We start from the raw sequence: 230686 nt of genomic DNA on the forward strand, positions 1-230686 counted from the left end.
CATAATTCTCTCATGTTTTTTTACCATCAGAAGAAGCTCCTTTTTGCTTTAAATATAACATATAAAAATATATTTAAAAATAAAAAAAATTTGGATTTTTATAAAATCCAAATTTTTTTCTTAAGTTGATGACATTGTATGGCACGGTCCCTATTCCTATTACATCGTTTATGGATTTTATCAAGGTATTTTAATCGTTCTAACTGATTATTATCAAAGAAAAAGTAAATTTTATAAGGCTCATAAAAAAGAAAAATGGTTTATGGCTTTATCAATACTTGTAACATTCCACTTAGTTTGCTTTGGATTGTTGCTATTCTCAGGATATTTGAACGTTTATATACACAACTTTAGACATTAAACTTTTTTATTAAAAATAATTGGAGGGATTTTAAATGGAAGAAACTGTATTAGAAATTCTTGAAGAAATATGTGGAACTGATGAGGTAAGAAATGACCTTGACTTAGATTTATTTGAAAACGGACTTTTAGATTCATTAGGGTTTATAGAGCTTTTATTATCTATTCAGAATAAATTAAAGATATCTATACAACCAACAGAAGTAACTCGTGAACAAGTTTCAACACCAAAAAAAATAATAGAATACTTAAACTCTAAAAAAGGTGAATAATATGCGTAAATTAAAATCATTTTTTATTGCTATCCTAATCATGATTATTGCTATATCTTTTATAAATATCTTATGCGAAAAACTTATAAAAGATAATTTTACAGTTGGTTTTATAAGGTTATATAATGATTTAAAAAATGAAAGTACTTTCATTCAAAAAAATGAAACAAAGCAAAAAAACGTATTTATGCTTTATGGTTCATCTGAATTAGGAACCACAAATATACCAACAAATCCAATAAATTATTTTCCAAAAAAAGGATCAAACTTCATTGTTTCTCCTGTTGGTAAGGGATATATGCAAGATTTATCTCATGTTATAAAGTTTTTAGCCAATCCAGATTTAAGAGGTAAAAAATTGGCATTTATAGTATCCCTGCAATGGTTCCTATATCCAGATGGTACACCAACTGACGACTTTCAAATGAATTTTTCTGAACTTCAATTTTATGAAGCTATGAAGAATACTTCAATTTCTAGCGATTTAAAAAAGCAAATATGCAAAAGAGTATATTCTCTTATATCAAATAACTCATTTTATTCTGATGTATCCATATATACAAAACTTTACAGTAGTAATAATCCTGTATCAAAAGTTGAATTTGCATTACTTAAACCTTATTTTAGCTTAAAATGCGCTTTGCTTAAATTTTCTAACAATATAAAAGCATATAAACTCGCAAAAAACTATAACAATATTTACAAAGCAAAATTACCTAAATTAACTGCAATGGATGATAAGAAAGACTTTGCTGCTGCAGAAAAGCTTGGTAATAAATTGGCTAATAATAATTCTTTTTATATGTTAAATTCTTATTATAATAAATTTATAAAAAATAATCTTAACAAAATTAAAGGTCAAGACAAAAACTCAAAGCTTGTTAATTCAAAGGAATATGGAGACTTAGATCTTCTGTTAAAAGTTTGTAAGGCTAATAATATAAAGCCACTTTTTATATTAATGCCAGTAAATGCTAAATATTATGATTATAGTGGAATAGATAAATCTACAAGAGATGCTTATTTCCAAAAAACAAAAAAAATTATAGCAAGCCATGGTTTTGATGTTGTGGATTTTCAAAGTCATGAATACGAGAAATATCTTATGGAAGATGGTATGCATCTTGGATGGAAAGGATGGTTGTATGTCAATAAAGAAATTGCAAAATATTATAATAAATAATTATGTAGTTTTCTTTTTAGTTGTTATGATTGCTTTGCTTGTTATGTTTGTTTTTACACCTTCATCTAACATCCCTTATGTATATAGTAATTTTTAAAAAACAAAGTATAGGTAGAACTTAATTGGATTTTACCTATACTTTATTTTTGATCTAAAGATTCTCCCCATAATCTCTCATCAAAAATATGACTAAAAAAACATTTAAGGAAATTTTAAGAATTACGTTAAAAGAAAATAAGAATTAAGTTTTATAATATTTATATACTTAATATTACAAAATACTAAATAATATTATTGACATGTATGCATGATTAGTGTACTATTTTTATAGGACACTAATATAATTATCAATTATGCATAAATTTAATATAATTGAACATTATAAATTTACAGTATATATTAATATACTTTTACACTGATTTATAAATAAGATAAACATTTGAAAGGGGTTTTATACAATGCCAACCATTAATATGCTTTCTTCGGCAGACAAGGTGAAAGGTCAGGGCGTATTATCAGCATATATCGAGCAGGTCAATTTAGTAAAAAAGGGCTTAAAAAATAATTATAGTATTAAAGTTAACAATCTTAAATTTTGCGATATAATGCATTATCACACTATAGATTTTAAATTTTTTCTAAGCATACCATTTGCAAAAATGCTTGGAACAACTGTTGCCTATGTTCATTTTGTACCTGAAACTGTAGATGACAGCATAAATCTTCCACCTTTTATAAAATCGATATTTTATAAATATATAATTTGGTTCTATAAAAGTGTAGATCACCTTGTAGTCGTAAATCCTTACTTCATTGATATATTAAAGGATTATGGCATATCACAAGATAAAGTTACGTATATCCCTAATTTTGTATCTGATGATAATTTTTATAGATATGATGATGAAAAAATAATTTCCTTAAAAAACAAATTTAATATACCTCAAGATAAATTTGTTGTATTAGGTGTTGGTCAGGTTCAAACGAGAAAAGGAATTAATGATTTCATAGAAACTGCAAAAAAACTTCCTGACGTGCAATTTTTATGGGCTGGTGGTTTCTCCTTTGGTGCTATAACAGATGGTTATAAGGAATTAAAAAAAGTAGTTGAAAATCCTCCAGCTAATGTAAAATTTCTTGGAATTGTAGATAGAAGTGAAATGAATGATTTATACAATTTAGCAAACATGATGTTTTTACCGTCATATAGCGAACTCTTTCCTATGTCTGTATTAGAAGCTTTATCCTTAAAGATTCCTGTACTTTTAAGAGATTTAGATATATATAAAAATATACTTTTTGATTATTACCTTAAAGGGAATTCGGCAAATGATTTTTCTAGTATTATAGAAAAAAGCAAAAATGACAGTGATTTTTACGACAAATGGTGTGATAAATCTGCTGCATGTCATCAGTTTTATTCTAAGGGTTATATATTAAAGCAGTGGAAAAACTTTTATGATGATATTTGCTTTGAGAAAAATAAGCTTAAATCCAGGAGTAAGTTAGATGCGAAACAAAATATTTAATTCAATAGTTGTAATATTATCGGCATGCATACTTTTATCTTTTTTCGTTTTTAGCAATAATGCTCACTCTTTAGTCCTAACTTTAAAAACTGTAAATAAGTTTTGGATTTTTGTAGCTTTAGTATGCATGCTTGCCTTCTGGCTTCTAGAAGCAATAATTTTACATATAATTACAACAATCTTATATAAAGCTCATAATTTATTTTATAAGTCAATTAAATTTGCAATGATCGGACAATTTTTCGGTTCCCTTACACCATTTGCCTCTGGAAGTCAACCTGCTCAACTGTATGCTATGACTGAATATGGCATACCAGCCGGTATTTCAGGTTCTATATTAATGATCAAATTTATAATACATCAAACAGTTTTTACCATATACTCTATGTTAGTTATAGGACTTAAATTTTCCTACTTTCACTCTAAAATAAAGTATTTTATATACTTCGCATTACTAGGCTTTACATTCAATACTCTCATAATAATCGTGGCATTTCTTTTTTCATCAAAAGAAAAGTTAACAAAAAAACTTTTAATAGTTATTTTAAATATTCTTTCAAAAATAAAACTTGTAAAAAACCCACAAAAAAAATATGAAGATATTGAAAAAGAACTAGTAAGCTTTCATAGGAATTCGGCAATTATAGGAACAAATAAATTAATATGTATAAATGCTAGTATTCTCACTTTTATACAATGGACAATTTTTTATTCTATACCATACTGTGTGTATAGAGCCTTTGGATTTAATTCTGCTAGTATTTTCACTATGATTTCTGCTCAAATATTTTTAACTATAATTATGTCATGTGTACCTCTTCCTGGCGGTGAGGGTGCAGCAGAAGGTGGCTTTTTTATCATATTTAAGTTATTTTTTCCTCAAAACCTTTTGCTACCTGCTATCTTTTTATGGAGAATACTTTCTTATTATTCCTGCATAGCCGCTGGCAGTTTATTTGCATTTGTGAAATCTAATTCTAAGATAAAAGCTAATAATGCTTAAAAATAAGTTCCAGACATTTTATCTGCCTGGAGCTTTATTTTTAATTATGCTATATTTTAATATAATTTATTTATGAAGATTCCTTTTAACTTGTTTAAAGTTTTTTTCATCAACATCCGTAACACTAAACTTGTTGATAAGCTTATTAATTAAATTATAGTAGTTCTTTTCTCTTTCTTCTTCCTTAACATCCCTTTTTTCTTGTGATTTTAACATATAGAAAATAAGAATAACCGATAACAGTGCCCATACGCCTTGAGATGCAGCTAATTTTAAAATTTCATTTTCCATACTACCACCTCCCCGTACTAATATTCTTATATCCTATATACCTTCTTATATTGTCTAATCCTCTATTTTTAGTTTTATTTACTGACTGCCTTGATATATTTAAAGCCTTGGATATTTCTTTATCGCTATAATCCTTGATAAATTTTAATATCAAAACCTCCCTTTGAGTTTTTGATAACTTGTCCAGTAGTTCCCAAACAAATATTTTATCATCTAAATTCAAGTTTTCACTGTTTCTCACATCATTTAAATTTAGAGTAGTTTGTTCATTTAGGTATACCTTATGATATTTTTTCGATAAGTATATATATCTATTTTTTATAGCAGCTGCAATATATCCAACAATAAATTTATCGCATTTTAAATTTTCATTTGTATATATTGGCATCTTTTTTATTATTTCTATAAGTGAAATAGTTAAATCTGAACTAGCATCATCATACTTTAATAAATAACTGTACTTTCCTATTAAAGGTTTAAATTTATTTATTATTAGCATTATAGCTTGTTTATCATTATTTCGTGCTTTGTTAACCACTCCGTAAAAACCGTCTGACATAAAAAGCCGCCTCCGATTTTACTTTATTTAGAACTTGATTAAAAACTTGCTAGGCATAAGATATATTTTAAAAGAAATAATCTTGATATGAACTTAAAGAACGACTACAACGACTATTAGAAAAGAATATTAAATTAATTATTTAGTTTATTTTAAATTTTCATTTTAACACCCTCTTAAATTAAATATTTTTCTTTACATTAAATAATAACATTATAATATATTTTTTGTAAACCTTTATTTGTCTCTATTTTTCTACATTTTTACCCTTTTATTTTGTAAACAAAAAATACTGAAGTTTTAACTCCAGCATTAACCATATCCTATTCATATAAGCTTAATTTCATTGCAAATTCTCTTGCTTTTGATATGTCTTCATCATTTGGTCTTCCCTTTGCTATTCCTCCTATAAGCTTAAGCGGTCCGTATGTGTCAAATCCTTTGCAAGCAAAATTACCGATTATCTCAAAATCCTTTTCTGTAAGTTCTTTTTTTATGGAATCATTATACTGTTCTTTCCCCTGACCACTTGTTGAAAAAACAAAGGCCTTCTGCTTATTTACTGGCTTTATTTTTTTTAATAATTCTAAAATATTTTTATGGAACTTCCCATAATATATTCCAGACCCAAAGCCTATTAAATCATAGTTGTTCAAGTTATCCATATTCACATCCTTGGATTTAATTAAGTCTGCCTTCAAAACTTCTGCCATAGCGTTAGAAACCTTTTCTGTATTTCCATGATGCACAGATTCATAAATTATAATTCTCTTCACATGCTTCACCTCTTTAATTTATTATATAATGCCTATATACATTATATAATAAATTTAGAAAGGGATTATAACTTTTTTTATTTTGAAGCTCATATTTTAAAACGTATTAATTAATTTTAAAAAGTGCTCTTCAAGAGAACTGCTTTTTCTGTTTATTGCTTCTACTTCAACATCCCTTGATACTAAATTTTTAAGTATCTCACTCTGCGAGATGCTTATTTCATATATTCTAATAATATTATCATCCATTATCTTAAAATTGCGTATTTTTAAGATATTTTCAAGAACATATGCTGCCTTTTCTACATTATTAGTTTTAAGTTCTATATACTCTAGATTACTTTCTCTAATGCTATTCATAGATACTTCTTCAATTAACTTTCCATTATCTATTACGCCTATAGTATCTGCCATCTGTTCTATTTCTGCTAATATGTGAGTTGAAATTAATATAGTCATGCCATACTCTTTGCTAAGCATCTTAAATAAGCTTCTAAACTCTTTTATGCCTATTGGATCAAGTCCATTTATTGGCTCATCTAGTAAAATAAATTCTGGCTTGGTTATAATGGACCTAGCAATGCCAAGTCTCTGTTTCATTCCAACTGAAAAATCTTTTACAGCCTTTCCTTCAATATTCTTCAAATTAACCATATCAATCACCTTGCCAATAGCACTTTTATCATGATATCCCATATACTCTAAATGAAGGTCTAAATTTTCTTCTGCTGTAAGCTTGTCATAAAATACTGGATATTCTATTATAGTACCCATTCTCTTTAAAATTTCAAAAGAAGAATTAGTAAGCTTTTCACCAAATATTTCAATTTCACCACTTGTTGGTTTAATCAAATTAGTTATGAGCTTCATCACTGTTGTCTTTCCAGCTCCATTTGGTCCTAAAAATCCATAGATTTCTCCTTTTTTAATATTCATATTTACATCCGATACTACCCTTTTTCCATTAAAAACCTTGATTAAATTATTTGTCCTTAATATATATTCCATCACTTTGATTTCCTCACCTTAACCCTTAATTTAATAAATCCTCATTCTCTGTTTCATTAATGAATAAGCAAGCACTAATTACACCAATAATTGCAAGAGTAGCATGCCTTAATACCTCAAGGTTAAATGACCAGTTACTGCTAGTAACAAGAGGTAGATTTAATTTTATTCCAAAGTTTTTTAAATCTAAAATAGGCAATTCGAACGCTTTAAAATCTATAATACCACTTAAAACAATTGCCAAAACTATAGCTCTTGAAACTGATTTTTCCTTTGTTGTAAAAAGCAGTACAATGAAAACTATAGAAGGATATAAAATTCCGAGCATAAAATTATAACCAAAAGTATTAATAATAAGATTCGCACTAACTTTGGTTGTAAATACATCGCTAAAGTTATTTAATATTAGTAAAAAAGCACCAACACAAAAATAAGTTACTAGGTTGGTTATAAATCCAAATATCCATACTATAATAAGCTTTGTAGCTAAAATTTTCTTCCTGCTTATTGGATACATAAACATATTCATAATGGTTTTATTTCTATATTCACCTATTACAATTTTAGTCAAAATAACTGCTGAAAAAATAAGAAAAATATTTTCACTTATTTTTCTAAGACCTTCAGAAATATCAACAAAAGAATTTTCAGCTTTGGCTTGTGTAAATACAGACATAAGCATTATTGCAGCTATTACTATTTCGCAAATAATTACCCTTTTTATATACCTCTTCATTTTAAACTTTCGTACTTCAAGCTCTATCAATTTAAACATGCTATAAAACATCTCCTTTGGCATAAATCTTATCTATACTTTTATTATAAATAAAGCCATTATCTTTTTTATTACTCAAATCTTACAAATTTATTAAGCTTATAAAACAGTAAAAATAAAAGAAGTCAAAATGACTTCTCTTAAAAATTTATACGCTTAAGTTTAAACGTAAATGTTGTCTTTTCATATGGCACACTTGAAAGATAAACTTCTCCCTTTAATTTTTCCACAAGCCTTTTTGTTATGGTAAGTCCAAGTCCGCTTCCTTGATTGAGCTTATTTCTTGAATCATCAAGGGTATACATTCTCTCAAAAACCCTATCCTTATCCCTTTCGTTAATTCCTTTACCTTTGTCCCATACAGATACATATGAAAATTCATCATCATATTTCAAGCTTAAACCTATAACCTTGCCGTCACTTCCATACTTTATGGCATTTGAAATAAGGTTGTTTAATATCCTATGAATAGCCTCACTATTTCCTAAAGCATAAATATTCTCTTCTGGAATCTCTATGTCAACTTCAATTCCCTTACCCGTTATTACATCATAAAATTTTAGTATATCTTCCCTTAAAATTTCATTCATATTTATTTTGGTAAGTGGCACTTCCTTGTCTCCAGCCTCTAACTTTGCAAGATCAAAAAACTTATTAATAAGTTCCATAACTTCATTAGTTTTATTTTTAATTTCTAGAATATATTCTTTATCCTTTTCATCCTTAAAAGAATTGTGCAGCTCCATAGTTTCTATATAACCAATAACAACCGTAAGAGGAGTTTTTAAATCATGTGATATATTGGAAAGCATTTTTCTCATTGATATTTCAAGCTTAGAATACTTTGCTAAAATCTTCTGGTTATATTCAAGTAAATTATTTATTTGAATCAAAAAAGAAATAAGCTCTCCATCAGCTGTGAACACAAGAACTTTCTCATTAGTTTTATTTTTCATAATCGCATCAAGCTTTTTATATATGTATCTTAATTCTTTATTTCTTTGTAATTTACCCTTATATTGATAAAAGATCACTAATAAAAGTATAACTATGACTATGCTAAAAAAAACAATCATACTATTTATCCCCCTGAAGCTTGTACCCTATCCCCCATAGAGTCTTTATATATTCTGGCTTTGAAGGATCATCTTCTATTTTCTCTCTAAGCCTTCTCATATGCACGTTTATTACATTCTCATCGCCATAATATTCATCCTGCCATATTAAATTATACAATTGTGATTTAGTAAAAACTCTATTTAAATTTGTTGCAAACAGCTTAAGTATTTCAAATTCCTTTGAAGTTAAATTTAAATTTTCTCCATTTTTATGAACTGAGTAATTGTCCAAATCAATAGTAAGCTCCTTAATTGTAATTACATTTCCAGCTGTTTTGCTCTCATCTACTTTAGAGTACCTAGTTGCTCTTCTTATGCCTGCTTTAATTCTCGCCGAAAGTTCTATCATGGAAAAAGGTTTTGCAATATAATCATCTGCCCCAAGCCCTAATCCAACTGCTTTATCTACATCACTATCTTTAGCAGACATAATTAAAATAGGAATCATGCTCTTTTCTCTTATGCGTTTCATTGTTTCAATTCCATCTAATTTAGGCATCATTATATCTAAAATTATTAAATCATATGAATTATTGCTTAAAAATTTAGTTATTCCCTCTATCCCATCAAAAGCTGTTTCAACCTCAAAATTGTCTTCTTCTAAATAATTTTTCACCATTTTGCTTATAGACCTATCATCCTCTATAAGAAGCAATTTATTCCCCACTGCAAAAACCTCCATAAATTACATTTTTTATATTTTTATTATAGCAAACTTTAAAAACATAATGATATAATCTTTATATAGATAGGAGTGAATATTATGATAAAATCAATTAGAAGGCTCATGCTAATTACTTTATCCTTACTAATATTGACTACATTTATAGGCTGTGACAATAAAGAAAGTTCCAAGTCCACTTTTGGTATTAACCAATTCACAAAGCAAATGAAAGCTAAAAATTATAACTTCAAATTAAAGGATGTACAAAAAGATTTCCTTCAAGCTACACGAAAAATGATGGTAATTGACAAAGAAACAATATTTATATACTTATATGATAATGATAAAGAAGCTGAGGCTGATTCAAAAAGAGTCGATCCTATTGGATGTAGTTATACCAATGGTCGTCACTCTGTGCAGGTTAGCTGGAGTTTAGCGCCTCACTTTTACAGAAAAGGAGCTATAATTGTTCAGTATGCTGGCTCAAGTAAGAAAATTATTTCTGACTTAAAGGACATAATGGGTGAACAGTTTGCGGGATTCAAATAACTCTATTTATAGATGAAAAAGCTGGAATTGAATCAGTTCACAATTCACAATGCACATTTCACAGTGAAGGATGATTTTTCTCCGCTATCACTGCGAAAAATCTTAAACTTAATACGCGCAAAGCGCTTGATATATGGTGTTCAGCGCAGCTGACACTATTAAGTTCTAAGATTTACCTGAGCGTAGAAAAAGGTAAATCCACCTTCACTGTACTTTGTACTCTGAATTATTATCCCATAACTTCCTTTATATATTTTCCCCTAGTTATATTATAAAATATAGTCTGAAAGATGAAATATACTGCAATAGGTATTAAAGCATTAAGCATTATGTTTTTATAATACGAAGATATTGATAAAATAATGCCAATATACAAATATCCTGCTGCACTTCCTATAAATACGGGTGCAAAGAATATTAATTTTAGTTCTTTTGAAATATATTTTTTCATTTCGTCATCCATAATTCCAATTCTGTACAGCTTATTATATCTTTCTTTTCCATCTTCAATATCAGTATAAATTTTAAAATATAAAATCACACCACTAGATATGAAAAATATCATACCAATACAGCACATTACAAATAGCATAAAAGAACTTTGAGTTTTAAGTGTACTATAGTCCTCAATTTTTGATGCAGGATAAAGCTCCCAATACTCTCCAAGTTCCATATTACTCTTTTTACTGCTTATACCATCAACTTGTTTAAGCTTATTCGTTAAGTTCTCACTAACACTTTTTGTTTTTCTCCAATTTTCAAAATTAAACATATGATATTTCTTTAAATTCTTAGTATCTACTTTGCTTATCAAATTTTTATAATCCTCATTGTTTAATATAATCATAAAACAATAAGTTGCGTTATTATTATTTACAAAGCACTTATTAATCTCCTGCTGCAATTTAAATTCAGTATATTTACTATCCTCATCTTTACTAAGCTGCAGCCTTTTTACACCTTCACACCACTTTTTAGTTTCAGCTGAACCATTACCTGCTATTGCATATCCTTTTTTTACATGTACCTTTACATCTGATATTTTATTAAGTTCTTTGTCTGAAACTACGGAAACATTCCCCCAAATAGAATTGTCCTTTTTTAAAGAAAGGTCAGAAAAGTTTAAAGTTTTTCTATCTTTAACTTTGGTGTCACTTTTATTTAAAATCCCCTCAACTTGATCCTTTGAAAGTTTATTTTGATTATAAGTTTCTATATACATAACATCATATGGATTTTGTTCCATAACCGTTTTTAAATTACTTGCATAGGTTCCATAGGTTGAGCCTATAAAAAACACTGTTAATGCACTAAGTATGCAAATAAGATAGAGTATTTTTTTATATTCATAAAATTTATAATTAACCTCTGTAATATTAATTATATTTTTATAATAAGCAGCTTTATTTTTCTTCACAAAGTCAATTATCAAAGAGCCAAACTGTGAAATCAAAATGTAAATTCCAACAAATGATAAGATCAATACAAAAATGACTCCGCTGCTCTCATTATACTTAAATATCTTTCCTCTAATATAGTAATACATTAATATATATGAAAGAGCTAAAACTATAAATCCAGCTAAACCAATGACGGGATTTTTAATCCTACTTTCTTGAGATTTTCTTGCATCTATAAAAAGCTGTGAAATTGAAAGTCTGCTTGTTCTGATTAGCGTTACAAGAGCACTTATTAAAAATATGCACACAAATGTCAAAGCTGATAAAGCCAAACTTTTATAACTTAAATCAAATTTTATTTCCTTAGAATCAAGTACTTTCACAGAAAGCATAAAAAACACTCTTGAAAATAACGCACCTGATATTGTCCCTATTATTATAGAGGATGCAGCAATAAATAAGTTTTCAATGCCAATGATTTTGTTAATATCTCTTTTAACCATTCCAAGGGTTAAAAACAAACCAAATTCTTTTTTTCGTGATTTAAAAAATGAAGCCTGTGCATAGTTTATAAAAAAACCACTATAAAAAATTATTACCAAAAGAACCGCTGTCATAATATCATGTATAAAAGTTCCCTTAAATTTTTCAACTACACCCTTATTAAAAAACAAAGTTAAATACATAAAAAATATCATAACAGAAAAACTACAACTTAATATATATGCTTTGTATTTTCTAATATTAAACTTAAAATTTTTTATTGCCACATCTCTAAAGGTCATTTCTCTCACCACCTATTACAGCCTGACAATCAAGTATTCTATCAAAGAATTCCTTTCTTCCTTCCTTTTTTACAATTTCCATATGAATCTTTCCGTCCTTTATGAAAACTATTCGCCTGCAAAAACTTGCTGCAAAAGGATCGTGAGTAACCATTAATATAGTGCTTTCCTTTTCCTTATTCATTTTTTCAAGACATAACATAACGTTATTTGAAGACTTTGAATCAAGATTGCCTGTAGGTTCATCTGCAAGCACTATTGCTGGCTCACTTACAAGTGCTCTACTTGCCGCTGTCCTCTGCTGTTGTCCTCCTGAAATCTCATATGGATATTTATTTCTTATATCATAGATATCAAAAAACTTCATTATGTCATCCGCTTTTCTCTCCATTATTTCTGCCTTCTCATTATCCAAAATAAGTGGGAGCATGACATTTTCCTTCAAATTTAAGCTATCCATAAGGTTGAAATCCTGAAACACAAATCCAATATTTTTTCTTCTAAAAAGTGCAAGTTCATTTTTTTTCATGTTTTCAATATTATTACCATTAAGTTTTACATGTCCAGAACTAGGCTTATCCATTCCACCTAAAATCTTAAGCAATGTACTTTTTCCACTTCCTGATGGTCCCATAACCCCTATAAATTCACCTTTTTCAACTGTAAAATTGATTCCTCTTAAAGCTGCTACAGAGCTGCTGCTCTTTTTACCACCATATATTTTTACAAGTTCCTTTGCTTCTAATATACTCATAATTATCCTCCATATTATATAAACAACTTGGAACTTTAAAATTATCATTACCAAGTTCATCCCGAAAAAAGCAGAGTAGAGAGTAAAGAGTAGAGTGAATGTGGATTTACCTTTCGTTTCTCTCAGGTAAATCTTAGAACTTAATAGTTTCAGCTACGCTAAATACTATATTTTAAGCGCTTTGCGCTCAATACGTTTTAGATTTTTCGAAGCATAGCGGAGAAAAATCATCCTTCACTCTACTCTCTACTCCCTACTCTCTACTCTGCTTTTCAAATTCCAGTTTAGCAGGATACATTAGGTATTAGTAATTTAAATCTTCCCGTTGTTCATCTATATTTAACTTACTTATATTATAGCTAGCTGCAGCTTTTAAAGAAATCGGCAAAGGTTACCTCTATGTTACAATTTTGAAAGGTATCTTATTTTTACAATAGTTCCTTTGTTAACATTTGATTCAAGGCTTATTTCATGTCCTAATTTTTCACATACAACCTTGCAAATGTAGAGTCCTATTCCAGTTGAATTTTTAATTTTCCGTCCATTTTCACCCGTAAAAAATGGTTCAAAAACTCTTCTTATATCGTAATCTGGTATTCCAATTCCCTCATCTCTTATGCTTAGTTCGGTATATTCTCCACTTTTTTCAACCTCAAAGTATACAGTTTTACTTTCATTTTCACCCTTGCTGTATTTAATTGCATTATTTGTAATTTGCCCAAGCATAAATTCATTCCATTTTTTATCCGAAATAATTAAAATTTCTTCATCCTTATAATTTTTCTCTGGATAAACTTTGCTATAAATAAACTCCTTTTTCTTTTCCTTAATAATGTTTTTAATTGATTCATTCAAATCCACAACTTCTGGAACATAATCCTTTGAAAAATCCTCTAACCTAATCATACTCAAAACTTGATTTAAATTGTTTAAAAGCTTATTATTTTCTTCCTCTATTTCATTAAGCATTTTATAATCAAATTTTTCATTTTCTCTAACCTTTTGAATAATTATATCTATAACAGCTACAGGAGTTTTCATATTGTGAATCCACTGCGAAAATATTTTATTGTTGTTTTGAACCTCTTCACGCATTTCAGTTATTTCCTTCAGATATTTACTATGAATAGAATTCATTACCTCTTCCACTGTTTTGTACTCATTTTTATTAGTATCAATACTATAATCAAAATTTTCTACAAAGTTATAAATAGCATAATTAAATTTATAATAATCATAAAATTCAAATACCATAAAAAATATGTAAACAAATATGGCAATTATGGATGGATAAACTACTGGCACTTCTCCATCTGTATATAAGTAATAAAACAATATTGTAGTAATCATACTTACAAAAAAGCCAACCGTAATTCTCAATTTGTCTTTTAAAAAATTTTTTATCACATCAATTTTATTTTCCGAAAGCAAATACATAGCCAACGCCTCTCTTGGTTTTAATTACATCTTCTATTCCAAGTTCTTTTAATTTGTTTTTTACCCTTGTAATGTTCACAGTTAAAGTATTATCATTTACAAACTCACTGTCATCCCATATTAGTTCAAGAAGCGTTTCCCTTTTAAGTATTACATCTTTGTTTTCTACAAGTTTTTTTAAAAGAGCAAATTCATTTTTACTAAGCTCAATTTCTCTATCCTTGTAGTTTATTCTAAAGTTACTTTCCTTCAATTCTAGTCCATTAATTTTTAAACTTTTTTTATCATTAGATAACTCATTAGTTCTTCTAAGAGCTGCACTAATTTTAGTTAGAAGCATTTTCAAACTAAAAGGCTTAGTAATATAATCATCTGCTCCTAATTCTATTCCCATAATTTGCTCTATTTCTGCTGTCCTTGCTGATGTGATAATTATAGGTACATTAGATTTCTTTCTAAAAACTCTACATAGATAAAAACCATCTGAATACGGCAAATTGATGTCTAGTAGAACCAAATCTGGATTTATAAACTCAAATTCTTTTTCTGTATTCTTAAAATCTTCAACCACATAAACCTCATAATCATACATTTGAAGATATTCTTTTATATGTTCATTTAATTTTTCATCATCTTCAACAAGAAAAATTTTGTACATATTCCCCTCCTACAACTCAGTCATATTAAAAAATCATATACAAGCCATTATATCATAACATCATATCAAAAATTATAATTTGTATTTTCCATAATCTATTTTTTCAATTCATATGATATAATGTTTAAGTATGTTTTTTTAGGAGGATACTGATTATGGAATTAAAGAAAGAAACCATTTTAGATGTTTTAAAAATAGCCCTGCCTGCTGTTTTTGAAATGACTCTATATACAATGATTGGAGTTTTTGATACCATGATGGTTGGTCAATATGGTGGAGATTTAGCAGTAAGCAGTGTTGGCTTAAGCACTGAAACTATATATACATTTTCAAACATACTCGTAGCTAATGGTATTTCTGTTGGTATTTCTTCCTTAGTTGCAAGAAAGGTAGGAGCTAAAAAAGACAAGCATGCAGAGGAATATGCTACACTAGGTTTTTTATTTACTTTGATTATTTCTTTGTTTACCTTTTTTATATTATTTTTCTTTTCCACACATTTGTTCAAATTAATTGGAACTCAAGAAAACATAATAACTACAGCGACACCTTTTATAAAAATAGCTTCAATTGGAATATTTTTCAGTATGCTTATGAACAGCTTAAATGCATCACTAAGAGGTTGTGGAAATACAAAGACGCCATTAATTGCTTCACTTATAGTTACATTAATAAATTTAATGCTTGATTACATACTTATTTTTGGTAAATTTGGAGCACCTTCTTTTGGGGTAACTGGTTCTGGAATTGCTACTTGCACTGCTCAAATAATAGGCTTTATATTTATCCTATTTTATATGATTAAATATGCAAAAATAAAAGTTAGATTTAAATATATACGTAAAATCAATTTTGACATGGTAAACGGCTTTTTAAGACTTTCGATTCCATCATCAATGCAGGAAGGTGCTTTTAGCATAAGCAGACTTATAAGCAATTTCTTTATTGTTGTACTTGGAAGCTTAGCTTTTGCAGCCAACCAAATAACAACCTCTATAGAATCCATATCCTTTATGCCAGGCTGGGGGTTTGCCATAGCTGCCACAACCCTTGTTGGACAAAAGATTGGAGAAAAAAATTATAAAAAGGCTAAGGAATATGCTTATGCTTCACTACTTTTAGGTACTCTTATTATGCTTATATGTTCAGCTATGTTTTTGTTAATTCCTCGCCAACTGGTTTCTTTATTTATAAATTCTAATGCACATAAAGTAATTAAGGAAGGTACCTTGTGCGTTATGATAGCATCGATAGAACAACCCTTTATTGCACTATCGATGATTGCAGGCGGAATTTTAAAAGGAACTGGAGATACAAAGACACCTTTCAAGGTTTCCATGGTGTCAAGCTGGCTTATAAGGATGCCACTTATGTTTATATTTATCCACATAATGAAATTTTCTGTAATATATGTGTGGATAATAACGTCAATTCAGTGGATATTTGATGGAACTTTAATCTTTATTTTATTTAGAAAAAAATTCAAAAATATAGCGAAGTAACAATGCTTCGTCGCGTTAAAAGAATTCTATAAATCTAAGTGGTATTTTAAGCGAGTGCTTGCCTAAGGTATAGAAGGATAATGGTCAAAGCCCAAACCCCGTGTATGTTTACTCGCTATCGCTCAGACAGATTGAAATATCTAAGGATTTTACAATTTTTGAACCAAGATTTATTAGAATTTTTTTAAATCGTTCCTTCAGCATTGTTACTTCGCTCACACGGTGGTGCAAGGAAAAAATTCCTCCGTACCTACGGAATTTAGGCATGAATCTTTGTAAATCATATAAATATACACCCCGAAACTTTAAAATTACCACAACAAACTGGAATTTGAAGAAGGGTAGAGAGTAGAGTGGATGTGGATTTGCCTTTCGCTTCTCTCAGGTAAATCTTAGAACTTAATAGTGTCAGCTGCGCCAAGCACTATATTTTAAGCGCCTTGGGCGCAATAAGTTTTAGATTTTTCGAAGCATAGCAGAGAAAAATCATCCTTCACTCTACTCTCTGCTCTCTACTCTCTACTCTTTCTTTCAACTTCCAGTTTGTATGGATAACCTTGGTATTAGTAATTTAAACCTTTCAGCTTGTTCATCTATATAACAGCTTTAGTTTCCTACTTTATTGATAAAAAAATATTTTTTAAATTCTCCTACATCTGCATTTCTAAGTACAATAACACAAACAAGCACTGTAAGGGGAATCGTAAAAACAAGACCTATGCTTCCTGCAAGAGCTTTTACTATTTCAGATACAATAACATCAAGATTTAGTATTTCTTTTAATGATGTATTTGCAGCCATAAAAACTAACAAAAGCTGTATGGTTTCCCCTGCATACGCCAATATGAGAGTATTTGACATTGTCCCCATAATATCCTTGCCTATATTCATTCCAGCTTTTATATATTCTTTTACCGATATTTCAGGCTTTATTTCTATAATTTCTGTCATTGAAGAAACAATAGAAATACTTACATCCATAACAGCTCCAAGAGCACCAATTATTATTCCTGAAAACAATATTTCTTTAAAATTTAAATGTATACTTTGAGGTAGGTAAGCTAGCATTTGGGCATCTTCATTAGCAAGTCCAGTGAGATTTGCGTGATTACCAGCTATGATTGCTATTATTCCAGCTGACATTACACCTAATACAGTTCCTATAATTGAAGCAGAGGTTTTTTTATTTATTCCATTAAGACCTATCATTGAAATACATACAATTATTATCGAAGCTATAATAGTCATCAAAATTGGATTATAACCTTGTAAAATAGCCGGAAGAAATACTTTGCAAATTACAACACCAGTTAAAACTAAGGTTGCTACAGATTTTAAGCCTTTTTTTCCTCCAATAATAATTATTGCCACGAAAAAAATAACTAGAAGCTTATATATTGTATCCTCTCTATACAAATCAAACAGCTGCATCCCTGTAATTTTGCCACCGTTGTCTTCATTTATATTCACCAGTATGTACTGCCCCTCTTTGACCTTTATATTATACACATCAACAGCTTCAATGGTATTTTTTAAAGTATATTGTTCTCCTTTATGTTTTCCTTCCTCTATAATCAGCTCAAATTCTTGCCTCTTAGCAATATTACTTCTATCCTTCTTTAATGGAGTATTAGTATCATCGTATTTTATCTTTAATACTTTTGCTTTAACTGTTGTATACTTCACAAGCTTAGGGCTTTGGTCAGAAATAACTGCAAAAATTTTACCTGTTGGAATTATTAAAATTAAAATGCTCATAAAAATACATAGGAATAAAGCTCTATAATTTTTCATTTTCCCCTCCAAAATTCATTGATAAATTCTTTAAACTCGCCATTATAAAAATTGTTATAGGCATTGTCCACACTAATCCTATACTTCCCGCGAAGGCATTTATTATATCCGCAGTTATAACCTCCATATTTATAATTTCTGTATAAGTAACTCTTTCCGCAATAAATAAAAGAAATAAGTTAAAAGCTCCACCGGCATAAGCAAGTATTAAGGTATTAGCCATTGTTGCCATTATATCTTTTCCTATATTCATTCCTGATTTAATAAGCTCTTTTTTATCGATATTGGGCTTTACTTCTATAAGCTCATTCATGGCAGAGCAAATAGACATACTTACATCCATAATTGCACCAAGAGAACCTATTATTATTGCAGAAAAAAGTATGTATTTATAATTTAAATTCATACTCTTTCCAACATAAGCCATAGTTTCAGCTTCATTTCCTGTAATTCCTGTGACCTTACAGGCGTTTCCAATTATCACTGCTATAACTGCTGAAACTATTATTCCTCCTAAAGTACCCAAGGCTGCCGCTACACTCTTTTTGTTTAAGCCATTTATAAAAAATATGACTGCTGCTGCTGTGATAACTGACACAATTATAGTTGCTGCAAGAGCATTTGCTCCGGACATTATTATAGGCATTAATATCTTTATTATCATAAAACCTGTAAATATAAGTGAAGCAACTGATTTCATTCCTTTTTTTCCGCATATAGCTATTATTGAAACAACAAATATAGCTATTAAAATATATATATACTTATCCCTTACAATTTCATAAACATGGATTGAATTCATTTTTCCATCCTTGCCTAGAGTGTAGTTTACAAGTATCTCGTCTCCCTCACTTACTATTATTCTTCTAACATCAAGCGCTTCTATACTATTTCTTATTTTGTATTTCTCACCTGCGTGTTTTCCATCTAGTATAGTTATTTGAAACTCCTGCTTTGCCATAGCAGAAGAACTTTTTGCATTTTTAAGTGTATAAACATTATCAAAAGTTATTTTATCCACACTAGCTTTTGCAAAAGCATAATTTCCCGAAAAGCTATGGTTATTATTGTTTAATGTAAAAGTATATATAATAAGTCCTAAAACTAAAATTCCTATTACACCTAAGGTTATGTATTGTGGTTTTAAAAATTTCTTCAATAAAATCCCCCCTGACTCAAGCTTTATTATAATAACTTAAAAAGAAGGCAAACCAATTCACAATGTGTGAATTACTTTTTACTTCGCCTTCTTTATTAATAGAGCAATACTTTTTTATTTATGCTGCCTTTTGCTTCTTCTTTTTATTTTTTGCTGCAATAAACATAGCTACTCCAAGCATTATAATTACAGCTCCAATTTCAAGCATAAGATTTGTATCTAGTAAAAAGCCTGTTTGAGGAAGTTTTTTTATTGAGGTACTGCTGGCAGCAGTTTGTTGTGAGCCATTACTGCCACCTTGTGCTGCTGATGTACCCTGACTTCCCGTATTTGACGAGCTGATACCAGAATTTCCTCCTGCACTATTTTGATTACTTCCACCTGTGCCTCCTTGGTTACTTCCAGTTCCTCCTGAAGAGTTCCCCCCAGTTGAACTGCTTCCTCCCTGAGAGTTTGAAGGTGCCGCACCTGCTACAAGAGGAGTTTTGTCATCTACTACAAGATGTTTTCCATTTAATGCCTCAAGTGCATTAGCTAAGGAATCTCTAACAGGAACCCCAGTATCATAAACATTAGTTGCTCCTGAAAAATCGTATTGATCTCCACCTGTAGCCATAAAATCATTAGTTACAATAGAATACGTCTTATTCATATCAATTTGAGTTCCATCATCTAAGAACATAGCAGTAATTCTATTTCCTGCCTTTGCATCTTTATCATAGTACACTTTTACTCCTGCAAGCTGAACCCAACCAACATTATTATTTTCTATACCATTTTCAATTACTCTTTTAAGATCTGAACCTTTAAGATTCATTTTAACAAGCGTATTGTCAAAAGGCATTACTGTATAAAGATCTCCCATAGTTATGTTTCCCTTTGCTATAGGCTCCCTTAACCCACCTCCATTTTGTATTCCAATTTGAGTACCAGCAGTCTTCCTCATAACATCTGCTACCCATTGTCCAAGAATTGAGCTTCCTTGTGCAAATCTATCGTGTGTAAGATCTATATCTGTAACCCCTTCTACTTTATCCAATATAGGTTGAAGCTGCGTATTGAAAGAATCATAGCTTCCTTGTGCATCGCTGTTAGCTACTAGCTGAGATTTTCTCTGATATATGCTATCAACATTTGGTATTATAGTTTTAACCTTTCCTGTATTTTTGTCAACAACAATAGATAAATCTCCTAAGGCTCTACCAGCATAATTAGCTTGAATTACAGGCTTATTGTTAACAGTTCCACAAACAGTTAAATGTGTATGTGCTGATATTACAGCATCTATACTATCAACCTTACATAAACCTGAGTCAACTACCTCTCCAGTTATATTTCCCTTATCATCTTGAGCAGTTCCCATATGCGTAAGTGCTATAACAACATCGGCTTTTCCTTCTGGAAGTGCTCCTGATTTAAGCTTATCTGCCCATACCTTTGCACATGCAGCTGGATCTCTAAATTCAAGAGTAGCTACATTTTCAGGTTTAGTTTTATACGCAGTTTCTGGAGTTGTAAGTCCAACAAAACCTATTTTAAGACCATCTACAGTCACCATTTTATAAGGCTTTGCCCATGTTACAGGCTCTCCTGTCTTTTTATCATATATATTTGAAGCTAAGTAATCAAAATTTCCGTCCTGCGCCCACTTTGAAATCCAATCCATTCCCCAATCAAATTCATGGTTTCCAACTGCTGAAGCTGTAACCTTAAGTTGTTTCATCATATCAGAAACTGGTGCTCCGTGAGTTAAATTAGACATAGCACTTCCTTGATAATTATCTCCTCCAGAAACTACAACAGTATCTGGATTTGCTTCTTTGTATTCATCTATAGCTGTTACTAGCTTTGCCATACCAGGATTTTTTCCTGTAGAACCAGGATCTTCTGCTAAATTACCATGAAAGTCATTAAAAGATACTATGTCAACAATTTTATCTCCATTTGGATTTTGAACCTTTTTAACATCATTCCAGGTAACTGGCTTCGAATTATAATCTGGAAGAGTTATACTGCCGTTATTTATATATTTAACTGCTAAAGCTCTTTCATAAGTGTTCCAATTATTTCCTAAAATGCTCCAATTATTATCACATACTGGAGTTATAGTTCCACCTTTAACATTTTGTATATAGGAAATTATAAGATCCCTTACTCTTCCATCTCCAAAACCATTTGTTTTATCAGACTGTCCTACAAGCGTTGGAAGTGTATCATTATCTTTAAATACAGTTCCTGGCTTAAGCAATTGCGTGCTAGCTCTATAGTTATTTACTGTCATATACAATTCATCTGTATCTTGTATAGAAGTTCCATCCATTTTAGTAAGGTTTCCAATTCTATTTCCCGGATCCTTCGATACATCTATAGTGTATTTTACACCAGAAAACATATCATAATTGTATCCTGGAATAGAATTGTTAAAAGATATTGTTAAATCTCCAGGCTTATAGGTATTATAATAGGAGGCTGACCATTCCATATATTTCTTGAGCTGACTCCCTGTTATCTTCAATACATATAAGGTATTATCATAAGTATATATATTGGCAGAATCACATTTTCTTATTTTGCCTTGAAGCATATTTTGAGTATCTTTAAACATTGCTGCTGATGAAACATCTATGGTGTGTCCTGCAATCTTTTCTCCGTAGTACATTTGAACTTTATTTATGAGATCTACCATAGCAGTAGGCCTAAGCTTTGCTTCTGCTATTCCATTAACCTCATTCTTAGGAGCTAAATCTCCACCTGTTAAAGTTCCTACAGGAGTGTTTGCATCATCTATTGCAGTTTTATTGTAGGATTGAAGTGAACTTGTCAAACCATCATCTGGCTGATAATTAACCCCACTTTTTGAAGACATATCATAAGCTGCCGTAGTTATATCCGATGCCTTATTGCTTATAACATATTTTCCTGTTGAATCCTTTGTTAAATTAATATTTATCTGCGAAAGAGTTTTTCCCCATTTATATGGCTCTACTATTACAGTCCCCTTAGCTTTAGCTGTATTGTAATCATCCATGCTTGCCGAATGAGTAGTTCCATCCATATTTGTAGCTGTTACTGCTCCATTATTAAGAGTGTAAATAGTTTTATTATAAAAATAATCCCCAACTATTCTATTATGAAAATGAGCAGCTACAAAAGCATCTATTTCAGGACACTCTGCAAGTATTTCATTTACTCCTGACCCTGGTTCGTTATATTCCCCTGTTTCACCCATATGTTCTGTTGCAATTATAACATTTACGTTTTGCTTCTTTAGCTCTGATATGGCAGCTTTTGTTTCATCTACTGGATTTGTGACTTTATACCCTTGAAGATTAGCCGAATCCCACCTTGTTATGTTTGGAGTTACCATTCCTATTATTCCAACCTTAACTCCACTTCTTTCAACTATTGCATAAGGTGCTGCAAGTCTGGAGCCATCTTTGTTATACACATTTCCGCAAAGTACTTTTCCCTTAAAGTTTTTCATGACATTTTGAAGTGCAGGAACTCCATAATTAAATTCATGATTTCCATAGGTTAAAGTGTCATAGCCCATTTGGTTCATTGCATCAATCATAGGATTTGAAGCTGTGTTAATAAAAAGTGATTCCGAATTATCCTGAATTATATCTCCCGCATCCACTAAAATTGTATTATCAGGATTTTTACTCTTTAAAGCCTTTACCGCCGTTTGAATTTGTGCAAGACTTCCCGTTGTATCAGGTGCATTCACCGCATAATCATAAGGCAAAAATCTACCATGTGCATCTGCCGTTGCTAAAATCTGCAATGATATTTGCCCATTACTATCAGCTCTTACAGTCTTTTGTGATTTTCCTGTCAAATCAATTACTTGAGAATTCTTATCATTTGTTTCTGCTTTAACTTGCATATTACCACATAACCCAAAAACCATTGCACCCGAAAGCATTAAGGATATTAATCTTTTGGATTTTCTTATTGAATTAATTAGCATTTTATTCCCCCCTTGAGTGCTTTAATTTTGTATAGCACAAAATATATATTATACTAATTTGGAAATTTCCATTACCAATAAAATGTTAATTATGTGTTATTTATTCTTAACATTTTTTAGGGTGATATATTCAAGTTTTTATATAACATATTAAAATTTAAGAGCCTAAATCTTAACTCTCTAAGATTTAGGCTCTTAAATTTAATTTTTATTTAACATCACTTAGCAGCATTACTTCCTCGATCCTTTTTGCTATTGCTTTATATCCGTTTCCGTTAGGATGAAAATTATCTATTGTTAAATACATTTCAGAATTATATTTGAAAAGATCATATGTTGGTATAAATACACTGTTTGAATCATCTGCTATAATGTCTTGAGTTTCCTTATTCCAATCATTTATTAATTTTACCTTGTCTGGGCTAATGTTATCTCCAAAGGGATTATACAATCCTATAAAAATTATTTTACAACCCTGATTCTTTTCTCTTATAGCTTTAAATATGCTTTTTAAATTACTTAAGTAAACATCTTCAACAGTCTTAATTTGAGCCGCCTGTGAAACAACATCATATCTTCTAAGCTTAGATATTTCATTTCCTCCTATTGATATAAATATAGTATTTGAAGCTTTAATTAAACTGTCTGCATTTTTACTTTTAACTATTTCTAGTAATCCAGTTGATACATCTCCATTAACCGCTAAATTATCAATATTGACAGGTTTTGATAGTTTCCTTTTAAGATCATCTGCATAATATGCTGCAAACCCTTTATTGTTTTCATCTCCTGTACCTTTTGCAAGAGAGTCTCCCAAAACTAGTATATTATAATAATTTACTTTAGACTTAGACGAATTTTTAACCACTGCAACTTCACTGCTGCTTTTTTTAACTTCTTTATCTTGAACCTTTCCTGTTGTAATTAAAATAGATTTTCCAATTCCCCATATAGACACAATAATCACTAATACTGATATTACCGCTACAAAATACAAAACTATTTTTTTCATAACCCTTCACCCCTAAACAAGTACATCCCTTTTAGTAAATGCAAAAAAACTAACTACAAGCGAAATTGCAGCCCATATGCCAAGTATACAGATAGAAAAAACAAGGTTCATACCTGGTACTCCCTTAAAATTTCCTGTAAGATACTGAGAAGTTTGCAGATTAACAGCAAAAAAATATTTTGCAAGAGGCCAATCAGTTAAAAATACTCTTAAGAGACTTCCACCTATGAGACCTGCCATCATTATTCCTATTGATGCTGCCGTACTTCTAACCAAAATTGATACCATAAACGATATTGTAGCTATTACTATTGCTTCAAAAAAATTTAGCGAACAAACCAAAATTAAATACTGCCATTGATAAATTTGTATAACATTAGAAGCATTTACATTTCCGCCTACAACCTTGTACCCACTTATAACTGGTTCCATAAAACCAAAATCTTTAAAGGTAAACTCAGAAATTCCTATAGAAATAACAGCGGATAAAAAAACCACAAAGGCTGACATCAGTATAAGTGCAGCATATTTACTCAAAAGTATTCTCCATCTAGGTACTGCACGTGTAAGTAAAACTTTAATTGTTTTTGAAGAAAATTCTCCAGATACAATATCTCCTGCAAGTATTATTATAAGAAGTGGCAAAAGCATTAAGGCTGACTGCTGCATAAGCTCCGATGTAAACTTAGAGGCAGACATAGCCGCTGGACTTATATTCTTTTTTAAATAGTATTTATACTGCTCAAGCTGTATTTTCATAATTTTTTCATCAGACTTTTTTATGTTTTTATAAGAAAGTTTATTTTTTATATCATTAATTTGCTGATTTATAAGAGGTCTCCAATTATAATTTTCACTGTGGTTCTTTGTATATCCATTTATGGTTCTTTTATATCTTATATTTTGACCATAAGCAAAAGCACTTGTTTCAAGTAGTAATATTGCTATAATAAGAATAAGCTTTTTCTTAAATAACATTTTTATGATTTCGTTTTTAATGAGTCTTATCAAACTTTTTCCCCCTTTCTAGTTTTCTCCTGTAATACTTAAAAATAAATCTTCCAAATTCTTGTGCTTATTATCTACAAACTTAAGTTTTAAACCTTCCTTTATAAAAGAAGCATTGATTTCACTAACTTTATCTTCATCTACTACCGCCTCAATTTTACTTCCTCTTATTTTACCTTTTATTCCCCAATTTTTCTCTAAAATCTCAATGCCTTTTTTATTGTCATCAAGTTCAAAAAAAGTTTCCTTTGTTCTCAAAAGTTCCTGTACAGATGCATTTCTTAATACAGCTCCATCCTTTATAATTGACACCTTGTCACATATTAATTCTATTTCAGCTATTAAATGACTTGAAATAAGTACAGATATTTTTTCTTCCTTTGAAAGCTTTCTAATAAGATTTCTAAGCTCATTTATGCCTGCAGGATCAAGTCCATTAGTAGGCTCATCTAAAATGAGCAGTTTGGGATGATTCATTAGTGCCTGTGCCAGACCCATTCTTTGCTTCATGCCAAGTGAATATGTACTTACTTTGTCATGAATATGCTTTTCCATCTCCACTAACCTAACTGCATCCATTATATCCTCTCTAGTAATATTCTTTTCCATTGCAGCCAGCATTTCTAAATTATCCATACCACTCATATATCCATATAAATCTGGTCCTTCTATTATGCATCCAACACTTGACATTGCCTTCACATAGTCTTTTACTATAGAATAACCGCAGACTTCTATTTTACCAGAAGTTGGCTTTGAAAGTCCTACAATCATTCTCAGTGTAGTAGACTTTCCTGCTCCATTAGGACCTAAGAAACCTAAAACTTCTCCTTCTTTTATGGAAAAACTTATACCTTTTATAATTTCCCTGCCAGCTATAATTTTATGTACATTTTCAAGTGTTAAAACTTCTCTTTGCACCTTATCACCCCATTTTTAATCAATATACAATTCATATTAATTATTATGATTAATTTTTGTAGTAATATCAATGGAAATACTACAGAAAAAAATTTTTTAACTAGATACTGTGTGAAAAAAATCCAATTGATGTATTAACTGATAAACTTCTTTAAACATTGCATAGAAATAAATATGTAGTTGGATTAATCAAGTAACCTCTTGCAGGTGTAGAAAATGATGTTAATAAATAGCGTCTCAAAATCTTAAATAAAATTGATACAGTAAATTTAATTATTGGGGAAATAATTATTGTTTCTGCATGATACCAAAATTCCGTAGGCACGGAGGAATTTTTACATTAAACCACGTGTAATGCGAAATAAGTATATTGCAGGATAATTTAAATAAAATTTTATAAATCTTAGGTAAAAAACTTTAAAAGCCTTAGATGTTTCAATTGTCTGAGCATCCTTTCAGCGAGTTATTGAAACTTCTTAGACTTTTAAAGTTTTTTGCCTTAAATTTATTAATTTTATTTAATATCCTGTGATATACTTACTTCGCAATGTTTAACTAAATTTTATTTCCACAAAACCTCTGCTTTTTTTCTTGGTACAGTTCTAAAATATTTAACGTCAGGATATCCAAGTACCATACAAGTTACAATTTCTTTTCCATCCTTTATTCCAAGAAAATCTTTTATTTCTTTATCTCCATTTGTAGCAAAAACAAAGAAGCCACTAAAAAATGTTCCAAGTCCAAGGGCATCTGCCATAAGCTCCATATTTGAAGAAGCTAAGGCACCATCAACCTGTGAATTTGCTGTTACTACTATTACAGTTGGTGCATTAAAAAACAAACCATCATTTTTGGCATCTGCCTTAAATGCATTGTACATATTTAGCCAACCCTGTGCATACCTTTTATACTTTTCGTTTTCTTGCGTTAAGTTTCCTAAAATATTTTCAGCGGATTTCTTTAAACTCTCAAAAGCCATATTTCTTAGCTTATCTATTCCTTCTGTTACTACTGTATAAGCTACACTTTGAGAATTGCTGCCTGTTTGTGTAAATCTACCTGCTTCTATTATCTTTTCTAATTTTTCTTTTTCTATGTTTTGATTTTTAAATCTTCTTACGCTTCTTCTAAATTTAATAAAATTCATTAATCTATCTGCATCAATTTCAAATTCATCTGCATTATAGGCTTTTACTTCTTCCATATTATATTCATCTGTAGTCACTGCATTTTTAGGACATATCGCAATACAATGTCCACACTTAAGGCAAGTTTCATTTTTAACTCTAGCCTTTCCTTCAACTAATTCTATATCCCTTGCAGGACAATCCTTAATACACTGGCTGCAACCTACACATTTATCCGTATTTACTTTCATCATTTTACATTTCTCTCCTTTTACATTTATAAATAAAATTTATAATAAATTTATTCACAAACTTATATATTAAGCACTATATTTTAGATTTTACCACGAAATATTTAATTGTGTCCAATTAATAATATTCACTTTTGTATAACTTTTAGTTATAATATATATTATTCAAAAAATTAATTTTCAAATAAGGAGCAGCTCAATGAATTTACAACAATTATATTATTTTAAAAGACTTTCAGAAACAAAAAACTTCACTATTGCAGCTGAATTAGAAGCAGTAACTCAACCAGCCCTAAGTAAAGCTATTTCAAAATTAGAAGCAGAATTAGATGTAAATCTCTTTGAAAGATATGGACGAAATGTAGAATTAACTAGCCAAGGTAATACCTTTTTAAAACATGTTATTATAGCTCTTAAAGAAATTGAAACTGGCACTAATGAACTAAAAAATCTTGCTATCTTAAACAAAAATGTTATTTCCATAGCATCTACACATTGTATTAGTACTTATTTTACACCTTTTATGATAAGTGGTTTTTTAACGCTTTATCCTAACACAAAATTTCAATTTATAAATGAATCAACTGAGGAAATATTAAAGGATTTAGAAAACAAAAAAATCGATATAGGTTTTTATGACGATATTGATATCAGCAATAATTATTCTAATATTAAGGCTTTTCCCGTAAAAAAAGAAGAATATGTTTTAATAGTTCCTAAAAAACATATCTTCTCAAACAAAACTGAAATTTCATTAAAAAATCTTAAAAATGAACATTTTATTATAGCTTGTGAAAATAATACCAACAAAAAAATATCTTGTACTGATTTTATTAATAAAGCTAATATTACTTCTATCAAAGCAAGCGAAATAAATATGCTAATTGGTCTTGTAGCTACTGGTGCCGGCATAACAATAGTTCCAAACACTCCCCTTATAAACACAAACACATTATCAAAGATAAAAATAAAAGATAACATTGGATATAAAACAATATATATAGGTTATAATAAGAATTCAAATATCTCAGAAAAAACAATGGAATTCATAGAGTACGTTAAAAATAGTAGTATTTTCAACAAATAAAAGGGATGGTCTACTATTATAGTATATCCCTTTCCCTTTTTTAATTATTATTTTCTTTTCCTATTGCTGGCAATACCTTAACGCCAATAATTGATGCTATAATGCATTTAATCATATCTCCAGGAATAAATATAAAAAATCCAATTTGAAAAGTCTTAAGCAAGGTTATATTAACCTTTGACACATATTTTAGTATCACATACATATAAGGTAATCCTATTATGTAAATTACCAATGTTCCTAAAACGCATGCAATCAGTAACCTTGCAACCCCTTGCCTATGTCCACTTTTTGTGACTTTTCCAATTACTATTGGTGCTACAATAAATCCAATTAAATATCCAAAGGATGGTGTAAAAATAGCTGAAATTCCTCCAGTTCCTCCGGCAAATACTGGCATTCCTACAAGTCCAAGTATCACATATACTAATTGGGATAATGCTCCTAAAAACGGTCCAAGAAGAACACCCGAAAGCAATGTAAAAAAACTTTGAAGCGTAATTGGTACACTTCCTATAGGTATACTTATAAATCCGCCAACAGCCGTTAAAGCTGCAAATAATGCAACTAAAATCATGTCTTTTGTTTTTATTCTCATAAAATATTCCTCCATATAATTTCATTGTAAACTCAAATTTATTCAAAAGTTTACAATAAAATTATAAACATAAAAATAAGCCATGTCAATTAATACATTAATATAAAAAAAGCAGTTGAAATATCCACCATATAATTTAGAATATAATTATATAGTAAAAATTAGCGTTTAGTATAACCTTTTTACGAAAGGAATTTTTTATATGAATAAACTTCTTACAATTTGGAATTTTATAAAGACTAAAACAAGATACTTACTTTTAATATATACTGGTATCATACTTTATACCAATTATAAATCCACTTCACCTTACTGGCTTTTTCTAATTTTATTAGATATATTTCTTATTATCTATACATTTATAGAATTAAACAAAAATCACTCAAAAGAATGTAATATATATTTTTATTTAATTTCTATATCAATTTATTCTGTAATATGGCTCTTAGGAAATTGTGATAACATATACTATTTTGTTTTACTTGACGATTTATTTGAAATTAAGGACTATAGAAGGCGAAATTATTTTTTAACCTTTCATGCAGCAATGTTTGTTCTTGTAATCTTTTCAAGACAGTTATTGCGTAAAAGTTTTTTTAGCAGTATATCCTCTTTGCTTTACATATTTTTAATCTATGGGCTGATTTTTATAACATTTTTATTAATCCATAAACTAAGATGGGATAGAGACAAACTTAAATTATTGAATTCAGACTTAATAGAATACTCCTTTAAAGAAAGAGAATATTTAATTTCAAGTGAAAGAACTAGAATTTCTCAAGAACTCCACGATTCCATAGGTCATTCGCTTATGGCACTTTCAATGAACGTAAGATATATAAAAGCCATAAAAGACAAAAAAGAAATAGATGAAGAACTTGATAATATAGATATACTAGTAAAGGAAAGCATAGATACCCTTAGGACTACAGTGTATAATTTAAGAAAACTAGATGAAGCTTCAAATTTTCAAGAACAAGTAAGAAATATAATAAAGAAATTCAATGAACTTAATATGGTAAGAATTAATTTTGACTGTGATTCGGAAATAGAGAATGAATCACAGTATATGAAAAATATTTTACTTACAACTATAAAAGAAGGAATAACCAATGGTTTAAAACATGGAGACCCTTCTGAAATAAATATTTCTGTAGAATTAATAATTTCTGATAATAATAGCACATTAATTAAATTACTTATTACCAATAATGGACAAGGCTGCAAAAATATAATTAAATCACATGGTCTTAATGGAATTACAGAAAGAATAGAAAGTGTTCATGGTACTGTAAACTTTAAAAGTCCTAAAAGCAAGGGTTTTATTATAGAAGCCTTAATACCAAAGGAGGCAAGCTTAAAATGATCAGAGTAATGATAGCAGACGACCAAATAATAGTACGTGAAGGTTTAAAAAAAATACTAAGTCTAGATAGCGAAATAGAAGTAGTATCAGAAGCCTCAAATGGCTATGAAGTTCTAGAAAATTTAAGTAAGCATATTGTAGATATAATACTTATGGATGTGAGAATGCCAAAAATGGACGGGATAAAATGCTCAAATCTCGTAAAAAAAGATTATCCTAACATCAAAATAATAATACTTACAACCTTTAACGAGGATGAATATATTTTTGAAGGAATTGATAGCGGCATCAGCGGATATTTGCTTAAAGACAGTGAAATTGATTATATTATAAAAAGCATAAAAGAAGCCTTTAATAATAAAATGATGTTTGACCCAAGTGTTACTCCAAAACTTGTAAATGCTTTATCTAATAAGAGTGCAAAACCAAACAAAGCTGAAATTTTAGATTTATTAACAGATAGAGAAAAGGATATTGTTAAGCTTGTTGTTGATGGAAAGAGCAATAGTGAAATATCAGGCATTCTTTTTATTTCCGAAGGCACAGTTAAAAATTATATATCAAAAATTTTAAAAAAGCTAAAGCTTCAAAGAAGAACCCAATTATCTGCACTTTTTCTAAAAAACGATTTTATTTAAAGCGCAGCTGACAAAAGTATTATTCCTTAAATAGGTACGTATGTTACTAAAGTAATATATGTGCTTATTTTTTTATATAGAATGTTACTTATTGCACATTTAATTTAACTCCATTTTGCCATAAATTATAACTATAGTAAAAACAATAACTTATTAGAAATGGTAATACACTTTAAAAATTATAAACAAAGGGTGATGTTATGAATATATTATCAAAATATCTTTTAAACTCTATACTTGAAAAAAAGAGCAGAATGCTTCTTATAATTTTTTCTATAACAATAGGTACAGCACTTCTAGTTGCTTCACTTGGAATATCAGATTCTATAACAAATAACTATGTAAACACGTTAAAAGGTGCCTATGAAAATTTTAATGTTGAAATAACTGCAAACGCCAAAGCTAAGGATCCACTTTTTAATGTTTCAGATTTTAAAGCACAAAACATCAAAGAGACTTTTAAAACAGCCGCTGTTAATGGTTATGTAAAAAATGACGATTCAAAAACCTTTAACATGCTTGGAACTAGCTTAGAGGATTTTAAAAAATTCAAATCAATTAAAATTTTAAAAAGTTTAAATTTAGGTACTTTTAATGGAAATAAGCTTATTATATCAGACAAAACAGCAGCTTCACTAAAGTTAAAACTCGGAGATAAAGTAAACTTATATATTCTTGGTAAAACAAAAGAATATATAGTTTCAGCTATAGCTTCAAACAGTGGTTTATTTTTATCTGATACCTCTTCTAACTTTACATTAATAACACCTATAAAAAATGTATGTGATATTTACGGCGAAGCTAATAAATACTCTTCAATGTTTATAGCTGTTAATCAAAGTTCAATTAACAGTTGGATAAAAAATTTTAACAATGAAAATTCAAATTTTACTGCAAAGCTTTTAGTAGATGAAAGTGAAGTTTCTTCTCAGTCTTCAACCATAAAAATATCAATGCTATTTATGCTGGGTATAGTTTTAATAATGAGCATTTTTATAATCTACAGCTCCTTTAAAATGATAATAACCGAAAGATTATCTGTATTTGGAACCTTTTTAAGCACTGGCGCCACAAAGCTAAATATTGTTTTTCTTCTTTTAAAAGAAAGCTTTGTCTACGGATTTATTGGAGGTATTTTAGGAAATCTTTTAGGTGCCATAATAATTTATTTAAGTTCAAGCTTAACTAATCCTCTCAAGGAAGAAGGTATAAAAGCAGTAGTAAATTTTAATTATATGTACTTCCTATACGGCTTTATACTTGCACTTATGGTATCAATAATCTCAGCTTTAGCTCCAATACTATCCATAAAAAAACTTCCAGTAAAAGAAGTTATATTAAACAATTTTGAAGTATCGAACAAAACAACTATTAAAGGTTTTATTATAGGAATACTTCTTATAGCACTAGCAATAGTCCTTCACTTTTTAGGTGGAAATATAAAAGGGCAGAGACCTTATATAACTGCCCTTCCAGCATTTTTTATAGGCTTTGCTGCTATAGTTATTATAATTCCAAAGCTAGTAGATATTCTTTTATACCCCTTTGTAAGATTTTTTAGAAAAACAAACTCTACGCTTATGCTTTCTACTAATAATGTGAGAACCTCTAAAATACTACAAAATAATATAAGACTTATTTCAGTTTCTGTAATAGCAATTGTCATAATAATGTCCTTTAGTTTATCTTTAAATGGCATGCTTACAGGTGTTTATAAAAAACTTAATTTCAATATAAGTGTAAGTATAAATTCAAATAATGCAAATATTTTAAAGGCTTCAAATGATATTATAGAAAACTCCGCTAAAAATTCTAACCTTATTAAACATCAATATATAACTACAAATTTAAATGGTGATTTTTCAAAGGAAATAAATGTTCTTTGCATAGATCCTAAAAACTTCAAAAGCTATGATGATTATTTGGATTATGCAGATAAAGCTTCACAGCTGGAAGAGCTCTCTCATAATGAGGATGGAATTATTATTTCAAAAAAAATATCCACAAGATACAAAATTAAAAAAAGCGACAAAATTAAATTGTATTTAGATAATAAAGAAGAAAATTTCAAGGTTCTCTCTATAGTTGATGCTAAATTTATGAATATGGGAAATGTAAATTTGATTTCTTTTTCTGCTGCTGAAAAGCACTTTAATATAAAATATTGCGACGACTTCTTCATAAGTACAACTTCTTCTGAGGCTAAGCTTAAAGCTGATTTAACAAAGAAATTAAAGGGACTTCCAGTTTCTATTGGCACAAAGGCAGACTCCATTGAACATGATGAGCAAAGCTGCAAACAAATAGTAGGTCTTTTAAGTATTTTCTCTTATATAACCATGATAATAGGTAGTATTGGAGTTTTAAGCAATATATCTCTAAGCTTCATTAAAAGAAAAAGGGAACTGGCAGTTTTAAGTTCTGTAGGATTAACTAAAGGTAGTAGAAATACTATGCTGCTTTGTGAAAGCTTTATTGGAGCTATTATAGGGCTTTTAGTATCTTTTACTTCAGCTTCTTTAATAATACTACTGCTTCGTGACATCTTTAAATATCTCGTATTAGACATGGATTTTAGTTATCCCTTTAATAGCATTCCTTTTATAAGTATTTTCATGCTTGTCCTAGGTTTTATAGCTACTCTGCCTACCTTGGTAAAGAGTGAAAAATTAGAAATAGTAAGTCAGTTAAAATATGAATAAATTGAGGTGTATATATTATGAATAACGCTATTGAAACTAAAAATATGTATAAAGCTTTTAAACTAGCCAAAGAAAAAACAAATATCCTAAAAAATATAAATTTAAACATTGAAACGGGTAAATTTGTATCCATAATGGGTCCTTCTGGTTGTGGAAAATCAACACTTTTATATCTTCTAGGAGGCCTTGATAAGCCTACAGAAGGCACTGTATCTATTTTAGGTAAAGATTATTCTTCTATGAAGGAAAAACAAAAAAGTATAATGAGAAGAAGAGAATTAGGCTTTGTATTTCAATTTTATAATCTTGTGCCAAATCTAAATGTAGAAGATAATATACTGCTTCCTCTACTTTTAGATGGTAAAAATCCAAAGCATTATGAGAAAAAGCTAGATGAAATTCTAGATATAATAAATATGACAACTAAACGTAAGTTCACTCCAAGAGAACTTTCTGGCGGTCAACAGCAAAGAGTTGCCATTGCAAGAGCACTTATATTTGATCCAAAAATAATACTTGCAGATGAACCTATTGGAAATCTTGATTCAAAATCCGGAACTCAAATAATGGAGCTCTTCAAAACAATAAATGTTAATTTAGGAAAAACAATAGTACAAGTTACTCACTCTAGAGAATCTGCTGATTATGGAACAGATATCATCAATTTAAAAGATGGAGAAATTATAAAATAGTGATAGATTGTTTAAATAATGCACTATAAGGATTTACGCTAAAATTCCGTAGGTACGGAGGAATTTTTTCCTTGCACTACTGTGGGAGTGAAGTAACAATGCTGAAGGAACGATTTAAAAAAATTCTAATAAATCTTGGTTTAAAAATTGTAAAATACTTAGATATTTCAATCTGTCTGAGCGATAGCGAGTTATTGAAATATCTTAGTATTTTACGATTTTTGAACCTTAGATTTATAGGATTTTTTTAACGCGACGAAGCATTGTTACTTCACAAATTTCACTTTAATATTAACAATTTCCCCCTTTGTTCCAATCCTTATAGGCGGTCCCCAGGTTCCATATCCCGAAGTTACTATTAAATTAAATTTTCCTTCTTTTAAATACCCATAGTCATCTTTAAAAGCTAATTTTGTAACAAGGTTAAACGGAAAAATTTGCCCTTCATGAGTATGCCCTGAAAGTTGCAAATCAACACCATTTTTCTCCGCTTCATCTAGTGCTACTGGTCTGTGATTCAATTCTATTACTGGAAGCGATTTATCTACATTTTTTAAAATTTCATTTAAAGGCTTTACCTTTTTTCCACTAGCTGCATCATTTCGCCCTACTACATAAAAACTATCATTAACCTTCACCACTTCATCTTGCAGAACTTTAACCCCTGCTCTTTTCATATAATTGATAGTTTCGCCTACATTGCCAGCATACTCATGATTGCCAGTAATATCATAAACTCCATACTTACTCTTTATGTTTTTAAACTTCTCTCCAAAATAAACCTCCAAGCCCTTAGGAGTACTTTCATCTACCATATCGCCGCAGAAAAATACTATATCTGGTTTTAGTTTATTTATGGAATTTACCATCTTGTTAAGTCCATTTTCTCTAACCATTATTCCCATATGTACATCTGAAACCATTACAACATTAAGCGTTTTTATATTTCCTGCCTTTTTATTTATACTTAATTTATAGTTAGTTACAGATTGATTATTTGCATGCCAAAAACCAAAGCAAAATATAATTAGTACAACTATAAAAATTGATATTCCCCTTCCGTAAAACATGCTTAAATAATTTCTTAAAGTTCCTCTATAACCAAACTTATTAAAAATAAATTTCATTAAATCTGTGAGTGGAAATAAAATTATGAGATAAAAAAATAAAGCCATTGAAACTGCACCTACTGTAGTTAAACCTCCAATAAGTTTATTGTTTACTGATATCGTGCTCCTTAATATGGCAGCTAAAATAAAAGAAAAGGCTACAAACCAAAATATAGTCCAATAGATTTTCGAGCTTGATTTTTCATAAAATAATATTTTACTTCCTTTTTTGCCAATGTAATGCCATAGGCTTGTATATAAAAGCAGTATTAAAATTATTAAAATAATGTTTCCTATTGATATTAATGTTGTTTTCAATCTTCATCACTTCCATTATTTATTCTATCATAAAGCTATTCATTTGATACTTTAGAAAACAAGCCAGATATAAATAATACTATACTCCAAATTCCAACTGTGCAAGTTATTTTATTAAATCCATATGGCATAACCGAAGCAATATCAAATCCATAGAAAAAAACATACCAGCTAGCTGCAAAAAGCATCAGCATTATTAATCTTATAATTAATTTAACATAGGATTTTTTCTTATTTTTTGAAAAGAACACTCTTTTTCCATTTTTTAATTTTACAGCAAAAAACAATATATAAATACCTAGTAAAACCGCTAATCCTACAGTTGCATACAAAAAATATTCTCTTATTTTTTCATTAGTATAATATTGCTTAGGCATAGTCCCTGTTTCATACTGTTCCCAATAATCAAAAATATCATCTGTTAAATTCTGACCATTATCACTATTGGTAAATATAATTAGTCCATCCTTCTTTTCTGGTATCATTCCATATTGGGCACGCCATCCTCCCATATTTGCACCATTATGCCATATTAAAGTATTGCCATCTGATAACTTATTATAAATAAATCCAAATCCATAATTTGATCTTACTGGTGTAAACATTAGGTCTATGCTTTCATTTTTAAGTATATTACGCCCTCTCGTTTCACCATTATTCCCATCCATCATTGCTAAAATAAATTTTGAGAAATCTGGTATTGTACTTTTTAAGCCAGCCGCTGCTTCCTCTGTAAAATTACAATTGGGTGACGTTTGTCCTAATACAGCATATGCTTTTGACATATTGGGATTGATAATATTATTGCTGTATGTGCTGTGCTTCATTCCAAAGGGCTTTAATATTTCTTCATACATATATTTATCAAAAGGCTTTTTCGTAACCTCTTCAATTATAAGCTGAAGCAGCGTATAACCTCCGCCAGAGTACAAATATTCGCTACCAGGCTTAACTATAATTTTTACTCCTTTTGATAAAGATTCCTCTAATGTATCAAGCTTTTTTCCTGGCCTTGTTCCACCATATCCATGTACTGATAATCCAGCAGTATGACTTAGTAGTCTTCTTATTGTTACATCGTTTTTGTTGAATTTTGAAGCTGGCAGGTGCCAACGTGTTAAATACTTTTCAGCAGGATCATCAAGTTTTATTTTACCTTCCTCAACTAGATGCATAACTCCACATGCAGCCAAAGTTTTTGACACAGAACCTACTTGAAATATTGTATTATTATTAACCTCTTTGCCTTTACTTTTATCTGCCATACCATAATTCGAAATATAAACAACTCTTCCATTTTCTATTATTCCAACTGCCGCTCCTGGGACATTATAACGTTTTAATAATTCTGGTGCCAAGCTATCTAATTTATTCTTAAAGCTTTTTATATTACCTTCTGCCATAGCGGTATTTGCACATAACAAATTAAATATTATAACTGAACAAACTACACTAATAATAAAATGTTTTATTTTTTTATTCATATCTCTATCACCCTTTTTGACGTCTTTTTACACATATCTATCACTATAATAACCATAATTATTATTACTATGATATGTGAAATAGTGCTAGCTTTATTGATTTGGTTCCCAGAAACATTTAATAGCACTCCACAAGTATTATCAATTCCATGAATGAAAATTGGAAATAACAAGCTTCCATTTGTTTTATTATAAATCCACGTAATTTCTATGGATAATATTGTAGTCACTAGCATATAAACTAAAAAGTTATTATATCCAGTGCCAGAAATAAAAAACATAGGCAGATGCCAAAGTGACCATACTACTCCTACAATTACAGCTGAATAAATTGGATGAAATTTTTTCTGAAGCCTTGGAAGTAAAAATCCCCTCCAACCAAATTCTTCTTGAAGAGGCCCTCCAAATAATACTATTACTATGAATAGAGCAAAGATGCCTAAAACACTATCTGTTTTAAAACCTTGAAAACTACTATTAACAAAAACTTTTATATTAAATCCAATAATACTGCATATAAAATAACTTAAAAATAACTGTGCATTTAAAGTTACTAACGAGAGTAAATAAAAGATAACATTAAATTTCCAATTAATAATCTTCTTTAATAACTGCTTTATTTTTTTCACTCCACCAAAATAACCTGTAAAAGCTATACCTATAATGCTTGGCATACTTGCCCCTAATACATGAAGAAATGTATTATAAGCACTGTTTCTATATATTGCTTTACTCAAGATTCCTTTAAAAGATAGTAATAAAATTCCCCAACACAAATAGGTCGCTGAAAAAGTCATAATTAAAAATAATAATACTTGTTTACTTATTAATTTTTCTTTTAAGTTATGCGTTTATTCCACTTCCTTTACCAAGTTTTTTCTTTTAATATATATAGATATAAAAATTATAATTACGATAATCTTTATAATAATCTGCGCCCATCCATTAACCTTATCAATATAATTAATTCTAAATTTATCATTTAAATTTACTATGAATAGCGATGGATCTTTTTCAGTGCTCCAAAGATCCAAATAAAAATCCCATGCAAAATGAAGTCCAATAGGCATATACAATGATTTTGTTACTATAAATGTAATTCCAAGTATAATCCCCATGAGAAAAACATTAGTAAGAGAATTAATATCTTGATAACGGGTAATATGAAATGCTGTAAATACAATAGAACTTACTATTAAAGCAAAAATTTTGCCTTTCCACATAGCTAAATAATTAAGCAAAATTCCTCTACAAAATATTTCCTCACAAATTCCTGCAAAAATCGCAACTAAAAAAACTAAAAATACAGACCAAAGCACCTTATTTACTGCTGCAAATTGAAAACCAAAACCCTTAATACTTATAATTCTAGTAACCATTAAAGTCACTACCAAAGTTGTAATCATAAGTAGTGAAATTCCCATACCTTTAAAAAAATTGCTTAAACTATTTCCTTCAAATTTCATAGAAATAAGTTCCAAATTAAATTTTCCACCACTGTTTATTTTAACTACTAAACAAGGTACAATCGTAACTATTATCTCTATAATTAAAGTATTTACTGTCCCATTGTTAAACAATTCGAGTTTTGTTTTACTCATAAGTAAAGTAAAACCTCCAAATATACCTGCAGCAATTATGGTTAAAATAAGCGCCATAATTGCAATTTTTAAATTTTTATCTAGTTTCCTTAAGCTCATAGTCATTTCCCCTCCTTATCTTTCTTACCCCAAAAATCAACATAAAAATAAAAAACATTATAATAGATTGTGCACAAATAAAATTTTTTTCAAAGTTATAAGAGTTTAATTTATCACTTAAATTTATTATGAAAAAATTTGGTTCATTAAGACTTACTAAATTAGTAAAAAAGTCCACTGCAAAGTGAATTCCAATTCCCAAGCACAAAGAATTAGTATATATAAAACTGCACCCTAGAACAACTGCCATTATAAAAACACCAGTTAATACTAAAAAATCGTGATATCTACCTGTATGAAATATAGTAAAAATAACAGAACTCACTATAAGTGCTAATAAATTACCTTTAGCTTTAGAAAAATAATTTAATAAAACTCCTCTAAAAAAAATCTCCTCGCAAATTCCTGCAAAAATTGCTATAAGAAAAACATTAAATACACTCTTTATAACTTCACTTCCTGCGTAAAATCCAAAGCCTAAGCCTTTAAATCTTATAAATTTCATTTTCCAAAGGATTAAATATAAAACTATAACGTCTGCAAAGCCAATTATCATTCCCAAAAATATATTCTTAACTTGTCCATGAAACGTTATTCCTATAAGGCTTAAATGGAACTTTTGATTACTAAATTTCTTTACAACCAAGCAAGGAATAACCATAATTACAATTTCTAAAATAGCATTTGAAAGTGTAGGATTATTTAATATACTTAAATCTTGACTGCAAAAAAAATTAATTATAATCTGCTCTAAAATTATTCATATAATAACTGCAATTAAAGAAATTGAAGCTACTTTAATATTTTTATTCATTCTATACGTCACCTCGCTGTATTTAAGTACTATTTATGTAGTACACTTGTTTTTTAATTTTCCTTCTTTAATAATAATATCTAAAACATAAGTAATAAAAAAGTTACCACAGTCACAATTTATATGACTTGTAGTAACTTTATTAGTGGCTTATTTATTCTTATAGCTTAATATAACGTTGTCCTTACTTATTTTCACCAATCACCACAATGTCACCATTATCAACTGTAACCCTTCCATATTTGCTATTCTTAAACATATCTCTTACAACAAAAATCATAATTACTACTTGTACAATAGAAAACTTATAAATATTTGTAATGGCAAATGCCTCTGCTCCAACTAAAAGACCAAGCCAAGTCATATTAATGCACGTATGAAACAATATAGGAAAAATCAAACTTCCATTTGTTCTATTAAATATCCATGTAATTATTATTGTATTGATGATTCCTACCATTATAAATACAAAAAACGGGATTCCATATTGACATGTACCAGCAATAAAAAATAAAGGCAAATGCCAGCATGACCATATGATGCCAAGTACTATACTTGAATAAAACGGATTTAACCTTTTTTGAAGCCTTGGAAGCAGAAAACCTCTCCATCCAATTTCCTCGCCCAAAGGACCTCCCAAAAGTAAAGTATATATAAACCCACCTAGAATGTAATATGGTTTGGTATTAATAAAAGTAACTTTACCCTTGCTGCCAAAAAATTTGCATATTAAATAGAAAATATAAATTGATGCTATCCAATAAAAAACTGCAATTATATAATATATTAAATTATATCTCCACTTAGTTAGCCTAGTAAGTAATGCCTTTAATCCTTTCTTTTTGTATAAAAAACCTGTAAGAATTATTGACATAATGCCTGGCCCAAACGCACCCAAAGTATTTATTATCTCTAGCATAGCCCAATTTTTAGATGAAATATATAGCATTACCCATATAGTCCAGCTAAATAAAAAGGTTAAAAATATAAATGATAATATCTCATGATTTTTAATATATCTTTTAATCATACTTTTCTTTTACTCCCCTCCAAAATATCCATAGAGTTACCGGCTCAACTATTAAATTATACATACCTCATAATGCCCAAAACATGGCATTTTCAAACATGCATAACTTAAGTTTCGATACGGTAACTCTTTAATAACTTTAATAGAATTTTGAGTAATAAAAAAGTTACCACAGTCACAATTTATATGACTTGTAGTAACTTAATTATTAGCTCATTTATTCTTATAGGTTAATATAACATTATCCTTACTATTTTCTAAAAATATGTCCAAGTATAAAACTCTTGAATAGCAAAATTCTTCAATTTGTTTTTCACTTATTTCTCTCTTATAATAGTCATGAGTATATCTATTTCTAAGCCTTACGCAATCATAAAGATAATTTTTTAAAGTTTCATCAAAAAAATTCATTTCATGCGCCTTTTGTATTAACTCAATAGATGAATTACTTGCACTTACTTTTCCATCATTAATTACAATATAACTTTCACACATATCGATAATATATTCGCAAAAATCTTGAAAGAAAGCAAATATAGCTCTCTTTATTATTCTATCATTATTTTCTCTATACTTTAACAAGGCACTTTTTAAATCTTCTAGAGTCTCACTTGCACTTTTATATTTATCATAAAATTTTTCCTTTTTATATTTATAATATGGACTCATCTATAATACCTCCAAAATAAGTGTACTGCTCATCTATTTTTAAAGTTCTTTCAAATTCTCTATTATTCCTTGCAAATTTCAATACATAATGTTGAAAATCAAACCATCTATTTTCGTCAATTACTATAATGTTATCACTATCAACTGCAAGTCTTGCATATTTGCTAGCAAACTCTTTAAATAATATAAATGTTAAATGTATATTATCATATTTGTATTCTTCACAAAATATTGGCAGTATAGCATCCTCTAAATTTAAAGTGCCCATATAAGATACATTTGGTTCAACTACAACAGCCAAATCTATATCACTTTTTCCATCAATAAAATATTCTGTGCCAAAACTTCCGAACTGTGATATTGCAACAATTCCTTTTATCTTTTTTAATTTAAGAGCAGCTTGTGTCACATTCATATAAGCACTCTCCTCACATATATTAAATTGTCTATTTATATATTATATCAAATTTGCTCTGTTTAAACATATCTCTTACAACAAAAATCATAATTATTATTTGTACAATAGAAAACTTATAAATATTTGCAATCGCAAAGTTATATGATCCAGCTAAAAGGCCAGCAGCTATATTATTGCAGGTATGAAACAATATAGGAAAAATCAAGCTTCCATTTGTTCTATTAAATATCCAGGTAATTATTATTGTATTAATAATTGTTGTCATTATAAATAAAAGAAATGGAACTCCATATTGATCTGTACCAGCAATAAAAAATAAAGGCAGATGCCAGCATGACCATATGATGCCAAGTACTATACTTGAATAAAATGGATTTAACTTTTTTTGAAGTCTTGGCAGCAGAAAACCTCTCCATCCAATTTCCTCTCCCAAAGGACCTCCCAAAAGTAAAGTAATCATAAAACCTTCTAGAATATAGTATGTTTTTACATTAGTAAAAGTAATTTCACCCTTGCTGCCAAAAAATTTGCATATTAAATAAGAAATATAAAGTGATGCTATCCAATAAAAAACTGCAATTAAATAATATATTAAATTATATCTCCACTTAGTTAGCCTAGTAAGTAATGCCTTTAATCCTTTCTTTTTGTATAAAAAACCAGTAAGAATTATTGACATACTACTTGGTGCAAACGCACCTAAACAAATAAAAATACTCATGTGGCTTTTATAAATAACATTATTAACAATATCTATAGATGAACAATATAATATTCCCCATATAATCCAGCTAAATAAAAAGGTTAAAAATATAAATGATATGATTTCATGATTTTTAATATAGCCTTTAATCATATTTTTCTTCTACTCCTCTCCCAAATGTCTATTAATAACTTTAATAGAATTTTGAGTAATAAAAAAGTTACCACAGTCACAATTTATATGACTTACGGTAACTACATTTTATGGGATATGAGAAGAATACCCATATTTCTTACTATAGATGGACAACTTAGAAGATTTAAATTCATATTGTTAAATTATGGTTTAACTTAGAGCACAACTGACAGAGTACAGAGCACAGTGAATGTGGATTTGCCTTTCGCTACTCTCAGGTAAATCTTAGAACTTATTAGTATCAGATCGCTGAATATCATATTGTAAGCCATGCGCGAGCATTAAGTTTTAGATTTTTCGAAGCATAGCGGAGAAAAATCATCCTTCACTGTACTCTGTCAATTGTACTCTGTGCTCTACAGTAAAATATTAGTTTTGTAGTATAAATTCGGTGTTAGCCATTTCAAACTTTCAACTTGTCTGTCTATAATTATAGTTTCATTTTTTTATATAACTTATTCCCAATGACAAATAATAGCAAAACCTCTACTATAAAAATACATATTAGAATTATGGAAGTATTAAAAACGTATGTGAGCTTGAAAGGTACAGAATATTCTCCTTTAGGTCCCCATAAGGTTATATTTAAAATATTAGCTATAAAAAATGCGATCAAATTTCCAGCTCCAAAGGAAAGTATGTTAAGTGTAGCATTTTCTTTTAATATTTTTTTATACAACTTGTTTTTCGTATATCCAATTAAATTTAAAATAACAAACTCTTTTTTCCTACTTAAAAGTATAACGTAATTTATATGCATAATTGAAATACATAAAACAAAAATTATCAATCCATCTAGAGCAGCTTCAACAATATTTATATTTTTATAAGCTTCATCCGTCTGACTTTTTAAAAGTCTATAGTCAAAATACTTTATATTTTTGTCCTTAATATTACTAAATATTTTTTCAACCTCATTTTGTTTATCACTTTTCAAGGCTGCTATAATGTTATGCTTTAAAGCTTCATTTCTACTGATTTTTATGTGGTTAGATATAAGCATAAAACTGCTGGATCCATCCATTATTCCAACAACCTTATAATCATTATCAAGGCTAATATTTAGTTTTTCGTCATTGCCTATATACGCTCCAATATCTATTTTATTTTGTTTTGCAAAATTTTTAGGAATAACTATTTCATTACTATTTTCTCTAGGAAGCCTTCCACTTATAAGCCTCATATTAAATAGATTAATAATATCTTTAAGGTCTTCTTGAAACACATTAAAAACATTTCCATCGCTGGTTGTGAGCATAGAGTTATATTGAAATCCCTCCTCCGCACTTACTAAAGGTATTATTTTCCTAACATCTTTATTGCTTTTTAAAGAATTAAGCGCCTCAAGTGGAATTTCCTTCTTATGATTAGTTTTTACAATAAATGCATTCTTAACTATATTTATTCCATAAGAATTTGTGCTATATATACTGCTGTAAAATACAACCGAAATTAAATATATAAAACAAGTGCTTAATACAACACAAATAAACTGTACTAAAACTTTTTTTGCATTATTTTTTAAATAATTTATAGTTCCAAGAGGCTTCATTACATATTTTCCTCCTCTCCACTTTGAGTGGAAATTATGGAACCATCAAACATATTTATTATACTGTCTGCATCTTCAAGTATGGACTTGTCGTGACTTACTATTATAATCATTTTTTCTTTCCTATAACTCTTTAAAAAATTCATAACATTTATTGTAGCTTCATAATCTAAGGCTGCTGTTGGCTCATCTGCAAATATAATCTTTGGTTCTCCGATAAAAGCTCGTGCAATTGCTACCTTTTGTTTTTGTCCAACCGAAAGCTGATGTGGCTTTTTTCCGGAAAGATTAAGTATATTAAGCTTATCGAGAATGGTTACTGCTTTCATCTTTGCTTCTTTGCTATCATCATTTATAGGGGTTAACACATTTTGAAGTACCGTCATATAGTCAATCAAAAAATGCTTTTGAAAAATAAATCCAAAATCCTTCCTTCTAAGTTCTGCATTTTTATCAGGAGAAAGGTCACTGTAATTTATTTCATTATAATAAACCTTTCCTGAGGTTGGGCACTTTAAACCTGCTAAGGTATATAAAAGTGAACTTTTTCCACTGCCAGATGGACCCATAACTCCAACTATTCTATTTCCTTCAAGTGAAATATTTATATTTTTAAGAGCATAAGTTTGCAGTTCTTTTCCTATATCATAAACTAGATTAACACTATCCATTTCTAAACCCACTTTTATCACCTCTAATTTTCTTCAATCATATTAATAGGATCCAGCCTACTTATAATTATGTTTATAGGTATTATAGTAAAAAGTGCTGTAAATAATGGTATGTACAAAGCTACTATAAATGCTTTTAAATCAAAAACAACACCTACTGAGCCAGAAACCTCAAGTATGCATTTCTTAATTAAAAAGCTAATGCAAACACCAATTGAGACTCCAATAATATAGGATAATATATTTACTTCCAGTACTTCAATTACAGCTCTTTTTAAAATTTTTTTCTTACTATATCCTATGGCATTTAATATGCCTAACTCTTCTTTTCTACTAAAAAACTGTATGTATCTTGAACCTCCTACCGTAACCACCATTAAAAATATTGAAGCTATAACTAAAGCATTTAATGTGCCTAGTCCATCAGTAATTTGATTAAACTCATTATTTAAGCTACCCAAGGTTTCTGTTATAATTTGCTTTTTAGAAATTGCTTCAAGAAATTTATTCATCTCTTCTAAACAGCCGTTCCTTGGGAAAACAATAATTCCGTTTAACTTTACTTGCGCTGCATTTTTGTAATTTGGCATTGAATCCTCATTAGCCGATAATATGGAAATCAAATTTTTCCCTCCTATTATTCCAACTACCTTATACTCTCCATCAACACCATAGAGCTTGCATTTTTCACCTCCAACTATGTCTCCAAGTTTAATTTTTTGGTTTTTCGCCTCATAGTAATTAACTGCAATTTCATTTTCACCATCTCTTGGAAGTCTACCTTGAAGTATATTATCCTGACTTTTTATAAGCAAGCAATTCATATCTTCATTTTTAACAGCCAAAAGCTTTGTTACTGCACTTTCGTAGGGTATATCATATTGTATCCCATATTTTTTTACTGGAATCACTTTCTCTACAGCTTTACTGCCTTCTATTTTTAATATTAAGCTTAACGAAATCCCTTTTTCACTTGAATACGGAAGACACATAGAATAATTTTTAAAGTTTAGAATAGTTCTATATATTGAGTTTTCCGTACTTTTTACAAAAGTAATTAAAATATATAAAAAACCAACTGCAACAGCTACTGAAGCAATTGAACTAAAAAATCTTATTTTATTATTTCTGTTATAGTTAAATACAGACAAAGGCTTCAATTCATATCCTCCTCTTCTTGGTGCTCTTCATTGATTATATTAAAAATAAAAGTAATAAAAAAGTTACCACAGTCACATCTATTATGACTGCAATAACCTGTATACTTTAAGTGTTTTGAAACATAATATTTAAAAGCTTAACTGCCTCAAATCTATCTGAGGTACCAAGCTTACTATAAATATTACTTATATAATTTTTAACTGTTCCTTCTGATATAAAAAGTGAAGAAGCTATTTGTTTGTTATTAAACCCCATTGTCATCATCTTTGCAATTTCTTCTTCTCTTTGTGAAAAGTCCTTAAGCACCTTTTCTTCCTTATGAGCATTAACAACTACTGTACTCTGAGAAAGTTTTTCAGCAAGTTTTTTAGCTACACTTGCTGGCATCATAAGCGAACCCTTATAAGCATCATTTATTGCTTTTATAAGCGCATCCCCTTCTATATCCTTTAATATGTATCCAGCTGCTCCATAATTTAAGGCTTCAATAATATATTCTGTATCATTAAAAGTAGTTAAGACTAAAACTTTAATTTCAGGATACAGCGTTTTTAAAATTTTAGTGCATTTTACTCCATCCATCTTTGGCATTCTTATGTCCATTAGAATTAAATCTGGTTTATTTGCCTTGCAAAGCTCCAGAACCTCTTCGCCATTTTTTGCAGTGCCCATCACATTAAAATTTTCTTCAAGCTCTAATATAGTTTTTAATCCATCACACATAAGTGTCTGATCATCTGCTATAAGTATATTTATCTTTTCCATATTCCACCTCACTTCATTGGAAAGTTTATGTAAATTCCAAAACCTTCATTACTTTTTGATGATATATTAAGCTTACCCTTAAGCTCCTTAACTCTCTCCATCATAGCTCTAATGCCAAAGCCAGGAACAAAAATATCTGTTCCCCGTCCGTTATCTTCAAGAGAGAACCTAATTTCATATCCACCTATGTAAAGCTTAAATAAAAATGCAGTGCTCTTTCCATGTTTTATACCATTGGTAAGTCCCTCTAGCAGTGCGGATAGTATCACTTTTTCTTGAGCTTTTGTAAGATTTATATTATCATCTATCTGAGCTTTTATTATAACCTCAGAATGTTTTTCGGTTTCATTTATAATCGATTTAATATCAGAATAAAAATCCATAATATCTTCACCACTTTCAAGTACCCTTACAGAGGCTCTTATACTATTTAAGCCCTTTCTAACTTGTCCCTCAGCTAAATTAAGCTTTTCTCTTGCAAGTTCTGGCTTTTTATCTATAAGCCTTTTGCACGCTTCCATTTCAACCAGAACAGTTGTAAGGGTATGTCCAACAGTATCATGTATCTCTCTTGCTATTCTATTTCTTTCTTTAAGTGCTGTCATTTCCTCTACTCTGTCATATGCTGATTTAAGTTCATTATACATAGTATCCTTTTCAAGCTTTTTAATTGTTATATCCTTAAGATTTTCTTCTATAATTTTATTTTGCTTTAAAAGTCTCTTTATAAGAAAAAAGATAACATAAACAACTGCATAAACTGGCAAATATAAAATCATAACAATAACAGCCCTACCAATATTATAATATAACTTATAAAAAATAGAAGTTGATGATACTGCATAAAAAATAAATGTAGAAAAAACACCATAAATTATACTCTCATTTAATATAGTATCAGCTAATATAAATAGATACAACACAGTAGATAATGATGTATCATCAAATCTATTAATTAAAAATATAGTTATTATTTGAACACAATATGCAAAACTTCTAATTAAATTAAAATTCTTATATCTTGCATTATATATAAAAAATGTGCTTACAGTATAAAAAGTTATTAAAATTAAATACAAGCTTATTATATAAATCCACTTATTACTATTATAGAGACAGTTGATTATCATAACTAATATAAGTATTGAATAATTAATGCCTATAACTGCAGCTTTAGTTTTATCATTCATTATCTATACTCCACTTCTATATTGTCTAACATAATCTTTAAAATTCCAATCCTCTACAAACTTTAATGTAGTTTCATATCCATTATTACACAAATAATCTATAAATTCATTAGCTTTTAGAAAATCTGTTGATGCAATTTTATTGCCAAAGTCTAAGGTTATTGTTCTAACGCTGTCCTTTTCTCTAACATAACTATCTGCATCATAATTTAACGCTGCTCCTACAATATCCATAAAGTACTGTAGAATATCAACTTCTCCTCTAGATGAATAACTCTGATTCCCTTGAATTTTAATACCAAAAGTAGGCCATCTTGGAACGCCTTCAACATCAAAAATCCATATTGGGAAATCACTTAACAGTCCTCCATCAACTATAAAGTTTGTTTTTCCATTATCTTCAAATAATACCGGTGTAAAAAAAAGTGGTATAGAACAGCTCATTCTAACAGCTTTTGCAACGCTAAATTCCAACGGGTCTACCCCATAAGTTCTCAAATCATCTGGGAGAATCATTATTTTTCTTCCTGTTATATCAGAAGCAATTATTTTTAACTTACTTTTTTCCCCATTCTCCATTAAATCTTTAAATTTTGTTATTCCTTTTTTTTCAAGCAGTCCACTTATCCAGGTTTCTATAACTTCACCATCATACATTCCTTTGTTCGTTATAACAGATAATAGCTTTCCTATGGTATAAAATTTGCTTAATTTTGTTTTCTTCATAAATATATTGAAGTTTACTTCCTTAAGTATATCTTCTAATTCCTTGTAACTATACCCTGCCATAATTAATGCAGCAACTACAGATCCTGCAGAAGTTCCCGCACATCTTTCAATTTCATACCCCTTTTCGCAAAGCGCCTTGTAAACACCAATATATCCAATTCCTAAAACTCCTCTTCCTTGAAGTACAACATCAACCTTCATTATATTCACCTCCACATATTATATATATTTAATACTAGTGAATTCTGCTATAAAATTTTATTTATAACTAAAAACGTGCATATTTTATACAAATAATGTGCACGTTTTTTTGACTTTTATATTCAATATTTTATTCTTATAAAAAGCACTATTAGCACTTAAACTTTGAAATTTCTTCCTTGAGATTTATGGAAATATTGTGAAGTTCCTCAGATGCAGTTTTAAGCTTTAAAAATACTTTTCCTTGATTATTTATTGTTTCTTCAACGGAAGCTGTATTAGCTGCTGCTTCTTCACTTACTGCTGATGTATTTGAAATAGCTTGATAAATATTTTCATTTTGATTTAAAAGTATTTTTGCTATTTCAGAAACATTAGAACTAACATCCTTCACCTTCTCAACCTGCTGTTCTATTTCATAAAATATCATAGAAATTGAGTCCATAGAACTTGTCCCTTGTTGCATAAAATCTATACTTTGTTTCATGGTTTTAACCGCTTCGGTTATATGTCCTTGAACCTGCAATATTTCGCTGGAAATTTCCGAACTTGAATTTGAAGACTGCTCTGCTAATTTTCTAACCTCTTCTGCAACCACTGAAAAACCTTTTCCGTTCTCACCTGCTCTGACATCCTCAATACTTGCATTTAATGCCAATAAATTAGTTTGTTCAGATATATCTGATATAGAGGTTGTTATATTTGCAATATTCTTAGATCTTTCTGAAAGCTTAGTTATAGCATCGCTAGAAATCAATATGCTTTTCTTCATATTATTAAGTACATCAATTGTTTTCTTCAAGTTTTCTGAGCCAATTTTAGTACTATCTTTAGTTTCCTTTATCATATCATCTATATTTATGCTTATATCAACTAATTCTTTTGACTGCTTCTCCATATCACTTACATAAGTAGTAATATTTGATATTTCTTCAGAAGTTACTTTAGCTCCTAAAGATAAATTCTTAATACCCTCTTGAATACTTTCTCCACCTTCAACTACTGTTAAACTTACATCCTCATAATTTTGAGAAGATTTATTTATTATTTCAGCTGCTCCCTTTAATTTTAAAATAATCTGTTTTAATTCCTTTGTCATTCTATTAAAGGTAGCATTAAACTTACCAAGTTCATCCTCTGATTCTGGTAAATAATTAGTTAAATCACCCTTTGCAACCTTTTCTGCTGCTAGTGATACCTTTAGTAATCTATTGAAAAAATATTTAAGTATTATTATGAGTATTAAGATTAATACTATTATTGCGAAAATTGTGATAATAGTTGTAATATATAAAAGTGAATTTACGCTACTTACATATTCTTTAGTAGGCACCTCTAAAAACATATACCAATCAGTTCCATTAATATGTGACGAAAAAAGCTTTTTTGTTCCAGCGTTATCTTTAAATTCTCCATAAAAATTTTCTTTATTTGTTCCTTTTTTAAGCAAACTCACATAATCCTTATTTGCGTTTTTAAAAAAATTGCTATTATTTATTAAGTTTTTATTTTTATGAAAAAGCACTGTACCATCCTTTTTTAATATATAAACATTATCTGTTTTACCTAAATGAAAACTTGTATTCTCTTTAAACACTGTTGAAACAAGACATGCCCCACTTACAAGCCCTTTCACTTTATTTGTATTAATATCTTTTATAGGACATTCCATTGAAATAATCCATTGTGATGGATCTTCCTTTGCTTGAAATGGATTTGATATAATCTCTTTTCCACCAATAACCTCTGGAAATGTATTCTCAGAACTTATATCTATTACGGTATTATTTTGAATTGTTAATTTCCCCTGAGTATCACTTATTCCTAAACTATTAAAAACTCCATTATAATTATCCTTTTCACGTTTAAAATAGGACAATATTTTATTTTTATCCATACTGTTTACTACTTCTGTATTGGCAATCACTTCTACCTGTGATAATCTAGATTTTACCCATGAAGATAAATTTTGTGAATGTACAGTAATTGTTTGCCTCCCTGAGTCTTCAAGCGAAGATAAAATTAACTTTTTAGAATTGGTATAGCTGATTGCTGTTACAAAGCTCATCAATATTATAAAAATAATTGATATAGATAAAATGGCTTTAATCTGTAAAGAATTATTTTTCCTCATGAACATTCCCCCTATTGCTAAATAAATTAAAAATTTATGCAATATCATTTTACCATTTTTATGCTAAGTTTTCATCCAATAATATTAAATTTGATATCATTTACCAAACTAGTGCAGAATAATGTAATTTATAGTTTTAATATGACAATATAATGATAATATATATATTAAATCAAAATTTTATCTAAGAAAGCATTGACAATATAAAGCTTTATGTGAGAAAATTTTCAAATCAAAACACAAGCAATATAGTAAACTACACAATCATCAATATTTCAATAATATAACTTATTAGGAGTGATTTTTTTGAATGACAAAAGATTTGCAAAAAGAAACAATTTTATAACCTCTTCAGAAATAAGAGAAATTCTCAAAGTAACTCAGCAACCCGAAATAATATCCTTTGCTGGTGGACTTCCTGCACCAGAGCTTTTTCCTATAGAAGAAATAAAAAAAGCCTGTATAGAAGTTCTAAATACTAATGGTGAAGCAGCTCTTCAATACAGTACTACTGAAGGCTATATCCCTCTAAGAATAGCCATATGTAAAAGAATGGCTAATTTACAAATCACCACATCTTTAGATAACATTCTTATGATTTCTGGTTCACAACAAGCTCTAGATCTAATGGGAAAAGTTTTTATAGATGAAGGAGATACTATAATTTGTGAAAATCCAACTTATCTTGCTGCTATAAATGCTTTTAAGACATACATGCCAAGCTTCAAAGGCGTTTCTATGGATGAAGAAGGAATGATTATGGAAGAACTTGAAAAAGTACTTCAAAACACTCCAAATGCAAAATTTATTTACACAATACCAGATTTTCAAAATCCAACTGGTAGAACCATGGCTCTTGAAAGAAGAAAAAAAATAGTTGAACTTGCAAATAAATATGACGTATTTATACTTGAAGACAATCCTTATGGTGAGATAAGATTTTCAGGAGAAAAGCTGCCTCCGGTAAAACATTTTGATACTGAAGGGCGTGTTATTTATTTAAGTACTTTTTCTAAGATTTTTGCACCTGGTTTAAGACTTGGCTGGATGTGTGCAGATAAACCTATAATGGAAAAGCTAGTGCCATTAAAGCAAAGCGCTGACTTACATACTGACGTATTTTCACAAATGATTACTTCAAAATATTTAGAAATGTTTGATATTGAAGAACACATAGAAAAAATAAGAGAGATTTACAGACACAGAAGACAATTGATGGTTGATTCTATGGATAAATATTTCCCCAAAAATATTAAGCATACTCTTCCAGATGGAGGCTTATTTTTATGGGTTATGCTTCCTGAAGGAATTGATTGTGAACGCATATTTGACAAGGCGATAAAAAACAACGTAGCTTTTGTTCCTGGAACTCCATTTTTTCCAAACAGAGATCATAACAATCAGTTTAGGCTTAATTATTCAAATATGCCTGATAACAGGATTGTTGAAGGAATTAAAAGACTTGGTGAAGTTTTAAAATCAGAACTAGAAAAATGATTACTAAACCTAATAATTTCAGATTGAACTTATTAGGTTTAGTTTCTACTATTAATTTCAAATAAAAAAGGTGAGGAGAACTTATTCTCCTCACCTTTTTTATTACAGAAATCACTAAAAATTAAAGAACTGTGATATTTTCTGCTTGTGGTCCTTTTGCTCCTTGAACTACATCATAAGCAACTTTTTGACCTTCTTCAAGACTTTTGAATCCATCTGCTTTTATTTGAGAGAAATGTGCGAATACATCATTTCCATCTTCTCCTGTAATAAATCCAAATCCTTTTGTTGAATTAAACCATTTTACTGTACCATTCATGTAATGCGTACCTCCGAAATTTTATTTTTCTTAAACTCTGTGTAATAATCCACCAATAAAATTTCGCTATAACATACTAAGAAGTATTAACTGAAATATATTTGTGTTTACATTATTAACGTTTCATTTAAGTTACGAGTTTATTTTACCATACTTAATTTAAAAAATCAAATACTTTTTAAATTTTGTTACATTTAAATTATGGAATTTATTCCAATAAGCTTTCATATATGATATATCCATACATTAAAGTGTATTTTTTAATTTTTTTTATACTATACAGCCTATTATATTATAAAATCATTTACATATTATAATTATTTACTGATTCCAAAACTACAATTGAACGAAAATATATCACATTTTCTATGAAATATCTAATATATTATGTTAAAATAAAATATGTTAACCTATTGCTAATTAACAAAGTATAGGAACTAATCCGTTAGGAGTGAAACTATAGTGAACTTAGCTCTTAGAATAGATAATAATATAATTGCTGCTATCATATCAATTATATTTTTAAAAAATATATTGGGTCGCCTTGATAAAAGTGAAAGAAAAAATAGAATTTTTGTCTCCATCTTTATACTAAATACTATTGAATTAATAGTTGAAACTTTAACTTGTATAATAAATAAACAGCCATACGCATGGCTAATACCTATAACAACTTTTCTCCACGTTACTTTATTTGCGTTAGCACCTTTAGTAACATATCGCTGGTATACATTTGCAAAACTGTGGATAACTAAAACTGCGGATTATAAAGCCAAAGATAACATTTTAATTTTATTACCTATAATTATAAATACTTTTCTAGTACTACTTACTCCATTTTTCAAATTTGATTTCTATATAAACAAATATAATGTATATCAAAGAGAGAGTTTGTTCTTCACTCCTTTTGTCATATCTTACTTTTATTTGCTTTGCGGTTTTATATCAATTTATAAAAATAAAAAATATTTAAACAGAATAGAATTTTGGCCGTTAATCTTATTTGGAGTATTTCCGACCTTAGCAAGCTTAATCCAATTTTTAATTTATGGTCCTTTGCTAATGTGGAGTTCAATTTCTTTTTCCCTAATTATTCTTTATTTATATTTACAGCAGCAAATGATGCATATTGATTACTTAACAGGTGCTTGGACACGTGAAAAATTTTATAGTTATTTAAGTAATAGAATTAATCAAAAAAAATCGAAAAGCTTCTCAATAGTTCTTATAGATATAGATGATTTTAAAATAATAAATGATACTTTTGGCCATAATGAAGGAGATAAGGCTTTAATATCTTTAGTAACTACAATCAACAGTATAATAGGAAATGAAAATTCAATCACTCGTTATGGAGGTGACGAATTTATTTTATTGCTTAATGTATGCAGTAAACAAGAAGTAGAAACAATAATAAAAAAAATTTCTGATGCTTTAGCTGAACATATTAAACATTCAAATCGCCCATACAAATTAAATTTTAGTTATGGATATGAACTTTACGATTTTGATAAACATTCTGATATAAGTGAATACATTAATCATGTGGACAAATTAATGTATAAACACAAAAATAGTAAAAAAAAGAAGTGCCTATAGCTTTACATGAATAAGCTGTAGACATTTCTTTTTTAATTTTTCCTATGACTAATTAATTTTTTTATGCTTCTATCATGAATTCTATGAAAAGCAGTTACTGCTAGTATAGAACCTATTAACGCAGATAACATATCCCACTGAGTATCTAATTTATCCCCTTGATACTCTAAAAAATCCTCTGGAGATCTTTTATATATCAAGCATGATGCGCCTTCAATTATCTCATAAAAACCACTTATTGCTAGGCAAACACAAACTACAAGTACAGATAATAAAAATTGTTTTTTCACTTTAAACTTTCTTATTAGTATTTCCCTCACAATAAAAGCTGGTACAAAGCCCTGCATAAAATGGCCATACCTATCATAATTATTTCTTTTTAAATGATAAACATCCCTTATATAATTAAAAAGAGGCATATTGCTATATTTATAGTGTGCTCCAATTAAGATTGTTATTGTTAAAATCAAAATAAGTACATAAACAAAATCTGTAAACTCAAATTTTCTGTAGGTAAATATTAATAACATAACTCCTATAAAAGCAGGTGTATATTCATAAAACCATGCAGAATATTCTATAGGCTTAATAGCTGATATAACAGAAGCTAAAATAAATATTATTAGTAGAATTACGTGCAATCCTTTAACCTTATTGTGATGCTCAACTTTAGCCACAATAACACACTCCAATTACTATTCATTTTTATATTTATTTTTTCTTCCACTCAAAGCTATTATACATTATATTTTTTCTTTAATATTTAAGTTATAACAATCATTGCTCTATGGATATCGTTTTCATGTAACCTATGAAAAATGTTATCCACTCATTTAAAATTAGAACTACCTTCCTAAAGCTCACGCATTACAATTAAAAAGCTTTTTCAACCTTATAATTAATATAAGCTCTGAGTACAGTGTATCTAATGCACCATTTCCTATTATAATTACCTACATAATAGAAATGGAAATTTTTTATTATATAAAAACACCATCACCAATTTTGTTATATACTAAACCTTAAAATTTTTAAGAAAATTATCAACTTCATTAGATGATATCGGCTTCTGAAATATAAATCCCTGAACCTTACCACATCTCATATTTGAAAGGTATTTAAGCTGTTCTTGCTTCTCTACTCCTTCAGCAATAACTTCGAGGTTCAATTCATGGGCAAGAGAAATTATATTCTTAGTAATTGCCAAATCCTTTTGTGAATATTCTAACCTATCTATAAAACATTTATCAATTTTTATGCCATCTACTGGCAAAGCATTTAAATAATCAAGATTAGAATATTTTGTTCCAAAATCATCTATAAATATCCTTATGCCGATATCCTTAAGCTTCTTGATTAGATTTAACTTTTCTTCATTTAAACCTAAAACTATCCTTTCTGTTATCTCAAAAATTAAAAACTTAGTCTCAACTCCGTTCTTTTCTAAAACATATTTAACAAAATTTAAAAATTCTTGTCCATTAATCTGACTTTCGGAAATGTTAATAGACATTGAAATGTTAGGATATCCCGAGGTATGCCACTCCTGAAGCTGCCTGCATGCCTCATATATTACAAACTTTCCAACATCATTTATCATACCATTCTGCTCAATTATATCTATAAAGTACATAGGTGACAATATTCCACGCACAGGATGGTTCCACCTTATTAAGGCTTCAAACCCATACACCTCCATATTTTTCAAATTAACTTGAGGCTGATAAAACAAAATTAACTCCTTATTACTTAGTGCACTACCTATTTCACTTATAACTCTTTGTTTTCTTAAAATCTCATCATACATAGATTTATTGAAAACTTCATATTCTATCTTATTATTTTCCTTAGCATAACTAAGTGCTATATCCGAATATCTAAGAACCTTAAATAAATCTTCACTGTCGTCTGGATATAATGATACCCCTATTTTCACGTGCACAACGATTTTCTGATTTTTTACATAAAATTTTCTCCTGAATACATCAAATATTTCTTTTTCAATTAAATATACGTCATTACGACTTAACTGCTCAGCTACTACCACAAATCTGCAATCCATAAATTGAAATATATAAAATTTGTCTTGGAATTTTTTCCTGACTTTTTCTAAAATAGTTTGAAATAACGTATAGCTTTCCTCATAGCCGAATATATAATTATAAAATTTCAAATCACAAATCTCAATCATATAAACTGCAAACTTACCACTTTTATGCTTTAAACAGTATTTTTCATACTTTTTCAAAGTGCTTTTCATACTTTTTTTCTCATAAGAATTCTCAATTTCCATACTTTTTCTCCCGTAAAATCACTATTTTACTTGTATTTCATACCCATTTCTATTATAGTTTTTTTTTTAATCTTATAAAAATTTTATTTAAATTATTATACCATAATATTTATTTGAATACAATTTTTTTAAAAAATGCTACATTAAGCATGCATTAATTCATATAAAAGTAAACTTAACCAACTTATCCAAAATAAATATTTTAAAGTTACAATTTGTTAAGTAATTTGATTTACATGCTAAAAATCTTTTAACCATCGATATCTATTATCTTTTCGCATGTAACTATGACATGAAACGAAGATATGAGTATTTTGAATGTTATATTTATTCTCTCTACAAGTTATGCATAAATACAAAAAATGTTACTCATTACAACTCTGTTTTATTATCACTCCTTTTTTGTAATACCTTCGTAATGTAATTGTAAGTGCTATGTAACTACAGTACTTTCTAAGTAGCGTATAATTTACTTATAATTAACAGCAGTATAATTTATATATAAATAACTAATACTATAATATATTATATAAAATTTTTATTGGGAGAGATAATTTATGCGAAAACTATTTATGTCATGTTTTATTGCTCTATCTTTTATACTTTCTCTTGTAGGGTGCAGCCAAAACCAAATTCAAGATAAAAATACTTCATCTAATTCAAAATTATCAGGAAATGCTTTTATAAAGAAAGGCAATACTAATTCTAAATTTAATGTAAGCAAACTAAAAAATAACCAGCCCCAAATTTCAAAAAACAGTATAAATTCAAGACTTGATAATGGAGAAGAATTTATAAAAACCTTTAATGTTTTAAAAACTGCAACGACTAGGAATGATAAAAAAACAATTTCTGACTACATAAATTATCCGCTCATTGTTTATATAAATGGTACTGAAACGAAAATTTCAAATGAAGCTGAATTTATTAAGTACTATGATAGTATTTTCAACGCCAAGATAAAAAATTCTATAGAAAATCAACAACTTAGTAACCTAAGAATAACTCCTGAAGGTATAATAATTGGTAATGGAGAAGTTTATCTTAACCTTATAAATAACGGCAAACACGAATACGGAATATACTCTATAAATAATAAATAAGAAAAGTAATAATATTTCAAAACGTTAAATAAAATGCATAAACCTTTTAAGATTTATGCATTTTATTTAACGTTTCTTTTCAAGATTACTAATTTCCCTTAATAAAAATTCGAGGAAAATTTTCCACGGTGAAATATAAAAAACTATATTTCATTGCAAACTGCATTTTGCCTAAACATAAGACTTTACCTCATATTCCTCTGGTAAATGTGTAGTATCGTTCAATGTTACTATTGTGGGCTGCATTTTGTCATTAAAGCTTAGCTGACATATAGAAGTATTTCCTAGCATAAGTTTGTGATACATAGTCATATTCCATCCCAAAATACCTATAAGTCCAGCTTTTATTATTCCTCCATGTGCTACCATTACTATTCTCTTTCCTTCATGCATCCTCACAGTATTTAATATAACATTTTTTGCTCTTATAGACGCATTTCTTATACTTAAATCCCCACCACATATGGGTCCTTCCGTAGCATCATTTTTCCAAATTTCAAATTGCTTTGGAAAGTTATCCTTTATTTCTTTTACAGTTAGTCCTTCCCATTCACCAAAATCTATCTCCCTTAAATCATTCAGTATCCTTGCTTCCATATTACTCTGCAGTGCAATTATACTTGCGGTCTTATATGCTCTCTTTAAAGGACTAGAATATATATAATCAAATTTATTTTTTAATCTGTCAGACACATATTTAGCTTGGCTAATACCATCCGGTGATAGAACTATATCCTTACTTCCTTGAAATTTCCCAAGTGCATTCCATTCTGTTTCCCCATGTCTTACTAAATATAATGTTGTTTTCATAATACTATCGCCTCTTAAATATATTTTTTATGTTCTTATAATCTCCTCTAAAACTTCAATAAACTTATTCATTTCATCATCGGTTCCAATACTAACTCTAAGATAATTATCTATACGCTCGTCCTTAAAATACCTTACTAATATTCCTCTAGATTTAAGTTCTTTAAATAATTCACCAGCATAAATCTTAGGATGGCTTATAAAAATAAAATTTGCTTTTGAATCAGTAACTTTAAAGCCAAGCTTCCTTAAACTTTCTATGGTTCTTTCCCTAGTTTTAACAATTTTTTTCCTTGTGGTTTCAAAATAATCATTATCAACAAAAGCAGCGTTTGCTCCAGCTAAAGCTATTCTATCAATTGTATATGAATTAATTGAGTTCTTAACCATATTAAGTGCCTTTATAAGTTCTTTGTTTCCCATAGCAAAGCCTACTCTAAGACCAGCAAGCGATCTAGACTTTGATAAGGTTTGAACTACTAAAAGATTAGGATAATCGCTTATAAGTTTTACTAACGATTCTCCTCCAAAATCTATATAAGCCTCATCAATTATAACTACATTATTTACATTAGCTTCTAATAACTTTTTTAGTTTTTCTACTTCAAGGTATTTTGCTGTAGGTGCATTTGGATTTGGAATTACAATTCCTCCATTTTCCTTTAAAAATTCGTTTAATGGAATATTAAAATCCTCATCAAGTGAAACAAGCTTATATTCTATATCAAATAGATTAGCATAAACCTTATAAAAACTATAAGATATATCTGGAAACAATATAGGTTTTCCTGGATTAAAAAACGCCATAAAAGAAAATCCTAAAACTTCATCAGAACCATTTCCAATAAAAACTTCATCCTTCTCTATCCCATAATAGTTAGCAATTGTATTTCTAAGAATCTCTACTTCAGGATCTGGATATAACTTCAAGTCCCCATTAGCTGCCGCTTTAATAGCCTGTATAACCTTAGGAGATGGAGGATAAGGATTTTCATTTGTATTCAATTTTATATACTTTTTATCCTTAGGCTGTTCTCCTGGAATATATGGTTTTAAACTCTTAACTTTATCACTCCAATATTTACTCATTTCACTTCACCCTTTAAACTTAATTTTTATATAATTATAATATCATACAGCTTTAGTGTAGTAAAGTGAAAAAGTGTAATATCAAATATTATTCAAAAATCTTTATGGTATACCTGCAGTTAAATTCCTGTTTTCTTAATAATTTCATAACCCCATCTTTTTCTCTAAAATCACCATTGAAATCTTCAAAGTCTGCATGACCAAACCATGGTTCTATACAAACAAATGGAGCTCCTTGAGGTTTTGACCACAAACCTAAATAAGGGAAGCCATCAAATTCTAACGTTACAGCTCTTGAATTTTTGATATTTTTTAGTGAAACTTTTTTTGAACTCAGTTCCTTAAATATAATGGCATCTTTTTTGAACAATTCGCGCTTTAAATGTATTATATTTGAATCATATAAAAATGGTGTTGGACTTTCTTTTAGTAATCCATTCTCATCTATAGGTATTATATTCGTAGTTTCTCTTTTCTCAAATTCAAAGTAATAATCTTCAAATTTTAAATCTTCATTTTCCGTGTCTCCTCCTATTACAGGGCAATTAAATCCTGGATGAGCTCCTATTGAAAAATATATTTCCTTATCATCTACATTCCTTACAGTGTAGCTAACCTCTATCTCATTATCCTTAAGCTCGTATTTAACCATTAATTCGAATTTATATGGATATTTACTTAAGGTTTCTTCATTATATGATAACTTAAACATAGCCGTACTATCTGTATTTTTTATAGCTTCAAAACTCATGTCTCTTGCAAAACCATGTTGACTTAAATTATATGTATTATCATTTATTCTATAAGTATTGTTTTTGACTTTGCCAACTATAGGAAATAATATTGGAGCATGCCTCGCCCATATATCTGATTTTCCGGTCCAAAGATATTCAGCTTCATCTTTTACTGTTTTTATACTGATAAGCTCTGCTCCTTTTTCTACAGCCTCAATTTTCAAAAATTCATTTTGTAATGTTATAGACATAATATTCAACTCCTCTGATTAATTTAAAAACAGGGTTTACTATGTATATATTTTACCACAAAAAATCAAAACTAGTTAACAACTTGCATAAATGAAAAACTCCCTAAAGACAAATTCACTTTAACTTTAGGAAGTTTTATAAAATTATTTTTTTAATGTTGTTTAACAAGCTCTACATTACCAAATTCACCAGCCTTATAAATGCTATTTTCAATATACGTATATTGTTTTTCACCCTATTAGATAAATCAAAATCCACTTTAGTTGCAATTATTTTATATTTATTAATTATAGTGCTTGACCATATGGTCATAGTGACAAAGCATACACTATAGAAACTCATAGTTTATGCAAGTTAGCAAGTTATTAAAACAATTAGGGGTGAACCAATTTGTACGAAGTTTTTGAAAGGTTACCAGAAAAAAAGAAGAAAAAGATTATTCATATATGCGTTAAAGAATTTGCTGAAAATGGATATGTTAGTGCCTCCACAAATACTATAGTAAAAAAAGCCGACATATCTAAAGGAACCTTATTCAATTACTTCGGCAATAAAAAAGGTTTATTTCTATATATTTTAGATTATATAACGGATTATTATGTAAATTATATGATAAAGGAAATGAAAGTAAATGACCCAGACTTTTTTAAAAGAATTCTTGATTGGGCTGAACTTAAACTAAGGGTTTCATATAAAAATCCTGATGTTTACAAATTTTTCGTTATTTCATATACAAATGTTCCTGATGAATTAAAAGATGATATTGCTAAACGCTATGAAAAACTTTATTCTAAAGGCTTGTTTTTAACTTTTGATGGGCTAGATATATCAAAATTTAGAGATGACGTAAATAAGCAAAAATCACTTGAACTAATATTGATGTCCTTAAATGGTTTATCCGAAAAATATATTAATGAAATCAATAAAAGTGAGGATAGGGGGCTAGGTACCATAGATAAAAGACTAGATGAATTAAAAGAATATCTTGAGATTTTTAAAAAAGTTTTTTATAAATAATCTTAAGGAGAATAAATATGATATTTAAAAAATTTGGAAATAAGAATAACAAAAACAACTCTAATAAACTTTATAAAGAGCAATCAAGAATATTCAATGCCTGATACTTTATGCTGTGCAAAGGCAAAAACATTAATATTAGTAGGTGAAAAAGAATTACCTGCTATGAAAAAATCTGCCAAACTAATTCATAACACTATTAATGGCAGTGCCCTAAAAATCATTAAAAATAGTGCGCATGGTGAAATTAGCTTAGTATATCCAGATAAGTACCTTGATCTATTGATGAATTTCTTTAAAAATAATTCAAAATAATATTTGCATAATTATTCTAGTTTAAAAACAATTTTCCCCTTTGCATTTATATATTCAAAATTAACACCATCTGTACTTACTAATCCTAATCCGTTTGAAAATGCATCGGCATATTTTAAATGAGGTTTAAATATACGCTTACCAGCTTTATCTACATATTCTTTATCCGTAAAGCTATCCTTTTGAACTAATATAGGTCCATCTGCTAGTTTAGAAAGTATAAATTTAAATTGAGGTTTAACAACCATATCACCTTTTTTATTGATAAAACCCCATTTGTTGTTTACTTCAACAGGTGCCAAATTTTCCGTAAACCCTCCCTCAAACTGGTATTGTGGGCTTATAGAGATATTACCCTTTGTATCTATGTATCCCCACTTATTATGTACATTTATAGAAGCTAAACCACTTGAGAATGAATTTAGGACATTAACTTTAGGCTCTGCAACTAAATTTCCTTTTGTATCTATAAAACCTAAAGTGTCCTTTGTCTTCACAACTGCTAAATTTTCACTAAAATCGCTTGTATATATAAAACCTTTATCAATAACCTTATTACCCTTTTTATCAATATATATTTTTTTCTTATCCTTAAGCCCAACTGCAGCTAATCCATCGTTAAAATCGCTTGCAAGGCTAAACTTAGGTTTTATAACTATATTGCCATTGGTATCTGCAAAACCATACTTTTTATTTTTACAAATTAATATCATCCCATCAGAAACATTTCCCAGTATATCATATCCAGGTTCTAAAATAAGCTTTCCAGTCTTGTTAATATAAGCAATTTTCCCATTAATAAAAACCTTTGCAACACCGTCCTTAAATGGAAGAGCATCCTCAAATTGAGGTTTAACAACTATATTTCCGTTAGAATTTATGTATCCCTTCTTACCATTTACCACTACTACTGCTAATCCATCACTTGAATTTGATGCATAATCATATTGGGGCTTTACAATAATTTTACCTGTTTGATCAATAAATCCCCACTTTACTTTATTTCTATAATATGGATCTGTATAATATTTGCTACTAGATGGAAATGCAATCATTTTTTCATTTTTATTTATTTTTGTATCTATATTGTCACTAGATTTATAACTACACCCACAAAAAACGACTGATATTAACATTATTATATTTATAATGATTATCATTCTATTTATCTTTCTCATTCTGTAACCACTCTCCAATAAAAACACCAGTTCACTATTTTTACTTATTATACTAACCTAATTAATTTTTTTCAAATAAAATATAGCCAGCTGTGTTCTATCCCTCAAATCCAATTTTTCCAGAATTGTAGTAACGTAATTTCTCACAGTTCCATCGCTTATAAATAGTTTGTCACCTATTTCCTTATTTGAAAGTCCATCTGCTACAAACTTCATAACCTCTATTTCCCTCTGAGATAAATTAAATTTTGACATATCAAATTTATGTCCTTCTCTAAGCATTGAGGATATTGAATTTGCAACTTCCTTTTGAAATACAAAGTTCCCCTTTGAAACAGCTCTTAAGCTTTCAATCATAGTATCAGCTTTTTGATTTTTTAGTATATACCCCTCCGCACCAGATTTTATTGCTTCCTTTATATACTCATCATCTTTGAAAGTTGTAAGTATAACTATTTTTATTTGCTTGAATTTTTCTTTAATCATCTTTGTACCAATAACGCCATCTATATCAGGCATTCTTATGTCCATAAGTACAATATCTGGCATTAATTTTTCGCAAAGACTAAATGCTTCCATTCCATTATTAGCTATGCCAGTAACCTCAAAATCATCTTCTATATCTAAAAGTAATTTTAATCCATCACATACAAGTTCGTCATCATCTACTATTAGAACCTTCAAATATTTCACCTCCACTAAAGGGAATTACACAAACTATAATAAATCCATCATGAGAATCTATAGAAATACTTCCCCCAACATTGTTTACCCTTTCACGCATTCCACTTAAGCCAAGCCCTTCTTTTATATTACTGCAGCTTACACCATTGTTTTTAATATAAAGTCTTAAATATACTTCATTTATATCAATTGAAATATAAATCTTTGAAGCCTTTGAATATTTAGCAGCATTAGTTAAAGCCTCTTTTATATTTGAAGCTATAATCTCAATATAATTAGGCTTTAGTTTATTAAAATCTCCAGTAAATTTAAATTCAACAGGACAAAAACTAAAATTATGAATATTGATCCTATAGTTACCTTATCATTTGTTGATACCGTACTTTTCCAAGCATTTATTACATTATTTTGGAGATTAATTTTGCTTTGTTCTATATGCGATTTAGTTAAGCTTTTGCTTATTTTATATCTATAGAACCAGTTAGCATATACGTAATTAATAAATGTGCTGCAATAAAGGCAATTACAGCTAACGGATTTCTTATACATTTAATTATAATGTAACGAGCTGTAGCAAGTATACTCTCCAATGAAGTCCCCTCCTAATCCATAAGTGTTCTGCCTGTAAGTGTTAAAAATACACTTTCTAATGTAGGCTTTTCAACATTTAAGGATAAAATTTCAACATTATTTTGCAAAATTATTTCCAGCATTCTTCCTAATATATTGCTATTTTTTAGCTATAATATTAAGCTTATTGCCATTTAAAATGCAATCTGTTACATCGTCTATCTTTTTTATTTTTTCTATGATAGTGTAATTAACGCCTGACAATTCTACATCTATTTTTTCATTAATTGCAGCAAGTGATTTTAATTCATCTTTGGTTCCCTTAGCTATAATTCTTCCATGATCAATTATTAAAATTCTCGTACATAGTTCCTCTACTTCCTCCATGTAATGTGAAGTATATATTATAGTCAAAACTTTTAGAATAATCTTTTTCCTTATCTACAATATCTACAAATTTCAAAGCCTCATGAATTCTATCCTTAAGTTCAGCACCTTTCAATCCATAAAGTCTTCCAAAGTAATCAAGGTTCTCATAGGCAGTTAAATCCTCGTACACTGCAATGTCTTGAGGTACAACCCCTATTTGTTTTTTTATTTCTTTCTCATGAGTTTTCATATCAAGTCCAAATATTTTAATTTCTCCACTATCAAGCTTACTCATGCCAGTAATCGCACCTATAGTTGTAGTTTTTCCTGCTCCATTAGGCCCTAAAAACCCTAAAATTTCTCCCTCTTCAATTTCTATATTTAAATTGTCAACAGCTAAAAAATCCTTATAGCGCTTAACTAAATTTTTTACTTCTAATAACAAACTTTCCACCCCTTTTTCAGAGTAGAGAGCAAAGAGTAGAGAGTAGAGTGAATGATAATTTTCTGCATTAGCAGAAAATTTTAAACTTAATGGGCTATCGCCCAAACCTATTATATACTTCAGCGAAGCTGAATCTTTTTAATTCAAAGATTTATTCGACACAAGGAGAATAAATCAACCTTCACTCTACTCTCTACTCCCTACTCTCTACTCTGTTTTTCTATGTTTCTATAATAAATCATTTTTCCTAAATACTACAGTTACATGAAGAATATTATCACTATGACAAATGTCATAATTTCCGTTTTGAATAATAATAAATATTTAAGATAAACTATACTTAATTAATTTATTTTAATGGGGGAATGGTAATGCAGCTTAATAAAATTCAAGATTACATAAAAAACAATTCAGATGGTGCTGTACTTACCGTCGGCAGCGAACTGACCTTGTATTTCCTAAAACCACTTACAAAATTTGATGAAATAATAACAAAAATTCAAATACCCTTTATGAAAGACAAAGAAAGTTTTGATGTATATTTAAAAAGTTTATCGAACATTATCGATCAAAAAGATGCTATTAAATATTTGGTTAAAGGATACGTAATAGGTGAATATAAGAACAAAACACTTGCAATTTTTGGATTTTCAAAAACAGAAGCCCGGGCAATTGGAGAAGCAATAAAAGAATCAAGCTTCGAAGGTGGTTTAGAAGCTTTTATTGAAGACCTTAGCGTAAACTTAAATCTTATTAGAAGTTTATATAGAACCAATGAGCTAGTAGTAAACATTATTCCCATAGGAGATAAAGATCAAAAACAAGTAGCTCTCGTATACAACAAAAATTCAGTTGATACAGATATATTATCTACACTTACAAAGGAATTATCTGAAATAAATGTCCCTACTATAGGTGCCTTAAGTGAGCTTCAGCAAATTTTAATAAAAAATCAGTACATTTTTCCTAGACTTTTAACAACAGAGAGACCAGATAGAGTTATACATTCTATAGACAGTGGGAGGGTTGCCATATTTCTAGAGGGAACAGCTGTAGCAGCTCTTGCGCCAACTACCTTCCATGACTATTTTAGCACCGTTGATGATAGATACTTACTTCCTGTACCAGCCGTTTTCTTAATCGTCATAAGATACTTAGCTTTGGTAATAAGCATTATAATGCCAGCCTCATATGTAGCCTTTGTTGCTTATAATCCCGAAGTTTTTAGAGTACAATTAGCTCTTTCTATTGCTGGTTCAAGACAAGGAGTTCCATATGCTTCATATATAGAAGTTAGTTTTATGCTTTTAATGATGGAATTTCTTATAGAAGCAAGTTTAAGACTCCCTAAAACAATAGGTCAAACTGCTACTACTGTTGGTGGACTCATCTTAGGGCAGGCAATGACTGAAGCAAGTCTTGCAAGTGAGGTCATGATTATTATAGTATCCTCAGTAGCAATTTCAAACTTCGTAATACCTGCAACCTCTATGAGTCTTTCAATAAGAATACTTAAGTACTATGTGCTGCTCCTTACAATCATAGGCGGTCTGATGGGGTTTATTGCTGCCCTAATGACAATAATCTTTTATATGACCTCACTTAACAGCTTTAGTACACCATTTTTCAATCCTGCCAATATACCAATAAGCAGGTTAAAATCTATATTTGGGAAAGTGAAGTAAAATGAAATCTAAATATTTTTACTACCTTATTTTAGGCCATATATTTATAAGCACTATAGTATACTATCCTAATATCCAAAGCAAAAATATATATAACGGTTTTATACTGGCTATAGTGCTTGGATATTTTATCGCCATGTGGAATAGTTACTGTCTTATAGAAACCTACAACATATTTAACCAAAAAGATCTTATTTACATTACTAATCAGTTATTTAAAAAAACTTTTGGAAAAATAGTAGTTTTCTTATTTGTAATGATCTCAGCAATAACTGGATTATTTATGCATATGCCTCTAATAAAAATAGTTCAATCTAATATGATGCCAGAAACTAGTGCAACCTATATTGCCATGTTTGCGCTGCTTATATACATAGTTGCATTAAAAAACAAAGAAAAATCCATACTTTATCCTCTTGGTTTTTTTTCAATATTTTGCGGTATAGGCTTTTTAATTATATTCTCAATAATAACTAAAGGTGTTGATACAAGATTTATTATAGGTAGTATAACTCACTCTTTCCGGCTGCCATATATCAGTATGATTGCATCTACCACATATTTTTTTAACGGAATTGAAACACTTGCTGTTTATAATGTAGCTCTTGGTAAAAAAAGCTTTAAAACTGCTTATTTAATATACGGATTAATAGGCATACCGCTGTCATTTATTCCAATACTTATACCCATAGGGGCTTGGGGTCCTTATGCAGTAAAAGATTTAGTTTTCCCAGTACTAGCAACCTCAGACACGGTAGCTCTTGATTTGTTTTTAGTAGAAAGAGTTTTATTCGTTTTTCTTCCTATATCTGTTTGTATTCAAATATTAGGAGCTGTATCTTATTTTTATGTTGCTTATAAGCTAGTGGAAAAATCTATATCCTCAAAACTTATAAAAAAACTTATATATATAGTTTTTTCGCTTATTCTATTGCTATTGCCAAAATTTATAGGCGACTTTCAAATTGTTGGTTTTCTGGCAAGAATATGGGGATATATATGGTTCTCGATTATTTGCATACTATGCCCTATCTTGTATATAAAAAGCAAAAAATGGATGAAGGCTCTCAAATGAAAAACAAATTCTTATTTTTACTTGTTATCATCTTCCTTATTTCTGCCGTTGGCTGTGACTATAAAGATATAGATAGAAGAACTTTTATAGTAGCCATAGGATTGGATATTAATAAAAATCATGATTTCGTCATAACAATGAAAGCTGCTGTGCCTAAAAATCCAAAAATAGGCGGCAGCTCTGAGAACAATCAAACTTACACTGTAGAAGCCTCATCTATTGGCTTAGGTTTAAGAAAAATTAAACAGCAGTTATCTTTGGAACCAGATTATAGCCATATGAAGGTGCTTATATTAGGTGAAAACTTTTTAAATGGAAGCAATAAAACTTCTTTAAATCACTTAATGAACTTTTTTATAACGAGACGTGATTTTCAAAATTTAATATGGATTGTGCTAGGCAAGCCTTCAGCAGCAGAGCTTTTAAAAATTGAGCCTCCAACTGAAAATTATGCAGGAGCGGATCTATTCTTAAGATTTGGTCAAGGCGTTGAATCACAATACTCTCACAATATCAAACTTTCTAAATTTTATACTCAGCTAAATACCCCAGGTGTAACACCATTATGTCCAGTTTTCTCTGTAAAAAATGGTGTAGTTAATAACAATGAATTAGCTATATTTGATAGAAATTCAAAATTGGCTTTAACAATTGATAATGAAGACTTAAAAATATTTAATCTCTTAACTAAAAAGGTACGTTCTGGATATGTATTTTCAATTTCAGAAGATGAAAAAGTGGTAGGCTTTAATGTAATAGGTCACAAGGTAAAGTACAGTTTCTCCGGAAGCAAAGATCACCTTGTTTGTACTATAAAACCAACCTTTAAATTGTCTTTAGAAGAAGGAGTTGAATACAATTATAATAACAAAAAAGCAGCTAATATTATAGAAAAACAATTGAATGAAAAAATTAAAAATCTTTTTAAAAAATTTAAAGACAATAAAGTTGATCCCATTAACCTTGAATTAAATTATTGGCAATACAAACCAAAATTTGAGCTTACAGAAAAATGGCTTACAAAAATATATCCAAATATTGAATATAGGGTTGTTACAAAGGTTAACGTTACTGGCAAAGGTGCTGGAAGATAAAAGGTTACTTGCCTGAAATACAATGTATGGTATTATATACATATAATTCAATTAATAGGGGGCATTTTATGAAACAAGGTATTTCTTATGAAGTAACAAATAATACACCCATTTTCAAATGCAGCTTTTGTAAGAATTGTACCAGCATGGAAGGCACAAATATGCTTGGCATTAAACGTGGGTGCTGTTTTTATTTTCCTAAATATTCACTTGTAGATATTAAAAATATAATAAAATTTAAAAAAGATTTTTTATTTAACTTAATTACTAAAAAAAATGTAATAATTCACGACTATTTTATCGAGGTAAAAGGTACCTTTGATAAAACTGCTTACAATAACTTTTGGGAAAATCATACCGAAGATGATTTATTAAAATATGGTGACTTTGATACAAGCCTTTTCTTTAAAAAGTGCTTTTTTATAACTCCTAAAGGTTGTTCTATTGACTTTAGATTAAGACCTCACCAATGTAATCTTTATCTATGTCGCAAATTATCCAAAAGCTCTAAGTACTTAAGAAAAAATTATTCAAGAGAGCGAAAGGACTACTTCGCTTATTGTAACTACATAGATATTACACTTTCTCAATATCTCAAGGATAATCTTTTGACTTTAAAAAATAATTTTAAACAATCTGTTAACTTTTTAGAGAAAATTAAAATTGACAATTTCTTTTTTTCCAAACTCGAGAACATAAGTTATAACTTATAGGAAAGCACTTTATGAGTTATGATATTTATTCTAAAATTTAAGAGCATATACCTATTTATAATTTTCATTTCTACCGTTTGTAAAATTTTTACAACACTTTAACAGTATATTATGGTATAATAAAAACTGTTAATATTTTTTTGCATAACAAAAGATTAAAGTATATCTTTAAGATTCTTTTAATTTAAGCGCATTTATAATCATAAAATTGAGAATGAAATCGCTTAAAATTAAAAATATTAAGCATATTTAAGGAGGATGTCATTTGAATAAAAAAGCATTATCTATTGTTATGGTACTAGCTTTAATATTTACACTAAATACAAGTGTACTTGCTTCGCCAGCAGATAGTACTTCAGATGAACTAAAACAAACTCAAAATAATAAGAAAAACATAGAGACTAAAGTTAGCGCTCTAGACAATGAAATTAACAGTGTACTAAAAAAGATTGATAATAATAAAAAAGATATGAATAAACTTGCAAACGAAATGAAAAACTCAGAATTACAACTAAAATCTACAGAGGATAAGCTTAACAATCAGCAAGATTTGTTAAAAAAGAGAGTTCGTGCAATGTACATGAACGGAAAAAGTAGCTATCTCCAGATAGTATTTTCTTCAAAAAGTTTTAGTGATCTTTTATCAAACGTAAATACTGTTACTAGTGTAATGAACTTTGACAACAACATTCTTAGTAATGTTGAAAAAGAGAAAAAAAATATACTTGTCCAAAAAGAAAATTTAGGTTATGCAAATAAACAATTAGAAGCTCTAAAGACTAGTAATGAGACAACTTTATCAAAATTGAATAACGACATAAAGCAGGAAAAAACACTTCTTGCTAGTGCAACAGAAAAAGAGAAGCAACTAATAGCTAAGCAACAAGCAGAGCAAGAAGCTGCTGCTAAAGCAAAACAATTAGCTGCACAAAGGGTAGCTGCTAGTAGCAATCAAAATACTGTAAATGTACCACTACTTGCTAACCCAGCATCCGCTGGAAAAACAATTTCTGTTGTTGCAACCGCTTATTCTGATAATGGCTGTACATCTACTGGACCGCATACCTCAAGAAATCCAGGCGGTTATAGTACCATAGCTGTTGACCCTAGGGTCATTCCTTTAAATTCAAAGGTTTATGTACAAGGTTATGGTTATGCTATAGCAGCTGATACTGGAGGAGCGATTATAGGAAATAGAATAGATGTATTTTTCCCATCAGACGCTGAATGTGAAAGCTGGGGAGTACGAACTGTTTCAGTTACTATAGTAAGCAACTAAAAAGTTACATATAAAAGAGAATTCTTAAAAAGAGGATTCTCTTTTATATTGTACAAAGCTTTCACGTAATACATCCATGTGTTGACATATTCATTTAATTATGGTACCGTTTTATTAAACATTGTTTAATAATTACACTATGTTTAAAAATAAACTAATAATTAAATTACATGAGGTGAAATATGGGAATTATTGAAAGAAGAGAAGCTGAAAAAGAAGCTTTAAAGAAAAAAATCATAGATGCCGCAAGTGAAATATTAATAAATGAAGGTTATACAAACTTATCTATTAGAAAAATAGCCGCCAAAATAGAATATTCTCCTGGTATCATTTATCACTACTTTAAAGATAAATCAGAAATATTAAGTTTCATAATAAAAAGAGGTCAAGCTAAAGTTTCTAAAATTATAAATGAAACTCTAATTGATGAAAATAAACCTGAAAATTCAATTATTAATGTTCTAAAAAACTATATTAAATTTGTATTAGACGAAAAAGAAACATATAAAGCGGTTTTAATGAATAGTCTAGATGATACAAATTTAAATATAAAAATGCTTTATGAAGGAGTTTCAAAAGACAAAAAAAGTATATCTTCTATGTGCGATTGCATTCAAACGGGCATTGATAATGGTAGGTTTAAAAAAGTAGATGTTGAATTAACCGCTCAAATTATATGGACATCAACCTATGGGCTTATCTCTAGATTAATAATAGAAAAAAACGTTCCAAAGGAACAAGAGAAAAAACTAATTGAGCACCATTTACAATTTATAATAAATGGACTGATTGGAGGGAAAATTTAACATGAAAAAATTTTTTAAAATTCTATTCTCTTTATTTTTAGGATTTATAGCTTTAATTATTGTGGCTATATTACTTTTTTCATCTCTTACACATTCTAATAATACAGAAAGAAAATATACAATTGATGTTTTGAAAGCAAAAGTTTCAGATTCTCACAAAGCACTTGTTGTATACCAACCATCTAAAATGTCTAGCCTTACAAAAGACATAGCATATAATATAGCTAAAGGCTTAAATAGCAAAGGCTGTGAAGTTACTATTACTTATCCCGGAAAAAAAGTTTCAGCTGATATATCTAAATATGACATAATTGTTTTCGGTTCACCTGTATATATGGGAAGTACTTCCTCGGTTTTAAATGATTATATTAGAAGAGTTGGTAATTTTGAAAATAAAAAAGTTGTTTTATTTTTAACAGGCGCCAATGATGATTCTATTCCTCTTAACTCTCTTGGAAAGCCTATTCATAATACCAAAGTCACTAAAAAACTGCAATTTAAAAAAGGCGATGAAACTAAAGCATATAATTTAGGGTGTGAAATTGGAGAAAAATAAATATTTTAAAATGCTTCCTAATCTTATTACTATAGCACGACTAATTTTAACAATTTTATTTATAATGTTGTGTTTAAATACCAAAATGTATTTGGCTATAATATTTGATTTTCTATTAATTTGCTTTTCTGACATTGTAGATGGAAAATTTGCAAGATACTTTAATGCTGTGACAGTCTTTGGAAGTATTTTAGATGTATTGGTAGACTCATTTTTTATATTTTCATCACTTAGTATATTGTGCTTCAAAGGAAAAATCGTACCTATATGGTTTATAATTCTTGTATTTATTAACCTTTTTGTATTTATCATAACATCCTTCACACAAAAAGATTTATCTACAAAATCAAAAAATTTTTTTGTATTTGATTTAATAGGAAGAACATCAGCTGCATTTTTCTATATCATTCCCGGCATTGCATATGTCACAATATATATATGTATAAACATCAAAATAATACAATATGTGATATGGATAAATTCTGCACTTGCATTAACTGCATGTATATCACGAGTAATTAACATTTACCTACTAAAAAAGACCGCTTCTAATAAATTAGTTATTTCTAAAAATAGAATGTAACATGTTATATCTATAATACAGAAAGGACATAAAGCTATGGGAAAAGAAGGCAAATACAAAAAAGCTAAAATATTGCTTACAGTTTTTTTATGCATTTGCATTGCAATGCTGCTTCATGCAATACCAATTTCTGAAAATTTAAGTTTTAAAGGAACAGCATTTGAACATTCAAAAAATATACTTGCAGAAACTATAACCTTTCCAGGAGCAGCATTTATATTTTTTATTATAGCCTACACAGTTATTACTGTTATCTATTTAAAGTTTCAAAATAACTTACATGGAAATAAGAAAACTAAAGCTCTAACATATGGGCTTACAATTGGAGCTATTTGGTGGATGGGTATGTATGAAATGTCTGCACTGTTTTTCAGCAATGTACTTATTGAAACCTGGACTGGGCTTACAGATTTAATTCCGATAGTTATTCTCATATTATTGTTATCAAAATATGTTAGCAATGATAACGATAAGGTTACTCCTCCACATTTTCAATTACGGATTTTATTATTATATATTTTTATATTTTCTGTTATATTCACAGTTGGCAGACATATTACTTTAAAATTAGGTATAGCAACAATCTTTCCAAAATCTCCAACAGGCTATTTTGTGTGGAGCATTTTAATGGGAGGAGTTTTTGGTGCTGCTTTTTATTTTCTGAACCCAATGTCAAGAACTGGGAGTATAATAAGTAGTACATGCCGATATGTTTTTTTGATTTTTGGTTGCAATTGGTCAATATATGTTTTCTTCATGATTGTAATTGTAGGCTTTGATGCATTACCACAGTGTTTAATAAGAATATCAACAGATATGATAACTACTATAATAAGCGAACTTTTAATTTATAAATATAGATAAACCGCTTCAACTATTGAAATTCATGTGCATCATAATGCCCAGAGGACGGCATTTTGGTACAAATAAATTTCAAGTTTCAGAGTGGTTTATCTTTATCAATATAAAAAGTTCAAAACTTCGCCATATTAATTAATAGTATTTAATGTTCTGAAATACTATTAATTAATATTTTACTAATTCTTTTCCTATTGCACTTTAGTATTGTAAATTCATATCCTTCATAGCTAATCTTATCACTAATCTGTGGATAAGAATCTAGCCTTGAATAAATCCATCCTCCTATAGTATCAATATTTTCTTCATTAATATGAATGTTTAAAAGTTCGTTTATATCATCAATGATAACTTTTCCATCCACAATATAATTTCCATCTCCAGTTTTATTTATTTCCTCTCCTTCCCCTTCATCAAATTCATCTTGTATTTCCCCCACAATTTCTTCTAATATATCTTCTGCTGTCACAAGGCCAGAGGTTCCACCATATTCATCAATTATTATTGCCATTTGCATTTTTTCTTTTTGAAAATCTTTAAAAAGTTCACTTATGGATATAGACTCCGGAACAAATTTAATCTCACGAATAATATCCTTAATGGCTTTATTATTCCCTTCAATTTTTTGTCTATATAAATCTTTAATATGTATGAATCCAATTATATTATCTTTGCTTTCCTTACATACAGGATACCTTGTAAGCTGTGATTTTAAAGTTGTTTCTATTATTTCTTCCAGAGAATCTTCAATAAATATACACTCCATATCAGTGCGAGGTATCATTATTTCCTTAGCAGTTTTTTCTGAAAAATCAAATATATTATCAACAAAAGTAAGTTCGGTTTGATCAATTAATCCATGCTTATAACTTTCTTCTACGAGAAGTTTTATTTCTTCATCTGTATGTGCTTCTTCATGCTCCTCCACTTGAGTAAGACCGAATGCTCTTAAAACTAAATTCGTACTGTGATTAAAAAGCCACATTATAGGATAGGTTATTTTATAAAAAGTTATAAGCGGCAGTGCTGTATACATCGCTATCTTTTCTGTACCCAATATTGCTAAGGATTTAGGTGCAAGTTCACCAAGTACAATATGGAAGCCAGTTATAATTATAAAGCCTACTATAACTGAAATAGAATGAACCGCAGCACTTGAAATATTAAATAAATGAAATATAGGCATAAGCATACTCGCAACAGCTGGCTCTCCTACCCAACCCAAGCCTAAAGAAGCCAAAGTAATTCCAAGCTGGCAGGCAGACAAATATGAATTTAATTTGCTGACCACTCTAAGAGTATATTTTGCATTTTTACTTCCTTCAAACACAAGTGTTTCTATCCTTGATTTTCTCACCTTAACCATTGAAAATTCTGTTGCAACAAAGAATGCATTCATAAAAACAAGTAGAAGCACTATTATGATATTCACTAAAATAATCATTTGCTATGTCCCTCTCATAAAAATTTAAATATGCAAATTCAACTTATTATGTAGTTATAGTATTCTACCTTATTTAAATATATATTACTTATTTTTTCTCACTAAATGTTATGCCTAATTAAAGACTTGCAACTTAATTAAATTTATTAATCACTCAACACTTTTTCCAACACTTAGTTTTTTTAAGATACAACCGTTGCTTTGTTTTTTATTTTTTCTATTAACGCTTAATATTTCAGCATTACCTTATGCGCACTATTTTTTGGCATAATTATTGCTATATTAAATTGCATAAGGTAAAGGAGGTTTTAAGTAATGACACATATTATTTTAGCTAGCCATGGTGGACTAGCAAAAGGTATGAAAGATACCTTAAGCATGATTATTGGAGATGTATCCATGATTAAAGCATTTTCATCCTATAGAGATGAAAATACATCTATTAAAAATGAAGTAGAAAAATTAGTTAAGGAAAACTATATACAAAATGACATTTTTATTTTAACTGATATTTTTGGTGGAAGTGTTAATAATGCAATGATGTCTTTATTAAAAGATTATCCTAAAATACATCTTCTTTCAGGAATGAATTTGTCTTTAGTTATTTCACTTATCACTCAGCCAAATAAAATTTCAGAAGAACTTTTAAAACAAATTGTTGATGAAAGTAAGCAAAGCATAATTGATTGCAATCAATTGCTTAAACAATATAAACAATAATGGAGGGAAATTTATGATTAAATTAGTTAGAATTGATCATCGTTTATTGCATGGACAAGTAGTTTTTTCATGGACCAAAAGTTTAGGTATTTCAAGAATTATTGTTGTAGATAATGCAACTGCTAAAGATGAATTCAAAAAAATATCATTGAATTTATCAAAACCTGTTGGGGTAACCTTGAACATCTTTTCAGTAGAACAATTACTATCAAAAATTGAAAAGGTTGAAAAGCTAAGTGAAAATATTATGCTTGTGTTTGGGGGAACTAAAGAAACCCTGGAATTTTGCAAAGGTTATCCTCAAATTACTGAAATTAATTATGGTGGAATTGCTAACAAAAGGAATTCTAAAAAATACAGCAATGCTATTTTCTTAAATGATGATGAACTAGAAGAATCAAAGCAACTAAAGCAAATGGGGATTACACTATATATGCAGCAAGTACCTACTTCTAAAAAAGAAGATTTAACATCTAAAATATAAAAATATATAAAGGGGGTAAATAAGATGTTAATTAAATCACTTCTATTAGGCATCATTGGTATAATATGCATTCTAGATTCAAGGCTCTTAGGTAGATCAAACTTAGAGCGACCACTGATAGTTAGTACACTAGTAGGAATTGTATTAGGCGATCTTCAAAAAGGATTAATGGTTGGTGCTTCACTCGAACTGATGTCACTTGGTCTTGTAAATATAGGTGCTGCTGCACCGCCAGACATGAATATGGCTTCTATTATTGCTACTGCCTTTGCCATTTTGTCAAAAGCAAATCCTCAGGCTGCTTTAACTATTGCAGTTCCAATTTCAGTATTGGGGCAATTAATTGGAATACTATTAAGAACTGTTCTATCTAATTTAACTCATACAGCTGATTCATTTATTGAAAAAAGTGAATACAAAAAAGCGTGCAGTATACACATTCTATGGGGAACTATTTTATATTCGCTAATGTACTTTATACCTATTTTTTTAGCAACTTATTTTGGAACAGACTTAGTTAAAAACATTGTAAACTCTATTCCTTCATGGTTAACAAATGGATTAACTCTAGCAAGTGAAATTTTACCTGCCTATGGTTTTGCTTTATTACTTACAACTATGCTTTCTAAAAAAATGCTTCCATTTTTACTTACTGGTTTCTTCATTACAGCGTATTCAAAATTAAGCGTAACTGGTGTTGCAATTTTTGCTTGTGTAGTTGCTTTTGTTTTAGCTGAAATTAAATTCAATAACAATAACAAGATTAAGGACACATTAGATCTTTAATAATAAGGGGGGATTATAATGAATACCACACCAGAAGTAACAAAAACAAAAGATCCAAACAAGTGGAAATACAGAAAATTTTTATGGCGCTCTTGGGCAATTCAAGATTCCTGGAACTATGAAAGACAAATGAATATGGGTTTTCTTTATGGAATTGCTCCTATATTAGACAATATTTATAAGGATCCAAAAGATGATGAATTAAAGAAGGAAGCTTATAAACGTCATATGGCCTTTTATAACTGTACTCCTCAAACAAGTTCCTTTGTTCTAGGCCTAACTGCTTCAATGGAAGAACAATATTACGATGACAAAGAAAACTTCAATCCTGACTCAATTAGTGCAATAAAGACCTCACTTATGGGTCCTCTATCTGGAATTGGAGACTCCTTTTTTCAAGGAACTATACGTATATTAGCTTTTGGATTAGGTATCAACCTAGCGAAGCAAGGAAGTATTTTAGGTCCTATTTTAGCAATGCTTATTTCCATTGTTCCGTCATATCTTGTTACTTATTACGGCGGTAAAATTGGTTATCTAATGGGAAATAAATATCTGACAAAACTTTATAATGAAGGTCTTATGGACAAAGTAATGTACATGTGTTCTGTTGTAGGTTTAATGGTTATAGGATCAATGATGGCAAGTATGATTGGAATAACAACGCCAATCAAATATGGTAGTAAATTTGTTTTACAAACTGTATTAGACAGCATTGCTCCACAAATTATTCCATTAGGATTAACTTTCTTTATGTATTGGCTTTTAAAAAAGAAAGTTTCAACAGGATGGATGCTTGTTATTTGTATTTTAGGTGGAATTGTTCTCAGTGCACTTGGAATTTTTAAATAAGCTTAAGCTAATATTCTTTAAGAATATCTTATATATAAAAACATTTAGGAGGGATTTGTAATGAATTCAAAACAAATTATTAAAGAAATTAAAGAAAAACAGAAAGAAATTAAAAGTGTAATCTTTGTAGGCTGCGGTGCTTCAAAGGCAGAATTATATCCAGCAAAATATTTTTTAGATAGCAACGCAAAAAATATACGTGTTAGTCATTATACAGCTAATGAATTTAATTATGCAACACCAGCAGCGGTAGATAATACTTCTATTGTAATCACAGCATCCTTAGGCGGCACTACACCAGAAACTGTAAAGGCCGCTGGTAAAGCAAGGGAGCTTGGTGCTCATGTAATTTGTTTAACACATTCAGCTAATTCTCCTCTTACAAAGAATTCTGACTATGTGATTTGTCATCGTTTTTCTGAAAACTACGCTGCAAAACTTGAAAAGATGGGTTATGCTCTTGAACTATCAGTAGAAATTCTTGAACAATTTGAAGGTTATAAATACTATGAAGATATGCAAACTGGCTTCAGTAAAATTTATGATTTAGCACAAACTTCTGCAGAAGCGGCCTTATTGGATGCTAAAAAGTTTGCTGAGGCATATAAAGATGCCCCTCAAATTTATGTCATGAGCAGTGGTGCTACTACTGAAGTTGCTTATTCCACTTCAATTTGCTTAATGATGGAAATGCAGTGGATTAATTCTGGAACATTCCATTCAGGAGAGTTCTTCCATGGACCATTTGAAATTGTAGATAAAGATGTCCCATTTATTTTACTAATGAATGATGGAAGCACCCGTCCAATTGATGCTCGTGCTTTAACCTTCTTACAACGTTTCAAAGCAAAAACAGCAGTTGTAGATGCTCTAGATTATGGCTTATCTTCAGCAATTCCAAAAACTGTTATTGATTACTTCAATCCAATGTTAATTACAGCAGTATTCCGTGTATACGCTGAACAACTTTCTTATGCGCGTCAGCATCCATTAACTAAAAGAAGATATATGTGGAAACTACAATATTAGAAATAAAAACAAAGAAATCGATATTGTCGATTTCTTTGTTTTTTAGTAAATGTAAACAATAAATGATAATTATGATTAAATGACCCTATTTAGTATAATATATATTATTTCCCAATAATCACAAAAGACAAGTTTTTGCTATAAGGAGGTGTGTTTATTGTGGGGTAAATATATCTAATTATTTAAAAGAAATAACTAAAGAATTTAATCAAAAAAACATTAAAAATTTTTCTGCCAATTCAATTGCAGAAAAAGTATGCTTAAACAGAAGCACTGTTAGTAGCTATCTTAATAAAAAAGTAAAACAAGGTACAATTATAAAGGTCAAAAAATACCCTGTAATCTTCTTAGATAAACAAACTTTTTCAAATCTTTATTTTTTACCAATGCACAACGAATATGAAACTTTAGAGGACTTATGGAATGAAGACCCTAAATCTCAAAAAAAAGATACCCTAAGTAGTGTAATTGGCTCAAAAGGAAGTTTAAAAGAACAAATAGAACAAATAAAAACTGCTGCACTTTATCCAGAAAATGGTCTTCCTATAATGCTTTTAGGGCCTAGTGGTTCAGGTAAAACCTATTTAGCAAGGTGCATCTATAATTACTGTTTAGAACAAAAACTTATTGATAAAAACTCCGCCTTTATTTCCTTAAATTGTGCCCAGTATTATCATAATCCAGAGCTATTATCGAGTTTATTATTTGGTTATATAAAAGGAGCGTTTACAGGAGCAGATAAAGATAAAAAAGGATTACTCGAAAATGCTAATGGAGGAATCCTATTTCTTGATGAGGTGCATAGGTTAACTGAAGAAGGACAGGAAAAACTTTTTACATTTATGGATTCAGGTGAATATTCTCCAATTGGCGATAATAGCATTAGAAAAACGTCAAAAGTGAGATTAATTTTTGCCACCACTGAATCTATCCAATCCACTTTTTTACCTACATTTATTCGAAGATTGCCGGTTATTATAAATATACCTAGTTTTTCAGAAAGACCTAAGCAAGAAAAAATCCACTTGATTGACGATTTTTTTCTACAAGAGAGTAAAATATTAAAACACACTATTCAGGTTTCTAAACAAGTAATTTCTTTCTTGCTCTTTAGCAATTTTGAAGGTAATGTTGGAAAAATAAAAAATATTATAAAATACAGCTGCGGCAGCAGCTACGCAAAGATGAAGGATAAAAAAATAATTAAAGTTCGTATTTCTGATTTACCAATTGGTAGTACTGAACAATTAAAAGAAAGCATGTATCATCAAATATCCAATAGATATCAGGATAAAATATACGATTATACACAACCCAACTTACTAACTATTAACAGCAAAGAACAGATAAATCTTAGAGCGACTTATTTTCAGTTTGTTAATGAATTTAAGCGCTTAGAGTTAGGCAAAATTACAACTGAATACTACATCAATGATATGATGAATAATGTTAATCTTTTGTTAGATGACCTAGTATTTAATTCACAAATAAATAGTAATGAATCCTTATTTTCTATATTAACCTTTAATATTAAATCAACTTTTAAATACATGGAGGAAAATTATGGCTTTGAGCAAGATGGAAATAAAATTCTATCAATAGCGCACTTGCTTTATTTTAAAGAAGAACAGGAAATTTTAATTAATCATACTGAGTGGCATAGTATTCGCCCAAAACTTATTACATTTATTGATATGCATATGGGAAACTCTTTATGGCTAGCTAAACGCATGCTGGCACACTTAAGCGAGAGATTAGATTTTCCAATTTTAGATGAAGATCTAATTCTAATTTCTTTCTATCTAAATAGTGTAAATATACAGGACGTTAAAAATGAAATAAAGAGCATTATTCTAGCTCACGGCTATTCAACAGCGAGTAGTATGGCAAATATAGCTAATAGAATGTTAAAGAAAAAGTTTTTTCAAGCGATCGATATGCCAATTGATACTACAATTAATGATATTGAAAATAAGGTATTAGACTTTATTGATAATAACAACATAGAAAAAGGATTAATTTTATTAGTGGATATGGGATCACTCTCTGAACTTAGCGTTCGATTAAAAAACAAACTTAAGGGTCCTCTATTATTAATAGATTTTGTTTCTACACCGCTAGTCTTAGAAATTGGCAGTTTACTTTTGCAGCGAAAAAACATTAATGAGATTAATGAAGAAATATTAAAAAACATTAAAATTAACAAACAATTAGTTTATCCAGTAGAAAAAAAGAAAAAAGCAATTCTAACCTGCTGCTATACAGGAATGGGAAGTGCTATTCAAATTCAGGAAATACTACACAATAGTTTAAATCATTCAAGTCCTTTAGTTTCAATTGTTCCTTATGATTATCATAGCTTGAAGCAAAACAAACAAAAGGAGCTGCCCTTTCAAATTTATGATGTACTAGCTATTATAGGAACCGCTGATCCTGGGATTGAAGGAATTCCTTATATTGGTTTGGATCATCTAATCAGTGGAGAGGATATTGAGGATTTTATTAACATATTAAATTGTAATTTTAAAGTCAATGAAACACAGCTAAAAAAAGACTTAGTTTTTAAGTTTTCATTAAAAAGAATTATTGAAAAATTAACAATATTGGATGTAAATAAAGTATTAACTTTTGTACAAGATGCTGTTGATAAAATGGAAGAGAGGTTTGACATAAAACTATCTAATAATAAGCGATTTTTATTATACATTCATTGTTGCTGCATGGTAGAGAGAATCCTTCGCAAAGAAGAAGTTGACATGCAGGAAGACATTAAAGAATTTATACAAAAAGAAAAAAGAAAACTAGAGATAATTCACTTTTCCTTTAGTGAAATTGAAAAAGAATACACTATAAAAATTTCAGATTTAGAAATTCGCCTAATTTGTGATATTGTATTCAATGATTAAATTTGGAGGTAAATATTTTGAAAAGATCAGTTGTTTTTGATATGGATGGTGTTATAGTTAATACCGAATACTTTTACTTTAAAAGAAGAATGCAGTTTTTTGATGAACTAAAAATAAAACCAGGTTCAAAAAAAATTGAAGATTTTATAGGACTCACTAATTCAATGATTTGGAACGTCCTGATTCCGGGTGACGCCAATATACGCAAAACCTTACAAGAAAAATACATTAAATATTGTAACGAACATCCAGCATATTTTCCAAAACTATTAAATCCTTCTGTAAAAAAACTATTTAGAGAATTAAAAAGTAAAAAAATAAACATAGCTATTGCTTCATCTTCAGCCAAAAATGAAATTTTAAGAATGTTAGAAGAATGTCAGCTTAAGTCTTATGTGGACTTTGTAATAAGCGGAGAAGAATGTAAAAAAAGCAAACCAGATCCTGAAATTTACACTCTAGCCGTTAGTGCTTTAAAATCACTTCCAAAAGAGGTTATAGCTGTAGAAGACTCAAAGCTCGGAATTCGCTCTGGAAAATCAGCTGGTTTAACAGTAGCAGCATTAGTACAAAAGGATTATTACGTTGATCAATCTGAAGCAGACTATAAAATCAACGATTTATTAGAGTTAATTTCAATAATATAGACTTGTCTACAAAACAAAGAGAGAGTTTTGAGCCACATCTCTCTTTTTCATAATCCGTTGAAAATTTGAGCTTTTGAACATAAATAGTTTAACTATAGTTATTTACTTCTACTTACCATATTTAAAGGATCTCTCGTCTGCATAAATATTTTTCCTGGTCCTTTAAACACACATACCAAGCCCTCTCCTCCAGTTATTGAACCTAAAACACCATTTGATAGCTCAACACTATATTCCATATTACTGTTCCATAACACAAGCTGGTTTGTATCTACTATATACTGTTCATTGTAATCTAAAACTTTCTCATGTATAGCACCATATGCAGCTACAAAAAGTACTCCTGTACCTTCTGCTTCAATTTGGACTATACCCTCTCCAGATAAAAATCCTTTTCCACCACCTGACTTTATATTTAGCTTTATACCATCTGTACATGCTAAAAAGTTTGTTTTTCCAAGCCTATATTTTATTGTTCCATCCATTTCTACAGCTTGTATATCTCCTAAATATTTAGGTGCAAGCAAAACTTCACCGTTATCATTTGCTGTATATTCCTGTTGAAACATAGATTCTCCTGAAAATAATCTTCCAATGGCTCTTCCTAAACTTCCAGCTCTTGATTTTATATCAAAAGTTGGGCTCATTCCAACCATTGCTCCAGCTTCCATCAAAATTTTATCACCACGTTCAGCGTTAATTTTAAGTAATTTATTAGTATGTCCATAAAGTAATTCATATTTTATTGCCATAATACCCACTCCCATTTATAAAATTATTTTAATCACATTATATAGTATTTTATACTACATTTCAATATTTATAAGAAAAAATATTATTTTAAAATTAATGATATAATTAACTCAACTATAATTTATTGCACGCCTTTAATTATAATACAGCAGCAAAGGAAGTAAGGCATGAAATTGAGATAGGCTATTGTCCTAAATTACTATCCGGAAATGAATCAGTTGCTTCCTATGATTACATTTTTTTAGGAACTCCAAATTGGTTTAAATCATTTGCTCCACCCATATTAAGTTTTTTAAAAAGCGTTGATTTGCAAGGAAAAACAATTATTCCATTTTGCACTCATGGCGGTGGTGGCTTAGGCCAAATTCAAATTAACATTGAGAAAGAATGTCCAAAATCAACAGTCCTTTCTGGATTTGCAGCCATGAGTAATTTTGATAATGAGGAAGTTAGAAACTGGATTAAAAAAATCGACTTATAAAAATAAATAATTAATAATGGAGCTGAAGCTTATTTAAAATAAGTTTCAGCTCCATTATTAATAACATATCCATTTTTAGGTACTTGAAATAAAATAAGAATTAAATTTAAAATATCTACAGCAGAAGATGCTGCATTTAAAATAATAAAAAATGCAATCAATCCATTAAATCCATTAAAAACACCTAAAATAACTGGAAAAGCAATAGAAATTATTACAACTGGCATAATAGAAATAACTATAAATCTGCTTCTTGATATTTTTTCTGATGTATAAGCAAAACCACCAAGCAATGTAATACCAAAACAAGTTTTATCAGACCTTGCAAAATTAGGCATAAACATGATATGCAGCAATTCATGTATTATGACCAATACAAGCATTGCTAAAATAAAATATATAATATCAAAAATACTTATAGTAAAAGAAAAAGATCTTTCTTCAATAATTTTTCCTATGGGATTATAAAATCTAGTAACAATAAAATTACTAATAAATCCACATATAATCATAATAGGCACAGCTGCTAACACAGCAATTGCTAAACTTTTAGGCTCTTTTAATCTTTTCCAGCCATCCTTAAGCAATTCTTCCGATATATTTTTATCCCCCTGAGGTATTCTTCTAGCAAACTTCATACTTTCCCCCCACTTCATATAGATGCATAACTTGAAAGATTTTAACGGTGTTTTGCCTCAGCATAGTGACTATCTTTTTTCACTGCCATAAACACAAAATAATCTTCTATTTTCCATATCTTCACTCCACCAAATATGGCTATCAACTTATTTTTGTACCATTCCTTCCTCTTAGTAACCATATACATTTTTCCACCAATAACTAACCTATTAAAACCCTTTTCGATAAATTCTTTTGGAACATTAAAATCTGCGTGATATGGTGGATTAGATAAAATTAATGTAAAGTCTTTTTCAGGCAAATCCTTAAGCCCATCACTTTCATATATCTTAACCTCAGGCACTCCATTTAATATAGCATTTTCTTTTGCGCATTTAACTGCCGCATTCATCTTATCTAACATAACTACATTAGAGGCACCTATAATTTTTGCTGCTAAAACTCCTACTACTCCATACCCGCAGCCTAAATCTAATACTTTATCACTACTCTCAAAATCTATTACTGAAAGCATTGCTAAGGTTCCTTTATCAATACCTTTAGGCGAAAAAAGCTCAGGCTCAACTCTAAATTTCATATCAATATCTTTAATCCTGACTCCAATTATATTTTTATCCACGATTTATTCCTCCAACTATGTTGTCCAGAACTGCAAATTATTTCTTCATTTTATTATACTATTTTTTTCAACTTTATAAAGTTTTCCCCAGAACTTTCTTCAACATATTCTTGGCAGCATCTCTCCATCTAAAGTATTTAAAATTCTTTTTCCACCAAAAGAATTTTCTATATAAACAATTTGTTCTAAATCCTCAGTAAAACTCCCTATAATACTAGCATTCTGACACTGTTTTAAACTTTGGAGCTTATGCAAAACCTCTTCGGCCACTTCACTTTTCACTACAATTACAACTCTTCCCTCACAGGCCATATAAAGAGGATCTAATCCAAGCATTTTATTTATTCCTTTTACTTCTCTTAAAACTGGAATATTTTTTTCAACAAGTCTTATTCCAAGCTTTGCTATATCAGAAATTTCATTTAATATTTCGGCAAGTCCACCTCTAGTTGGATCCTTCATTACCTTTATGCAGGGATAATATTCTTTAATTGCTTCTACAATTGGGCAAACTGAAGCACAATCACTTTTAATATGACTTTTTACATCTATGTTGTATCTTTCAAGAGTTATAGCAGTACCGTGATTTCCTACATCTCCACTTACAATTATTTTATCTCCAGCTTCAATCTTCTTCATTTCATAGTTGTTTTGTATAACACCAACTCCAGCAGTATTTATAAATATTCTATCTGCTGAACCTTTCTCAACTACCTTTGTGTCCCCAGTTACAATCTTAACCCCAGAAAGTTTACATTGCTTTGCCATTTCTTCAACTATTAAATCAAGAATCTCGATTGAAAACCCTTCCTCTATTATAAAACCTGCACTTAAATATAGAGGTTTTGCTCCAGACACCGCCAAGTCATTTACAGTTCCACAAACTGCAAGTTTTCCAATATTTCCTCCAGAAAAAAATAATGGCTTTACAACAAATGAATCCGTAGTAAAAGCCATTTTACCAGTATCCACAGTAAGTAAAGCAGAATCTATTCCACTAGTTAATATGCTGTTATTAAAATGTTTATAAAAAATACCTTTTATTAATTCACTCGTATATTTTCCACCATCACCATGAATTAATTCAATTGTTTCATTCATGAGTTTCTACCTCCAAATTTAAAATAAATAGCACATGAACCTTCTGAAGATACCATGCATGGCCCAACTGGATGAGACGGTGTACACTTTGTGCCAAAGAACTCACAATCAATTGGGTGTTTTTTCCCTAATATAATCTCACCACATACACAACTATTTTCTTTTTTCTCTTTTATCAAAAGCTTAAATTTTTTTAATGCATCAAATTCCTCGTACTTTTTATTTAAATATAGAGCTGAATTTTCAACCTTACCAATTCCTCTCCATATGCAATCTCCTATAAAAAAGCATTCTTCAATAATTCTCTTTGCGACCAAGTTTCCATAGGAAGTTACACATTCTCTGTACAAGTTTTCAAACTTACTTTCTTTTTGATTTATTAAGAAATAAATAGCTGCTACAATGTCCAAGCTTTCAAACCCTGTTACCACTGCCGAAATATTGTATTCTTCCTTAATAAACTTAAAATAGTCAGCTCCAGTTATAACTGCCACATGACCTGGACATATAATACCATCTATCTTAGAATCTCTATCCTCTAATATGCTTTTTAAGACTGGCTTCATAATTTTCAAACAGCTTAAAATAGAAAAATTATTGATATTATTTTCCTTTGCCCTTTTCACAGCAAGTCCAATTAATGGAGCAGTAGTTTCAAACCCAATTGCCAAAAAAACCACTTCAAAATTCTTATTTTCTTCTGCAATTTTAAGTGCATCTAAGGGAGAATATACTATTTTCACTTTTATACCCTTTCGTCTTTGTTCCGTCAAGCTTTCACTACTGCCTTTTACTTTCATCAAATCACCAAAGGTTGTTAATATAACATTTTCTCTTTTTATAATTTCTATAGCTGTATCTATATATCCCTCTGAAGTAACACACACTGGACATCCTGGCCCTGATATTAAATTTATTTTAGGATAAAGTAAATCCCTTATACCAAATTTAGATATACTTTGTGTGTGGGTACCGCATATCTCCATTATATTAAATTTCTCTACAGGAGAATTTTTAATTTTATTAACCAAGCTTAATACAATTTTCCCTCTATCCATCACTTATTTCCTCTTTAAATACTTTTTCTAAATAATTAAAATATTCACTATCAATTTTTTCTATTCCAAAACCAGCATGTATTAAAATTAAATCTCCTATATTAACATCCTCTACAAGTTCAATATCAACATCTTTCTCTATTCCCATAATATCAACTCTAGCTATATTATTATTAACAGCTTTTATTTTTCCTGGAACTGCAAGACACACTTTAATCACCCCACTTCCAGAGTACAGATTGCAAAGAACAGAGTGCAATGAAGGTTGATTTATCCTCCTTACGTCATATAAATCTTAAAGTTATATATTACGGGTTTGAGCCATTAAATTTAAAATTTTCTGCTTAGGCACAAAATCATCCTTCACTGTACTCTCTACTCTGTACTCTTTTTTTTAATTACTGCTGCTGCAGCCGCAATTTGCCCAAATGAAATTCCACCATCATTTATTGGTATTTTACAGTTAAAAAAAACTTTTAATCCACTTTGGCTTAGTTCATCATATACTGCTTTAAGCAAATGCTCATTTTCAAATACTCCTCCACTCAAAACAACCTTTGATATGTTATATATTTTAGTTAGCTTAAAAACTAAATCGCAGGTAAGCTTTGAAATAGTATTGTGAAACTTAGATGATATTACTGCTTTATTAACCCTATCTTCTATATCACAAAGCACTCCATAAATAATTTCCTTAACCCCTATTATAAAAATATTATCTTCGGTTTTTATTTTGTATTTATAGTATCCTTCCACAGCTTCATCTACAATATTTTCTAAAGCTATAGCTGCTTCCGCATCATATGTAATAAAATTTTTAACACCTATTAAAGCTGCTATGCAATCAAAAAATCTTCCGATACTTGAAGCTTTATAGCAATTAAGTGATGACTTTAATGCCTGTACAACCATATTAAGCTTATCCTCATCAATATTTTTTATAAAGTTATTTTTGCAGCCACAGTGATATAAATAGCTCACAGCACATCTCCATGGCTCCTTTATTGCTGCATCTCCACCCTGAAGGTTTATATACTCAAAATGACCTACTCTTTTAAAGCTCGCTCTATCGCCAACAAAGAACTCTCCTCCCCATATATTACCATCTAGTCCAAATCCAGTCCCATCATATATAACTCCAATAACCTCTTCTGAAATATTATGCTCTGCCATACAGCTAACCATATGAGCATGATGATGCTGTACTCTTAATTTTATTCCTTCTTTGCTGTATCCATTTGAAGTGTAAGAAGGATGCATATCGCAAACCCATACCTTTGGCTTTACGTCTAACAATTTCATCAAATGCTTTAAAACATATTGGTAATTTTCATAACAATTTAAGTTTTCAAGTTTGCCTAAGTATTGGCTTGTATATATATTTGAATTTTTAGAAAGTGAAACACTGCTTTTTTCCTGCGAACCTAAAGAGACAATGTTATCTTTTATATCAATATGCTGTGTTGAAGGAGAATATCCTCTGCCCATTCTTATAACACATTCCTTACTCATAAATACTTTTACAACGGAATCGTCAACTGGAACATAAATTTCCCTATTGTGCATTAAAAAATAATCCGCTGCACTTTTAAGATGGTTAAATGCACTCTTATTTTTATATTCAATTGGACACCCACTTATGTTTCCGCTGGTCATTATAAGCATATCTACTTGCTCCAACATCAGAAAATGCAATGGCGCATAAGGAAGCATAACACCAAGTTTTTTTTGCCCTGGTGCTATATTCTCTGGAAGCTTCATATGGTCTTTCTTTTTTAAAATTACAATAGGTCTTTTTCTGCTTCGCAAAACCTGTTCTTCTTTTTCACCTATCTCACAAAACTCTCTTACTGTATTTATATCCTTCATCATAACGGCCAAAGGTTTACTTGGTCTCCTTTTTCTGCTTCTAAGCTCGGCTATAGCTTTTTCGTTTCTTCCGCTGCAAACTAAATGAAAACCACCTATACCTTTTATTGCTATTATTTTACCCATTTTTATAAATTTAATGGTTTCATCAATTATATCCAAGCCTTCTTGAACCTTCCCCAAATTATCTATGAGTAGTAACGAAGGACCACATTCTACGCAGCAATTAGTTTCTGCATGAAATCTTCTGTCCTCTGGATTATGGTATTCTTCATTACAACTGCTGCAAATTTTAAAAGGCTCCATAGTTGTATTTTCTCTATCGTAAGGAAGCTTTTTTATTATGGAATACCTAGGACCACATTTAGTACAATTTGTAAATGCATAGTTATATCTTTTTCCTTTTTTATTCATAATATCTCTAACGCAGGCCTCACAGGTACCCATATCCGGTGGTATAAATTTTTCTGTAGCTATTTCATCAGAACTTTCCCTAATTTTAAAATTATCATAAGGCACATAAACCAAAGATATACAGCTTATTTTATTTATAACTGCTGGGCTTGGAGGATTTTTAGCCACTGTAAGCATAAATTTTTTTATATTAGGCGCAGTTCCAGTTATATCAATAGTAACAGCTCCACCATTGTTATTCACCCAGCCCTTAATTTCATACTTCCTTGCAGTATTATATACAAATGGTCTAAAACCTACTCCTTGAACTATTCCATATATGTTTACTAAATATCTTTTTTTAAAGTTATCCTTCAGCTAAGTCACCTTCTATATTTTTAATAATTGCAGTTTCATCCGGCAAATCTCCAATTTCTATTTTTATCTCTGTAGAAGTACCTATTAAATCTTCATTATAGCTTTTTAGATATTCCGATAGATTATTTGAATTTATATGGCTATCCTTATTTACAATAACTGCCATTTTGCTTACCTTAACAATTTTCCCTCGTTTACAGCACTCAGCAAGTCCTTGTGATATTTTGCTTAATAATATAGTATCATGCATAAAACTATCCCCTTTCAACTATTTAATTACTCCTACCTTAGGTAGACCTTCCAGTATTTTCCCTCCTCCCTTATGACAAGAATTAAACTCCTTAGTTAGATCATTTCCAGCATACAAACCAAAATGAGTTCCACCACCCCAAGATGGGACTAAACTTAGGTCATACACAATTCCATCAACAGCTACATATGCTGGAGCTCCATTAGCACCATTGTATTTTGATAATTCCTCTAAAGTAAATTGTCTTTCATTTTGTCTTAGACTATTATCATTTTTTAATTTTTCAACTTCTTTTCTTACAAGCTTTCCGTAATAATCCTTTAGATATGGACACACTGTCTTCAGCATGCAAGAGGTATAATAATCAATTTTTCTTAATTCTTTATGCATATCAAATCCTCCTAAATTCTAGAGGTAATTTCCTTTAAAACCTTATTTGAAATTGCATCAATATTGTTTTTAATTACATTGCTTAAACCATACTTAAAGCTAATCTCTCCTATCTCAATACCTATGATATATCCATTAATATTTTTAAAGTAAAGCTTCATTAAATCAACAATACTGCAGTCGTGTTGAGTATAATATTTCTTTTGTCCTTTATATTTTTCTAATGAGATGACGGTTATTTCTCCAGGCTTTTTCCCATAATAAACTGCATCTATAAAAAATATAAAGTCGCCATCTTCTATTAACGAAAGAGAGTATCCAAAATCCGTTTCTCCAATTATAACCTCTATATTCTTCTTAATAAGTTCCCCTTTAATTTTCTCCAAAACTACAATAGCAACGCCATCATCCTCCATAAGCGTATTACCAATTGCAATAGCCTTAACTTTCATACTATTACCTTTATATCAATTGGTTCATATTTGTCACTTATCAAATGCGTTGCACAGGAAACACATGGATCAAAGGATCTCATAATTCTTCCAACCTCTATAGGTTCCTTTATATCCTTTATTTTTGTTCCAAGTAAAGCTTTTTCTCCAACTCCAGGTGTGCCTTTTTCATCCTTTGGGCTCATGTTCCACACCGTTGGTGTTATTATGTTGTAATACTTTATAAGTTTATTTTCTATTTTAACCCAATGTCCCAAAGCTCCCCTTGTAGTATCTGTTAAACCAGCTCCAAAACCTTCCTGTGGAATATCATAAATTTTTTGACTACTTGGAAGCAATTTAATTCGTTTTGCTAACTCTTCCATAATTCCTATTATCTTTTTAGTTTCTAATACCCTTGCTATATTTCTATCCATGCATGAACTTCCTCCATTGTACTCACCAGAGAGTTTCAACCTAGCTAAAGGGCCTACTTCCATAGGATATCCATTATAATTAGGTGATTTTATAAAACTATATGCTTCTTTTTTATCTAAATTAATCTCATCTATGCTATTCTCCCATGGAGCTTCATTTTGTTTATCACTTACATACCAGCTGTGAAGTATATTTTCTGTTATTTTGTTTTTATCAAATTTTTCTTTGTTACCTCTAATAATTACTCCAGGCTTAACGTAGCTTATTTCTGGATCTATATAATGATCAAAAACACCATAGCTCATAAAATTGTTGTAGGTTTCACCCATTTTAAAATAATCCTCGTAATATTTAGAAATAGTCTCAATATCCTCTAACATAATATTAATAAATTCTTTTAATTGAGCTATTATTGATTTAACCTTTTCTAATTTATAGGAATCTATATTAACTGTAACACCACCAACAAAGATACCATGGGAATGAGGAGCTTTCCCTCCAAGTACAGCTAATCCTTCATGAGCCAATCTGCTATATTTAATGCTCTCAATGCTGTTATTTGCTATGATTTCATTCTTATCCTTAGGAAGCCTATAATCGTTGTATTGATTTGAGTAAAGTGGATTTATCTCTGGCATTTTCACATAGCTTGGGACCGTTAAATTATAAAATTGTCTCAAATGATTTTGAATAAACTCAAAGCCATGGATTAAATCTCTCATGTATAAATCATTTAAGTCCACCTGAATTTTTAATGCATCCTCTAATGCCATAGTAGATGCTACCGCATGTGCTGTAGAACATATTCCACAAATCCTTTCGGTAAAATATACTGCATCTAACGGTTGCCTACTTTTAAGCATCTTTTCAAAACCTCTAAACAAAAGACCGCTTGTTTCAGCATTTGTAATTGTATTATCATAAACTTCTACCTTAGTTTCTAAAAATCCACTAATTCTGGTTATAGGATCAATTACTATTTTCATATACTCCCCCTATCTCTAGCTTAATATCTTACAAATGGTTCCATTCCATCTGGAAATCTTGAGTTTGCGCATCCAATGCAAGTGGTGTTATCTTGTACCGGCCAATTTACATATCCATTCCATTTTCTTCTTGGGCAATCTGTCTTAGTTACAGGCCCTCTGCATCCTAATTTAAACATACAGCCCTCTTCTCCAAACTTTTTTGCAAAAATTCCACTATCAAAGTATCCTCTTCTTGTACAATTATCATGAATAGTTGAACCATAAAATAAAATTGGCCTCATCTCGCTGTCAAGCTTAGGCTTTCCAAAAGCAACTAAATGTGCAATGGTTCCAACAACCCAATCTGGATGACAAGGGCACCCCGGCAGTTTTATAACTTCTCTGTTTATTACCTCTGCTACACTTCTACTTAGGGACGGATTGGGTCTTGCAGAAGAAACGCCACCATAAGCTGCACAAGTTCCAACTGCCAATACATATTTTGCTCTCTCTCCTGCCATTTTCACTGCCTCCAAGGCTGTAACAGGTTTTCCATTATAATTAGCTACTATATTGTAGGCACCATTTTCTTTAGTAGACACAGCACCATCAACTAATAGTATAAATTCAGTGTTTAAAGTATCTAAAAAAGACTTAAAAGCATATTCTCCTTCTGAAGTCATCAAAGTATTGTTATATGTTAAATTAACTAGCTTACTCAATATATAATCTAATCCTGGATTTTCGCTATTCAAAAAAGAAATTATATTTCCTGAACATCCTGTAACCTCAAGCCACATAGCATTTATCTTTTTTATCTGTCTGCTCTTGATTAATGCTCCTGCTTCTTCAGCTAATCTTTTTGCACTTACTTCTTTTTCTTCAGTCATTGGACATTTACTTCTATCCTTTACACCCATTTAATTACTCCACAAATTAATCATACATATATACTATTTATATATTTAAATTTATTTTAATATGCAGTATACTTTAATTTTTTCACAGGTTATAATTTAATAATTTTGCATCTACTTTTCAATTTAAAAATATAGGTTTACTAATTAATTGCCCCAAGAAAAATAAGTTTGCAAAAAAAGTCGAATTTTGTTGACAAGCAGTTCATTTAACATTAATATATATATCATACTATTCCACTAAGTTTTGTTATATTTCTTTGGAGAGGTGACCAAAAATATGAATATAAATTGGCAATTTATTGCTAAAAGTTTGCCATTATACGAAAAAGCAGCTTTACTTACGCTTAAACTTGCATTTTGGGGAATATTATTTTCCATATTACTGGGAATTATATGCAGCCTTATACAGTACTATAAAATCAAAGGTTTAAACATATTAGTTAAAGGATATATACAGCTTTCTCGTAACACCCCGCTGCTTATTCAACTATTTTTCTTATACTACGGGCTTACTAAATTTGGTTTGAAAATGAGTGAAAATACCTGTGCTATAATTGGACTTACTTTTCTAGGTGGGAGTTATATGTCCGAATCCTTTAGAAGTGGTATTGAAGCTGTTGAAAAAATACAAATTGAATCTGGTCTCAGCCTGGGACTTTCAAATTTTCAACTTGCTAGATATATAATATTTCCTCAAGCATTTTCGGTAAGTATACCATCCTTAAGTGCAAATTGCATATTTTTACTAAAAGAAACTTCTATCCTAGGCGCAATATCAATTTTAGATCTTATGAATGTAACTAAGGACTTAATAGGCATGTATTATCAAACCTTTGAATCACTTTTAATGCTTGTAGTTGCATATTTAATCATACTTTTGCCTTTGTCAATATTTCTTACCTGGGTAGAAAGGAAGGTTCGCTATGCAGAACTTGGGAATTAACGTAATCTTTGATGGAAAGAATATAGAACGCTTATTCGGAGGATTACTAACAACTATAGAAATTGCTTTTATCTCTATTATTATAGGTTCACTTTTAGGTATATTAATCGGGATTATTAGAACCTCAAAATCAAAACCTATACGCTTTATTAATCGCTTATATTTAGAGGCATTTAGAATAATACCGACTTTAGTTTGGCTCTTTATTTTTTATTTTGGAGTCACCACTATATTAAACATAGAATTAAGCGGAGAATTAGTTTCAATAGTAGTGTTTAGCCTTTGGGGGGCAGCAGAAATGGGTGATATAGTCCGTGGTGCATTAGAATCTCTTCCTAAACACCAAATTGAATCTGGAAAAGCTATAGGGCTTAATTTCTTGGCACTTTATAGGTATATTCTTATACCGCAAGCTTTAAGAAGAATTCTTCCGGGAGCTATAAACCTGTCTACAAGAATGATTAAAACAACCTCCTTAGTAGTTTTAATAGGAGTTATGGATGTTACAAAAATAGGACAACAGATTATAGAACTTTCTCGCCTAAAAGTGCCTACCGCATCCTTTTGGGTTTATGGAATTATCTTCGTACTATACTTTATAATTTGTTACCCACTATCGTTACTTTCAAAAAAATTAGAGGCTAAATGGCAATACTAAGGAGGCTTTGAAATTATGCAGGATAAGGAAATACTAATTAAAATTAACAATTTGCAAAAACAATTTAAAGAAAAAAATGTGCTAAATGGCATCAATCTAAATATAAAAAAAGGTGAAGTAGTGGTTATTTTAGGTCCTTCCGGTTGTGGAAAAAGTACTCTGCTTAGATGCCTTAATGGCCTTGAAACTATCCAAGGTGGCGATATTAAGTTTGCTAATAAAAGCCTTACAGATAAAAATATAAATTGGCAAGAGATTCGCCAAAAAATAGGAATGGTATTTCAAAGCTATGAACTTTTTCCACACATGACCGTCATTGAAAATATACTTTTAGGACCAACTAAGGTTCAAAAAAGAGATAAAAATGAAGTGTTAAAACAAGCTGAGGAATTACTAAATAAAGTTGGACTGCTTGACCGTAAAAACTCTTATCCACGTGAACTTTCTGGAGGACAAAAGCAAAGAATAGCCATAGTTAGGGCTCTATGCATGAATCCTGAAATAATGCTGTTTGATGAAGTTACAGCTTCCCTTGACCCAGAAATGGTTAGAGAAGTTTTAGAGGTTATATTAAATCTTGCAAAACAAGGCATGACAATGGTAATTGTAACTCATGAGATGAACTTTGCTGAAGCTGTAGCAGATAAAATAATATTTATAGACAATGGTAAAATATGTGAAGCTTCTAGTCCAAAAGAATTTTTTACAAAGCCTAAAACTGAAAGAGCCAAACAATTTTTAAATATATTTCAATACTAAAAAAAACAAAAAGGAGATTATCTATGAAAAACTTAAGAAGATTTTTATCAACAGTACTTGCTGCAACAATAATTGCTGGGGGATTAGTTGGCTGTAGTTCCTCAAATTCAACAAGCACAAAATCATCAAATAGCTCCATTGAAGCAATAAAAAAACGTGGTAACATAAGAATTGGGGTATTCAGTGATAAGTCTCCATTTGGCTACGTAGATTCTAATGGTAAAAACCAAGGCTTTGATGTATATATTGCTAAAAGACTTGCAAAAGATTTACTAGGGGATGAATCAAAGGTTAAATTTGTACTAGTTGATGCTCAAAGCAGAGTATCTTACCTTCAAACAAATAAAGTTGATATAATAATGGCGAACTTTACGGTTACAGACGAAAGAAAGCAAAAGGTTGATTTTGCAAATCCTTATATGAAGGTTTCTCTTGGAATTGTATCACCAAATAATGCACAAATCACTTCAGTTGAGCAATTAAAAGGTAAAAAGGTTATAGTTGCAAAAGGCACAACCGCTGAAACTTACATGACAAAAAATCTTTCAGATGTCCAACTAGTAAAATTTGATCAATACTCAGAAATTTTTGAAGCTTTAAAGGACAAACGTGGTGACGCTTTAGTTAGTGATAACACAGAAGTACTTGCATGGGCAAAGCAGAATCCTGGCTTTACTGTTGGAGTAGCAAGCTTTGGAGGGCAAGACACTATAGCTCCTGCTGTTGCAAAAGGAAACACAGAGCTTCTTAACTGGATTAATAAGGACCTTGAAAGTCTCGGAAAAGAAAACTTCATACACAAAGCCTATGACGAAACATTAAAATCAACATATGGTGATAAATATGAGGACAACCTTGTTATTGAAGGTGGAAAATTAAAATAGCAATCATATATAGATAAAGCCTAAATCTTAAAATTCTAAGATTTAGGCTTTATTTAAATTGTGACTACAGTTATAAACATCGTTAATAATTTACATATCTTAATTTCTACCTTTAATCTTAAATTTAAGAACCTCAACTTTTAATTTTTCAGCTAATTTTTCAAGATTATCAGCATGCTTTGTAAATTCATGCATAGTAGATGTTATTTCTTCTGTTGACGCTGTAACCTCTTGTGTTGAGGCTGCTGTCTCTTCTGATATAGCAGATATATTCTCAATTTCTGTTACTGTACTCTGTTTTGCACTATTTATATCACCAACAGAAACCTTTACATCATAAACCTTATCAATCATTACTTGTATTGCCTTCAATATTTTATTAAATATTTGTTCAGTTTCTTCTGCTGCTGTATATTGTTCTTTTACTATGTTTTCGGTAGATATTATAGCCTCTACTGCTACACTAGATTTCTTTTGTATCGTCTCAACTACAGCTTTTATTTCATCTGTAGAAGCTCTGGATTGTTCTGCTAATTTTCTTATTTCATCTGCTACTACAGCAAAACCCTTACCTAATTCTCCTGCACGCGCAGCTTCTATACTTGCATTTAAAGCTAACAAATTAGTTTGCTCTGTTATATCTGATATAGTCTCCGATATAATATTTATTTGCTTTGTACTATCATTCATATCCTTTACTATATCATTCACTTTAATTGTCGCATCCTTATTTTTAGTAGACTTTTCAATTAACACCTTTATCATAGTTAATCCTTTAGTACTTAAATTCTTAGTACCAGAAGAAAGCTTATTCATTTCATTTGAACTTACACTAATTCCATCTAATTTATTAGAAAGTTCATTCATTTCCAATGCACCTTTTTGTGCATTTTCAGCTTGACTTGAGGACCCTTGTGAAACTTCTTCAACAGCCTTTGCTACTTCTCCCATAGATGCTGTAACTTCCTCTGACATATTTGCCAAATTAACAGAAGTATTAAATACCACATCAGCGGATTCCGTAACATTATTCATAAGTGTAGAAATATTATCAATCATAAGATTAAAGGAATCTGCCAAATCTTTAAATTCATCTTCTGTTGTCGAAACTGCTGAAACCGTTAAATCACCATTTGAAGCTTTTGCAAATACCTCCTTTAAACCTTTAATATTATTTGACATACCTTTACTTAAAAGCATAGATACTAACACAGAAATTAGACCTATGATTAGTATTGTTAATAATACAAATTTTAGTATTGAATTCGTATCTTTAGATAATTCTTCATAGCTTAATGTGGCCACTAATTTCCAACCAGTAGTGTTATTTGTTTGATATACTGCAAACTTTTTAATTCCATTGTATTTATACTGAACAAATCCACTCTTTTCATTTTTCGCTTTATTCCAAAATGATAATTTTGCCGCTGTATCCGTTCCAATTAAATCAGTTTTGGGATGTGCTATCATAATTCCAGATGCATTGGAAATAAATATGTATCCAGCTGTTCCAATTTTTTTAGAAGATAAATTTTTCACGAGTGTATCTAAAGAAACGTTTATTGCTGTTACACCAATTACAGCACCATCATTTTCTACAGCTTTTGCTAAGGATACAACTCTTTTACCCGTTTTAGCATCCTTAAAAGGTTCTGTTATCACAACTTTCCCCTTATTCTCTAAGGCTAATTTATACCATGGTCTTTCTTTAGCATTAAATCCTTCTGGCATCTTTTGAATTGGATATATTTGAAACTTTCCACTTTCCGTTCCATAGTATGCACTAAATATTTCTCCATCACTTTCTTTAACTCCCTTTAAAATATCCACTATTTCATTAGCATCATCGCTTTTATCAATACTAATAAAATCGTCATTAGCTGAAATTACCGAAACCATGTGATAATATCCTTTAAAATAATCCGACAAACCATTGTTTACTGCTAAAAGTGTTTGACTACTCGTTACTTGTAATTTATTTTCAAGTATTGATTTTGCCTGAAACCATGAACTATAGCCAGATATACATAATGGTATTACACAAATGGCGAGTAAACTAATAATTAACTTACTTCTAATACTTCTTAGCCTTAGATTCTTTATCTTCATAATTTTGTCCTCCTATTAAGTAAACAATTTATTTTAGTGCTTAACTATACAATTATTATCGATATAAAAATCAATATATTTACTTTTTTCGACTAATTAAAAATATTTTTCGTTTATTTTTTTATTAAAATAATTTTATTAATTTAAATTAATTACATATATTGTTATTATATATTAAAGAACGTACTACATAAAAATTGTAGTACGTTCTTTAATATATAAATTTAAATTTTACTTATTAAAAGTTAATTACTGTTCTAAATTGTTTAGAATGTTCTATAGCAAATTGCATAAATGCCATTCCCATTGCAAAAAAACTTAATAGCATTAACAAAATTATAGCTCCTACATCATATTTGAATATGTTTTCTAGTCATCATTATCGCTCTCCCTTTTCTTACCTATGATAAGTTTTATTCCTACAATAATTATTACAACACTTATCAATATTTGTGGAATAGTCCTTGATGTGTTAGAAATAAAATCAAATATTTCTTGTGGTATTATTTCCTGCAAAATATTCATAAAGGTATTCCATAACGCATAAATACCCAAAACTAGAATCACTATTCCTAATATCAATTTTCTTTTATTAAGTATATTATTATCAAACTTAAATATGTCATTACTATTTAATAGATATCGATCCTCAATATTAAAGAGTTCATCATCACTTAAATGGCATTTGTTTAGACAGTCAAAGAATGCATAGCACCAAATTAAAAGCGAAATATAAAGAATGGGCCCTATGTGTAAAACATTTGCAATAAATACCACAAATAAAAATTCAGCCATAAGTGACAATCCCATTTTCATAAATCCTAGATACATATGGCCCGCTCCTGGAAAAAAGGAAAAAACAAAGGCTAAAAATCTACTTTTTCTATTTTGCATGTTTAAAAACCTCCATATTAATTACTTTCTGAGAAAAATCAATAAGTTTACTGTTAATTGAACTCACTACATTTAAGCTTGAAGTATTCATATATCTTTTTATTTGCTTATTACTAGTAAAGCTAACTACATTTGAAAAAGTAATTATAATTGCAACACAAGCTGCAATTACAACTTTAAATGAATAAAACATAAAATCCCTTCTAACTCGTTTACTTTTTTCTATTTTACTTTGAATTTCCTCTTCAAAACCTAGAGGAGCATCTACAAGTTCATTATCATCAAAGCTATTTGCAAAACAATCTGCACATTTTTCACAACTGGAAATATGTTCAGACGCCAAAATCATATCATCATCGCTTAAATTTCCCATCTTTAATTCTTCTATAGCCGTTTTACTTAAATGACCTTTTTCATCAAATAATGTACTTTTCATATAACTTCCTCCTTCCATAAAGCTTTGAGCATTTTTTTTGCCCTATAAAGCTGCGTTTGAAGAGTTTTTAAGCTTTTACCTGTATTTTTAGACATATCGGACAACTTAATATTGCCACAAAAATAATTAAGTGCCACTGTTTTGTAAGGTTCTTTTAGCTTATTACACAAGTTACTTATCTTGTCTGTATCATACTTCTTTATAACAATATCCTCTGGCAAATCATCATAAGCTTCTAGACACTCGCAATCACTATCAGATAAACTATGTATTGCTCTTGCAGGACTCTTAAGAAAATCCTTACATTTATTTGCAGCAATCTTAGTAATCCATGCTTTAAAATTTTCACCATCAAACTTTTCATAATTTTTATAAGCTGCCAAAAAGGTTTGCTGAGCTAAATCTTCAGCATCAAAGTAATTTTTAGTGAAGGATAAACAAATAGTAATAATTAACCGTTCATATTTTTTTATATAGTTTGCAAACTGCTCTTTTTCAATGATTATCACCGCCTTTTTTATCCTTACACTTACTATAACGATGCACAAATAAAAAACACTTCAATTTTATAAAAAAATTATATACTTCAATTTAAATTTTTTACAACCTTTTGACATGAATCTATGTTTACGCTGTGTTATACTATATGTTGTAAAGTTTAACTTTTATTTTATTAAGGAGAGATTTTTATGTTGATTTATAAAAATTCAGCAACTTATTCAAAAACTAATATTGTACATAAAATAATAAGAACAAGCCTATTAATTATTATAACTTTTTTTTTAATAACATATAACCAAAAAATATATGCAGCTACAACTAGTGAAACCTCTCAAAGTGATAATGGACAAACTGTAAAAATCACATCTGTAACCACAAACAATAATGTACTAACTAAAGGCAGTACTTTAAATATAAGTGCTATTTCAAATACAGATTCCGATGTCCAATATAATTTCTTTATTTATTCAGATTCCCAAAAGAAATGGACCGAGCTATTTAATGGCTATTCTTCTCCGACACCAGGAAATAAGACCTATACTGCAAGCGTTAATAGCTTATCCACAGGAAAATACAAAATTGCTGTTCTTGCAAAAAAATCTGGGACAACTGGAGTTAATAACAACTCTGATCTTGGAAACTATGATGATTGTTACTATTTTGATGAAAACGTAATACCTAATGTCACTATAAATAATTCTTCTACGCTTTCTACAAATGATGATGTTAACATAAATGTTGATGCTAGTATAAATGGAAAAATTGAGTATAAGGTACTTACTAAAAAGGAAGGCTCAAGTGACTGGGTTTATAAAACCAACGGGTATTCTACACCTGTTGACGGTTCTTCTCCGTTTAATATTAACCTTGGTAAATTAAGTGACCCTGGAAACTATTCAATAGGATTGTATCTAAAAAACCTATCCGATAGTAATACTGATGACTACAGCGATTATTACTGTTTAAGTCAGTATATTAATCCACCTTCAAGCTCAGTAAAAATTAAAGATTTGCAAGTTGACGATTTAACTTTAGATCAAGGTACTTCAATAAAAGTACTAGCTAATACAGACGAAAAGGTACAATATAGAGTTTTTGTAAACAACACAGAAAATAATACATATGAAGATGTATCTAATGGGTACTCCTCACCTGTTGATGGAAATAAATATTATACTATTAACATAAATAAAAAGTTCTCCTATGGTAAATTTAAAATTTCTGTATGTGTAAAAAAAGCTGGAACTCAAGGAGTTATAAGCAGTGATAATTTGGGATATTATGACGATTACTCCGAACTCGAAAGACAAGTACTACCCACAATAAATGTTCAAAATACCTCATTAAATCTAAAAGAGGGCGATCCTTTAATACTTAATGTAAGTTCCCCTCAACTGCCGAAAGCTCAGTATAGAGTATTTATCTCCTCTGATTCAGGTGTTAATTGGACTGATGCTACAAATGGATACATTGCAGCAGTAGCTGGTAATATTGTTTATAAGCTTTCTATTAATCCACCTTTTAAAGCTGGAGAATATAAAATATTAGTTTTAGTAAAAGCTGATGGCACTGATGGAATGATTACAGATACAGGCAACTTAGGTAAATATGATAATTATTATTATCTTACTGTGGATGTTCAAGGAAGTGCTCCTTCCTCTAATATTCAATATGTACAAACAAATTACAACTATACTTTGCAGCAAGTTTTAGATATGGAAGCAAAGGATAGCCCAATGACTCAAACCTCATCCGGAACTTGGGAATCAGCCAGCAGCGATGATATTCTTAAATATCTAGATCCATCTAACTACATATACGATGATTACGGCAAGTATCAATTTTTAAGACTTAATTATTGTGATGGAATAACAGCAGACGTACTAAACAGTGCATTAAAGGGTAAAGGTCTTCTCGAAAATAAAGGAGATGTTTTTCTACAAGCTGCTAAAGACAACAACATAAGTCCAATATATCTAGTTTGTCATGCTTTAGAAGAGACTGGCAATGGAACTTCTCAGCTTGCAACAGGTATAACTTTAAATGGGAAAACAGTATACAACTTATTTGGAATAGGTGCTGTTGACGCAGATCCTATTAATGCCGGAGCACAGCGTGCTTATAGCGAAGGTTGGTTTTCGATTGATGATGCAATTAAAGGTGGCGCTAAATTTGTAGCAACTTTCTACATTAATAACTCTAACTACGATCAAAACACGCTGTATAAAATGAGATGGAATCCAAATACTTTATGGCATCAATACGCAACAGACGTACGATGGGCTTTTAACGAAATCTATAACTTAAAATCACTATATGACCTTTGTCCAAACGCAAAATTGACTTTTGATATTCCAGTATACAAATAAAACTAAAAATAAAAGTGGCAAGCCTATAATAATTTTTGTAACTTGTCACTTTTTATTTTCTTCTTCCGGTTCCACATGAACTATTGCATGCCTTATGTTAAAATCTCTTTTAAGTATTCTTTCTACCTCCTCTGTTGTCTTATGACTTTCACTAACTGTTAGTTTTGGGTCAACAGCTATTACAATATCCGTTAAAATATTATTTCCATGAACTCTAGCTTTTATATCTCTAATGTTTTTAACCTCTTTAATAGAATTTATACTTTTAATCATCTCATCAAGTTTATTTTTTTCAAAACCATCTGTTAGGCTGTGTACAGATTCCTTAAAAATTTCATACCCAGTTTTACATATTAAAATTCCTACAATTATTGATGCAGCTGGATCTATCCATGGAAAACCAAATTGCGATGCTATTATGCCAACTGCAGCTCCAATGCTTACAAGTGCATCCGAAAGATTATCCTTTGCTGCCGCCATTAAAGCCTGACTATTTATTTTAACTGCAGTTTTTCTATTGTATACATAAACTAAATATATAGCTGCAGCACAAACAATGGCGATAATTGCTGAAAGTATATCAGGTGCCTTAGCTCTAAAAAAAACGGCTGAATAAATTCCAGTATAAATTACCTCAATGCCAACCGCTATCATTATAATTGCTGCCACAAGTGCCGCTATAGTTTCTGCTCTTAAGTGACCGTAAGCATGATCTTCATCTGCAGGTTTCCTAGCTATCTTAAGTCCTATTATTATAGCTAGAGAAGATATTATATCTGTTGAGTTATTTAGTCCATCAGCAGTAAGTGCTTTTGAGCTAGTCAAATAACCTATAAATAATTTTAAAGCTGACAAAATTACATACACTATTAGACTAATACTTGCACCTCTTTGTGCAATTTTGAGATTCTTATAATTTTCTTCCATAACCATGCTCCCTAAAAGTTTATAAATTTATTATTCCTATAAATCTATAAAATAAACAAAATGTATGATTGTACATAAAAAAATTTTATGCTATTATTATAATAATTAATAATTTCTCAATCAATTCACAATTACACAACCAATTCATTTAAAATTCGACAAATTATTTTACAATATATTATATAACTAGGGGGCAAAAATATGAGTAAAAATATTTTTTTTAAAGGTGCTAAACTTATATCTGGAACTGGAAATGCTGTAATAGAAAATTCAGGTTTACTTTTAGAAGATAATAAGATAAAAGAGATAGGTTCTGCTGATAAATTCCAATTAAAAAGTGATACAACAATTGTTGATTTATCTGGAAAAACTATAATGCCAGGAATGATTAACTGTCATGTACATATAACTATGGAACCAGTTGGTGATCCATTTGCTCAGAAACAGTCTGATGCTACAATAGCCTTTCATGCTGCTGCAAATGCTAAAAAATATTTAAAAGCCGGAGTTACATTTGTAAAAGATATGGGAGCTCCAAATTTTATAAACATAGACATTAGAGATGCTGTTAACAGCGGCCTTATAGAGGGTACAAGAATACTTGCAAGTGGTAAGCCATTAACTATGACAGGTGGACATGGATGGCAAATGGGAAGAGAATGTGATGGCGTAGACGAAGTAAGAAAAGCTGCAAGAGAACAACTTAGAGCCGGTGCTGATTTTCTAAAAATAATGGCAACAGGTGGTGTTATGACTCCTGGGGTAGAACCAGGCTCTCCACAGCTTAACCAAGATGAAATCGAAGCTGCTGTTATAGAGGCTCATAAAGTTGGTAAAAAAACTTCAACCCATGCTCAAGGTGCTACAGGAATAAAAAATGCTGTGCTAGCTGGAATTGATTCTGTAGAGCATGGAATTTATTTAACTGATGAAATTATTGAACTTATGCTTCAAAGAGGTACATACCTTGTTCCTACTTTAAATGCACCTTATTTTATTGTTGAAAATGGAATAGAAGCTGGCATACCAGCTTACATGGTAGAAAAATCAAAACGAGTTATTGAAGATCATATAAAAAGCTTTCAAAAAGCAAAAGCTGCTGGTGTTAAAATCGCCATGGGAACAGATGGAAGCACTCCATTCAATGGACCAGAAAAAACTGCTTTTGAATTAAATTTAATGGTTAAAGCTGGATTAACTCCTATGGAAGCAATAGTTGCCTCAACAAAAACCGCTGCAGAGCTTCTAGGTGTTGACAAGGATTTTGGTACCCTTGAAGCTGGAAAAATAGCTGATTTTATCGTATTAAATGAAGATCCTCTTCTCAACATTGATACTTTAATGAATGTAGTCGAGGTTTATAAAGACGGTAAAAAAATAATATTCTAATTCTAAAAAAATGAGTTACAATTGCTTAACTGTAACTCATTTTTTATCTTCATTATTAGAAATAGAAGCTGCCTGTGATTTCTTGTAATCCAAGTTCCACTGATTATATTCACTATCCTTACGATGATCCGTAAGTTTAAAGTTTTGCTTTAGAAATTCTCCAAAATCTTCAGTAACCTTATAAGCACCCCATACATTCAGATGACTAGAATTATTCATATCCTTTTTAAAATCAAACTTTATTGCCTTTAACTTATCCTTATCATTGTAATCTATAACAGGAATTTTATTTTTTTTAGCAATTTCCTTTACTTTATTAAACATCTTCTGGGGATTTTTTACCCAATTTTTCATTTCCTTTACACTTGTATAATCATAAGGAGTATCAATAAAAACCAATTTAAAGCCCTGCGTTTTAGATAAATCAATGATTTTATTTAAATATTCTCCTGTTTTTTTTGGTATTTCCGATGTTTCAGAGGTTTTCGTAACCTTTGAATTATCCTTACCATATTGGGTTGTTCCTGCTTCAAACCCCTTTTCATAATAATATTTTGAGGGATCATAATTTATATCCTCTGAATTTAATTCCTTCCATCTTTCGTGGTATTCAAGAATAGGAAATATGTAGCTTATTCTAGTTTTAAGCGGTATGCAATTTTGGATAGCCTGGAGTTTATTAAAGGAAATTTTCATATTATCAAGTACATTTCTTATATATCCTTCATCACCATACTCATCCGTCAACCCCAAATAATAAAGATCAACTACAACTATAGGATTTTTATGAGTCTTTAAAACCTCTTTTAGTAAATAATATGTAACATCTATAGGCTGACCACCTGTTGCATAATTATAACTTGTTATTCCATATTTGTTCCACAAAACATTTGGATCAATACCACCATTCATATGACTTGATCCCATTAACACCACATCATAATTATCCTTAGTGTATTTATACAAGCCATCAATTAGTTTACCCCGCTGACTTGTCTTTACAACAAATATAGAATTTATAAGTATCATTATGAAAATTAATATGATAACAAAAGTTAACCCTTTCATTATTACCTTTTTAGCCACAGATATTCCTCCTAAAATTGAAAATAAATAAACTGCTGAGGATTATATTCAGGCCCATAGACACCAAATATAATTATAATTAATGCAGCTGCTAAATATACCGACCATCTAGCTGCCATATTTTTACTTTGTAACCACCAATATAAGTTATTTTTTCTCTGCAATAAATTAACCACCAGAATTATTACTATGCCTAATATAGAAATACCAAATTCCTTATCTGTAAGACCCAAATTATAAATAGATCCATCTCTAAGTACCCAAGGATTAAAATAGAACATATTATTTATTAATTTAAAAGCAGCTGAGAGAGAATTTGCCTTAAAAAATATCCATGCAAAGTCTACAAGTATAAAGGTTCTTATAACTTGATAAAATTTATATCCAAAAGCCTCTGTATTAATTTTAAATTTCTTAATGACTTTTTTACCAAGTGGTTCCATAACCTTTTCTATAACCTGATAAGCCCCATGCAAAGTGCCCCAAACTATAAAATTCAAAGCAGCTCCATGCCATAATCCACTGACAATAAATACAATCATAATATTTCTATAGTTTTTTATTTTACTGCACCTATTTCCCCCAAGTGGTATATAAAGATAATCTTTAAACCATGAACAAAGTGTAATATGCCATCTTCTCCAAAATCCCCTTATAGACCTTGAAAAATATGGTCTTTGAAAATTTTTCGTAAGTTCAATTCCTAGGACTCTTGCTACTCCCACTGCCATATCTGAATATCCTGAAAAATCGCAATAAATTTGAAAAGTAAAAAATATAGATGCAATAACTACATAAAATCCTCTATAGCTATCTGGATTTGAAAACACCGTATCTACTAGCTTACTTAACCTATCTGCTACTACTAATTTTTCAAAAAGCCCCCATAGAATCAATAGCAATCCACTTTTTATTTTTTCATAATTAAAAGAATGCTTTATTTGAAACTGATCAAGCATATGCTTGGCCCTTTCTATAGGTCCTGCAAGCAATTGAGGAAAAAAAGCTATAAATAAAGCATACTTTGGTAAATTTTTTTCCGCTTTTATGTTGCCTCTATACACATCTATAATGTATCCTACTGCCTCAAAGGTATAAAATGATATACCAACAGGTAGAGCAAGCCCTAATTTAGGGATATTCATTTTAATATTAACTATAGCTAGAATTCCTTGTATGACATCCGTAAAAAAATCAAAATATTTAAACAAAAATAATAACCCTATATTACATAAAATACTTCCTATTAAAATACTTTTCTTTATTTTTTCACTATGTTTTTTATTTGTCATTTCAATTAGTAATCCACTTAGATAGCTAATTACTGTAATCATTAAAAGTATTATAATGTACCTAGGATGAGAAGTTTGAATATAAAAGTAATAACTTGATATAAGAATCCATATCCACCTTAGCTTATATGGTATTATGTAATAAATAGCAGTAACTATTACAAAAAATATTAAAAATTCCAATGAATTAAATAGCAAAGTAAACACCTAATTTCTATTACATTAATTTAAACCGCAAACAGTATATAAATATTATTTTATTGTATATTTATGAATTAAAGATTACATAATTAATAACAAATTGATAACAAATCAATAACAAAATGATAACACATTTTTTAGCATAACACTTTAAAAAATGAAAATCAACTTATTATATTAATTAAAGCTACAGTTATAGAAGGATAATGGGCTCACGCCCAAACCCCGCGGCCTTACTTTTCTATTTACTCTTCATTTCAACTCATTGCTAAAAAAGTAATTGCTTATGGTTATAGAAGGATAATTGGCTCACGCCCAAACCCCGCGGCCTTACTTTTTTATTTACTCTTCATTTCAACTCATTGCTAAAAAAGTAATTGCTTATGGTTATAGAAGGATAATGGGCTCACGCCCAAACCCCGCGTATGTTTGCATTTATTTTAGATTTATAATATAATGTTTGAGATGATTAATTAAATAAAGACAGTTCATTCGTACCATCCTGTCTATAAACAAAACTAGGGCCTAAAGACAAAATAAATTATTCTGTCTATTAGAGCGCTTATGCGCTTTTTTTATTTGCCTTTTTTGTGTATAGGATGATGCTGAAGGTGCTTAGGAGGCAAAAATGTCAACCAAAAATTTTTCTTCAACTAAAAAGATAGTATTTTCTGGACTTGTAATAGCTATTTATACAGTTATTATGTATTTCACTCAAGGCTTTTCTTTTGGTCAATATCAAATAAGATTAGCTACATCTATGTACTCACTTAGTGCTATGGCACCATTTTTAATAATTCCACTAGGAATCGCAAACCTAATATCTAATACCATTATGGGCGGTATGGGAATTTACGATATAGTTGGTGGCTGTCTTGTTGGTATAATAACCAGCAGCATTGTATATGCTATTAAAAAATTAAAAATGAATGATTGGTTTATAGTAATTCCTATAATTTTAGGACCTGGTCTTTTAGTTCCAATTTGGCTTTCCTTTACACTTAACATTCCTTATACAGTGCTTGCAGTAAGCTTATGTATTGGTCAAATTATACCAGCAATTTTAGGAGTTATTTTATTAAAGCAGCTCAAAACAAAACTTAAATAGATAGGAGATTTTTATATGGAAGGTAGAAATGAAAAAGAAAAAGAGGGAATAACCCTTCTTGGAAACCAAGGTACAAAATACAATTACAATTATGCACCAGAAATATTGGAGACTTTTGTGAACAAACATCCTGACAATGACTATTTTGTAAAATTCAATTGTCCTGAATTTACAACTTTGTGTCCAATAACAGGTCAGCCTGATTTTGGTGATATTTATATATCCTATGTTCCTGATAAAATAATGGTTGAAAGTAAATCATTAAAGCTTTATCTATTCAGCTTTAGAAACCACGGAGATTTTCACGAAGACTGTGTAAACATAATAATGAAGGATTTAATTAAACTTATGAACCCTAGATATATAGAAGTTCAAGGAAAATTTAAACCTAGAGGTGGAATTTCCATTGACCCTTATGCTAATTATGGTATGGAAGGCACTAAGTGGGAAAAGATGGCGGAAAAGAGACTGTTTTATCATGATATGTACCCTGAAAAGATTGACAATCGCTAATAACAATGCTTCGTCGCGTTAAAAAAACTCTATAAATCTAAGGCTCAAAAGATTTATTAGGATTTTTTTAAACTGTTCCTTCAGCATTGTCACTTCGCTCCCACGGTGGTACAAGGAAAAAATTCCTCCGTACCTACGGAATTTTAGGTGTGAACCTTTGCACTCCATTAAATTATTATAAATCATATCCTAAAAATAAAGTCAGTATTAAGTTGTAAGATTTTTGCCGCTTTCATCTTTAATTAAGTAATAATATTAAATTATATATAACTATTTATATCTGTAGCTTTAAAACTGGATACTAATTTGTTGTGCTTTCTCTAAAATATCAGTTCTATTAATTTGAATAGTATTATCCTTAGTTACCTTTTTTATATCTTCAATATCTTCTTCATTCCTAAGTGGAAAGGCTTTTTTGTAAATCAGCAGATTCCTATTGCCCTCTGTTTGCGTAGTCTCCAAATACTGTTTTGGAGGTACATAGCAATAAAGTTTTTTATTTTGTTCTAATGCAAAATTTGCTGTGTGCATAGTGCCACCATTCTCTTTAGTTTCCACTACTATTACTACCTTGCTTAAAGCGCTTTGAAGTCTATCTCTTTCTATAAAGCTCCCTTTAAAAGGTTCTGTGCCTAAAGTATATTCACTTATAAGGCATCCATCATTATTTAATATCTCTTGTGCAAGCTTCTTGTTTTGCTTCGGATAAATATTATCTAAGCTGCAAGGTAATGCTGCTGCATTTCTACCTTTAGCCTTTAAACCTCCTATATGGGCATATTCGTCACACCCTAATGCCAGACCTGTAACTATTACAAAGCCTTCTTTTCCAAATATATATCCAAGCTTTTCTGCTACTTTTCTTCCATGCCCTGTAGGCATCCTGTTGCCTATAATAGCTACTGCTTTATCTTCCTTTATGCATTCAAAATTACCCTTGTAAAATAAAATCACCGGTGGATTTTTAATTACTTTTAACTTTTCTGGAAAGCCTTTATTTAAAGTTGTTATTATTTTTATATCTCTTTCTTTGCACTGCTTTTTAATTGTATATGCTGATTCCATAGCCTTATAAACTTCATAAGATTCAGGTATTTTTAATTTTTTCATGTGCCATTTAGACTTTTCAAATACTTCTCTTATTTCTTCTATATTAGTTGGTATGTAATTTGTATATGATAAAATTTTACTAACAGTTCTTTTGCCCACACTGGGAAGCTGCAATAATGTTAAAATATATTCTTCATACATAATATATCTTCCTTTTGGTATTAATATAGATAAAATGCTTCAACTATTGAAATTCATGTGCACCAAAATGCCCAGAAGCCGGCATTTTGGTACAAATAAATTTCAAGTTTCAAGGTATTTTATCTTTAGTACTCAAATATCTTTTCCAATTTCAATGCATAATACTCCTCATATGTTATTTTTTACTGCTCTATCTTTTTTGGTAGTATTAATAAACTTAGTTATCGTACTAATTAAAAATATAAAAAAATAGCCCACCGCTTGCATTGGTCAGGGCTATTTTTTATTGAATTAGCTTTACCAGTTGACTATAGCAACTGAATTGTATATTGCAGGGTACTATAAGCATCCTGTTTTTATTTTAAAAAATTAAAATTGTCTTATTCATTGCTTATAATAATATTATTATTGTTGTTGTATTTTTACAATACATTTATACTATTGTTATAAAAATTGTTTCCAATTTAGTTTGTCTCTATCCTAACCTTACTTCCTCCCATTCCTGCTTCAGCCGGGCTTACAATAAGCTTTACTGGCATTCTCTCTTTTATTGTTTCAAGATGACTTATCAAACCTATAGACAGCTTGTCATTGTGAATTTTCTCCAAAGAATCCATTACAACCTCAAGTAAGTTATCATCAAGAGTTCCAAACCCTTCATCAAGGAAAAATAGTTCTAGTGGTGCAGTTCCTTTAAGCTGTATTTGAGCAGACAGTGCTAAAGCTAAGGCTAGTGAAGTTACAAAGGTCTCGCCGCCAGATAACGTAGATGCATCTCTTTCCGCTCCACCGTTTTTATAATCTCTTATTAAGAACTTTCCGTTGTCATCAACTTCTAAGCCGTAGTTTCCAGAGGTAATTTCCTCAAGCCTCTTGCCTGCTTCTATTGATATATATTTAAGCTGATTTGCAGCCACAAACTCAACAAACTTCTTTCCTTTAAATAGCTTTTCAAGATCATCTAAAAGGCTTAATTTGTGGTCAAGCTCCTGCCTTTTTTTGACAAGCTCCTTTAATTCTGTCAGCTTTTCATTTATCCTTTTAACTTCCTCTTCAAGTTTAACCGCAGCAGCTTCAAACTCTTTTAACTTATTTTCTTTTTCAAGCCTTGCACCTTGTATTTCAAGCCAAGCTTCCTCTGTTAAATTTCTTCCGTTTATCTTACTTTTTAGATTTTCCAAAGCACCTGATAACTTTAAAATAGAATTCTTATATTCATCAATTTCCAATTTAAGCTTTTCAATATCAGTTTTTACAATAAGGCTATTCTTAACCTCAAGTACATCTTTGAATTCTTCCTCTGCAAGCACTTTATCAAGATTTTCTTTGTCATTTAAACTTCTACCTGTTAAATTTGTAATGTTGCTTTGGACAGATACTATATCATTATTACATTCATTATACTGCTGCTCTATTTCATTTTTTTGCTTTTCTACAGCCTTATAATTTTCAGTTATTGACTTTATTTGTTCAGCTACTTGTACCTGAAGTCCTTCTAGGTTTGTTTCATTTCCAACCTTGCTTATTATACTTGTCTGTTTTTCTTCTATATTTTTATTTCTTTCCAAAACAGCGGTTTTATTTTCACTTAATTTTTCTTTTAGCTTTCCTAGATTCTCATTTAAGAGTTCCTTTTTTTCCTGCATCAAATTAAGATTATTTCTAAGCTTCTTTAAGACATCTTCAACCTTTGCTCTTTCATTTTCTTTCTCAAGAATTTCTTTATTTTTCTCATTAAAATCCTCAATATTAAGCTCATCCTTTAAAAGCTGAAGTTTTGTTTGAATTTCCTCTACCTCTTTACTTACTGTTTCAAGTTCACACTTTAATTTTTCTAATTGAACATCACTTTGACTTTTAATGGTCACTTCTTTGCTGTACTCAATTTCAAAGGAATTCTTTTCCTCATTTAATGAATTTAATTTGCCTTCAAGTTCTGTTTTTTCTGTATTGAATTTTTCTAAGTTGGCTTTTAATTTTTCAAATTCACTTTCAAGCTCAGATATTGAATAAGCTTTAAATTCCTCTCCTAGTAAATTAATTTTGTTTTTATATTCTTCTAAATTATTTTCTTCAAGTTTAGTATTAGCCTGAAGATTTATAATCTCCGAATTTAAGTTTTCATATTTTAACTTACTCTTTTCTAAATTACTCTTAAATTCTTCAAGCTTATCTAAATCAACAATCTCTATATTTTCCGTAATATGATGGACAGCTCCGCATACAGGACAAGGCTCACCCTCAATTAAATTTTTTCTTAAAGTTTGTGCTAAATTTTCAGTTTCAATTTTACGTACATATTCTTCAATTTCTTTTATATTATTTTTTATAATTTCTTTTTCCACATCGAATTTGACGCACTTTTCTTTAGACAAATTTATATTTTCATTACATCTAGTTAGAGCTTTAGTATACTCCTCATACTTGCCCCACTTATCTTTTGCATCTGCTAGCTTCTTTTGAAGGTTTAAAAGTGTATCTTGATTTCCCGGGCAATTTTCATTTATCTTTTCTAACTTAGCTTTTATAACATTTAAAGCTTCATCCTTTTCTTTAATGCCTTTAGATAAAATTTCAGATTTTTTATTTGAAGCTTCTATAGTAAGCTTAACAGTTTCAATGTCCTTAACCAAACTACTTTTTCTCTTAAAACTATTTTTATAATCATTTAAAATAACTATGCCTTCATTAACCTTTTTCTTGTAGTCCTCTGAAATCTTTAATTCCTCTAGCTTTTTTTCTCCTCTGCCAATAGTACTAGCTGTTTTATCCATAGCAGCTTTATTGTCATCAATATCCTTTTCTGTCTTTTGTGCTGCTACTTCAAGACTCTTAGCTTCATTTTCCAAGACGATTTTTTCATTTAATAATCTATCCAATATGTTTTTTTCGGCTATGGCATCAATAACCTTCTGCTTTTTTACGCTTAATTCTGGTAATTCCCTATCCTTTTTTTCACTTATGTAATTAAAGCTTTCACTTATTTTTTGCTTATTTTCTTTTATAGCTATTATTCTATTTTTTAAACTTTCAAGTTTAATGTTTGAATTTTTTATATCCTGAATAGTCTTCTCATAACTATCAATGTAAGGTTTTACCTTAAGTGCACTCTCGCCTTTAATAACCTTAATTTGTTTTTCCTCAATTTCTGGTTCTTTCTTTTTAAGCTCTTCCTGTTTTAAAGCACTAACCTTAAATTCATCTTGAAGCTGCCACAATTCCTTAGCTTCATTAAACTTTTCTTCCGCAGCCTTAAGTTCCTTTTTATAAACTTCACAGTTTTCTTTACTTTCTAAAAGATTTTTATTAACTTCCTCAAGCTTTTCTTCGCTTATATCCTCATAACCTTTAAGCTGTCCCTCAAGTATATTTGATTTTTGTCTTTCCTCTTTTATTTTTGATAAAAGCTTATATGATAGTTCATCACCATACTTTTGAAGATTGAATAACCTTTCAAGCATGTTTCTTCTGTCTTTTCCCTCTAGTTTTAAAAACTCGCTGAATTTTCCCTGCGGCAGCACTACAGTTCTTGTAAAATCCTCCAGCTTAAGCCCTATTATCTCCTCACATTTTTCAGTTACAAGCTTTGCGCCCTCTTCAAGTATGTTTTCAGCTCCATCCGTTATATCCACTATTTTTGCAGACTTGCTTCTTACACTTCCCGTTCTGTTATCTCTTCTAAATTCTCTGTCTACTAAATACCTTTTCACTTCACTGCCTGATATTTGAAACTCATAGCTTACATTTAAACTGCTGCAATTAGTGTTCATATAATTTGAACTTTTTCTTGCCACTTCCCCATAAAGTGCAAGGGTGATTCCATCTAAAATTGAGGATTTTCCACTTCCAGTAGGTCCAAATATACCAAAAAGTCCTCTCTTAGTAAGCTTTTCAAAATCAATTTCTTGAGTTTCTATAAAACTATTTAATCCTTTTATTTTAAGTCTAATTGGCTTCATTTTCCCCCTCCTTATCAGATACAATGGATAAAAGCAAATCCACCACCTCTTCCTGTGGCTCAACTTTTCTTTCTTTTAAATAAAATTCTTTAAATATGTCTTTAAAGGACTTTTCCGAAAAACTGTTTACATCAAACTTTTCATCATCTTTTCCTACAATTTTAGGCATGATTTCAAGTATATCCTTTTTAGCGCTTTTCATTTTTTTTATTTCATCTTCTCCTATGTACCTATCCGTTGTTATCTCAAGATATACCCAGCAGTCCTTATCCTTATTTTCTTCGCACTTTTCAATGGCTGCCTCTATGCTTTCACACTTCCAAACTTCTATTGGTTTATAAACTTTAAATTCAACTTCTTCAATTTTGCACTCTTCATGAGCTTTTACATCCACAATAAAACATTTCTTTTTAAAATTAATTTCCTTCTTGTTGTATTGAAGCGGCGAACCAGAATACCTAGCCCTTTTACTTGTCCCTGGTACTAACTGAGGTTTATGTACATGTCCAAGTGCAATATACTGCGCCTTTTCTGGAAAGCAACCTCCATCTACAATAAAACTTCCACCAAGTTGAACATTTCTCTCTGAGCCTGCTTCTTCGCTGCCCATAGTAAAAAGATGTGACACTACAAGATTTATAGTATCATCTTTAAATCTCGAACCAAGCCTATCAAATAACGTCTTTATTCTATCTCCATAGGTTTTAGCTTTTTCTTCTTCCTCATCCATTTCACCGTACAAAACCTCATTTAATCTCTTTTCACTTGGATATGGCACTGTTAAAATTACAGCCTTTTCATCTTTTATTTGTATCTCAATAAATCCTTCTCCTGCTTCTAAAACCCTTGAGTTTCCATACTCACCAGTAGAAACTACAGATTTTGGAGTACCAACCATTATAATTCCATGATCTCTTGCAAGAGGCCCTGCTGCAACAAGTCTCTCTGGATTATCATGATTGCCAGCTATAACAAGGGTTGTCCTTTCACCACTTGCTGATATTTTTTTTAGTGTATCATAAAACATTTTCTCCGCTCTTGCAGGAGGGTTTGAATTATCATAAATATCTCCTGCAATAACCACCATATCTATATTATTTTCCTGTACAATTTCAACAAAATCCTTAAGAAAAGCTTCCTGCTCATCCATACGACTGCACCCTTCTAAATTTTTACCAAGGTGCCAGTCAGAAGTGTGGAGTATTCTCAATAAAATCAGCTCCCTTTATTTTTAATAATTCCTGAAAATTTTATGTTAGCTATTTTTTAATTTTTAAGTCATCTTTATAAATAAGCGTCAACAGAAAATTAACCTTCACTGTACTCTTCAAAAAAATTAAATGTTACTAAAAACATTTCAGCCTAATTTAAGGCTTGTATGTAATTTTTCTATTTTCTTACCATCATTTTAACACAAATATTTAAAAAAATGTTACGATATATATTACTAGGGGTGGTTTTTGATGGGCATTATGGATAAAAAACATTTAACTATAATTTATGAAACAGCTATGGCTTTCTTATCAATTATTGTGGCAGTAATACTTATACTCGATTATTCTATAAAATTATCAAAAGAAATTGTTTACTGCTTTAATATGATAGATAACTTAGTTCTCATAATATTTGCTTTAGATTATTTTATAAGACTCTATTTTTCCAAAAATAAAAAGAAATTTTTCAAAGAAAATATAATTGATTTAGTAGCTATTATCCCTTTGGGGGCTATATTTCAAGCATTTAGAATCGCTGATATTTTTAAGATACTTAAAATTTTTAGATCAATAGTTTTTTTTGCAAAATTTAGATCTCATATAAACAGCTTTATTAAAACAAATAATTTTGGTTACATAATTTTTATAACAATTTTTGTTTTATTTTTAGGAACAATAGGCATGCATTTGTCTGAAGGGATACCACTTGGTAACGCTCTTTGGTTAAGCTTTGTAACTATAACTACCGTTGGCTACGGTGATTTATCTCCTTCAACCACTTCTGGAAAACTTATTGCTGGATTTTTAATGATTACTGGAATAGGTTTTTTGAGTATGCTTACAGGTACAATATCAACTTATTTCCTATCCAAAAATAGAAACAAAAGTTATAAGTATCAAGTTATAGAAAACATTAAAGAAGAATTGGACAATTTTGATAAATTAAGTGATAAGGATGTTGACAATATATGTAAAGTTCTAAAATCACTTAAATAGATTTTTCTTCTAATTTAAATATATTCATTACAAAATCATACAAATGAAAAACGCACACAAATTTGCGTACGCTTTTTGTAGTTTTAAAATCACACTACATTTCTAATGCTGCTTCATCATTGCCCATATATAAATCTTTTATAACCTTTGATAAATTTAAAACATCATTCATTTCATAAAAACCTAACTTATCTTTAATAAAATCAGCTGCATAAAGTGCACCTGATGCAAAAACTTTTCTTGAAAACGATTCATGAGAAATTACAAGTTTATCATATTCTCCAGCGATTAACACCTCATGTTTTCCAACTATGCCTCCAGCACGAACTGAATTTATAGGTATATTTTTATCAGAAATATTTTTTCCTGTATAATTTAAACCGTTTTCTATTTCCTTAGCTATTTTTATAGCTGTACCAGACGGAATATCTTTTTTATTTTTATAGTGAATTTCAGAAATTTGAAAATCATAGTTATTCAATAAAATAGTTGCTAGCTTTGTTAGAATCATAAGTACATTTACACCTCGAGTTATATTGGGAGCATAGACTATTCCTGTATTATTAATTGAAGCCACTTTTTCTATCTTCTTTATCTCCAATTCTGAAAATCCTGTAGTACCAATAACCATATTAACCTTCATTTTTGACACTATATCCAAATTTTCCAATGTTGCTTTAGGAGTAGAAAAATCTATTACAACATCTGGTTTAGTTTTTAAAATTACATTTTCCAAATCATCTGCACTTTCCACTTTAACTCCAATTTTTTCATTTCCTGTTAATTGTCCTAAATCTTTGTGTTTTTTTAAGCTTCCTAAACTACATATGGCTGCTACAAGCTCCATATTTTCTTGTTCCATTATCATGCGTGCAACTTCTTTTCCTGTTTTTCCAATGCCAATCAAGCATACTTTTATCATAAAAATTCCTCCTTTAAAATAATAATTATGTTAATAAAAATAAGCTGTAGAGAAGTATCCACAACTTATTAACTGCATGTACAGCAAAAGAACATGGTCTTATTTTTGTACATACAAAAACCTCCCTTCAACGCTTACGAGATTAGCTGTCGGATTCGGGTAGAAAAGATTAACCCTACTTACCATATTTTGATAAGATTCACCCCTAATTTGGTTCTCCCGCTTAAACAATTCAGCGTTATAATTATTCATTTTTCACAATAATTTCCATTATCTATAAAAAAGCATATCATTTCAACATATGTATGTCAATATATATGTGTTTCTAATTTGTGAATATTAAGATAATTTGCACAAATAAACAATTAATTAAACATAAGAAATACAGCAAATAATACAAAGCAATAATGCTTTTTAAACTTGTTACTTATGCACTATTACTTCGCATTCACTGTAGTACAATAAATGTGAAATAAGTTTATCACATGATTATCTAAACAACTTCAAAATCTCTTCCTCATTTAAACTTGAAAGGTTCTCTCCATTAGAAAGCTCATCTCCTAAAAGGCTTTCTGCGAGCTTTTTCTTTTCCTTTTGCAAAATTACAATTTTCTCTTCAATAGTGCCCTTTGCAATTAATTTTATAACTTCAACTACGTTCTTTTGCCCTATCCTATGTGCTCTATCTGTTGCCTGATCTTCTACAGCTGGATTCCACCAAGGGTCAAAATGCACAACTACATCCGCAGAGGTTAAGTTAAGTCCAGTTCCCCCAGCTTTTAAGCTTATTAAAAAAACAGAATTTTGCCCAGAATTAAAGGCTTTAACCATTTCCATTCTCTTCTCTGATGGCACACTTCCATCGAGATAGCTGTAATCAAGATTTTCTACTTTTATTCTTTTAGCTATATTCTTAAGAACAGAGGTAAACTGTGAAAATATAAGCACTCTGTGTCCTTCATCTATGCTGTGAAGTAGAAGTTCCGTGAGTGCTTCAATTTTAGCACTTGTTCCTGTATAATTTTCCATAACAACAGATGGGTCAAGGCAAATTTCTCTAAGCTTTGTTATATAAGCAAGTATTTCTATCTTGCTGCTTTTAAATTCTTCTTCCTTAACCTTCTTTTCAATTAAATTAACTGCATGCTTGGCATAAGTAGCATAAACCTTCTTCTGCTTATCATCCATATCAACTGTCATTATCTTTTCTATTTTATCTGGAAGCTCTTTTACAACGTCCTTTTTCTTTCTTCTTAATATAAATGGCTTTATGAGCCTATTTAAATCCTCAATGACCTCTGGTTCTTCTTTAAGCTTTTTGTAGTATCTGACGCTGAATCTTTTTTCATCATATAAATATCCTGGCATCAAAAAATCAAATATAGACCAAAGCTCCATAACAGAATTTTCTATTGGAGTTCCAGACAGGGCAAATCTATTTTGGGATTTTACCTTTTTAACCGTTAATGCATTTTGTGAATGCGGATTTTTTATATACTGTGCTTCATCAATTATGCAGTAGTCAAATTCAATGCTGCTGTATAAATTTAAGTCACGCTTTAAAAGATTGTAAGTGGTTATAACTGCATCGTAAATTTTTATATTTTTAAGTATCTCTTCTCTTTCCCCTTTGCTGCCGTTTACTGTTGCAACCTTCATATCCGGTGCAAAGGTTTCAAATTCCTGCTTCCAGTTGTATACAAGGGAGGTTGGGACTACGATCAAAGACTTTTTTCCTAAGTTAGACAGCAAAAAGGCGATAGTTTGAAAGGTTTTTCCAAGTCCCATTTCATCTCCTAGTATTCCTCCAAAGCCAAGATAATCAAGAGTTTTAAACCAGTTAAATCCAACTTCTTGATATTTTCTTAAGCTGCCCTTTAAATTTTTAGGAACTTTAAAAGTCAATTCGTCTATATTTTTGAGCTTATCTCTTATTTTTTTAAGTTCACCTTTACCTTTAATATACCTAATTTTATTTTCTTCAAGATACTCGTAAGCATATATTCCTTTACTCTTAGATATTTCTAGGTGATTATCCTTTATTTCTTTTGGTGAAACCGCATCTAAAAGCTTTAGGAATTTTTTAAGTTCAAGCTGCTCTAAATCCAAAAATTCTCCACTTTTAAGCCTATAATATTTAATATTATCTCTAAAAGCCCTAAGTATTGCTGTTGTTTCTGCTGGAGGTACATCATCAATTTTGAACTCCATTTCAAAATAATTGTACTTTCCAGTCCTTATGTCCCCAATTATGCTTTTAGAATTAATATCTTTTATTCCCTTGAAGTTTTCAGAATAAAATACCTCTCCTAGTCTTTGAAGCCTATCAATTTCAGTTTTAAAAAATCTAAATATGTAAGCATCTCCCCACTTAAGATGGAATTTATTCTTTTCTCTTTCAAAACCAAGCGCCCTTACGGTTTCTAAAACTTCAGTTTCTTTTTTGGAATCCCTATATATAACTTTTTCTGTGCAATCTTCAAATATGTTAAATTCAAATTCTCCATATTTAACCTTTGTAGTAAGCACAACATCTTTCCCCGATTTATCAAAATAAAATTTAAATTCACTTTTCGCCATGACTACCTTATCTCTTACAGCTTTAGATAAATTTATATTTTGAGATAATAAATTTAATTTTGGAATAAGCTTTCTGAGCACTGCATCTTCCCTTGCTGCTGGAAGCATTATAGAGTTAACTTTATTAAATACACGAAAATATGGCTCTAATTTTTCACAGTATTCATAACTTGGAATATATATTGTAAGTCCATATAAAAATGCTGTGCCTTTTGAATTTAAAGTCAGAGGCATTCCTCCCGGCACTTCTAAGATATACTCATCATTTTTATTATTTATTTGAAAAGGCAAATCTGGATTACCTTCTACTATCTCAGCTTCAATGGTTCTAAATTTAAAACCTTCATTTAAATAAACTCTATGCTCCTTTATAGTTTCAAAAAATTCTCTTACAAGATAATCTGGTATATGTACGTATTTTCCATCAATAGCAAGCTTTTTATTTCTGCTTTTGTAGCCAGAACTCCCATCAATGTTTACAAGCATTTGAATGAAATCTATAAGCTTCTTATCCTTTGCCTCTAACTTTTGCTTCTTCAAATTTAATGTAAGATTTTTACCATAGGTTATTGGTACATTGTGATAAATAGCTGCAAGAAAACTATTTATATCCTTCAGCACATACAAGGTGCCAGAATTCATTGAGTGAAGCCCTATTTTTAGTTCAAAAGAAAGCTGACTATTCCATTCATTTCTATTTATATAAACCTCTATTTTTAAGTCTTCTTTTTCTTCTTCATCCCCCAAAAGTATACTAAGGGCATCTTCTAAATTCTGGGTTTTAGCTAAGGACTTCTTTTTAAATGCAGGCTGCCGAGCAAGTTCATCTAAAGACTTATAAAAAGTGGCAGCAAGGTGTTTACAGCAGTAATTATCCTTTTTACCTTCATTATTTTCATAATCCACACAAGTGCAGTAAGTTGACACTATTTTTTTACTCAAAGCATCTATTTCTATTTCAGTGTCATATTCATTAAAAAGGCTTTCTGATATAACCTTGCCACTTACATGTATTAAATCATCTTCATCATGAATATCACAGGCTGAAACTAAATCGTTATTTAAAACTCTAATTCCCTTAGTGCCATTCTTTCCACTAGTTTGTGTGTTGAATATCTGGAGCAGTTCATTTTTGTTCATTATATTTCTCCTTGATAATTGCTATTTGTAATACATTATTATAACACAAAATGAACTGCTTCACTAAAAATATAACACTTAGTAGAATTTTAAATTAAATCAACATATTATAGATACTGTAGTAAATCCTCTAAAAAGTAGGAGTTGATATATAATGCAGTTAGACGATACCCTATTCAAAAGAATTAAAAATATTCAAAGTAATCCTCTTTTATTTGATTTTTGTGGTGGTTTACCATTATCAAACTGCTACTTAATGGCATATTTAGCATGTTACTTTAATCTTAAAAATTACGTTGAAATTGGTGTGTATAAAGGTAGAAGCTTATTTTCTGTCGCACAGGCATTTAAAGATAATAAAGGTAAAGCTTATGGAATTGATCCTTACAGTGTTAATTATGCAAAAGAATATGATTTAGATGAAAACTTAAAAAAACAAATAAACAACTTTTTAAATAATATTAATTTTGAAGCCATATATGCACAGGTATTAAATAATATCAATGCATTTGAACTTTCTGGTATTGTTGAAATTATTAGAAGAACATCAACCGAAGCTGCTCCATATTTCAGAAATGTAGGAATAGATATGCTTTACATCGATGGTAATCATGATCGTAAAGAAGTACAGGCAGATATTAATAATTACACCCCTTTCTTAAGAGACGGTGGGATTATCGTATTTAATTGTATAAATTGGCCCTCTGTAAATTACGGCTATAATCAATGTAAAAAAGATTGTATAGTATTATTTGAAACAGAAGGTTTCGGCATATTGATAAAAAAAATTAAAACTCAAAAAAATTTAGATGCTGCAAAATCTATGTCACAAAAATTACAAAATTTATACTTAAGACTACTTGAGATAGAGAATAATAGAGAAGAGGAAAAAATTAATGTTAACGTAGGCGTACTTGCATATAATCATGAACAATATATAGTGCAATGCCTCAATTCAATAATAGCTCAAAAAGGCAATTTCAACTTAAAAATTATTATTTGTGAAGATAACTCTACTGATAGAACAGCTCAAATTATAGATAACTACATTAAGAATACCCCAACTAGTCAAAATATATCCTTTGAATACTTAAGAAGTAAAAAAAACTTAGGCATGGTAAAAAATTTAAAACGGTTAATAAGAGCTTGCAGTAAAAGTAAGTATACTGCTTTAATAGACGGTGATGATTTCTGGACTAATGAAGCAAAGCTACAAACCCACATAGAATTCATGGAAAACCATCCTGAATGCTCTATGTCCTTTGATAATATTATAATAATGGATTTTGAAAACAAATATATCCTTTCTAACTTACAACAGCAGCTTAAAGGTAATATTTTCACTACACACGATATAGCAAGTATTAACATAATAGGAAACTTATCCTGTTGTTTTTATTACAGCAAATACTTTGATAAACTTCCTGACAAACTTTTTGAAATGTTTGTTGGCGATTGGATGATAAATATTTTTTATTCACAAATTGGAGATATAGGTAACATAAGGAATGCAATGACTATTTATAGGAAAAATATTCACGGTATCTGGACAGGAATGGACGGATATAAAGCGAAGAAAAAAACTATGGCATTTATTGACGATTACAATCAATTTTTAAATTACACCTATGATGAAGAATTTACTAACCTTCGTAATTTAATGACACAAAAAATTGATAATAGATATTTGGAGAACTATGATTTAGTCATTATCGATGATGTCTTTCCACATCCTTTAAGTGGTCTTAGATATCAAGAGTTCCTTAGCTATCTTGAACACTTTAATTCAATGAAAGTGTTATCAACAGGAAGCAATATCCACTTACTAGGTAATGAAACTCTCGAGGAATTAATAATTAGCTTTAAAAGAAGATTTCCCAAAACAAGAGGTAAGCTTGAAAGATTCTCTAGCTTTAATAATATAAACTGTAAACTTCTTTACTTTGCCTTCTCGGAAAATGCTATTTTATTTGTAGCACTAGCAGAAGAAAGAAGTATACCTTTTATATTTACATTATATCCAGGTACTTTTTGCTTGAATAATGCTCAAGTAGACAATTTATTAAAGAGGGTAATTTCTTCACCTTGCTTTGGAAAAGTAATCGTAACTAAGCAGGTATTTTATGATTATTTAATAAGCAAACATTTTTGTAATCCAGAACAAATTATTTTTATTTTGGATGAAACCTCTCCATTACTAAAGTTGAATATTATTCCAACCATATAAAAGAGTTAAAAAATACTTATAAAAAAATTATATTGCTATAAAAAGTTTGTATGGTTTTAATAATCAAATTGCTCATAAAATAAATCAGTTAGACATAAATCTTTACCATTGGATTATGCATAACGAAACGAATTTTTGTATGTATAATGGTATTTTAAACATACTTTCTTATTAGACTTTTTTCTAAAATCATATCATATATGCATACATTTTGTTTTTCTTAGATTGATGGCTATGCTATCTACATATTTTTTATAATTCACATGAGCATTTATATCAAGTTTTTCCGTTAACATCTAACTATTTTTTGTTTTCACATTTTAATATCAAGCATTTTTCTCCCTCTCAATGATATAATTATAAAAAAACATATAATCTCCTTTATTTGTCTGGACTTTTGAAAAACGTTATCTACCGAAACAACTTATTATAAAAAAAGAGCCATAGATTAGTTCTACAGCTCAAATTACAATTATTCATTTTTAGCTAAATAATAAAGCGTTCTAACTCCTGCACCAGTTCCACCCTTTGAGTAGTAACCATCTTCATTGTCTCTCCAGGCTGTTCCTGCTATATCAAGGTGGAGCCATGGCTTTTTCTGAGCAAATTCTCCTATAAATAAACCTGCTGTTATTGTTCCTGCAAATTTTCCTCCTGTATTTTTAAGGTCAGCTATATCAGACTTTATAAGCTTCTTATATTCATCAAAGGCTGGAAGCTGCCACATTTTTTCTCCAGATTTAAAAGATGCCTTTTCAAGCTCACTATAAAAATTCTTATCATTAGCAACAACAGCTGTAGTAGTTATACCTAAGGCGGTTAAGGCTGCCCCTGTAAGTGTTGCAATATCTACAACCCTAGTAACATTTTCTTTTGAAACAGCATAATAAACGGCATCTGCAAGAGTAAGTCTTCCTTCTGCATCAGTACTCAAAACTTCAATAGTTTTTCCAGCCATAGAGCCAATAATATCTCCTGGTTTATAGGCTCCTCCAGAAATAAGATTTTCGCAAGCTGCGACTACTGCAACAACATTTACTTTAAGCTTTCTTTTAGCTATTGCACTTATAGCACCTATAACTGCAGCACCACCACCCATATCGGATTTCATGGTTACCATTCCACTGTTAGTTTTTATGGAGTATCCACCTGAATCATAAGTGAGCCCTTTTCCTACCAAACCCAATATTTCTTTGCTATCCTTGTCTCCAAAATATTTCATCACTATAAGTCTTGGAGGGTTTTCTGAACCAGCGGTTACTGATAAAAAAGCCTTCATATTAAGTTCTTTAATTTGAGCTTTATCAAAAACTTCTACTTTAAAACCGCACTCTTTACCAGCATTACTAGCTGCCTTTGCAAGTGCTTTTGGTGTCATAACGTTAGCTGGTTCATTTACAAGATCTCTGGCAAACAAGGTTGCTTGAACCAAAGTAACAGCCTCACTAACATACTCTTTAACATCTTTTTCCGAAGGCACATTTCCTATAGAAATTTCTATATCCTTTTGCTCTTTTTTATCTGTTTTATACTTGTCGAATTTGTAATCTCCAAAGCCAATTCCCTCTACCATGGCATTTATAACTTGATTACAATTCAAGCCTTCAATTTCAATATTATTTACAAATACTTTTTCCACTTTAAGTTCTCTGCATTTTTTAATTGCCTTTGAAAAAGCATTTCTTATTTTTTCACCTGATACTTCTTTCTCTTTGCCAATACCTACAAATACTATATTTTGATAATTATCATTTTTCAAAGAAGATAGCACAAATATTTCTCCACATTCAGCTTTAAACTTTTCTGTATCAAATAAATGTTTAATTGTATTTTCAAATCCTTCTATTTTCTCAAATTCTTTGTGCATTACAGGAATTATAACTGCATCTGCAGCTTCAATTTGAATAGTATTAATTCCAAATTTCATATGTTTTCCCCTTTCTAAAACCATATTTTTGTTAAATATATTTTACCACAAATAATATAAATATTTTCCTAATAATCCAAAATGCAATAATAATTATCAAAAACTTTTATTTCCCATTAGTATTAACCATAATATTTAAATTTCTTTTAAGTGCATAAACAATCAAGGGAATTAAAACAATCTGAATTACAATACCAGGTATTCCTTTTATAAATAAACCAGCTGCTACAACCGAAATATTGAAGGGTGCACTCATCAATATATGTAATATAAAATAATTTCCGATGATACTCATAATTCTTCCTACTATCATTCCTCCTATTAACGAAGGATATAAGCCTAGCTTAACCTTGTTATATAATAAAGAAATAAATAAAGCATAACTAGCTAATTCTAACATCATCACATATATATAAGGAAAATTAGGCATACCCGTAAAAAGTAAACTCAATATTGGTGTTATTATACCTACGCATAATGCATAATAAGGATTTAATATAAAGCCACCGATCAAAACTGGTATATGCATTGGTAAAAGTATAGAACCTGCATCTTTAACACTATGAAATACCTGTGGCAATATAATTCCAATTGCAATAAGCAAAGCTGCTCTAACTAACTGCTGTAAATTTAACTTTTGTTTCATAAAAAATTCCTCCTTAAAAATAAAAAACCACAAAAATTAACCGCAATCATTATTAATGCTTACGGATAACCTTCGTGGTTATATTTTAATATTTCATTATTTTTCTATAGATAAATCACTTGTAAAATTATAACATTGACTATTTTAAACTTTTAGGTTTTTTAGCTATAATACCTTCATACTTTAAGCTTCATGCTTAAGATTATTTTAACATGTTATCACAATATCATGGAAATATCAAGGAATGTAAAAATTCAATCATAACGCTTCATTTATTCTTGTCTTAACTATTTTCACTGCAGCTTCAATATAATTCTGAAGAGACCCATTTTCAATTCCAGCAACCATTATATGGCATTTATTCATAGGAATAAGAACCTTTTGAGCTGAACTTTCTGCTATAGCCTTAGCCATATTAGGTGTCAATTCACCTAGTAATGAATTAGCACAAATTATACCTATTGGTCCTAATATAATTTCAACCTTATAAGAATTATAAATAATCGCATTTTCTCCTGTTGCTCCTTCATCCGCTCCAGCCTTCAACATTAATGATGTTGCAAGTGAATTAGTTCCTAATGCTACTATATCAATTTTATCTTTAAATTCCTTCCTAAATCTTTCAACTATAGCCTTTCCAATTCCTCCACCTTGTCCATCTATTACAGCAATTCTCATTTTTACCTCCACAAAACGTATAATTATATTTTGAAATCAATTATATACCCTATAGCTGGCTCAAAGTCAAGCCCCTTTTCCAAAATACGCCTTGTATCATTTTATTTTTAAATAAAAACACACACTAATATTTAAGAAAAGTAATAATAAATTTAGTTCCATATCCTATTTTACTTTGTGCTTCTATAATTCCATTATGTGCTTCTATTATAGACTTAGAAAGTGCTAAGCCTATACCTACAGAATCGCTGCTTGAATTTTTTGCTTTATAAAATCTTTTAAATATATTAGGCAAGTCAGCTTTGCTTATTCCCTCGCCTGTATCAAATATTTGTATTCTTACATAAATAGGATTTTCTATCAATTCAACTTCTACTTTTCCTCCAGCTTTAGTATGTTCTATAGCATTTTTTATTATGTTAATAAATGCCTCCTCCATCCATCTTCTATCATGCTTAAATTTCACATCATCAGACTTCTTTAACATTACAAAAATTCCGGCTTCATTAGCTTTTTCTTTAAGTGCATTAATAGAATTTTCCACAGTCTCATTTAAACTTATATCATTTTTTAAGAATTCTATTGCTCTAGCATCCAGCCTCGCGAGCTTTAGTATACTTTTTATAAGCCAATCCATCCTATAAAGCTGTTTCTTGTTATTTTCTAAAAATAACTGCCTTTTTTCTTTTGAAAGTTCTTTTGTAAGTAAAATATCATTATATAAAATCATTGATGATAGCGGAGTTTTTAACTGGTGAGATATATCCGATAGCAAATTAATTAAAAACTGTTTTTCTTTATTTAAAGAATCTATATTGTTTCTTATTATTCCTCTCATAGAATTAAATGAATTTGACAGTTTTGAAAAGTCTCCCTCCCTATCTTCATCTATTAACGTGTCATATTTACCTTCTACTACCATTTTCGCTGCCTTGGAAATTTTTCGCATTCTTTTATAAAAATATATATGTTCAAAATAGTTAATTATAAAAAGTATAGCTGACATAATTAAAAACAGGGTGATAATGTAATAATTATTATTTATAATAGACTCATTAACATAAGGAAAAAGTTTATCTTCCAAATCGACAGTAAGTCCATATTCCTTAAGAATTTTTATTCCCTCTTCTGACTCTCGAGTTTTCCCTTTTTTTGTTACTGACGGAATTACATATTGCAACAACTCTGGATTCTTTTCATTGATTTTTTCAGTTATAGTTCCAATACTTTTTATGTACCCTAGCTTTAAGTTATTATTGTTTACTTTTATCATTATCAAGGTAATTAGCAAAAATATAAAATTTATAAAAAGAAGGATAGCTGAACTCTTCTTCAATTCTGGATTTATAAAATATTTCCCCATTTTATCACTCCTTAAAGACAGGTTTATTCCACATATATCCAAGGCCTCTTTTAGTTATTATATATTGAGGTTCTTTATCGCTTTCTTCTATCTTTTCTCTAATTCTCCTAATATAAACAGAAAGCGTATTTTCGTCAAAAAAAACTTCCTCATCCTCTGTAAGTTCTTTAAGTATTTGACTTCTTTTAAGAAGTGTATTTGAATTATTCATAAATATTAAAAGCAATTTATATTCCTGTGATGTAAGTGAAACTTTATTTCCATCCTTCATAACAACTGCTGTAGATGTATCTACTTTTATATTACCACTTACAATACTGCCGCTATCACTTTTCTTGTTATTTCTTCTTATTAATACTTTTATTCTAGATAAGAATTCTCTTACCCCAAAGGGTTTAGTCATATAATCATCGCCGCCTATTTCAAGCCCAAGGACTATATTAACCTCTTCATCTAGTGCAGTAAGAAACATTACTGGGACCTCGCTTTTTGTTCTTATATATTTACATAAGTCATATCCACTGCCATCTGGCAGGTTTACATCCAAGATAATTAAATCCAAGGCCTCGCCTTCAAATATTCTTTTACCATTCTCTAAAGTTCCTGCTGTAAAAACCTTGTAGCCTTCTTCCTCAAGAGTAAACTCAATTCCCATTGCAAGAGACTCATCATCTTCTATTAAAAGTATTTTATACATTTTAGCCCCCCCTTTAATCATTAGATCAGAGTAGAGAGTAAAGAGTAGAGTGATGGTTGATTTTTCTCCGCTATCGCTTCGAAAAATCTTAAACTTATGCTTATACAATCGCACCACATGTGATGCTCAGTGAAGCTGACAATATATAAATTCTAAGATTTACCTGAGAGAAGCAAAAGGTAAATCCACATTCACTCTACTCTCTACTCTTCCATAAAATCCTATATAAATTATAACACAAAGAAGCATTCCATCTATTATCCATAATGAAATGCTCCCTACCATTTAGCTGTCTTCTCTTATTGTCTCTATTATATTTTCTTTATTTATTCTGGAAAGAGGCGAAAGCACAGACAAATATCCTATCACTATTGCTGCTATTCCAGCTATTCCCATTGCTGTCCAAGGTATATTCCACTGAATTTCCTGTATTCCGCTTATACCTAAGTAAAGAAGATATGACAAAATGCAAGCTATTATACAGCCATATATAGTACCAACTATTCCATATAAAACTCCTTCTAGCACAATCATTTTCTTAAGCCCCTTTTGCGTAAAACCTATAGCCTTTAAAGCTGCAAACTCTCTTTTTCTTAAAATAATATTTGTAGTCAGTGTGTTTACTATATTTACACTTCCTATTAAAGATACTACAATTACAAAACCATACACTAATATTTCAATCATTAATGAACCAGACTTTATTTCCCTATTAACATCTATGATATCTAAGACTTTTAAATTAGGATTACTTTCTATTGCAGTTTCAATTTGGCTTTTTGCTTTTTCTTCAAATTTTTCATCCTTTAATTGAATGTTTATGGCATTCGGTTTAATATCCTTCATGCCCGTTAAATTTTCCATTACCTTTTTAGTTGTTATAAGTTTTATTCCTCTAGGAGCAAAATTAGGTTCAAATGGATCATCATTTAAAACTGCAATTACTTTGACTTTTTTTGCTGGCTCAATGTCCTTCCCATTATTTATATATTTTAAGTCAATCTCATCTCCAGGTTTAATATCTAAAACCTTCCCTTTGTATTTTTTCTTGGTTTTTTGATTCAATATTATATTCTTATTTATAACAATAACTCCATTTTCCTTATTTAATTTTTCCGCATCAATTTTTCCTTTATCTAAGTAAGCTTCTGAGGACTTCAGAGAATTATCATCATATGCAAATACAGAACCTTGATCAAACATGGTTTTTTCTTGACCATTTAGCTCCTCTCTTCCATAAAATTTTCCCAGATTTTTGACATCACTAATTTCACTGCTTGTATCTAAATATTCCTTGAAAACTACTGGATTATACATCTTATATGTTTCTTTCACAACACCTAAGCTATTAATAGAATTTATTATGTTATCAGCTATACAGTTTGCTTTAGGATCTTTATCATCTCCTTGAACTGTAAAATGCATTTTGTCTAATTCATTTGAGGTTCCATTTAAATTTAAAGCCATATCCATAAAAGATTTAAAGGTTACGAACAAAACTACACTTATTATTATAGAAAATACAGTTATTCTATATCGTTTCTTGTTCCTTCTAATATTTTTCGATGCTAAATTACCTTCAAATCCAAAAAGCTTTTTTAATATTGTGCCTTTCCTTCTTTTTATCTTTTCTTTCGTTATGGATGCTCTGCTGCTTATAGCTACCAGTGGTGAAATTTTTCCCGCAAAATACGCTGGAAGCACTGCTGATAAGTAAACAGATATAATTCCTACTACTGCACTTATTAAAATTACTGATGGAGCTATAGAAATCTTCATTAATATAAGACTATCTCCACCTATTATTTTAAATGCAAAGCCAATTAAATTAATGGCTATAATTCCGCATATTAATCCAATTGGTATAGAAATTACAGCTAAAATGGAAGCTTCTCGTAAAACCATATTTCTAAGCTGTCTTGGTGTCATACCCACAGCTCGAAGTAAACCAAATTGCTTTATCCTTTCCACAACGCTTATCTGAAATGAGTTATATATTACGGCAGCAGTTGCAATTACTACTATACCAATAATTACTCCTACAATAGCATACATACTTTTAGTGCTAGAATCATTTCCTCCACCTTGTAAATCTACAACATATGTGTTATCTGAAGCCTTATTATTAGCTCCTAAGCTTTTTAATTCACTAACTGCCTTTTTTAAATTAACCTTTGAGCTTATCTTTACAATAAGTGTTGCTCTGCTTATAGCTATATTATTACTTTTAGAAAACATTATTCCCTTATTTGTACTTTGACTTTGAATACCATCTTGCAAAATTCCAACTAATTTATACTTTTTACCGCCTATTTCTAATATATCTCCAACTTTAGCACCCTTTTTTACATACTTTAAAACCCATTTTTCTAATACAACTTCATTTTTATTATTTGGAAACCTTCCACTTTTTAATTTATAAGGTAAAAGTTCTAAAGCGTCATCTGATACAATTTGTGGTGCAATAGAAACCCCTTTTTGCAGCTTAATCTCCTTTTCATCTTGTAAAAGTCCACTCATAGAAACTTTAGGATTGCTTTTTATCTTAGATAATAAATTTTTATCTACTTTTTGATACGCTACATGCCACGAGCCATATTGACTTTGAAAACTTTCTATTTCTGCCTGTTGTACTCCCTTTAAAAAAAAGCCAATAGCAGAAATTAAAGCCACAGATAATACTATTCCAATAATAGTAAGTACACTTCTTTTTTTATTAGCCTTTAGATATTTCCCGGTAAGCTGTCTATAACTACTAATCATCACTCTAAGCCTCCTTACTAATTATTCTTTAGACATTCATCTGATATTATTTGTCCATCTTGAATAGTAACAATTCTATCCGCTAAAGCTGCTATGTTTACATCATGAGTAATTAAAATTAAAGTTTGATTATATTTTTTTGCTGTAAACTTAAGTAATTCTATTACTTCTTTTGAATTCTTGCTGTCCAAATTCCCTGTAGGTTCATCGGCAAATATTATTGAAGGCTTATTTAAAAGTGCCCTCCCTATAGATACTCGCTGCTGCTGTCCTCCTGAAAGCTCTGATGGTAAATGAGTTCTTCTTTCTTTTAGTCCAAGCACCTCGATAATTTCTTCCAGATACACCTTATCTACCTTCTCATTATCCATTAAAGCTGGAAGTGCTATATTTTCTTCCACGTCTAAAACTGGTATAAGATTAAAAAATTGAAATATAAAGCCTATCTTTCTTCTTCTAAAAATAGCTAATCTTTCTTCCTTATATTTATAAATATCTTCTCCGTCAATAATAACCTTACCGCTGCTTGGTCTATCAAGTCCACCAAGTAAATGTAAAAGTGTGCTTTTTCCTGAACCCGATGCACCAACAATTGCTACAAACTCACCTTTATTAACAGATAAATTAACATTTTTAAGTGCTTCTACTTTATTTGAACCTTTTCCGTAAATCTTGCTTAAATTTTCCACCTTTAAAATCTCCATTTTTACTCTCTCCACCTTCCTCAAATCTACATCAAGAACTGTCACTTTATAAGCCATTGTGTTTTTCTTTAATTCTATTATATATGGCAAATGCTTTTATCTCCATGACTTGAGGCTTACAATAAAAAAAGTTATCTTACTAATTAGTAAGATAACTTTTTTTATTGATATTATAAATTTATAGTTCTTAGAATGATTTTATATATATATCTTTAAGTTCACTTATAAGAGGATATCTAGGATTTGCTGCTGTACACTGATCATCATAAGCAAGTTCAGACATTTTGTCTAATGTTAGATAGAAGTCTTTTTTATCAATCCCAATTGCACTTATATTTTTAGGAATATTTATTTCCTTCTTTAAATCTGAAATGGCTTTTACTAATGCTTCAACTTTCTCATCATCATTGCTACCTTTTAAATTTAAGTAATCTGCAATTTCGGCATATTTTTCCTTTGCATTAGGATACTTATATTGAGGAAATGCTGCTTGCTTTGTTGGGCAATCTGTTGCATTGAATTTAATAACTTCTTCAATTAAGACTGCACAAGCAACTCCGTGAGCAACGTGATGCATTGCTCCAAGTTTATGAGCCATAGAGTGACATATGCCAAGGAAAGCATTTCCAAAAGCAATTCCTGCAATATTGGATGCATGTGCCATTTTTTCTCTAGCTTCAGCATCTATTTTGCCGTTTTTATAGGCTATAGGCAAGTATTTAAATATCATTTTTATAGCTCTTAAAGACAGTGCATCAGTATAATCAGTAGCCATGGTTGAAACGTATGCTTCTATAGCATGAACTAAAGCATCTATTCCTGTTGCAGCAGTTAATCCTCTAGGCATGTTCATCATTAATTCAGTGTCTATTATAGCCATAGTAGGTGTTAATTCATAAGAAGTTAAAGGATATTTCATTCCCGTGTTATCATCAGTTATAACTGCAAATGGTGTTACTTCAGATCCAGTACCGGCAGTTGTAGGTATCGCTACTGAAATTGCCTTTTTACCTAGCTTCGGAAAATCACATATTCTTTTTCTTATATCTAAAAATCTTATAGCTAAATTTTCAATTTCTGCTTCTGGATATTCATATAGTAAGTGCATTATTTTTGCTGCATCCATTGCAGAACCGCCGCCAATGGATATTATAGCATCTGGGTCAAAGCTTAGCATTTTTTTTGCACCATCTTTTACAGAACTAATACTTGGATCAGATTTTATATCTGAATATATATCATATTTAATATCTACTTCATCTAATACCTTTGTGATTTTATTAACATATCCAAGTTTAAAAAGATCTTTATCTGTTACTATAAATGCTCTTTTTATATTCATATCTTTTAATTCTTTTAATGCAAATCCGAGACAGCCATATTTAAAATATATTTTTTTAGGTACTTTGAACCAAAGCATATTTTCCCTTCTTTCAGCAACACTTTTAATATTTAATAAATGCCTAGGTGTTACATTCTCTGATATAGAATTTCCACCCCAGGTACCACATCCTAAGGTAAAGGAAGGTGCTATAGCAAAATTGTAAAAATCTCCACTTGCCCCTTGTGAAGAAGGCATATTGATAAAGGTTCTTGAAGTTTTCATTGCAAGTCCAAATTTTTCAACCTTTTCTTTATTATTTTCAGAGTCTATAAATAAAGAAGAAGTATGGCCATTTCCACCTAAATAGGCAAGTCTTTCTGCTTTTTCAAGAGCTTCGTCAAAATCTTTAACTTTATACATTGCCAATACTGGTGATAATTTTTCGTGTGAAAATAACTCATCTCTTTCAACAGATTGAACTTCACCTATTAATACTCTTGTAGTTTGTGGTACTTCTATTCCTGCCATTTTAGCAATTAAATAAGCTGATTTTCCCACTATACCGGCATTAATATTTCCATTCTTAAACATAGTTTCTTTTACTTTCATTATTTCATCTTTATTAAGTATATAGGCTCCTCGCTTTATAAATTCTTCTTTGACCTTTTCATATATTGAATTTAGAACTAATACAGCTTGCTCAGAAGCACATATTACACCATTATCATAGGTTTTGGATAAAATTATAGAGCTTACAGCCATATTGATATCTGCACTTTCATCAATTATTGCCGGGGTATTTCCAGCTCCAACGCCAATTGCAGGTTTACCTGATGAATAGGCGGCTTTAACCATTGAAGGACCTCCTGTTGCCAAAACTATATCAGCCTCACTCATTAATTCTTGTGAAAGTTCTATTGAAGGTTCATCTATCCATCCTATTATATCTTCAGGTGCTCCGGCTTTAACAGCTGCGTCTAAAATTAATTTTGCAGCAGTAATAGTTGACTTTTTTGCACGAGGATGAGGTGAAAAGAAAATTGCATTTCTTGTTTTTAAAGAAATTAGTGATTTAAAGATTGTTGTAGAAGTTGGATTTGTAGTAGGTATTATAGCGGCAATAACTCCAATTGGTTCTGCAACTTTTGATATGCCTAATGCTTCATCGTGTTCTATTACTCCACAGGTTTTTTCGTTTTTATATTTATTATATATATATTCTGCTGCAAAATGATTTTTTATAATTTTATCTTCTACAAGACCTATTCCTGTTTCTTCTACTGCTAACTTAGACAAACTTATTCTTTCCTTAGCGGCAGCTATAGCGCATTGTTTGAAAATTTCATCAACTTGTTCTTGAGTATATGTTGCAAATTTTTTTTGAGCTTCTCTTAATTGATTTAGCATTTGTTTTAGCTCTTTTGAATTTGTGACTTTCATAATACACACCTCTTTTATAAAATTAAAAAATGGTTTAATATTTAACAAACTATTGTAAAAAAAATCAAATGTGTTATATATCACATCTTAGCATTTTATAAATTGAGAAATAAACTATTGTTATACTCTATGATGTAAATATGGTTAACTATTGATATATCAATGTTCTACGCGCTAATCTTTAATTCAAAGCTGTTATATAACACGTTTACTTTTTATAACGCTAGTATATATCATCATTTTATTATTGTCAAACATTTAACAATTTTTTTTAATATTTATACTAATGCAGTTAAAAAGATTTTTTAATTTTTGGAATTTTATAGAATATTCTTTTTTTATGTGTTATAATTTACTTAAAATTGGTCATACCAATATACCAATTTTAAAAAATGGGGAGGAATTAAAATGGAGATATTAGTATGTATTAAGCAAGTTCCTGGAACTAGCAAAGTCGAAGTAGATGAAAAAACAGGAGTTTTAAAAAGAGATGGTATAGATTCTAAAATGAATCCTTATGATCTTTATGCTCTTGAAACAGCACTTAGATTAAAAGAAAAAATCGGTGGTAATGTAAGCGTAATCACCATGGGGCCACCGCAGGCAAAGGAAATTGTTAAAGAAGCATACATGATGGGTGTAGATAGAGGAGCTCTTATATCAGATAGAAAGTTTGCTGGTGCAGACGTACTTGCTACAGCTTACACAATTTCTCAAGGTATCAGAAAAATGGGTAAATTTGATTTAATCCTTTGCGGAAAGCAAACTACAGATGGAGATACCGCTGAAGTTGGACCTGAAATAGCAGAATATTTAAAAATACCGCACATTGCAAATGTAATAAAAATAGAAGAAGCAAGTCAAGAAGAAATAACGGTTGAAATGGATATGCCAAATACTATAGAGCTTAATAAAGTTTCTTACCCGTGTCTCCTTACCATAGATAAAGATATATTTCAGCCAAGACTTCCATCTTATAAGAAAAAGCTTGAAACTAATGATAGAGAAATTAAAACTATTTGTCTTAATGATTTTGAAGATAAAAATGAAAATAATTATGGACTTAATGGTTCAGCAACACAGGTTGAAAGAATATTTCCGCCTTCAGTAAATAACGACAGAGAAACTTGGACAGGAAGCAGTGAAGAAATATCAGACAAAATATTCAATAAGCTTAAACAATTAAAATATGTTTAATGGAGGGAATTGATATGGGAAAGTTAGTTGTTAATCAAGACAAAATTACAAAGGATAATATAAATGAACTTGTTAATATATGTCCATTTAATGCTATAGAAAATCATGATGGTAAAATTGAAATAAATGCAGGCTGTAAACTTTGCAAAATGTGTGTTAGAAAAGGTCCTAAAGGAGTAATGCAGTTTGTAGAAGAAGAGGTAAAAGCTATTGACAAAAGCCTTTGGAAAGGAATTTTAGTATATGTAGATCATGTTGAAGGAAATATACATCCTGTAACCTACGAGCTTATAGGTAAAGCCAGGGAGCTTGCTTCAAAAATAAATCATCCCGTTTATGCAATTTTCATTGGACACAATATAAAAGAAAAAGCTGAAGAACTTCTTCATTATGGTGTTGATGAAGTTTTTGTATATGATAGTGAAGAACTTCGTGATTTTACAATTGAACCTTATACTGCTGCCTTTGAAGATTTAGTAAACCAAATAAAGCCAACTGCAATACTTGTTGGTGCCACAACCGTTGGAAGATCCCTTGCACCAAGAGTTGCAGCAAGATTTAAAACAGGACTTACAGCAGATTGCACTATACTTGATATGAAAGAGAATACAGATTTAGTTCAAATAAGGCCAGCCTTTGGTGGAAATATAATGGCTCAAATTATAAATCCAAATAACAGACCTCAAATGGCTACGGTTAGATATAAAGTTATGAGTGCACCAAAAAGACAGAAGGATAAAAGTGGAAAAATTACATTATGCAGTTTAGATAAGTCAAAACTCACTTCTAACATAAAGGTTTTAAAAATAACTAAAAAGCTTCCAGAAAACAGTATATCTGATGCAGAGGTAATAATTGCTGTTGGAAGAGGAATCAAGACTAAAAAAGATATGGACATGGTGTACGAATTAGCTAATCTATTAAATGCAAGAGTTGCAGGAACAAGGCCTCTTGTTGAAGCAGGCTGGATAGACGCTAAGACTCAAATAGGTTTAAGTGGAAGAACTGTAAAGCCTAAGCTCATAATAGTACTGGGAGTTTCAGGAGCAGTTCAATTTACAGCTGGCATGAACAGCAGTGAATATATATTTGCAATAAATAAAGATGAAAAAGCACCTATATTTAATGCAAGTCATTATGGAATTGTGGGAGATTTATATGAAATTGTTCCAAAACTCATTGAAGAAATAAAAGAAAATAAAAAAATAAAATCAGCCGTTTAGGAGGGGAAGCTTTATGGTTAATTTAGAGGATATAAAATATTTCAAATCACTTTTAGGAGAAGATAGAGTACTTACCGGAGACGAAATAAATGAGGATTTCAGTCATGATGAGCTTGGTGGAGTAAGCAAAATGCCTGAGGTGCTTCTAGAGGTTCAAAATACAGAAGAAATATCAAAGGTCATGAAATATGCCTATGAAAAAGGTATACCAGTAGTTCCAAGGGGCTCAGGAACAGGACTTGTTGGAGCCTCTGTACCAATGCTTGGCGGAATAATGCTCAATATGAGCAGCATGAATAAAATTCTTGAATTAGATGAGGAAAATTTAACGCTTACCGTTGAACCAGGAGTTCTTTTAATGGAGATAGGAAAATTTGTAGAAGCTCATGATCTTTTTTACCCACCAGATCCAGGTGAAAAATCTGCAACCATAGGAGGAAACATAAGCACAAATGCTGGAGGCATGAGAGCCGTAAAATATGGGGTCACAAGGGATTATGTAAGAGGACTTGAAGTTGTACTTCCTAATGGTGAGGTTCTAAATCTTGGAGGAAAGGTAGTTAAAAATAGTTCAGGTTACAGCATAAAGGATTTAATATGCGGCTCAGAAGGAACTCTTGCTATAATAACAAAAGCAATTTTAAAACTTTTGCCTCTTCCTAAAAAGACCATAAGCCTTTTAGTGCCTTTTAAGGATCTTGACACAGCTATAAGTACTGTCCCTAAAATTATAAAATCAAAAGCAATACCTACAGCAATAGAGTTTATGCAAAGAGAAGTAATTCTTTCAGCAGAAGAATACTTAGGTAAGAAGTTTCCTGATAACAGTGCCGATGCATATTTACTTTTAAGCTTTGATGGCAACAGCAAGGAAGATGTTGAAAAGGACTATGGAAAGGTTGCTGAAATTTGCCTTAATGAAGGAGCACTTGACGTTTATATAGTTGACACAGATGAAAGAAAAGAAGCTGTTTGGAATGCCAGAGGAGCCTTTCTTGAAGCAGTTAAAGCTTCTACTACTGAAATGGATGAGTGTGATGTTGTTGTTCCAAGAAATAAAGTTGCTGAATTTATAAAATATACAAATGAGCTTCAAAATAAATTTAATATAAGGATAAGAAGCTTTGGACACGCTGGCGATGGAAATTTGCATGTTTATATTCTTAAAGATGATTTAAATAAGGAAGAATGGAATAACAAGCTTGAAGAAATATTCAAATCTATGTACAGCAAATCCATGGGACTAAATGGTCTTGTATCAGGAGAACATGGAATAGGTTTTGCTAAAAAGAAATATTTATTTAACCAATATGGAGAAGAATACATTTCACTTATGAAAAATATTAAAAAAGCCTTTGATCCTAAAAATATATTAAATCCACAAAAGGTATGTGAATAAAAGATGAAGTAACAATGCTTCGTCACATAAACCGATAGGGGTTTGGGCGTTTAGCCCATGTGATTCTTGAACTAGATAAAAGTACTTTCAATAATAAATTCTATAAATCTAAGGTTCAAAAATTACAAAATACTAAAATATTTCAATAACTCGCTATTGCTCAAATGGTTTAAATAAAGCTTTATAAATCTAAGATTTATAAAGCTTTATTTAATATCCCAGGTCAATATTACTTCACTAAGTTTCAGTTTATTAAGATAACCTTGGTATTATCAATTTCAACCTTCCAAGTTTCACTATATAAATAAATTCTCAAGTAATTTATTTATTCTGCATCTTAAATGAGCTTTTAAGTGGTACTATTCTATTAAATACTAATTTTTCATCAGTAGTATATTTTGAATCTACTGTAAAAAATCCATTTCTAATAAATTGGAATCTATCTTGAACCTTTGCATTTTTTATAGCTACTGGCTCAACAAAGCCTTGTAATACTTCCATAGATTTAGGATTTATTTGCTCTAAAAAGTTCTTTCCTGCATTTTCTTCTATATCATCTAGTATTAGAGGTTCAAATAATCTAAACTCTACTGCTTTTGCTGTTTTCGCCTCTACCCAATGAATAGTTGCTTTTACTTTTCTTCCTTTAAAGCCAGAACCTGATTTTGTTTCTGGATCATAAGTACCGTGTACCTCTACAACTTCACCTTTTTCATTTTTTACACAATCTGTGCATTTAACAAAATATCCACCCTTTAATCTTACTTCATTTCCAGGAAATAATCTGAAATATTTCTTAACTGGAACTTCCATGAAATCTTCTTTTTCTATATATAATTCTCTTGAAAATGGTACAAGTCTCTTACCTTGGCTTTCATCGTTAGCATTATTCTCTATTTCAAGCATTTCTGTTTGTCCTTCTGGATAATTTGTAATAACTAATTTTATAGGTCTCATAACAGCCATTGCTGCTGGAGCTTTTAATTGTAAATCTTCTCTTACAAAGTAATCTAACATTTGAGAATCTACTATTGAGTTAGCTTTTGAAACTCCAATTTCATTGCAGAATTTTCTTATAGCTTCTGGTGTATATCCCTTTCTTCTTAACCCTGATATAGTAGGCATTCTTGGGTCATCCCAACCATCAACTATTTTTTCATCAACTAACTGCTTTAATTTTCTTTTACTCATTACAGTATTTGTCATGTTTAATCTTGCAAATTCATATTGCCTTGGTACATTTTCCATTTCACATTCTTTTACAACCCAATCATATAAAGGTCTATGATCTTCAAATTCTAATGTACATATGGAGTGAGTTATTCCTTCAATAGCATCTTCTAATGGGTGAGCAAAATCATACATTGGGTATATGCACCATTTATTTTTTGTGTTGTGATGCTCTGCATGATCAATTCTATATAATATAGGGTCTCTCATAGTTATATTAGGAGAAGCCATATCCATTTTAGCTCTTAAAACTTTTTCCCCATCTTTAAATTCGCCTTTTCTCATTCTTTCAAATAAGTCAAGATTTTCTTCAACAGTTCTGTTCCTGTATGGACTTTCCTTTCCTGGCTCAGTTAAAGTTCCTCTATATTCTCTTATTTGTTCTGGAGATAAATCACAAACATAAGCTAAACCTTTCTTTATTAAAAGAACTGCCTTTTCATACATTGTATCAAAATAATTTGATGCAAAGAATATATCATCCCATTTACCACCAAGCCATTTAACATCTTCTTTAATAGATTCAACGTATTCAGTATCTTCTTTAGCAGGGTTTGTATCATCAAATCTTAAATTAAATTTTCCTTTAAACTCTTCTGCGAGCCCAGAATTTAAAATTATTGACTTTGCATGACCTATATGTAAATATCCATTTGGTTCTGGTGGAAAACGCGTTACTACCTTTTTACATTTTCCAGATTCTAAATCTTCAATAATTATATTTCTTATAAAATTTGACTTAATATTTTCATCAGACATAATATTACCTCACCTTATATTAATAAAAATTTTTCAAATCTTTCTTTTACTTTATCCTTACCCAAAATACTCATAATAGTATAAATATCAGGTGTATTGCTTCTATGTGATAAAGCTACTCTTACTGAGCCTGCAACATCAGAAATCATACCTTTATATTTATCTGGATTTGCTTTATATTCTTTTTTGTTTCCACAGTAGCCTAATTCTAAACCAATTGCTTTTAAATCTTCAAACCATTCCTCTTGACTTGAAGCATCAGCATTATATTTATCCATATACACTTTTATAACTTCTTTTGCTGCCTCTAGTGTTAATGTCTTTGGCAATTGAATCTGATCAGCTGTTTCTTTATAAAATAATTCATCAAAGAAGTAGAAAATTTTATCTTTTACTTCATCCCATTTAGCAAAATCTTTTCTTGGCTTTGGACCTTCTTTATCTATATTAAATATTTCTTTAGATATTTTTTCATTAGCAGTAACGAGCTTATACATTTCCTCGTCAAACTCTTTTGCCCAAGTTATATAGTTGTCATAAACCACATCTGCTTTCATTTTTGAAATAACATTTTTACTTATATCGCTTAATTTCACTATATCAAACAAAGCTCCAGATTTACTCATTTTATCCAAGTGTACAGGAAATTCATGATAATCTAAAGTTGGGTTTTCTTCTCTCCAGCCCTCAAAACTTGAATTTATAATGTTTAGTAAATACTCAATAACTGAAACAGCCGGATATCCAACTTCCTTATAATAAGAAACAGCAGCTTCTGCATCTTTTCTCTTTGACAACTTTCTCTTTGAACCATTGTCATTCTTCATTATTGTTGGAATATGTGCATACTGAGGTCTTTCAAATCCTAATAGCTTAAATAATTCAACATGTATAGGTAAAGATGATAACCATTCTTCTCCTCTTATAACATGAGTTGTTCCCATTAATGCATCATCTATAGCATGTGCAAAATGGTATGTTGGCAAGCCATCTCCTTTTATTAGCACAATATCCTGATTATTTTCCGGAAAAGATATATCTCCCTTTATTAAGTCATGGAACTCAACTCTAGTTTCTGTGTTTCCTTGTGACTTTAACCTTAATATATACTCTTCTCCTGCCTCAATTTTTGCTATAGCTTCTTCTGGAGTTAGATTTCTACACTTAGCATATTCACCATAATATCCTGGTGTTGTTTTTTCAGCTGTTTGTTTTTCTCTTAAGGCTGATAATTCTTCAGCAGTACAGAAACAAGGATAAGCGAGACCTTTAATAACAAGATCCTTAGCAAAGGTATTGTATATTTCCGCTCTTTGACTTTGCCTATATGGACCATATTCACCCTTAGAGGTTTCCTTTCCTGTCATTCCTTCATTAAAATCCATTCCAAAGTTATGCATTGTTTGAATTGTGTCTTCAATTGCACCTTCAACTTCTCTTTTTTGATCTGTATCCTCTATTCTTAAATAAAAAACACCACCACTTTGACTTGCTAGCCTTTCATTAACTAAAGCTGCAAATACACCTCCAATATGCTGAAAACCTGTTGGTGATGGCGCGTATCTAGTAACCTTTGCACCATCTCTTAATTTTCTTTTTGCATACTTCTCAATATAATACTTTGGTGTATTTTTAATATCCGGAAATATTATATTAGCTAGTTTCTCCAAACTCATTTTAACTCCTCCCAAAAATGTAAAATATAAAAAACTTCCATCCTAATAAATATAGGACGAAAGTTAATTCCGCGTTACCACCTAAATTGATTAAGTAAAAACTTAATCCACTCGTTATTTCTATACGGGGAAAATACCCTAAACTTACTACGCACTTTTTAAGCTACAAAATGCTTTCAGTTTATGCTCCAGAGCCTGTTTCTATAGAATCAAATACTCGGCTTCCACCATCCCAAGCTCGCTAAAAATCAACCTCTATATACTCTTCTCCTTCAACGCAATTGCAAATGTTCTTCTTTATAAACAAACCGTTTCAACTATGGAAATCACTTTGCATCATAATGGCCAAGAGATGGTATTTTGATACAAATTAATTTTCAAGTTTCAATTGTTTTATCTTTATTACTATTATACATATAGGGCTAATTATTGTAAATACTGTACTCATAATAATAACCCTATTATATCACAAATTAATATTTTTAATCTACAAAATACACTTCTATATGTAGACACCATTGAATATAGAAATTACTATTTACAAGTTTATCCTGACAAACTAGGATTCGGCTTAGAGTACAGAGTACAATTGGCAGATGACAGTGAAGGATGATTTTTTTCCGCTACGCTTTCAAAAATCTTAAACTTAATGCTTGCGCATGGCTTAGAACATAATATTCAGTGCAGCTGATACTAATAAGTTCTAAGATTTACCTGAGAGAAATGAAAGGTAAATCCACATTGCACTACCACAGAAGCGAAGTAATAATGCTGAAGGAACAGTTTAAAAAAATCCTAATAAATCTTGGTAAAAAAATCATATATAAAAATATACAAAAATGTTATTAACCATTGAAGATTAACAATATTTTTGCATATTCCATTAAAAATTCCTAACCATATAAACACCCCACCTAAAATTCCGTAGGCACGGAGGAATTTTTTCCTTGCACCACTGTGGGAGTGAAGTAATATTGATGAAGGAACGGTTTAAATAAAGCTTTATAAATCTTAGATGAGAAATTGTAAAAGTCTTAGAAAATCCAATCTGTCTGAGCACATGCGAGTTACTCTCAAATCCTATAAAATAATGCACTATAAAAATTCACGCCCAAAATTCCGTAGGCACGGAGGAATTTTTTCCTTGCACTACCGTATAAGCGAAGTAATAATGCTGAAGGAACAGTTTAAAAAAATCCTAATAAATCTTGGTGGAAAAATTATAAAATACTTAGATATTTCAATTGTCTGAGCATTCTTTCAGCGAGTTATTGAAATATCTTAGTATTTATAATTTTTTCACCTTAGATTTATAGGATTTTTTTAATGCGACGAAGCATTATTACTTCGCATTCCCTTTTTTAAAATCTAAAATAGCATTTACTATTGCATTTGCGCATTGAGCTTGTCCACTATCTGATGCTAAAAACTTGCAATCGCTAGGATTACTTAAATACCCAAGCTCTACTAATGTAGATATAGCTTTATTGTTTTTAAGAACATACAATGAGGAATTGCTTCTATACTTCATGTTGCGCTTTTGAGTATATTTTAGATTATATAGTCCATCTTCAATTTTCTTAGCTAGTTCCTCATCCTTTGTATTAGGATAATTACACCATAATTCTATTCCTCTAACTGAAGAATTTTTAAACTGATTACAATGAATAGAAATAAAAACATCTGCCTTACTAGAAGCTGATATCTGGACTCTCTTTTGCAAATCCTGTATTTCATTTGAACCTAAAACTGTCTTATCATCTTTACGAGTATATACAACCTTTATATTATTTTTCTCTAAAGCTTGTCCAACTTTAAGTCCTACTTTAAGGGTTACATCTTTTTCACATATGCCATTGATACCTCTAGCTCCCTTATCATATGCACCATGCCCTGGATCAATACAAACGACAAAATTACGTTTTGGCGTTTGAGCTAATACTGAATTTTTATTAAGCTTAATAACCTTGTGAATTTTATTATTTACTCTAACCGAACCTTTGCTAGCAAATAAATTAACTACCTTACTAGTACTTAATAGTGAAAATATAAAAACCACCAACAAACTAAAAGCTAATTTTCCAATTCTGGTTTTGTGCATATCCTGCCATCTTTCCATTGAAACACTCTCCTACCTTCGTTAATTTGGGAGGTCATTTAAAGTTTTAAATTCATATCCCCTGCTCTTCCATTCTTTAATCAAGCTATCCAGTATATTAGCATTAGTTTTAGACAATGCATGAAGCAAGCAGATCATACCATTACGAGTATTTTTCAAAAGCATTTTCTTGGCTGCTTCTGGATCTGGCTGTTTATCTGGATTGTAATCCTCATGTGCAAGAGCAAAAAATATAGATCTATAACCTAGCTTTTGAGTATAATAAAGTGACAGCTCACTAAAAGTTCCCTCTGGTGGTCTAAAATATTTTGACATTTTGCAACCTGGGATGCTGTCTACTGCTTGTTGTACTCCAGTAATTTCAGCATCAAAGGCACTTTCATTTGTAAATTTAGGCATTGATTTATGATGTACAGAATGATTTCCTATAATATGTCCCTCCTTACACATCCTTTTTAATAATTGAGAATCTGGAACACCTTTAAAACTTCCTGTAACATAAGGCTTTGTTACAAAAAATGTAGCATGTACATCATTTGCCTTTAGAGTATCTAAAATGCTGGAAGTATATCCATTTTCATATCCTTCATCAAAGGTAAGATAAATAACTTTTTTCGAAGTATCTCCAAAACCATATCCTTTATACTTAGATAATAATGCCGCATTGTCCCTTGAAGAATAGAGCCATGACCAAAATATAGCTTTAGTACTAAGTGATGAAGTATTAGGCAATATTAATGGTGTAAATGGCTTTGGTACTTCAGCTTCAACGTTCTTTTTCTCCACTGCTTTTTTATTAGCAGGAGTTTTTTTTACATTTTTGTTTGCAGAAGCAGTTGTCTTTTTGTTGCTCTGCAATACATTCTTACTTGTTCCTTCACAGCCTGACAACAGTAAAGCCAGGGCTGTACATAAAATTATACTTTTTTTAAGCAATTTAATCCCTCCAAATATATAGCAACTATTGATATTATATACCTTAATAATCTCTCAATTGTTACCAAATGGTTACCAATTAGTTACATATAGGAATATTTTTCCATATACGACTCTCTACATAAAAAACTCATAAAAATTCCATTCATAGGAACTATCTTTTAGGCTTTTCCATAAATAAAATACATTTTAATCAATTTTATGGTATAATTAAAATTAAAATTAAAATAATACAACGGAGGTTTTTTATGTCAGAATCTAATATATTACCCCAAAAAAAATTATGGAATCCTAAATCGTTCATTATATTTTCTATGTTTTTTTCATTTCTACCTGCTGGAATTATGTATGCATTAAATTATGGTCGCTGTGGAAATAAAAAAAACAGATGGACATACCTATTAGCAACAATTATTGCTTTTATAGCTATTTTTACTTTATGTATTATAATTCCCAAAAGCATAGCTAAAACTCTATTTCTTAGTGTTAATATTGCTCTCGGAATATATTTCATGCGCACTCAACAAAAACTATATATTGAACATATCCAAAATGGTGGGAAAAGAGCCTCTTATTTTTTACCAATAACTATTTGTTTAATAATTACAGGACTAATTATCGCTGCAATGATATATTGTGATTTTATTCCTGACAATTCCATTAAATATAATAAAAATGAGCTCTACTATACCGATAATATAACAAATTCAGAAGCAAAAAAGGTAGGTGACTACTTGGAATCTGAAGGTTTCTTTGATAATACTTCGCAGATTTCCACCAAAATAGATAAGCAAAATAATATATATATTTTATCCGTAATTGTAAACGGTGATTATTCACATAATAAAAAACTAATAGCCATTATGTATTTATTGTCAAATGATATTTCCAAAAATGTTCTCGACAATGCTAAGGTTAGAATAGATTTATGTAATAATAGGTTTAAAGTTCTAAAATCTCTTGATTAGCACTAAAAATATATAAATATTGCGAAGTAACAATGCTTCGTCGCGTTAAAAAAATTCTATAAAGCTAAGTGATGATTCTAAGCGAGTGTTTGCTTGAGGTATAGAAGGATAACGATCATATACGGGGTTTGGGATGTAATCCCATTATCCATCTTTAACTTGTATTAGTCATCTATATATTAGCCCAAGCCCCGTGTATGTTTACTCGCGTTGCTCAAACAGATTGAAATATCTAAGTATTTTAGGATTTTTAAGTCAAGCTTTATTAGTATTTTTTTAAATCGTTCCTTCAGCATTGTTACTTCGATCCCACGGTAGTGCAAGGAAAAAATTCCTACGTACCTATGGAATTTTAGGCTTGAATCTTTGTAATCAGTTAAATTTTCCTTCTTTCATAATTTTATGGATGCAAAAAAGTCCATCAAAGAAATTAATATCTCTGTGGACTTTATTCAAAGTGCGAAGTACAAATAATATAGTAAAGTTAAGGATGATTTTTCTCCTAATTACCTAATCAATATTGTATTTAAAATTCAGCTTCACATTTAAATCTGCTTTCATTAATTAACTTCTTATAGCATACATAATAAGCAACCATAAGTAAAAGCTCTGCAGCCACCCAAGCGGATACCTCTGCAATGCAAATTCCTAAAAACCCCAAATAAGCTGGTAAAACCATAGCAACCGATAATCTCATAGCCAGTTCAAGTACACCTGATATCATTGGTACCATAGTGTTTCCCATGCCCTGTAATGCCGAACGGTATATAAATAGCAATCCCAAATTCCATATAAACAAGGCCATAACTATTAAAAACTGTCCAGACACCTTAAATACACCTACTTGATTTGATGACACAAATAATGAGACAATTTGGTGCCTAAATAAAAACAAAAATAAACTAATTAAAATATTTACTGTTGTAGATATTTTAATACAATCTATAATTCCTATACGAATTCTATCGTATTTTTTAGCTCCTAGATTTTGTCCTGTAAAAGTAGACATTGCAAAACCAAAGGTAATCCCTGGTTGTTCTGCTAAACCAACAACTTTCATAGCAGCAGTGTAGCCTGCAACATACACTGAGCCATAACCATTTACAATTGTTTGTAGTATCATGCCTCCAACTGCAGTAACAGAATTTTGAATTGCAGCCGGAATTCCTAGAATAAATAACTTCTTACATACCTTAAAATCAAGCTGCCAATCTTCTTTTTTCATTTTAAGCAATTCATGTTTACGAAGTACTCTGTAACAAAGAACACATGACAAAACCTGTGCAATATCCGTTGAAATAGCTGATCCTGCAACACCTAATTTAAATCCCATAACACACATAATGTTTAACACTATATTAACTAATGATGAAATAATCATAACATAAAGAGGTGTTTTACTATCTCCAAATGCCCTTAAAATTGAAGAAAGCAAATTGTAAAATATAGTTGCTATAATACCTGCATAAATAGTACTTATGTAAATATTAGCATCCTTTATTATATCTGATGGCGTATTTAATAATTTGAGAAGTGGCATTGAGGTTAACAAACTTAAAATAGTTACAATAGTAGCAATAAAAAGCGATAAATATACAGACATTGTAACTGTTTTTCTTACTCCAGCTTTGTCATTCGCTCCAAACCTTTGAGATACAAGTATTCCAAAGCCATTTGCAAGTCCAGTTATAAATCCGATAATCATAAAATTAATAGAACTCGTAGAACCAACAGCTGCAAGGGCATTAACTCCTATTCCCTTTCCTACCACAATGCTGTCTACCATACTGTAAAATTGCTGAAATATGTTACCTATAAGCATTGGTAAAGAAAATTGAAGTATCAGCTTCGTTGGTTTTCCAATTGTCATATCTCTTGTCATTATAATAATTCTCCATTTTCACTTTAGTATTTACTATATTATTGTAACATATTTTTTTAACTAATTCCTCTAATAAACCCCTTTTTTAACTTTTCTATTAGTAATAAAACTTCCTAAAATAAAGAGAGCTATAATCCAAATGAATAAATATATAAATTCTCCCTTAAACTTGAAAATACTACCTCCATTTTCTATTCCTTGACTCATAGTCATGTATGCTTTTTGTGGAATTATATTACATACAGTATCTAAAATTTTATTGCTTCCAGTAAAGGAAATAAAGCAACCTGCAAGTATTGAAGTCACAAAATAAATTCCCGTCGCCGCCATAGAGGTTTCTCTTTCAATAGTTGATGATAAAAACAACGCAAAAGCAGTAGAAAGTAAACTTAAAATTGCAATCAGCAATGCTAACATTGCAAGACCAAATCCTATTTTTGCCCCAAAGAACACCTTTGTTACTGCGACTGCAATATAGCTTGGAATATATAAACCTAAAAATGTAAAAATCCCTTGTGCTAAAATATACTGTCTTTCGCTTACTGGTGCTATCAAAATCCTTTTAAAGGTATTTAACTTTTTATCCTCTGGGAAAAGAACTGTTAATGCTATCCCCTGCATCAAGATAATCATTGTAATAAAACCTAATATATTAGTTCCAATTCCTCTTTCATTTTCTTTATCTTTTTGAGTTTCTGTAATTTTACCAGTCTTAAAAAACTCTTCTATTTTACTTTTATCTTCCTTATTTTTTAGCGTAGTTACTTTATAGCTTCCATCGCCTTTTTCTTCTACTATGGCAGCGTATTCGGAAAGAAGCAATTTAGATTTAGCTGGCTTTTTACTCATAACATCAATTTGAACCTTATCATTTTTAGAGAAGCTCTTATTACTGCTTGTTACTAGTGCAATTTGAGCTTTAGGCTGCGCTTTTGCGGAAAATAGTACTCCAAGTACAATCATAATTGGTACAACTATAACAGCTACAATGATAACAGCTTTGTATGTCATCATTCTTTTAACATTATTCTTAAATAAATTAATTACATTCATTATACATACTCCTCCGGTTTAAAAATAATTTGGCATAGTATTATACAGATTAATGCTGCAAACAGGGTTACAACTATGCTTGGCAAATATATGCTAAAGTCATTATCATAAATTATTTGAAAAGCGCACTGTGTAATCCATCTTAAAGGAGATATGTTAGATAAAGCTTCAAAGTTTTTTCCAAGGGTTGCTATAGGAAAAAATACACCACCTAGAAAAACGAATATTAAAATAGGAATTTGCATTACTCCATTCGCACCTTGTTCACTTTTAAATATGCAGCAAAAGAGCACACCAAGGCAGGAACCAAAAAAGGAAAGTACATTGATTAAAAATATAATATACAATATATTTTTACCACCAAAATTAATATTTAAAATATATTGGCCCGCAAGCATTATAACTGCATATGAAACTGCCCCGACAACATAACTGGCTATAATTTTAGATAAATATATTTCGGCCTTAGAAACAGGAGCATACACTATTCTTGTATTCCCCTTTCGAACGCTTTCCTCAAGAAATACATTTGTTGCCGTCATAGAAATCATAAGTCCCATAAAAATCATAAGTGTAACACCATAATAATCATAGGAAGTTATATTTTCCGAACCATATCCACTTCTTGTAATAAACCCAATAATTGCAATCATTATTACAGGAAATATGGTATTTATAATTAATAACATAGGATTTTTAAGAGTATTTTTTATATCAAATTTAACTATATTTATAAAATTCATGTTTTCGCCCCTAATCTCTCAATTTTTTTCCTGTTAACTCTAAAAATACAGTTTCTAAAGAAGCTTCTGCACTTGTCATTCCCTCAATGGTACAATCTGTTTTAGATATTTCTGATATTATTTCATTAAAGTTGTTTTTAGATTTCTGTGCAGTTATATTTACTGAATTTTCTGATATTTTTATTTTTAATACGCCTTCAATCTTCTTAAGTTCCTCTACCTTTATCTTATTTATATCGCTAACCCTAAGAAAATAAGTTATTTGGTCATCTACTTCCTTTTTTAGTTCTTCTTTTGTACCCTCTGCAATAATTTTTCCTTCATTCATGATTATAATTCTATCTGAAATTGCCTCTACCTCTTCCATGTAGTGAGTAGAATAAATTATAGTTGCACCATTTTTTCTAAGCTTTTTTATTGACTCTAATATATGATTTCTCGATTGAGGGTCAATTCCAACTGTAGGTTCATCCATAATAATAAGCTTGGGCTTATGAGCAATGGCACAGGCTATATTAAGTCTTCTCTTCATCCCTCCTGAGAAAGTCTTTGGCTTGTCATCCTTTCTATCATAAAGTGCCACTAACTCAAGGGCTTCTTTCACACTATCTTCAAGCTGTTTACCCTTTAATTTATATAAGCTTGCAAAGAATCTTACATTTGCTTCAGCTGAAATTTCCTCGTAAATAGCTAAATCCTGTGGAACTATTCCAATTCCATATTTTATAGCCTTAGCATACTTTTTTAGATCCTTTCCCAATATATTTACCTCACCAGTATCAGCCTTCAATATAGTAGCTAAAATATTAATAGTTGTACTTTTTCCAGCTCCATTTGGTCCAAGAAGTCCAAGTATTTCACCCTCCTTTACTTCAAAATTTATGCCTTTAACACCTTTATTTCCATCATAAACTTTTTTTAAATTCTTAACTGTAAGAGCATTATTCATTTTTATTTCCTCCATTCCTTATTCTCCCAAACACCTCTGCCATCTCTCTAGCTTCTCTTTCTATTTGCTTTTCATCAATGCCTACTCTACCATCTATATCTTCCTCAAAACCATCCATCTCTTCACCATCAAAACGGTATAACTTCTTTAAAAGTATCCATAGTATTTCCATTTCTTCTTTTGTAAGAGTTCTTGAAAACTCTGCAAAAAAACATATACTTTCTTTTCCAGCCTCTGTAATCGCTTGTTGTCCCTCTTCTGTAACTGTCACATTTACAGCACGTTTATCACTTTTACTAGGTGTTGTAACCACGTAGCCCTTTTTCTCTAATATTGTTATAATCTGTTTTACACTTTGCTTCGTAGTTCCTAGCTTTTTAGCAATATTATTAAGCGTTGGTTCTTCATTTCTCAAATGATAAATAGCTATTATAGCCATAATCTGTCTTGAGGTTAATTTATGAAGATACTTAGCTTCTTTTGCCTGCATTTTATTTGTAAGCGAAAAAATAGTTGCATAAATTTGCTGTGTCAAAAATATTTCTCTGTAATTATCTATATCTTTAATATTATTCATGAAAAATCCCTCCGGAGAATAGTCAATGTACTGACTATTATTATAGTATCATCCTATTTAAAAAAAGTCAATATACTGTCCTTTTAAAATATACAATAAAATACGGTTGACTTTTTTCTCTGCTTAGGTAAATGCTTATATTTTATATGTTTTAATCTATATTGGACAGTATAATATAATGCAATAAATATATTGATTCTTTAAAGTTTTTATTTTCTAACGCTTAATTAAGACAATATGTTGTCATTTTCTATATTTAATGCGCAAATTTTAAGACAGTATTCTGTCCTTTTTTAGCTTTTCAAACAGTCATTTTTACTTATTGTATCATTGTAATCCAATTAAAGCCATTATCTATCTGCATAAAAAGAATCACCATATGCTGCTTACTGCGGTGATTTTTTATCTAACTTATTATTTGTTAGCTCTAATAAAATATCCATATTTATACCAATCTAAATACTCAAGCTTAACCTTCCAGCCTCTTTTCACATATTCCTCGGCAATTTGTTCTGGTTTAAGCTTGTTTTTCATTCTGGTGTTTTCCTCCATATACCAACCCATTTGCCTTACACCCTTATTAACAAATTTAGTTACATCCTCAAAATATTTGTCAGTATCTTCAATAAACATAAATACATCTCTGCTAACAAGAAAATCTACACTTCCACTTCCAAAATAGCCGTCAAGTTCATTAATATCGGCTTCAATAAACTGAAATTTTCTTTTATCAATATCAGCTAAATCTTTTTTACATTGAGTATCAAAATCCAAGCCATAAATTTTCTCTATTTTATTTTGATTTATCAAAAATCTACTTAAAAAACCACTACCACAACCTAAATCTATAATTTTTCCATACAAGTCATTATAATATGAGTAAATTTTATTATTGTAAAACTCCTCAGCACTCTCTTTATCTATCATAAGGCTTTTACCACACTTATTACATTTCATTTTAATCGTAAAACTTGTATCTATCCATGGATGATTTTCATTTTGAAGAATACTACATTCATTTCCACATTCACAATAAGTTCCCCATACAATAAATTTATTATCTTTAAGCATATTTATCTCAACTCCTATGCAATTGTCTATATTATTATATTGTGCTGATAAATAAATTAAAATTATTTATTAGCTAAAATATTAGCATATGAATAACTTCCTCAATTTTGTGTCACTCTACTATATATAACTTAAATTTGGAGTGATACCATTGAATGAAGGGCTCGTAGTCTTTGTAAGAGCAATTATGGCTTTTTTATCGTTATTAATATTTACAGAGCTTTTAGGAAAAAAACAAATCTCCCAGCTAACCTCCTTTGATTATATATTAGGAATTACAATTGGATCTATAGCCGGAAGCATGACAACCGATTTATCAAGCATGGCTTGGCCTCATTGGGTTGGACTTTTCACTTGGATAACTGCAGGTCTATCAGTTGATTTTCTCACAACAAAATCAAGAACTGCTGCAAGATACATAGAAGGAGAACCGGTTATAATAATAATGAATGGCAAAATATTAGAAAAAAACATGCGCAAATTAAGGTACACTGCTTCAAATCTTCAACAGCAGCTGCGCTGCAAGGATATATTTGATATAAGTGAAGTCCAATTTGCAGTGTTAGAAGCAAACGGTGAGCTTTCTGTTTTAAAAAATCCTGAATTGCAGCCTGTAACTGCAAAAGATATGAACATTCCACCAGCTAAAACCGGAATAGGCATAGATTTAATTTATGATGGTATTGTAGTAGATTTAAATTTAAAACAGGTTAATCGAAACCGAAAATGGCTTAAATCAGAGCTAAAAAAGCAAGGTATAAATGACCCTTCCGAAGTTTTCTTAGCCACCCTTGAAGCTTCCGGCACCCTATATGTAGATAAATTCAAAGATAAGATAAATAAAAATGATAATTTTAAAGGTCCATACTGAAATGGAGGATGCATAATGAAGAAATTATTCAATCTAGTTGTTCCGGTGCTTATTTTAGTACTTTCTCTGTTAATTATGCTCAGTGGTTCATTCCTAAAAAGGCCCAGAGGCGATTATGATAATGTCATAAAAAATATTGATACAACCACAAAAGCCGTATTATCAGAAGATTGGAAGCTTGCAGACCAAAATACACAAAAATTAGATTCTTCCTGGAAAACTATTGTTAAACGCATTCAATTTAGCAGTGAGAGAACTGAAATAAACAACATTTCCTTAAGCATCGCTCGTCTTAAAGCCTCAATTATTGCTAAGGATAAATCTTCTGCATTAATAGAACTAAACTCGGCAAAAGAACATTGGGAAGACTTAGGGAAGTAAAAAAAATGCTCAGTAACAATGCTTCATCACATTAAAAAATTTCTATAAATCTAAGCCTCAAAAATCATAAAATCCTAAGAGTTTTCAATAACTCGCCTATGGCTCAAACAAATTTAAAACTCTAAGTATTTTATGATTTTTGAGGCAAGATTTATTAGAACTTTTTTAAACTGTTCCTTCAGCATTGTTACTTCGCTCCCACGGTAGTGCAAGGAAAAAATTCCTCCGTAACTACGGAATTTTAGGCATGAATCTTTGCAGCCCGTTTTACTACGAAAAATAATTTAATGGGCATTGCCCAAACCTATATTAGAAGATTTTTTGTAATGAAATGGAAAAAAATCAACCTTCACTGTTTACCGAAGGTAAATTCTTTCGTTATGCGTTAATTCGCATTATTTTGCAAGTATCTCTGTACCTTTTTCGGTTACAAGAATCGTATGTTCCCATTGGGCTGAAAGAGAACCATCAGCTGTAAGAACGGTCCATCCATCATCTTCATCTATAAATATCTCATGTCCTCCTGCATTTATCATTGGTTCAATTGTAAACACCATACCAGGCGCCAAAATCATTCCTGTTCCCTTTTTTCCTGCATGACAAACAAAAGGATCTTCGTGAATATCTATTCCAACTCCATGCCCTCCAAATTCTCTAACTACTGAGAAGCCTTGGCTTTCTGCATATTGCTGGACTGCAGCACCTATATCGCCTAAAAATCCCCAGGGTTTAACTGCTTCCAAACCTTTTTTTAGACATTCTCTAGTTACTTCAACTAATTTTTTAGCATCTTCACTTACTTCACCAATCATAAACATTCTTGAAGCATCAGAATAATATCCATTTAATATAGTTGTGGCATCTACATTCACTATATCCCCACTTTTAAGTATTACATCCTTACTTGGTATTCCATGACATACTACATTATTTATAGATGTGCAAATACTCTTAGGATACCCCTCATAATTAAGCGTTGCTGGAATTCCACCATTATCAGTAGTATACTCATAAGCTAATTTATCTATTTCCTCTGTTGTCATACCTTCTTTAATATTTTTACTAACTAAATCTAAAAGACCATCGTTAATTTTGGCACTTTGCCTTATTCCCTCAATTTGTTCTTCATTTTTTATCATCTCTCTACTTGGAACCGTATAGCCATGTCTTTTTAATCTTTTTAATCTCTCATCAAATTCCAAATGACATTTTTTATATTTTAGTCCACTTTTACACCAACATAAATCATTTCTACTTAATTTCATAATATTATCTCCATACTCTAATAAATTTTATAATCGTAATAAAAACAGTTAATATATTTTATGTAGTTTTCAATTATATGGTTCTCTTCACTTCACTTCCCCACCATGAAAATAACACTCATAGGTTTTATTATCATTGAAATAGATTTCTTCATATCCTTGAAACCATTTAAAATCTCCATTGATTATGCAGTGATACTTATACTGTCCTCTTTGATACATAATCGGACCTCTATAAGGATTGTCTTTAGGCACTAATCTTAATGCCTCCTTTAAAAAACTTCCTGAAAATTCATCACTTAAAACCCTGCCTGCGTAATTCATTGACCAAAATGGCACATCTTTTTTCCACAAAGCTTCTTCTCCTAAAAACTTTTCTCCACCTAAATATGTATCAATATACTTTAAGTCCCCTTCTACATACTGAAGATCATGAGAATTAGGTCTTGAAGCTTTAGTTTCTTCGCCTGCTGCCGCATATGTAGACTTCTTAGCTTTTATCAGAAAATCTATAATTCCTTCTTCTTCAAAATTAACTTCATTCCTTTTTATACTTAAATGACAATTTTCTTCATAATCATTAACTAATTCATCAATACTAACTTTGAAAAACTCACTTAGGGCAATTAGCTTTGCAATATCCGGATAGGACTGACCTACTTCCCATTTTGCTACAGCCTGCCTCGATATTCCTAAAACTTCAGCTAATTTTTCTTGTGATAGTCCTCGTGATTTTCTGAGTGTTTGTAATTGTTTTTGAAAACTCATTTTTTTCACCTCTAAAATCAGTATACAACAATATTATCATATTTCTACCAATCAAACATAACAAAACTGACAACTAATGGTTGCTTTCTATTTTTGTAACACAACGTTAAATTCCTCCTGTTTACTTTTAATATTCGGTTATTTAACAAATACCTCTAAACAAATATTTAAAATAATCATTTTTTAAAACCAAGTTTATCAAAAAAAGGCACCAATCAATAGTGCCTCCTTTTTTACTGATGGTCAATTAGCCTATCTACTTAATATAAATTCCTTCCAGTTTCATATTTTTATTGTAAGACAATGTAAGCTGAACATTTCTATTATCGTATTTTGCAACAGCCACAACTATAGCTATTCCATCTTTTTCTTGAAATACTATTTTTGATATAGAATGATACTTTCCAATACTTCCAAGATTAGTCCAAGCTTTTTTTATGCTGCTTGATATTGAAGCTGCTGACATTTTAGCTTTAACTTTTTCATCCATTTCACCTGCAATATCATCATACTTTCCATTGTTTAAATTATCTATAACCTTTTCTGTTGCTGCCTTCAACTTAGCTTCACTATAATTACTGCTAAGTTTAGCGGCTCCACATCCTCCTAACATCATTATGCACAAAGCTATAGCTAAAAATTTAAATAGTTTTTTCATTTAAAACTCCATCTCCCTTAAACAATTTTTTACATTTTACAGCGAAAATAAAAAGTGCTGTACCCCAAATTACACACCAAAGTTCAACTAAATAAAAGCTCGCTCCTAATGCTGTTAAAATACCTGCAGCTGAATCAAAAACTCCATGAATTAATATAGCTAATGCTAAATATCTTTTCTTCGCTACTTTTATTCCGTACAAAACTATTAAAGTTGCCCCAACATGAAAAGCTATTGCAAATACCCTTTCAAATCCACCAATTAATACATTTACAGCTGTAACTGAACTATCTAAAGCTGCACTAGAATTAATAATTTTAATTAGCTCATTAACCATGCCAGCTCCAACTAAAAGCATGGCCTCTATTCCCCCATGCCCCATTCCAAATGCAACTCCACTTTCCCATGTCACCTTTCTTTTACCTTTAAGAATAGTTTTAAACCCAATAAATCTGGCAGTCTCTTCAAATAATCCAGCAGTAAAGCCTAAAAACAAGCTGTAAATTAAAGTATATGAAGTTTCCATGACAAGATACCAATCCATATTAGGCAAAACATAGTTTAATATTGGTATTCTTAAAATCATTTGAGATATAACAAATGCGCAAACACCACCAAAGTAAAACTTTATGTCTTCTCTTCTACTCACTATAAGATAAACAAGATATCCAAGGGGTATTCCAAAACAAATTAAAATACCTATAATAATTGACATTACTAAAATACAACTATTCACATTATCACTCCTAACTTACAGGAATAACTATATTCACTTTAAATACTTTATCTTTATAATCTATCCTCATATTTCCTTCATATTTATTTAAAGTCATCCTCACATTCTCAAGTCCAAGCCCTTTATGATTTTTTTTAGTTGATTTAAAATTTTCTTTTACTTTTATAGGTTCCCTATCCGCTCTATTACTTAAGTTTATTACTATAAAGTCATTAAACCTATCTACCTTCAAAAATATACTTTTATCCTCAGAAGCATTTTTAGCTCCATCAATAGCGTTGTCAAGTAAATTAGAAAATACAGTAGTTAAGTCTATATCCTTTATAAAATCTAAATCTACATCTCCTATTTTGCAATTCATATTTATATTAAATTGTTCAGCTTTTGAAAGCTTATCATTGATTATGATATTTAGCACTCTATTGCTGGTATAATATTTTTGAACAAATCTATCAAACATCTTGTACATATCCTCAGCATAATTTTTTGCCTCTTCATTTTCTCTTTGCTCATACAGCTCTTCTATTGTCTGCATATGATTTTTAATATCATGAATAATTTTTCTAGAGCTTTTGTATTTGCTTTCCAAATTGTTATAATACTCATACTGCATTTTAGCCTGTTCATCATAGAGCATAAGCTCATTTTTTAACTTGTTATTATTTGATACTGCCTCAAAAACATTTGTTATATATACATTTAAAGCAATAATTGAAATTATATTTACTATAATCAAAATTATATCTTCTAAAGACATATAGGTTTGAATGTACATAAGCAGCGTTGTACTATAAAACATGCTGAATACAGGCAGCACTAAAAAATTAAGTAATTGCACAGTTGTTATCATTTCTAACTTTTTTCTTCTATAAAAAACTATTCCAAGTCTTGCCGCACTAAGATTAGCAAGCTGAATAACTACAGAATTTGTTATAATAAATGTATTAACACTATAAAAATTAATATTAAATTGCTGGCACAATATGTTGAACAAATAGCTTACTACTATCTGAAAACATCCTAAAAGCACAATAAAAATACCGTAATAAAAAATGTATATTTTCTTATTGTTATAGAGAAAATGTCCAGCTATAACTGCTGCAACTATATTTATGAGAAATCCAGCAAATTGTCCGCAAAAGGTCCCTGCCAAAATAATCACTACTGTAAAAGCAATATATCCAAACACATAAACATATTTTTTATAATAGAGATTTCTTTTCAGGCTGCTCATAAAATAGAAAATTATATAAGTTGAGAACAACCCTAATACGATTGATATTATTTGCTCTAATATTGTTATTGAATCATTTAACATAAGTGCCTCCATTTAAATGTGGTTTTCTAAAAATATATTAAATTGTTCTCTAAACTCTGCGGATTTTTTCTGTGAAAGTGGAATAATACTTCCATCTGTCATAAAAATATCATAACCCTTTATAGTTCTTATATAAAATAAATTTACGGTAAAACTTTTATGAGGCATTAAAAATCCGTATTTCTCCATTTTATCTGCAACCTCAGCTATTTTTTTCTTCATCATATAAGTTTTATTTAAGGTTTTTATTTTAACTTTTCTGCTAAGGTACTCAAAATAATATATTTCCTTGGGAGATAATCTTATAACCCCATCTGAGGTTACAAACTCAATATAATCCTCTTCCTTTTCTTCTTTTGAGTATTCTAATGCTTCAGACAATTGCTTGTATATTTGTTCTTTTTTAATAGGTTTATTTAAATACCCAAAAGCATGAACTTCAAAAGCCATATTTACATAATCAATAAAGCTTGTAACATAAATTATTTTTACACTTTTATCATGATTTCTTATCTTTTTTGCTGTTTCAATACCATTAATTCCTGTCATATCAATATCCAAAAATATAATCTCAAAATTAAGTTTTGCTTCCAGAAGCTCTTCTCCTGAACTATAAGTTTTCACCTTGCTTTCAGCTTTTCTATATTCCATAATATATTTTTTTATTTGTTCAACAATTTTTTTATCATCATCACATATTGCAATATTAATCATATTTTTTCTCCACCAGTGAATTTATTTTTTTCCTAGGAATGAAATCATCTTAATTATCAACTTACATATGCATAAATTAAGTTTCACCTTGATTTCTCTCTAATTATATAATCTAAAAATTCCCACTACAATACTTCTTGCATGATATACAGTTTTTGATACATAAAGTAAAGTACCGCTTTCTTTACTTACATGTTTGAAAAAGCAGTTAAAAACAAGATATAAATTATCAAGCAGGAAAACAAGACTGCTTATAGCTGCTAGACTAGCTGAAGGCTTTACCCTTGAAGACTTTAAAAAAGTAATACTTAAAAAATCCAAGCAGTGGAAGGGAACAAATATGGAAAGGTTCCTTAGACCGGAAACTCTTTTTGGTACAAAATTTGAAGGGTATCTCAACGAAAGAGTAAGCACTGATACTCCTAAAGGTGGCAGCTCTCCAAATGCCTATAAGGAATTTAAATTTGACTTTTTAGAGGAGGAGGACTGTAAAGACGGACAAGCTTTTACAAAATCTCAAAACAGAAATCAATGTGCTTGGGGCAATAATCATTGATAATGGTGTGCTCCTTTAGGTTATTGAAGATTTAAAGGTAAGGATTAACAAGCTGACTGGAATTTAGAAGAAAGAGTATAGAGTAGAGTAAAGGATGATTTTTCTCTGCTATGCTTCGAAAAATCTAAAACTTATTGCGCCCAAGGCTCTTAAAATATAGTGCTTGGCGCAGATGACACTATTAAGTTCTAAGATTTACCAGAGAGAAGCGAAAGGCAAATTCACATTCACTCTACTCTCTACCCTTCTTCAAATTCCAGTCTGTATGAACGAATTTGGCATTACCAATTTTAATCTTTAAAATTATTCTTTTAATTTCTCTAAGTTTCCCTTTCTAATATCACTTAGCTTCTCCGATATTTTTTCAATGCTCCAATCCCACCACTTAATTTTAAGTAAATCATCTATAACTAAGTCTTCAAATCTTTTTCTAATAACTTTTGCTGGCACTCCTCCAACTATGGCATATGGAGGCACATCCTTTGTGACTAAAGCCCTAGTTCCAATAATAGCTCCGTCGCCAATATGAACTCCAGACATAATAACAGTGTCATATCCAATCCAGACATCATTTCCAATTACAATGTCCCCTTTGTTGTCCCAGGCTTCAGTTATATTCATTGTGCTGTCCCACTCATCTTGGAAAATTGGAAACGGATATGTTGACAAAGAATTTAGTGTGTGATTTGCACTATTAAAAATAAATTTAGCATTGCAAGCAATTGAACAAAACTTTCCAATTATGAGCTTATCATTATTAACATAAGGATAATGATATAAAACATTATTCTTTTGAAAATCCTTTGGATCATTACAAAAATCATTATACATTGTAAAATCACCAACAATTATATTGGGATTCGTAATTACATTTTTTAAATAAACTGTAGTAAAATCCTTAGTTCTAGGATAAATTTTTTCAGCATTTGGCTTTTCATTCATATTTATTAACCTCCATAAAATTTTAAATATTTCCCCATATTTGACTGTATATATTATACATTTCTAAATTAATTCTTCTATTGTTTTCAGTATCATATACTTCTTTACAAATTAAGGATGAATTTATTCCACGACTATTGGGCATACGATTATCATAGGCTCAATTTCTCCAGCTTTTATCATTACATCAGCTTCAATATTTATATTCATTTCAAGCATTATATTCTCAATTCCACTTCTTCCATGTAAAAAATATAATACAGGTAAAGAATCTAAACTATTATAGCTTTCTTGTAAATATATAAGCATCGACATTTCTTTACCAAGCACTTTGCTATAAAAGTTTACTTTGTCCACTTTTGACTCATTTATTTTTTGGTATCACCTCAAATGATATTATACCCTTATACTATTTGATTACCTAGTTCACAAATAATTCTGTAGTAAACTTAACTCAATTTCAATTTAGCTATTTATAATTATAGAAATAAGTAGTAGTATAAAAGAAAGGGATTTAAAAATACTCATCAAATCAAATATCAGAATATGCAATAATAAATAAATTAAATTTTGAAGCATTGAAAAAAAGAAGGGAGCTATAATCATAATGGGGGAAGGTACAAGCATTTTTTCGGGTTTAGAAGACTTAGGATTTACAGATTTAAATAATGTTGAAGTATATAAAAAACACGAAAAAGAAAAAATGCATAAAGAAAAACCCAAAATAACGGAGGATATGCTCTTATATGATAAGCAGGTAACTTGTCCGGTATGTGAAAATAAGTTTTCAGCTCGTACCGTAAAAACGAATGGTTATAGAATGAAAAAGAAAGACAGTGACTTTTACATAAAATACGAAATTATAAATCCATACTTTTATGATGTGCTACTATGCAATGTTTGTGGTTATGCTGCTATGAAGTCTGATTTTCGTAAATTAAGACAATTTGAAATAGAAATCATACAAAAAAACATTACTCCAAAATGGCATGGAAGAAAATATCCATCGATATATGATATAAATATAGCAATAGAAAGGTATAAACTATCATTATTAAACTATTCAATCCTTGACTCAAGAGCCAGCAAAAAAGCTATGAATTGTTTAAAACTTTCATGGCTGTATAGGGAGCTTGGAGATCTAAAAAATGAAGAATTATTTAGAAAGTATGCTATTATAGGACTAGAAGATGCCTATAGTAATGAAGGATTACCTATATACGGTATGGACAGTTTTACCATAATGTATTTACTAGGCGAATTAAATAGACGTTCAGGAAATTATGACGAAGCCTTAAAGTATCTAGGAAATGTAATAACTTCTAGAACTGCAAATAGAAAGATAAAGTATATGGCAATAACTCAAAAGGATTTAATAAAAGAAACATTAAAGAATGCCGAAACTGCTGATGATGAAGCTGCTGAGGATACTAAAGCTGATATAAAAGATAAGAAAAAAACAGGTTTCTTTTCAAAATTATTTAATTCATAATCTTTAACAATAAAGGCAAAATCAAAATAAAGGGAATGAAGGTTGCAGGAAATCCTTTGTACCATTTTTTACCGTATATAAAGTAAATTATAACAAAATTTATTACGCAGCCTAAGAGTATCAAACATGCACCCATAAACAAAAAACTATAACTACTGCTTACTTTATATATGCCTGAAAGCAATATAAAGTAAAACAGAAAATCTCCTAAGCCTGTAGTTGGTAATGGCTTGCCATCCTTTAACGACTTTCCATATACAATCAACTTATACATCAATTTTTTGTTATCCATTACTTTAGCATTTGTTGTTTTAGTTCCAAACCTCGTAAAACTAATGATGTCAAATACTGACATACCTACACCAACACCAAATAAAGATGCTGGTGGAATATTTTTGCCAATGAAATTTCCGATAAAAAGCACGCCTATAAGGCATATCCAGCTATTTACGATTAAATAATCCTTGTTATATGGCTTTCTAATATAGTTTATTAAAAATACTATTCCTATAACAGCACTAACTGACATAAACAACATATTAGATACGTTAGTAATGACCAAATATGATACTGCCAATGAGATTATTGTTATAACTATAGAATGAATAGTAGCCTCAATTAATTTTTGTTTTACTTCTGACATCAACAATCACTTCTTTCTTTAATCCTTCTCTTAACTTATTTTTAATATATTGATTTTTAATTTTTTAATATCGGCTATACACCATAAAATACTTACAAGCATAAAATATATAAAAGTTATATATCTTATTATCTCTCCATTGTGAGGATTAATTATAAGTACCGCAAATAAATATGCATAAAGTACTATTGTTATTATAATAAGAGGAATAGCAAGCTTTATTGCATGCTCAACTTGAAACAATTCTTTAATATCAACCCAATCTGAATAAATATTACTAGAATCCATTTTTGTATGTGATATTACCATCGCAAAAATATAGCTAATTGCAATTATCTCAAGCAAAATAAAGCTAATGAAATTATTACAGACTACAATAATATATGCATTTGAAGCTATAAAGGCAAAAATATTTGTAATTAATCCCACATAAATTTTAGACATTAACAATTTCTTATTATCTACTGGAAATACTTTAAATTGAACTATACTTCTTCCCTCTCTTGAGAATGATGTTATCGATGTAAGATTCAAAGTTGTAATTACTTGTATTAGTGGAATTAGCACTATACTTTCCATGCCCTTGGTACTAAAAACTCTAAGCTGATTGCGAGCTAGAAATATTAGAACTATGAATATAAAACTAATTACTGCATTAAAAGTAATACAGTTTAAACGGAGTACTGGCACTCTAATTAACTCTTTTAAATCTTTTATAATATTAGATAAAATAACATTTTTTTTATGAAACTTATATTTGGTAATATCTATTTCTATTATTTTAGAGCCAGTTTTACTAAACATATCGCTTTTCATAATTGTAAAATATACATTTCCACCAATTAGATAAAGTCCCAAACAGCCAAAAACACCAGCACCAATAACTGCTGCTGTTTTAATCAATACACTACTATTTATCACTCCAACACTTAATATAATTTGCACAATATCAATAACTATAATTAATTTATTACCCTTGCTTTCACTTTTTGATTTTCTAATTAATGCTGCAACCCAAAATATTGTCAATGAAATTAATGTCATATATACAACCGGAGTAATTGCTATTAAAATACTGCAGCCTATTACATAAATATAATATCCTATATGCTTATTAGCTAAAACTCCATAAGTAAATAGAGGAATTATAAATATACTTAAAATCAAAAAATTTTGTATTGAGGTCAATATGCATTTAGACATAAGGAGAATTCTTGGTTTTACCGGATATATAATCATTTCGTTCCAGTCACTAGCTAGATAATACGTATTTATTACATTTTTAAAAGAATAGAACACTATAAGAACTAGTTCTAGAACTATAATTCCTTTAAAAATTATCTGCTGTTTGTGGCTAGCTTTCAGCATATCGAATCCATTTATTACACTAAACTCCATTGATGCTAAAAGCAAAGCTGCAAAAAGACCAATATCCGAACTTTTCTTTCCACCCTCCTCATCTTTTGGGCCAAAGATTAAATTACGTCTAAGCTTTAAATTAGTTTTTACTAAAGCTAACAATTCTTTCATTTTCAAACACCTCCATATAAATCTCCTCTAAGGTGCAAGCAGTTTTAAATTTTCTTTTTAACTTATCAAGTGATCCAAAATATAAAACTTTTCCTTCTTTAATTAATACGACCTCATCACAAAGATTTTCTACAATTTCTAGAATATGTGAGGATAAAAGAACTGTATTTCCTTTTCTTGAATATTCCTTCATAAACGTCTTTAACTCATATGAAGTTTTAGGATCTAAACCTGTAAAAGGTTCATCCAAAATCCATATCTTAGGGCTGTGAAGCAAAGATGCTATTATCATTATTTTTTGTTTCATTCCCTTTGAAAACTTGTCCATCCTTGTATTCAATTCTTTTTCTATGTTAAATTTTTGACTAAGCTTCAATATTTGTGTTTTTCTTTCCTCCTCAGATACTCCATACATATCAGCTACAAAATTTAAATATTCCAGTGCCTTTAAACTTAAAAATTTATTTTCATCATCTGATACGTACCCTATCTGCCTTTTTATTTCCATAGGCTTTTCTTTTATGGAATTTCCGTTTATTATAATATTTCCTTCAGACATGTCCTTAATTCCTGTTATCATACTTATAGTTGTTGTTTTACCTGCTCCATTTGGTCCAATTAGCCCTACAATGCTGCCATCCTTAATTTCAAGATTAAGGTTGTCCACGGCTATAAAATCCTTATATTTTTTTGATACATTTTCTATGCAAATCACATTATTCACACTCCTCAAATGAATATGTCCTATATTTACTTTTTATTATTTTTATTAAAAGCAGTTATATGTAGATAAACAAGCTGAAAGCTTTAAATTCACAATACCAAATTTGTCCTGTGAAGTTATGGTTTAACTCAGAGTACAACTGATATATGTTCATATAACCAACATGTTCCAAAATAGAATTTAGCTAATTTTAATATTCCAAATCAATATCACCTCGCTAAACTGCAATCCAACTTTAACCCTATTTTATAATTATTGACATACTTATTCTAGTGCCACAAGTAACATTAAAAATTACTAAAGTCACTTCCAAAACAAAAGGCCAAATTAATTATTAATGTAAAAATAAAAGAGCCCAAAAGCTCTTTTATTTTTTATTATCTTTAATCATATTTTTCTTTTACTTCCCATATACCTCACCTCTGAATGTATTATGCCTAATATATTCGCCATTTCGTTTTATGGTTCAATATGGTTGTTAACTTCTGCATTAGTGTTGTCTACTAATAAAATTGGATACGTAAACTTCCCTAAAATATAATTATTGATTACTGAATTTTGTGTATTTAGATTGTCTTTTTGTTCTTTAATTCCAAAAGGGCATGAAAATTCTTTATTTCTTATAATATTATTAGCTACTACAGAGTTTTTAACGCTGTAATCCATAAAAAGGCCAGAATTTAAATTTTCATCCCATCCCCATAAATTTTTTTTATTCTTTGAATTTCCGCTATTTATTATATTATTTCTATCAACAGTTAAACCATCTGTAAGCAATAAATAAATACCGTTATTTAAGGTTGTATCAATATTATTATTACTGATATAAGATTTAGCTAACTGCTTAACTTCTATGCCCATATAATTAGAATTCTTTATATTATTATTAGAAATAGTTATATTATTTCCGTAATAGCTCTGTGGTACAGGATATTCTTTTTCCGCCGATACTGCTATAGCTGAAGTCTGTGAGTTTTCAATAGTGTTTCCTGATATAACATCATTAACCGATGGAATAGATATGTTAATGCCATTAGAACTTGAATTTTCAATGGTGTTATTTAATGCTGCACAGTTACTACATATATACATAGCAATTCTCGTTCCATAAACTTTATTGTTTATAACCGATCCATTACTTTGACATGAAAAAGATACTCCATCCCCTGTAAACTTTGAATAAATAGTGTTATTAATCATTTGATTTCCATTATCTAAATCATTATTTTCTAAACCTTTAACTGGATTTTCTGAAATACTTGTAGGATAATCTTTTCCAGCAAAATATACCGTAAAATTATTAGTATCCTGTCCGTATAATATACAATTTTCAAGCATTACATTATTTGAATTTCCCTCTGAAAATGCTGAATTACCATTAGCTGAATTATCAATAGTTAAATTTTCTACAATAACATTACTTACCTTATGAACACCTATACTATCGCTATTAGGATTGGTTTGTATAAGCTTAGTACAATTTTTATCTTCTCCAATTAAATTAACATTAGGCTTATCTATGTTAATCATGTTATTAAGTTTATAATTACCAGCTTTTATAAATATGTCTTTAACTCCATCTTCAATAAGCTTATTTATAGTAACATTTAAAAATTCTCCACAATTCGATTGATCTATAGTAATCGCTTCGCATGGATACACTTCATCTGCATAAACCTTTCCAGTTCCAATAACCGTAAACATTAAAAAAAATACAATAAGTTTTAAATAAAAGCTCTTTAAAAAATTTTTTATCGTTTTTATCATCCTCTCTTCATTCCATTTTTTCATTTCACCTATTATCGTATAATATGGAATAAAGTTTAGTAATTGTATTAAATTGTATTAAAATTTTAATTTAATGTTTACAAATTGATTATTTATTTTCGTAATCTCAATACATAAAAATACCGCAAAGCCATTCAAACAGCTTTGCGGTATAACTTATTGGTAATTATGCTTTAGTTTTTATAATTTTTTCAAACTCATAATTTCTCACATTGTAACTTAGTAAATCAAGGTCACTGCATATGGAATCTGAAATGATTTGAAAAGGTATTATATTAAATAAAATGCTAAATTCATTACTTATTTCATAATCAAGCTTCCATATTCTTTTATCAGCTACATTACCATTATTGCTTATTAAAAACACCTTATCGGTTAAAAGATGGAGTGCACTGTATAGCTGCATTATTCTTTCATGTGCATCATCTCCATTATCTATGAAAAATACAGCATGATCCTTAAATATTTCATAGCTTGGTCCATGGACAAACTCTTCCATTTCATATGCATTTGTTGGAATGCCAAAGGTCTCATTTATTTTAAGAGCTCCTTCTAAAGCTGTTCCATATGAAGGGCCGCATCCTACAACCATGACCCTTCTCATAGCTTTAAATTCTTCTTTATTATTTGCATAAAATTGCTCAGATACTTCAAAACTTGTTTTCATCAGTGAAATTGCTGTTTCAAGTTCCTTCAATTTTAATTCAAATTCTTCTTTTTTTATTATATTTTTTGCTAATGCTGTTTCCAAAGCAAATAACATTAAAAATGTGCATGATGCTGGATACCCCTTTGCAACGTAATAATCATCACTTCCACTTCCATATTCAAAAACATTATTTGTATATTGTTTTATTGGGCTATTAGCATTAGTAGTTAATACTGCAACATCTTGACCCATTTTATTTGCTTTTTTTACAGCTTGAATAGTATTAGTACTCTTTCCACTTTGAGACATACATATTATAAAAGCATCTTCATTGAATTTATAATCAAACTTTATATATGTCATTGGCCATATTATTTTAACCTCAGTATTCAAGGTGTTCTGAATAAAATACTTTACTGAATTTGCAATGTTTGAGGAAGAACCAGATGCGACAATTACAATTTTTTTGTATTCTTTAGCCATATATAAATCAACTAATGGCTTTATTAAATTCTTTCTATTTGATATAATGCTTGAACAAACCTTAGGTGCTAACTTCATAAATGGTATCATTGCCTTCATTTATAACCCCTTCTTTCCTATTAAGCTATAATTCCAAGTAAATTTAATATTATTCCACCTGCTAACAATGAGAATAATAATGGAATAATTTTTATTTGTTTTCTAAGTAAATATGATATTGAGAACATTGCAAGTACTGGTAAAAGTCTAGGTACTATTTCATCAAGTATTTTTTGTACATTAAGCGTTACACCATGAGCCATATTAAATACAAGTGGAGTTGAAATTGATATCATATCACAAGTCATAGCTCCAAGTACTACCATTCCAAGTATTCCCGCGCACAAAGTTATCTTTTCTAATATATTATTTTCAGACATAATCTTTAGTATTTTACTACCTAAATCGTATCCAGCAAAAGTTAAAATATATCTTAATATCCAGTGCGGAATATTAAATACAAAGAAGAATAGTAGTGGTCCAAGTATGCTTCCTTTAAGTGCAAATTGACATCCGATACCGGCCGCAACTGTTCTCACAATTCCCCACCAAAATGAATCTCCGATACCAGCCAAAGGTCCCATAAGTCCAGCTTTTACAGCAGGTATACTCTTTGAATCAAAATTAGGATCTTGAGCATTTTGCTCCTCCATAGAAGCTGTAACTCCTAATATAAATGTGCAGAATTCTGGATTAGTATTAAAAAACTCAAGATGTCTATTGATTGCCTCTGTTTGTTTCTGAGGATCTGTATATACTCTTTTTATAACTGGTAACATAGCACGACAGAAACCTATAGCCTGCAATCTACTGTATATGAACGGTCCTTCTAGACCAAAGGATTTAAAAAATACACTTCTGAGATCTTTTTTAGTAAGCATCTTTTTAACTTCTATAACTTCCTCTGGAATTTCAGGGTCATCTGATAAATCATCAAAGTCTATTACTCCAGAATCGTCTTGAACCTTTTCTTTATTCTGAGTAAAGAAATAAGTTATTAAAGCGAAAGTTGCTCCAAGTATAGCTATGCCCATTACAGGAACCTTAAGATATGCTGCCAATACAAAACCTATAAAATAAAATGCCAATGTTTGCTTAGTCATAGTTAAATTAAATAACATTGCAAAACCTAACGCTGTTAAAAGTGCTGCACCTGTAGAAACAGCATCCATAATAGTCTTTGGAATAGCATTTGATACTTCTTTTACAGCGGAAGAACCTAATAATACACTAATGAATATTATCAAAAATATGAATAATGCACTTAATCCAAATACTACCCAAAAAGCTATGGTAACTTGTCTTGGATTATTCTTTTCTGGACGATTAAATAATAGCTTAGCTGCAACTATATCATAAAGGCTTGTTACTAAATGTTCTAGAAGACGGAATAATAATCCTACTGGTATTGCTAAAGCAACAGCAGCCTTAACTCCAAGCCCCCCTGAAATAGCAAAACCTGCTGATAATACTCCTGCAATTGTAATATTGATTGGAATTGAAATACCTATTCCCATCATACCCATCGTTGCAAGCTCAAGAGTACCACCTATTATAATACCTTGTTTTAAATCCCCCATAACAAGTCCTACTAGTGAGCACATAATTATTGGTCTAGTTGTTTTATTTAATCCATCAACATACTCAAACCAGCCAAATACCGCTATTAATCCTAATAATAATGCCTGCATAAAATTCATTGTAAAACCTCCCCCTATTCTTATAAATCTTATTCTTTTGTACTTCTTAGCTTAATAAAAACATATATTAAATGCTGCAATTTTTTAATTGCTATATTAAATCTTTTATTAACTGCTTTTTGTCAACTGGCATTTGTCTCGCTTCAACTTCTATATCTTTTTCTATAAGCTCTTTACATATTCTTATATCATCTTCTGTTAAAGTAACAGCATTGGTATACCTTTTTGAACCTTCCCTCTCCTTAATTCCACCTATATTAATGCTTTTTATTTCAGCTACACTGTCTGCTATTCTTTGCGCATCTACCATATTATTAACTATAATTAAGGTTGAATATTTTTTAACTTTTTCCGTATTTAAAATTTCAGTGGCTCTTTTCACTTCAACTATTGTTAAATTTACTCCCTGCGGCTTTGCTAAACCTAGAGTCATCTTTGTAAATTCATCGTGAGCTATGGTATCATTCGCTACTACTATCAAATTAATCTTTAAGTTCTTAGTCCACGCAAAAGCAACCTGTCCATGTAAAAGTCTATCATCAACTCTTAGTAACTTAATCATATTAAAAACCCTCCTTTGTATTTATTATCTTATTTACATAAATTAATTGCTGCCTTCCTGTTTGTATTATTTCCTCTAAACGATTACTTTCAACAGATTCCTCTACGCTTAATATTACCTCTAGTATAACTGCCATATTAAAGCCTGCAATTATATGAACCTTACTACTTATGAAATTAAGAACCTCTTTATTTACACTCCCTCCAAGTAAATCTGTGAATGCAATTATTTCGCAATTTTTGTTTTTTTCAAAAAATTCTTTTAATTTTTCAACCGCATCTCCTTTCTCACAATAGAAACTTAAAAATTCTATATCTGTTCTTTCTCCTGCTAAAAGTTTAAGGGTACTTTTCATTCCCTCTGCCATTTCACCATGAGTAGCTATTAAATATTTCACCATGTAAATCCCCCCTAAAGTCGCATCTTTTGTTGAATTACCTTACACATATATAATAAATTCTAGAGGTTCTTTTCTCAACTTCAACTTTTTCCTTTGACTTTAGGAAATCCAACAAAAAAATAGTCTTAGGCAATATAAATTTCCTAAGACTTTGTGAAATCCTCAAACACCTTTGCATCCATAATGTTCTTTATTTTCTTAAAATCCTTCACAAGGCTAAATAAAATCTTGGTAGATTGCTGAAGTCCATTTATATCACCACTTGGCTTAAAAATCATAAACATAACTTTCACTATTTCCTTATCCCATATTATAGGTTTATCTAAAATTCCTAGTGCTATTTTAACCTCATCGAATAGAGCTATAGAAGAATACATTACAACGCAGAAATTTTCAATTTTAGCCCCGTCTTCACTAATAGATTCATAAATTTCTTCCTCACCTGCACCCTTCTTGCTTATGCACTTAATGAAATTTTTAATGGCTTCCGCTTTATTTCTTGCCTTAATATCAGAGAAAAACAAATTCTTATCAAGATAATCTCTAATATTTTTCTTCTCTTCTTTTATCCTTAGAAGGGCATTTTGAATTAGATTCATATCTTTATTTTTAAGTATTTCATTCACATATATAATTGGTGTATTAACCTTATAATTAATATGAACTGAACTAAGCATAAAATCATATTTACTATTATCTACATTAGGAAGCTGATACATATCTATAATATCAAATCGTTCTATATATTCATTAAACTGATTTAAAATTTTATACTTCTGGAGTTGTGCGGAACTTCTTCCCATAGTACTTACAAGCAAAATACTTTTTTTATTCGTCCTCTTCTCTAGTTTTTCCAGTGCAAGTCCTATATATAGAGCAATATACCCTATCTCATCTTCATTTACAGTCAAATCAACCTCTTCTCCTATAACCCTGCCAGCAACTTCTGCTAAACTAAATGCATATGTATAATTCACTTTTATATCATTAATCATAGGATTTCTATTTATAAGTCCTAGCTTTAATCTTATAAGAAGTGGGTCTAAATGAAGACTTAATACCTTTTTAAATTCTTCATCATTATGCAAATCAACTCCAGACTTTTCATTTATACAAAATATTATCTTTTCAACAAGAAGCTTTGCCATAATTGATGTATTAAAGGTATCACTGTCATTTTGTATTAAAATCTTCTTTCCAAGTAAATGAATAGTTAAATACGCCACTTCACTTTCCGGCCATATTTCTTTAAATTTTGATGATAAAACTTGTGCAATTTCCTTTGCAACTTGCTATTCTCTTTCACTTTTTAGAAAATTAATCTGCTTCTCTTCAAAATGCACATAATTGTAAAATCGAGCTCTCCTCAAAGATATAATTACATGTATTACCAAATTTTGAAGTGATACATCTGAAATCATAACATTATATTTTTGAAGTACATTAATAAGCGTTGATTTTATTATCGCTATCTCTTCTCTATTAACAGAACTATTAAAAAGTACACTTTCTTCTGCAAAATAGCCTTTATCCGCTGAAGAATGAAAAAAGTACTCGGATATACATAAACGTTTACCTATCTCACTTCCTTCTATAAAAATTCCATAGTTCGGTTTTTGTTCAAGCTTAAGATTATATTTTCCTATTTTCTTTCTAACTTCCTTAAGTTCTGCAGTAAGGGTAGACCTACTCACACATAATTCATCCATAAGTTCCTCTATTTTTATAGAAAAATCAATGGTTATTAGTTTTTTTATAAGGTAGTTTATTCTATCATTCGAATCATCCGGAATTTCTTCATACTGCGCAACTTCTTTTATTTTTAAAGTATTTATAAATTCCCCAAATAATTTGTAATTATTTATAATAATCTTGTATCCAATCCCAGAATGAGATTCTATACTCGCACCATGTTCTTCAATTTCAGCTTTTATTTTTCTCATGTCGTCACGTATGGTTCTAGATGTTACGCTTGCTATTTGCGAAAGTTCTTCACTGGTTATAAACCCTTTTTCATTCACAAGTTCATTTAAAATAATTTTCTCTCTTTTTCTCATAATTATCCTCCCCAATTTTTTAACCTTTATAAAAATAATATGCGTTCTATTCTACACAAAAATGAGTTTTTTTTCAATTATATTAAAAATAGACCTAGAAATTTATAATATTCTCCTAGATCTATTTTTATATTTATCCATCTTAAACAATAGATAAACCCTTTCAACTGCCGAAATTAATTGTTAATTTATATTTCATCACCACATTGAGATTTTCTTGCTTTTTTATATAAATCTCCATCTCTTTTAAAAATATTCACCTTTTTTACTCCATCTACAGCACAAACATCTAGTGTTATTCTTCCTTTTCCTACAATTGGATGCCTCAAAATACGTGCAGCTGCATTTCTATACTTCTCACGTGCTACAGCTAAATATGCAAATTTTTCATCCTCATAAGGTGCTTCTCCCTCTTTTAGTTGACGGTGAAGCTTACTTCTTTGTACCCTACATGTAAAATGGCACCAATCCTCCTTTTCGAGGGGACAACTATTTTCATGTGGACAAGGTGCTACTACATGTGCCCCCTTTGATAGCAAATATTCACGTATCTTCTTTAAATGAGAATATCCTACCGGCGTTCCCGGTTCTATAATTAAAGCTATTTTATTTGCTGCCTTCCAAAGCTTATCTGCTGCCTTTATTCTTTCGCTGTCATTTAGTTCATTCAATACATAGGATGCAATAACTAAATCAGCTTTTTCTGGAATATCTCCTGCCGTTAAATCATACTCTACCCACTTTGCATTCTTCAAAATATTTGTTCCTTGTGACATCATTTTTTGTCCGATTTCACGCATTGCACTTTCTCTTTCCAAACACACAACACTATGTAAATTAACCAGTGAATCTGCAGCCCAAGAAGCTGCTCCCGTTCCGGCTCCAACATCTAGTAAAGATTTTATGTCGCAATCAACTAAGTCCAAAGTATAATTTAATGCTGAATAAACTGCCCCATAAGTTGCTGGCATTCTTACAACCGAATATGCCACTGCTTCTTTGCTTTCTGTAAGCAGACGTTTACCATGGCCACTTTCAGTTCTATATTTTTTACTAAGTGTTTTTGCATCCTCCATTAGCTCATTATGTTTAATGCCAACAAGTTGATTTTCCATAGCTAATTTAAGCTCTATAGGCAATTCCATTTATTTCAACCTCTTTCTTCACATCAATAGTTCATTATTTATAAATTTATATTATATCAAATTTTATAATATAGATATACTGCTTCTTTAATCCTTTTACAAGCATTTTATAAGATGATATACTTTAAATAAAGACATATAATCGATTCCTATAGCGATACAATATCTTGACAAGATAAGTTAATGTTTAATTAAGCAGCAAATTTACTAAAAAAATAATTAAATAAGGTTGAGCGCATCTATGAAATATAATACACAAATTAATAAATATTTACAAAAAGCCGATGAAGCTTTTGAAACGGATAAAACAATTAAAGCATTAGATTTATATAATAAAGTCTATAAACTTTCAAATGGTGAAAATTTAGAAGCAATAATTAACTTAGCATTAATATACGACTCTTTGGGAAAATCGCAAAAAGCTAAAGAATACTATGAAGAAGCTTTAAGCATAGATGACTATGAGGAAAGAGCCTACTATGGTTTAGCTTCAATATATGATGAGGAAGAAAATTACGAAGAGGCTATAAAATTGTACAATAAGGCAATTTATATAAATCCCAATTACCATGTAGCTTACTTTTTCTTAGCAAACACCTACGACGTATCAGGAAAAAAAGCTTTAGCAATAGAAACCTATAAAAAGCTCTTAAGTCTAAACCCTATGGATTTTTGGGCAAATTTAAATCTAGGCTGCATTTACGAAGAACAAAATCAAAATAATTCTGCATATAAGCTATTTTCTAAAGCTTTAAAAATAAATCCAAACAATCATTTAGCCTTGTTTAATATGGGTGTAATTTGTTATAAGTTTAACATGATAGAAAAAGCCATTAATTTTTACGAAAGAGCAATCGAAAAAGATAAAACTTACGAATACAGTTACTTGAATTTAGCTGTAATCTATAAATATAGAGATACAAAGAAAGGTATAGAAGTTTTGTCAAAGGGAATTAATAACTGCAGTGAAGTATACTTTTTATATTATAACAGAAGCTGCTTCTATGCTTTAAACAATGAACAAAATAAGGCATGTGAAGATATAATTATGGCGTTAAAATTATATCCCCAGTTTTTAAAATATGTCCTAGAAGATGAAGAATTAGAGAAAGTAAGAGAATTAGCTTCATTTAAAGAATTTATTACTGGTATTTAGTCTTCAACCACTTCTCACTAAAGATAAACCATTTCAAGTTTCAAAATGGTTTATCTTTAATACAACTTTATAATAATTAAGTTAAATACTTTATTTTGTTTTATTAGCAACTTGTACTAAAAAATCTTGAACGTTTGTTACAATTGACGTAACTTCAATGCTTCCTCTGTCTCTAAGTTTGTTAGCAGCAAATTCAGAAACATCTACATTGTATATGAACACAGGCCTCACATCCCCTTTATCTACTTTATAAATAGGTGTCATATTTCCAGTTGCAATTGTATGGAGCATTGTAGCAAGGCATATTACAGTAGTTGCTTTTCTGCAGTGATATCTCATTGCATCCTGAGCAGCATACACATCTGAAATAACTTCTGGCAATGGTCCATCATCCCTTATAGAACCTGCAAGAACTAATGGTATATTATTTCTAACGCAAGCAGAAACCACGCCCTTATCAATACCTTCCTCATAAACAAAATTTTTAATGGAGCCAGCTTTTCTAACCTTATTAATTACATCTATATGATGATAATGTCCATTATAATTACAAACCTGAGTATATATATCTTGTCCAAGTGCAGTACCAAGATAGGAGCCCTCAAGATCATGCGTTGCTAAGGCATTTCCTGCAAAAATAGCATTTACAAACCCTCCATCTATTAACTTTTGCATTGCCATCTTCGAATCATAATCAAAAACAACTGCTGGTCCTAAAACCCATACAATGTATCCATTATTTTCTTTTTCATATTTCAATAATTCGTACAGCTTATTATATGCCCTAGAAAAAGTACTTTCTCTAGATTGTCCTGTCCTAAATGCAAATTTTTGATTATCTGATTTTTCTTCCTCATCAACGTAAAAGGGATTTATATTTAAGTATATTCCTTCGCTGCCATCTTCACTTCTACCTAAAATCACTTTGTCACCCACATTTAAATTTCTAAATTCCTTAACCTCAAGTGCCTTCTCATCTTTTAAAACTACAACACAATCCATACGACTTTCTGATGTTAATATCCATTCACCATTAATTTTAAAATATTCAGGATATATTGAGGTAGCATGATAATTATCGGGAGCAGTTCCCTTTATAGTTACATCTTCTGTTTTTACATCCGGAGCATTTAAAAAAAATTCTTTTGAAAAATCCGGACAATTATACTTTGGCATTATGAAATCCATAAAGCACCTCCAAAATTTATCTCACGATACGCTAACTATTAATTTATTATTATTTCGTCTTAAAAATAATTTATTTTACATGCATATCTATATTTAAGTATAATTATATCATTAATTCAGCACTTTTAATACACTTTTAATTTCATAATTTAAATACAAATAAAATCAAAAACATATATAAAAACGGTTTATCTATAACCTAAAAAATCTGCAACAATGATTTACCTAGTACATACTATGAATATATGGGTAAACTTTTATAAAATAAATTTTAGTTTATCTTTATCAATATATATAAGAGAGGTAAATATGCTATCAAATGAACAATATGTAAGACTTTCACTTGAACTAAATTTGTTCTTTTTGAGAATTGTAAAAGAACATAACGTTATTGCTGGAGCATCCCTTCCACCTAAGTATGCTCCTACTTTAATGCAGATTATCGCAGTAAACAAAAAGTTAGATATGCTGCTTTCTAAAACAGTAACTTTATCTCAAGGAAAGATAAGTAAAGAAGTTATGAATTCCTCTACCCTTATAACTCCCTTCACCTTGTCTGCAGAAAAGACCACCAGCTCTTTAACAGGTGTTCCCATTAATACTGCTATAACTGCAAGAGAAATAAATTTAGGCTATAGAAGCTACTACAGAGAACTTTTCAATATTACAACCTCCGTTTCTGCACTAAATAAAGCTATACTTACACTCGTAAATTTCGTTATAAACTTTCAGACAGGGCTTCTTAACAAGATTCTATCTTGCAAAGCTTTTAGCTATACCTATCCTTCAAATATTGAGCATGTAATAAGGGAAGCACGTGCATATGTCAACATGCTTACTATGCTTGAAAAAAGACAGGAACAAGATACTACTCCTCAAAGCATCATAAAACAGGAAGCCTTCTGGAATGATATAATGAAAGAACACGCTGAATTTATAAGAGGTTACCTAGATCCAGATGAAACTGCTTTATTTAACACAGCAAACAGCTTTGTTCAAAGGTTTAACAATATTGGACCTTCTACTAATGCTCGTCAAAATAATCCCGATAATCTTGAGGATATAACTAAACAAATTTATGCCTTAGTTACTGAATTAAGAAACTTTAAGAGCAAGGCTACAGAAGGTTTATTATCCTGCAAGATTAAGGCAATAATGGCTCCTCTCCTTGCAGATCACGTAACAAGAGAAGCAAACTATTACCTAAGTCTTTTGCGCAGTTTTACTTCATAGCTTAAAACTTATAGAGGTATTAATCAAAATTAAAAAATTACAATCCACAAATTTACACTTGCAAACTTTTGATTAGTACACTTATAGGTAAACAACCTATAAGTTTCAAAATGGTAATGCCAAGTTTACCCTAGAAAATTAATATTTTACTTAGAGTACAGAGTACAATTGACAGATTACAGTGAAGGATGATTTTTCTTTGCTATTGCTTTGAAAAATCTAAAACTTAATGCTCGCGCATGGCTTAAAGTATAATATTCAGCGCAGCTGATACTAAATAAGTTCTAAAATTTACCTAAGAGAAACGAAAGGTAAATTTACCTTCACCGTGCTCTGTCAATTGTCCATTGTCAACTGATATATGTTCATATAACCAACATGTTCCAAAATAGAATTCAGCTAATTTTAATATTCCAAGTTTTTTATCTATATATAGTTAATCTAGTTTTACTCTATATTATGGAAATATTATTGTTATGCCTTTTTTATTGTGCACATACCGTTTTCTTCTCTAGAGTACATGTATCCTGTGCTGCTTGAACCCAAAAAACCATTAATCCAAGAATCTACAAAATAATTAAAGTTATCAACATCTCCTTGAACTTCATCCCAGTAACCTTTATGGATATCCGTTGTAGTTTTCCATACAATTGCAGTTTCACTGTTTTCAATTATTTCATTTACATGATCGCATGGCATTCCTTCAAGCATATAATCGAAAACTAAGTTAAATAACTCTTCCGGTGTACCTTCACTTATTTTAAGTTCCTTCATTGTATTTGCTCCATTTTCATAAAATATATCAGCAATATCCTTTTTTGCGACAATATTATTATTTAATAATTCAGTTATAATGTACGCTAATCTACTTTCTACACTTGTTATCCTCTCTTGAAGCCATCCATGAATATTATGATGCTCTATATTACTTTCAAGTGGGCCTTTTACAGGTAATCCATACTTTAAATAACTCTCCTTTAGTAGACTCTCGTTACTATGCCCCTTTTTTTCCGCAAATTCCATTATATCTTCTATTAATTTCTCATGTAACTGAATTTTATTGTATAACCAGTAGTGAATTTTTCCTAAAAATGCACTCATTTAATTAACCTCCTTGATTAATTTAAAAAACTTTTATTAAAGCTATTACTCAGTTATATGATTAACTTTTTTTTCATTCAGTATCCTTAGTTACGAAAATAAACTATTTTTATATTTTAAATAAGCATTATTTTATATTAATATAAACTTATTAACATAAATAATTATATAATTGTAAGTATATAAGCCAATTTATGTTAATTAAATCGTTTTTTTTAAAACAAAATTTTTGATTGTTTTATTTTTTATTAAATTAATCAACCCTTTACAAAGAATCTATGATATAATAATTACAAAAATATGTATTTAACAGAATCTATAATAAAGCTGTTCTCAATATAATATATGTATGGTTAGGAGAATAAACAATGATACACATTACTAATTTAAGTGAAAGTTTACCACTATTTAAGGCTTTAAGTTCAGATATTAGAATTCAAATACTCCAACTATTAAGCGAACAAAAACAACTTAATATGAATGATTTAGCTGATAAATTAAATTTAACCAATGGTGCAATTACAATGCACATAAAAAAGTTAGAAGAGTGCGGTCTTATTAAAATCACTACTCTTACCGCAAAACACGGAATACAAAAAATTTGTAATCTTCATGAAGACAAATTTGTAATTGATATAGGAAAGTCTGAAGTTGAAAATTCATATGAGCTTGAAATAGGTATAGGACAATATTCAGCTTACGAAATTTATCCAACCTGCGGACTTGCAACAAAGGATAAAATAATTGGAGAAGTTGATAATCCAAGTTATTTTGCAGATCCAGAAAGAATAAACAGTGATATTCTTTGGTTTACTAAGGGTTTTATTGAATATAGAATACCAAATTACCTAAAACCAAACCAAAAGTTTTCAGAAATTCAAATTTCCGCAGAAATAAGTTCTGAAGCTCCAGGAAATTGTAATATATGGCCCTCAGATATTCATTTTGCTTTGAATGACATACATTTAGGAAGTTGGGTTAGCCCAGGAGACTATGCAGATACTAAAGGTATTCTAACCCCTTCTTGGTGGTTCTCTAATTGGAATCAATATGGTCTTTTAAAATTACTTTCCATTAATAAATTTGGTACTTTTATTGACGGATTAAAAATTTCTGATGTAACTATAGATGATATAGACTTAAACTTCAAGAGTGATTTAAAATTTAAATTTTCTGTTCCTGAGAATACAAGTCATGTTGGAGGTTTAACAATTTTTGGAGCCAACTTTGGTAATTACAATCAAGGTATAAATGTCAGAATAATTTATGAGGAAAATAATCCCATTAAATGATGATAATTATTTGAATCCTGGCAGATTTATAACCTCAACAAGTAATATAAGTCTCCTTTGGAGCTAGTGTAAGCTGTTTACTTATTCTGATTAATAAAATGCCTTCATAAAAATTGAAAATACGTTTTAAATAAATAAAAGAGGGCTTATAAGCCCTCTCTTATTTTATATTCAAATTCTTTTCATAGTAGCTAGACTCTACTTTATTTTAGTCCGCTACAGGTATTCCAAAGTCTGGTGTTCCATCAGCTTTCCAATTTATCTTCTGAGCTCTTGCATGACGATTAGGATCATCAAGCGGATCCCCTTCTGTTTCCTTATAGTTCCTAGCATGATAAATTAAAATGTCTTCCTTGCCATCCTCCGAAACAGTAAAGCTATTATGTCCTGGACCATATTGACCATTTTCGTAACTTGTAGTAAATACAGGAACCTTTGATTTTGTCCAAGATTTGGGGTTTAATAAATCACTGGTTTCATCAGCAGTTAACATTCCCATACAATAATTATAGTCTGTAGCACTTGCAGAATAAGTAATGAATATCTTTCCATTTTTCTTAAGAACTGCTGGTCCCTCATTGACCAAAAACCCTACGCATTCCCATGGATATTTCGGTTTTGATAACATAATTTGCTTTCCTTTAATTGTCCATGGATTGCTTAATTCTGCAATATACAGATTAGAATTGCCTTTAATATTGGGATCTTTTTGAGGCCAAACCAAATATCTAACTCCGTTATTTTCAAAAGTTGTAGCATCTAAAGAAAATGATTCCCAATTAGTTTTAAGTTGTCCTTTTTCAATCCACTCACCTTCTAAAGGATTGTTAGATGTATTTTCAAGCACATAAATTCTGTGATCAAACATTTTGCCCCTAACGTCACTAACCTTTGCGGCTGCAAAATATATATACCATTTACCACCTATAAAATGTATTTCAGGTGCCCAAATATATGCGCTCATTTCACCTTCATCATGTTTCTTCCAAATCACAATTGGTTTACTTAAACCTAAACCTTCAATAGTTTTAGATTTCCTTATTTGAATTCTATCATACGCTGGATAAGATGCTGTAAAATAGTAGTAACCATCACTATGCTTGTATACGAACGGATCCGCTGCCTGCCTCACAATCGGATTTTTATAATTATAATTTTCTAGCATGTTACTCTCCCCTTTCTATTAACATTTACGATAACATTTTATTTGCTTATTTTAATCTTATTATTGACTCAGGATTAACGTTATATTTAAAAACTAACGACAATCCTTTGATTTTTTAACACCTATTACAATATTGTCCTATAAATTATTGTTTAGTTTAATAAAAATTGAATTATTTTATATTTATCTAAATCATTATATATACATTATAATTAGTATACGTTTTCAAGTCAACACTACTCCAACACTTTTTTAATTGTTTTATATAAATATAAAATATAATTTATATTTATATATGTTATTGTTTACAAATTATTATTTATATAATTTCACTACCAATATCTTGTAAACTTGATATTCCCTGTATCATATTACAAACTTTTTTCTTTTAATAATTTTATTAATTAATTACTTAGAATTAATATATATCTAAGTCATTATAAGCAAAATCTTCAATTTCTATTTCAACAATATATGCAGCTCTATTTATTTGTATGTACATGTGCTTTTATAATGAGCAAAAAAATATTGCTTTTTTCTATAGAAGCGTTTACAATGTAATTAATGTACGTACATGTTGTGTGGTACAGATAAAACATATACGTACCTTTAAAATAATTTTATTAAAATAATACCTATTTTAGGAGGATTTTATTATGTTACAGTTAAAAGCATATGAATTTTGGTTTGTTACTGGAAGTCAACACCTATATGGCGAAGACACTCTAAAAGAAGTAAATGAGCACTCACAAATTATAACTGAAAGTCTAAATAAAAGTTTAAATTCACCTTACAAAATAATTTTCAAGCCAGTTTTAACTACACCTGAAGCTATAAACAATTTATGTATAGAAGCTAATTCAGATCCAAAATGTGCAGGTATAATAACTTGGATGCATACTTTCTCACCTGCAAAAATGTGGATTCAAGGTTTACTTGCATTAGATAAACCTCTTTTACATCTTCACACTCAATTTAATCGTGAAATTCCATGGGATTCAATTGATATGGATTTCATGAATACCAACCAATCTGCACATGGTGACAGGGAGTATGGCTTTATCGGTGCAAGAATGAAAATAAAACGTAAAATTGTAGTTGGATATTGGAAAGATTCTGATGTAATTAACCAAATACATGACTGGTTATACATTGCAGCCGCTTATATAGAAAGCCGTAAACTAAAGGTTGCACGTTTTGGAGATAATATGAGAAATGTTGCTGTTACTGACGGCGACAAGGTTGAAGCTCAAATTAAATTTGGTTGGCAGGTTCAAGCTTATGGAATTGGTGATTTAGTAGATTCAATTAATGAGGTTACTGAGAGCGATGTAAATGCTTTAATGGAAGAATACTCTTCACTTTACGATTTTGCTCCTAATCTTTTAGAAGAAGGACCATTAAGAGATTCTGTTAAAGAACAAGCTCGTATTGAAATCGGACTAGAAAATTTCTTAAAAAAAGGTGATTTTACCGCTTTCACTACTAATTTCGAAGATCTTCACGGTATGAAACAGCTTCCAGGTCTTGCAGTTCAGCATTTAATGTCCAAAGGCTATGGTTTTGGTGCTGAAGGAGACTGGAAGACTGCTGCTCTAGTTAGATTAATGAAAATTATGGCTCCAACTAAAGGTACAACTTTAATGGAAGATTACACTTATGACCTAATCAATGGCGATGAAGTTATTTTAGGTGCACATATGCTTGAAATTTGTCCAAGTATTGCTGCTACTAAGCCAAGAATAGAAGTTCATCCTCTTGGAATTGGTGGAAAAGATGATCCTGCTAGACTAGTGTTTGAGGGCAGTGAAGGACCTGCTGTTTGTGCAACACTTTTAGATTTAGGAAATCGCTTCCGTCTATTAGTTAACAATGTTGATGCAGTAAAAGCTAAGCATCCTATGCCTAAGCTTCCAGTTGCTAGCACTTTCTGGAAACCACAACCTTCCCTAAAAGAAGGAGCAAAAGCTTGGATTCTTGCCGGTGGTGCTCATCATACAAGTTTCTCTTATGGAGTAAGTGCTGAACAACTTAGAGATTTTTGCGAAATGGCTGGTATTGAATGTCTTGTAATTGACAAAAACACTAAGATTAATGATTTCAAAAATGAAATACTATGGAATGACTTAGCTTGGAAATTCAAATAGTTTAGTATTCCATCATTATAATTTACAAAAGCAGTTGTTATACTAGTGTTAAAGAAATCACTAAAATAACAACTGCTTTTAAATATATTAAAATAATAATTATGTATTCTACCTTTAAAGTATTCTAAACGCTCTTTTCTTAACTTATCTGCAACATAAAAGCATTCAAAAACGAAGCTTATTACAATTTTATTTATAATCACTCATTAAAAATTCATTAACTTCCTTCTAATTTAAGCAAAGATTTAATTAAGATACTTATATTCTTATCATCATCTGGTATTAAAATCTTGATCATAAAAGTTTATATACCCTATTTACCCTTATTACTTTACTTGCCGATGCTACTCCAAGTAGAATAATAATTATTTGGATAATTAAAAGCCAGGCATCAATATTTAAAACATGCTGCCTTTCACCTGATACTTTAACTTTCGTATCTATAAATTTATCTTCAACAAAATTATTTGTGTTATATAGCTTCTCTATTTTATTTAACATATCAGTATCCGTAACCTTATATACAGTACCACAAAAATCAATGGTTTTAGTCTTGTAAGCTTGAGTAGCCTCTTTAAAGTCTACTACAGCAACAATCCTTTTATCTCCAAGTGTACCTGCACATAAATATCCATTCATATCTCCATATAAGTTTCTTTTCTTTGCTGTATCATAAGAAAGATACACATTTGTCACTTTCCCTTGCTTATCCTTTATTGGTATACGATACAATGATAAAAATTCTGCATCTGTAAGCTTTCCATGAATATTGCTTATCCCCGGTATAATTTTTTCAATATCTTGCGAACTGTTTACTAATTTCCCCTTATCCCAGAACATTATGAACTGCAAAGTGCTATTTAATGAATAATAATTTTTAACGTTCATATGCTTCATTGCTAGCTGCACACTTATAACTTGAACTACTAAAATCACAAAACAAATAATAAAGCTTCTTGCAAAAATCCATTTTAATTTTTTTCTTAACTGTCTGCTATCCAGCCTTCCAACTTCTTTATATAAATCATCTATCTCAGCCTTTATAACTTCATTATTTCTGTTATTTTTTAGTTCTTTCTTTAATCTATGTATGATTCCGAAGTTAACTTGCTCTAATAATTTTTTAAATTCCCCGTTAAGTGACGATGAAGCTTTAAGCTGTAAAAGCAACTGTTTAGCCTTATCAAACTCTTTAAAATAACAATAACACTTAATAGACATAAATTTAAAATCCACGTTATTAAAATTCAATTTCTCTAAGTATTTACAATCCTCCAGGGCTTTATCCATTTTCCCTATATTATATAATAGCTTTGCCCTGTAAAAACGCGCATATGTATCATCATTTTTTTGTACTAAATCATTATATATTTCCAAAGCTTTGTCCAAATTCCCTTTAATTACACAGCATCTTCCCTGCATAATAAGTACATCCGGATCATCAGCATACATGCTATTAGCCTTGTTTATGCATTCCTCTGCATATTCAATATCTTCACAAGAAAGTGCCTCAAAAGCCTTCTCTCTATACCCTAAAAAAGCTTCACTTGGCACACCATTGAGCTTTTTAAAATAACAATATCTAAGCTCGTTATCATCTTCTAACTGCTTAAAAATATATTTTATAAATTCTTCAGAGTATTCATCACAAATATATTCTTTTTGCTGACTTAAATTAAAATTTTGTTCAAGAAGTTTCCATACATCTTGTGGAAGATAATGATTTTTCATTAAAAACTCTATCATACTATCATTTAAAAGCTTTTTGTCTCCCATGTACCATATAACTTCTGAGTTTAAAATTTCCCTCCACTTTTCAACATTAATTCGCGAAAAAAAATCATCATACAAACCTTTAACTCCAATAATAAATTTATTTACATTATCATCAAAAATTAATGTTTGTTTTGAACTTTTCTCCTCCAAATTAGCTTTAGGTTGATAGCTTAAAATATCCGCTTTGCTTACCTCTAAATTCTCTTTTTTATTTTTACCATTTATATATTTTAAAGCTTCATCATAAGCTTCTCTTAACTCTTGATAACCTTCAGGATCATCTTCTGGATGATGCAGCCTTAGCTGTTTTGCATAGGCTTTTTTTATCTCAGAAATATTATCTGTAGGATCAATTTTTAAGATATACCAAAAATTCATAACTATCTGAACCTCTCAATTCCACTTCATTTTTATAATTTATTATAACATACCCTACTTCAAAGTATGGTGCATATGTAGTTTGCATTTAAGCTAAAGTAATAGAAATGAATTAAAAAATATAGTAGATATAAATTAGAAAAGCTATTTCAATAAAACCTTCTCAATCTACATCTACTATATTCGATTACTAAATAAAACTATTGAATGGAATTATATACTTCTTTTCCATTAACTAAGGTTAAGCATACATTAACATTTCTTATTTTACTTAACGGAATTTTGAATACATCATCACTTAATACTGCAATATCAGCTGTTTTTCCAGCTTCCAAAGTTCCAAGTTTTTCTTCTTGAAAAAGGTCATAAGCACCGCCCCTTGTCCATGCAGTTAAAACTTCATTGATGGTAAGAGTATTTTCCACATTAAAGGGTTCTCCGCCTTCAGGAAAAAAGCCTCCGCATGCATGGTATATAGATTCCGGAATATTATCTATTAGAAGTGGCAAATCAGTTCCACATGAAAGAATAACACCACTGTCCGCCATTTTACGTCGATTCCAGTAATACTTTCCTCTATCCATACCAATTTTACTCTCAATCATTGCCAGCTTACTCTTTCTATCAGCAATAGATTGAATCTGAGGGTATATTTCAGCTATAACTCCCAGTTTGCCCATATGCTCTAAATCAGCAGGATCGCTAAATTCTAAATCAGTCATGCTGTGGCGGTTTTTAAGTTTTCCGTTATTATCTTTTTGGCATTTTTCATATATATTTAATACTTTACAAATTGCTGCATCACCTTGAGCATGCAGCGAAAAGCGGAAACCTGCTGCATCTGCTGCTAGTGTCTCTTTTTCTATCATATCATAATCAATATCTAAAGCACAGCATGTGTCAGCACAATTATAAGGCTTTTTTAAATCTCCACATAACTCACTTATAGAACCATCAGTCATACGATTGTAGCCAGAAAAACGAACAAAATCACCTACGAAACGTTTTCGCATAGCTTTTCCATATTCAAAATCAGCACATCGACCAACGGGCTGACTCATAAAATTAACACGCAAGGTTAGTTCGCCTGATTTATCTAAGTCTTCAAGGACATCGGTAAAGCCGTAAAAATCATCAAATCCCATTTCCTTTACAGAAGTGATTCCACGGCCGTTCATCATTGCCATATACTTTTTAAATTCTGGTACAATAAATTCCCTGTCTGAAATAATATCTTTTAGCAATCTCCAATAAGCCTCCGGATAACAAGTGTCAGGTGTAAACTTATAAGTGTTAATTGCAGCCGTATTCATCAAACAGGTATCTCCTCCCTCTGCAAAAAGAACAACCGGAGTATCAGGGAACTCATTATCTAAAGATGTTATATCTGGAGCAATAACTTTAGAATTCCATCCGTGGCCTAATATAAGTTTTTTTGACGGATTGGCAGCCGCATATTCCTTAACATGAGTGATAACGTTTTCTAAGCTGTCAAAACTAGCTTTTGATAAATCAATTCCTACAAACTTTAGTACATAACCAGTAAAGAAACAATGCACATCTGAGAATCCTGGACAAATGACCCTGCTTCCTAATTCATATACTTTAGTTTCTCTAGAAAGAAATTCACTTCCATCTCCTTCTCCAACAGATAAAATTTTACCACCTGCAATTGCTACATGCCCATCAATTATAGTATTGTTGACAGCGGTAAATATATTTTTTGAACGTAAAAGAATTTCTGCTTTCATAACCATTGAACTTTTACTCCTTTCAATTTGTACAATAACTTTGCTGCATCATAAAAATATAGTCATTAATGCAGAGATTTTTGTATAACATGTAAATAAGTTATCTATAAAACCATACCAATTAACTGAAGTATAGCACATGCTTTTATTAAATACAAGAAATATTGTAATAACTTTATAAAAAAAGTCTACAAATGTACATACATTACAAATAATAGTTACAACACTTAGATACCTATAATCATCTACTGTAGAATATATAGTAAAACTACTGCGAAACTTAAACTATTTATGTTTGAAAATACCGATTTTCAAGGCATTATGGTGCATAAATAGTTTAAGTTTCACTATATATAGTTGATTATATTTCAGTTCTTTAGTATACCAATGAAGCTTATCCTGAGATTATACTAAAACCAAAAACAAGATTTTATTTGCATATTGACATGCAAAAAACCAAGTGCTATACTATAGTCACAAATTGGTATAGAAATATCAATCACATGTCTATATCGATAATGAAGCCATACCATTTATACAAAAATTTTTTTCAATATTAGAAATGATAAAAGGAGAGAAAGATATGCTTAAATTCGATGAACAAAAACAAATTGACAGTGTAAACGGAGCTTTAGCTCTTCGTGGACAAATTAATGAAATCGTTGACGGCTTTTGTAAAAAAGGTTACAAAAATATCTGCTGGCTTGGAATCGGAGGAACTTATGCTTCCAGCATGCAGGCTGTTGTACACATGAAAGAAAAATCAGAAATTGATACATTTGTTGAAAATGCAGCTGAATACCTTGCAACTGGTAATAAAAGAATTGGAGAAGGCACAGTTATCGTAATTTCTTCTGTTACAGGAAGCACAGAGGAAATGGTTAAAGGAGTTAAAAAAGCACAGGAAGCAGGCGCAAAAGTAATTGGATTTATTGACAAGGAAACAGCAGAGCTTGCAAAAATGGTAGATTATGAAATTGCATATCCTACTAACGAACAATTAAAATTCTTTATGGTAGCTGACCGCTTTATGTACAATAAAGGTGAATTTCCAGAATATGATGATTACTACGCACAGATGGATGCACATCTTGCAAATGCATTAGTAGAAGTTGAAAAGTGTGCAGATGAATTTGGTAAAACATTTGCAGAAAAACACAAAGATGACTCTATTCATTATTTTGTAGGTGCAGGTAATCAGTGGGGTGCTACTTATTCATATGCAATGTGCTACTGGGAAGAACAACACTGGATTCGTACCAAGTCAATTCACGCTTCTGAGTTTTTCCATGGAATGCTTGAAATAGTAGACCGTGATACTGCAGTTACAGTATTTGTTGGAGAAGATTCACAGCGTCCTTTAAGTGAAAGGGTTGCAAAGTTTCTTCCAAGAATTTGTGGAAATTACACAATCATTGATACAAAAGACTATGAATTAAAAGGTATAAGCCCAGAATATAGAGGAAATATTTCACACCTTGTTATGCATGCAGTTACACAAAGAATAGATGCTCACTTGGAGAAAATAAACTGTCATCCTATGGAAATTCGCAGATATTATCGCCGTTTAGATTATTAATTTAGGAGGCTAACTGATATGATGAAAATAGGTATGTTTACATCAGGTTATCAGCGTAATCCATTGGAAGATGTATTTAAGGATGCAAAAAGATTCGGGTATGACTATATAGAGCTTTGGGGTGCAAGACCCCATGCATTTGCTCCTGATTTAAAATCAGGTGATATTAATACAATAAAAAAATTGATTGATAAGTATGAAATTCCTGTCATTGGCTATACGCCAGAGCATAATGCATACCCATATAATTTTATGATTGGAAGCGAAGCTCAGCGTCAGGATGCTGTAAATTACCTAAAACTTTCTATGGACATGGGCAAAGAAATGGGAGCAGATTTTACTCTAATGTCCGCAGCCCATGCTGGATACTTAACTACTTCAGAAGAAATATGGAAAAGGCTTATTCAAACAATGCGTGAATTAACAGATTATGCCGAAAAAATACAACATAAAATTGTATTAGAACCACTAACCCCTTATGAGAGCAATGTTTGCACTAGTGCAAATGATCTTGTAACGTTGTTTAATTATGTTAATTCTCCATATCTTGTTGGTATGTGCGATATCGTGCCACCATTTGTGCAGCATGAAAGTATTATGGCCTATTTCGATAAACTAGGAGAAAAAATGTATCATATGCATATAGTCGATAGTGATGGAGTTAGTGATACACACATACTTCCAGGAGAAGGCGTGCTTCCACTGTCAGAAGTTATGCAGGAACTTAAGGAAATAAATTATAAGGGAACAGCAACTATAGAACTTGTAACTTCATATATAAACGAGCCTCGATTTTATGCAAAACGTGCTATTAATAATATTCGTAATCTTATGAAATAGGAGCAATTAAACTATTTTATAAAAACGTATTCAAATAATATGATAAACTAATTAAATTCTAAAGCAAATTAGCGCGATAAGCATTGAAAATAAATATATCTGGAGGTGTAATTATGAGCGATAAAATGATTAAAATAGCAGCAGTTGGTGATAACTGCATGGATGTTTATGAAAATTTGGACAAAGCATTTCCTGGAGGAAATCCCGTAAATGTATCCGTATATTCTGTTCGTCTTGGTGGTCAAGCCTCCTATACTGGTGTTGTAGGAAATGACAAATACGGACAAATAATGATTAGCGCATTACAAAAAAAAGGAGTCGATACTTCACATCTACATGTACTCCCAGGAAACACCGCAATTACACATGTAGAGCTGGTTAACGGAGAACGCGTACTAGGAGACTATGAAGAAGGTGTATTAGCTGATTTTAAACTATCAGAAGATGACATTGAGTTTATATGCAGTCACGACATAGTTATAAGTGGTCTGTGGGGTATGATTGAAAATGATTTGTACAAGATTAAAGCAAAGGGTACTTTAATTGCCTTTGATTTTGCAAATAAATATGATGATCCAGTTGTAGAAAAGGCAATAGATTATGTTGATTATGCATTCTTTGCTTCAGATGATGGAGATACAGATGAACTTAGAAGCTTTATGAAAAAAATGTATGCAAGAGGTCCAAAACTTGTAATTGTGACATTAGGAGAAAAAGGAAGCATTGCATATGATGGAAATGAGTTTATCACATTTGGCATTATAAAATGTGATGTTAAAGATACTATGGGAGCTGGAGATAGCTTTATTGCAGGATTTTTAAGAGGAATATTATTAGATTTAGATGTTAAAAAATGCATGGAAATGGGTGCTCGCAATAGCAGCGTTACACTACAATATACAGGTGCATGGTAAAAAGCATTATAAGGCTGTGGATGGATTTAGGAAGGAACTACGTACTACTATTATATCCATCCCCAGATTATCTGAAGGTGATAAAAACATTAATACAATTGAATCATATATTTTCTTAACATAAGAAAGGAGAAATGATTAATATGGGTGAAAACGTTAACTTAAAAAGAAAACTTGGAGTCTGGGCTGCCTTAGCAATAGCTGTTGGTACAACAATAGGTTCTGGTATATTTGTTTCTTCCAGTCAGGTGGCAGGTGCAGCAGGTACTCCAAAAGCATCAATTATTGCATGGATTATAGGAGGACTTCTAATAATTCCACAAATGATGGTTATGGCTGAACTTGCCACTGCATACCCCGAAAACGGAAGCGGATATGTTTATTTGAAAAAAGCAGGCTCTAAACCATTAGCATTTTTATACGGATGGGCAACTTTCTGGGCAACAGATCCACCATCTATTTCAATAATGGCACTTGCTGTTGTATCTTATTTAGCATTTTTCATACCAGGAATGGGTGGATTAACTGGTAAAATAGTTGGTGTAGCAATAGTTATACTACTTACAGTACTTCACTATAGAAGTGTAAAATCAGGTGGTTTCTTTCAGGTTTTAATAACCGCAGCAAAAATAGTTCCTTTTGCAATCGTAATTGTACTTGGTCTTATTTATATGAAAATAGGTAATTTAGGTTATACACCAACCCAAAATGCAATTCCTCTTGGTGCAGGAATATGGGCCGGAATATCAGCTACCAGTTGGTCATATACAGGAATGTCAGCAGTATGCTATATGTCAGGAGAATTCAAAAAACCAGAAAGAACATTACCAATTGCTCTTATTGGTTCATCAATTATTGTTACAATTTTATATACTTTAATTTCAGTTTCAATATATGGGTTAATGCCTTTTCAATCATTGATAAAATCAGCAACCCCTATTGCAGATGCATTAAAATATATACCAGGTTTTTCAAACATAGGTTCATCATTTGTAGCAGTTGCCGCAATAATCGTAATAATAGGTTCATTAAGCTCATGTATTATGTATCAGCCAAGAATGGAACATGCTATGGCAAAAGATAACTTGTTCTTCAAAGTATTTGGACATACAAATGAGAGATACGAAACACCAGATTGGTCAATATTATTGCAGGTTGCCTATGCAATTATACTAATATTCACGTCTAATCTTGTAAGCTTGTTAGGATACTTTACTCTAGTATTAAATATAATGAATATTTTGGTATATGGATCAATCATCTTCTGCAGAAAAAAATCCGACTATAAACCTACTTACAAATGTCCAGCATGGATTATAATGATGGCTATTTCAGTATTTGGTTCTGCACTTATGGCATGGGGAACATTTAAATGGGCTCCAATACAAGGATTATTATGTGCACTCCTTGTTGTAGCAACAGGACTTCCAGCATACTTTTACTGGAACAACAAAAATAAGAAAGTAATAAATAATAACCAAGTTAACCAGAAATTATAAACTAGAATAATCTTATTTTAAATTATATTATTGTGACCTAAAAGCATTTTGTAAATACAAAAACTTTTAGGTCACTTATTTATGCAAAATTTTGTCGTTAAACTGACATTTAAAAGTCACATTTATTTTACTCTAAGTTGATAGCATTATTACTTGTAGCACGGTTGTCCTTAACGAGTATAATATAAACTTTTAGCTAAAATTTCAATTTTGATTCTAAAAACATTTTCAAATCATAAATATTGTTAAATATATAATTAGGATTAACTTTTCTCATTTCTTCCAGGTCAACACCATCAGACCAGGCTGCTGATAGGCAAGTTGCACCAATCTCGCTACAAGCCATTACATCAGAAAGTGCATCACCTATATAATAAAATTCATCATTGTTAACAGAGTATTTTTTTAGCAACCTTGAAATAGATTCTGCTTTATTATAACGTATTTCATCTCCTACCATTATATCACTAAAATAATTATCCATACCTAACTTTTTTAAAGATATATCGCAGCTTCTTTGACCTTTTCCTGTAATTAACGCTACAACAATGTCTTTATCTTTTAAGTACTTAATTAAATCACATATCCCTGAAAAAGGTTCCTTACATCTATCATGCATTTTCTCATAAAAATAATAAAAATCCTGAAGAGCTGACTCCCAATTGTCTTTTACCACTGCTTTAACCATTCCTGTTTCGTTAAGCCCAAAAGTTTGAACAATCTCATTATTTGTTAAGTCATGTCCTGTATATGGTGATACAGATTTTTTAAAAGCCTCAATACACATAGGGATTGTGTCAGCTATTGTTCCATCGAAATCAAACGCTACCATCTTAATCATGTTTGCAAGCTCCATTAATTTCTCGAATTACTCGACATGGATTTCCAACTGCTACACAATTTTCAGGAATATTCTTTGTCACAACACTACCTGCTCCTATAACACTGCCATTTCCTATACTGATTCCAGGCAAAATAATGACGCCACCACCAATCCAGCAGCCATCACCAATAGTAACAGAAAGTGCATAGGTACGACAAAAATATTCTCCACTTTCCACATTCCAATCCGGTGTTAATCGTTCTGCCAGCTCTACCGGATGAGTAGCTGTATAAATTTGTACATTAGGTGCAATAAGAACATTATTACCTATAGTTATTTTGTTACAATCCACAAAAGTACACTTCATATTGATAGATACATTATTACCTAAATGAATGTTACAGCCGTAATCACAGATAAATGGTGATCCAACAGATACATTAGTACCTATATTGCCTAAAAGACTCTGCAAAACTTCTCTTTTCTCTTCTTTACATTCATAAGGAAGGCTATTATATTTCGCTAGCAATACTCTAGTTGTATTTTTAAAATCCAAAAAAATTTCATCGTGACAATTGTAAATTTCTCCTGCCATACACTTTTCAAATTCTGTTTTCATTTTTCATCTTACTCCTTTTCCATTACATCTAATAATAAAGATAAAGCACCTTGAAACTTGAAATTTATTTATACCAAAATGACGTCTTCTTGGGATTATGTTGCACATGAATTTCAATAGTTGAATCGGTTTATCTATAGTATAAAAAACATCTTGTTACATAACTAGTAACAAGATGTTTCAAAATTCATATTCTTCTTGCCAATGCTTCTATAAGAAACAGTACAGGTACCTGAGTTGTTGCATTATATCCGCCGTTGACTATATGCATATTCATATTATAGGAGATATTCCAGTCTGATATTCTTGCAATAGTGGAATTAGTTTGATTGGTGATGCTCAAAATATTACATTTGTTAGTTTTGAAACGATCAATTAAATTAATAATCTCTTTTGTTTCTCCCGAAACAGAAAGTGCAATTATCACTGTAGAACTCGCCATCTCTTTTGTAATTGGATAATGCGCATCTTCTAAGCCTATTGAAAACTTACCTAAATTAGAAAAATATCTTGCTCCATATCTAGCCAGTGTACCGGAGGACCCCCCTCCTATAAATATAACAGTTTCTGCTTTTCTAATGAAATTAGCACCCTGCTCTATTTTCTGTTCAAAAGAATTAGTGTTAGTTCTATTAAAGTACTCCAACAGCTCAGCTAAATCATTTTGAGGCGGCATTTCCTTGATTTGATATAAGTATTTCTTAAGTCTTTCTTTGAATTCCTTATACCCATCACAGTTCAATTTATTACAAAATCTAAGGATTGTTGATGTAGAAACATGCATCACCTCACCCAATTCCCTAATAGTCATATAAGGAATTTTCTCTCCATTATCAACAATAAATTTATACATCTGAATCTCAGTTTCATTAAATTTTTGAATATTATCATACGAAAACATTGTAGCCTCCAATAAACTTCTATTTGCTAGTTATATATAATTGGACATCTATAACGGATTTTGCCAACACTTTTTTCTCCATACTCAATAGCTCCTTTGGGACATTTGCAAATACATGCCATGCAGTGAGTACAGTCTTTACCCCAAATAGGTTTGTTTCCTTTTAAATTGATATTGTTAAGTGGACATTCCTTTACACATGTGCTGCATCCTACGCACTTATCACCTACTGTAAACTTATCCGCTTTTACTAAGAATGAATAAAAAATTGTATTTATAACAGAACTTTTGAGACAATCAATAATGTTGCTCTGTCTATCAATAAATGACTTTCCTTCCCGAATCCTTGCTCCAATCTTATGGATTATAGGATTTGCATTTTCAATTATCTGCATTGCAACAGATTTCTCTGGTGCATCATACATAGCAATATAATTCTCTGGCATCACAATGGAAGCTACCCCCATATATTTAAAGTTTTTTCTTTTACAAAGTCTTTTTATATATTTCTTAGCATTTCCTATACTTGTGCCGCAATTCATTATAAAGTAGACATTCTCAGTACCTGTGAACCTTGTTTTATCAATCCATTCTTCTACTAATCTTGGAATTCTCCAACAATAAGTTGGTACAACAAAAACTAATCTTCCAGTTGCATTTATTTCTGATATATCATTTTCCCTAATTCGCTTATTAATTGAAATAAGGCCATCTCCTGCTAAATCCGCTATTTGTTTAGCAATATATGTACTATTTCCTGTTCCTGTAAAATATAAAATCATTAAAATTTTCCTTTCTTGGCCTCTTATTCTTCACCGCTTCTATCTGGTAAAGTTCCCATAATCTCTTTTATATGCCTAAACAAATTAATAACTTTGTCAATTTCATTATCTTCTGGATCAAGGTAATAATAAATGCATGTCCCTTCTTTTCTGGACTTTACAATACCAGCATCCTTTAATATTTGTATATGATGGGATACTGCAGATCTAGATAGATTGGTATTTGCAGCTATATCAATCACTCTACTTCCGCTGCACTTCCTTTTCATCATAATACATAAAATATATTGCCTTACTTCATCTCCTATTGCTATCAAAAGCTTTTGACAATTGCTAAACTCTTGTTGTAATTTTTTTATATCATCCATTGTTTTTTCCATAGTTACCTCCGAACTGTTTAAGTACTTAAACATTTATAGTATAGCATATAGTTTTCATAAAAGTTTATCTGTAAAGAAAATCGAAGCAGATAGATTACCTTAAAACAGTTACACACAATTAGCAAAGCGTTCACAATTATTAAATATAAGATTATATCCTCCAAAATCTGAGCCCACTTTACTTTAAGCTCTTTTAACTATTTCTTCTGGCGTATATTTAGCCTTTTGGTAACCATAAACATACACTTTTCATTAAATTTATTTTTGACATTAAAAAATGAGGGTCACCTTCATAATCTAGTGATCCTCCATTCTTAATAATATATATTTTTTATGATATGGCTCTCATATTACTGCATCAGTTAATTCTTTAAAATAATTATTTAAATTTTTTTAATTAAAATGTATCGTTACATGTTTCTAACAAGCACAGTTCCACCTGTACTAATGTAAGTTTCATAAGCTTCACCTGTAATCAACTTAAAAAATATCCTAGCAATCACTTGGTCTAGGTGCAAAAGGGCCAAGACCAATGGAACAAAGCCAATTCAGTACTACCTCATGCAGCACATTGATGTTGTCTACCTGACAGTGTTCTAATCCGCCAATTCTTCTATCCTCTATAGGGAAAAACGTCTTGTTTTTCGAACCGGCCTGTTCGTAATTTTTAAGAGCTTGCGTTAGCGGATTGGGCTGAACTAATATCTCTTCTGCACCATGCATCACAAGAAGAGGGCATTCTATCTGGTGAAGCACACCCTCGAGATTGTAGGCAAAACGAGGATTTTCTGCAAAGTCATCCAAGCTTTTCGCACCCAGGATTCTCATGCCGTGACCAGCCAAACTCGGTGGCATCCATTTTAGCATTGCTTCCCAGTCGAATGCGTGGGTACCTCCGTCAGAGATGACGGCAGCAATCCTGTGGTCGAAGGAAGCAAATCTAAGTGAGTCGTATGCTGCAAAGCTCTCACCGTGGACAATAATCTTGTTAGGATCCACTTCCGGTCTAGTTAGAAGAAAATCGATTGCTCTTGAATGAAAAGCCTCGCTGTCAGCTCTCCTGCCCTTTCCCTTTTCGTACATTGAAAGACCAGTTCCAGGCTGATCATAGACCATAAAGTTATATCCACAGGAAATAAAGGCAGGTCCTAACCAGAAATAGTTCTCAATTGACCATTCATCACCACCATTGAGAGCCAAAATTGTGGGCTTCGGACCTTTTATCCAAGAAGGTGAGAAAAAGTACCCATCCAACTTGACATCCTCATAATCTACTTGGATTTTCTCTGGTTTGACATCAAAGTACTTTCCGGCAGCTTCGAAGAGTTCATTTACCTTCCTAAATATACGGATTTTCTCGGTGTCATCATCCATCACAGCATATTCAGCAATTCTGTTGTAATTGCAAGCACGAATATAGCAGTTACGTGCTGTATACCAGTTTCCAACTGCTTCTGCCTCCTTACCATGCCTTTCCAAAGTCTCTGCTGTTATGAGCCATTCCCTATGCCATGTTTCCTTATCATTTGGATCTATTTTTTTGCATGCTTCATAAATTTCGGTAACGTCAGTAGCACCAAGACTTGCCAAGCCTAGGGCTTTAGTTACTTGATATGACATCATATAGTTGTTTGGCCAACGGCTGAATTCAATTGACATTGCAGTATCCTCCTTCTCTAGTTATATTGATTACTCCCGTCCATCTCTGATTAAGTACAAGGGTACATGTTTTGAAATAATAGCACCTATCTATGCCGGTTTTGCCAGCTTGATTCTCTAACATATCATTTCCTCCTATCAATTTACTTGCATTTTTTTAAGTTACAAGTAAATTCTATGATATAAAAATAAAGCCGTCCTAAAAGTAAAATAAATCTTTATAAAAAGAATATAAAAGATTGTAAAGCACTAAAAAATAAAAAGGCCACTGCCTGTGTTCCATACTTTCAATCAGCAGTGGTCTTTAATTTATTGTAGAAAAATAAAATTAGTGTTTTGCAAGTGGGAGGCTGAACTTTATGCCCAGACCGCCATACTCAGAAGAATATGCATAAATTTCTCCACCATGATATTCAATAATCGATTTACAGCTTGCAAGTCCAAGTCCTATCCCACCATTTTCAATTTGCCTAGATTTATCCACAGTGAAAAATTTAAGAAATAGTGAAGATATATCTTTATCTGGCACTCCAATCCCATTATCCTCAATTTCAAAATAGGCATAAGACCCTTGTGAGTATCCGGTCATATACACTTTCAACTCATTTTTTCCTCCATATCTTACAACATTACTAAAGAGATTACCAAAGACCCGACCTATCATAATTTCATTGACCATAAGCATCATATTTGCCGTGAATAAATGTTTGTAAACAAGCTCGCAGTCAAGTCCCGATAGCTCATGTTCATATTCTAGGGCAATGTTTTTAAATAATTTTGATGCATCAACGGGTTTCACTGTCATGGATTCTAAATCCAGTTTCTCTTTGGTGAAGCTTAAAAAGTCATTGATGAGCTCAGCCATATATTTTGACTTTTTTTGAATCAACTCATAATATTCCTGCTTTTCATTTTCTGATAGACCCTTTTGCATAGCTAACAGTTCAGCAAAACCATTAATAGATGTTAATGGTGCTTTTAGATCGTGAGCAATAGCAGCAATCATATCTGTTTGCTCTTTGTGTGCTAGTTGGAGCCTCTTTTCCATATTGTTAAAGTGATTATAAAGGTCTCCAATTTCATCATTACTCCTTAGAGCAAGTGAAGGCAATGGATGCACGATATTTATTCTTTCCAATCTGGTATTAAGCAGTCCGATTGGTTTTTCTATAAAAAAATAAATATACATAATCAAAATAACAAAGATGAAACAGGCAATAGCAAATATAGGAAAGAGTAATCCTATATTTGATGGATTTAGTAATGAACCTGATATAGGTGAATATAATGCAAAGATAAACTTTAAATAGATTCCAATTGAAACCATAAAAACTATAAACATCACCAGGAACAATAAAGGAAGTTTTATTCTCAGTTTCATACTATTACTCTCTTTCCTTGTACTTATATCCAATGCCCCAAATTGTTTTAATAAAGTCATATTCAGGGCCAAGTTTCTTACGGATATTTTTTATATGAACTGTTACGGTATTTAATTCTCCGTATTCGTCTCCCCATACATGTTCATATATCTGCTCACGAGTCAATACATTATTGGGGTTATGCACGAGCATGGACAATATTTGAAATTCTTTTGTTGATAAATTAAGCTTTCTGTTATTTAGAAATGCTTCAAAGGTCTTATCATTCAAGATGAGAGGAGAATCATTTCTTTCTCTATTAGGACTAAGTTCATTCCACTCTTTAAAGAGCCTGTCAACTTTTCTGAAGTTGGCCCTTATCCTGGAAGTAAGCTCCTGAATGCTAAAGGGCTTTGCCATGTAATCATCTGCCCCTATTTCGAGCCCAACGATTTTATCGATATCCTTATCCCGGGCGCTTAAAAACAGAATTGAAACATTATAAGATTTTCTGATGCTTCGGCAGACATCAAAACCATCCATACCAGGCATCATTATATCAAGAATGATGAAATCAATGTGATTTTCTTTTAATGAACATAAGGCTTCTTTCCCAGAACATGCTGAAATAGTTTCAAATCCCTCATAACTTAAACTCTTTGTTATGAGTTTTACTATATCTTTATCGTCATCTACAACTAATATCTTTTTTTGCACTTTTGCACCTCCGAGCTACTTCAATAAGCTTTCTCTTCCACCGTCAAAGTTATAGCTTAACTTAAGCTTTCTCACATATATCAACCTATTTTATGCCTTGTAATTAGGCTTTTCAAAAGAGGATTTTGAAGTTTTCTGTAATTGGAATTTACACAAAGAATTCACATACTATGCTTTATATATAGGTATCAAAATATTATCTATCATGTCCTTAGCACTCTCTTCTGTGATCTTACCATGCTGAATAATCTCGTTGATAATCAGCAGAGACGGTAGATTTAAAGCCTTTTCAGAAATAGTATTTATGGAAAGTGAAATCTCATTGCGCTGATTAGCCCTAGTTATAATAGTCTCAATGGATTTACTAATATCATTTTCATTATTGATACTATTAAATAAGTCATAAGATACTGCATTGGAAAACATATCTGAAATCAAATCTCGCAGATCCTCAGGTTTTATAATCTGAAAAATTGGATTTAAGCTCTCAAATATCGCCATTAAGTCTTCTTTCAATGAACCATGATCTCCTATATCAAAGCTTATTGCTGGTGCCTGCCTGCTTATAGCCGCAAAAATAAGATAACATTTTTGTGGCCAGCGCCGATAAATAGCATTTTTATTGGTTTTTGCAGCATGAGCTACATCATCCATAGTCAATTTCCCATATCCCTTTTGTTGAAGCAATAACCAAGCCTCATCTAAAATTGCATTTTCCAGTATAACTCCTCGTCGTCGACTAACATTATCGTTCACTTTGTTTTCCTCCTATTTTGGGTCAACATAATTCCACCATAATATAGTACCATAAACACCAATAAATACTATAATAGAAATTGTCATTCTGCTGACTAAGCTAATTAGCTGAGGATTATTTAAATATATTCCAGGAATGGACCATGGAATATATGGTCCTACAGACTGTGATCCAAAAACAACAGCCATAATTAGAGCTACAAAAGAAATACTAACGGGCGCAAGTACACCACGTACCATGCTAGCAATGAATGGAAATAAGAAACTTAGCCCTATATTATATAGTGTTGCTATAACCAATCGTTTTACAATATTTCCAACCAAAGATACATTGAAATCCGCTAAATTAAAACAATGCCCTAGTATGAAAGTCACCATAATCGATATCACAGTTATACCTACAAAGCTCAATTCTAAAGCCAAAAACTTTGCAGTAACTAAAGTTGTACGAGGAATTGGCAAGGATAATAGATCTTTATAAGTTTGATCCTGATATTCCCTTCCAAATACCCAGGTGCTTAAAATACTGAATCCTATAAGACCAATTACAGTGGAATACATGAAAAAAGTACCCTTTAAAAATGCTTCCCAGGTTTTATCCTGCATATGAATAAATATTAAAAAAGTATAAAAGGCCAAAATATAGATTGGTATACGACCTCGCATTATTTTATAAAGCTCTATTTTAATCATTAGCCATAGCTGTTTCATAAGTATGCATCTCCTTAATTGTTCTAAGAAAGAATTCTTCTAAGCTTTCCTTTACAGGCTGAAAAATCATAGGATTTAATTTCTGTTGCTCTAATTGATGCAATAAAGCAGAATATTGGTTAATTGGTACACCTGAAACAAGTATTTCTGACTCACTTACTGAAGTACACTGTAAGTGTTTTGTAGCAAGGTAATCAGTAAGATTTTTAACAGACTCCTCAACTTTTATATATAGTTTGGATTGCCTGCATCCTTCAAATTCAGGAAAACTTAATTCCCGCAACAGGCGTCCACTAGCCAGTATTCCGATACGATTCACCAATTTTTCCATCTCATCGAGTAAATGACTTGAAATAAAAATAGTAGTACCATTTTTAGCCATTCTTAATAAAGATTGGCGTACAGCCACAAGACCCTCTGGATCTAGCCCGTTTGTCGGCTCGTCTAGCAAAAGAATCTTTGGTTTATGAATAAGCGCCTTTGCTAATCCAACTTTTTGATTGTTTCCTAAAGAAAGATCTTTTACCTTAACCTGTCGGTATGCATCTAACAAAAGCTGCTGTGATATGTTATCAATTCGTTTCTTAATTTCCGAATTTGGGATGAGTCTTTGCTTTGCATATAATATGAGATTTTCTTCAACAGTAAAGTTTGGATATGCATGTGGTGTTTCAATCAAGTACCCCACCTGATTCCAAAACTCAGAAGGAAGCTTTGAAATTGATTGTCCTGAATAATAAATTTCGCCTGATGTAGGTCGAATCATTTTTAGCAACATGCGCATCGTTGTTGTCTTTCCAGCACCGTTTAACCCTAAAAAGCCGTATATTTCACCTTCGTTAGCTGTCAGGTTAATATTAAAAGCACTGTTTTTCGAACCATAACACTTTGTTAAATCTTTAGTTTGAATCATTGACAAATGTAACCACCTCACTCTCATGCTTTTGATATAAGGTACTATAGTACCCTATATGAAGAGTATAGCACCGGAATTTCAAATATGCAACATGAATTTATTATTTTACGGTCCAAGGAAACATCTTTTTTATATTTATGCATCCCCTTAGAATGGCACAAAATAAAATATATTTCGGGATTTCGCCCTTTTTTATGCTTTTTTTAACTTACGTAAAAAGGAGTATCGCAAGCTACTTTAAAAGTAATTTTGCGACACCCTCTTCTATATTGTAATATATACTTTATGAAGTTATTTAATTTTAAATCACGTAATTTATTTCCATCCATAAGCTTCTAAAAATTTATCTGGTATTCTTAATTCTAATTGTTGTTTAAGTTCTTTAAAGAAAATATCAAAATCTGCTTTTTCATATGTTATCGTTACTTTTTACTACAGTTTTTTTAATGATGTATTTACAACATTTTATTCAGTAACACTCTTATCAATTATGAATTCACTTTTAAATAATAGTTATGGCATAGTCTTCTTTTAAAATATTATTTATTCTTTTAATTTCACCCCATATACCATTTGAGTAACATTCCCCCATCCACTTCTTATATTGACACATTTTATTTTGATTTTTCATTAATACACCACGCATACTAGTAATTATTTTGTCTCTATTAATTTTAAATGGTGCCATCCTATTTTCTTCGCTTATTATTTGAAAAAATAAAACTGATACAGCTGCATAAATCTCAAAAACTCCTTTATTTAATAAAAAATATAAGGTGTTTTGTAATTCTACTTTTACATTTAGTTCTGGATAGTCATTAAATATCTTATATATACCTCCACGCATTATATTAGGCCAATCTGTCGGTACATTTGCTCCAATAAACGAACTAAGTTCTACCTTATATTTATCTTCTCCTAATAGCACTTTATACAATTCGCCTCGCTTAATTGATTCAATAACCATTTGTTCAATATTCATGTTAACTATTACTTCCTCCCCCTGCGTTTTCGGGCTTGCTTTTTCTCCTGTAACTTTCTCAGTAATCCAATCAGCAAACTTATCAAATATGTCTTCTTTTGCAGGCTTATTTCTCCAGTCATTATCTTCTTCATTTACTTCTTTTAATAGCTCGTCGGTCTCTTCTAATATTTACTCTGTATCTTCATCCTTATCATCTCCAACTTTTTCGCCATCATAAAACATTTTAGAATATTCAATATAAGATTGGCTTGTCCTTAAAGTTACAAATCCACTCTTTAACTACATAAGAGTTCTAATTCTTAAATTGCATAATGATACTAATTCCTCTGATTCATTTCTATTTTTCCTTCAGCCTTTTTTATATCTATACACTGAATTGCAATAATATTTTTTCAAGTTTAATTTAACTTATTATTTAATTTTCGTTTTAATCCTAATAACTTTTATAAATTTCACTACTTACTTAATATCATAAGTATAAGCTTAATTATTCTATATCTTAATCATAAGCAAAATAAAAAAACTCCTATCCCTTTTATAAGATAAGAGTTTTTCATAACTAGAATATATATTTTTTAATCTTAGCTAATACTACTCTAATAATTTATCCAATAAAGAATGTCATTACAGACCACGGTCTAAGAATTACAACTCCAAAATTCACTGTATTTACACTATATAAAGTTAAACATAAAAGCATAATAGATAAAAATAACATGATAGATAATTTTTTGTGCTTTTTTAATTTCATTTTATATCACATCCTTATTTAATATATTTAAATGTAAATTATTAATCTGTTTAAGACTTTCAATATCACTAATATTCAAATAAAAATCTGTCAATTTGCACAGAAGCTTTTGACTGATTTTCTCCTTTTTAATTGATAATTTAAAGAAAGCTTCTTTAATATCATCAACCTTTTCTTTAACATTTAAATCTTTATAAATATCAATTAGCAATGATAATATGTCTTCTATTAGGAAATAGTTTTTATTTTCTTTAGCAAACTCCAAAGATTTTAAATAAAACTCTTCAGCTCTCTTTAAATTATTTAAATATTTAAACATTTTTCCTATTTCAATATATATATATCACTTACATAAGTAAAATTAACATTTATATTCTTAACTTGTTTAAGTATAATTTCCAAAATTTCATTTACCTTACTATTATCGTTGATTTCAATATACACATTAGACATATTTACTAATGTGATTAAATATTTTTCAATATCTTTTTCATTCACTAACTCTAAAATCTTATTAAATATTTTAAGTGCTTCATCATATTTTTTTAGTAAAAGCAGACAAGTTGCTTTTCCAATTAATATCTGAACGTATTTGCTTTCATCATTCTTGTCTATTATTTGTTCTACCTCATCAAAACTATCTAATGCTTTATTAAAATTTTTTAATTTTTCATAACAAAGAGCACTATTATAAAGGAAAACAGCTCTATTTTTATTATCTATATCCGAAAAATATATGGTTGCAAATTCAGAGCATTTTATACTCTCCTTATATTTTTCAGTATAAAAATAAACCATAGATAATTTTCTTAAAATATTAAGTAATTCTTTAGCAAATTGCCTTTTATTAATTAAAGCATTAGCTTTTTCATAATATATCGAACTTTTATAAAAATCATTTTGATTGCAAAAATAATCCCCAGCTAATTCATATATCCTTAGTTTTTTATCTTTAATATCCCAATCAATTAAAAAAACTTCTGCTTTTTTCAGTGTTTCAATAAAGCTTCCATCTCTAGATATTACTAATGCTTTCAATTCTTCTATGTAATCATCAAGAATCTTATTAGCTTGTTCAATTTGATTTTCCATTAAATACTCAACTGTTTCAGTAACTTTAAAACCTTTTTTCTTTGCTAATTCAGTTAAGTTTTTTATAATTACTTCTGCTGTTTTTTTAGTTATATTTGCTTTATTAGTTTCAATTTCGCTTATTAGATTCCTCGTTATATCATTTCCTGAAATCTCATCTTGCTTTAAATCATACTTTTCTCTAATTGTCTTTATCTTATCACCATCCGATATTACTGTACATTTTTCCATTGAAAACTCTCCTATCTTATACACCTTTTATCATTATTAACAATTATATCAAATATACTATTTTATGTAAATAGACTTGTTTACACTTTAAGCTTAAGATAATTATCAATCTAAAATATTGCCAATAAGCTTACCAAATTTAAAAATTGATTCAATGACATTATCTATGCTTGTTTCGCTAGTCTTTCCATCATCATATGTTTCTTTATAATCTCCCATCTTAAATTTTTTATCTATTTTATCACCTAAATTTATTAATGGATTAAATATATTACCTATACCTTTCATTTCTTCTGGTGTATACTTAGTTAGCCTTTGGCATAAAAAAGAGGGTCACCTCTATCATCTGGTGAGCCTCCATGCTAAATAATATATTTTATCATTTATGATACATTTCATTCCAAGCTAACGCCGTTATTGATGATACGGTTCTCCGTAACTATCTTATCGGCGTCACTTTCAAAAATAGGTGTTTTCTTATATTCTTTTTGATATAATTTCATACTTAAAAAATATTGATTTGTCATTGCATAAGAAAATCGTGTATTCTATTAGTTACTCGAACCCATGATATATTTATCTATTATGACTGAAGAAATAAATAAAATTGTAACATCTACCACACTACGAAAAAACATCTGAGGCATAAAACCTTTGATTATTAAACCAATGAAGCAATTAAAAATTATCCAATTTACACCAATAGTTGCTACAAACCTTAACGGAATACAATTATGCTTTTTTCCAAGCACTAATAAAGAATGTAAAATTACATAAATAAACCCCATAGATAATCCAAAGCAACCTGTCCATAAATAGCATGCAACTGGATATAAAGAAGCATAATTTGCTATAAGCCCACTTTCATATCCAATCGCTCTTTCAATAAAAATAGCTATTGCAATAATTAAGATTACCTTAATGTTTTTAGCTAGGCTTAATTTTTGAATTTGATTACCTATTCTATTATTAGTTAATGTAAGAAAAGCAATAGTGAAACATAGTAACATTGTAGGTATACCATCTCCTAAACCCATTATAAATTGATACTTTACAAACTCAATTCCCCATGCTGAAAAAGGAGAACCTTTAAGCATTACTTCTTGCATTCCAATTAAATAAGTTATTGCAAATGCTATGCCAAATCTGATACCAACTTGTAATTTAGGCATGTTGGATCTTCTTCCAATATACCCTACTGATATTGAGCACTGTGTAAATAGCACAATAAAATAAAACACCGCTACAGCAGTAAAACCAAACCATTTAACGAAAATACTATCAAATTTTGTAGCATCCGCTGTTGCTGGCATCAGAGCATGAACAACGATTGCAAGAATAGTGGAAACTATAATGGTAATAGCATTTATTACGATTAATTTCCATATGCTTATACATTTTTTATCCATTTAAAAACCTCCAAATACATTGAAATACTTATTAGCATATATTTTTACTCATAATTTGTTTATTAATCTTCTTTAAATCCACTCTCGTTTTTCTTATCTAATTCGTTAATGTTCAATAGTATCTTCTTCATGACCTTTCTAGTAACCTCTAATTCATCCTTATCTATATTATTAAATAATTTCCTAGTAAATGCTGTACCTTCTCTTTTAATCTTTATCCAAAAATCATGACCATTTTCGGTTAATTTAAGTCTAGTTACCCGCCCATCATCTTTGTCCTTTTCTAAAATTAATAATCCTTTTTGTTCTAATTTTAAAGCAATCTGTTTTACATTTTGATGAGAACTTCCCATTTCTTCGGCAGCTTCTTTTATAGTAGGCGGATTATCAAATAAATTATCTATAACAATCGATAAGAACCATTGTTTGGTTGTAATATCAAATTCATTAAATTCTCTTTGTAATAGTGAATCAACTCGATTAGAAATCACAAAAATTGACCCAAATAAATATTGCAAATTATCCATCATTTCAAGCTTATTCATAAGCACCTCCATAAAATAAATAAAGGTAATGTATTACCTTTATTTATTTTATATTACTATTTATCAATTTGTCAATATGTTTTAATAATGTAAGAGAAACTAAGAAGAAGGAGAGCATCTTTATTTGAGTACTCTCCTTCTTCACTATTTATAATAAATTTTATCTATTTCATTTCCAACTAACGCCATTATTTATGGTATGGTTCTCCGTAACCATATTATCACTAAATATGGTTAGCTACTATTTTTATTTTGCTATTTTTACTTATATTATATCAAATTTTTATAAAAGATAAACCTATATAATTTTTTCTATTTAAAAATTTTAATCTCAATAATATAAATTGTAATTTGAAGAGTATTAAAAGCATTAATCTCCCTCAGCTCTTTATTTATAAGTATTAAAAGGAAACTGGGATTTATCACTTCATAACTTTTTCAAATCTAAATAAATCTTCTCCGTCATTGTAAGTTTTCATTATCGGTGTATGTGGATCATGGTGATGTTTATTGAATTATTCTACAATCAGTTCAATTTAGCTTCTAAAAAATCTAGTGATTTTTCTAGCCATTCTGTGTGCAAAAAATAAATTAGCCAAAAATATAATCATACTTATTATGCTCCACATTATTCCAAATAATAGCTTCATATTACAGCTCTCATATACAAAGCGTATACTATAAATTGAATATATAACTGCTGGAATTACAGTTATTATAGCTGGTATATATTTTTTATATATTGCCCATTGAACTATATGAATTATCAAATGAATAAGAAAAGTTACTAAAGTACCAAACCATAAATAATACCATTGAAATACAATTGCTGTTAAAGCAATTACTAGTAATATAATAAATTCTTCACTTACAGCAAGTGCAAAACCTGCAGTACTAATGCCCTCATATTCCCCGGCAACTTTAGGATACTTTTTGAGTAATGCTGACCTTTCTTTATTAAACCACCATTCCTGAAATATAATTTCTTCAAAATCATGAACCATAAATATAAGTGGGAACAACCAAATTAAACTTATAAATTGCATATTTTCCATTTTATTCACTCTCCCTTATCTCTCTTAGCTAAGAAGTATTTTTTTAATCTCAATAGAAAACTTACTTGCAAGTATAATATAATATAAACATTACTTTACTTTCTATAGCTTTTTAGTAACTTATTAATATTTAAGCATTGGAGTGTTTTAATTGAAAAATGGAATAAAAGGCACAGAAACAAAAAATAAATTACTACATATTGCAATTCATGAATTTGCCAGTATGGGATTTGAGAATACCAAAGTAGATACAATTGTAAGGGAAGCTAATCTTACCAAGCCATCTTTATATATATATTTCAAAAGTAAACAAGCTATATTTGATGAAATAGTAAATATTTGCACTCTAAAGCTGGAAACTGAAGTTAAAAAGATAGGATTAACACAACTTAATAATACATTAAGCCAAGAAAGAATAAAGAATGTTTTGGAGAACTTTTATGAATTTGTTTTAGAAAACAAAGAACTTATGATCATCGGAATAATATTAAATAAAAATAATGATATGCTTATAAATAAATTAGCAGACATAGTTAAAAGCAATTTAAGAATTGAAGCAAATATAAATTATATTAAATCTACTTTCGCTAATAATGTTTTCGCTGACATCTTAGTGACAAACTCACTAATGCTATGTAAGAATTATTTACTGACTGGGAAGTCTTCGCCAAAAGAACTAGTCTCAATTTTATCTTCACTCTATAGTGAGAGTATATTTAAATAAAATATAGATATCCAGAAAATCTCCCATTCAAATTCTAGTTTATCGTTCAATTAAAATTTATTATAATATATCTTGTAAATATAATCTTACTTATGATACGATATTTGCACATGTAAAAACAGCCTCAGGTAATTCATATCAATACCTAAGGCTACAAGTCTCACTTACTTATGGTAAGGTTCTCTGTAACTAATTCTAATTGCTAACTATAGATAAAAATAAAGTGAATCAATAAGATACTTTACTTCTTGTTCCTTAGCACATTTTAAAACATGTTTTTTCAAGGTTTCAATTTTACCTTTGCCTTCTTCAAAATCCTTAAAAAGCTTCTGATACCTTCTTTTTTCCGCTTCTGAACATTTTTTGTTTACATATCCCCAAACATGCTGAAGGGCATTAATCTCTGCACCCCTATCTACTTTTAGCTCTATGGCTTTATCAATTAAGGAATAAAACTCTCTTACAGGAGGCAATTTTTTATTCTTTAAAAGTTCTCTTATTTCACTATATATTTTTTGAGACCTGCTTAAAACAAAATACTTATATCTTGCCCACTCTTCTTCTAAATTTTTAATTTCAAGCTTATTTTTAGTTATATTTATGCACTTAACTGCTGAAAGATTTTTGTCCTTAACTTCTAGCATTATATCAATGTCTTTATCTTTTAAGCTGTTATAAAATTCCAAAAATTCGTCAGCAAAAATAGTATCCGAATGTGCACCAAAAGTTCCTCCATTCTTATGCTGAGAATAATGAATTTTTTGTCTGCCATCTTCTTTTTTCCAGGTCTCTTTGCATATGCTTATCCATTCACCTTCAGACAATTTCTTAGGCGATGGATTCAGCTTATTATGAAGATTATCAAAAACTACAGGTATGGAAATTTCTTTTGATATATTTAACACTTCTTCAACATTATAATTTCTATCATCATTTTCAATAATCAATCTCTTTTTTATTTTTTCTGGCAGCTTAAAATAATTCTTTATAAAGTTTTCTGATGCTTTTTGCTTATCACCATAAACGCCGCCTATATGAAGTATAATTTTATTTTTGCTGTCAACCTCAAGTGCATCAAGAAAGGAAGTATGGTACTCTAAATCTCTAACTGCATTTTCTACAACTTCATCATTTATAGAATTTAAAACTGTGTACTGACCTGGATGCATAGATACTCTCATATTTGAGTTCTTTATCTTTTTTCCTATATCTAAAAGTTTATCTTTAAACTCTTCCCGCCAATTAAGAGTATTTACCTTATGAGATCCAAAAGGAATTATATCTGAGCTTATGCGAAATAACTTAATTTCATTTTCTATATTGTAATCAATTATATTAATAAGTGCCTCTAAATTTTTATTTATTATTTTTCTTATGTTATCCTCAGAAGCATTTTTAAGAGTACATGCTGAAAGCTGAGTATTTTCCACACCTAAGGTAATACATGCATAGCCTATAGACAAATTATCACTCCTATTCAAAGATTACTTTAAAATAATTCTTTTTGTCTCCCTTTAATATAACATAATTATCTTATAAATTATTCACTGTAACAGACTTTTTTATACTTTTACTTTTTTAACTAAATTATTATGTTTAGGGCGTAAGAAATAAAGAATTTAACAATCATCTTCTATATAATCCAGCTATATACCTTTATCTAATTAATTTCACACAATCATAAGAATAAGTAGGACTCGAGTAAGTGCTAAGAGCTGCTTTGCCACCACACGATGAAAATTTTTTTCAATTTACACTTCATCGCTATAACAATCTGTTGTCCATTTTTTGCTAAAATTTTATTCTATGAAAAAAAATAAGCTAAGCTAGGTTCATATTGAGTTTATTAGCTTTACATATATAACCGTTTCGTTAAATATAGGTTTTACACATTAAAAATCACATAAAGCCCATTAAATTCACGATATTTTATGGGTTAGCCATGATTTCAAAAAAAAATATAAAATGTACAAATTATTATTGTACACCTTATATTATGACATTATTTACAAAAAAATTTTATAGTATTGGATTGTCCTATAATAAGTAAAATTTATAAGTTTTATAATAAATTTTACTTATTATAACTCATAAATGTAATTTAGATAAAAACATTAACTACAAATATCATAAACAAACAATGATAAAAAGGCTAATATTATGCATCCTATTACAGAATTTAGTAAAATACTCTTATCACTTTTGACTCTCTTTAATATAATTAAATGATTAATATAGAATATCACGGTCATGATTGCTAGTATAAATACATAATCTGTTCTAATCATACTTTTTCTCCTTAACAATATTTTTATAAATATTATAACAGTAAAGAATATTCTTAACAATATTATGTTGATTTTTTGTAATTAAAGATGTATACTGTAAAAAAATACATTTAACTACATTGGGGGAATTTAAATGAAAAAACACATTTTATTACTATTTTCATCAGCTTTTTTGATTACTTGCTTTATGTCTCAAAATAATATTACACATGCCGAAACAGTAAACGATACCACACCAATAGATCGTATATCACAAATGCAAAATCAAGTTCACCAAAAAAATAAAGCTAAAGTAATATCAGTTAATGACAAATATATTAAAATTACTAACTATGATAATGGACAAACTAAAAGCGAGGCTTTTGATAAATCTGGATATATCTCAGAAAGAACAAAGGAATATTTAGAAAAATCAGATTTTTCAGCAAATCCTCTAAGTGCAAATCTAAGTGTTGCAAACCCAGTTCAAGGTCATAATACGTATAGTTGGATAAGAATAACTACAGAATTAGATTATGCAGGCCCTCAAAGCACCTATTATGTATACGGGTATTATTCTTGGCTTGTGGGTGCTAATAACAGAAAAACCGATGTCATTGGATTAAGTCATGATAGTAATGTTTCATTTTATGGAGATAATTATGCTGAATCACATAATTATTATTACTGGGATAATTCTGAGGATCACCTTGAAGATATATCCTTAAATCATAATTCAGACGGATTTAAAACAGACGTAAACGGAATAGCATTTCCATTTACACTTAATTATTATAGTACTGACATAAATCATCTACCTTATGGTATGATAAGTACTAGAGCCCAAAATACAAGTTATTCTGGTAGAAGTTGCAATATTTCTTGTTCTTATGCTCATCAAGAAACATATCTCACAATAAAACCTGATATAACTTTTCCTGGGGGACCTAAAATAGTAGTAGAACCAGAAACCAAATTCGATAATGCAGCATGTACAATTAATGCTAATTTAGATTAATATTATATTATAAAAATAAGCTGTATTACTTAAAATTAATACAGTTTATTTTTTTCTGAATTATTTGCATATTAAATTTAGATAGCAAAAGATTTAGATAATGTACCTAATGATATAGATATGAATATTTCTAATAAAAAGTTGAATGAGAAGGAATTGGCGGAGCTCAGAAAGATTATTGAGCATGCCAAATACCCATGCATAAATCATAAGAGTAAAGCTTAGGTTTATAGCACTCTAGGCTTTATTTTCATCCAAAACAAGTTTATTAAACTCCATTTGTTCTTCATCCTGCATACCAATAAAAAATATTTTGTCAATTTGGTCATGATTAAATACATATGTATGCTTTGCGTCAATATTTCCTTCTGGGAATAAGCAGCCTATATAATCCCAAACCTTGCCTGTAGTATCTTCTTTCTGATCTACACCATAAATCATCAATCTTTTTTTACCTTCTTTTAAAAGAATTACTGAACCTATTGGTAAATATTTATCCATTAAATATCACTCCCTCTAATAACCTGATTATTTTATAAAAGATAAAACTATCATCACTACTTGTGCTATTGAAAAAATAGTTATACATATTATAGATTCTATTTTTATTTTTTTTATTTGGCCTTTATATTTATTAGATTTAACAATTTGTTTATATGCAAGTATACAAGTTATAGCAAGTAGTCCAGGCACTGGTATGGCCAAATTATCATTATGATAATATTGTCCTAAAATAAATAAAATCAAACCAAACGCGATGCAAAACATGAATGCTCCACCAAGCTTATACCTTTTATAAACAAGATAAATACCCCCAAAAGTACAAATCATAAAACTTAAAACAGCTATTATAACTTGAAACTCTATTTTTCCTAATTTCATTATAATGGTTGTAGCCAATAAAACTAACATAGATATATCTCTTATCACTTTTTCGTGTTTATATTTCATTGAATTTTCTCCTTGTACACATTATTACCAAAGATGAATTGCTTTCTTTATTTTTTCTGTTGCCCAATTTGCAAGTGTTCCAATTCCAGCAGCAGCACCAATGCTTAAACCAACTATAGCCTCTTCTGGCAAAGCAAAAGTTCCAATAACCCCAACTGCAACACCACCTAACAAATAAGACGCACCTGTCATACTAATATCAATGCCAGAAGCTTCAGCCTTTTGTGCTATCGTTTTATTATTTTTAATATCGCCAATAACAGATGCTCCAGTTAACCCTACAGTTAGAATACCTGTTCCTTTCCCAAGATTTAGAATTTCAGGTATATCTACTTCAAGATCTCTTACATCTTTAGGTATATTTCTTAAAAAACCTCGCCTATATGCATGATTATAGCCTAATTTTTTAAGATTTGCGCTTATCTTATTAGGAGATACCTTTTTCCCTTTGCCTACCACTGCTTCAATATCAAGTCCTATTAGTTTATCAATTCCAGCAACTAAGGCGGATGTTATTTTTGAGCCTACAGCAACATCATAAGCGGTTTTACCGCCTTCAATGTAGTTGTTAGCATTGATTTTTATTGATGTAAACCAAGATTCATCGATCCCATCTGGTAAAGAATAACTTCCAGTTTTTGAATCGACAACTGTATCATTCAGCACCATCACACTCTGCACAACGAGCTTAAAATTATTCAAGTCATCATTAAATAGCCCATTCACTGCCGAGTTAAACTTGTAAAGTTTTCTCAGTTTATCCTCAATTTTATCCAAATCTTGTTGGAGGCTTTCAGAATAATTTTCAAGAGACTGCGCAGATTCGTTAAGCGATGATGCAACAGAGAACAAAGACGCCGCTTCAGCTGTTGAAGCCATTGCCCGCAAGGTACTAGCTGTGCTATCTGTTGCTGCTTTAATTTCTTCTGTTGAAACCTTCTTAGCATTGAGCTTGTCTTCATCCAGTACACCTTCACCACTGACCTCTTCATTTGCGCTCTCGTACTGACTAAGATGCTTTTTCGTGTCATCAAATACAGATGAAGCCCGATGAATCGTTGGAATAATTAATGCTGAAAATAAATCCTTTCCTGCATTAAACGCCGAACCATCCAAGGCCTTACCTGCGCCGATAGAACTTGTTAGCCTCTTACTTGCACTTACCAAGTCCTCTAGTGCTGCTTTTGCCGAGCCAATGTTTGCTCTTAAGCCACTTATCAAATTCTCAGAATCTGAACTTGAATAAATTAATCCCATGGTAGTCCATCCCTTTCTTTTTGAAGTGTGGGCACTAATTTCTATTTCAATGTTAGACTCGCATGAGCCTCCTTGATTATATTAAACAAAATTGTAATTTATATACTTTGTTTCTATAATTATATTACTTTCTAATTTAATATTCAAATTTCGTCAAACAAAGATTTTAAATGAATCAATAGACAAACTAGATGCAGAATTAGTAAAGTTACAAAAAAGTGCTGCAACTGAAACTGGTCTTGATAATATGAGAACTGCTTTAAAATAAATGAATTCAGAGTTAAATAACAAAGAAGAAGCTAAAGCTGTTAAAGCATCTGAAAAATTAGAAGAAAATTGGGAACCAATTGAAGATGGAATAAAAGATAGCTATAAAGACCTTTATGAAAAAATTGAAGTGCCTATGGGAGCAATACAATCATCTGCAAAAGCAAATCCAATAGATACAAATACAATAACATCAGCAATAAAAGAATTAGATAAATTGTTAACTGAAATGAAAAATTTAAAATAGATTTGAAGCTGACTGATAAGTGTATTGTTAACATTAATCACACAAAACTATCTAGAGCCTAATAAAAAAAGAAGAACTCTAATTATAAGAAGTTTCTTCTTTTTTTCATATTATCTATTTAATTTTTAGCAACTTCTTTCACGTAATTCCATGTTACTCCATCATCTTTTGATTCATATAAAGCTTTGCAGCCTCCATTATAATTTCCGTCAGAGCCTTGACCAACTAAAATATCAAGAGCTTTACCATTCTTATAGGGCATTCCAGGCAAATCAAAAGGATTGTAAGTTCCTTCACCACTTAATGACACTTTTACTTCCGGCAAATCAACTTTTTTATAAGATATTCCTCCATCTGCTGTACGATATAATTGTCCGTTTCTTCCTCCATTATAAGATAAGCATAGAAATCCAAGTTTATCATTTAAAAAGGTTATTCCTGCTGCTGATCCAAGCATTCCTGAAAACGGATCTTCATTTATAGTTTTCCAGGTAGTTCCTCCATCAGTAGTTTTATTTAGTGAGTATGATCTATTTCCCAGTGCTACTGCTGTTATCTCTAAACGATATCCAACTTTCTTTGATAAATGAAATTGATTTGAGGAATTATACTTTTCATCAGAAATCTTATCATTTTTGTTTTCCCTTGAAGGCTGTGCCTCTTTAATACTATATAAATCATCCGTCAAGTTATATCTAACAGGAGTATATATATTATCCTTACCTGGTACAGATACCGAAACAAAATATCCTACTATTTCAGAAAATGGATTAACCTCTGCATTGATTTTTCCCTTTGAATCAATATAAACAATACCTTGCGTATTATATCCAAAGCTTCGTTTTCCGTAATAAAGAATTTCATATTGTTTTTCTACCCATTTACTTACTGTTTTTTTGAGTGGGATTACCTTCATCGTTTTAATTAGCGGTTTTAAAAGTTTATCATTACTATAACTTGCATTCACATAACCGTTTAAATATATAGTTATGTTCTCTGACTTATTACTATCATAATTAATCAAATAACTCTGAAGCTTACCTTTATCATTTTTTCCATAAAGATAAGTATCAAAAGATATAATTTTTCCATTGTGATCAAATTTAAGATTAAAGTTATTTGCAATATATAATTTGCTCGGCATATTTACTTTTTGATTGACGTCTTTAAAAAGCCCCTCTATGCCATCATTATATATATTATCATGCTCAAGTTTCACAGTTCTTTTATTTTTTAAATCTTGTAGAAGCCATGACAGCTTCCCATTATATTTTATTCCACTATGGTATATTTTCACTCCATAAAAACCTGTTATAAGAACTATGCTCACTATAATTATACAAGTCCACTTAGCCTTACAGCTGGAATAAAACTCGCCTTTATCTGTATCCTGCTCCAATAAAACTTGTGATTTTTTTATATTTTCAACTATTAAAATTATAAGCCAAACTAAAAAGAATGTCATGCATAGCACTAATACTTTTACATTATTATTAACTCTTCCAAACCTGCATAAGGTATATAATTCATAAAAGGAAATCCAATATACTGTTATAAATATTAAGCTAGTTACTATATATGAAATCAACCCTCTTTTTGTAATTTGCTTATATTTTTTCATTTTTTCTTCTACCTCATTTTACTTTAAAATTTCACTACGTTCTGTGGTTCTCCATCCATCCATTTAGTTATGTTTTCAAAGGTAATGTGTGCTCTTCTTACCATAGCCTCTTTTGTCGCAAAACCAATATGTGGAGTTAATACTGCTTTGTTTTCCTTGAGCAGCGCATACTCTTTATCTAATGGTGGCTCTACATCAAACACATCAATTCCAGCTCCTGCAATTTCGCCTTTTCTTAAAGCCTCTGCCAAAGCATTGTTATCTACAATTGGTCCTCTTGCCACATTTATGAGTACAGCACTCTTTTTCATAAGTGCAATTTTTTCCTTGCTTATTAATCCTTTTGTATCGCTTGTTTGTGGCAGATGAATTGATACAACATCACTTTTAGAAAGAAGTTCATCCAAGGCTACATATTCTACACCTATATTTTTAAGTTCTTCTTTTTCACTTCTATTATAAGCAATAACCTTGCAGCCAAAAGCCTTTGCAATTTTACATACAGCTGCTCCTATAGCTCCTGTTCCAACAACTCCAAAAGTTTTTCCGCTCAAATCACTTTGAGAATATCCATCCTTAGTCTTTCCTTCTCTTGTAAGCTTATCAAGTGGCACAATATTCCTAAGAACAGATAAGGTTAATCCAAAAGTAAGCTCCGCAACAGAACTAGTACTGTAACCTGCTGCATTTGATACCATTACATCCTTACCTTTTAAAGCTGAAAGTTCAACATGATCTACTCCAGTAAAAGCTATAGACATCATTTTAAGCTTATCATCTGCATTTATTACTTCTGCCTTAAGTGGCATATTAGCGAGAACAATAACTTCAGAGTCTTTAACTCTTTTCTTTAACTCTTCCGTATCTGTAATTTTATTATTATAAATTACAAGCTCATTTCCCCTATCTGTAACTGGTTTTGCAATATTCCTAAGTTCTTCCTCTGAAAGTCCAAGTGGCTCAATAACTGAAATTTTCATATTTGCTATCCCTCCATCATTTTCTTTAAATAATTTTACAATAAGTTTAACTTAATATTTTGTCAATTAGAATTTTACGGCATTATCAAAGCTTCCTCATATTTCTTTATTTCCTCCATTTTAACTTTTCTATTGTCAAATGGAGTATCAACATGTACACTCTTTTTCAGCTTCAAGGGTGGGCCTTCAAAAACATATATGTTATCAGCCATATATACAGCTTCTAAAGTATCATGAGTCGTGTATATAAAAAGTTTATTATTTAATTTACAATAATCAGTTATATAATCCATCATATTTTTCTTAATTTCCATATCTAAGCCCTTAAATGGTTCATCCATAACAATAATGTCTCCGCCATATGCTAGTGCTCTTGCTATTGACACTCGCTGTTTCATTCCTCCACTTAATTCCTTTGGATAATTATTTTTAAAATTAGAAAGCTTAACTAAATCTAAATATTTTTCACAAGTTCTTTCTATTTCTGCTTTATTGTGATTACTTTCAAGAACAAACCTTATGTTTTCTTTAACACTTAGCCAGGGAATCAATCTATCTTCTTGAAAAACATACGAAAATCTTTTATCCTCCAAGCCTTCTATTTTACCGGAATATGAGTCTATAAGTCCTGTAAGTATATTTAATAATGTTGATTTGCCACATCCTGACGGTCCAAAAATACAATGAACTTCATTTGAAGAAAAATTCATACTAAAATCATCAATCACTTTTAAATCATTATATTTTTTTCCGATGCCTTCAAGCTTTATTTCCAATATACTCATTTCCTCTCCTTGCTGTAAATTAATATTTGAACTTATTTCTCCATAACCATTTAAATGAAGTTTCAAGCACAATGCTTATTACTATAACAACAAAGGTCCACCCAAAAAGCTCATTCGAATCCATATACAGTTTAGCATTATATAATTGTCCTCCTATACTGTACTTTGGATTACTTAAAACCTCTGCAGCAATGCTTGCCTTCCAGCCTAACCCTATGCTGCTAATGCATGCTGCTGAAAAATAAGGAAAAACACTGGGCATGTAAATTCTTTTTAAAATCATTATTTTTTTAACCTTGTACAGTTTAGCCATATCTAGAATATTTTTATCTACATTTTTTATTCCTTCTAATACGTTAGTCCAAATTAGTGGAAAACACATTAAAAAACATATAAATATATTGACATTGTTAGAAGAAAACCATACAAGCGCTATTATTATAAAAGACATTATGGGTGTTGTTTTTATTGTAATTATTAGCGGGTTCATTAATTCATATAAAAACTTATTAATACTGCATAAGGCTCCCAAAACCACACCAAATACAATAGACAATATAATACCAGCTACTGTTCTAGCAATTGAAGCTCCTACTGAACTCCAAAATTCAGCTTTAAAAATCAATATTTTCAAGGTTTTAAAAACATTTATTGGTGCTGGAACATATAGTTCATTGTTAATTAACAAATAAACAAGCTGCCATACACCAATCCAAAATAATAAAACTATAAATTTATTTAATAGTCTTTTATTATTTTTCGTAATAGAAGCCCTCATCTGGTAACTTTCCTCCTACAGACTTAGGGTTAAAATTAAATAGTACCTTATAAAATTGATTCATAAATGTCTTTGCTTCTTTAGCATCAATATAAACTATATTACAATTTGGTATTGCCTTTTTAGCAATTGGTGCCTTTGGAACAATATTATATTTTGCTATTAAGGTTGAAGCTTTATCCACATTACCATTTACAAAATCCACAGATTTCTTATATTCATCTAGAAACTTGTTGAAATCTTTTTTATTTTTTTCTATATAACTCTTCTGAGCTATTATGCAGCCCATAGCAAGTTTACTGTCACTTCCCATTACTTTATTCCATTCCTTAGTTAAATCAAGGGCAATTCTCAAATTTTTATTTTTCATCATGGCAGTAGTTACAAAAGGCTGTGGTAACATAGCTATATTGGTATTTCCAGCAGCAAGTGCTGTAGCTAAATCTGCATGTTCAGTTTTATATTCCACATTTATATCTTTTCCAATAGTTAAGTTATTCTTTTTAAGTATGTTCTGCAATATGTAATCTGCTGTAGTTCCCTGTCCACTTGCACCAATAGTCTTTCCTTTAAGGTCTGAAACACTTTTTATAGTATTTCCATTTTCAAGAACATATAGAACACCTAAAGTGTTTACTGCTGCAAATTGAACCTTGCCCTTTGTCTTGTTGTACAATGTAAGAGCTAAATTAGTTGGTACTGCTGCAACATCTATTTCACTGTTAACTATTTTTCCTACTAATTCATCTGGGCTATCAGAAAGAGTAAACTTATAATTTAAAGCAGATTTCTTTTCATCCTGATTTTCCATTAATTGAACCATTCCCATTCCAGTAGGTCCTTTTAACGCAGCAACATTCATAGTAGCCTTTTTAGTTGATTCCTTAGTTGGTGCGTTTTGTTTACTTTCTCCACAAGCTGTTAAAGCAAGTATAAATACTAAAGTAGTAAGTAACACAATTGATTTTTTAATAATTTTTTTCATCAAATCCCTCCAAAACTTTATGTATAGACAACTTAGAATCTTAAAATTACAAGTTCCAAGTGTTTTATCCATACTTACATGATATAACTTTGTTAACTATTTATCAAACAATCCACCTGTCTTTTTGTTGCTAAATCCTTTTTGTTTTCCGCCGATGCTTTTATGCACTTTTTGTTTCTTTCCCTGCTGTGAACCTTTATTCTTCTTTTCTTCAATTAACTTTTTCATAAATTCAATATCTTTTTCTTTCATAATTTATATTTAGTGAATAAACTTATTTTAAGTACACAAATTCACTAAAAGTATTCACTCCTTTATTCTTTAGTTTTACTTTTACTATTATAATATATTAATAGGTTTTCCGATATACGTTATAAAACATAAATTTATATTTATCAATTAAATAGTTAAATATTATTTTTAATAAAGTGTGCAAAAATAATTATAAAAATATGTTGACGTTTTCATTTTGTTATATTATAATTAACACATAAAAACGAATACAATGTATCAGGCATGTGACTGGTAATGCAGGCAGGACCTAGATAGACTAAATTCCTTAGTCTATCTGGGTCCTTTTTTAATTTCGGCCGAATAAAAAAAGACTGCCACAAATAATTAATGAGAGGAGATAAACAAAATGAATTATAAAGATTTAGCAGCAAAAATATTAAAAGCTGTAGGTGGAGATGAAAATGTTGAACATCTAGAACATTGCTCAACAAGATTAAGATTTTCCCTTATTGATAATAAGAAAGCAAATGAGGATGAACTTAAAAGTATGCCTGGAGTATTAGGCGTTAAGAAAAATGCACAATTTCAAGTAATAATTGGAAACGATGTTGTTGAGGTATATACTGAAATCAAAAAACTTATTTCTGATAAAGGAATAAATAAAGAAAGTAATAAAGAGAAAAGAAAAATAGGTGCAATAGCGTTAGACTTTATTATAAGTGTGTTTCAGCCATTGATTCCAGCAATAGCTGGAGGTGGTATTTTAAAGTCATTTTTAATGCTTTTTAACATGATGGGGATTTTATCAAGTACTACATCGACATATAAATTATTGATGATTGTGGCAAATGCACCAATATATTTCTTGCCAATTTTAGTTGCCATTACAACTGCTAATAAAATGAAAGCTAATCCATTAGTTGCTGTTTCCGCCGTTGCTGCACTTTTGACGCCTGATTTAACCCAGATGCTAGGACATGGAGCTAAATTTATTAATTTACCAGTGCAAAGTATAACATACGCAAGTCAGGTTTTTCCAGCAATATTATGCGTATTATGTTATTCACAGCTAGAAAAATTCTTTAATAAAATTAGTCCAAAGGTTATTCGTAGTTTTTTTGTTCCAATGATGTCTTTACTAATAGTTTTCCCAATAACTTTGCTAGTACTTGGACCAATAGGATTTACCTTCGGAATATATTTTGCTAAAGTAATTATGTTTATTTTTGCAAAGTTTGGTTGGATAGCAGTAGCAGTTCTAGCAGCATTCTTACCATTTATGGTTGTTACAGGTATGCATAAGGCAATGATACCGTATGTAGTAACTTCCTTAGGTCAAACAGGCAAAGAATTAATATATAATGCTGCATCACTAGCACACAATATCTCTGAAGGCGGTGCATGTTTTGCTGTAGCTATTCGCGCAAAGGATAAAAAACTAAAATCAACTGCAACTTCAGCAGGTATCTCAGCAATGTTTGGAATTACAGAACCTGCATTATATGGTGTTACAATTTTACACAAGCGTGTACTTTATGGAGTTATGATTGGTGCTTTCTCAGGTGGAGCATATTTAGGAATTAAAGCAGTTGAAGCATATGCAGCAGTTGGCCCTGGAATAGCAAGTTTATCAATGTTTATTTCCAAAACACTTCCTAATAATATTGTAAATGCAATAATTGGATTAATACTTTCCTTTGTAGTATCATTTATAGCAGTAGCACTTTTATGGAAAGAAACATCAATTGAAACTAAAGAAGCAGGAACAGTTAAAGAGCAATTTAATGCTCCAGTTGAAGGTCAGCTGATAAACTTAAGTGAAGTAAAAGATCAAGTATTTTCAAGCAAAGTTATGGGTGATGGTATAGCTATAGTTCCTAGTAAAGGTGAATTATATGCACCAGCAGATGGTACAATTACATTAGTTTATGAAACAAAACACTGTTTGGCTATGAAAACTGACAACGGTTCTGAACTTATGTTTCATATAGGATTAGATACTGTAAATTTAAAAGGTAAATATTTCGATCCAAAAGTTTCAGTAGGTCAGCATGTAAAGAAAGGTGAATTACTAATGAACTTTGAGTTAGATAACATCATTAAAGAAGGCTTTGACCCAACTACAATAGTAATTATTACAAATCGTCCAGATGCCAATTTAGATATTATGGAAAAGAAAAAGGTTAACAAAAAAGATTTTATATTTGCGATAAACTAGAATGGAGTTGATTTTTAGATGTCATTTAGAAAAGACTTCCTATGGGGCGGAGCTATATCTGCTAACCAAGTTGAAGGAGCCTGGAACTCTGATGGAAAGGGTATGTCGGTAGCAGATGTAGCTAGTTACAAACCAAACCTGAATGTGACGGATTATGCTGGTCACAATAAAATAACTTTGAGTATGATTAAAGAAGCAATTGACGATAAAAGCACAAAATTTTACCCTAAAAGAAGAGGTATTAACTTTTATAATCACTATAAGGAAGATATTGCTTTATTTGCTGAAATGGGATTTAAATCTCTTAGACTATCTATCGCTTGGACAAGAATTTTTCCTACAGGAGAGGAAAATGAACCTAACTATGATGGAATTAAGTATTATGAAAATATCTTTAAAGAGCTTAAAAAGTATAATATTGAACCAATAGTAACACTATCTCACTATGAAATGCCTTTGAATTTAAGTCTTAAGTATAATGGATGGGTTGATCGAAAATTAATTGGTTATTTTGTTAAGTTTTCAAAAGTATGCTTTGAGTCTTTTGGAAAGTATGTTAAGTACTGGCTAACCTTTAATGAAATTGATAGTGTGGGTAGGCATCCATTTATTACAGCTGGAATTATACCAGATCAATGTGAAGAAGGAAAGTTAAATAATGCTATCTATCAAGCTTTGCATCATCAATATGTTGCAGCAGCTTTAGCTACAAAAGAATGTCATGAAATTATTAAAGATAGTAAAATGGGATGCATGCTGACAAAGCTTACTACCTATCCTAACACTTGCAATCCCAATGATGTACTTCTCTCGTTAAGCAGCAACCTAGGGAACTACTCTCATGCTGATATTCAGATTTTTGGAGAGTATCCTAAATTACACAAAACTTTTTTAAAGAACCTAGGTGTTGAGATTAAAATGGAAGATAATGATGAAATAATTTTAAAAGAGAATACTGCTGACTATCTTGCTTTTAGTTATTATATGTCACGAACAGAATCTTCAGACTCCACTAAAGAAAAAACTGCTGGAAACACCATAATGGGAGTAAAAAATCCTTATTTGCCTTCAACAGAATGGGGATGGCAGATTGATCCTGTTGGACTTCATATTTCACTAATTGAGCTATATGATAGATATAGAATTCCGTTAATGATTGTAGAAAATGGAATGGGAGCAAAAGATGTAGTTCTAGAGGACGGAACGATTCATGACTCCTACAGGATAGAATATTTTAAAGAGCATATAATAGAAATGAAAAAAGCAGTAGATATGGGAGTTGACTTACTAGGTTATACTAGCTGGGCGCCTATTGATTGTATCAGTGTATCTACTTCTCAAATGAGCAAGCGATATGGATTTATTTATGTTGATCAAGATGATGATGGAAATGGCACTCTAAAACGATTAAAAAAAGATTCGTTCTTTTGGTATAAAAAAGTCATTTCAACGAATGGAGAAATTCTAGAATAGATATCGGAGGGGGAATACCTATGAGGATAAGAAAAGTTCTTAATTCAAGTGTTGTTTTAGCCATTGACGAACATGAAAAAGAATTTGTTTGCCTTGGTAAGGGTATTGGATACAATAAAAAAGTTGGAGATATTGTTGAGAAAAAAACAGTAGATCAAATTTTTAGGCCTATTGAAAACAATCAAATAAGAGAATATTTAGATTTACTAGAAGCCATTCCCCCTCTTTATCTTGAAATGGCTCAAAAAATTATTTTTGAAGCTGAAAAGGAATTGGGATGTAAACTCAATACAAATATCTATTTCACTTTAACTGACCATTTAAATTTTGCAGTTGAAAGAGCAAAAAAGGGAATCAATATAACAAATCGTATTTACTGGGAAATTAAAAATTATTATCCACAAGAATTTAAAATTGGCATGTATGCATTGGAGCTCCTAAATAAATCATTAAATATCACATTTCCAGAGGAAGAGGCCGCCAATATTGCCTTTCATATAATAAATGCTAAATCGGAAACTAATGATTCTAGTGATGGCATGAGATCTGCAAAACTTATTGGCGAAATTGTAAATTTAGTAAGATACTCTATAGGCACGAGCCTTGAAGAAAATGGAATTCACTATCAACGTTTCATCACACATGTGAAGTTTTTTGTTGAAAGATTCTTTAGTAATAAAATGCTAAAAGATGAAAATGAGGAAATGTTTTATCAGATAGCAACCTTGTATCCAGAGTCTATGGAAATTGCCTTTAAAATAAATAGTTACTTACTAAAAGTTTATAATGAAGCGATTCCAAAGGATGAATTAACCTACCTTGCTGTTCATATAAATAGATTGCAGCGTTATAACGAATTAAACGAGTAATCTATTTATATAGATAAAAAAGTTCAAAGTTTGGGACTGTTGCACTAAAAATTGTTAAATCATAATTTATAAATATTGCGAACTAACATGGGAAGTGAAGTTAAAACCCTTCACTTCTTAGTTAATTCACAATATTTATTTGCTACGGCATACACGAACCCCTTCATCAGAACCTCTACTATTTGCCTCATACTTACCTCTAAACGAGAGCTCACAGCAGGTTACATCACCAATCCATCCACCACCTTTGCAAAGCCTAAAATAACCACTTGGTATACTCAATTCTTCATACCATTCAAAGCACCATTCCCTCACATTACCTGACATATCGTAAAGTCCTAACTCATTAGACTTCTTAATACCAGCAGTTTTTGTTTTTCCATTGTTATTTTCTATAGCTGGCCAGCTCCATTGACCTGATAAGTAGGTATCTCCACAATTTTTCCAATACCATGCAACCTCATCTGCCTTATTACTTCCGCTATATGTGTAATTCTTGCTTTTTGCTCCTCCACCTGCAGCATATTCCCACTCTGCTTCTGTAGGCAATCTATAACCATTAGCTCCTTTATTAATAGTTACTGTCCACTTTATATTATCCCTATCATTTTTGTTATTAGGGTCCTTTTTATCTTTGTCTATTTTGTAATATTCCTTTAATCCTTCTTTTGTGCTCCTTTTATTACAGTATTCAATACAATCATACCAGCTTACCATTTCTACAGGCAAATTGTCACCTTTAAATTTTGAAGGATTAGTTCCCATAACACTTTCCCATTCTTTTTGAGTAACTTCATATTTTCCAATATAAAAGTCCAGCATTTTTATATTTGTCCCATAATAATTGGTCTTTGTATTTATAAATTTCCCGCCCTTAACTAATACAAGATTATTAGGCTTCTCCTTAGAACAAGCACTGACAGCGATCATCATTGTCATTAAAAGAAAAATCAATAATTTTCTCATATAAATATCTCCTTTAGGCATTATGTATATTAAATCGTTTTCACATAAGACCGCCTACTTTAATGTCCGGCGGCCTTATACCCATGTCTAAATATTATAAAAGTAGCTATTACTCCTTGCAGATAACCTGCTACCACACTGTTACATTAGCATATCCACTACTTTGATATCCTTCTGTAGCTATCATCTGGTAAGCCCAACTGCTGCCAGGATTCATTCCTTTACTTCTCCATGCATTAACATGGTTGCTAAAAGTTATTGCATTGTTTGTGCCTATTGATCTCTTTGATTGTCTAACGCTCCAAAACTGAGTAAATGTTGTATTACCATCAATTGAAGGTGCATTATATCTCGTAGCTGTATATATGTCATATGTTCCACCATCACTGTTTACAGTACCCCTGTATTGTCCAGTAGGTCTATAGCTTCCCCAATCATCAACAACATAATATTCTATAAGTGAATTCCTTGTCCACCCATAAAGAGATAAGTATCCATTTCCAGAAGGAGAAAAAGCTCCAGCATTGTAGTTTATCACTCTATTTGGAGACCCATAGGTCCAGCCTTTACCAACAACAAAGTTTCCGCAATTTGACCATGAAACACTATAATTTCCCCCTGAGCCATTAGTAGGTTGAACTGTTCCCCCACCATCACTCCAATTTTGCCAATAATCTGTTGTTGCTGCATGTGTAGTTAATGGAAGCATACTAAATAAACCTATTGAAAGAGCCATAGACAAAGATAAAAATTTCTTACTTAATTTAAACATAATTTATCCCCCTAAATTTTTATTTACTACTCATCAAATAGTATTTAAACATTAATTTTTGCAAATTATTTTTTTATTTTGATGGCTGTTTCTCTAAATTAATAACTTATTCTGTGTTATATTCCGTAAACATATAATTGTACCTCCATGAGAAAAAATTTTCTTTCAAAAACAGCTTTAAACTTTTTATTTTAAGCTATTTTATCAGCAAACTAAATAAACTTATTAATATAATAAAATTCTCCAAAAGGTGCTTAATTTTTAACTATAACCGATGCTTCCAAAACAACGTAACTATCAGTATTTATTGTAAACCTTATCATTATCATAATTACTTAGTACTACAAAACATTAACACATGAAAGTAAAACATATATCTTGCAACATATATTATTTATTTTTTTAATTTTATTATATGTATATTTTATACTTATAATACATTTATTTGCTGTTAATGTCAATATAATATTTTACTTTTTATATTAATAATTTACTAATACCAAATTTATTCTGACAAACAGGAACTTTAAGCAGAGTACAAAGTACAGAGTACAGTAAAGGATGTTTTTTCTCAGCTATGCTTCGAAAAATATTAAACTTAATGCTTACGCATGGCGTAAAACATAATGTTCAGCGCAGCTGAACCAATTAAGTTCTAATATTTACCTAAGTGAAACGAAAGGTAAATCCATCTTCACTGTACTCTGTACTTTGTCAATTTTACTATAAGTCAACTTCCAATTTAACAGTATTAATTTGATATTATCAATTTCAATATTTCATGTGCCCTAGCCATATCTAACAGTGCATGTATTCTTTTGCCTCATTTCCAGGAACCAAATATGACTGGCCTTTTGAGCAAAAAACTGAAGTTGATGTATATTCCATATCACTATTTTTATTATAACCAATTTCATTTATTACAGCTTCTGAATTATGACAGACATCGTATCCATCAAATTTAAAACTTATGCGCCCTTTTCCATTTGTAATTTCAGTAATTTCCATTGCATAATTCATAAACGTAGCTACTGGTCCTCTTCCAACTACAGTAATCTTATTGCCGAAAATTTTAGGAGGCTCAAAGCTTCCATTTAATTTTTGTATATCAGACAAAATCCTTCCCATGTAGTCTATATCTGCGTCAATTTTAAACTTATAATATGGTTCTAAGAGTATATTTTCTGTACTTTCAATTCCCTGTCTTAAAGCTCTGTAGGTAGCCTCTCTAAAATCCCCTCCACTTGTATGTTTAATGTGCGACCTTCCATTTATAAGCGTAATCTTTAAATCCGTAATAGCAGAACCTGTAAGTACTCCTCTATGTTCTCTCTCAAAAATATGCGTTTGTACTAGCCTTTGATAGTTAATTTCAAGGTTTTCCAGACTACATTCACTTAAAAATACAATTCCAGTATTCCTCTCCCCTGGCTCTAACCTTAAATGTACTTCTGCGTAATGCCTAAGCGGTTCAAAATGACCACATCCAATAGTTTCTTTTGCAATTGTCTCTTTATATAAAATCTCACAAGGCCCAAAATCTACATCTACGTTAAACCTTTCTTTAACTACTTCTTTTAAAACTTCAAGCTGAATTTTTCCCATAATATGAACTTCAATTTCCTTTAACTTTTCATGCCATACTACATTAAGTGCTGGATCTTCTTCCTCTAAAGTTTTAAAGTAATTTAACATATCCTTTGGATTTAATTTTTCATTAAATAAAACCTTTGATTTTAAAGTTGGAACTAAGTCATAATTAGCTTTTTCCTGAAGCTTCCCTACTCCAAATCCAACCTTTGAGCTTAAAAGTCCTGTGACACCAAAAATTTGCCCCGCAAATACTTCATTGACAGTTTCAAATTTATTTCCATTATAAACTCTTAATTCATTTACTTTTTCAATTTTGTCTTCGATTTGCAATTCTTCTTTAACTCTTAAACTTCCAGAAAGGGCCTTTATATACGTAATTTTATTTCTAGAATTATCATGTCTTATCTTATAAATAATGCCACTAAAAGTCTCATTTTTATCATAATTAGTATAAGATAACATATCAAAAACCTCTAAAAACTCTTCAATACCTTCATCTTGAAGTGCAGCTCCACTCATACATGGAAATATTTCATTCTTTTTAATTAGCTTTCTCATTGATGAAATCCATAAATCTTCCTGATATCCATCCTTAAAGTATACTTCTAAAAGCTTTTCATCTTTTTCAGCAATAAATTCTATAACTTCATCACTAAAGTTAGTGCTATCAATAAAGAAAACTTCTTTTGTTAAGTTCTCCTTTATCTCTTTAAGCACTCTATTGACATCTGCCCCAACTCTATCTATTTTATTAATAAAAAAGAAAGTTGGAATGTTGTGTTTTCTAAGAAGCTCCCATATTATCTCCGTTTGTCCCTGAATTCCTTCAACTGCACTTATTATAACAATAGCATAATCCATAATTTTTATGGCTCTTTCCATTTCAGCTGAAAAATCAGCGTGTCCTGGAGTGTCAACTAAATAATATGTAGACTCCTTGTAATTAAAAATAGCCTGCTCAGAAAATACAGTTATTCCTCTCTTTTTTTCTATATCGTTATTGTCCAAAAATGAATCTTTATGATCAACTCTTCCTCTACTTCTTATACTTTTAGTGTGATATAAAACCTGTTCAGAAAATGTAGTTTTACCAGCATCTACATGCGCCAGTATTCCAATTGTCTTATTCATTCTTAATACCTCTAAATTTATATAAACTATAGGTGCTAAATACTTAAAATATCTAGCACCTATAGTTTATTATATTATTAGTAGATATTCAATTATATTTAAGCATCTAAAAATATTTCTTTAATACCCTTCATAATTTCTTCATATAAAAGTTTTAAGATGTAAGCAAGTCAAAATTTCGGAGGGATAATTATGAATTGTCATAAAAATAGCAAAGAAAAACAAGGGACTCATAAACACAGCCCATTAAAACATATGCTGCATATGATCATTTGTTGTGGTTTACCCATAGCCATTTTTGCACTTTTACCAATTATAACAAAGTATAGTCCTAGTGCTGGCAATATACTCGGAAAAATAACACCTTTCTTATGTCCATTAATGATGATTTCGATGATGATATTAATGATGTGTGATAGTAACAAAAATAAAAATTGTTGTAATAATGATGAGAATAATAAT

Annotated in this window: 210 protein-coding genes, 3 pseudogenes, 1 riboswitch and 1 other annotated feature (1 of these 215 cut by a window edge); of the genes and pseudogenes, 67 read left to right on the forward strand and 146 right to left on the reverse strand. The window is 30.2% G+C overall.

The genetic code is table 11. The features are described 5' to 3' along the window. Positions 1-136: 136 nt before the first annotated feature. The 5 genes and pseudogenes from ACJDT4_RS02350 to ACJDT4_RS02370 all read left to right on the forward strand — a co-directional run. Positions 137-361: pseudogene (locus tag ACJDT4_RS02350) on the forward strand (hypothetical protein); the annotation flags it as partial. 34 nt (positions 362-395) lie between these two features. Continuing rightward, positions 396-632: a D-alanine--poly(phosphoribitol) ligase subunit DltC gene (dltC, locus tag ACJDT4_RS02355; RefSeq protein WP_406785922.1), complete on the forward strand. Its 237-nt coding sequence runs from the start codon at positions 396-398 to the stop codon at positions 630-632. A 1-nt stretch (position 633) separates the two neighbouring features. Next, positions 634-1815: a D-alanyl-lipoteichoic acid biosynthesis protein DltD gene (gene dltD / locus ACJDT4_RS02360; protein WP_406785923.1), complete on the forward strand. Its 1182-nt coding sequence runs from the start codon at positions 634-636 to the stop codon at positions 1813-1815. Positions 1816-2273: 458 nt separating this feature from the next. Then, entirely contained in the window at positions 2274-3344 is a 1071-nt protein-coding gene (locus ACJDT4_RS02365; RefSeq protein WP_406785924.1) for a glycosyltransferase family 4 protein, read from the forward strand. Then, the gene (locus ACJDT4_RS02370) at positions 3325-4347 is read left to right on the forward strand and encodes a lysylphosphatidylglycerol synthase transmembrane domain-containing protein (protein WP_406785925.1); all 1023 of its coding nucleotides are present in this window, start codon (positions 3325-3327) and stop codon (positions 4345-4347) included. Before ACJDT4_RS02365 ends, ACJDT4_RS02370 begins: the two co-directional genes overlap by 20 nt. Before the next feature lie 66 nt (positions 4348-4413). Here ACJDT4_RS02370 and ACJDT4_RS02375 read toward each other — a convergent pair whose 3' ends face one another. From ACJDT4_RS02375 to ACJDT4_RS02405, 7 genes are all read right to left on the reverse strand, one after another. Further along, the gene (locus ACJDT4_RS02375; protein WP_406785926.1) at positions 4414-4638 is read right to left on the reverse strand and encodes a BhlA/UviB family holin-like peptide; all 225 of its coding nucleotides are present in this window, start codon (positions 4636-4638) and stop codon (positions 4414-4416) included. A 1-nt stretch (position 4639) separates the two neighbouring features. Then, entirely contained in the window at positions 4640-5197 is a 558-nt protein-coding gene (locus ACJDT4_RS02380; RefSeq protein ID WP_406785927.1) for an RNA polymerase sigma factor, read from the reverse strand. A gap of 323 nt (positions 5198-5520) precedes the next feature. Continuing rightward, complete coding sequence (locus ACJDT4_RS02385) at positions 5521-5973, reverse strand: flavodoxin family protein (RefSeq protein WP_406785928.1); 453 nt, start codon at positions 5971-5973, stop codon at positions 5521-5523. A gap of 96 nt (positions 5974-6069) precedes the next feature. Next, a complete protein-coding gene (locus ACJDT4_RS02390) occupies positions 6070-6981 on the reverse strand; it encodes an ATP-binding cassette domain-containing protein (RefSeq protein WP_406785929.1) in 912 nt (303 codons plus the stop codon). Between the two features lie 25 nt (positions 6982-7006). Further along, positions 7007-7756: an ABC transporter permease gene (locus ACJDT4_RS02395; protein ID WP_406785930.1), complete on the reverse strand. Its 750-nt coding sequence runs from the start codon at positions 7754-7756 to the stop codon at positions 7007-7009. A gap of 140 nt (positions 7757-7896) precedes the next feature. After that, positions 7897-8832 (reverse strand): sensor histidine kinase, encoded by a 936-nt coding sequence (locus ACJDT4_RS02400; RefSeq protein ID WP_406785931.1) that lies wholly within the window; start codon positions 8830-8832, stop codon positions 7897-7899. Position 8833: 1 nt separating this feature from the next. After that, positions 8834-9541 (reverse strand): response regulator transcription factor, encoded by a 708-nt coding sequence (locus tag ACJDT4_RS02405; protein ID WP_406785932.1) that lies wholly within the window; start codon positions 9539-9541, stop codon positions 8834-8836. A gap of 96 nt (positions 9542-9637) precedes the next feature. Here ACJDT4_RS02405 and ACJDT4_RS02410 point away from each other — a divergent pair, with 96 nt between their 5' ends. Continuing rightward, positions 9638-10087, forward strand: a complete 450-nt coding sequence (locus ACJDT4_RS02410; RefSeq protein ID WP_406785933.1) for a hypothetical protein — start codon at positions 9638-9640, stop codon at positions 10085-10087. Between the two features lie 229 nt (positions 10088-10316). Here ACJDT4_RS02410 and ACJDT4_RS02415 read toward each other — a convergent pair whose 3' ends face one another. From ACJDT4_RS02415 to ACJDT4_RS02430, 4 genes are all read right to left on the reverse strand, one after another. Next, positions 10317-12272 carry an FtsX-like permease family protein gene (locus ACJDT4_RS02415; RefSeq protein ID WP_406785934.1) on the reverse strand — a complete coding sequence of 652 codons (1956 nt, stop codon included), beginning with the start codon at positions 12270-12272 and terminating at the stop codon, positions 10317-10319. Next, positions 12262-13026, reverse strand: a complete 765-nt coding sequence (locus tag ACJDT4_RS02420) for an ABC transporter ATP-binding protein (protein WP_406785935.1) — start codon at positions 13024-13026, stop codon at positions 12262-12264. Before ACJDT4_RS02420 ends, ACJDT4_RS02415 begins: the two co-directional genes overlap by 11 nt. A 402-nt stretch (positions 13027-13428) precedes the next feature. Next, positions 13429-14463 (reverse strand): sensor histidine kinase, encoded by a 1035-nt coding sequence (locus ACJDT4_RS02425; protein WP_406785936.1) that lies wholly within the window; start codon positions 14461-14463, stop codon positions 13429-13431. Next, positions 14441-15121 carry a response regulator transcription factor gene (locus ACJDT4_RS02430; protein WP_406785937.1) on the reverse strand — a complete coding sequence of 227 codons (681 nt, stop codon included), beginning with the start codon at positions 15119-15121 and terminating at the stop codon, positions 14441-14443. The genes ACJDT4_RS02425 and ACJDT4_RS02430 overlap by 23 nt, the downstream gene beginning before the upstream one ends. A gap of 155 nt (positions 15122-15276) precedes the next feature. Between ACJDT4_RS02430 and ACJDT4_RS02435 the strand changes: the two genes are divergently transcribed. Further along, positions 15277-16623 (forward strand): MATE family efflux transporter, encoded by a 1347-nt coding sequence (locus ACJDT4_RS02435; RefSeq protein ID WP_406785938.1) that lies wholly within the window; start codon positions 15277-15279, stop codon positions 16621-16623. Positions 16624-17229: 606 nt separating this feature from the next. Here the strand turns inward: ACJDT4_RS02435 and ACJDT4_RS02440 are convergent. From ACJDT4_RS02440 to ACJDT4_RS02470, 7 genes are all read right to left on the reverse strand, one after another. Further along, on the reverse strand, positions 17230-18417 hold the full coding sequence (locus ACJDT4_RS02440; RefSeq protein WP_406785939.1) for a YibE/F family protein: 1188 nt from the start codon (positions 18415-18417) through the stop codon (positions 17230-17232). Next, entirely contained in the window at positions 18404-19576 is a 1173-nt protein-coding gene (locus tag ACJDT4_RS02445) for a YibE/F family protein (protein WP_406785940.1), read from the reverse strand. The genes ACJDT4_RS02440 and ACJDT4_RS02445 overlap by 14 nt, the downstream gene beginning before the upstream one ends. 118 nt (positions 19577-19694) lie before the next feature. Beyond that, positions 19695-23549 carry a 5'-nucleotidase C-terminal domain-containing protein gene (locus ACJDT4_RS02450; RefSeq protein WP_406785941.1) on the reverse strand — a complete coding sequence of 1285 codons (3855 nt, stop codon included), beginning with the start codon at positions 23547-23549 and terminating at the stop codon, positions 19695-19697. Positions 23550-23757: 208 nt separating this feature from the next. Beyond that, positions 23758-24561 (reverse strand): SGNH/GDSL hydrolase family protein, encoded by an 804-nt coding sequence (locus ACJDT4_RS02455; protein WP_406785942.1) that lies wholly within the window; start codon positions 24559-24561, stop codon positions 23758-23760. Positions 24562-24573: 12 nt separating this feature from the next. After that, complete coding sequence (locus tag ACJDT4_RS02460) at positions 24574-25572, reverse strand: ABC transporter permease (protein ID WP_406785943.1); 999 nt, start codon at positions 25570-25572, stop codon at positions 24574-24576. 15 nt (positions 25573-25587) lie between these two features. Then, on the reverse strand, positions 25588-26490 hold the full coding sequence (locus ACJDT4_RS02465) for an ABC transporter ATP-binding protein (protein WP_406785944.1): 903 nt from the start codon (positions 26488-26490) through the stop codon (positions 25588-25590). Between the two features lie 562 nt (positions 26491-27052). Beyond that, positions 27053-27871 (reverse strand): nitroreductase family protein, encoded by an 819-nt coding sequence (locus ACJDT4_RS02470; RefSeq protein WP_406785945.1) that lies wholly within the window; start codon positions 27869-27871, stop codon positions 27053-27055. A gap of 196 nt (positions 27872-28067) precedes the next feature. On the opposite strand from ACJDT4_RS02470, the gene ACJDT4_RS02475 reads away from it, so the two are divergent. Further along, complete coding sequence (locus ACJDT4_RS02475; RefSeq protein ID WP_406785946.1) at positions 28068-28955, forward strand: LysR family transcriptional regulator; 888 nt, start codon at positions 28068-28070, stop codon at positions 28953-28955. A gap of 40 nt (positions 28956-28995) precedes the next feature. Here ACJDT4_RS02475 and ACJDT4_RS02480 read toward each other — a convergent pair whose 3' ends face one another. Next, entirely contained in the window at positions 28996-29553 is a 558-nt protein-coding gene (locus ACJDT4_RS02480) for a biotin transporter BioY (RefSeq protein ID WP_406785947.1), read from the reverse strand. Positions 29554-29755: 202 nt separating this feature from the next. Here ACJDT4_RS02480 and ACJDT4_RS02485 point away from each other — a divergent pair, with 202 nt between their 5' ends. From ACJDT4_RS02485 to ACJDT4_RS02500, 4 genes are all read left to right on the forward strand, one after another. Next, positions 29756-30919 (forward strand): sensor histidine kinase, encoded by a 1164-nt coding sequence (locus ACJDT4_RS02485; RefSeq protein WP_406785948.1) that lies wholly within the window; start codon positions 29756-29758, stop codon positions 30917-30919. Continuing rightward, complete coding sequence (locus ACJDT4_RS02490) at positions 30916-31557, forward strand: response regulator transcription factor (protein WP_406785949.1); 642 nt, start codon at positions 30916-30918, stop codon at positions 31555-31557. The genes ACJDT4_RS02485 and ACJDT4_RS02490 overlap by 4 nt, the downstream gene beginning before the upstream one ends. Before the next feature lie 200 nt (positions 31558-31757). Further along, a complete protein-coding gene (locus ACJDT4_RS02495; RefSeq protein WP_406785950.1) occupies positions 31758-34259 on the forward strand; it encodes an ABC transporter permease in 2502 nt (833 codons plus the stop codon). 17 nt (positions 34260-34276) lie between these two features. After that, on the forward strand, positions 34277-34951 hold the full coding sequence (locus ACJDT4_RS02500; RefSeq protein ID WP_406785951.1) for an ABC transporter ATP-binding protein: 675 nt from the start codon (positions 34277-34279) through the stop codon (positions 34949-34951). Positions 34952-35217: 266 nt separating this feature from the next. Here ACJDT4_RS02500 and ACJDT4_RS02505 read toward each other — a convergent pair whose 3' ends face one another. The 16 genes from ACJDT4_RS02505 to ACJDT4_RS02580 all read right to left on the reverse strand — a co-directional run bounded on the left by ACJDT4_RS02505 (position 35218) and on the right by ACJDT4_RS02580 (position 51794). Next, the gene (locus ACJDT4_RS02505) at positions 35218-36378 is read right to left on the reverse strand and encodes a metallophosphoesterase (RefSeq protein WP_406785952.1); all 1161 of its coding nucleotides are present in this window, start codon (positions 36376-36378) and stop codon (positions 35218-35220) included. 35 nt (positions 36379-36413) lie between these two features. After that, a complete protein-coding gene (locus ACJDT4_RS02510; RefSeq protein WP_406785953.1) occupies positions 36414-37862 on the reverse strand; it encodes a serine hydrolase domain-containing protein in 1449 nt (482 codons plus the stop codon). Continuing rightward, complete coding sequence (locus ACJDT4_RS02515; protein ID WP_406785954.1) at positions 37859-38536, reverse strand: CPBP family intramembrane glutamic endopeptidase; 678 nt, start codon at positions 38534-38536, stop codon at positions 37859-37861. The genes ACJDT4_RS02510 and ACJDT4_RS02515 overlap by 4 nt, the downstream gene beginning before the upstream one ends. Before the next feature lie 177 nt (positions 38537-38713). Further along, positions 38714-39562, reverse strand: coding sequence for a CPBP family intramembrane glutamic endopeptidase (locus tag ACJDT4_RS02520; protein ID WP_406785955.1), 849 nt, complete (start codon positions 39560-39562; stop codon positions 38714-38716). After that, positions 39540-40223: a CPBP family intramembrane glutamic endopeptidase gene (locus tag ACJDT4_RS02525; RefSeq protein ID WP_406785956.1), complete on the reverse strand. Its 684-nt coding sequence runs from the start codon at positions 40221-40223 to the stop codon at positions 39540-39542. Before ACJDT4_RS02525 ends, ACJDT4_RS02520 begins: the two co-directional genes overlap by 23 nt. A 337-nt stretch (positions 40224-40560) precedes the next feature. Continuing rightward, positions 40561-41406, reverse strand: a complete 846-nt coding sequence (locus ACJDT4_RS02530; RefSeq protein ID WP_406785957.1) for a CPBP family intramembrane glutamic endopeptidase — start codon at positions 41404-41406, stop codon at positions 40561-40563. 213 nt (positions 41407-41619) lie between these two features. Beyond that, positions 41620-42075, reverse strand: coding sequence for a HepT-like ribonuclease domain-containing protein (locus ACJDT4_RS02535; protein ID WP_406785958.1), 456 nt, complete (start codon positions 42073-42075; stop codon positions 41620-41622). Further along, a complete protein-coding gene (locus ACJDT4_RS02540) occupies positions 42059-42490 on the reverse strand; it encodes a nucleotidyltransferase domain-containing protein (protein WP_406785959.1) in 432 nt (143 codons plus the stop codon). The genes ACJDT4_RS02535 and ACJDT4_RS02540 overlap by 17 nt, the downstream gene beginning before the upstream one ends. Before the next feature lie 31 nt (positions 42491-42521). After that, complete coding sequence (locus tag ACJDT4_RS02545; RefSeq protein WP_406785960.1) at positions 42522-43349, reverse strand: CPBP family intramembrane glutamic endopeptidase; 828 nt, start codon at positions 43347-43349, stop codon at positions 42522-42524. A gap of 472 nt (positions 43350-43821) precedes the next feature. After that, positions 43822-44943 carry an ABC transporter permease gene (locus ACJDT4_RS02550; RefSeq protein WP_406785961.1) on the reverse strand — a complete coding sequence of 374 codons (1122 nt, stop codon included), beginning with the start codon at positions 44941-44943 and terminating at the stop codon, positions 43822-43824. Continuing rightward, positions 44943-45626 carry an ABC transporter ATP-binding protein gene (locus ACJDT4_RS02555; RefSeq protein WP_406785962.1) on the reverse strand — a complete coding sequence of 228 codons (684 nt, stop codon included), beginning with the start codon at positions 45624-45626 and terminating at the stop codon, positions 44943-44945. Before ACJDT4_RS02555 ends, ACJDT4_RS02550 begins: the two co-directional genes overlap by 1 nt. Positions 45627-45637: 11 nt before the next feature. After that, entirely contained in the window at positions 45638-46774 is a 1137-nt protein-coding gene (locus ACJDT4_RS02560; protein WP_406785963.1) for an FtsX-like permease family protein, read from the reverse strand. A gap of 106 nt (positions 46775-46880) precedes the next feature. After that, positions 46881-47540: a response regulator transcription factor gene (locus ACJDT4_RS02565; RefSeq protein WP_406785964.1), complete on the reverse strand. Its 660-nt coding sequence runs from the start codon at positions 47538-47540 to the stop codon at positions 46881-46883. Positions 47541-47548: 8 nt separating this feature from the next. After that, positions 47549-48730 (reverse strand): sensor histidine kinase, encoded by a 1182-nt coding sequence (locus ACJDT4_RS02570; protein WP_406785965.1) that lies wholly within the window; start codon positions 48728-48730, stop codon positions 47549-47551. A gap of 3 nt (positions 48731-48733) precedes the next feature. Continuing rightward, positions 48734-49660, reverse strand: a complete 927-nt coding sequence (locus ACJDT4_RS02575) for a patatin-like phospholipase family protein (protein ID WP_406785966.1) — start codon at positions 49658-49660, stop codon at positions 48734-48736. Positions 49661-49811: 151 nt separating this feature from the next. Continuing rightward, entirely contained in the window at positions 49812-51794 is a 1983-nt protein-coding gene (locus ACJDT4_RS02580; protein ID WP_406785967.1) for a methyl-accepting chemotaxis protein, read from the reverse strand. Positions 51795-52100: 306 nt separating this feature from the next. Between ACJDT4_RS02580 and ACJDT4_RS02585 the strand changes: the two genes are divergently transcribed. Beyond that, positions 52101-53291, forward strand: a complete 1191-nt coding sequence (locus tag ACJDT4_RS02585; RefSeq protein ID WP_406785968.1) for an aminotransferase-like domain-containing protein — start codon at positions 52101-52103, stop codon at positions 53289-53291. A gap of 121 nt (positions 53292-53412) precedes the next feature. Here ACJDT4_RS02585 and ACJDT4_RS02590 read toward each other — a convergent pair whose 3' ends face one another. Next, entirely contained in the window at positions 53413-53610 is a 198-nt protein-coding gene (locus ACJDT4_RS02590) for a cold-shock protein (RefSeq protein WP_406785969.1), read from the reverse strand. A 462-nt stretch (positions 53611-54072) separates the two neighbouring features. Between ACJDT4_RS02590 and ACJDT4_RS02595 the strand changes: the two genes are divergently transcribed. Further along, positions 54073-55209 (forward strand): GGDEF domain-containing protein, encoded by a 1137-nt coding sequence (locus tag ACJDT4_RS02595; protein ID WP_406785970.1) that lies wholly within the window; start codon positions 54073-54075, stop codon positions 55207-55209. Positions 55210-55241: 32 nt separating this feature from the next. Here ACJDT4_RS02595 and ACJDT4_RS02600 read toward each other — a convergent pair whose 3' ends face one another. Together ACJDT4_RS02600 and ACJDT4_RS02605 are read right to left on the reverse strand one after the other, a co-directional pair. Beyond that, entirely contained in the window at positions 55242-55886 is a 645-nt protein-coding gene (locus tag ACJDT4_RS02600; RefSeq protein ID WP_406785971.1) for a DUF2238 domain-containing protein, read from the reverse strand. Positions 55887-56224: 338 nt separating this feature from the next. Next, entirely contained in the window at positions 56225-57502 is a 1278-nt protein-coding gene (locus ACJDT4_RS02605; RefSeq protein WP_406785972.1) for a bifunctional diguanylate cyclase/phosphodiesterase, read from the reverse strand. Positions 57503-58059: 557 nt separating this feature from the next. Here ACJDT4_RS02605 and ACJDT4_RS02610 point away from each other — a divergent pair. Further along, positions 58060-58605, forward strand: coding sequence for a hypothetical protein (locus tag ACJDT4_RS02610; RefSeq protein ID WP_406785973.1), 546 nt, complete (start codon positions 58060-58062; stop codon positions 58603-58605). Positions 58606-58776: 171 nt separating this feature from the next. On the opposite strand, the gene ACJDT4_RS02615 is transcribed toward ACJDT4_RS02610, so the two are convergent. The 3 genes from ACJDT4_RS02615 to ACJDT4_RS02625 all read right to left on the reverse strand — a co-directional run bounded on the left by ACJDT4_RS02615 (position 58777) and on the right by ACJDT4_RS02625 (position 61489). Next, positions 58777-59415, reverse strand: a complete 639-nt coding sequence (locus ACJDT4_RS02615; protein WP_406785974.1) for a histidine phosphatase family protein — start codon at positions 59413-59415, stop codon at positions 58777-58779. A gap of 27 nt (positions 59416-59442) precedes the next feature. Next, positions 59443-60504: a histidinol-phosphate transaminase gene (gene hisC, locus ACJDT4_RS02620; protein WP_406785975.1), complete on the reverse strand. Its 1062-nt coding sequence runs from the start codon at positions 60502-60504 to the stop codon at positions 59443-59445. An 88-nt stretch (positions 60505-60592) separates the two neighbouring features. Then, complete coding sequence (locus ACJDT4_RS02625) at positions 60593-61489, reverse strand: aldose 1-epimerase family protein (protein ID WP_406785976.1); 897 nt, start codon at positions 61487-61489, stop codon at positions 60593-60595. Positions 61490-61880: 391 nt separating this feature from the next. On the opposite strand from ACJDT4_RS02625, the gene ACJDT4_RS02630 reads away from it, so the two are divergent. Both ACJDT4_RS02630 and ACJDT4_RS02635 read left to right on the forward strand, forming a co-directional pair. Next, a complete protein-coding gene (locus ACJDT4_RS02630) occupies positions 61881-62507 on the forward strand; it encodes a TetR/AcrR family transcriptional regulator (protein WP_406785977.1) in 627 nt (208 codons plus the stop codon). 33 nt (positions 62508-62540) lie between these two features. After that, positions 62541-62822, forward strand: a complete 282-nt coding sequence (locus ACJDT4_RS02635; protein ID WP_406785978.1) for a hypothetical protein — start codon at positions 62541-62543, stop codon at positions 62820-62822. An 11-nt stretch (positions 62823-62833) separates the two neighbouring features. Here ACJDT4_RS02635 and ACJDT4_RS02640 read toward each other — a convergent pair whose 3' ends face one another. From ACJDT4_RS02640 to ACJDT4_RS02665, 6 genes are all read right to left on the reverse strand, one after another. Then, entirely contained in the window at positions 62834-64000 is a 1167-nt protein-coding gene (locus tag ACJDT4_RS02640; protein ID WP_406785979.1) for a WG repeat-containing protein, read from the reverse strand. A 57-nt stretch (positions 64001-64057) separates the two neighbouring features. Further along, positions 64058-64684 (reverse strand): response regulator transcription factor, encoded by a 627-nt coding sequence (locus ACJDT4_RS02645; RefSeq protein WP_406785980.1) that lies wholly within the window; start codon positions 64682-64684, stop codon positions 64058-64060. After that, entirely contained in the window at positions 64662-65033 is a 372-nt protein-coding gene (locus ACJDT4_RS02650; RefSeq protein ID WP_406786220.1) for a sensor histidine kinase, read from the reverse strand. Before ACJDT4_RS02650 ends, ACJDT4_RS02645 begins: the two co-directional genes overlap by 23 nt. A gap of 109 nt (positions 65034-65142) precedes the next feature. Beyond that, positions 65143-65274 carry a hypothetical protein gene (locus ACJDT4_RS02655; RefSeq protein WP_406785981.1) on the reverse strand — a complete coding sequence of 44 codons (132 nt, stop codon included), beginning with the start codon at positions 65272-65274 and terminating at the stop codon, positions 65143-65145. Positions 65275-65413: 139 nt separating this feature from the next. After that, positions 65414-65641: a hypothetical protein gene (locus tag ACJDT4_RS02660; RefSeq protein WP_406785982.1), complete on the reverse strand. Its 228-nt coding sequence runs from the start codon at positions 65639-65641 to the stop codon at positions 65414-65416. Further along, on the reverse strand, positions 65598-66068 hold the full coding sequence (locus ACJDT4_RS02665; RefSeq protein ID WP_406785983.1) for an ABC transporter ATP-binding protein: 471 nt from the start codon (positions 66066-66068) through the stop codon (positions 65598-65600). The genes ACJDT4_RS02660 and ACJDT4_RS02665 overlap by 44 nt, the downstream gene beginning before the upstream one ends. 371 nt (positions 66069-66439) lie before the next feature. Between ACJDT4_RS02665 and ACJDT4_RS02670 the strand changes: the two genes are divergently transcribed. From ACJDT4_RS02670 to ACJDT4_RS02710, 9 genes are all read left to right on the forward strand, one after another. Next, positions 66440-67753: a spore germination protein gene (locus ACJDT4_RS02670; protein ID WP_406785984.1), complete on the forward strand. Its 1314-nt coding sequence runs from the start codon at positions 66440-66442 to the stop codon at positions 67751-67753. Between the two features lies 1 nt (position 67754). Next, on the forward strand, positions 67755-68828 hold the full coding sequence (locus ACJDT4_RS02675; RefSeq protein WP_406785985.1) for a GerAB/ArcD/ProY family transporter: 1074 nt from the start codon (positions 67755-67757) through the stop codon (positions 68826-68828). After that, positions 68825-69922 carry a Ger(x)C family spore germination protein gene (locus ACJDT4_RS02680; RefSeq protein ID WP_406785986.1) on the forward strand — a complete coding sequence of 366 codons (1098 nt, stop codon included), beginning with the start codon at positions 68825-68827 and terminating at the stop codon, positions 69920-69922. Before ACJDT4_RS02675 ends, ACJDT4_RS02680 begins: the two co-directional genes overlap by 4 nt. Positions 69923-69990: 68 nt before the next feature. Beyond that, entirely contained in the window at positions 69991-70635 is a 645-nt protein-coding gene (locus ACJDT4_RS02685; RefSeq protein WP_406785987.1) for a hypothetical protein, read from the forward strand. Positions 70636-70900: 265 nt separating this feature from the next. Then, positions 70901-71914, forward strand: coding sequence for a 3D domain-containing protein (locus ACJDT4_RS02690; RefSeq protein WP_406785988.1), 1014 nt, complete (start codon positions 70901-70903; stop codon positions 71912-71914). A gap of 182 nt (positions 71915-72096) precedes the next feature. Then, complete coding sequence (locus ACJDT4_RS02695; RefSeq protein WP_406785989.1) at positions 72097-72720, forward strand: TetR/AcrR family transcriptional regulator; 624 nt, start codon at positions 72097-72099, stop codon at positions 72718-72720. Between the two features lies 1 nt (position 72721). Further along, positions 72722-73276 carry a flavodoxin family protein gene (locus ACJDT4_RS02700; protein WP_406785990.1) on the forward strand — a complete coding sequence of 185 codons (555 nt, stop codon included), beginning with the start codon at positions 72722-72724 and terminating at the stop codon, positions 73274-73276. After that, the gene (locus tag ACJDT4_RS02705; protein ID WP_406785991.1) at positions 73263-73859 is read left to right on the forward strand and encodes a CDP-alcohol phosphatidyltransferase family protein; all 597 of its coding nucleotides are present in this window, start codon (positions 73263-73265) and stop codon (positions 73857-73859) included. The genes ACJDT4_RS02700 and ACJDT4_RS02705 overlap by 14 nt, the downstream gene beginning before the upstream one ends. 36 nt (positions 73860-73895) lie before the next feature. Then, entirely contained in the window at positions 73896-74723 is an 828-nt protein-coding gene (locus ACJDT4_RS02710) for a hypothetical protein (RefSeq protein WP_406785992.1), read from the forward strand. A gap of 139 nt (positions 74724-74862) precedes the next feature. Here ACJDT4_RS02710 and ACJDT4_RS02715 read toward each other — a convergent pair whose 3' ends face one another. Continuing rightward, positions 74863-76161 carry a hemolysin family protein gene (locus tag ACJDT4_RS02715; protein ID WP_406785993.1) on the reverse strand — a complete coding sequence of 433 codons (1299 nt, stop codon included), beginning with the start codon at positions 76159-76161 and terminating at the stop codon, positions 74863-74865. A 315-nt stretch (positions 76162-76476) separates the two neighbouring features. On the opposite strand from ACJDT4_RS02715, the gene ACJDT4_RS02720 reads away from it, so the two are divergent. From ACJDT4_RS02720 to ACJDT4_RS02750, 7 genes are all read left to right on the forward strand, one after another. Next, positions 76477-76881: a PTS sugar transporter subunit IIA gene (locus tag ACJDT4_RS02720; protein WP_406785994.1), complete on the forward strand. Its 405-nt coding sequence runs from the start codon at positions 76477-76479 to the stop codon at positions 76879-76881. A 13-nt stretch (positions 76882-76894) separates the two neighbouring features. Continuing rightward, positions 76895-77365 carry a PTS sugar transporter subunit IIB gene (locus ACJDT4_RS02725; protein WP_406785995.1) on the forward strand — a complete coding sequence of 157 codons (471 nt, stop codon included), beginning with the start codon at positions 76895-76897 and terminating at the stop codon, positions 77363-77365. 24 nt (positions 77366-77389) lie between these two features. Then, positions 77390-78151, forward strand: coding sequence for a PTS mannose/fructose/sorbose/N-acetylgalactosamine transporter subunit IIC (locus ACJDT4_RS02730; RefSeq protein WP_406785996.1), 762 nt, complete (start codon positions 77390-77392; stop codon positions 78149-78151). Positions 78152-78169: 18 nt separating this feature from the next. Beyond that, positions 78170-79003 carry a PTS system mannose/fructose/sorbose family transporter subunit IID gene (locus tag ACJDT4_RS02735; RefSeq protein WP_406785997.1) on the forward strand — a complete coding sequence of 278 codons (834 nt, stop codon included), beginning with the start codon at positions 78170-78172 and terminating at the stop codon, positions 79001-79003. A gap of 60 nt (positions 79004-79063) precedes the next feature. After that, a complete protein-coding gene (locus ACJDT4_RS02740) occupies positions 79064-80032 on the forward strand; it encodes an SIS domain-containing protein (protein WP_406785998.1) in 969 nt (322 codons plus the stop codon). 386 nt (positions 80033-80418) lie between these two features. Next, the gene (locus ACJDT4_RS02745; RefSeq protein ID WP_406785999.1) at positions 80419-82938 is read left to right on the forward strand and encodes a sigma 54-interacting transcriptional regulator; all 2520 of its coding nucleotides are present in this window, start codon (positions 80419-80421) and stop codon (positions 82936-82938) included. Between the two features lie 17 nt (positions 82939-82955). Continuing rightward, the gene (locus tag ACJDT4_RS02750) at positions 82956-83585 is read left to right on the forward strand and encodes an HAD family hydrolase (protein WP_406786000.1); all 630 of its coding nucleotides are present in this window, start codon (positions 82956-82958) and stop codon (positions 83583-83585) included. A 98-nt stretch (positions 83586-83683) separates the two neighbouring features. On the opposite strand, the gene ACJDT4_RS02755 is transcribed toward ACJDT4_RS02750, so the two are convergent. After that, a complete protein-coding gene (locus tag ACJDT4_RS02755; RefSeq protein ID WP_406786001.1) occupies positions 83684-84337 on the reverse strand; it encodes a TIGR00266 family protein in 654 nt (217 codons plus the stop codon). A gap of 128 nt (positions 84338-84465) precedes the next feature. On the opposite strand from ACJDT4_RS02755, the pseudogene ACJDT4_RS02760 reads away from it, so the two are divergent. Then, positions 84466-84819: pseudogene (locus ACJDT4_RS02760) on the forward strand (flavodoxin family protein); the annotation flags it as partial. Between the two features lie 29 nt (positions 84820-84848). Here ACJDT4_RS02760 and ACJDT4_RS02765 read toward each other — a convergent pair. The 11 genes from ACJDT4_RS02765 to ACJDT4_RS02815 form a co-directional block, all read right to left on the reverse strand. Beyond that, on the reverse strand, positions 84849-85457 hold the full coding sequence (locus ACJDT4_RS02765; RefSeq protein ID WP_406786002.1) for a DUF3267 domain-containing protein: 609 nt from the start codon (positions 85455-85457) through the stop codon (positions 84849-84851). A 41-nt stretch (positions 85458-85498) separates the two neighbouring features. Continuing rightward, positions 85499-86077: a class I SAM-dependent methyltransferase gene (locus ACJDT4_RS02770; RefSeq protein ID WP_406786003.1), complete on the reverse strand. Its 579-nt coding sequence runs from the start codon at positions 86075-86077 to the stop codon at positions 85499-85501. Between the two features lie 99 nt (positions 86078-86176). Then, positions 86177-87178: a hydrogenase expression/formation protein HypE gene (gene hypE, locus ACJDT4_RS02775; protein WP_406786004.1), complete on the reverse strand. Its 1002-nt coding sequence runs from the start codon at positions 87176-87178 to the stop codon at positions 86177-86179. After that, entirely contained in the window at positions 87175-88236 is a 1062-nt protein-coding gene (gene hypD / locus ACJDT4_RS02780) for a hydrogenase formation protein HypD (RefSeq protein ID WP_406786005.1), read from the reverse strand. Before hypD ends, hypE begins: the two co-directional genes overlap by 4 nt. Continuing rightward, on the reverse strand, positions 88229-88447 hold the full coding sequence (locus ACJDT4_RS02785) for a HypC/HybG/HupF family hydrogenase formation chaperone (protein WP_406786006.1): 219 nt from the start codon (positions 88445-88447) through the stop codon (positions 88229-88231). Before ACJDT4_RS02785 ends, hypD begins: the two co-directional genes overlap by 8 nt. 164 nt (positions 88448-88611) lie before the next feature. Beyond that, positions 88612-90876, reverse strand: coding sequence for a carbamoyltransferase HypF (gene hypF, locus ACJDT4_RS02790; protein WP_406786221.1), 2265 nt, complete (start codon positions 90874-90876; stop codon positions 88612-88614). Beyond that, positions 90866-91126 (reverse strand): hypothetical protein, encoded by a 261-nt coding sequence (locus tag ACJDT4_RS02795; protein ID WP_406786007.1) that lies wholly within the window; start codon positions 91124-91126, stop codon positions 90866-90868. Before ACJDT4_RS02795 ends, hypF begins: the two co-directional genes overlap by 11 nt. Positions 91127-91144: 18 nt before the next feature. Beyond that, a complete protein-coding gene (locus ACJDT4_RS02800; protein WP_406786008.1) occupies positions 91145-91516 on the reverse strand; it encodes a cytochrome b5 domain-containing protein in 372 nt (123 codons plus the stop codon). Positions 91517-91527: 11 nt separating this feature from the next. After that, the gene (locus ACJDT4_RS02805; RefSeq protein WP_406786009.1) at positions 91528-91968 is read right to left on the reverse strand and encodes a hydrogenase maturation protease; all 441 of its coding nucleotides are present in this window, start codon (positions 91966-91968) and stop codon (positions 91528-91530) included. Beyond that, on the reverse strand, positions 91965-93371 hold the full coding sequence (locus ACJDT4_RS02810) for a nickel-dependent hydrogenase large subunit (protein WP_406786010.1): 1407 nt from the start codon (positions 93369-93371) through the stop codon (positions 91965-91967). Before ACJDT4_RS02810 ends, ACJDT4_RS02805 begins: the two co-directional genes overlap by 4 nt. A gap of 20 nt (positions 93372-93391) precedes the next feature. Then, positions 93392-94273: a hydrogenase small subunit gene (locus ACJDT4_RS02815; protein ID WP_406786011.1), complete on the reverse strand. Its 882-nt coding sequence runs from the start codon at positions 94271-94273 to the stop codon at positions 93392-93394. A gap of 277 nt (positions 94274-94550) precedes the next feature. On the opposite strand from ACJDT4_RS02815, the gene ACJDT4_RS02820 reads away from it, so the two are divergent. Genes ACJDT4_RS02820 through ACJDT4_RS02835 form a run of 4 tightly spaced genes read left to right on the forward strand, consistent with a single transcriptional unit; the run spans position 94551 to position 97517 of the window. Then, on the forward strand, positions 94551-95216 hold the full coding sequence (locus tag ACJDT4_RS02820; protein WP_406786012.1) for an amino acid ABC transporter permease: 666 nt from the start codon (positions 94551-94553) through the stop codon (positions 95214-95216). Then, a complete protein-coding gene (locus tag ACJDT4_RS02825; RefSeq protein ID WP_406786013.1) occupies positions 95197-95874 on the forward strand; it encodes an amino acid ABC transporter permease in 678 nt (225 codons plus the stop codon). The genes ACJDT4_RS02820 and ACJDT4_RS02825 overlap by 20 nt, the downstream gene beginning before the upstream one ends. A gap of 15 nt (positions 95875-95889) precedes the next feature. After that, positions 95890-96633, forward strand: a complete 744-nt coding sequence (locus tag ACJDT4_RS02830) for an amino acid ABC transporter ATP-binding protein (RefSeq protein WP_406786014.1) — start codon at positions 95890-95892, stop codon at positions 96631-96633. Positions 96634-96656: 23 nt separating this feature from the next. Continuing rightward, the gene (locus ACJDT4_RS02835; RefSeq protein ID WP_406786015.1) at positions 96657-97517 is read left to right on the forward strand and encodes a cysteine ABC transporter substrate-binding protein; all 861 of its coding nucleotides are present in this window, start codon (positions 96657-96659) and stop codon (positions 97515-97517) included. Between the two features lie 99 nt (positions 97518-97616). Here the strand turns inward: ACJDT4_RS02835 and ACJDT4_RS02840 are convergent, their stop codons facing one another. The 4 genes from ACJDT4_RS02840 to ACJDT4_RS02855 form a co-directional block, all read right to left on the reverse strand. Next, on the reverse strand, positions 97617-99626 hold the full coding sequence (locus ACJDT4_RS02840) for a methyl-accepting chemotaxis protein (RefSeq protein ID WP_406786016.1): 2010 nt from the start codon (positions 99624-99626) through the stop codon (positions 97617-97619). A gap of 369 nt (positions 99627-99995) precedes the next feature. Beyond that, on the reverse strand, positions 99996-100520 hold the full coding sequence (locus ACJDT4_RS02845) for a hypothetical protein (RefSeq protein WP_406786017.1): 525 nt from the start codon (positions 100518-100520) through the stop codon (positions 99996-99998). Beyond that, positions 100510-100956 carry a hypothetical protein gene (locus ACJDT4_RS02850; protein WP_406786018.1) on the reverse strand — a complete coding sequence of 149 codons (447 nt, stop codon included), beginning with the start codon at positions 100954-100956 and terminating at the stop codon, positions 100510-100512. The genes ACJDT4_RS02845 and ACJDT4_RS02850 overlap by 11 nt, the downstream gene beginning before the upstream one ends. Continuing rightward, positions 100953-101465 (reverse strand): RNA polymerase sigma factor, encoded by a 513-nt coding sequence (locus ACJDT4_RS02855; RefSeq protein WP_406786222.1) that lies wholly within the window; start codon positions 101463-101465, stop codon positions 100953-100955. Before ACJDT4_RS02855 ends, ACJDT4_RS02850 begins: the two co-directional genes overlap by 4 nt. A gap of 180 nt (positions 101466-101645) precedes the next feature. Here ACJDT4_RS02855 and ACJDT4_RS02860 point away from each other — a divergent pair, with 180 nt between their 5' ends. After that, positions 101646-103826: a glucosaminidase domain-containing protein gene (locus ACJDT4_RS02860; protein ID WP_406786019.1), complete on the forward strand. Its 2181-nt coding sequence runs from the start codon at positions 101646-101648 to the stop codon at positions 103824-103826. Positions 103827-103871: 45 nt separating this feature from the next. On the opposite strand, the gene ACJDT4_RS02865 is transcribed toward ACJDT4_RS02860, so the two are convergent. Next, positions 103872-104753 (reverse strand): cation diffusion facilitator family transporter, encoded by an 882-nt coding sequence (locus tag ACJDT4_RS02865; RefSeq protein ID WP_406786020.1) that lies wholly within the window; start codon positions 104751-104753, stop codon positions 103872-103874. A 201-nt stretch (positions 104754-104954) separates the two neighbouring features. On the opposite strand from ACJDT4_RS02865, the gene ACJDT4_RS02870 reads away from it, so the two are divergent. Next, a complete protein-coding gene (locus ACJDT4_RS02870; RefSeq protein ID WP_406786021.1) occupies positions 104955-106142 on the forward strand; it encodes a metal-dependent hydrolase family protein in 1188 nt (395 codons plus the stop codon). A 36-nt stretch (positions 106143-106178) separates the two neighbouring features. On the opposite strand, the gene ACJDT4_RS02875 is transcribed toward ACJDT4_RS02870, so the two are convergent. Next, positions 106179-107228: a hypothetical protein gene (locus ACJDT4_RS02875; protein WP_406786022.1), complete on the reverse strand. Its 1050-nt coding sequence runs from the start codon at positions 107226-107228 to the stop codon at positions 106179-106181. A gap of 11 nt (positions 107229-107239) precedes the next feature. Then, positions 107240-108520, reverse strand: a complete 1281-nt coding sequence (locus tag ACJDT4_RS02880) for an MBOAT family O-acyltransferase (protein WP_406786023.1) — start codon at positions 108518-108520, stop codon at positions 107240-107242. A gap of 829 nt (positions 108521-109349) precedes the next feature. Between ACJDT4_RS02880 and ACJDT4_RS02885 the strand changes: the two genes are divergently transcribed. Continuing rightward, positions 109350-109829: a QueT transporter family protein gene (locus ACJDT4_RS02885; RefSeq protein WP_406786024.1), complete on the forward strand. Its 480-nt coding sequence runs from the start codon at positions 109350-109352 to the stop codon at positions 109827-109829. Between the two features lie 15 nt (positions 109830-109844). After that, positions 109845-110342 carry a preQ(1) synthase gene (gene queF / locus ACJDT4_RS02890; protein ID WP_406786025.1) on the forward strand — a complete coding sequence of 166 codons (498 nt, stop codon included), beginning with the start codon at positions 109845-109847 and terminating at the stop codon, positions 110340-110342. A 288-nt stretch (positions 110343-110630) separates the two neighbouring features. Here queF and ACJDT4_RS02895 read toward each other — a convergent pair whose 3' ends face one another. The 3 genes from ACJDT4_RS02895 to ACJDT4_RS02905 all read right to left on the reverse strand — a co-directional run bounded on the left by ACJDT4_RS02895 (position 110631) and on the right by ACJDT4_RS02905 (position 116762). Continuing rightward, a complete protein-coding gene (locus tag ACJDT4_RS02895; protein ID WP_406786026.1) occupies positions 110631-111593 on the reverse strand; it encodes a DNA-processing protein DprA in 963 nt (320 codons plus the stop codon). 464 nt (positions 111594-112057) lie between these two features. Then, positions 112058-115552, reverse strand: a complete 3495-nt coding sequence (locus ACJDT4_RS02900; RefSeq protein ID WP_406786027.1) for an AAA family ATPase — start codon at positions 115550-115552, stop codon at positions 112058-112060. Beyond that, positions 115539-116762 (reverse strand): exonuclease SbcCD subunit D, encoded by a 1224-nt coding sequence (locus tag ACJDT4_RS02905; protein ID WP_406786028.1) that lies wholly within the window; start codon positions 116760-116762, stop codon positions 115539-115541. Before ACJDT4_RS02905 ends, ACJDT4_RS02900 begins: the two co-directional genes overlap by 14 nt. Positions 116763-117015: 253 nt before the next feature. Between ACJDT4_RS02905 and ACJDT4_RS02910 the strand changes: the two genes are divergently transcribed. Beyond that, positions 117016-117762 carry a potassium channel family protein gene (locus ACJDT4_RS02910; RefSeq protein WP_406786029.1) on the forward strand — a complete coding sequence of 249 codons (747 nt, stop codon included), beginning with the start codon at positions 117016-117018 and terminating at the stop codon, positions 117760-117762. Positions 117763-117856: 94 nt separating this feature from the next. Here the strand turns inward: ACJDT4_RS02910 and dapB are convergent, their stop codons facing one another. Continuing rightward, entirely contained in the window at positions 117857-118684 is an 828-nt protein-coding gene (gene dapB / locus ACJDT4_RS02915; RefSeq protein WP_406786030.1) for a 4-hydroxy-tetrahydrodipicolinate reductase, read from the reverse strand. Between the two features lie 116 nt (positions 118685-118800). Next, a riboswitch (cyclic di-AMP (ydaO/yuaA leader) is annotated at positions 118801-118932 on the reverse strand. A 241-nt stretch (positions 118933-119173) separates the two neighbouring features. After that, positions 119174-122404 carry an SNF2 helicase associated domain-containing protein gene (locus ACJDT4_RS02920; protein ID WP_406786031.1) on the reverse strand — a complete coding sequence of 1077 codons (3231 nt, stop codon included), beginning with the start codon at positions 122402-122404 and terminating at the stop codon, positions 119174-119176. Positions 122405-122558: 154 nt separating this feature from the next. Here ACJDT4_RS02920 and ACJDT4_RS02925 point away from each other — a divergent pair, with 154 nt between their 5' ends. After that, the gene (locus ACJDT4_RS02925; RefSeq protein ID WP_406786032.1) at positions 122559-124631 is read left to right on the forward strand and encodes a glycosyltransferase; all 2073 of its coding nucleotides are present in this window, start codon (positions 122559-122561) and stop codon (positions 124629-124631) included. A gap of 472 nt (positions 124632-125103) precedes the next feature. On the opposite strand, the gene ACJDT4_RS02930 is transcribed toward ACJDT4_RS02925, so the two are convergent. The 8 genes from ACJDT4_RS02930 to adhE all read right to left on the reverse strand — a co-directional run bounded on the left by ACJDT4_RS02930 (position 125104) and on the right by adhE (position 136173). Then, the gene (locus tag ACJDT4_RS02930) at positions 125104-126558 is read right to left on the reverse strand and encodes a leucyl aminopeptidase (RefSeq protein ID WP_406786033.1); all 1455 of its coding nucleotides are present in this window, start codon (positions 126556-126558) and stop codon (positions 125104-125106) included. 106 nt (positions 126559-126664) lie between these two features. Then, positions 126665-127204: an ECF transporter S component gene (locus tag ACJDT4_RS02935; RefSeq protein WP_406786034.1), complete on the reverse strand. Its 540-nt coding sequence runs from the start codon at positions 127202-127204 to the stop codon at positions 126665-126667. A 258-nt stretch (positions 127205-127462) separates the two neighbouring features. Further along, positions 127463-127882 (reverse strand): DUF3842 family protein, encoded by a 420-nt coding sequence (locus ACJDT4_RS02940; RefSeq protein ID WP_406786035.1) that lies wholly within the window; start codon positions 127880-127882, stop codon positions 127463-127465. A 124-nt stretch (positions 127883-128006) separates the two neighbouring features. Continuing rightward, positions 128007-129245: a HAMP domain-containing sensor histidine kinase gene (locus ACJDT4_RS02945; protein WP_406786036.1), complete on the reverse strand. Its 1239-nt coding sequence runs from the start codon at positions 129243-129245 to the stop codon at positions 128007-128009. A 4-nt stretch (positions 129246-129249) separates the two neighbouring features. After that, positions 129250-129942 (reverse strand): response regulator transcription factor, encoded by a 693-nt coding sequence (locus tag ACJDT4_RS02950; RefSeq protein WP_406786037.1) that lies wholly within the window; start codon positions 129940-129942, stop codon positions 129250-129252. A 285-nt stretch (positions 129943-130227) separates the two neighbouring features. Further along, on the reverse strand, positions 130228-132705 hold the full coding sequence (locus ACJDT4_RS02955; protein WP_406786038.1) for an ABC transporter permease: 2478 nt from the start codon (positions 132703-132705) through the stop codon (positions 130228-130230). 17 nt (positions 132706-132722) lie between these two features. Beyond that, complete coding sequence (locus tag ACJDT4_RS02960; RefSeq protein ID WP_406786223.1) at positions 132723-133409, reverse strand: ABC transporter ATP-binding protein; 687 nt, start codon at positions 133407-133409, stop codon at positions 132723-132725. Between the two features lie 187 nt (positions 133410-133596). Continuing rightward, positions 133597-136173, reverse strand: a complete 2577-nt coding sequence (gene adhE, locus ACJDT4_RS02965) for a bifunctional acetaldehyde-CoA/alcohol dehydrogenase (RefSeq protein ID WP_406786039.1) — start codon at positions 136171-136173, stop codon at positions 133597-133599. 408 nt (positions 136174-136581) lie between these two features. Here adhE and ACJDT4_RS02970 point away from each other — a divergent pair, with 408 nt between their 5' ends. Genes ACJDT4_RS02970 through ACJDT4_RS02980 form a run of 3 tightly spaced genes read left to right on the forward strand, consistent with a single transcriptional unit; the run spans position 136582 to position 139992 of the window. Continuing rightward, entirely contained in the window at positions 136582-137370 is a 789-nt protein-coding gene (locus ACJDT4_RS02970; RefSeq protein WP_406786040.1) for an electron transfer flavoprotein subunit beta/FixA family protein, read from the forward strand. Positions 137371-137384: 14 nt separating this feature from the next. Next, the gene (locus ACJDT4_RS02975; protein ID WP_406786041.1) at positions 137385-138593 is read left to right on the forward strand and encodes an FAD-binding protein; all 1209 of its coding nucleotides are present in this window, start codon (positions 137385-137387) and stop codon (positions 138591-138593) included. 13 nt (positions 138594-138606) lie between these two features. Further along, positions 138607-139992 carry an FAD-binding oxidoreductase gene (locus ACJDT4_RS02980; protein ID WP_406786042.1) on the forward strand — a complete coding sequence of 462 codons (1386 nt, stop codon included), beginning with the start codon at positions 138607-138609 and terminating at the stop codon, positions 139990-139992. Positions 139993-140313: 321 nt separating this feature from the next. On the opposite strand, the gene ACJDT4_RS02985 is transcribed toward ACJDT4_RS02980, so the two are convergent. The 4 genes from ACJDT4_RS02985 to ACJDT4_RS03000 all read right to left on the reverse strand — a co-directional run bounded on the left by ACJDT4_RS02985 (position 140314) and on the right by ACJDT4_RS03000 (position 146712). Continuing rightward, positions 140314-141981 (reverse strand): glutamine--tRNA ligase/YqeY domain fusion protein, encoded by a 1668-nt coding sequence (locus ACJDT4_RS02985; protein ID WP_406786043.1) that lies wholly within the window; start codon positions 141979-141981, stop codon positions 140314-140316. A 14-nt stretch (positions 141982-141995) separates the two neighbouring features. Then, positions 141996-143657: a glutamate--tRNA ligase gene (gene gltX / locus ACJDT4_RS02990; RefSeq protein ID WP_406786044.1), complete on the reverse strand. Its 1662-nt coding sequence runs from the start codon at positions 143655-143657 to the stop codon at positions 141996-141998. 49 nt (positions 143658-143706) lie between these two features. Continuing rightward, positions 143707-143942 (reverse strand) — a binding site (T-box leader). A gap of 1057 nt (positions 143943-144999) precedes the next feature. Continuing rightward, positions 145000-145776, reverse strand: a complete 777-nt coding sequence (locus tag ACJDT4_RS02995) for an N-acetylmuramoyl-L-alanine amidase family protein (RefSeq protein WP_406786045.1) — start codon at positions 145774-145776, stop codon at positions 145000-145002. Positions 145777-145797: 21 nt separating this feature from the next. Then, a complete protein-coding gene (locus ACJDT4_RS03000; protein ID WP_406786046.1) occupies positions 145798-146712 on the reverse strand; it encodes a polysaccharide deacetylase family protein in 915 nt (304 codons plus the stop codon). 248 nt (positions 146713-146960) lie between these two features. Here ACJDT4_RS03000 and ACJDT4_RS03005 point away from each other — a divergent pair, with 248 nt between their 5' ends. After that, on the forward strand, positions 146961-147680 hold the full coding sequence (locus ACJDT4_RS03005; protein WP_406786047.1) for a hypothetical protein: 720 nt from the start codon (positions 146961-146963) through the stop codon (positions 147678-147680). Between the two features lie 526 nt (positions 147681-148206). On the opposite strand, the gene ACJDT4_RS03010 is transcribed toward ACJDT4_RS03005, so the two are convergent. The 6 genes from ACJDT4_RS03010 to ACJDT4_RS03035 form a co-directional block, all read right to left on the reverse strand. Then, entirely contained in the window at positions 148207-149562 is a 1356-nt protein-coding gene (locus ACJDT4_RS03010) for an MATE family efflux transporter (protein ID WP_406786048.1), read from the reverse strand. A gap of 69 nt (positions 149563-149631) precedes the next feature. Continuing rightward, positions 149632-150615 (reverse strand): ABC transporter permease, encoded by a 984-nt coding sequence (locus ACJDT4_RS03015; protein WP_406786049.1) that lies wholly within the window; start codon positions 150613-150615, stop codon positions 149632-149634. Then, on the reverse strand, positions 150615-151358 hold the full coding sequence (locus ACJDT4_RS03020) for an ABC transporter permease (RefSeq protein ID WP_406786050.1): 744 nt from the start codon (positions 151356-151358) through the stop codon (positions 150615-150617). Before ACJDT4_RS03020 ends, ACJDT4_RS03015 begins: the two co-directional genes overlap by 1 nt. A 10-nt stretch (positions 151359-151368) precedes the next feature. Next, entirely contained in the window at positions 151369-152307 is a 939-nt protein-coding gene (locus tag ACJDT4_RS03025; protein WP_406786224.1) for an ABC transporter ATP-binding protein, read from the reverse strand. Next, complete coding sequence (locus ACJDT4_RS03030) at positions 152300-152884, reverse strand: MarR family winged helix-turn-helix transcriptional regulator (protein ID WP_406786051.1); 585 nt, start codon at positions 152882-152884, stop codon at positions 152300-152302. The genes ACJDT4_RS03025 and ACJDT4_RS03030 overlap by 8 nt, the downstream gene beginning before the upstream one ends. A gap of 414 nt (positions 152885-153298) precedes the next feature. Continuing rightward, complete coding sequence (locus ACJDT4_RS03035; RefSeq protein WP_406786052.1) at positions 153299-153955, reverse strand: class I SAM-dependent methyltransferase; 657 nt, start codon at positions 153953-153955, stop codon at positions 153299-153301. 151 nt (positions 153956-154106) lie between these two features. Here ACJDT4_RS03035 and ACJDT4_RS03040 point away from each other — a divergent pair, with 151 nt between their 5' ends. Together ACJDT4_RS03040 and ACJDT4_RS03045 are read left to right on the forward strand one after the other, a co-directional pair. Further along, positions 154107-154826: a DUF421 domain-containing protein gene (locus ACJDT4_RS03040; protein ID WP_406786053.1), complete on the forward strand. Its 720-nt coding sequence runs from the start codon at positions 154107-154109 to the stop codon at positions 154824-154826. Positions 154827-154841: 15 nt separating this feature from the next. After that, positions 154842-155207, forward strand: a complete 366-nt coding sequence (locus tag ACJDT4_RS03045) for a DUF4363 family protein (protein WP_406786054.1) — start codon at positions 154842-154844, stop codon at positions 155205-155207. A 395-nt stretch (positions 155208-155602) separates the two neighbouring features. Here the strand turns inward: ACJDT4_RS03045 and ACJDT4_RS03050 are convergent, their stop codons facing one another. From ACJDT4_RS03050 to ACJDT4_RS03075, 6 genes are all read right to left on the reverse strand, one after another. Further along, entirely contained in the window at positions 155603-156472 is an 870-nt protein-coding gene (locus ACJDT4_RS03050; protein ID WP_406786055.1) for a methionyl aminopeptidase, read from the reverse strand. Positions 156473-156559: 87 nt separating this feature from the next. After that, positions 156560-157240, reverse strand: coding sequence for a DUF5680 domain-containing protein (locus ACJDT4_RS03055; RefSeq protein ID WP_406786056.1), 681 nt, complete (start codon positions 157238-157240; stop codon positions 156560-156562). A gap of 256 nt (positions 157241-157496) precedes the next feature. Further along, a complete protein-coding gene (locus ACJDT4_RS03060; RefSeq protein ID WP_406786057.1) occupies positions 157497-157898 on the reverse strand; it encodes a DUF3887 domain-containing protein in 402 nt (133 codons plus the stop codon). Continuing rightward, on the reverse strand, positions 157882-158634 hold the full coding sequence (locus tag ACJDT4_RS03065; protein ID WP_406786058.1) for a YhfC family intramembrane metalloprotease: 753 nt from the start codon (positions 158632-158634) through the stop codon (positions 157882-157884). Before ACJDT4_RS03065 ends, ACJDT4_RS03060 begins: the two co-directional genes overlap by 17 nt. A gap of 10 nt (positions 158635-158644) precedes the next feature. Then, on the reverse strand, positions 158645-159952 hold the full coding sequence (locus ACJDT4_RS03070) for a sensor histidine kinase (RefSeq protein ID WP_406786059.1): 1308 nt from the start codon (positions 159950-159952) through the stop codon (positions 158645-158647). A 12-nt stretch (positions 159953-159964) separates the two neighbouring features. Further along, the gene (locus ACJDT4_RS03075) at positions 159965-160666 is read right to left on the reverse strand and encodes a LytR/AlgR family response regulator transcription factor (RefSeq protein WP_406786060.1); all 702 of its coding nucleotides are present in this window, start codon (positions 160664-160666) and stop codon (positions 159965-159967) included. A 196-nt stretch (positions 160667-160862) separates the two neighbouring features. On the opposite strand from ACJDT4_RS03075, the gene ACJDT4_RS03080 reads away from it, so the two are divergent. Continuing rightward, positions 160863-161222 (forward strand): conserved phage C-terminal domain-containing protein, encoded by a 360-nt coding sequence (locus tag ACJDT4_RS03080; protein WP_406786061.1) that lies wholly within the window; start codon positions 160863-160865, stop codon positions 161220-161222. Between the two features lie 303 nt (positions 161223-161525). On the opposite strand, the gene ACJDT4_RS03085 is transcribed toward ACJDT4_RS03080, so the two are convergent. Beyond that, positions 161526-162164, reverse strand: coding sequence for a CatB-related O-acetyltransferase (locus ACJDT4_RS03085; protein ID WP_406786062.1), 639 nt, complete (start codon positions 162162-162164; stop codon positions 161526-161528). 46 nt (positions 162165-162210) lie between these two features. Continuing rightward, positions 162211-162536: pseudogene (locus tag ACJDT4_RS03090) on the reverse strand (alpha/beta hydrolase-fold protein); the annotation flags it as partial. A 235-nt stretch (positions 162537-162771) separates the two neighbouring features. Here ACJDT4_RS03090 and ACJDT4_RS03095 point away from each other — a divergent pair. Further along, positions 162772-163656, forward strand: a complete 885-nt coding sequence (locus tag ACJDT4_RS03095; protein ID WP_406786063.1) for a DUF2225 domain-containing protein — start codon at positions 162772-162774, stop codon at positions 163654-163656. Here the strand turns inward: ACJDT4_RS03095 and ACJDT4_RS03100 are convergent. The 11 genes from ACJDT4_RS03100 to ACJDT4_RS03150 all read right to left on the reverse strand — a co-directional run bounded on the left by ACJDT4_RS03100 (position 163646) and on the right by ACJDT4_RS03150 (position 175376). Further along, on the reverse strand, positions 163646-164299 hold the full coding sequence (locus ACJDT4_RS03100; RefSeq protein WP_406786064.1) for a hypothetical protein: 654 nt from the start codon (positions 164297-164299) through the stop codon (positions 163646-163648). The two genes, ACJDT4_RS03095 and ACJDT4_RS03100, sit on opposite strands and share 11 nt — an antisense overlap. Positions 164300-164329: 30 nt before the next feature. Further along, a complete protein-coding gene (locus tag ACJDT4_RS03105; protein WP_406786065.1) occupies positions 164330-165829 on the reverse strand; it encodes a hypothetical protein in 1500 nt (499 codons plus the stop codon). Further along, positions 165798-166544 (reverse strand): ABC transporter ATP-binding protein, encoded by a 747-nt coding sequence (locus tag ACJDT4_RS03110; protein WP_406786066.1) that lies wholly within the window; start codon positions 166542-166544, stop codon positions 165798-165800. Before ACJDT4_RS03110 ends, ACJDT4_RS03105 begins: the two co-directional genes overlap by 32 nt. Positions 166545-167012: 468 nt before the next feature. Continuing rightward, complete coding sequence (locus ACJDT4_RS03115) at positions 167013-168344, reverse strand: right-handed parallel beta-helix repeat-containing protein (RefSeq protein ID WP_406786067.1); 1332 nt, start codon at positions 168342-168344, stop codon at positions 167013-167015. Between the two features lie 163 nt (positions 168345-168507). After that, complete coding sequence (locus ACJDT4_RS03120; protein ID WP_406786068.1) at positions 168508-169572, reverse strand: SIS domain-containing protein; 1065 nt, start codon at positions 169570-169572, stop codon at positions 168508-168510. Between the two features lie 20 nt (positions 169573-169592). Next, on the reverse strand, positions 169593-171212 hold the full coding sequence (locus ACJDT4_RS03125) for a PTS system mannose/fructose/sorbose family transporter subunit IID (protein ID WP_406786069.1): 1620 nt from the start codon (positions 171210-171212) through the stop codon (positions 169593-169595). 91 nt (positions 171213-171303) lie between these two features. Continuing rightward, positions 171304-171774 carry a PTS sugar transporter subunit IIB gene (locus ACJDT4_RS03130; protein WP_406786070.1) on the reverse strand — a complete coding sequence of 157 codons (471 nt, stop codon included), beginning with the start codon at positions 171772-171774 and terminating at the stop codon, positions 171304-171306. Between the two features lies 1 nt (position 171775). Further along, entirely contained in the window at positions 171776-172174 is a 399-nt protein-coding gene (locus ACJDT4_RS03135; protein ID WP_406786071.1) for a PTS sugar transporter subunit IIA, read from the reverse strand. A 143-nt stretch (positions 172175-172317) separates the two neighbouring features. Next, positions 172318-173400 (reverse strand): BglG family transcription antiterminator, encoded by a 1083-nt coding sequence (locus ACJDT4_RS03140; RefSeq protein ID WP_406786072.1) that lies wholly within the window; start codon positions 173398-173400, stop codon positions 172318-172320. Between the two features lie 66 nt (positions 173401-173466). Beyond that, on the reverse strand, positions 173467-174231 hold the full coding sequence (locus ACJDT4_RS03145; protein WP_406786073.1) for a BglG family transcription antiterminator: 765 nt from the start codon (positions 174229-174231) through the stop codon (positions 173467-173469). A gap of 188 nt (positions 174232-174419) precedes the next feature. Further along, positions 174420-175376 carry a small ribosomal subunit Rsm22 family protein gene (locus tag ACJDT4_RS03150; RefSeq protein ID WP_406786074.1) on the reverse strand — a complete coding sequence of 319 codons (957 nt, stop codon included), beginning with the start codon at positions 175374-175376 and terminating at the stop codon, positions 174420-174422. A 241-nt stretch (positions 175377-175617) separates the two neighbouring features. Between ACJDT4_RS03150 and ACJDT4_RS03155 the strand changes: the two genes are divergently transcribed. Beyond that, on the forward strand, positions 175618-176532 hold the full coding sequence (locus tag ACJDT4_RS03155; RefSeq protein WP_406786075.1) for a tetratricopeptide repeat protein: 915 nt from the start codon (positions 175618-175620) through the stop codon (positions 176530-176532). Positions 176533-176622: 90 nt separating this feature from the next. Here the strand turns inward: ACJDT4_RS03155 and ACJDT4_RS03160 are convergent, their stop codons facing one another. Beyond that, the gene (locus ACJDT4_RS03160; protein ID WP_406786076.1) at positions 176623-177720 is read right to left on the reverse strand and encodes a putative NPN-dependent ornithine cyclodeaminase; all 1098 of its coding nucleotides are present in this window, start codon (positions 177718-177720) and stop codon (positions 176623-176625) included. A gap of 309 nt (positions 177721-178029) precedes the next feature. Between ACJDT4_RS03160 and ACJDT4_RS03165 the strand changes: the two genes are divergently transcribed. Then, positions 178030-178953 carry a DUF2935 domain-containing protein gene (locus ACJDT4_RS03165; protein ID WP_406786077.1) on the forward strand — a complete coding sequence of 308 codons (924 nt, stop codon included), beginning with the start codon at positions 178030-178032 and terminating at the stop codon, positions 178951-178953. Between the two features lie 474 nt (positions 178954-179427). On the opposite strand, the gene ACJDT4_RS03170 is transcribed toward ACJDT4_RS03165, so the two are convergent. Next, the gene (locus tag ACJDT4_RS03170) at positions 179428-180054 is read right to left on the reverse strand and encodes a hypothetical protein (protein ID WP_406786078.1); all 627 of its coding nucleotides are present in this window, start codon (positions 180052-180054) and stop codon (positions 179428-179430) included. Between the two features lie 368 nt (positions 180055-180422). Here ACJDT4_RS03170 and ACJDT4_RS03175 point away from each other — a divergent pair, with 368 nt between their 5' ends. Further along, complete coding sequence (locus tag ACJDT4_RS03175) at positions 180423-181346, forward strand: ArsR/SmtB family transcription factor (RefSeq protein WP_406786079.1); 924 nt, start codon at positions 180423-180425, stop codon at positions 181344-181346. A 208-nt stretch (positions 181347-181554) separates the two neighbouring features. On the opposite strand, the gene ACJDT4_RS03180 is transcribed toward ACJDT4_RS03175, so the two are convergent. Next, positions 181555-182511, reverse strand: a complete 957-nt coding sequence (locus tag ACJDT4_RS03180) for a glycoside hydrolase family 43 protein (protein WP_406786080.1) — start codon at positions 182509-182511, stop codon at positions 181555-181557. Positions 182512-183167: 656 nt separating this feature from the next. On the opposite strand from ACJDT4_RS03180, the gene araA reads away from it, so the two are divergent. Further along, positions 183168-184658, forward strand: a complete 1491-nt coding sequence (araA, locus tag ACJDT4_RS03185; RefSeq protein WP_406786081.1) for an L-arabinose isomerase — start codon at positions 183168-183170, stop codon at positions 184656-184658. 294 nt (positions 184659-184952) lie between these two features. Here the strand turns inward: araA and ACJDT4_RS03190 are convergent, their stop codons facing one another. Beyond that, positions 184953-186812, reverse strand: a complete 1860-nt coding sequence (locus tag ACJDT4_RS03190; protein ID WP_406786082.1) for a hypothetical protein — start codon at positions 186810-186812, stop codon at positions 184953-184955. 200 nt (positions 186813-187012) lie between these two features. After that, positions 187013-188569 carry an amidohydrolase gene (locus ACJDT4_RS03195; protein ID WP_406786083.1) on the reverse strand — a complete coding sequence of 519 codons (1557 nt, stop codon included), beginning with the start codon at positions 188567-188569 and terminating at the stop codon, positions 187013-187015. A 577-nt stretch (positions 188570-189146) separates the two neighbouring features. Here ACJDT4_RS03195 and ACJDT4_RS03200 point away from each other — a divergent pair. The 4 genes from ACJDT4_RS03200 to ACJDT4_RS03215 all read left to right on the forward strand — a co-directional run bounded on the left by ACJDT4_RS03200 (position 189147) and on the right by ACJDT4_RS03215 (position 193395). After that, positions 189147-190142 (forward strand): SIS domain-containing protein, encoded by a 996-nt coding sequence (locus ACJDT4_RS03200; protein ID WP_406786084.1) that lies wholly within the window; start codon positions 189147-189149, stop codon positions 190140-190142. Between the two features lie 18 nt (positions 190143-190160). Beyond that, a complete protein-coding gene (gene frlC, locus ACJDT4_RS03205; RefSeq protein WP_406786085.1) occupies positions 190161-190982 on the forward strand; it encodes a fructoselysine 3-epimerase in 822 nt (273 codons plus the stop codon). A 113-nt stretch (positions 190983-191095) separates the two neighbouring features. Next, on the forward strand, positions 191096-191896 hold the full coding sequence (gene frlD / locus ACJDT4_RS03210) for a fructoselysine 6-kinase (RefSeq protein ID WP_406786086.1): 801 nt from the start codon (positions 191096-191098) through the stop codon (positions 191894-191896). Between the two features lie 143 nt (positions 191897-192039). Beyond that, a complete protein-coding gene (locus ACJDT4_RS03215; protein WP_406786087.1) occupies positions 192040-193395 on the forward strand; it encodes an amino acid permease in 1356 nt (451 codons plus the stop codon). 196 nt (positions 193396-193591) lie between these two features. Here the strand turns inward: ACJDT4_RS03215 and ACJDT4_RS03220 are convergent, their stop codons facing one another. The 19 genes from ACJDT4_RS03220 to ACJDT4_RS03310 form a co-directional block, all read right to left on the reverse strand. Next, positions 193592-194236: an HAD family hydrolase gene (locus ACJDT4_RS03220; RefSeq protein WP_406786088.1), complete on the reverse strand. Its 645-nt coding sequence runs from the start codon at positions 194234-194236 to the stop codon at positions 193592-193594. After that, complete coding sequence (locus ACJDT4_RS03225) at positions 194229-194837, reverse strand: sugar O-acetyltransferase (RefSeq protein WP_406786089.1); 609 nt, start codon at positions 194835-194837, stop codon at positions 194229-194231. The genes ACJDT4_RS03220 and ACJDT4_RS03225 overlap by 8 nt, the downstream gene beginning before the upstream one ends. 187 nt (positions 194838-195024) lie before the next feature. After that, positions 195025-195738: a MurR/RpiR family transcriptional regulator gene (locus ACJDT4_RS03230; protein ID WP_406786090.1), complete on the reverse strand. Its 714-nt coding sequence runs from the start codon at positions 195736-195738 to the stop codon at positions 195025-195027. A 26-nt stretch (positions 195739-195764) separates the two neighbouring features. Beyond that, complete coding sequence (locus ACJDT4_RS03235) at positions 195765-196520, reverse strand: EFR1 family ferrodoxin (RefSeq protein ID WP_406786091.1); 756 nt, start codon at positions 196518-196520, stop codon at positions 195765-195767. A 23-nt stretch (positions 196521-196543) separates the two neighbouring features. Further along, positions 196544-196900, reverse strand: coding sequence for an ArsR/SmtB family transcription factor (locus tag ACJDT4_RS03240; RefSeq protein ID WP_406786092.1), 357 nt, complete (start codon positions 196898-196900; stop codon positions 196544-196546). A gap of 492 nt (positions 196901-197392) precedes the next feature. Then, positions 197393-198559, reverse strand: a complete 1167-nt coding sequence (locus ACJDT4_RS03245) for an alpha/beta hydrolase family protein (protein WP_406786093.1) — start codon at positions 198557-198559, stop codon at positions 197393-197395. Next, on the reverse strand, positions 198549-198683 hold the full coding sequence (locus tag ACJDT4_RS03250; protein ID WP_013913624.1) for a hypothetical protein: 135 nt from the start codon (positions 198681-198683) through the stop codon (positions 198549-198551). The genes ACJDT4_RS03245 and ACJDT4_RS03250 overlap by 11 nt, the downstream gene beginning before the upstream one ends. A 204-nt stretch (positions 198684-198887) precedes the next feature. After that, positions 198888-199940, reverse strand: a complete 1053-nt coding sequence (locus ACJDT4_RS03255) for a sensor histidine kinase (protein ID WP_406786094.1) — start codon at positions 199938-199940, stop codon at positions 198888-198890. Between the two features lie 4 nt (positions 199941-199944). Then, positions 199945-200637 carry a response regulator transcription factor gene (locus ACJDT4_RS03260; RefSeq protein ID WP_406786095.1) on the reverse strand — a complete coding sequence of 231 codons (693 nt, stop codon included), beginning with the start codon at positions 200635-200637 and terminating at the stop codon, positions 199945-199947. Between the two features lie 168 nt (positions 200638-200805). Then, a complete protein-coding gene (locus ACJDT4_RS03265; protein WP_406786096.1) occupies positions 200806-201393 on the reverse strand; it encodes a TetR/AcrR family transcriptional regulator in 588 nt (195 codons plus the stop codon). A 12-nt stretch (positions 201394-201405) separates the two neighbouring features. Further along, positions 201406-202104: an ABC transporter permease gene (locus ACJDT4_RS03270; RefSeq protein WP_406786097.1), complete on the reverse strand. Its 699-nt coding sequence runs from the start codon at positions 202102-202104 to the stop codon at positions 201406-201408. Continuing rightward, positions 202079-203023 (reverse strand): ABC transporter ATP-binding protein, encoded by a 945-nt coding sequence (locus ACJDT4_RS03275; protein ID WP_406786098.1) that lies wholly within the window; start codon positions 203021-203023, stop codon positions 202079-202081. The genes ACJDT4_RS03270 and ACJDT4_RS03275 overlap by 26 nt, the downstream gene beginning before the upstream one ends. A 499-nt stretch (positions 203024-203522) precedes the next feature. Beyond that, the gene (locus tag ACJDT4_RS03280; RefSeq protein ID WP_406786099.1) at positions 203523-204002 is read right to left on the reverse strand and encodes a hypothetical protein; all 480 of its coding nucleotides are present in this window, start codon (positions 204000-204002) and stop codon (positions 203523-203525) included. Between the two features lie 755 nt (positions 204003-204757). Beyond that, positions 204758-205075, reverse strand: a complete 318-nt coding sequence (locus tag ACJDT4_RS03285; protein ID WP_406786100.1) for a hypothetical protein — start codon at positions 205073-205075, stop codon at positions 204758-204760. 5 nt (positions 205076-205080) lie between these two features. After that, entirely contained in the window at positions 205081-206079 is a 999-nt protein-coding gene (locus tag ACJDT4_RS03290) for a tetratricopeptide repeat protein (RefSeq protein WP_406786101.1), read from the reverse strand. Between the two features lie 105 nt (positions 206080-206184). Next, positions 206185-206367, reverse strand: a complete 183-nt coding sequence (locus tag ACJDT4_RS03295; RefSeq protein ID WP_406786102.1) for a hypothetical protein — start codon at positions 206365-206367, stop codon at positions 206185-206187. Positions 206368-206630: 263 nt separating this feature from the next. Beyond that, a complete protein-coding gene (locus tag ACJDT4_RS03300; RefSeq protein ID WP_406786103.1) occupies positions 206631-207488 on the reverse strand; it encodes a hypothetical protein in 858 nt (285 codons plus the stop codon). A gap of 62 nt (positions 207489-207550) precedes the next feature. Continuing rightward, on the reverse strand, positions 207551-208033 hold the full coding sequence (locus ACJDT4_RS03305) for a MarR family winged helix-turn-helix transcriptional regulator (protein ID WP_406786104.1): 483 nt from the start codon (positions 208031-208033) through the stop codon (positions 207551-207553). 536 nt (positions 208034-208569) lie between these two features. Next, positions 208570-209088 (reverse strand): HXXEE domain-containing protein, encoded by a 519-nt coding sequence (locus tag ACJDT4_RS03310; RefSeq protein WP_406786105.1) that lies wholly within the window; start codon positions 209086-209088, stop codon positions 208570-208572. A gap of 151 nt (positions 209089-209239) precedes the next feature. On the opposite strand from ACJDT4_RS03310, the gene ACJDT4_RS03315 reads away from it, so the two are divergent. Next, on the forward strand, positions 209240-209812 hold the full coding sequence (locus ACJDT4_RS03315) for a TetR/AcrR family transcriptional regulator (protein WP_406786106.1): 573 nt from the start codon (positions 209240-209242) through the stop codon (positions 209810-209812). 206 nt (positions 209813-210018) lie between these two features. On the opposite strand, the gene uvsE is transcribed toward ACJDT4_RS03315, so the two are convergent. Beyond that, complete coding sequence (uvsE, locus tag ACJDT4_RS03320; RefSeq protein ID WP_406786107.1) at positions 210019-211275, reverse strand: UV DNA damage repair endonuclease UvsE; 1257 nt, start codon at positions 211273-211275, stop codon at positions 210019-210021. A 958-nt stretch (positions 211276-212233) separates the two neighbouring features. On the opposite strand from uvsE, the gene ACJDT4_RS03325 reads away from it, so the two are divergent. Beyond that, positions 212234-213097 (forward strand): hypothetical protein, encoded by an 864-nt coding sequence (locus ACJDT4_RS03325; RefSeq protein ID WP_406786108.1) that lies wholly within the window; start codon positions 212234-212236, stop codon positions 213095-213097. A 237-nt stretch (positions 213098-213334) separates the two neighbouring features. Here the strand turns inward: ACJDT4_RS03325 and ACJDT4_RS03330 are convergent, their stop codons facing one another. The 3 genes from ACJDT4_RS03330 to ACJDT4_RS03340 are packed head-to-tail and all read right to left on the reverse strand — an operon-like array spanning position 213335 to position 215305. Continuing rightward, positions 213335-213598, reverse strand: a complete 264-nt coding sequence (locus ACJDT4_RS03330; protein WP_406786109.1) for a DUF4176 domain-containing protein — start codon at positions 213596-213598, stop codon at positions 213335-213337. A gap of 27 nt (positions 213599-213625) precedes the next feature. Next, positions 213626-214048 (reverse strand): hypothetical protein, encoded by a 423-nt coding sequence (locus tag ACJDT4_RS03335; RefSeq protein ID WP_406786110.1) that lies wholly within the window; start codon positions 214046-214048, stop codon positions 213626-213628. Between the two features lie 24 nt (positions 214049-214072). Further along, positions 214073-215305 carry a T7SS effector LXG polymorphic toxin gene (locus ACJDT4_RS03340; protein WP_406786111.1) on the reverse strand — a complete coding sequence of 411 codons (1233 nt, stop codon included), beginning with the start codon at positions 215303-215305 and terminating at the stop codon, positions 214073-214075. A gap of 268 nt (positions 215306-215573) precedes the next feature. Between ACJDT4_RS03340 and ACJDT4_RS03345 the strand changes: the two genes are divergently transcribed. Beyond that, entirely contained in the window at positions 215574-215819 is a 246-nt protein-coding gene (locus ACJDT4_RS03345) for a hypothetical protein (RefSeq protein ID WP_406786112.1), read from the forward strand. Positions 215820-215937: 118 nt separating this feature from the next. On the opposite strand, the gene ACJDT4_RS03350 is transcribed toward ACJDT4_RS03345, so the two are convergent. The 6 genes from ACJDT4_RS03350 to ACJDT4_RS03375 all read right to left on the reverse strand — a co-directional run bounded on the left by ACJDT4_RS03350 (position 215938) and on the right by ACJDT4_RS03375 (position 221196). Continuing rightward, the gene (locus ACJDT4_RS03350) at positions 215938-217440 is read right to left on the reverse strand and encodes a WD40/YVTN/BNR-like repeat-containing protein (protein WP_406786113.1); all 1503 of its coding nucleotides are present in this window, start codon (positions 217438-217440) and stop codon (positions 215938-215940) included. A gap of 23 nt (positions 217441-217463) precedes the next feature. Beyond that, positions 217464-218420, reverse strand: a complete 957-nt coding sequence (locus tag ACJDT4_RS03355; RefSeq protein WP_406786114.1) for a 2-hydroxyacid dehydrogenase — start codon at positions 218418-218420, stop codon at positions 217464-217466. A gap of 74 nt (positions 218421-218494) precedes the next feature. Continuing rightward, a complete protein-coding gene (locus ACJDT4_RS03360; protein ID WP_406786115.1) occupies positions 218495-219205 on the reverse strand; it encodes an ABC transporter ATP-binding protein in 711 nt (236 codons plus the stop codon). Between the two features lie 19 nt (positions 219206-219224). Then, a complete protein-coding gene (locus tag ACJDT4_RS03365; RefSeq protein WP_406786116.1) occupies positions 219225-219983 on the reverse strand; it encodes an ABC transporter permease in 759 nt (252 codons plus the stop codon). Further along, positions 219958-220968 (reverse strand): ABC transporter substrate-binding protein, encoded by a 1011-nt coding sequence (locus ACJDT4_RS03370; RefSeq protein ID WP_406786117.1) that lies wholly within the window; start codon positions 220966-220968, stop codon positions 219958-219960. Before ACJDT4_RS03370 ends, ACJDT4_RS03365 begins: the two co-directional genes overlap by 26 nt. A gap of 96 nt (positions 220969-221064) precedes the next feature. Next, entirely contained in the window at positions 221065-221196 is a 132-nt protein-coding gene (locus ACJDT4_RS03375) for a hypothetical protein (protein WP_406786118.1), read from the reverse strand. 412 nt (positions 221197-221608) lie between these two features. Between ACJDT4_RS03375 and ACJDT4_RS03380 the strand changes: the two genes are divergently transcribed. The 3 genes from ACJDT4_RS03380 to ACJDT4_RS03390 are packed head-to-tail and all read left to right on the forward strand — an operon-like array spanning position 221609 to position 225762. Then, the gene (locus ACJDT4_RS03380; RefSeq protein ID WP_406786119.1) at positions 221609-223420 is read left to right on the forward strand and encodes a beta-glucoside-specific PTS transporter subunit IIABC; all 1812 of its coding nucleotides are present in this window, start codon (positions 221609-221611) and stop codon (positions 223418-223420) included. Positions 223421-223438: 18 nt separating this feature from the next. Continuing rightward, positions 223439-224893 carry a glycoside hydrolase family 1 protein gene (locus ACJDT4_RS03385; protein ID WP_406786120.1) on the forward strand — a complete coding sequence of 485 codons (1455 nt, stop codon included), beginning with the start codon at positions 223439-223441 and terminating at the stop codon, positions 224891-224893. A gap of 20 nt (positions 224894-224913) precedes the next feature. Next, positions 224914-225762, forward strand: coding sequence for a PRD domain-containing protein (locus ACJDT4_RS03390; protein WP_406786121.1), 849 nt, complete (start codon positions 224914-224916; stop codon positions 225760-225762). A gap of 135 nt (positions 225763-225897) precedes the next feature. On the opposite strand, the gene ACJDT4_RS03395 is transcribed toward ACJDT4_RS03390, so the two are convergent. The 3 genes from ACJDT4_RS03395 to ACJDT4_RS03405 all read right to left on the reverse strand — a co-directional run bounded on the left by ACJDT4_RS03395 (position 225898) and on the right by ACJDT4_RS03405 (position 230224). Next, the gene (locus ACJDT4_RS03395; RefSeq protein WP_406786122.1) at positions 225898-226728 is read right to left on the reverse strand and encodes a formylglycine-generating enzyme family protein; all 831 of its coding nucleotides are present in this window, start codon (positions 226726-226728) and stop codon (positions 225898-225900) included. A gap of 130 nt (positions 226729-226858) precedes the next feature. Continuing rightward, the gene (locus ACJDT4_RS03400; RefSeq protein WP_406786123.1) at positions 226859-227500 is read right to left on the reverse strand and encodes a glycoside hydrolase family 11 protein; all 642 of its coding nucleotides are present in this window, start codon (positions 227498-227500) and stop codon (positions 226859-226861) included. Positions 227501-228298: 798 nt separating this feature from the next. After that, on the reverse strand, positions 228299-230224 hold the full coding sequence (locus ACJDT4_RS03405) for a GTP-binding protein (protein ID WP_406786124.1): 1926 nt from the start codon (positions 230222-230224) through the stop codon (positions 228299-228301). Positions 230225-230416: 192 nt separating this feature from the next. Here ACJDT4_RS03405 and ACJDT4_RS03410 point away from each other — a divergent pair, with 192 nt between their 5' ends. Next, positions 230417-230686, forward strand: partial view of a hypothetical protein gene (locus ACJDT4_RS03410; protein ID WP_406786125.1) — the 5' portion only. It continues 45 nt past the right edge of the window; the window shows 270 of its 315 coding nt (coding positions 1-270); it begins with the start codon at positions 230417-230419; its stop codon lies beyond the right edge, outside the window.

Source organism: Clostridium neuense, assembly GCF_045310695.1.
GTDB classification, from domain to species: domain Bacteria; phylum Bacillota; class Clostridia; order Clostridiales; family Clostridiaceae; genus Clostridium_S; species Clostridium_S neuense.

Bases quoted from the DNA above. Each gene is read 5' to 3' on its own strand.
- dltC (WP_406785922.1), top strand. From the start codon at position 396: ATGGAAGAAACTGTATTAGAAATTCTTGAAGAAATATGTGGAACTGAT.
- dltD (WP_406785923.1), top strand. From the start codon at position 634: ATGCGTAAATTAAAATCATTTTTTATTGCTATCCTAATCATGATTATT.
- ACJDT4_RS02365 (WP_406785924.1), top strand. From the start codon at position 2,274: ATGCCAACCATTAATATGCTTTCTTCGGCAGACAAGGTGAAAGGTCAG.
- ACJDT4_RS02370 (WP_406785925.1), top strand. From the start codon at position 3,325: ATGCGAAACAAAATATTTAATTCAATAGTTGTAATATTATCGGCATGC.
- ACJDT4_RS02375 (WP_406785926.1), bottom strand. From the start codon at position 4,638: ATGGAAAATGAAATTTTAAAATTAGCTGCATCTCAAGGCGTATGGGCA.
- ACJDT4_RS02380 (WP_406785927.1), bottom strand. From the start codon at position 5,197: ATGTCAGACGGTTTTTACGGAGTGGTTAACAAAGCACGAAATAATGAT.
- ACJDT4_RS02390 (WP_406785929.1), bottom strand. From the start codon at position 6,981: ATGGAATATATATTAAGGACAAATAATTTAATCAAGGTTTTTAATGGA.
- ACJDT4_RS02395 (WP_406785930.1), bottom strand. From the start codon at position 7,756: ATGTTTAAATTGATAGAGCTTGAAGTACGAAAGTTTAAAATGAAGAGG.
- ACJDT4_RS02400 (WP_406785931.1), bottom strand. From the start codon at position 8,832: ATGATTGTTTTTTTTAGCATAGTCATAGTTATACTTTTATTAGTGATC.
- ACJDT4_RS02410 (WP_406785933.1), top strand. From the start codon at position 9,638: ATGATAAAATCAATTAGAAGGCTCATGCTAATTACTTTATCCTTACTA.
- ACJDT4_RS02415 (WP_406785934.1), bottom strand. From the start codon at position 12,272: ATGACCTTTAGAGATGTGGCAATAAAAAATTTTAAGTTTAATATTAGA.
- ACJDT4_RS02420 (WP_406785935.1), bottom strand. From the start codon at position 13,026: ATGAGTATATTAGAAGCAAAGGAACTTGTAAAAATATATGGTGGTAAA.
- ACJDT4_RS02425 (WP_406785936.1), bottom strand. From the start codon at position 14,463: ATGTATTTGCTTTCGGAAAATAAAATTGATGTGATAAAAAATTTTTTA.
- ACJDT4_RS02430 (WP_406785937.1), bottom strand. From the start codon at position 15,121: ATGTACAAAATTTTTCTTGTTGAAGATGATGAAAAATTAAATGAACAT.
- ACJDT4_RS02435 (WP_406785938.1), top strand. From the start codon at position 15,277: ATGGAATTAAAGAAAGAAACCATTTTAGATGTTTTAAAAATAGCCCTG.
- ACJDT4_RS02440 (WP_406785939.1), bottom strand. From the start codon at position 18,417: ATGAAAAATTATAGAGCTTTATTCCTATGTATTTTTATGAGCATTTTA.
- ACJDT4_RS02450 (WP_406785941.1), bottom strand. From the start codon at position 23,549: ATGCTAATTAATTCAATAAGAAAATCCAAAAGATTAATATCCTTAATG.
- ACJDT4_RS02455 (WP_406785942.1), bottom strand. From the start codon at position 24,561: ATGAAAAAAATAGTTTTGTATTTTGTAGCGGTAATATCAGTATTAGTG.
- ACJDT4_RS02470 (WP_406785945.1), bottom strand. From the start codon at position 27,871: ATGATGAAAGTAAATACGGATAAATGTGTAGGTTGCAGCCAGTGTATT.
- ACJDT4_RS02475 (WP_406785946.1), top strand. From the start codon at position 28,068: ATGAATTTACAACAATTATATTATTTTAAAAGACTTTCAGAAACAAAA.
- ACJDT4_RS02480 (WP_406785947.1), bottom strand. From the start codon at position 29,553: ATGAGAATAAAAACAAAAGACATGATTTTAGTTGCATTATTTGCAGCT.
- ACJDT4_RS02485 (WP_406785948.1), top strand. From the start codon at position 29,756: ATGAATAAACTTCTTACAATTTGGAATTTTATAAAGACTAAAACAAGA.
- ACJDT4_RS02490 (WP_406785949.1), top strand. From the start codon at position 30,916: ATGATCAGAGTAATGATAGCAGACGACCAAATAATAGTACGTGAAGGT.
- ACJDT4_RS02495 (WP_406785950.1), top strand. From the start codon at position 31,758: ATGAATATATTATCAAAATATCTTTTAAACTCTATACTTGAAAAAAAG.
- ACJDT4_RS02500 (WP_406785951.1), top strand. From the start codon at position 34,277: ATGAATAACGCTATTGAAACTAAAAATATGTATAAAGCTTTTAAACTA.
- ACJDT4_RS02510 (WP_406785953.1), bottom strand. From the start codon at position 37,862: ATGAATAAAAAAATAAAACATTTTATTATTAGTGTAGTTTGTTCAGTT.
- ACJDT4_RS02515 (WP_406785954.1), bottom strand. From the start codon at position 38,536: ATGCCAAGCATTATAGGTATAGCTTTTACAGGTTATTTTGGTGGAGTG.
- ACJDT4_RS02520 (WP_406785955.1), bottom strand. From the start codon at position 39,562: ATGAGCTTAAGGAAACTAGATAAAAATTTAAAAATTGCAATTATGGCG.
- ACJDT4_RS02525 (WP_406785956.1), bottom strand. From the start codon at position 40,223: ATGGTTATTCCTTGCTTGGTTGTAAAGAAATTTAGTAATCAAAAGTTC.
- ACJDT4_RS02530 (WP_406785957.1), bottom strand. From the start codon at position 41,406: ATGATTAAAAGATATATTAAAAATCATGAGATATTATCATTTATATTT.
- ACJDT4_RS02535 (WP_406785958.1), bottom strand. From the start codon at position 42,075: ATGAGTCCATATTATAAATATAAAAAGGAAAAATTTTATGATAAATAT.
- ACJDT4_RS02540 (WP_406785959.1), bottom strand. From the start codon at position 42,490: ATGAATGTGACACAAGCTGCTCTTAAATTAAAAAAGATAAAAGGAATT.
- ACJDT4_RS02545 (WP_406785960.1), bottom strand. From the start codon at position 43,349: ATGATTAAAGGCTATATTAAAAATCATGAAATCATATCATTTATATTT.
- ACJDT4_RS02550 (WP_406785961.1), bottom strand. From the start codon at position 44,943: ATGAAGCCTCTTGGAACTATAAATTATTTAAAAAATAATGCAAAAAAA.
- ACJDT4_RS02565 (WP_406785964.1), bottom strand. From the start codon at position 47,540: ATGGAAAAGATAAATATACTTATAGCAGATGATCAGACACTTATGTGT.
- ACJDT4_RS02570 (WP_406785965.1), bottom strand. From the start codon at position 48,730: ATGAATGATAAAACTAAAGCTGCAGTTATAGGCATTAATTATTCAATA.
- ACJDT4_RS02575 (WP_406785966.1), bottom strand. From the start codon at position 49,660: ATGAAGGTTGATGTTGTACTTCAAGGAAGAGGAGTTTTAGGAATTGGA.
- ACJDT4_RS02580 (WP_406785967.1), bottom strand. From the start codon at position 51,794: ATGAGGAAAAATAATTCTTTACAGATTAAAGCCATTTTATCTATATCA.
- ACJDT4_RS02590 (WP_406785969.1), bottom strand. From the start codon at position 53,610: ATGAATGGTACAGTAAAATGGTTTAATTCAACAAAAGGATTTGGATTT.
- ACJDT4_RS02605 (WP_406785972.1), bottom strand. From the start codon at position 57,502: ATGGAAATTGAGAATTCTTATGAGAAAAAAAGTATGAAAAGCACTTTG.
- ACJDT4_RS02610 (WP_406785973.1), top strand. From the start codon at position 58,060: ATGCGAAAACTATTTATGTCATGTTTTATTGCTCTATCTTTTATACTT.
- ACJDT4_RS02615 (WP_406785974.1), bottom strand. From the start codon at position 59,415: ATGAAAACAACATTATATTTAGTAAGACATGGGGAAACAGAATGGAAT.
- hisC (WP_406785975.1), bottom strand. From the start codon at position 60,504: ATGAGTAAATATTGGAGTGATAAAGTTAAGAGTTTAAAACCATATATT.
- ACJDT4_RS02625 (WP_406785976.1), bottom strand. From the start codon at position 61,489: ATGTCTATAACATTACAAAATGAATTTTTGAAAATTGAGGCTGTAGAA.
- ACJDT4_RS02640 (WP_406785979.1), bottom strand. From the start codon at position 64,000: ATGAGAAAGATAAATAGAATGATAATCATTATAAATATAATAATGTTA.
- ACJDT4_RS02660 (WP_406785982.1), bottom strand. From the start codon at position 65,641: ATGGAGGAAGTAGAGGAACTATGTACGAGAATTTTAATAATTGATCAT.
- ACJDT4_RS02670 (WP_406785984.1), top strand. From the start codon at position 66,440: ATGCAGCTTAATAAAATTCAAGATTACATAAAAAACAATTCAGATGGT.
- ACJDT4_RS02675 (WP_406785985.1), top strand. From the start codon at position 67,755: ATGAAATCTAAATATTTTTACTACCTTATTTTAGGCCATATATTTATA.
- ACJDT4_RS02680 (WP_406785986.1), top strand. From the start codon at position 68,825: ATGAAAAACAAATTCTTATTTTTACTTGTTATCATCTTCCTTATTTCT.
- ACJDT4_RS02685 (WP_406785987.1), top strand. From the start codon at position 69,991: ATGAAACAAGGTATTTCTTATGAAGTAACAAATAATACACCCATTTTC.
- ACJDT4_RS02695 (WP_406785989.1), top strand. From the start codon at position 72,097: ATGGGAATTATTGAAAGAAGAGAAGCTGAAAAAGAAGCTTTAAAGAAA.
- ACJDT4_RS02700 (WP_406785990.1), top strand. From the start codon at position 72,722: ATGAAAAAATTTTTTAAAATTCTATTCTCTTTATTTTTAGGATTTATA.
- ACJDT4_RS02710 (WP_406785992.1), top strand. From the start codon at position 73,896: ATGGGAAAAGAAGGCAAATACAAAAAAGCTAAAATATTGCTTACAGTT.
- ACJDT4_RS02715 (WP_406785993.1), bottom strand. From the start codon at position 76,161: ATGATTATTTTAGTGAATATCATAATAGTGCTTCTACTTGTTTTTATG.
- ACJDT4_RS02720 (WP_406785994.1), top strand. From the start codon at position 76,477: ATGACACATATTATTTTAGCTAGCCATGGTGGACTAGCAAAAGGTATG.
- ACJDT4_RS02725 (WP_406785995.1), top strand. From the start codon at position 76,895: ATGATTAAATTAGTTAGAATTGATCATCGTTTATTGCATGGACAAGTA.
- ACJDT4_RS02730 (WP_406785996.1), top strand. From the start codon at position 77,390: ATGTTAATTAAATCACTTCTATTAGGCATCATTGGTATAATATGCATT.
- ACJDT4_RS02735 (WP_406785997.1), top strand. From the start codon at position 78,170: ATGAATACCACACCAGAAGTAACAAAAACAAAAGATCCAAACAAGTGG.
- ACJDT4_RS02740 (WP_406785998.1), top strand. From the start codon at position 79,064: ATGAATTCAAAACAAATTATTAAAGAAATTAAAGAAAAACAGAAAGAA.
- ACJDT4_RS02745 (WP_406785999.1), top strand. From the start codon at position 80,419: ATGCACAACGAATATGAAACTTTAGAGGACTTATGGAATGAAGACCCT.
- ACJDT4_RS02755 (WP_406786001.1), bottom strand. From the start codon at position 84,337: ATGGCAATAAAATATGAATTACTTTATGGACATACTAATAAATTACTT.
- ACJDT4_RS02765 (WP_406786002.1), bottom strand. From the start codon at position 85,457: ATGAAGTTTGCTAGAAGAATACCTCAGGGGGATAAAAATATATCGGAA.
- hypE (WP_406786004.1), bottom strand. From the start codon at position 87,178: ATGAATGAAACAATTGAATTAATTCATGGTGATGGTGGAAAATATACG.
- hypD (WP_406786005.1), bottom strand. From the start codon at position 88,236: ATGGATAGAGGGAAAATTGTATTAAGCTTGGTTAATAAAATTAAAAAT.
- ACJDT4_RS02795 (WP_406786007.1), bottom strand. From the start codon at position 91,126: ATGCATGATACTATATTATTAAGCAAAATATCACAAGGACTTGCTGAG.
- ACJDT4_RS02800 (WP_406786008.1), bottom strand. From the start codon at position 91,516: ATGCATAAAGAATTAAGAAAAATTGATTATTATACCTCTTGCATGCTG.
- ACJDT4_RS02805 (WP_406786009.1), bottom strand. From the start codon at position 91,968: ATGAAAGTTAAGGCTATTGCAATTGGTAATACGCTTATGGAGGATGAT.
- ACJDT4_RS02810 (WP_406786010.1), bottom strand. From the start codon at position 93,371: ATGAAAATAGTAATTGATCCTATAACCAGAATTAGTGGATTTTTAGAA.
- ACJDT4_RS02815 (WP_406786011.1), bottom strand. From the start codon at position 94,273: ATGGGTGTAAAGGATAGAAGTAAATGTCCAATGACTGAAGAAAAAGAA.
- ACJDT4_RS02820 (WP_406786012.1), top strand. From the start codon at position 94,551: ATGAATATAAATTGGCAATTTATTGCTAAAAGTTTGCCATTATACGAA.
- ACJDT4_RS02825 (WP_406786013.1), top strand. From the start codon at position 95,197: ATGCAGAACTTGGGAATTAACGTAATCTTTGATGGAAAGAATATAGAA.
- ACJDT4_RS02830 (WP_406786014.1), top strand. From the start codon at position 95,890: ATGCAGGATAAGGAAATACTAATTAAAATTAACAATTTGCAAAAACAA.
- ACJDT4_RS02835 (WP_406786015.1), top strand. From the start codon at position 96,657: ATGAAAAACTTAAGAAGATTTTTATCAACAGTACTTGCTGCAACAATA.
- ACJDT4_RS02840 (WP_406786016.1), bottom strand. From the start codon at position 99,626: ATGAAGATAAAGAATCTAAGGCTAAGAAGTATTAGAAGTAAGTTAATT.
- ACJDT4_RS02845 (WP_406786017.1), bottom strand. From the start codon at position 100,520: ATGCAAAATAGAAAAAGTAGATTTTTAGCCTTTGTTTTTTCCTTTTTT.
- ACJDT4_RS02850 (WP_406786018.1), bottom strand. From the start codon at position 100,956: ATGAAAAGTACATTATTTGATGAAAAAGGTCATTTAAGTAAAACGGCT.
- ACJDT4_RS02860 (WP_406786019.1), top strand. From the start codon at position 101,646: ATGTTGATTTATAAAAATTCAGCAACTTATTCAAAAACTAATATTGTA.
- ACJDT4_RS02865 (WP_406786020.1), bottom strand. From the start codon at position 104,753: ATGGAAGAAAATTATAAGAATCTCAAAATTGCACAAAGAGGTGCAAGT.
- ACJDT4_RS02870 (WP_406786021.1), top strand. From the start codon at position 104,955: ATGAGTAAAAATATTTTTTTTAAAGGTGCTAAACTTATATCTGGAACT.
- ACJDT4_RS02880 (WP_406786023.1), bottom strand. From the start codon at position 108,520: ATGACAAATAAAAAACATAGTGAAAAAATAAAGAAAAGTATTTTAATA.
- ACJDT4_RS02885 (WP_406786024.1), top strand. From the start codon at position 109,350: ATGTCAACCAAAAATTTTTCTTCAACTAAAAAGATAGTATTTTCTGGA.
- queF (WP_406786025.1), top strand. From the start codon at position 109,845: ATGGAAGGTAGAAATGAAAAAGAAAAAGAGGGAATAACCCTTCTTGGA.
- ACJDT4_RS02895 (WP_406786026.1), bottom strand. From the start codon at position 111,593: ATGTATGAAGAATATATTTTAACATTATTGCAGCTTCCCAGTGTGGGC.
- ACJDT4_RS02900 (WP_406786027.1), bottom strand. From the start codon at position 115,552: ATGAAGCCAATTAGACTTAAAATAAAAGGATTAAATAGTTTTATAGAA.
- ACJDT4_RS02910 (WP_406786029.1), top strand. From the start codon at position 117,016: ATGGGCATTATGGATAAAAAACATTTAACTATAATTTATGAAACAGCT.
- dapB (WP_406786030.1), bottom strand. From the start codon at position 118,684: ATGATAAAAGTATGCTTGATTGGCATTGGAAAAACAGGAAAAGAAGTT.
- ACJDT4_RS02920 (WP_406786031.1), bottom strand. From the start codon at position 122,404: ATGAACAAAAATGAACTGCTCCAGATATTCAACACACAAACTAGTGGA.
- ACJDT4_RS02925 (WP_406786032.1), top strand. From the start codon at position 122,559: ATGCAGTTAGACGATACCCTATTCAAAAGAATTAAAAATATTCAAAGT.
- ACJDT4_RS02930 (WP_406786033.1), bottom strand. From the start codon at position 126,558: ATGAAATTTGGAATTAATACTATTCAAATTGAAGCTGCAGATGCAGTT.
- ACJDT4_RS02935 (WP_406786034.1), bottom strand. From the start codon at position 127,204: ATGAAACAAAAGTTAAATTTACAGCAGTTAGTTAGAGCAGCTTTGCTT.
- ACJDT4_RS02940 (WP_406786035.1), bottom strand. From the start codon at position 127,882: ATGAGAATTGCTGTAATAGATGGACAAGGTGGAGGAATTGGAAAGGCT.
- ACJDT4_RS02945 (WP_406786036.1), bottom strand. From the start codon at position 129,245: ATGGGGAAATATTTTATAAATCCAGAATTGAAGAAGAGTTCAGCTATC.
- ACJDT4_RS02950 (WP_406786037.1), bottom strand. From the start codon at position 129,942: ATGTATAAAATACTTTTAATAGAAGATGATGAGTCTCTTGCAATGGGA.
- ACJDT4_RS02955 (WP_406786038.1), bottom strand. From the start codon at position 132,705: ATGATTAGTAGTTATAGACAGCTTACCGGGAAATATCTAAAGGCTAAT.
- ACJDT4_RS02960 (WP_406786223.1), bottom strand. From the start codon at position 133,409: ATGGAGATTTTAAAGGTGGAAAATTTAAGCAAGATTTACGGAAAAGGT.
- adhE (WP_406786039.1), bottom strand. From the start codon at position 136,173: ATGAAAGTCACAAATTCAAAAGAGCTAAAACAAATGCTAAATCAATTA.
- ACJDT4_RS02970 (WP_406786040.1), top strand. From the start codon at position 136,582: ATGGAGATATTAGTATGTATTAAGCAAGTTCCTGGAACTAGCAAAGTC.
- ACJDT4_RS02975 (WP_406786041.1), top strand. From the start codon at position 137,385: ATGGGAAAGTTAGTTGTTAATCAAGACAAAATTACAAAGGATAATATA.
- ACJDT4_RS02980 (WP_406786042.1), top strand. From the start codon at position 138,607: ATGGTTAATTTAGAGGATATAAAATATTTCAAATCACTTTTAGGAGAA.
- ACJDT4_RS02985 (WP_406786043.1), bottom strand. From the start codon at position 141,981: ATGTCTGATGAAAATATTAAGTCAAATTTTATAAGAAATATAATTATT.
- gltX (WP_406786044.1), bottom strand. From the start codon at position 143,657: ATGAGTTTGGAGAAACTAGCTAATATAATATTTCCGGATATTAAAAAT.
- ACJDT4_RS02995 (WP_406786045.1), bottom strand. From the start codon at position 145,776: ATGGAAAGATGGCAGGATATGCACAAAACCAGAATTGGAAAATTAGCT.
- ACJDT4_RS03005 (WP_406786047.1), top strand. From the start codon at position 146,961: ATGTCAGAATCTAATATATTACCCCAAAAAAAATTATGGAATCCTAAA.
- ACJDT4_RS03010 (WP_406786048.1), bottom strand. From the start codon at position 149,562: ATGACAAGAGATATGACAATTGGAAAACCAACGAAGCTGATACTTCAA.
- ACJDT4_RS03015 (WP_406786049.1), bottom strand. From the start codon at position 150,615: ATGAATGTAATTAATTTATTTAAGAATAATGTTAAAAGAATGATGACA.
- ACJDT4_RS03020 (WP_406786050.1), bottom strand. From the start codon at position 151,358: ATGAATTTTATAAATATAGTTAAATTTGATATAAAAAATACTCTTAAA.
- ACJDT4_RS03025 (WP_406786224.1), bottom strand. From the start codon at position 152,307: ATGAATAATGCTCTTACAGTTAAGAATTTAAAAAAAGTTTATGATGGA.
- ACJDT4_RS03030 (WP_406786051.1), bottom strand. From the start codon at position 152,884: ATGAATAATATTAAAGATATAGATAATTACAGAGAAATATTTTTGACA.
- ACJDT4_RS03035 (WP_406786052.1), bottom strand. From the start codon at position 153,955: ATGCTTAAAGATAATAAATTTATTGTATGGGGAACTTATTGTGAATGT.
- ACJDT4_RS03045 (WP_406786054.1), top strand. From the start codon at position 154,842: ATGAAGAAATTATTCAATCTAGTTGTTCCGGTGCTTATTTTAGTACTT.
- ACJDT4_RS03050 (WP_406786055.1), bottom strand. From the start codon at position 156,472: ATGAAATTAAGTAGAAATGATTTATGTTGGTGTAAAAGTGGACTAAAA.
- ACJDT4_RS03055 (WP_406786056.1), bottom strand. From the start codon at position 157,240: ATGAGTTTTCAAAAACAATTACAAACACTCAGAAAATCACGAGGACTA.
- ACJDT4_RS03060 (WP_406786057.1), bottom strand. From the start codon at position 157,898: ATGAAAAAACTATTTAAATTTTTAGCTATAGCTTTGTGCATAATGATG.
- ACJDT4_RS03070 (WP_406786059.1), bottom strand. From the start codon at position 159,952: ATGTTAAATGATTCAATAACAATATTAGAGCAAATAATATCAATCGTA.
- ACJDT4_RS03075 (WP_406786060.1), bottom strand. From the start codon at position 160,666: ATGATTAATATTGCAATATGTGATGATGATAAAAAAATTGTTGAACAA.
- ACJDT4_RS03085 (WP_406786062.1), bottom strand. From the start codon at position 162,164: ATGAATGAAAAGCCAAATGCTGAAAAAATTTATCCTAGAACTAAGGAT.
- ACJDT4_RS03095 (WP_406786063.1), top strand. From the start codon at position 162,772: ATGGGGGAAGGTACAAGCATTTTTTCGGGTTTAGAAGACTTAGGATTT.
- ACJDT4_RS03100 (WP_406786064.1), bottom strand. From the start codon at position 164,299: ATGTCAGAAGTAAAACAAAAATTAATTGAGGCTACTATTCATTCTATA.
- ACJDT4_RS03105 (WP_406786065.1), bottom strand. From the start codon at position 165,829: ATGAAAGAATTGTTAGCTTTAGTAAAAACTAATTTAAAGCTTAGACGT.
- ACJDT4_RS03115 (WP_406786067.1), bottom strand. From the start codon at position 168,344: ATGAAAAAATGGAATGAAGAGAGGATGATAAAAACGATAAAAAATTTT.
- ACJDT4_RS03120 (WP_406786068.1), bottom strand. From the start codon at position 169,572: ATGAAGGCAATGATACCATTTATGAAGTTAGCACCTAAGGTTTGTTCA.
- ACJDT4_RS03125 (WP_406786069.1), bottom strand. From the start codon at position 171,212: ATGAATTTTATGCAGGCATTATTATTAGGATTAATAGCGGTATTTGGC.
- ACJDT4_RS03130 (WP_406786070.1), bottom strand. From the start codon at position 171,774: ATGATTAAGTTACTAAGAGTTGATGATAGACTTTTACATGGACAGGTT.
- ACJDT4_RS03135 (WP_406786071.1), bottom strand. From the start codon at position 172,174: ATGGTGAAATATTTAATAGCTACTCATGGTGAAATGGCAGAGGGAATG.
- ACJDT4_RS03145 (WP_406786073.1), bottom strand. From the start codon at position 174,231: ATGAGAAAAAGAGAGAAAATTATTTTAAATGAACTTGTGAATGAAAAA.
- ACJDT4_RS03150 (WP_406786074.1), bottom strand. From the start codon at position 175,376: ATGGAATTGCCTATAGAGCTTAAATTAGCTATGGAAAATCAACTTGTT.
- ACJDT4_RS03155 (WP_406786075.1), top strand. From the start codon at position 175,618: ATGAAATATAATACACAAATTAATAAATATTTACAAAAAGCCGATGAA.
- ACJDT4_RS03160 (WP_406786076.1), bottom strand. From the start codon at position 177,720: ATGGATTTCATAATGCCAAAGTATAATTGTCCGGATTTTTCAAAAGAA.
- ACJDT4_RS03165 (WP_406786077.1), top strand. From the start codon at position 178,030: ATGCTATCAAATGAACAATATGTAAGACTTTCACTTGAACTAAATTTG.
- ACJDT4_RS03170 (WP_406786078.1), bottom strand. From the start codon at position 180,054: ATGAGTGCATTTTTAGGAAAAATTCACTACTGGTTATACAATAAAATT.
- ACJDT4_RS03175 (WP_406786079.1), top strand. From the start codon at position 180,423: ATGATACACATTACTAATTTAAGTGAAAGTTTACCACTATTTAAGGCT.
- ACJDT4_RS03180 (WP_406786080.1), bottom strand. From the start codon at position 182,511: ATGCTAGAAAATTATAATTATAAAAATCCGATTGTGAGGCAGGCAGCG.
- araA (WP_406786081.1), top strand. From the start codon at position 183,168: ATGTTACAGTTAAAAGCATATGAATTTTGGTTTGTTACTGGAAGTCAA.
- ACJDT4_RS03190 (WP_406786082.1), bottom strand. From the start codon at position 186,812: ATGAATTTTTGGTATATCTTAAAAATTGATCCTACAGATAATATTTCT.
- ACJDT4_RS03195 (WP_406786083.1), bottom strand. From the start codon at position 188,569: ATGGTTATGAAAGCAGAAATTCTTTTACGTTCAAAAAATATATTTACC.
- ACJDT4_RS03200 (WP_406786084.1), top strand. From the start codon at position 189,147: ATGCTTAAATTCGATGAACAAAAACAAATTGACAGTGTAAACGGAGCT.
- frlC (WP_406786085.1), top strand. From the start codon at position 190,161: ATGATGAAAATAGGTATGTTTACATCAGGTTATCAGCGTAATCCATTG.
- frlD (WP_406786086.1), top strand. From the start codon at position 191,096: ATGAGCGATAAAATGATTAAAATAGCAGCAGTTGGTGATAACTGCATG.
- ACJDT4_RS03215 (WP_406786087.1), top strand. From the start codon at position 192,040: ATGGGTGAAAACGTTAACTTAAAAAGAAAACTTGGAGTCTGGGCTGCC.
- ACJDT4_RS03220 (WP_406786088.1), bottom strand. From the start codon at position 194,236: ATGATTAAGATGGTAGCGTTTGATTTCGATGGAACAATAGCTGACACA.
- ACJDT4_RS03225 (WP_406786089.1), bottom strand. From the start codon at position 194,837: ATGAAAACAGAATTTGAAAAGTGTATGGCAGGAGAAATTTACAATTGT.
- ACJDT4_RS03230 (WP_406786090.1), bottom strand. From the start codon at position 195,738: ATGTTTTCGTATGATAATATTCAAAAATTTAATGAAACTGAGATTCAG.
- ACJDT4_RS03235 (WP_406786091.1), bottom strand. From the start codon at position 196,520: ATGATTTTATATTTTACAGGAACAGGAAATAGTACATATATTGCTAAA.
- ACJDT4_RS03240 (WP_406786092.1), bottom strand. From the start codon at position 196,900: ATGGAAAAAACAATGGATGATATAAAAAAATTACAACAAGAGTTTAGC.
- ACJDT4_RS03245 (WP_406786093.1), bottom strand. From the start codon at position 198,559: ATGTCAATTGAATTCAGCCGTTGGCCAAACAACTATATGATGTCATAT.
- ACJDT4_RS03250 (WP_013913624.1), bottom strand. From the start codon at position 198,683: ATGTTAGAGAATCAAGCTGGCAAAACCGGCATAGATAGGTGCTATTAT.
- ACJDT4_RS03255 (WP_406786094.1), bottom strand. From the start codon at position 199,940: ATGAAACTGAGAATAAAACTTCCTTTATTGTTCCTGGTGATGTTTATA.
- ACJDT4_RS03270 (WP_406786097.1), bottom strand. From the start codon at position 202,104: ATGAAACAGCTATGGCTAATGATTAAAATAGAGCTTTATAAAATAATG.
- ACJDT4_RS03280 (WP_406786099.1), bottom strand. From the start codon at position 204,002: ATGAATATTGAACAAATGGTTATTGAATCAATTAAGCGAGGCGAATTG.
- ACJDT4_RS03285 (WP_406786100.1), bottom strand. From the start codon at position 205,075: ATGTTTAAATATTTAAATAATTTAAAGAGAGCTGAAGAGTTTTATTTA.
- ACJDT4_RS03290 (WP_406786101.1), bottom strand. From the start codon at position 206,079: ATGGAAAAATGTACAGTAATATCGGATGGTGATAAGATAAAGACAATT.
- ACJDT4_RS03295 (WP_406786102.1), bottom strand. From the start codon at position 206,367: ATGAAAGGTATAGGTAATATATTTAATCCATTAATAAATTTAGGTGAT.
- ACJDT4_RS03300 (WP_406786103.1), bottom strand. From the start codon at position 207,488: ATGGATAAAAAATGTATAAGCATATGGAAATTAATCGTAATAAATGCT.
- ACJDT4_RS03305 (WP_406786104.1), bottom strand. From the start codon at position 208,033: ATGAATAAGCTTGAAATGATGGATAATTTGCAATATTTATTTGGGTCA.
- ACJDT4_RS03310 (WP_406786105.1), bottom strand. From the start codon at position 209,088: ATGGAAAATATGCAATTTATAAGTTTAATTTGGTTGTTCCCACTTATA.
- ACJDT4_RS03325 (WP_406786108.1), top strand. From the start codon at position 212,234: ATGAAAAAACACATTTTATTACTATTTTCATCAGCTTTTTTGATTACT.
- ACJDT4_RS03330 (WP_406786109.1), bottom strand. From the start codon at position 213,598: ATGGATAAATATTTACCAATAGGTTCAGTAATTCTTTTAAAAGAAGGT.
- ACJDT4_RS03335 (WP_406786110.1), bottom strand. From the start codon at position 214,048: ATGAAATATAAACACGAAAAAGTGATAAGAGATATATCTATGTTAGTT.
- ACJDT4_RS03340 (WP_406786111.1), bottom strand. From the start codon at position 215,305: ATGGGATTAATTTATTCAAGTTCAGATTCTGAGAATTTGATAAGTGGC.
- ACJDT4_RS03345 (WP_406786112.1), top strand. From the start codon at position 215,574: ATGAATTCAGAGTTAAATAACAAAGAAGAAGCTAAAGCTGTTAAAGCA.
- ACJDT4_RS03350 (WP_406786113.1), bottom strand. From the start codon at position 217,440: ATGAAAAAATATAAGCAAATTACAAAAAGAGGGTTGATTTCATATATA.
- ACJDT4_RS03355 (WP_406786114.1), bottom strand. From the start codon at position 218,420: ATGAAAATTTCAGTTATTGAGCCACTTGGACTTTCAGAGGAAGAACTT.
- ACJDT4_RS03360 (WP_406786115.1), bottom strand. From the start codon at position 219,205: ATGAGTATATTGGAAATAAAGCTTGAAGGCATCGGAAAAAAATATAAT.
- ACJDT4_RS03365 (WP_406786116.1), bottom strand. From the start codon at position 219,983: ATGAGGGCTTCTATTACGAAAAATAATAAAAGACTATTAAATAAATTT.
- ACJDT4_RS03370 (WP_406786117.1), bottom strand. From the start codon at position 220,968: ATGAAAAAAATTATTAAAAAATCAATTGTGTTACTTACTACTTTAGTA.
- ACJDT4_RS03375 (WP_406786118.1), bottom strand. From the start codon at position 221,196: ATGAAAAAGTTAATTGAAGAAAAGAAGAATAAAGGTTCACAGCAGGGA.
- ACJDT4_RS03380 (WP_406786119.1), top strand. From the start codon at position 221,609: ATGAATTATAAAGATTTAGCAGCAAAAATATTAAAAGCTGTAGGTGGA.
- ACJDT4_RS03385 (WP_406786120.1), top strand. From the start codon at position 223,439: ATGTCATTTAGAAAAGACTTCCTATGGGGCGGAGCTATATCTGCTAAC.
- ACJDT4_RS03390 (WP_406786121.1), top strand. From the start codon at position 224,914: ATGAGGATAAGAAAAGTTCTTAATTCAAGTGTTGTTTTAGCCATTGAC.
- ACJDT4_RS03395 (WP_406786122.1), bottom strand. From the start codon at position 226,728: ATGAGAAAATTATTGATTTTTCTTTTAATGACAATGATGATCGCTGTC.
- ACJDT4_RS03400 (WP_406786123.1), bottom strand. From the start codon at position 227,500: ATGTTTAAATTAAGTAAGAAATTTTTATCTTTGTCTATGGCTCTTTCA.
- ACJDT4_RS03405 (WP_406786124.1), bottom strand. From the start codon at position 230,224: ATGAATAAGACAATTGGAATACTGGCGCATGTAGATGCTGGTAAAACT.